This is a genomic window from Bacillus cereus group sp. BfR-BA-01347, assembly GCF_022663835.1.
Taxonomy (GTDB): domain Bacteria; phylum Bacillota; class Bacilli; order Bacillales; family Bacillaceae_G; genus Bacillus_A; species Bacillus_A thuringiensis_K.
The window spans coordinates 230,687-461,372 of the sequence record NZ_JAKUGG010000001.1 but is presented as its reverse complement, the minus strand read 5'-3'; the positions used below and the strand labels follow the sequence as shown (position 1 = coordinate 461,372).

Here is a 230,686-nt window from a genome sequence, read left to right as displayed (position 1 = left end):
TCCTTTTAAACGATTTTGCTATGGCTGGAGTAGGCTGATCTTGATCATTTAATACATATAACCCTTCAAATATATTCTGCATAACGTGTGCTGATGTACCATCCATCGTTTTAGCAGTGTCCAGAGAAGGAATTTCTTCTGATACTGTTACATTTAACACTTGTTTTTTAACCTCTGTATCACTTTTATTTGCTTTATTATTACAAGCTGTTAATAATAAAGATGTAACAAGTGCCATTACCATTAAATGGCTCTTTTTTCGCTTCATGAGTTGTTCTCCTTAAATATAAAATATTATAAAGCGTAATATATTATAGCAGAAATAATAACAGAAAGATGCGACATTCTTTTGAATATTTATTCGTTCAAGAAAAAAGCTATCCTTTTAAAGGATAGCTTTTTTCAACTGCCACATAATTATCTATCTTTGCAAACCTCGTTTATAACGACTTGCTTCAAATATAATACGCTCTTCATCTAACGTTTTACATTCGCCATTCCAAACGACACGGTTTCCATTAATAATGACATCGCTAATATCTTTTCCACTGGCAGCATATACAAGATGCGATAACACTTCATCTGCTGGTTGTAAATGCGGCTTATTAGATGGGTCAATCGTAATAAAATCGGCACACTTTCCAACCTCAAGTGATCCTGTTTGTTTCATGCCGATTACTTCAGCAGCTCCTTTAGTCGCAAGTGTAAGAGCTGTTTCAACTGGTAACGCTGTTGCATCTTGGTGAATACCTTTTTGTAGTAAAGTCGCTATGCGCATTTCTTCAAACATGTCTAAATTATTGTTAGATGCAACACTATCTGTTGCAATTCCTACTTTTATTCCTGCTTCTAGCATCGCTTTTACATTCGCTATACCAGAACCTAGTTTTAAATTACTATTCGGATTATGAGCTACTCGAACGTCATGTTCTGCTAAAAATGCACGCTCATCATCATTTAATACTACACCGTGTGCAATAACTGTTGGGCGTTTAAACAATCCACAACTTGCTGCATATTCTACTGGACGTTTTCCGTATTGCGCTTCAATATCACGTACTTCACGCTCTGTTTCTGAAAGATGAATATGAACCATCGTTTGATTTTCTACTGCAATCCGTGCGCATTCTTCTAATAGTTCTGTGGAACATGTATATGGACTATGAGGTGCAACCATCGTAGTTAACATACCACTTTCGTTATAGTAACGCTTCACATATTTTTCAGCTTCTTCAATTGCTTTCTTTTCATCGTCTTTCGTTCCGAAGCTAAATAAAGTCCTTGAAACAGCAGCTCGCATCCCGCTCCTTGATACCGTTTCCATAATTGCATCTTGATCTACTCCAATTGGATTAAACATGTCAGAGAATGATGTTGTACCACTTTTCACCATTTCAAGTAATCCTAGTTCCGTACTAGCGACCGCAAGCTCTGGAGTAAATTGACTTTCCAGTGGCCAAATTCTCGTCTCAAGCCATGGTTGTAATAGCATATCATCTCCAATACCTCTTAGGAGACTCATTACAACGTGTGTATGTGTATTTACAAGCCCTGGTAAAACCCATTTTCCTTTCATGTCAATTACTTCATCTACTTCAAAATCATTAGCGAATTCTCCGCTCTTTACATCTATAATTTGATCATTTTCTACAATGATATATCCATTTTCTATCACTTCGTTTTGTTCATTTATCGTTACAATTGTAGCGTTTACATAAGTTGTTTTCAAAAGTATTTCCCCTTTCAACTCTATGAAGTTCCCTTTAATAAGTTACCACCATTATAGTAACTTATTAAAGATTAAGAGTCAAAAGATAATTTTAATTCTTTTGTTATTTTTCCCTTCAAAATGCTATATTGCTTTTCATTTGTATCTGCAAATGCTTCTTCCCGATTTGATTCCACATCCAAATAATTCAGGTTTTCATTGAATTGAACCTCTGTAAAATCAAACCTCTGCCCATCTATAAAGTTATAAAAATGCCACACGCTCCCTATTTTTGTCTTTTTAATTTTCCCTCCGTATATGTCTTGAACGACTAGAGCTGTAACACCACATTGTCCCTTTGCTGGATTTTCAATTGTCCACTTTGAGCTTGTTTCAATCGACCACGATCTTATTAGTGCTTCATATATTTGCTTTCTCTTTACATGATCCATTCTCAGCTTCTCCTACTATTAATTGTTTTACACATCATATTTCAAAAGGGGCAGTAAACGATCCTTAAAAACAGTTGACGGTGTTTCTCCGATTAACTGTGCTCCCATTTTCAGGTAATATCCTTTTGCATTCGGATCACTATCAATCGTAAAACTTTTTAAACCTAGTTCATTTGCTTTTTCTATTACATACTCCCAAAGTATTTTCCCGTAGCCTTTCCCTTTGTATCGGGGATGAATGTACAGGAAATCGAGAGCTTTATCATTACGTAAAAATGAGAAAAAACCAATCTTCGTATTATCGTTTTCTAAAACATATACAAAGTTATTTTTTATGTACTCTTCTGTAATTGTTAAATCTTCCTTACAAGCAAGTATGAATTCTTCACTATAATTCCACGTTGCTTTTGAGTGTAGTGCGAGTTCACTCAATTCATTTGCTTCACTTAATAACGCTTTTCTTATCTTCATGATTCTTTCTCCTCACCTTCGATATATACACTATAAAATGATTCGAAAATTAATTTAAAAAACCTCTTATTTCCGTAAATAAGAGATTACTTTTATAATTCTTCATAAATAGATAATAATTTTTTAAAAGAAAAAAACGCCATTCCTGAAAATTGGCGTTCTTTTCTTTCAATCTTTATAGCATATTATTCTAAGAATCATTCTTATATTTCTATACAGTTTCTACTACCGCTTCAAGCATTGTTCCATTTTTAGCATAATTCGTATGCCAAGAAAAAGCTTTTTCTAAAATATGAGGAGTTTGTCCACCTCTTGTTTTTGCTTCTTCGTAATAAGCACGTAGTTGATCACGATACATTGGATGTGCGCAATTCTCAATAATAAGTTCCACTCTTTCTCTTGGCGCAAGTCCCCTTAAGTCGGCATACCCCTGTTCAGTGACAATAACATCTACATCATGTTCAGTATGGTCTACATGCGAAACGAAAGGAACGATACTTGAAATGTTACCACCTTTTGCAATCGATTTCGTAACAAAGATAGCTAGGCGTGCATTTCTCGCAAAATCACCAGAACCACCAATACCATTCATCATTTTTGTACCTAAAACGTGAGTAGAGTTAACATTTCCGTATATATCTAATTCTAAAGCCGTATTAATTGAGATTAATCCAAGGCGACGAATGATTTCAGGATGATTGGAAATCTCTTGTGGACGCATCATTAATTTGTCACGATATTTTTCAAAGTTAGAAAATACTTGTTGCATTTTCTCTTCAGAAAGCGTGATAGAACAACAAGAAGCAAAATTGACTTTTCCAGCATCCATAAGATCAAAAACTGCATCTTGTAAAACCTCGGAATATACTTCTAAATCTTCAAATTCTGAATCTAACACTCCGTGCAATACGGCGTTAGCCACTGAACCAATTCCTGATTGTAACGGCGCTAAACGATTTGTTAATCGGCCTACTTTGACTTCTTCTCGAAGGAATTCTATTAAATGCTGTGCCATAATAACCGTTTCTTCATCCGGAGGAACAATTGTCGATGGCGAATCCAATTGATTCGTAAACACAATTCCCTTCACTTTTTCAGGATCAATTGGAATACCGACTGTTCCAATTCGGTCATCTGTTTTCACAAGCGGAATTGGAAGTCTCTCCCCTTGTTTACCTGGTTCATATAGATCGTGTAGCCCCTCTAATTGCGCGGATTGAGCCATATTCATTTCAATAATAATAGACTTAGCATTTAAGGAAAACGCTAAGGAATTTCCAATTGAAGTGCTTGGAATAATCATTCCGTCCTCTGTAATCGCAACCGCTTCCAAAATAGCGAAATCTATATCCAGAACGTCTGCGCGGAGTAACTCTGCTGTATGAGACAAGTGTTGATCCACAAATAAAAAGTCTCCGTTATTAATTCCTTTTCGCATAGTCGCGTCAGCTTGGAAAGGTAATCTTTTCCCTAAAATTCCTGCCTCAGCAAATAATTTGTCTACATCCGAGCCTAAAGAAGCCCCAGTATAAACATTTACTTTAAAAGATTCATCATTCTTAACTCGGTTTACAAGCGCAAATGGGACTGCTTTTACATCACCTGCACGTGTAAACCCACTTAAGCCTAAAGTCATTCCACTTTGAATCCAAGAAGCTGCTTCTTCAGGTGTAACTACCCGATCTTTTAGACGTTGATCTCTGATTCTATCTAAATTATTCTCCATATGTAATCCCTCTCTCATTGAATATTCATAATTATTTTACACATTAACACTATCAAAATAGGGATTTTAGTATACAATGCCGAAAATTCAGACAGAACAGCAAATCTAGGTTCTAAAGCAGAAAAATTTAGAATCCTAGAAGCTTACGGAAATAACTAGCGTATGATTGACTAACTGGTACTCTCTCACCATTATCCATCGAAAGTACAAAAGTAGAATGGGTATCAGGATAAATCGCTTTAATATGATTAACATTTACAATAAATGAGCGGTGACATCTAATAAATGAATCTTTAGGAAGCAAGTATTCGAATTCTTGCAGAGAGTATTTATGTGTTCCTGATAACTCTTCTGAATTCACATACGTCTTTTTATCTTTAGCCTCTAAATACATAACCTTTGAAAAAGGAACCGGAATCCAGCCGTCTGTTGTTTTTAAAGTAACGACTGACTTTCCATCCGTTAAAGCTGGATAAATTGCCGTTACGCACCCTTCAAGCTTTCCATTGTTGGAAAATGGTACAGCCATTCCATGATAAGGAATACCAAAAACATCCCGATTCATAAACTCAGAGGTTTTTTGATTCATCACCATCGCTTTATAAGCAATCGTTCCTTCCTTTATGGGATCCCCGACACTAATCTTTAAATCAATTCGTTTACTTGGCCGATAGTAAATATATTCTTTCGTATTCGAAACAGCAATTGAAATTTCATCTGAAAATAATTCCCCAACAACATCTAGTAATAAACCTAATGTTCTATCTTCCATTCTATTAACACCTCATTCACTATTATACTACTATTATGAACAGGCATCTGTTTCTTTATAAATAGTTTGATTTTAAGTTATTTTTAAAATTAGTTTTATTCACTATTACTTCGTTACTACAAAAAACCTCACTTCAGAAAATTGAGGTTTCCTCTCATACAATATTTCTTTATTTTTTAACGACTATAGAATAAGATTTATTTTTTATTAAGTAAAGTGAATTTAAGAATTTATTGCCCGTATTTCTGTAAAATAGATAAGCCCAAGCTGTAAACAGTTTGGGCTTATCTTTCTCATTTATTATGTGCATTTAACCACGAAATTAAATCTTTAAATACTTCATCCTTATTTACTTCATGAAACATTTCATGTCTACCATTTTCATATAAACGTAGTGTCACGTCTTTCACACCACATTTTTTATAGTTTTCATATACTTCTTTTACACCTTTCCCCATATCGCCAACAGGATCACGATCACCAGAGAATATATGTATTGGAAGATTCTTTGGCGTCTTCTTGTATTCTTCTAGTTTATTTACTTCTAATACACCAGAAAATAATTCTCGGTAAAAACTCGTCGTACAAATGAAACCACATAACGGATCCGCAATATATTTATCAACTTGATTATTATCTGAAGATAACCAATCGAATTTTGTACGATTTGGCTTAAAGTTCGAATTGAAGTTTCCGAAAGATAAAAAGTTTAACATTGGACTTTTCGTTTTTGCCCCACGCAATTTCATTTCGATTGTTGCTACTTTATGACCAATAACTCCTAAAAGCCCTGGATTTCCACCTGTTCCTGAAATCAAAAATCCATCGTATAGTTCACCCCTAAGTTGTACAGCACGTCTTGATAAAAAAGAACCCATACTATGTCCTAGTAAAAACAAAGGACTTGACTGCTCTTCTTTTATCCTTTCTGAAACAAAGATAACATCCGATACAACTTGATTCCACCCTATATTTGGTTCAAAATGACCATAATCTTCTTCTCTCTTCACCGTTTTCCCATGACCTTTATGATCATGTGCATAAACACCATAGCCTGCTTCTAATAAAGCATCAATAAAGTCTGTATAAACACCTGCATGTTCTGTCATACCATGTGCAATTTGAATAATCCCTTTCGGTTCACCTTCTGGTAACCACTTACGCAAATAAATTTCCGATCCATCCAATGCCGTAACGAAACTTTCCTGTACGTTCATTTCGTCAGCTCCCAACTCTATTATGTATCTTTAAAAATGAATATCCATTCATTATTCTTACTATGTATTATATGCAATTGCCTTCATTATGACAAATGACTCACTTTTCTAATTAGCTCTTAAATTAATATGTTGACGAACCATCCATAAAATTATATAGTTACTTACATAAAGTAATTATTATATTTTTGGGAGGTTTCTATTATGATGCCATCACTATTTTTAGCACATGGTTCGCCTATGCTCGCTATTCAAGATACAGACTATACACGATTTTTAAAAACACTTGGAGAAACATATAAACCGAAAGCAATTGTTATTTTCACTGCTCACTGGGAAAGTGAAGTATTAACGATTTCCTCATCAGATAACGAGTATGAAACAATTTATGATTTTGGAGGTTTTCCCCCTGAGTTATACGAAATCAAATATCGTGCGAAAGGCTCTTCTAGCATTGCATCTATGTTAGAAACAAAATTTAAGAACAAAGGTATTCCAGTCCATCATAATATGACGAGAGGTTTAGATCATGGTTCATGGACACTTCTGCACCGCATGTATCCAGAAGCAAATATTCCTGTCGTGCAAATATCAGTAAATCCATTCCTTTCTGCAAAAGAACAATTTGAAATTGGAGAAGCATTTAAAGGACTTGGACAAGAAGATATTTTAGTAATCGGTAGTGGCGTTACCGTTCATAATTTACGAGCACTGAAATGGAATCAAACTACACCTGAAAAATGGGCAATTGAATTTGATGATTGGATTATTAAACATATGCAGAATAACGATAAAGATGCATTGTTTAATTGGGAGAAAAATGCTCCTCATGCACAATTAGCAGTACCAAGAGCAGAGCATTTTGTTCCTTTGTTTATTGCAATGGGAAGTGGCGAGAACAGCGGTGAAGTCATTCACCGTAGTTATGAGCTTGGTACATTAAGCTATCTATGTCTTAAATTTTAAAGAAAAGGATGAAGCAATCATTGCTTCATCCTTTTTTCATTCACTTAGTTAACTAACTTCCAAATGTCGTTTCTCTGATACCTCTTCGTTCTTATTATGAAAATAAACCCAGATACATGCAATAAATAATAGTGATGATGTAGAGAGGAAAACATATTGGAAACCTGCATGCGCTGCAATTTGTCCCCCGAGCACTGGACCAATCATATTTCCTAAAAACTGAAATGATTGATTATATCCAAATATTCGTCCCGTAACATGGGTTGGTGTATGTTGTTTTAGTAGAGTTTGTACGGAAGGTAATAATCCTGCTTGTGCGATACCTAATAAAAATCGAAGAATTAATAGTTGCCAAGCTGAGGTTACAAATGCTTGCGGGATAAAAATAATTCCTGCAGCAAACAACGCTACAACTAACGTTTTTTGAGGACCGATATGATCTGATAATCTTCCTAGTCTTGGTGCTGCTAAAATAACTGCTAATCCTGTTGCTGACATAACTGCTCCCGCAATTGTCTCAATATGTGCAGTATGAGGACCTACTAAATTTTTCACGTACAATGTAACAATTGGTTGAACTGACATATTAGCAAGTTGAATAATAAATGTTGTAACAAACAAACTAATAATTAAATGCTTCGCTGGGACCATCGTCCATACTTTTTTCGGCTGTGTTTTTTTTGCTTGAGCAGAGTGATTTTCTTCATGCAGGAAGAAAAAAACGATGAGAAAGGAAAGGAATAAAAAAGCTCCTGTAACAAGAAAGACATGACGCATTCCAATTAATTCAGACAAATAACCTCCAAGTAACGGGCCAAGTAACGAGCCGCTCACACCACCAGTTGAAATTGTGGAAATCGCCCAACCTGAATGTTCTTTCGGAGTTTCTGCTGCAATAAATGTCATCGCTGTTGAAAGGAAACCAGATACTGCTCCCATTAAAAATCGTAGTGCGACTAGTTGATACACATCCGTTACAAACCCCATAAGCGTCATAATAACCGCCATACCGAGGCTAGCACGAATAAGCATCAATTTCCGTCCATGTATATCACCAAGCTTTCCCCATATTGGCGATACGATCGCACCCATTAAAAATGTTACACCAAATGCAAGTCCCGACCACTGTGCAATACTTGAAGTGCCAGTTACTCCTAATTCCTCAATATAAAAAGATAAGAAAGGAATTACTAAACTCATACCGGCTGCAGTGGTAAAACAACCTAGCCAACAAATCATTAAATTTCGTTTCCAGCTGGCCATTTTCACACCTTCTTTCTTTAGATACCCATTCTACACCCTTTCTTGTAAAAAGTTTAGTAATCTGCTTTACTCGTAAGATTTACTACAAAACCCGCTATTTTCTAGTAAAAATCACTACATCTCTACATCATTTTCATAATAAAACCAACTTCCCTAGATGAAGTTGGTTACTTATTATCTATCGGTATTAAACGAGCATTACAATTTCTCTCGTAAAACTCAATGGGACCCGCTTGTCCAATAATCGCATATTCATATCCATTTTGTTTCATATTATATAAACAATGATGCAATAATTCTTTTCCTACACCTGTCACACGATTTTGTTTCGCTACGCCCATTGGACCAAATAATCCTTTCTTTCCTCTCACTACATCGTAACAGGCGAAACCAATTATCACTTCCCCCTGCTGTGCAATATAGATAGGTAACTTTTCATTATATGTCCGAAATCCGTAATCAACCGACTGTAACCACCGTTCACCAAATTCATCCGCCACAAATCGTGATAACTTATCAAAATCAGAAGGTCTAGCTCTTCTTACATGACAAAATAATGTGTTATAAGTAGGTTTAAAACTATTTAAATCAACCGCTAAGTCTCTTGGTGCAGCTGTAATACGTAATATATCTTCTTGCATTTGTGTATGTATAAATTCGCCAATATCTGTATCTACACGAAATAATGCATACATAATATGTCCTTCATTGATTACTACTTGCTGAAAGCGTTCCATACGTTTCTTCGCTATTTGTAAAATTTCTATCGCCTTATAAGATAGCTTATATTGCCCTATTTTTTTATACTCTTGATTATGTAAATCGAATCGTTTTCGTAACGAAAGTTTTTCTGAAAAATCTCGACCGACTTTATGAAACAAATACATATATAACTCAGCGCAAACTCCTGTACCTTCTTTACACATACCTATAAACAGGTGGACCGGGTGAATTATGTTATACTCACTCTCTTCTGCTGCAATCTCCAATATTTTATGCACACGTTTTGTAAATTGAAATTCCTCCATATGTATTTCCATCCCCTACTACTTTACTATTAAACTGTAACCATAAATAATTGAAACAATTACACCCACTACCAATATACCTGGAAGTAAATTTGCCACTTTAATTTTAATAAATCCGAGTAAGTTTAATCCGATAGCAGATATCATAATGCCGCCCGCAGCCGTCATCTCCACTATAAATTGGTTCATTAATTCTTCCGGGACAAAACTATTAATTTGTGTTGCAAAAACTGCAATACCACCTTCATATAAAACAACTGGAATCGCCGAAAATACTACGCCAATGCCTAGAGTTGTCGTTAATATAATAGAAATAAATCCATCGATAATCGCCTTTGTAAATAAAATATCATGATTTCCGCGAATCCCACTGTCAAGTGCACCAAGTATCCCCATCGCACCAATTGCAAAAATTAAAGTAGCTGTTACAAAACCTTCTGATATGCTGCCTTTTCCCTTCGATCCAACTTTATTTTCTAGCCAATCCCCTAAATGTTTTAACTTTTCTTCTAATTGTAACCATTCTCCAATTACCGTACCAATCACTAAACTCAGTATGACAACAAGAAAGTTTTCACTTTTTAATGCCATTTGAAGCCCAAGCACAGTAACCGCTAAACCAATTGCGTGCATTATCGTCCCTTTCATACTTTCTGGGATCCTACTAAATAATTTACCAAGTAAAGTACCAAATATAATACAAATTCCATTTACAACTGCTCCTAATATAACCATTTCTCATTCTTCACCCTTCGAATTCTTTATTTCTATATTTTGGTTTATACATTGATTTACAGGTTACCTATATGTTAACTTAATATTGAGAATATTAACAAATGTTTTCTACTACATAACCCGCTATTTTTTTTGTAACTTTAATTACCTTTATATAGATTCAGTTTTAATTTAATTGCGGGATAATATTAAAAGGGAAGGGATATATGAAAACTTTACTAAAACGATTTTTGTTAATAGCCTTTTTCATTACACCGATTGTTTTATTAATCAATTACTCTTTTATTTCAAAAGCAAAAGACAAACCCGATTTACAAAACAAATCTAGTAAAACCGCTTCAAAAAGCGAAAAGAAAATAGAAGACCAAGAAATCACACTCACCTTCTCTGGTGATACAATGTTTGATTGGCAATTACGTCCTATAATCGAAAAGAATGGGGCTGATTACCCATTCCAACATGTAAAAGAAGAAATAAAAAAAGCTGATATTTCTTTTGTGAATTTAGAGTCGGCATTTACAGCGAAAGAAAAGAAAGCACCTGGGCAACTGTTTTGGATTAAAAGTGATCCATCTACACTACAAGCCATTAAAAACACTGGATATGACATCGTAAATATTGGGAATAACCACACACTTGATTATGGGCAAGATGGATTATTAGATACGATTTCTCACGTAGAAAAATTAAAGCTCCCTTACATTGGAGCCGGAAAAAATGCGAAAGATGCATATACAGCACGAGAAATGACCGTAAAAGGGAAAAAGTTTAAATTTCTTTCCTTCGTTCGATTTATGCCTGATTCTAATTGGGTAGCTGGTGAGAATAAACCTGGCGTTGCGAATGGCTATGATTTAAATCTTGTAACAAAAACAATTAAAGAACAAAAACAAGATGCAGACTATTTAATCGTCTATATGCATTGGGGCGTTGAAAAATCAAACCGTCCGGTAGAATACCAAAAACAATATGTACCTAAAATGGTTGACGCAGGAGCCGACGCAATTGTCGGGAGTCACCCACATTGGTTACAAGGGTTTGAGTATTATAACAAAGTTCCTATCGCTTACTCATTAGGTAACTTTTTATTCCCAAGTTATGTGAATGGAAAAAGCGCCGAAACTGGCGTATTAACTTTAACTTTTAAAGGAACGGATGTTCAAATGTCATTCAATCCTTACATCATTCGCAACAACCAAATCTCCCCTGTAAATAAGGAAGAAAAGAAAAAAGCTCTACAATATTTACAAACGATTTCAACTGATGTAGAAATTGATGATACAGGGAACATAAAAAACAAACGAAACTAGACAACGCAAGATCTATTTTTCTGTAACATACTTTACAGAATAGGTGATGAACATGCTGAAAGACTTATTAGAAAATGTAAGTTTGTTAGAAAACATTTATAAAATATCTATAGCCGTTCTACTTTTATGTTCATTTTTCTCTGTTAGACTTCTAAAAAAAATAAAACGCGAGCGAAAACTTACTACCTTTGAATTTACTATGTATGTAATCATTCGTATTGCGATACTCTTTTGGTTAACTAGCTTTATCCTTCTTGAATATGGAAAATAATTAGTTTAACTATAAAAAAGATAGAACAAGCAGCATTTCCCTTGCTTGTATCTATCTTTTTTTATTTGGATGCTAACTCTTTCCTTCTATTAAATAAGTAAATCAAACAAAACAGGGTTTTTATTAAGCTCCATAAATTGAATGTTATTTTCTTTAAAACGAGTAATTAATTGCTCATAATCCTCTTTATGTTTCAACTCTACGCCGACTAACGCTGGACCATTTTCTTTATTATGTTTCTTAATGTATTCAAAGCGCGTAATATCATCTTCTGGTCCTAATCCTTTATCAAGAAATTCTCTTAGCGCACCTGAACGCTGCGGGAATTCAATGATGAAGTAATGTTTTAATCCTTCGTAAATGAGCGAACGTTCTTTTATTTCTTGCATTCTATCAATATCGTTATTTCCACCACTTAGCGTACATACAACTGTTTTACCTTTTATTTCATCTCTATATAAATCAAGCGCTGCAATAGATAGGGCACCAGCCGGTTCAGCTACAATTGCATTTTTCTTATACAGTTCTAAAATCGTCGTACAAACTTTTCCCTCTGGTACTAAAACAATGTCATCAATTACATCTTTACAAGTTTCAAATGTTAACTTTCCGACCTTTTTAACAGCTGCCCCATCAACAAAACTATCTATTTTCTCTAATGCGACATTTTCATTTTGAAGAAAGGCCTCTTTCATAGAGGCAGCTCCCATCGGCTCTACACCAATGACTTTTGTAGCAGGACTAACACCTTTTACATATGTACCAACACCTGATGCTAATCCACCACCACCAATTGCTGTAAAGATATAATCCACTGGTTTCTCCATATCATGCATAATTTCAACTGCCACTGTTCCTTGACCAGCAACTACATACGGATCATCAAATGGATGAACGAACGTCATCCTATTTTCTTCACAATAGCGCTGTGCTTCTTGGAACGAACTATCAAATGTATCACCAACTAATACAATTTCCGCAAAATCGCCACCAAAAAACTGTACTTGCGATACTTTTTGTTTAGGTGTCGTTGTCGGCATAAATATCTTTGACGGAATCTTCAATAAATTGCACGTATAAGCAACTCCTTGTGCATGATTACCAGCACTTGCACAAACAACGCCGTTTTGTAATTGTTCTTCCGATAAACTTTGAATTAAATTGTACGCACCACGAATTTTGAAAGAGCGAATCAATTGTAAGTCTTCTCGTTTTACATAAACGTCACAATCATATTTCTCAGATAAAACTGTATCACGTTGTAACAGTGTTTTAATAATGATATCTTTCATGCAATTATGTGCCATTAAGATATCTTCAATTTTCACTCTCTCCTTTACCTTCTGCACCATTATATATCATCCTTATCTTTTTTAAATTGGCTCAATCAAAATCCGGGATTTTTAGAACTGCACCTGTATTCGCCGATGTTACCATTTGTGCATAACGTCCAAGCCAGCCAGTTTTCACTTTCGGTTCTGGTCTTTTCCACTCTTTTTTACGCTTATTTAATTCTTCATCACTCACTCTTACTTCTAACAATCTTTCCTCAACATCGATACAAACGATATCCCCTTGTTCAAGAAGTGCAATCGTTCCGCCCGCAGCTGCTTCTGGTGAAATATGCCCTACTGAAATACCACGTGAAGCACCCGAGAAACGACCATCCGTTAATAGCGCAACATCTGCACCTAATCCCATACCAGCAATCGCTGACGTTGGTGCTAACATTTCTGGCATACCAGGGCCACCTCTTGGTCCTTCATAACGAATGACAACTACATCTCCTTTTTTCACTTTCCCAAGCATAATGCCAGCAAGTGCCTCATCTTGTGAATTAAAAATAACGCAAGGTCCTTCAAAACGCTTTACCTCTGTTGCACCGCTTTTAATAACAGCTCCATCTTTCGCAAGGTTTCCTTTTAATATACGCAATCCTCCTTCCTCACTATGAGGGTTTTCAAGAGAGTGAATAACTTCCTTATCTTTAATCTCTGCCTCAGCAATATTTTCTCTTAATGTTTGCCCAGTAGCAGTTATTCGATCAAGATGAAGTACTCCTTCTTTCCGGCTCATCTCTTTCAAAATTGCACTAATCCCGCCCGCACGATCAATATCTTCCATATGCCAATTTGAGGCTGGACTTACTTTACATAAATGAGGTACACGTCTTGAAACTGCATCAATACGATTCATATCATAATCTAGTCCTGCCTCTTGTGCGAGTGCTAGCGTATGTAATACTGTATTCGTTGATCCACCCATCGCCATATCAAGTGCAAAAGCATCGTCAATCGCTTCTTCTGTTACAATATCACGCGGCTTAATATCTCTTTCAATTAAAATTTTCAATTTCTCTGCTGCTTGTTTAATTAACTCTTCACGTCTTGGATCAATTGCTAAAATACTCCCGTTACCAGGAAGAGCTAAACCTAACACTTCACATAAACAATTCATAGAGTTCGCGGTAAACATACCCGAACAAGAGCCACAAGATGGACAGCCATGATCTTCAATATCTTTTAATTCTTCTTCTGAAATTTTCCCAGATTGATAAGCTCCTACTCCTTCAAAAACGGAACTTAAATCAACAACTTCTCCTTTAGATGTTTTTCCTGCTGCCATCGGGCCGCCTGAAACAAACACAGTCGGAATGTTAATACGTAGTGCAGCCATCATCATACCAGGTGTAATTTTGTCACAGTTTGGGATACAAATCATGCCGTCAAACCAGTGTGCATTTACAACCGTTTCTACTGAATCTGCAATAATTTCACGACTCGGAAGAGAATAACGCATACCGATATGTCCCATCGCAATACCATCGTCAACTCCAATTGTATTGAATTCGAATGGTACCATACCTGCCGCGCGAACTGCCTCTTTTACAAGTTTCCCAAACTCGTTCAAGTGCTTATGCCCTGGAATAATTTCAATAAAAGAATTACAAATCGCTATGAAAGGTTTATCAAAATCTTCATCTTTCAAACCAGTTGCTTTTAATAAACTACGGTGCGGCGCTTTATCAAAACCTTTTTTAATCATGTCACTTCTCATCTTGTCAAATCCCCTCTTACATATTTTTCATTTATACTCTCTTACTCTATTTCCTTACTAATTCTTTCGGTGCATGAATCCAGCTCATCATTTCACGAAGCTCTGCTCCCACTTTTTCTAATTGATGATTTTGTTCTGCTTTTTTCATTGCGTTATACGTCGGACGCCCTGCTTGATTTTCTAAAATCCATTTCTTCGCAAATTCACCTTGCTGAATTTCTGTCAAAACACGCTTCATTTCTTTCTTCGTTTCATCTGTAACAATTCTCGATCCTGTTACATAATCTCCAAACTCTGCCGTATCTGAAATAGAATGGCGCATAGTCGTTAATCCACCTTCGTACATTAAGTCAACAATTAGCTTTAATTCATGCAAACATTCAAAGTATGCAATTTCAGGACGATATCCACCTTCCGTTAACGTTTCGAACCCGGCCTTCACAAGTGCAGTTACCCCGCCGCAAAGTACAGCTTGCTCACCGAATAAATCCGTTTCAGTTTCTTCTTGGAATGTCGTTTCAATTACACCCGCACGTGTACACCCTACACCTTTTGCATACGCAAGTGCTACATGTAATGCTGTTCCCGTTGCATCCTGATGTACTGCGACTAATGCCGGAACACCATTTCCTTCTTGAAATACACGGCGAACGAGATGACCTGGACTTTTTGGCGCAACCATCGCTACATCTACATAACTTGGCGGATTAATTTGTCCGAAGTGAATGTTAAATCCATGTGAGAAAAGTAACATTTGTCCTTCACGAAGATTCTCTTCTACCTCTGCTTTATACACATGAGCTTGCTGTTCATCTGGCAATAACATTTGTACAACTTGTGCGGTTCGAACCGCTTCTGAAACAGACATTACTTCAAACCCATCCGCTTTCGCTACTTCATACGACTTACCAGGACGAACACCAACTACAACTTCTACACCAGAATCACGTAAATTTTGTGCTTGCGCATGACCTTGTGATCCATAGCCAACTACTGCAACAGTTTTCCCTTGTAATAACTCTACATTTGCATCTTTCTCATAATACGTTTTCATATTCCATACACTCCTTATAATTTATTTACTTGCAGAACATCAATTAATTTTTTCAACTGACTAACAAGTAATGTCGCTTCATTTTCAGTACAAACTGCTGTGAGTTTCATTTCAGAAACACCACTAGTATCTCTTTCATTTAAGTGTAAAGAAGAAATATAATAACCACGCCGAGCAAAAACCCCACTTATACGTAATAAGACACTTGGCTCGTTATGAATAACGAGTGAAAAAGTATGACTCATTCTTCCCACCTCTTCATAATCATTTCGTTATTCCCTTTGTTTGGCGGAACCATCGGAAATACGTTTTCACCTTCTTCTACACAAAAATCAACTACGACAGGACCTTCATAAGCAAAAGCTTCTAACATCACTTGTTTCGCCTCGGTTGAATTTGTTGCTCTTAATCCCTTCACTCCATAAGCTTCTGCTACTTTCACAAAATCTGGCGATCCAATTTTTGATTCTGATAAACGATTTTCATAAAACATTTCTTGCCATTGCCTTACCATCCCTAAAAATTTGTTATTTATAATAAATACTTTTACAGGGATGTTATTTTCAGCAATTGTTTGTAGTTCTTGAATGTTCATTTGAAAAGAAGCGTCACCTGCAATACAAATGACAAGTTCTTCTTTTTTAGCTAGCTGAGCACCAATTGCTGCTGGAAACCCAAACCCCATCGTACCTAATCCTCCAGAAGTAAGGAACGTCCGAGGTTTTCTTGCTTTATAGAAGTGAGCAGCCCACATTTGATGCTGTCCTACTTCTGTTGTGACAATCGCTTCACCATTCGTTAATTCACTTACTAAGTTGATCACATGCTGTGGTTTTAACTCAGATTCTTTTTGCTTATAAGAAAGTGGATATTCTTCTTTCCATGTCTTTACTTTCTGAAGCCATTCGTCTGTTTGTGTATAAATAGACATATGTAACAACATGTGTAACGCTTTTTTCACATCACCAACAATCGGATGCTCTACAGTTACATTTTTATGAAACTCAGAAGGATCAATATCAATATGTACTTTTTTCGAGTGTGGAGAAAAAAGTTCTAATTTTCCTGTTACACGATCATCGAAGCGAACACCTAATGCAAGTAGTAAATCACATTCTGTTACCGCCATATTAGCAGCGTATGTCCCATGCATACCAAGCATCCCTAGAAACAATGGATCCCCCGGTGGATATGCACCAAGTCCCATTAAAGTTGAAACGACTGGAATACGGTTCTCCCTTGAGAATCCGAAGAGTTCATCGGATCCACCTGAATGAATGACACCTCCTCCAATATAAAGAAGTGGACGCTTTGATTTTGAAATTGCTTTAGCCACCTCTCTAAGTTTCATGCTGTCTGGTACAAGTTCTGGTTTGTACCCCGGAATATCAACTTCTTCATTAAAGAAACTGGTGACTTTTGCATTTTGAACATCTTTTGGAATATCGATCAATACTGGTCCCGGTCGTCCGCTTTTGGCGATGTAAAAAGCTTCTTGCACAACTTGTGATACATGATTTACATCACGAACTTGGTAATTATGCTTCGTAACAGGTACTGTAATTCCGACAGCATCCGCTTCTTGAAATCCATCTTTACCAATTAAAGGCGTTGCAACTTGGCCGGTAATGACAACTAAAGGAATCGAATCCATATAAGCGTCTGCTAAGCCCGTAACTAAATTTGTCGCCCCTGGACCAGAGGTAGCAAAGACTACCCCGACTTTTCCAGAAGCTCTCGCATATCCTTCAGCCGCATGAATGGCAGCTTGTTCATGACGAGTTAAAACATGTTTCAAACCACTTTCGTATAACGCATCGTATACTGGTAAAATCGCTCCGCCTGGATAGCCGAAAATGGTCGTTACACCTAATTTCTTTAAACATTGAATCACGTGCCCAGCGCCTGTCATTTCTTCATACTGTAACTTCTCATACGCTGTATACTGCTGCTTCATTTCAATTAACTCCTCTCCTTATTTATGCTAAGCTTTCCGTCAGCCCGGGAACACGTACTCCTCTTTCTCTCGTTAATTTTTTAAATTCTTCAGTCAATTTTTTCGTTACATTTCCTGGTTTCCCATCTCCAATTTCTCTCGAATCAACTTTTACAACTGGAATTAACTCCGCTGCTGTTCCTGTTAAAAATACTTCATCCGCTACATATACATCATGGCGAGTGAATGGTCTTTCCTCACACGGAATACTCAGTCGTTCACATAGCTCGATAACACTATTTCTCGTAATACCTTCTAATGCTCCTAAATAGGATGGCGGGGTTAATACTTTTCCATCTTTCACAACGAAAACATTATCGCCAGAACCTTCACAAACATATCCTTGTTGATTTAACATAAGAGCCTCTAACACTCCTGCTTGTGCCGCTTCAATTTTTACAAGTACGTTATTTAAATAATTCATTGACTTAATACGTGGATCTAACGCGTCTGGCGTATTACATCTTGATGCAACAGATACAACACTTAACCCATTATCATAAAATTCTTGTGGGAATAAATTTAATTGTTCTGCAATAATAATTACGCTCGGCTTCACACAACTTCTCGGATCGAGCCCTAAGTCACCTTTTCCTCTTGAGACAATTAAGCGAATGTAAGCATCAGCATATTCATTTTTTTGGAGTGTATGTAAAACCGCTTCTTCCATTTCTTCTACCGTCATTGGAATTGTTAGTAAAATAGATTTCGCTGATTCATATAATCGTTTCACATGTTCTTTTAAACAAAATACATTTCCTCCGTAACTACGAATCCCTTCAAATACACCGTCTCCGTATAAAAAACCGTGATCATAAACTGAAACAACTGCCTTTTCTTTTTCTACAAATTCCCCATTCATGTAAATGTACTGGTTTCCCATCTCACATCGCTCCTCTTTTTTCTCTATTTTTGCAACCTATTTCTACATCGATTGCTGAGATGAGTATTTTTAACAGAATATTCAGTATACAAACCTTAAAAATATACTCGTCTCAACAATCGATTACATACGTACTTGTAGCGATCCATTGCTGAGACGAGGGAATCGTGGTACCACTCAGCTTCCTTATACTTCTCACGAAATATAAGCTCTGCAAGTCCAATTAGACTTTTGTTTTTCTATCGGGAACAACCCCGCTACTTTTTACTAGTTTTCAAAAGTAGTGCTCCAAGGTGATTTTCAATGAGTGAATCGTTACCACCCTCACAGCCTCGGGGCAGCTCTCTGAAACAATCTTTATCATTTACTCTCCTCTTCTACGCATTCTCTTCTTCTATTTTAAAAAATAAAAACTCTCGCCTCAGCAATCAACTACTACAATTTAGTAGCTTTGATTGCTGAGGCGAGAGTTTCGCGTTACCACTCAGCTTCCTTATACTTCTCACGAAATATAAGCTTTGTAGGTCCAATCAGACCTCCGTCCTTTTACCGGAGACGATGCCGCCGCCCTCTACTCAGTTTCCCTTTCGCAAGCGATGCTCCGAGGTGATCTTCAATGATTCGATTGTTACTACCCTCACAGCCTTGGAGTAGCTCTCTGAAACGATCATAATCATCTACTTTCCTCTTCTTTGCATATACAACATATAAAGTCAGAAAATTCTTAATTAACTTTTATTTGTTACACGTATTATAGGACGTTGTTCTTTTCGTTGTCAACATGTTTTTTCGAAAAAATCAAAATTCATTCTATTTATTTTTTCTCAAATCAAAATTGGAATGCATTACTTACATACACTCATATATTACTTAAGTATGTTTGCATTACTACATAAAGAAAAACTTATAAAGTTTATGAGGAGATGAGAAAACTATGTTAAAAGGGAAAGTAGCGTTAGTTACAGGAGCAAGCCGAGGAATTGGACGAGCGATCGCTAAACGTTTAGCAAATGACGGTGCATTGGTTGCTGTTCATTACGGTAATCGAAAAGATGATGCTGAAGAAACTGTTCATGAAATTCGATCAGATGGTGGCCAAGCTTTTTCTATCGGCGCAAATCTAGAATCCTTACACGGTGTAGAAAACCTTTATAACGCTTTAGATACTGAATTACAAAAGTGCACTGGTGAAACACAATTTGATATTTTAATAAACAATGCTGGCATTGGTCCTGGTGCTTTTATTGAAGAAACGACTGAACAATTTTTTGATAGAATGGTTTCAGTAAATGCAAAAGCTCCATTCTTTATCATTCAACTAGCACTACCACGTTTACGTGACAATAGCCGAATTATTAATATTTCATCCGCTGCCACCCGCATTTCTTTACCTGATTTTGTTGCATATAGTATGACGAAAGGCGCTATTAATACACTGACTTTTACACTAGCAAAACAGCTTGGAGCACGAGGAATAACGGTGAATGCAATACTTCCAGGATTTATTAAAACAGATATGAATGCAGAACTCTTGAGCGACCCAATGATGAAGCAGTACGCTACTACTATTTCCGCTTTCAATCGCTTAGGTGAAGTAGAAGACATTGCCGATACTGCTGCATTTCTTGCTTCTCCAGACAGCCGCTGGGTTACTGGACAATTAATTGATGTGAGCGGCGGATCTTGTTTATAAAAAATATATATTTTCAAATCTTTTTTATTGCGCAATAAAACAATTTATATAATACTATATAAAACATATACATTTAGGAGGATTACAGCAATGTCCGAAAAAACATACGAACTCGCAACCTTCGCAGGCGGTTGCTTTTGGTGCATGGTAAAACCATTTGATGAACTTCCTGGTATTCATAAAGTACTTTCTGGCTATGCAGGAGGTCATGTAGAAAATCCAACATATGAACAAGTAAAAGCTGGAACATCTGGACATTTAGAAGTTGTTCAAATTACATTCGATCCTTCTATTTTTCCTTATCAGAAATTACTAGACTTATATTGGCCACAAATCGATCCAACTGATGATGGCGGACAATTCTTTGACCGTGGTCCATCTTATCGCACTGCTATTTTTTATCATACTGAAACACAAAAAGAGCTTGCTGAAAAATCAAAACAATCTCTTGCAGAAAGCGGTATGTTTAAAGATCCAATCGTAACTGCAATTCGCCCGTCTGCACCTTTTTATGAGGCTGAAGAATACCATCAACATTTCTATAAAAAGAACCCAGAGAAATATGCTACTGAGCAAAAAGAATCTGGCCGTGAAGACTTTATAAAAGAAAATTGGCAAAAAAAATAATAAAAACGCATCGTGCTTTTTTAGTACGATGCGTTTTTATTTTTGATAAAAGTACCATACAATGATGAGAACAACCGCTGTTAATGCCCAAAGCGCTACTTCATTTTTCACTCTACTCTTTTTCTTAGTCATTTCATCTCCTCCTAATAGCAATACAACGTATTCAAGATTTCCTCTGTTTCATTGTCCACCTTATATACATAAATACATCCTTACCAATCCTTATAACAAGACCACAAATGATTCCGATTGCAATTGAAATTATTAACATCTGTACAAAACTAAGAGTAGTTGTGTATGTTATGTAGATAACAATGCATACAAGTAAAACATCCGGTAAAGAAAGCAAAAACTTTTTAAGTATTTCTTCAGCTCTCCTATGTCTTATTTATCTCTTTTGCTGTAGCTTTGAAATAAAATTTATTTGAAAATCCCATTTAGACCTTCATTTTATAGAAAAGAATACCCCCCCTTTTGAAAAGGGATTCTTATGTACATGTTCTATTCCATAATTACTCCTAAAATAGAATAATATTACTAATGATTTGTTGTACATTAACTATTTGCCAGGCAATCGGATGTTGCGCCAACTACCTACATCGCATTGACCGTATGTATTATCACCTACTGCTACCACGGTGCCATCTAATTTTAGACCGACCGTATGCGCACAACCAGCCGCTATCGCTACAATATTACGCCAATCGCTTACATTACATTGACCATACTCATTCCACCCGACTGCCACCACGGTACCGTCTGATTTAAGTCCGATTGTATGATTCGTACCAGCTGCTATTGCCATAATATCTTTCCAGCTGCTTACATCACATTGACCAAGTTTATTATTTACCCACTACCAATCTAATTTAAGAGCAACGGTATGACCACAACCCGCTGCTATCGTATCTTTAGACCACCGTTTCGCTTTTAACATTTCTTCTTCCGGTGAAATGTAATTCATATTTACCTCCTTCAAAATAAGCAACTATTTCAAAGTATATCTTTTATCAAACTTTATTTCATTATCAAGACCTAAATCGTAAAAAGTCATAAATAATAAAGAGTGATACATATTAGTCATCGATAATATGTATCACTTTTCACTACTTTTTCCGCAATCTCGCCCTTTAATGGAATAATAGATTACTTATAACTGGTTTGTTGAAATATTATAACCAAAATATTTTTGTTGACTGTGACACTGGTGTCATACTTTAGAATTAAGTTTGAACATCTGAAAGGAGGCATTTTCATTGAAGAAAAATGACCAAAGTGAGAAAGAACAAAATATCAGTCAAGTATCAGATACAGATGTATCTATGATGGAGAACCCGAACCGTTCACCTGTTACAGTTATTGGCTTGGGTCCGATGGGCCAGGCGCTGGCTGGTACATTCCTGATGAACGGCCACCCTACGACATTATGGAACCGAACTGCCGAAAAAGCCGATTATCTTGTTTCTCAGGGGGCGATTCTTTCGAATTCAGTTATCGCCGCGGTCTCTGCAAGTCCCCTGGTGATCATTTGTGTTCTGGACTACAATATCGTCCGTGAAGTCCTTGCCCCTGCGGGAGATGCCCTGAAGGGACGGACACTGGTGAACCTCACTGCCGACTCGCCCAAACGTGCCCGTGAAATGGCCACATGGGCTGCCCAACACGGAGTCGATTACCTCGATGGGGCGATTATGACCCCTACTCCAACCATCGGGACGCCTGCGGCTTCCGTCCTGTATAGTGGACCAGAATCCATCTTTAAGGCCCACCAACCGACCTTGGCAAGCTTGGGTGGCACTACTTCTTATCTTGGGGCGGACCCTGGCCGGGCAGCGGCATATGATGTGGCCCTGCTCGATCTCTTTTGGACATCCATGAGCGGTTACGCTCACGCTCTCGCCCTTGCCACTGCCGAGAATATTCCGGCAAAGGAGTTCGCTGTTTATGCCCAGGGTATCATAGGCATCTTGCCCGACATCATGGCTTATTTAGCAAATGAAGTAGACTCGGGTCACTACCCTGGTGACAAGTCCAATATCATCTCGGCCTCGGCAGGAATGGAGCACATCATCCATGCTGCTCAGCACCACGGCCTCGACGTCAGCGTTCTGAGTGCTGCAATGGCCGTAACCCAGCAGGCCATCAACGAGGGCTACGGAACCGACGGATTCTCTCGCTTGACCGAACTGCTAAAGAAACCGTCTGCATAACATCATAGTCTTCTGTAAAGATCCCGGATTCCGCCATAATCGCGGACTGGGATCTTCAATTATTTCGTTGTTTCAACTAAGAGAATTTCCATTTCTCATTCTTCTTTTATCCGTCATTTGCATGATTTGTTTTTCCAACCGATGCTTTACAACGTCCAATACACTGATTTGTCTGTTAATTTGATCCAGCTTCACTTGATAAGTTTCCAGCATTTCTTCACAAAATTCATAGTCTTCCGGACCATTATCCTCGCATTTCAATATTTCCTCAATTTGTCCCGTTGTCAGCCCCAAACCTAAATAAAGTTGAATAATTCGAATACGTTTGATGGCGGATTCATCGAACTCGCGATAACCATTTTCAAGGCGTACAGCGGTAATTAGATTTTTTTTCTCATAATGCCTTATGGATCGGATACTTGCACCTGTCTTTTTAGACAGCTCACTGATTTTCAATAGAAACGCCTCCCTATTAAATGTTCGAAAATCTTATCTTATAATATGACATTAGTGTTACGGAAAATAATAACATATAGGTTTTTGTTTCATTGAAGTTGTGACGTAAGTGATTCAGTTTTTCAAATAATCGTTCTAAAACTGATTGGGAGATACGGTTATAAGGTTTCGTTTTTGATTTCCGTTTATCTATTGAACTAATTATCCTCTAATAATCATAGTACAGTTAAATTTTTAATCTACTTCTTCAAAAAATAAAAACCTCCAGTTTAAGTACTAGAGGTCTTCCATTTTATTTCTTTAATCGCTCAATAAAATCCTGTAATTTATCAAGTGATTTCATGTTCTGATTACAAGCTACACCATCTTTGCAAATATAGTTTCCTTTTTTTACGAAAGTTCCTGGTACATCGCCTTTAATTTCAACTAAAAACATCCCAACTTCTTCATGTCCATGACATAACGAACAAATGCTTTTTTTATTTAAACTTTGGAACGTTCCTTGCAGACCAACAAATTTATTTTTATCATTTTTCGCTATAATAAATTTCCTGCTTGATCCCTTATCAATCCAGCTTAAATAAGATATTTCTTTCATATCTATTTCTTCCATATCAGGAAGTTTTAACTTTTTCGCTTTAGGAAACAATTTTTTTAATGTTTGTGCTGTAACTTCTTGAAACGGAATTACATACGGATTTATTTTCATTAAAAATGATTCTGCATCTTCTCTATTTTGAACTGTTAATACCGTATCAATTAACTCTTTCTGTTCATCCGTTAAATTCTCAAATACATGTATTATCTTTTCAATCGCAAGCGATTTTAACGCTTGAATTACACCTCTATCATTTGCGGTTGCATGCCCGTTTGCTAAAATATAAGCTTGTGATTTTATAAAATTATATTGATCACTTCTAATAAACGCTTCCATCTTTATCACTCCATACAAATTGTTGATCTAGTTTTATTGTATACAATGATTACGTTTTTTGATATGTAAAAGATAACTTAGAAACAAACATTACATATATCACTTATTCTCTACCGCTGCATTTCCTGACAAAAGAAGCCATCATCTGCTTTCCATTCCGCATATAATACGTCTTCAAATTTAGTAATTCCTTTTTGCTTTATTTGTTTATAAAGCCACCCTTCATCAAATCCTGCTTCCCTCAAATTATCCTTAACTACTTTCCCATCACTAATTAATGAAATTGGTAAGTATACAGGCTTATGTTTTAAACTTAAATCATTTATAGTAGGAGATTCGTATTTACTTTTTTTCAGAACGCTTATGTTTCCATTAGGTTCCAATATCATATATTCAACTTCTCGGATTGAAAATATATCTTTTTGTTGTCTTAACATTTGTTGTAATTGGTTAATATCCAAATGATTTGATTTTAATTGTTCTCTATCAATATGCCCATTACGAATGATAATAGAAGGGTATCCTTCAAAGAACTTTCTTGTCCTTCTAAATTTTTGTGTTATTGCTTCTATTGCGTAAATTAATATTACCCATACAAAAACAGCGTATAAAATAGACCATACTCTCACCTCAGGATCATATACAGTGTTTCCAACTAGTTCTCCGATTACAATCGCAGAAATAAAATCAAAAGGGGTTAGCTGTGATATTTGTGTTTTCCCTAATATTTTAGTAGCAATTAATAAAACAAAAAAACCAACAAAAAGTTCTATCGTTATTTGTCCAAGATGATTCATATATGTTCACCTTTCTGTAATATGAAATATAAAGTTTTTATTCCTATTCACATTTCTATACAATACTATTGCGATTCATTTTTTCTATTATCATGCCCATTCACACCCTATATATCCAATACATACAAAGCAAAAAGAGTCTAGTTCAAAATAATATTTGAACTAGACTCTTTTATGCTCATTTAGAATATACAATCTTTTTAATCGTTTCCCCAGAAAGAAAATATTCTTCTGCAAGTTGATGAATAGCAATCCCACTTTTAAACGCTTCTTTAATCGCTTTATTTCTTTCATCTAGTTGTTTTCTTCCGCCAGATCGTGTACCCCATTTATAATGTTTCGTTTCTTGTTTCGGAATATAAATTGTTTCACCTTGTATATACTTTTGAATTTCAGTAATTAAACTTTCTGGTAAAACCGTCGCGGCTTTAACGTATTTCATTTCTGCTCGCCCCTTATTTTTTATGGTTCATTTCAATAAGGTGCAAAGCCAAATATAAAAAATGATACGAGCTCATTTAGGCGATTGTATATTACTTGTCTACCTCACGCAAAGTATCGCCATTTCCATACTTGGCTTTGCATGAGACGTTGCAGTGTCTGGCAATTGAATTGTAATCGCCATTTAAACACCTCCTAATATACCTTTTGCATTTTATTATATGATAAATCCCTTCCCCTTGCATCCACATCCTTTTTAAAGCGTGAAATTACTTAATTTGATATAATACTTTTTAATTGAATCAACAATCATTGTGAGGTTACATTATGAGGAAAAAAATTATCATTACAACCGTTACACTATTCTTTATTATCACGGCATTATTTGGAACATACAAATTGATGAACGCAAGAAGCTTTCAATTATTTGGAGATTTAACACAACGCGTAGAAACAAATGAAAAAGTGATTGCTTTAACTTTTGATGATGGCCCTACTAACAATGTAAAACAAATATTACCGCTACTAGATAAATACAACGCTAAAGCTACTTTCTTTTTAATTGGAAATGAATTAGAGAAAAATTTATCGTTAGGAGAAGCTATCGCGCAATCTGGGCACCAACTTGGAAACCATACATATTCTCATAATAGAATGGTTTTCAAAACACCTTCTTTCATTAAAGGTGAAATAGAAAAAACGAATTCATTAATCCGCCAAACAGGATTTACAGACGAAATTGATTTTAGGCCTCCTAACGGGAAAAAATTAATTGGACTACCCTATTATTTAAATAAAAATAATATCGAAACGATTATATGGGATCTTGAGCCCGATACTTTTTATAAATCTACGGCTGATAAAATTGAATATGTTAATAAAAATGTAAAACCAGGTTCTATCATTTTATTGCATTCTATGTATGATGAGTCTAATGAAAATTTACAAACGATTGAAGGTATTTTAGATTCTTTATCTAAGAAGGGCTATCAGTTCGTAACAGTAAATGAATTGCAAAAAAGAGCAAAATAAAAAGGTAGCGTATCTTTGTATGATACGCTACCTTTCTTTTTATATAATGCCAAGTACATTTAAGAATACGATAATAATCGCAATTGGTGCGATATAACGAAGTAAGAATAACCATAATACGAATAGTTTATAACCTTTATTTTTACTTACACCTAGCTCTTTCATTAATACATCTTTCTTCATTTTCAAAGGAACAAAGATAGAAACTAATAATACACCAAGTGGCATTAATACGTTACTTACTGCATAGTCCGCTAAATCAAAGACTGTCTTTCCGAAAATCTTCAGATCACTTAATATACCGAATGATAATGCTGATGGTACCCCAACAACGAAGATTAATAACCCTACGATTAAGGCCATTTTTTCACGTTTCCCTTTACCTTTTGATGTTAACGACGCAACACTAATTTCTAACATCGAAATTGCTGATGTAATCGTAGCGAAGAAGAATAGTAATAAGAAAACGATGAAGAATAATTTTCCAAATGCCATTTTACTGAAAATAGCTGGCAATACGATAAATAATAGTCCCGGTCCTTGAGATGGTTCCATTCCGAATGCGAATACAACTGGGAAAATTGCAAGTCCTGCAAGTAATGTAATAACAAGAGTTAATGCTACGATAGAAAATGCTGAACGTGGTAAGCTTTCTTCTTTCGGTAAATACGAGCTATACGTTACCATAACGGCTACCCCGACAGATAACGAGAAGAACGATTGCCCCATTGCGTATAAAATAACTTCTGATGTTACATGTGAGAAATCAGGTTGTAAGAAGAAACGAACGCCTTCTCCGGCACCATCTAACGTAAGTGCACGAACTATTAATACAAAGAATAAAACAAATAGTGCTGGCATGAAATATTTATTTACTTTTTCAACACCATTTTGTACACCTTTACTTACGATAAAAATAGTAATAAGGATGAATAATAGCTGTGATCCAACTGCTAAATATGGATTGGAAATGATTTCACCAAACGTAGCTTCGTATGCTCCATTTCCTTCCCATAGTCTACCTGTAATTGCATTCCATAAATATAATAAAATCCAGCCTCCTACAACACTGTAGAAAGAAAGTAATATGAAACATGTTACAATTCCTAATTTACCTAACCAAGGCCATAACGTTTTAGGAGCAATCTCTCTATATGCATCAACAGCCTCTTTTTGTGTACTTCTTCCAATAACAAATTCAGCTAATAATAGCGGTAAACCAATTAATAATGTGAAACCGATGAAAATTAGGAAGAATGCTCCGCCTCCTCCAATGCCGGCCATATATGGGAATTTCCAAATCGCCCCAAGACCAATTGCCGAACCTGCTGCAGCTAATACGAAACCTAATTTCGATGTCCATTGCTGTGAATTCATTTATTAATCTCCTCTCTATCTCTTCTTTTTTGTTACAATTCGGTATTTATATTGTTCTATCAATACTCTTTTCTAATACGTTCACTTCCTCCCTAATAATAAAAAAACGCCCCTACGTAAATACGTAGGGACGACAAAAATATCGCGGTACCACCCTAGTTGTGAAGAACACTAAGAAACCACCTAAATAAAAACGCCCCTACGCAAAAACGTAGGGACGATAAAATATCGCGGTACCACCCTAGTTATGAAGCCACACCAAAGTTAGGACCTAAATAAAAAACGTCCCTACGTAAATACGTAGGGACGATAAATATCGCGGTACCACCCTAGTTGTGAAAAAATCTTCACCACTTTATTTGATAACGGTATAAACTACCGTCTTTCATTTCCTCATAATGCGAGATTTATGAAAGATGCTCCAGGACGAACTTCATGAATAATCTATATACTGATTCACACCAACCATCAGCTCTCTGAAATAGGGAGATATTCACTACTATACCCTTTCATTGCCCAAATATTATTTTCCGAATTGATTACTATCATTTTTATCACACATTAAAAATAGTGTCAACTTATATTTTGAATTTTTATGTATTACAATCTATTTAAAAATTCGAAATATAAGTTTTAGTTTAGAAAACAAGTAGATTAGTACATAACGAATTCTAACAGGCAATAGAAAAAGAATTACGTATTATTGATACTTATTCCAGAAGAAAAATCATCTAGAAACATAACCTATCTCTATCTGTATTAGTTTTTAAGAGTTTGATGGATACCAAGAAAATTCCGCATCACTATCCAGTGGTCTATTTTTCGTTTCTTCTTTAATTACACGAAACCATTCATTTAAAATTTGAGTTTTTGGCAATTGAGCAGCAAGGTTATCTTCCCAAATTATATGTGAGAACCAGGCTTTCGTTTCCCATTCAAACTGCAATTGTGCGAACGAAATTATAGGGTGATCAGCTTCACGAAATTGCTCATTTACTGCATTTGAAACTTCTGGAGCTTGCGGTAACAACTCGTTCTGAATTCTATTTTTTATCGTCCCATTTTCTAGCTGATCCCAGAAATACAATTGTCCGTTTATTTGATAAAAAATATCAAATGAAGCCTCACCTTTCTTCAAATTCAATAATACGAAGGCACGTTCCACATCATTGTCAGCTGCTTTTACAGCATTAATAATTATATTTTGTGCCATTGATACCCAGTAACTAGTCGCTTCCTCTACCGGTGATTCAACATACAATTCTTCACTTAATTCATGAAGAGTGGCCTCTTGCTCATTCACTTTTTCAACTTTTTTAAAAAACCTATTAAAAAACCCCATAACTTCCCCCTTATTACTATTTTCTATTTCACAAAATAAAAAATAGATTTTTCTTGCTCATCCACATTTACTCCTGGCGCGTATGTATGAACTTGTTGCAATACTTCTTCTATTAGCAACTCTAACTCCTGCACACTATTTTCTGGACTCCCTATTAATATATCTGCCATACGTTTATATAATTTTTCAGGTTTAATAGTCATTCGTTCCACATTATTAGGCATCCATTTAAACGCTGGATGATGCACGTACATTTTATTCAAACCAAATAAAACACCAAATACATTCCTTTGTACTTCACAAATAACGTCATAAAGCATAAGCCAATCTTTCCGTTTTAAAAGCGCCTTTCGATTGTGCCAACGATTACTTAACCATAGATTTTCTGAAATCATCCGTTTTGCTAGTTCATCTGGATATGCCGCTACTCTATCTTTTAATTCATTCACTTTCCCTTCTCCATACAAACTAACACCATCATGAACAGATGATACAATACATTGTTTTTCATAACTTATATCATATTGATCCACCACATCCGAAATCACTTTCTCTACTGTCTCTGTTAAAAAGTTACTAATCTCTAATTTAATTCCCTCTTTCGTTAAATACGTTTCCGACCATTCTTCTTCCTCATACGGATGATACGATAATATTTTCCCATCAATATGATAAATAGGGGCCCTACGATCCTCATCTTCCGGCGGTGTTGACCATAAAATATGTAATTCTATATCTGAATGTTCATCTTCAAGTTTTCTAGCTACTGAACCCGCTAAAATAATAGCTTCCACTTTCGGATTTTTCCTATAAATCTCTGACATCTCTATCGCTTTCTCTTTTAATCCCATTTCATTTCCCCCTAAAATTGCAGTAATCCCTTATATTTCATTTATCTATTTCGATTTTACAGCTTGCATTACCTTTTCAAATTCCTACTACATCATATTTCTATCCAATAGCGCTGAATAACTTCACCAGTACGAGAAGAAACTACTTCATTTTCTAACACGCCGCCAACCTTTTGAATCGTTTTAGCAGAACCGATATTGGATTTATCGCAAGTTATTAACACTTTCTGTAATCCTAATTTTTGTGCTTCAGCTAATGCAAGCTTTAGTTGTTTCGTAGCGTAACCGTGGCGACGTTTATTTGGATGGACACTATATCCAATATGACCGCTTTCCCGTAATAATTCTGGATTTAATCTATGTCTAATATTCACAAAACCTATAAGTTCCCTTTTTTCAAAACTTAAAAACTGGCTAGATGGCACTCGATTAGCTAGTATATTTTCTCCTAGTTCTTGTTTACTCACTTTTTCAAACCATTCATCAAGAGAATCAAAGTTTTGTAAAGAACTACTTCCATGTGGTTGTTCCCCTGATTGTAAAAATGCCTGTCTATACGCCGTAATATGCTCACTATATTCATGGATTGGTTTTAATAGTTTCATTGTTCTTCTCCCCCTCTTCATTCCATAAACCAAACACCTTAATAGCAGCTATTCACTATTAAGGTGTTTCTACCCTTTTTTATTCAAATAACCCCATGCTCAAATAACGTTCACCTGTATCAGGCGCAATACATAAAACTTTTTTACCAACGCCTAGACGTTTCGCTATCATAATCGCAGCGTAAACAGATGCTCCAGAAGATGGCCCAACTAATAATCCTTCTTGTCTAGCTAAATTTCTCATTGTCGTTAAAGCCTCTTCGTCTGCAATTTGAATAATTTCGTTATACACTTCTGTATTTAAGTTTTTCGGAATAAATCCTGGGCTTGTTCCTACTAGTTTATGAGGACCTGGTACACCACCTGATAAAACGGGAGATCCTTTCGGTTCCACTACTGCAATATATAAGTTTGGTAATTTCTCTTTTAACGTTTCACCAGTCCCTGTAATCGTTCCACCTGTTCCTGCCGTTGCAACAAAAGCATCAAGCTCTCCATCCATTTGTTCGTAAATTTCAAGTGCAGTCGTATAACGGTGAATATTCGGATTAGCTGGATTTTCAAATTGTTGCGGGATAAAACTATTCGGTATTTGTTTTTGCAGTTCTAACGCCTTCGCAATTGCTCCTGGCATTCTTTGTTCTGCTGGTGTTAAAACTACTTCTGCCCCGTATGCTTTCAATAAATTAATACGCTCTTTTGACATATTGTCTGGCATAATTAAAATCGCTTTATACCCTTTAGCTGCTGCGTTCATCGCTAAACCAATTCCTGTATTCCCACTTGTCGGTTCAATAATTGTATCCCCTGGTTTAATGAGACCATTTTCTTCTGCAACGTGAAGTAAATTATAAGCAGCACGGTCTTTCACACTACGTGATGGATTAAACATTTCTAGTTTCACATACACGTCCGCTGCGTCTTCCGGAATAAATTTAGATAATCGGACGACAGGTGTATCTCCTATTAATTCTGTTACGTTTTCACATAATTTCATAGTGCATCCCCTATTCTATCGTTTTCTTATCACTTGGTAATAACCATGAAGTAAGCCCAATTAACGGTAAACAACTACATAATATCATAATGAACTGAAGGCCATATATATCAGCTAACTTTCCTAGTACTACAGCACCTAGAGCACCAAGGCCGAACGCAAGACCTACAATTAGACCTGATACCATCCCTACTTTTCCCGGAACAAGCTCTTGCGCGTATACAACAATTACACTAAAACTACTTGAACTAATAAAACCGATACATAAAAATAAAGGTACGACCCACACAAGTGAGACATGTGGTAATAATAGTGCAAGTGGCGCTGAACCTAACATTGAAAATACGATGATGTTTTTCTTACCAAATCGATCTGCTAACGGTCCTCCGAAGAAAGTGCCTAACACACCAGCAATCATAAATGCGAATACGAAATACTGGGCATTTTTTATAGATAAACCATAATGCTCAATTAAGTAAAATTGATAGAAATTCCCGATACCTGCACCGTACCAAGAGCGCACAAAAGTAAGAAAAACAAGAAGTATAATTACGAATTTAATATGTGTACTTACAATTGCATTTTCCGCCTCAAGCGCAGCTCTCTTCTTCCTTCTTACAGCGCCGGTTGCTAATTCATTTTTGTACCAATTCGATACGAAAATTAATAATGCAATTCCTACTGCTGCAAATGCTGTAAAACCTAATGAACCAATTTGACCGAGTGGAACGAAAATTAGCGCTGTAAAGATAGGAGCTAAAGAATTCCCCGTGTTTCCCCCAACTTGATAAATCGCTTGCGCTAACCCTCGTTTTGCACCTGCCGCCATATACGCAACACGAGCGCCTTCTGGATGAAAGACTGCGGAACCTAAACCAATAAATAAAACAGAAATAATAACAATAATAAAGTTTGGTGCAAACGCGAGTCCAATCATTCCAAGCATACTTGAAAACATGCCGAGTGGTAATAAAAATGGTGACGGCTTCTTATCTGAATACATACCAAACACCGGTTGCATAATCGATGACGTCATATTTAACGCAAACGCAATCCACCCTACTTGCATATAGGATAAATTCATCGTTTTTTCCAAAATAGGAAACAACGCCGGTACAACTGCTTGCATCGAATCATTTAAAAAATGTCCAAAGCTAATCGCAAATAATATTCGATATATTGTCGGTGTTTCTACTGTGTTTTTTTGCGAAACTGCCTGCATATGTGAATCGCTCCTTTCTGTACAAAAAATATATTTATTACAGTAGGTGTAATAAATTCTGACTTTTGAAACATTTCTATTCTATACTGCTTTCATTTCTTTTTCCAGAAATATAACTTAACTCCCATCATTGACTTGCATCCTTGTAACTTTCAGCCGTAAAACATTATAGAAAAAGGCAACCCAATCACAAACTGGGTTGCCTCTTACATTAAATTGCAAAACGCTTATACTTCTCGTAATCGCTCGTCTTACATTCCACTTCTAGTTTCGTACCTTCATTTTCATAACTCGTTGATAAAACGTGCGCATGATTATTGAAATACGAAACTACCTGTCCTTGATCATATGGAATTAACATTTCACACTTCGTATATTCTTTATAGATGTGTGAGCGAATCATTTCTACAAGTTCTTCAATTCCAACTTGTTTCTTCGCTGATAAATAAACACGATCTTCTTGCACTTTCGGAATTTCAACATCTACCATATCTGATTTATTATAAGCATAGATCGTTGGAATATTTTCTACTCCAATTTTCTTTAACGTTTCATTTGTAATATCAATTAATTGTTCATAATTTGGATTTGCGTAATCTACGACGTGAATAAGTAAATCTGCTTCCGCTACTTCTTCTAACGTTGAACGGAACGCTTTCACAAGATGATGTGGTAATTTACTTACAAATCCAACTGTATCTGTTAATAAGAATGATTTATTATCTGGTAAATCAATATTTCGTACAGATGTTTCTAACGTCGCGAATAACATATCTTTTTCAAATACTTGCTTTTCTTCTGTACCATTATAAATTTCAAGCATTGCATTCATCGTCGTTGACTTTCCTGCATTCGTATAACCTACTAATGCTACAACAGGTATTTCATTTTTCTTACGCTGCTTTCGCTGCGTTTGACGCTGGGCAACGAGCGCTTCTAAATCTTTATTTAAAACTGAAATTTGTTCTTCAATTTTACGACGGTCTAACTCTAACTTCTTTTCACCGACACCTTTATTTTTCGTACCAACGCCGCCGCTCTGTCTTCCTAACGATTCACGAAGACCGATTAAACGAGGCATCATATACTGAAGATGGGCTACTTCTACTTGTAGCTGTGCTTCTTTCGTTTTCGCACGTTGCGCAAAAATATCTAAAATTAAAATGGTACGATCAATTACCTTACAATCTAAATCCTCTTCTAAATTTCGAATTTGTGAAGGAGATAATTCATCATTAAAGATAACCATATTCGCATCTATTTCTTGTACATACGCTGCAACTTCTTCAATCTTTCCTTTTCCGATATAATGCGATGGATTTACTCGTTGTAAATTTTGCGTTACTTGCCCAATTACCTCTACATCACAAGCTTCCGCAAGATTTGTTAACTCTTCCATCGAATATGCAAAATCATCTTCATTACCTACATTTACTCCAACTAAAACTGCTCTTTGTAATACTTCTTCCATATATTTATTCCTCCATTTCGATTACGTAAAATAAAAAACACAGGTCGCTGCCTGTGTTTTCGTAAACGGATAAGGGTTCACCAAAGAAATAGAAGAAAGCTATGCTTTCATCCTATTTTATAGTCAAAAAGTCCCAAGATTGTATACGTATCCACAATAAGTGTTCACCTATACAATCCCATTCTATTTATAAAGGCAAAACAAAAAGAGGGCGTATTCGTCCCTCCCTCTTTTTCACATATAAGCTTAATAAAGGGTTCCTTTAAAATAGGCAAACCAATCCCGTTCACTCTGTACACAGACAGAGCCTTTGAGCGCTATTCAATTATTGGCACAAAGTATTGAGACGTAATCTGATTAAGATCAAAGGAAGCCCCTCCGTTCATTTTAAGTTACATAAAGTGTAGCATAAGTAATTCGCTTTCACAAGGTTTAACAACCTATATCACACTAAAGAAAATCGTTATATTTTTACTTTAATCGTCATTTTTTGCGAGTTTTTTCACAACAAAAATAACAAAAGCAATTATCAATTTTAGAAACTTCTCGTATATTATTTTTACAGCACTCGCCAAATTCCTTCATAGTAAGTTAAGTATTATCGTTTTAATACAACAAAAATCTTTATTGACATTTTTATAACCTGATATTAGTATCAGGTTATAAAAATAAAAGTTAGGAGATGTTTCTATGCATTCTAAATCTCGTATTACTGCAATTGGTACTTATGTTCCAGATCAAATATTGTCTAATAACGATTTAGAAAAGATGGTCCATACGAATGATGAATGGATTTTACAAAGAACAGGAATGAGGGAAAGAAGAATCGCTAGCGAAGAAGAATACTCCTCAAACTTAGCCATTAAAGCAATTAAAAATTTATGTACAACATATAAGAAAAACTTAGAAGATGTCGACTGTATCATTGTCGCTACTACTACTGCTGATTACGTTTTCCCTAGTGTTGCTTGCCAAATACAACAATACTTCAACATACCTCATACACTAGCTTTTGATTTAAATGCAACTTGTGCTGGTTTTACATATGGACTACACGTCGGTAATAGCTTAATCACTTCTGGATCACATGAAAAAGTACTTGTCGTAGCGACAGAAACATTATCTAAAGTTACTGATTATAGCGATAGAACGACCTGTATTTTATTCGGTGATGGTGCTGGAGCTATTTTATTAGAAAGAGATGAAGACACCCCAAGCTTTATCGCTGCTCACATGGGAACAAACGGTGATGGCGGCATTCATCTATATAGAACAAACTTATCTACTACTATGAATGGCACACCACTGCAAACAAATGAAAAAATCGTTCAAAATGGAAGAGAAGTATATAAATGGGCAACACGTACAGTGCCAAAAGGCATAAAAGATTTAATACATACCGCAAATATGCAAGTAGATGATATAGACTGGTTCATACCCCACAGCGCTAACTTACGAATGATCGAATCTATTTGCGAAAAATCTCAAATTCCAATACAAAAAACATTAACGAGCGTGGAATATATGGGGAATACCTCTTCAGTCACCATTCCACTCGCTCTAGATTTAGCTATAAAAGAAGGAAAGTTAAATAATGGAGACACACTTTTACTATACGGATTCGGTGGCGGACTTACGCATTTAGGACTTATTTTAGAATGGAATTTAATTTAAGTGTATAAAAAGAGGCTCTAGTCAGTAACTAGAACCTCTTCTTCATTTAATTTCTTACCCCTTTTCGAGACCATATCACAACAGGAATAAGTAACAACGCTAACACGCCTCCAGCCAATGACAATGCCGCATAACTTGAATTCGCTACTACCATACCTGACATCGCTCCACCAGAAGCTCCAGCTAGCGCAATAAAAACATCTATTTTCCCTTGTGTTTTAGCACGTGTATACGGTGTTGTGGAATCAACAATTTGTGCTGTACCACTAATCAATCCGAGGTTCCATCCTAGCCCAAGTAAAGAAAGAGCAACGATTAATAATAATAAAGAATCACTTGGCGCTATCGCAGCTATGACACCCGCTGCAAGTAAAATCACTCCACCAGCTATGCTCATTGTAGTTCGGCCAATTTTATCAATTAACATTCCTGTAACGAGAGATGGAAGATACATTGCACCTACATGAAAACCTATCACAAGTCCTACTGCACTTAAACCGTGACCGTGGTGTCCCATATGAACTGGCGTCATCGTCATAATCGCAACCATCACGATTTGCGTAAGTATCATTACGATTGCTCCAACTGTAATACCTCGTTTATTTTCTTTCGCTTCTTCTGTTATTGGTTGCCCTTTATATGTATGTTCCTGTTTATATCTTTCTATTATGTTAGCAATAATTAAAGGATCTGGACGAAGCATAACAAAAAGAACTAGCCCCGCCAGTATAAATGCTGCTGCCGATAGTATGAACGGACCTGCAAGTTTAGGAACTCCAATTGAATGAGCAAAACTACCCATTACTCCTACTAAATTTGGTCCTGCAACTGCACCGAAAGTCGTCATTACCATCGTAATACTAACAGCCGTTGCTCTCTGCTTCTTATCTGCTAAATCTGTACCTGCATAACGAGCTTGTAGATTCGTGGCTGTACCGGCACCATATATGAGTAAAGAAATAAGTAAAAGAATAATGCTATTCGTTAAAGCTGCCATTACAACACCAATTGCTCCAAATCCGCCTACTATAAACCCTGTTGCAAGACCTATCCGGCGTCCATATCGTTGCGAAAGCTTCCCTACTATGAAAGCTGCTAATGCCGATCCTAATGTAAACATAGCAGTCGGTAATCCTGCAAATGCATCTGTTCCAAGCATTTGCTGCGCAAGAAGTGCTCCCACTGTAATACCAGCAGCTAGTCCTGCACCGCCAAACATTTGTGAAATGCTGACGATTATTAACGTTCGTTTGTATAGTTTTTGTTGCTCCTCTTCTGTGTACACATGATTATCTATTAAAGCCCCTGCCTTATCTAGCAATTCCCCATCCTCCTTTTAAAATTAATCCCTCTTGTTAATGTACTATGTATAATGTTACATATTCAATGGCATTTTCCATTCATACCTTTCATTCTAAAAAACTTTCTAATCATACTCGACTTATCCCATGCTATATTAAAAATACTACTATTCACAATACGCAAGGAGAAAACAATGAAAAAACAGGCTAATAGCAGCCTGTTTCCCTTTACACTTCTTCTACTATCCTTCCCCTTCTCTTTTTACTCAAAGCTCTTCCTTCCCAAAACAACAAACTTACGAAAGCACAAATTAATATAATTGGCACACTTGCTTTATATAAATCTGTAAAACTCATAGCCATCTGATTCTTGGCATAATGATTCACATCATTCGAGAATGTGAGTACCTCTTTCTTTATACTTTCCTCTTGTTTTTCAACTTCTTTTGTCACTTGCCTCATAACTTCTTCTCTTTTTACATCCCTATATTCTACTGGAACTTTTCTTAATATTTCATCCGTCTTGTCGCGAATCAATTCTTCCTTCTTCTCTTTACTTAATCCCATTGTCATTGCATTTTGTTTCTTATTTATATTCGATTCTAAACTTTGATTCTCTATTTTTTCTTTAGTTATTTGTAAAATTTCAGTTTGCTCAGTACTATTCACATGAATATTCCGCACCTTTTCTTCTGCATAACGATATACTTTTTCTTTATTTACAGTTAAATTATGAGTTAAGTTAGAGACAAATATTGCAACCGCCAATACAATTCCAACTTGTCGTAACATTGATACAACACTTTGAGAAGCAGTTAACAGTTCTCCTTCAAATGAAGAAGCACTTAAAACTGTAATTGGCCCCACTACTAAATCATATCCAACACCTAATATCATACACGGAATAATAATTTCTATATTTGTTGAATGAACATCAATCATTTGCAACCAATAATAGGAAATCCCTATAATTTGGTTTCACCAATTCACAGGGCCATTTTCTTATTTACTCTTTAACACCTACATCTTGCAAAACTTCAATATCCTCTTTCATTTCATAATAATAAGAAGGCAATTCTATACCATGTTCTAAGAAATAATCCTCAATGAATGAAATAATGATTTTTAACGTTTTCACACGAGCATACAATTTATCGTTACTTTCAATAATATGCCACTTCGCATTTGGCTTACTTGTTTTTTCAAACATGTCTTCCATCGCTTCAACATACTCATCCCATTTTTCACGATTACGCCAATCTTCGTCTGTAATTTTCCATCTTTTCAAAGGATTTTTCTCTCTATCTTTAAATCTCTTTAACTGTTCCTCTTTACTTATATGGTAGAAGAACTTCCCTATTATGTAATGGTCATCTGTTAGTAGTTTTTCAAAACCATTAATCTCATCGTATGCTCTCATCCACTCTTCCTTTGTAGCAAAACCTTCAACACGCTCAACTAACACTCGACCGTACCATGAGCGATCAAAAATGGTAATTTGCCCGTACTGTGGAATTTTGCGCCAGAAACGTTGCAAATAATGGTAACGTTTTTCATGAGGTGCAGGCGCTCCAATTGGATTTACTTGGAACCCACGCGGGTCAAGATGTTCCGTCACCCGCTTAATTACCCCACCTTTACCAGCCGCATCCCATCCTTCCATAACAAGCATAACCGCGATTTTTTCTTCTTTCAAAATTTGCTGTAATGCTAATAAGCGCCTTTGATATTTTTCGAGTTTCTTGTTGTACTTAGATTTTGATTCAATTTTTTTCGTTAAATCTACTTTAGCAAGATGTCCATTTTCCATAAAACGAATCCCCCTTGTTGTATGATAATGTTATTTTAACATATTTTTGGTAATTTTTTTCATATCCTAAAAAGCTGTGTAGAAACATCTCTACACAGCTTCCTTCTCTAATTTCACATCTACAAGCACATTTAACTACATTAAAATAAATAATTTATACGGAACTCTTAGTATATTTTTTTTAAAACGTAAAAATAGCTCTTTTAAAAAGGGCAGCAATCTAAATATAAAAAAACAAATTTATTCTTTCTTACTACATACGTAATTATGCCAGCTATAAGAGTAGTGAATAAAATATTGATTCACTACTCACAATAGCCACCTTACATTATATGGTATATTTACTCGTAAAGAGAAGATAATAACAAGTAAATCTATTAAAGAATGGGAGCTCTAAAAAAATGAAACGAAAAATATTAACTCTCTTTACACTTTTATGCTTAGCACTACCAATACAAGCTAGTGCTTACACATTTCAGTCACTACCGATTGCGTCAAAGTCTAAACAATGGTATGTCGAAATTGATAAATCTCATAACTCAAACAAGCAAGCAATCCAGCCAAAACAAGGTGTATTTGATACGTATAGTTTACTCGTAAAAAACATCGGTCATGATGTATCAAACGTATCTGTGGAAATACTTGATAACAATCCTACCTCTAAAGCTACCTTTAAACCTACTACACCTAATGAAAATATTTCTAAAAGTCATACAAGCTTTGACTACATGGTATTCCCATTAGACTTTAATAGTCATAATTTTAAAGTTGTGATTACTTGGGAAGAAAAGAATTTCTCTTATAACGGCCATCCGGTAAATGAAGGTAAAAAAATGAAACAAACATTTGTATTTAATGAAGAATAAGTCCTAATTTCTTTAGGGCTTATTCTTCTCTTTTGAAACCCTCTTGTATCGCTTCCGTCACTTCTTTTGTAATTTCCAATTCTGTTGCTTCCATACTAATTTTCTTGTGCCAAATATGTACGGACGGTTTTTCATTACAAAGATGTTTTATTAATACTAATTGATTATATGCTAGATTATTTTCTATATGGGTAGCGATATAGACTGTAAAATTGTTCGCTTCAAAGACCTTTTCTTCCAAAATGTATTTACTCTCTAATTGCCTCGTTACTATATCTTTCAAGTTTTCTATAGTCATGCATATCACCCCCTTTTCCCATATAATCAATTAAATCGACGAATACTCGGTACAGACAATGCGATTCCAATTGTTAAAATTACTAAACTAGCTAGTGTTATAATAGTTATCTCGCCACCTATGACAGTAGCTAACCAGCCTACAACTACATACCCTAATGGCAATAAAGCAAAAGAACCCAACATATCAAGGCTTGCCACTCTTCCGAATGCTTCTTCTGGTACAAGTTCCTGTAAACTAGTTTCCCAAATGAGTCCAAATATCATCATGCCAAATCCTTCAATTACCATTAAGAATATTAAGGCGGGTGCCCAAGAAATGAATGGCATAATTAATAAAGCAATGCCACTAATTAAAACACCTCCATAAGCCAGTAATCCTCTCTTATGCCACCGCTCTTTCCCACCAAATATTAATGCGGCAATTACAGCTCCACCACCAGAAAAGGCCATGCCAAGTCCATACACGTAAGCTTCAAAATGATGATGAACATTAAATAACCACGGAATTAATACGACGATAATGCCGGCATAACAAATATTTATAAAAGAAAAAACTAAAATTGTAATCCACAGCCACGGATGACTTTTTAAAACTAAAACACCTTCCATAAACTCTTGTTTGTAATTAAGCTTACTCTTTTCAATGGGTTTTACTTTTTTAAACTTAATTTCTTTTAAAAATAATAAACATAAAAATGATAATAAGTACGTTACTGCATCTAGGCCGAAACCTATCCCTGCAGACGCAACCGATACGATTAACCCACCAAGTGCTGGCCCAATTAATCGTATACCTTGATTACTCATTTGAGTGAGTGCGTTAGCTGCATTACGAATTTCAGGAACGAATACTTTCGCCCTTACAGCAGAATATGCTGGTTGGAATATCCCTTCCATAAGTCCGTATAAGGCAACGAGAATATATAAAACTGTAATTGTTAATAAATCCATAAATATAAGCGATGCAAGTAATAGCATTAATATACAGCGGAGTATATCCGTTAATAACATTAATTTAACCCGATCAATTCGGTCTACAATTAAACCTGCAAACGGTAAAGCGAGAATATTAGGTAGCATGTACATTGCCATTGTCATCCCCATCACAACTGTTGAGCCAGTTAATGAATACACAACAACTGGAAGTATGACCATAGTTATCGAACTACCTAAGGCCGAGAGTAATTGTCCAATCCATAAAAATTTAAAATGTGGTGACGCTTTAACTGGCGATAATAATTTACCAACATACCCTAAATCTTTTTCTCTTTGTAATTCCCCTTGCATCTTTCTCTCCTCTTTTCAAATGATTATAGACTTCATAATAAAATGCCGAAAATTAACAATATTCTATTTTAATTATATAAGAAACTATTATGTTATGGTAAAATTATCAAGAAAAATAAAGGAGAATACATTACAATGCCTTCAAATTCACATAACATCGAGCACCGCATCTATACAATGTGTATGATCCAGCGCAACAATGAAGTTTTACTCATAAAACGCCCCAGCCATCGAGGTTTCCCTGGCTACATCGCTCCTGGCGGCAAAGTAGATTTCCCCGAAAGTATCGTTCAAGCCGCTATAAGAGAAGTAAAAGAGGAAACTGGATTACTTGTTTCGAATTTAACTTTTAAAGGATTAGATGAATATGTAAATCCGAAAGGTAATGTTCGGTACATGGTATTTAACTACTGGACAGACTCATTTGAAGGTGAACTTCTTTTAAACCCTCCTGAGGGCGAATTATTATGGATACCAATCGATACAGCACTACATCTTCCTATGCAAGATTGGTTTAAAGAGAGATTCCCATTATTTTTTGAAACAGGCACTTTTGAAATTCAACGTGTTTGGGATAATGAGCTAGATAAACAAATTGCTATAACAATTACACATACGTAAAAAAGCTTGAAATCTCTCCAAGCTTTTCTTACTTCTCCTCTACTTTCTTAATCTTATAATCAATTTCTAAAAACTTAACTCCAAATATCCACATTCTATGATTAGCTTCTAGTATGTGATCCGTGCGCTCTTTTATAATAAAAGTCTCTGCTAATGGTAAACGTATTGTTAAGAACCGAGTATGTAAATAAATCCCCTCATCTCCCTGACCATTTTCTCTTAACTTACTAGTAATGATTAAATCATGACTATCATTATATAGTTTCAAAATACCAGTCATATTCGAATATGGTAAAGGTAATGCAATATTCATGTATGTCTCGTTCTTATATGTATGCTTTGAATAAAGAGCTACAAAAATAGATTCACCTGCTTCATTTTTCCTTAGCCAAGCCCTTACATTCTCCCTTCCATCTTTCTCATCCATTACACTAATGATAGAGCCATACATCGTTTCCCAATTGCCGCCCATTCCTAAATGTATTTGTTCTACACGCTTACTCATTTTCTCATAACAAAGTGCAAACGGACGGAACGAACGAGCCCATTTAATATTCGATTGTAACTCATACTCTGCTGTATTTTCATAAAAACGAATAATACTTAAAGGAACCTTTGTCACATCAAATGCCTCACTATGAAAGTCATTTACTTTATCAACTAAACCGTTGTATTCCTTACTGTCTACTAAATTGCTGCTATATAAATAAGCCTCACCAATTGCCACATTTCCTCTTAACTTACTCATTGGTTTCCCATAGTATTTATAATTCGGAACACTCTTTTCGATCACCCAGCCGACAAATGCCGGTAAAGCTACTCCAATTCCATTGACAACACCGTGAATCCAAACCATTTGAGCAATTGTAATCGTCATTACATGCTTCAAATTTCCGTATGAATATATAAGTGAGAACATAATTGTAACCATGAGTGTACTAGACGAAACGATTAGAAAAATCTTTGCACTGATAGCATTAAATTTTGCTCTCCAAACGTAAAATCCATACCCATAAATCGCACATAAATATAGGAACACTGCCAAAAATTCAAATATTCTTGAGTATGTAATTCCTATTGCAACTGTCATAGGTGAAATCATGATGATAAACATAATAACATCATACACTTTACTTCTCTTTTCTCTTTTTCTCCCTATTAAACCAGCTGATAATGGCAATAGAAACGCCGAATAATGAAAATGTGCAGCTGTGAGTAAAACAATGTCAGAGCTAAACTGCATAATTGAAAGTTTTGCTACTGAAGCAAAAAACCAAAAACCACCTAAAAACAAATAAATAAACGCACTATCTATGGCGGTCTCTTCTAACGGCTTCCATCCTCTTTCTAGCAATCTACTTACACCAAATAACGCAACAATTCCTGTATATACAAACCAAACTAGCGCAAATACATAGTGATTTGTGACGAACGCTAGCATTGCGCAAATTGTTGCGATTGGATATAAAAACGATACGAATTTATAAAATAATAAATGCGATCCATCTCTTTTTCTTTTCTCAATAATACAAAATGATATTGGTATAAATAATAAAACAGATAATAATATAATTGCTTCAACAGGATTTGTATTCGAACGCTCACATATTAGAAAAACAACATAACAAGCAAGCCCAAATATTATATTTTTCATATCGTTTATTCCCTTTCTACAAATGTTCCCTTGTATGAAAAAAGCGAACCAATTAACGGGTTTCTTACTTGTACATGAATTCGAAAACACTGAAGCGTTTCATCATAACTTTCAACAATTTTTGCCTCACCATACAAAAATTTTGGTAACGGCATTTTTCTTCCAAACATATAAAACCATTGTTTCTTTGAAGAAATATGCATTGCCCCTAACTCATCGATATGAAAATGCAGTGTAGAAACGAGTAAATGTGGTTCACCAAAATAATCTACAATTTCATTTTCTTTTTCATCCAATTGCATAACTGCATTAAAATATCTTTTCTTATTATGGAAATAAAAAGTACGGTTCCACCTTACTAATTCTTGTCCATATTCATCTCGCTCAGCTATGTTTTGTATCGTAAATGGAATTCCCTCTCCTCGTTCCGAGAAAAACATTCGAAACTTTGATGCAATTTTCAATATAAATTTCACGAAAAAAGAGCCACCGTAAATTTCATCCATCTTTCCTTCCCCTGTAAAACTATTCTCTTCTGTAATCGCATAACGCTTCTGCAATTCAGGATGAAGATTTTTATAGGTATCCCCTAATAATCGTTCATACATATTAGCCATACACTTATCCCTTTCTCGCCCTCTTGCAATTTTTCGCACTTGGTAAATCGAAACTATTTATATAACCGACAATTGATAACCCCATTAAAAGAACATTTAATGTAATCGGATTAAACGGCCCTGTAAAGCTTGCAATATTCGTAAATCCTGCCGCTAACGTTAAAACTAGTAATACAATAATATGCAGTATAAATAATTTTCGTTTTGTTAGTGGCAACAGCCATACGACACCGAAAATTATTTCTAACACCCCAATTATTTTAAGTATACATACACTACTTTCATTTGAACCAATTAATACAGAAAGCATCTTTACTTCTTCTAAATGAGTAAACAGTAGTTTTGGCACTATCCCTTGATATATCCATACAAAAGCAAATAAAAAACATACGAGCCAATACGTCATTGTTCTTCTAATTAGTAACCTAGGATGAAGCCCCTTTTCTAACCATAATTTTAAGGCATCAAAACTCCAAGCGGTCGCCCAACCTAATAACGGGCGAAAAATATAGGAATCTATTACATTTCCTATACGACCAAATCTTGTCTCATAATCATATTGTGTCTCAAAATGGATGTATTCTTTATTGGGCGTATACTTCCAATAACCACGTCCTATTTGAATAAGAGATAATGTATTATCCGTCCAAAATTTTAAAGAGGAAATTCTTTCACCAGTTTCTTTTCTTATTTCACCTATTGATTCCCCTTCTCCAGCTATTTCAAGCCCAAATCCAATCTTTGTTTTATACAAAAACTTCTGTGGTTCTCCTTCTTTTTTCTCTAAATACGAAATTTCAGTAAAGCGAGCATCCCACTCTGTATGTATATCTGGTTCTTGCGTATATTCCCATAATTTTTCCATCGTCGTGTTCATTTTTGTCGCAACATAAATAGGCTGTTTCCTTTTCATTCTCCCCACCTCCTATGCACTATAAGTTTAATGTACATGCAATGAATTTATTTTGCTACATTTTTCACAAACTTCCTCAGAAAAAAAGAAAGAATTTTTAAAATATATATAAAACACTTGATTCCCCGAAAAATTTAAATTAATATAAAACAAATGTTACCAATAACTTCATAAATCAAACACTCTCGCCTAAAACGTGAGATAGAGGTTGCGATACTTATGAGTATTCTAATGGAGACACAGAGATGTCTATGAACTTAGATGAAAGGAAGTATTGCCGAAATTGATAAATTTCTCTGCATTTATCAATTGGGGCTGTTTTCGAATAGAAACAGAACTGTCATATGTACAGACGTGTACGTATGAAGAGCTATCTACAAAAAAGAGATATCATTTTTTTATGATATTCCTTTTTTGGCGGTTTTTTTATTAGCTCCGTTTTCTGTTTCCCTTTTCCTGTAACAGCACCATCCTCACTTATTTGAGATGGTGTTTTTTGTTTGTCTTTCTGGTAACTACAGGAGTATTGGGATTTATATATTTCCTAATCTATTCTTAAAAATAGACGAAAGAAGGAATTTGTAATGGAAACAATTGTTCAAAAATTTGGTGGCACTTCTGTCGGAAGCGTCGAACGCATTCAACATGTAGCAAATTTAATTATTGAAGAATATGAACGAGGTCATAGCGTTGTCTCTGTCGTTTCAGCAATGGGAAAAAGTACGGATCAACTTGTCGCACTCGCTAACGCAATTACAGAAAATCCAAGTAAACGTGAAATGGATATGCTTCTATCTACAGGTGAACAAGTAACTATTTCATTATTAACAATGGCACTGCAAGTAAAAGGCTATCATGCAATTTCATTAACAGGATGGCAAGCTGGTATTACGACAGAATCTGTACATAGTAGTGCACGGATTACTGACATTCATACAGATCGTATTCAATCTTATCTTGCTGAAGGCACGATTGTTATCGTAGCTGGTTTCCAAGGTATAAGTGTAGAAAATGAAATTACAACGCTTGGCCGTGGTGGTTCTGATACGACTGCTGTCGCACTAGCCGCTGCACTTAAAGCAAAAAAATGTGATATTTATACGGATGTGACAGGCGTATATACGACGGACCCACGAGTTGTAAAAGATGCTTACAAATTAGATGAAATTTCTTATGACGAAATGTTAGAGCTTGCTAATCTCGGTGCTGGCGTATTACACCCGCGCGCTGTTGAGTTTGCTAAAAATCATAACGTAGTTTTAGAAGTTCGCTCAAGTATGGAACAAGAAAACGGAACAATTGTAAAAGGAGAATGTAACATGGAACAACAATCAATCGTTAAAGGTATTGCATTTGAGGATAACATTACACGTGTCACAATTAAAGGACTAGAACAAGGCTCGCTTTCAACAGTTTTCTCTACATTAGCAGCAGCACACATTAATGTAGATATCATCATTCAAAGTATTACAAATGAAGGAACTGTACATCTCTCCTTCTCCATTCACTCGAATGATTTAAGAGAAACTTTAAAAGTTTTGGAACAAAATCAAGAAACTCTTCACTACGAATCTGTAGAACATGAAAATCACTTAGCAAAAGTATCAATCGTAGGATCTGGCATGGTATCTAACCCTGGTGTCGCTGCAAATATGTTCACTACTTTAAAAGAAGAAGATATTCATATTAAAATGGTAAGTACATCAGAAATTAAAGTGTCTGTCGTTATTGACCGCCTTCATTTAGTAACAGGTGTTGAGGCGTTGCATCAATCATTTATGGCGAAAATTGAGCCTTTAGTGCAGATGAGTTAATTTCTACTAGTAAAAACTTAAAACAAATTATATGAATCTATTTCCTTCCTATATAAATAGAAAGCTATTTGCATATAGAGTAATAAGAAATGTATTTATCATTTAAATAATACACTTCATTCTATACAACAATCGGGCCCTTTAAGGGCATACAGAGTAGAAATATTTTTCGGGGAAGTCGCGGTATTGTTTGTTAACAAGATACTATATAGCACAATTAAAAATAGCTTGTCACATTTCCCTATACTGTGACAAGCTATTTTTGTTTGGAAGGAGTTTATAACTTTTTAATAGTATAATTATGTAGATGGTTAGATCATACACTTTTACATATAAGGAGATAAAGACAATGACAAACAACAAATTACTCAGAATAGATAATGTCAGCATCGTTGTAGAATCCCTTGATAATGCAATCACTTTCTTCGAGGAGATTGGGTTAAAACTCGAAGGGCGCGCCACTGTCGAAGGTGAATGGGCTGGTCGCGTAACCGGACTCGGTTCTCAGTGCGTAGAGATTGTTATGATGGTTACACCAGATGGCCATAGCCGCATTGAACTTTCGCGATTTCTTACCCCACCTACTATAGCAGATCACCGGAAAGCTCCTGTCAACGCCCTCGGTTATTTGCGCATCATGTTCACCGTTGAAGACATTGACGAAATGGTATCTAGGCTTACTACTAAGCATGGTGCTCAGCTCGTTGGCGAAGTAGTTCAATACGAGAACTCTTACCGTCTCTGCTACATTCGTGGAACTGAAGGCATTTTAATCGGTTTAGCGGAAGAACTCGGTAACAAGTAAGTGATATTCCCAAAAATTATTATCTACATCAAACAGAAATTCATTATAAATGAAGCCACTATATTTTTAACCACGTCCTCACTCTAAAACGTGGTTATGCTTGTTTGAGCTTTTAAAAATGTATTATCATTTTACACATAGATTTCAAGTCTCTATCCAAAGAGTTCTTTAACATACCTCTAACATTCTAAAATCATTATGAAACAATTTAATCATTCAATTTACCTTTTCCTAGGAAATACAACTGACTCTGCTCATTTTTTATCACATATATCTTTTGGCTCTCTTCCTCGAAAAAAAGATCGATATTCATTCAAAATAACTTTTTTCATATCAAAATAAAAAAACATCATGAATAACGCAATTCCTAATAACATCTTTTGAATTCCTTCATAATCAATGAAAGCACTCATTATTAACAAACCAAATCCAATATAAAAACCAAACTCGTTCTCTTTCTCAAAATCCTCATTTTCTTCATCAATATGTATTTTTTCTTTAATGTTTTGATTCCCTTTTATTAACTCATCGAGCGTAACATTGTACATTTCACTCAATAAAATCAAATTATCAATATCAGGACAACTTTTATCATTCTCCCACTTATATACCGCTTGCCTCGTCACACCAATCTTTTTAGCAACATCCTCTTGTGAAAATCCCTTTGACTCTCGTAGTTTTTTTAACTGTTCTCCTAAGCTCATAACGTCCCCTCCTTTAACAAATTATTACATACAAGGAGATGAAAAAGAAAGAAACCATTAGTAAAACTCACTGTAAACCATTCGTTTACACAGTAAAAAAGAGGGAATAGCTCTATATTTAAGCTATTCCCTCACTTCTATTAAAACAGATGAATGTTTTCTTTTTTACAAGCTGCACGTAAATCGTCAGGCCATACAGAAGATTGAACTTCACCGATATGTGCTTTACGTAAGAAGTACATGCACATTCTTGATTGTCCAATACCACCGCCGATTGTTAATGGTAGTACGTCTTCTAGTATACCTTTATGGAAATCATACTCACGTTTGAAGTCTTCACCAGTTTTCGTTAACTGCTCATCAAGTGATTTACTATCAACACGAATTCCCATTGATGATAATTCAAATGAAGATTGTAGTACTGGGTGCCAGAATAAAATGTCACCGTTTAATTTCCAATCGTCATAATCAGCTGCGCGTCCATCGTGCTTTTCACCTGAACGAAGTGCATCACCAATTCCGATAATGAAAACTGCACCATGTTCTTTTGCAATTGCATGTTCACGATCTTTCGGTGTTAATTCTGGATATTTATCTTCTAATTCTTGAGAAGTAACGAAAACAATTTCTTCCGGTAAATACTTTCCAAGGAACGGATATTTTTCAAATAAGTGATCTTCTAAATCTTTAAATATTCCATAAATTGTTTGTACTGTTTTTTGTAAGTAATCGACAGTACGCCATTCTTTTTGAACGATTTTTTCCCAATCCCATTGGTCAACGTAAATGGAATGCGTTGCATCAAGTTCTTCATCACGACGAATCGCGTTCATGTTTGTATATAAACCTTCACCAGCTTCATATCCGTATTCATGTAATGCAAATCGTTTCCATTTCGCTAGTGAATGAACAATTTCTAATTCTTCTCCTGAATGTAACATATCAAATTCAATTGGACGTTCTACACCGTTTAGGTGATCGTTTAATCCTGATTTTTTCGTTACGAATAATGGTGCAGATACGCGGAATAGTTCAAGGCGTTTTGCTAATTGGTCCTCGAAAAATGTTTTAACTTCCTTAATTGCGATTTGAGTCTCTCTTACTGTCATTAATGATTGATACATGGTGGTTTCCTCCTAAAATGTTTGGATGTTGTGAAAAGAAGCCAACAAAAAAAGCCCTTCTTTCCCAAAAAACTGGGACGAAAGGCTTTGGTTCCGCGGTACCACCCAAATTAGCAACAGAGGTTGCTCACTTATACAGTACGGAGATGAAATATCTCGATACTGTTCTTCTTGTAACGGCGAAGTTCCCGGCTAAGTCTACTTTCCTATAAAGGATTTCGGTTAGCAACTCCAGGAGGTTCTTCATAATAGGCTTCGTATCAGGCTCACACCACCCCTGACTCGCTTAAACTACGTCCTACTACTACTCGTCCTTTCATAGTCGTTTTGTTGTCACATCTCTGAAACATTTTATTAATGATTATTCTATACAAAAAATAAAGAAAGTCAACAAAAAGTTTTAAAATATTTTTCAATTCTTTATTTTACGGCTTTATTGATTGTTGTTAATTTAACATCTTTACTTTTTCTGCCTCGTCAATCCAAAAAATGTTTCACTGATCGAAACTAACGTATACACAACAATTAATGTGATCGTTCGGAATATAGAATCCACAGTATTTCTTATTATTTTCATTTTCTTTATAATTCCTTTCAGTTTACTTGCAATTTCATGATATACTATAGCATTCAAGCAGTTTATTTTTACTTAAAGTAATCATAGTCATTTATAAAGAGTATTTTCTAAATCATTGACTATTATCAAATAAGATTTTTATATAACGGAGTGATCATATGAGTAAAACGAAAGCAAAACCGAAAAAAGGTGTAGGACAAGGTACAGGAAGTAAAGGATGGAACCGTTGGCAATCAAGTGCAAAGAAAAAGGCAGCTGCCAAACCATACAAAAGTAAAGGTACAAAGAAGTAATTTAAATAACATTTGATTTCTTTGCTTTATACAAAACAAAATATAATTATTACAACAAAAAAGCTATGCCCTCATAAATTTGAAGGCATAGCTTTTTTATATTAAATCATTAAAATATCTCGAATTTCTTCCTCTGTGATTGAGGACAATTTCTCTTCTCCCGGCTCAATCACTTCAGCGATTAAATTTTTCTTACTTTCTTGCAGTTCATGCATTTTCTCCTCAATTGTTCCGTGGGCTACTAGCTTTATAACTTGCACTGTATTTTTTTGTCCCATTCGATACGCTCTATCGGCCGCTTGTTGTTCAACAGCTGGATTCCACCATAAATCGTATAATATTACTGTATCTGCACCAGTTAAATTAAGTCCGGTACCACCAGCTTTTAAAGAAATGAGAAATAGATCCCCTTCTCCTTCGTTAAACCGATCGCATAGCTCTACACGTTCCTGCGCTGGTGTACTCCCGTCTAAATAAAAGTATGGAATTGCTTGGCGATTTAACTCACGACCAATAATGGAAAGCATCTTCGTAAATTGAGAAAAAATTAATATTCTCTTTCCTGTGCTTCTACATTCCTCTAAAATCTCTAACAGTTGTTCAAATTTAGCTGAACTTCCTTTGTAATCATCAACAAATAAAGCAGGATGACAACAAATTTGTCGCAATCTCGTTAAACCAGCTAAAATTCTAATTTTATTTTTACGTAACGTATCTTTGTCTAAATGCTTTAACGTTTCTTCCCTTAACTTCGCTAAATAAGCAGCATAAAGACTCTTTTGATCGGGTAATAACTCCGATGATTGTAAGTGCTCTATTTTCTCTGGCAACTCATTTAATACGTCCCCTTTTAATCGTCTTAATACGAATGGTTTCACTCGCTTCGCTATATCTTCACGCCTTAAATCACCGAACTCTTTTCTTCCTGGTAATAATTCCGGGAAGACGACATGGAAGATAGACCATAGCTCTTCTAATGAATTTTCTACAGGTGTACCCGTTAGCCCAAAACGGTATTCAGCTTGAATTATTTTCACAGCTCTTGCCGTTTGCGTTGTAGGGTTTTTAAACGCCTGCGCTTCATCAAGGAATAGTGTATGAAATGGTCTTGCATACAATCTTATATCTCTTCTCAATAATGGATATGACGTAATTACGACATCAAATTCCGTTATATCTTTCAAAATTTTCCGGCGCTCTGCTTGAATTCCATCTGCAATAACTGCTCTAATATGCGGGGCGAATTTTTTCAATTCACTAAACCAATTATAAACAAGAGATGATGGTGAAACGACTAATATAGGCAGTTTCTTTTCTCGAATCTCAGGCAAAACAGAATCTATAAAAGCAATGCTTTGCAACGTTTTTCCAAGTCCCATATCATCTGCTAAAATACCCCCAAACCGGTAATGAGCAAGTGTTTTCATCCATTCGAACCCATATACTTGATACTTTCTCATTTCTGCATTTAAAGTATTTGGCACAGCAAATTTTAATTTTTTCGGGTTTTGAATGTTTTCTACTAACTCTTGAACAGAATCATCTAAACTTAAAACATTGCCTTCATGAAGTCCATTCATCCATTTTACACTCCGAATAAGTGGAACATTTACCTCTTCTCCATGTAAAAATTCTTTCCGAATACCTGATTCTTTTATAAACTGATTAATTTCATTAAACTCTTTACTCTCTAGGGATAAAAACGAACCGTTCGCCAATCGATAATATTTACGTTTCTCTTCAAGGGCCGCTAATACACCTTTAATTTCTGCTTCTGGTATTCCTTTTATATCAAAACGAAATGACAACCAATCAATTCTTTCTTTTCTTCTCACTGTAATAAGAGGAACTGCATCCCCTTTACTAATTCGCAATTTGATTGCTGTCGTCGCATAAATATCAACTAAACCTTTTAATGTTGGCACGACGTGATATAAAAAGTTATACTCAGCTTCTTCATTATGCATAAAGTAACCGCCTTCTGTTTTTGCAAAAGCACTTTCACTCATAATGTCTAAAATCTCTTTTTCCTTTTTCTCATCACGCTTAAAAACAGACGGCTGTCCATCCTCTTCTAGCGGATTAATCATGACGTTCCCATAGTGAAATTCAAGACCTGCTAATAAGCGATTTTTCACGCGGTCTAAATACAATTTCGCTTTTAGCGAAGGGGTTTCAACACGATCCGATATTACTTCATCAATGTGTACAGTTCCGAGCTTCATTAATCCTGGTACAACTTTCGCGACGAAATGTTCCATCTTACTTTCTGGAATATAAAACTGATTACTATTTGAACGACTCATCATCTTTTGTAATTCAATAAGTCGCATACAATCTTCAATATGTAAGTGATATAATTTCCCATCGTAAAGTGCATTGTTATACATATCCATAACTTGTACACGATTTAGACCATCTATATGAAGTGTAAATCCACCATTATTTCCCTTCGTAAATTCAAAGTGTAACGGCAACAATCCTTTTGAAACTTGTAATCCCTGAAACAGTTGTTCATTTTGTTTCAGCTGTACATATTCAACTTTAGAAAGTGAAGAGAGCATATCTTTCCATGAAGCTGGTGGTATAAATATCATACTTTCATCTTGTTTCGCATGTACTTCTAGCGTATCTTCATACATTTTTTCGTTATGATACATTTTAATGAGCTGCTGGATAATCGCATCCGTTTCTTGTTTAAAACTATGTACATCTGGTGTATATGTAAATTCATTTGAACAATGAAAAGACTCTCTTTTCTCCACCTTAGAAAGAAATTCTCTAATATGATTTATGAAATACACTTTGGCAAGTTTCAATTGAATTCCAAGAAGAGCCCCCCCACTTCTCGTAGCTACTGGTGTACATATAAACTCAATATCTAATATTTCACGTGTATCAAAACGGTGTTGTTTACTTTTTGGCCTCAGTGGTTTGTCTGCAAACAGCTGAAACATACCACTTGTCAATTGATCATTTCTGTTACTAGTGGAACTCATTCCACCTGTTTGTTGATTATAGTTTATTTGTATTAATACTGCTGCAACATGTTGACAGTACGTTTGAAAAGACGCTAATGAAGGACAACTACATTTTGCAACAACATCACCCTTTTTAGCTTTTTCTACTGTAACATGGAAATCCTCGTTCCCTTTTACTGTCGCCTCGCAAATTTCTTTATTTTCATCATAATGATTTATTATCACTTTATTTGATTTATAATAGGCTTCACCTCTTTTATATGAGGTCTCTCCGCACACTTCTTTAATAATCGATTTATTCAATGTGAAACTCATCGCTTTGACACTTCCTTAATATAAAACCATTTTCTCTTACTTAACATTTTACATGCTCCACGAGAAAATATAAAATGTTGATTTAACAAAAAAGATGCTTATTTATAAGCATCTTCTTCACTCTATCTCCATCAACCTCTTCGCCTCAAAATACAACACTTGAATAAACTTCTTCGTATTAATTCGCGTATGACCAGAAGATGCGAGTTCATCTTTCGTCATTTCTGTCATACGTTTTCTAACTACGGTGAAATCGAAAAATTTTGGAGCATAGCTTTCAAATTTTGGATTTGAAAAGTCTGTTAATCCTAAAGAAGCCAAATGATTTAACGACTGATAAATAGCTCGACGTACTCTTTGTTCAGACGCTTTTTTCTCTTTATCAATATCCGCATCTAAAGCTAAATCCCCTAGCTTCCTTATCGTAATATGATGAAAAATTTCTTTTAACGCAGGAAAGCCAAACTCAAATGTCTGTGCCTTTTCTTGACCATATAAATATTCCAGCATACTAAGTAAATCTTTACTTCCATTCTCTCCCGCAATACCGAGTTCTGATAGTAAAAAGCGCCCTAAATCTCCTATCTTTTTTCCTTCTTGCACTGGTTCAGTACGCAATTGCGGTTTTTCCCACTGAAACACGTTATTCAATGATTTTTGAATATCGTGTATAGAACGCTCCAATCTAATACGCTCCATCACTTTGCGTACAACAGATACAACTTCGATTTTATTTAATGGTTTTGTAATATAATATTCTACACCAAGTGTATATGCCTCACCTATAAGCTGCTTCGATTCCACTTGAGAAATCATAATGATTTTCCCAGTGAAAGTTGACGCAATGTGACGAACTGTTTCAATTCCGTCCCTCATCGGCATCAACAAATCAATAAATAAAATATCTACTTTTTTAAAATTTAGTTGATCCGCTTCAATAAAAGCTCCGTCATCCGCCTCACCAATTACTTCTCCAAGGTCTCCATCTTCAATAATTTGCGAAAGCATCGAACGGAAAACTTCATCATCGTCTACGATATAATAAAACAAATCTATTCCCCTTCCCGCTTTAAACTATCCTCTGGTAAACAAACGATAAACTTACATCCTCTTTTATTTTCTCGGTCTTCTAATCTCACTTCTCCGCCTAGCTCTGTTACCATTTCATTTATGTAAGAAAGCCCAATACCAGTTGACGGTGTTCCCGTTTGATCATACTTGGAAGTAAATCCTGGCTTAAATACTAATTTCTTATACTTTTGTTCAATACCAGGTCCATCGTCAATTACTTCAAAAAATATATGTTGCTCTCTTTTATATAGCTTAATAATAACGACACCTTTATCTTCAATTGCTTCAACTGCATTCGAAACTAAGTTATTAAAGATTGATAGAACTGTATACACGTGGTATGCAGCATGCTCACCTTCTATATGTTTAGAAAAACGTATATCCTTTTCTAGCATTTCGGCATACTTCTCGTTTATTCTAACAATCATTTCTGCTAACTCATGTCCTTCTACATATTCAGCCACATTTTTATCTAATAACAGTTTAGATAACCCTGCAAATATCCTTTGATTATCCTTTTTTATTTCATGCACTTCCCCTGCTATTTTCAATGCTGTTTTACTACTTGAATCAGCGCTTACTTGTAAATTTCGATATAGTTGATATGCTTCTTGTGTAATTAACTCCGCATTTTGTAACGTCTTTTTCAAATGAACAGATTCTACATATAAATTAGAAAGATGCATTAACATATTTTCATTTTCTTTTCGAACTTGCGATTCTTTTAATTTCGTTTCATATAAATTCATCATATTTAAAAAACCAAGTGCAAAGAAACTACGAAAAATAGCAATAATGATGAGTTTATTTACTTCAGAAATCGTTATTGTTGTACCTAGTACTAACATGTGATAAAACGCAAGTTCTGACATACTTGCAACAATTTCAATTGAAATTCCAAGGCATCCAATAATGATTGGTTTCTGATGGAACTTATTTACCCTGCAAAGCGAAAAAAGACTGCCATAAATAAAATAATAGAAGAACACAGGATAACGCAAATAAAATGATTCTGTCATATGAAATGAACCTTGCATAATCCAGTCAAGGCATACTCGGAATAAGACTACAGATATACCAACAAGAATACCTGCAACTCCTGCTGGTACTCTTCTTAAAAATAATAATAAAAAGAAGAATAGCGGTGTACCGAAGCTAACTCGAAACGTATCATTAAAGGGATGAAAGTTCAGCTCCCCAGCAATCGGAACAACGACCATTAATATAATTAAAAGGGACATATCTTTCTTCCATAATTGATTCCAATTCAAAGGTGACACTTCCTATACTTTTTTTCAGTAGTAAAAGCGAAAGCCCGCTTATTGTTATAAACGGGCTTTTTTTCTATATTCTAACCTTTTCTACCGCTTTTATTTGGCGATACTCTGGCTTCCACATTGCTTCTTTCACTGCCATCTTAATATCGTTATCACTTAAGTTCACTCTTGCAACACCTTCTGCAACTGCAACTTTAGCTACTTCAATTGCAACCATTTCTGAGATATTACGTAATTCTTCGACCTCTGGTAAAATAGGTGCTCCTGGCTGACTTGTATCTACCATACTTGCAACTGCTTCAGCAGCTGCTGCGAACATTCCATCCGTCATGACGCTTGCTCGTACTACAATTGTTCCAAGACCAAGCCCTGGGAAAATAAGTGCATTATTTGATTGTCCAATCACATACGTTACACCGTTATATGTAACTGGTTCAAATGGACTTCCTGTTGCAACTAACGCTCTTCCTTCTGTCCACTCGATTAAATCTGCTGGTTTTGCTTCAGCAAGTGGCGTCGGATTCGACATTGGTAAAATGATTGGTCTTTCTACGTGAGAAGCCATTTCTTTAATAATCTCTTCTTTAAATGCACCTGCAACAGTAGATGTACCAATTAAAATTGTCGGTTTTACATATTTCACAACTTCAGCAAGTCCGATCACATCATTTTGCTTCCACTCACTTACTTCTGCTTCTTTTCTTGCGTACGGAATTTGGAAATCAAGAAGATCTTCCATATTATTTGTAACTAACCCGTTACGATCAATACACCAGAAACGCTTATATGATTCTTCTTCAGATACGCCTACGCGGACCATCGCATCTCTAACTTGATCTGCGATACCGATTCCAGCCGTACCAGCACCAAATACAACAACACGGTGTTCACTTAGCGGTACACCAGAAGCTTTCACTGCCGATAATACTGCCGCAAGTGAAACTGCACCTGTACCTTGAATATCATCATTAAACGTACAAACATCATGACGATATTTATCTAAAATTTTTCGTGCGTTACGAGAGCTAAAGTCTTCCCAATGTAAAAGTGCTTTCGGGAATTGTTTGTTTACCGCTTGTACAAACGTATCAATAAATTCATCGTAAGCTTCACCTGTTATACGAGGGTGACGATTTCCAATATAAAATGGATTGTTTAATAGCTCCTCACGGTTTGTACCTACATCTAAAATTACCGGTAATACACGACTAGGATCGATTCCAACTGCAGCAGTGTAAACAGCTAATTTTCCGATTGCGATGTTAATACCACCAACGCCCCAGTCACCAATTCCTAATATACCTTCTCCATCTGTTACAACGACTAAATCAATGTTCTCAGCTGTTGCACCGATATTCGTAAATGCTTCTTCGATACCTGATGGATCGTTAATTGATAAATAAACACCACGTGGTTTACGATATTCATGACTATATCTTTGAATTGCTACACCGACAGTTGGTGTATATACAATCGGTAACATTTCACGTAAATGATCTGTTAATATACGATAAAATAATACTTCATTTCGATCATGTAACGCAGTTAAGTATACATTCTTTAATAAATCATCCGGCTGAGAACTAAATTGTTCGTATGCTCGGCGTGCTTGTTCTTCTAATGTTAAAACTGCTGGCGGTAATAACCCTTTTAAACCTAATTCTTCTCTCTCTTCTTGCGTGAAAGCTACCCCTTTATTTAAAAGTGGTGTTGATAATACTTCTGCTCCTCTTAATGTTGTTTCTAATGCACCATTAGAAGCTACTGTAAACTTGCTCATAACATCCCTACCTCTATTCATATATAGCATTTCTATATTGTAAACAAAAAAGAGGGGATTGTCCCCCTCTTCTTTTAATTTTTCTTTAAAAGAGTTGCTCCTGCAATCCCTGGGTGTGTCATTTCGAATGGATCTAGAATTAACTCTAAGTCTTCTTGTGACAATACACCATTTTTCACACAAAGTTCTCGAACGGATTGGCCTGTTGCAATTGCTTCTTTCGCAACGCGAGCTGCTGCTTCATAACCGATATGAGGGTTCACGGCTGTAATAATTCCTACACTTTTCTCAACATACTCTTTTAAGCGATCTTCATTCGCTTCAATTCCTTTTAAGCAATTATCTGTAAAGGCACGGAAACCGTTATTCATAATGCTAATCGATTGAAGTAAGTTGAAAACAAGTACTGGTTCCATAACGTTTAATTCTAATTGTCCTGCTTCTGAAGCAAGGCAAATTGTATGGTCATTACCAATTACTTGGAACGCAATTTGGTTAATAACTTCTGGCATAACAGGGTTTACTTTCCCTGGCATAATAGAAGAACCTGGTTGACGAGCTGGTAACATAATTTCAGCTAAACCAACACGTGGACCTGATGCCATTAAGCGAAGGTCGTTCGCAATTTTAGACATATTCATCATACATACTTTCAGTGCTGCTGATACTTCTGTGTATGCATCCGTATTTTGCGTTGCATCTACTAAGTCTTCTGCACCAACAAGTGGCAGTTCACTAATTGCAGCTAAATGTTTTACAACTGCTTCAATATATTCTGGATCTGCATTTAAGCCTGTACCAACTGCAGTTGCCCCCATATTTACTTCATATAAATGTTGACGCGATTGTTGAATTCGTTTCATATCACGCTCAAGTACGCGAGAGTATGCTTTAAACTCTTGTCCAAGACGAATTGGCACCGCATCTTGTAAATGTGTACGCCCCATTTTAATAACATGGTCAAACTGTTCTGCTTTTAATTCAAATACATCATGCATATAACCCATCGTTTGTAATAAGCCTTCTAATGCATTTAACGTTGCGATATGAATCGCCGTTGGGAATGCATCATTTGTTGATTGGGCCATATTTACATGGCTATTTGGACTAATATAATGATAGTCTCCCTTTTCCATTCCTAATAATTCAAGAGCACGATTGGCAATGACTTCATTTGCGTTCATATTCATTGAAGTACCTGCTCCGCCTTGAATTGGATCGACGATGAAATGATCATGCCATTTTCCATCAAGAATTTCTTGAGCAGCTTCTGCGATCACGCCACCCTTGTTCAATTCCAATCTTCCTACATCTGTATTAGCAAGCGCTGCTGCTTTTTTTACAATTGCGAACGCTCTAATTAAACCTTCATGGATTTTGTATCCTGTAATTGGGAAGTTTTCAACTGCACGCATTGTTTGTACGCCGTAGTATGCATAGTTTGGTACTTCTTTCTCACCTAAAAAATCTTTTTCAATTCGAACACCATTTTTAACTTCAGTTAATGTTGCCATGATTATTCACTCCTTAACGATTTCTTATGCTGCTTTTGTTTCTTTGACTGTTTCTACATATTGTTTTGCTTTCTCATTATCGAATTCGCCTTCCCACTTTGACATAACAATGGCCGCTAATGCATTTCCTAATACATTGACAGATGAGCGAATCATATCTAAAATGCGGTCAATTCCCGCAATTAACGCGATACCTTCTAGTGGTAACCCCATTGAACCTAACGTTGCTAATACAACAACGAACGATGCACCTGGAACTCCCGCCATACCTTTGGATGTTAACATGAGAACGAATAATAACGTTATTTGCTCCGTTAGTGACATGTGTACACCGTACATTTGTGCAACAAACAATGCCGCTAACGCTTGATAAATAGCCGATCCAGTCAAGTTAAATGTATAACCTGTCGGAATTACGAAAGAGGCAACTGCCTTTGGACAACCGAACTCTTCCATTTTTCTCATTATATTAGGTAAAACAGCTTCTGAACTTGCTGTCGTAAATGAAAGAATTAGTTCTTCTTTTAAAATTTTCATTAATGTAAAAATGTTTACGCCAACCATTCGTGCATTAATACCTAATACAATCACAACGAATAGTATAACAGTTACGTATACAGCTAGCACTAGTTTTCCTAAAGGAAGTAGTGTTGCTACACCAAATTTTGCAACCGTAACCGCAATTAAGGCGAATACACCAAATGGTGCAAATTTCATGACTTGATTTGTAACCCAAAACATCGCTTCGAGTACACCTTCAAAGAAGTTAAAGACAGGCTTTCCTTTTTCCCCAATTGCCGCAACTCCTAAACCGAATAATACTGAGAAGAATATAATCGGTAATAGGTCACCTTGTGCAATCGATTCAAATACGTTTTTCGGTACAATGTGAACAATTGTCTCAGCAAAACCTTTCTTCTCTGTTGCATCTGCTGTTTGTTTATAAGAAGAAATATCACTTTGCTGTAAATTACTCATATCAACACCAGTACCTGGTTGGAATATATTCGCTGCAAGTAATCCCATTAAAATAGCAATCGTTGTAATAATTTCAAAATAAAGAATTGTCTTACCACCCAGTTTCCCAAGCTTCTTCATATCTCCTACACCAGCTACTGCAACAATTAATGCTGAAATAACAATTGGTACTACAATCATCTTAATTAAGTGAATAAATATATCCCCAATTGGTGTGATATAAGAAATCGCCGTTTTATTGCCATAAAAGACTGCCCCTACTACAATCCCTAAAACAAGCGCGACAAAAATTTGTGTTGCCAATCCGAATTTTTTCATTTATGTTCATCCCCTTCATGCGAACGCTTTCAATTTGAATTTATAAAAGCTACTCACACATCTTATAAGCGAACCTACAAAATCATACAAAAACCTACAAGTTCGTCACAAAAAATTCAAATATTTTTCTTCTTTTTTTCATTGACACCATTTTGTTAAAAAACGATAAAATAAACTTGATAAGTAATCAGATTGTTTCGTATAATCAAAAAGATATATACTTAAAACAAATTAAAATGAAAAGGAGTGGATGGTATGAAAAGTTACGTGAAAAAATTCGTCCTATCTTCTTCTTTTCTTTTTCATTTTCTTAAAAAGGAACAAAGGCATTCGCCTTTGTTCCTTTTTTATTGCGATCTATATAGGGGGAATTGTTATGAGGTCATATAAACGTGTCTTAATTAAATTAAGCGGCGGTGCACTTGCCGATCAAACTGGAAATAGCTTTAACTCCAAACGATTAGAACATATCGCAAACGAAATTTTATCCATTGTTGATTTGGATATCGAAGTATCCATCGTCATCGGTGGCGGTAACATTTTTAGGGGGCATCTAGCTGAAGAGTGGGGAATTGATCGCGTAGAAGCTGATAATATCGGTACACTAGGTACAATCATTAACAGCTTAATGCTTCGCGGTGTTTTAACAAGTAAAACAAATAGAGAAGTACGCGTTATGACGTCCATTCCATTCAATGCAGTAGCTGAACCATACATTCGCTTGCGTGCAGTCCACCATTTAGATAACGGCTATATCGTTATCTTTGGAGGCGGAAACGGGCAACCGTTCGTGACGACAGATTATCCAAGCGTACAAAGAGCTATTGAAATGAATAGCGATGCCATATTAGTCGCAAAACAAGGTGTCGATGGCGTCTTTACAAGTGATCCAAAGCATAATAAATCAGCAAAAATGTACAGCAAACTAAACTATAATGATGTTGTTAGACAAAATATACAAGTCATGGATCAAGCAGCATTACTGCTTGCCAGGGACTACAATTTACCAGCACATGTCTTTAACTTTGATGAGCCTGGAGTGATGAAACGAATTTGTTTAGGGGAGCATGTAGGGACGTTGATTAATGATGATGCTTCATTGCTTGTGCATGAAAAGTAATTAGTTCTCATAAAAAAGGGGTGTCTATAAAAGACCCCCTTTTCTTTAAACTTTATAAATAAAAATCCACCAAACCCGCAAATTTCTCCTTACAACGCTCCCAAAAAGATAACTTCTCAAAAAACTCTTTCGTCATTACTTTCGAATCACGAAAATCCTCTGTTAACACTGTATTAACTTGCGCTACAATAGGACCACCATGAATATAAAAATTCATTTCATCATTTATATTAAAGCTACGCGAAGTAAAGTTTGTTGTGCCAATAACGGTTAATTCATTATCAATAAGCATTAATTTGCCATGGAACATTCCTTTTTTATAACCATATACAGTAATCCCATTATTAACAGCTTGACGTATGTATGGATACGCCGCTTCTTTTATAAGAGGTAGATCTGGTTTATATGACCAAAGTATTTTTACTGTAACACCACGCTTTTGTGCTGCGATTAAAGCATTCATTGATTCTTCATTTTTCGCTATAAAATACGGCGTTGCAATTACAATGGAGTGCTGAGCTTGTTTTATAAGATCTAAATATTTTTCAGCGACGTGATGCCCATTATAACTAACCATAGTATGTAATGTATTCCCTTTACTAGCTTTATTCGTACTTCTCTTTATATCTTCTTTCGTATCTCGTTTCCAATCTAAAGCAAATTGTTCCTCTAAATCTTTTGCACCTTCTCCTTTTACCCGTACATGATAATCTCTCCAGTACCCAAAGTGTTTATCTTTCCCTAAGTACTCATCTCCTATATTAAAACCACCTGTATAACCAATCTCTCCATCAATTGTTGTAATTCGGCGATGATTACGATGATGAAGGGAATAAAACCCGAATGGTAATTCCTGTTTTCTACTATATGTAAAATGCACACCATTTTTCTGTAATTCTTTTTTCATCTTTCTTTCAAATGATAAATCGTTAAGTAAATCGACAGATAAATATACGTTTACTCCTTCTCTTGCCTTTTCTTTTAATAAGTTTAAAAAAGTATGACTGCTTTTATCATCCGATAAAATAAAAAAATAAGTGTAAATAGATTGTTTCGCTTCTTTTATATCAGTAAATAACTGTTTATAAAATGACTTTCCTTCTACATATAATTGAAAATCACTATAATGAGGTGCATACTCTGTTGGCATGTTTTTCCCAGTTTCCATTTTCCTACCTAAAGTAACATCAATATGCATACAAATTAAAATAAAAGCGAAAATAGCAATAATAATAGAAGTAACTCGTAATATTTTTTTAATCATTTTGATTTCCTTCCGCTCATTTTTCTTTCCACCCTTCTATTTTGGCATTCAAATTCAGATTTCATGCTTCATACAAAAAAGGATGTGACTTAACGTCACACCCTTTTCATATTAAACAAAGTTTCTCGCATCATTATTTCTTCCAAACTTATAAATAGCAATTAAGAAGAATGCTACCGCAAAGGCGAATAAGATTAAAATGTTTACATACAACTCTGAAAATGGGATTCCTTGCTGTAGTTTTGCTATCGTGTCTAGCAACCAACGCTGCGGAAGGAAATCAGCTACTTTTTGTACCGCTTTTGGCATAATGTCATATGGAAAATAACATCCGGCAAGTAAACAAGTTGGTACAATGACCAGATTTTGCATCGTATTTGCCGATGCTGAGTTTTTCGAAAAAGCAACAAGAACTAATGATATTCCAATCGCTATTAAAGCAAATAGCATGAGTACGCCAATCATCACTATGAAAGGCATATTGATATTCGTATGAAAAACATTCGTTAGGAATAGGGTTGTAATTAGAATTTGTACTGTTAACATCATCATATTTACTCCGACATTAGATAATATAAATCTCTTCCCATCTATCGGTGTTGATAAGAGTCTAAAGTACGTTCTATTTTCTTTTTCTTTTAAAATAGAACCTGATAAGTTCGCTGCTGAAAACAGCATAAACATAATAAGGTAACCCATCGTTTGGTTTGTCATATCTTTATTTTTCGAAGTATCTTCTAGCGTTTCAGTTTTCATCTTAAATGCACTTTTTTGATACCCTGCGTACATAGTATCAAATGTACTTTGATCTGTTCCTGCTACTTTACTAATAGCTGCTACATTATCAATATAGTTATATAAATATGATTTTATAAATACTGTTACTTGATCACCTTTAATCGATGCAATCTCGATATGATTAGGTTTCCCTTCTCGAACACTTTTTGAAAAACCAGAATGTAATGTAATAACTCCATCAAGTTTTTTGGAAGTGAGTTTATCTTCTACTTCCGACTCCTTAACCTTACTCACTTTCACATGATTTAATCCTTCTAAGAACTTTATCGTATCATTTGCTATCAGCTCATTTTCCTTATTTACAATCCCGATATTTAACGTGCCTTGCCCCGCATTTCCGTATATCGAAAAAGAGATGAGTGTTCCGATTATCGGCAAACTAATAATAATGAATAACCCTTTTTTATTTTTCAAAAGGACAGATAGCGTTTTTTGTATGAGCCATAAAATATCTTTCATACTATAGCCCCTCCCGTCTACGTAATGCAATAATTGCAATTAATAAAAAGAGTGCTGAAATCCCAAGATTTAAACATATTACTGGCAGTGTCGCTCCTACATCGTTTGCATAAATAATTTTCATGACAGCTGTGTTTGCCCACGTTAATGGTGATAAGTTCGTAACTAAATTTTCTTCTACTACGAAGTATGCACCACCAAAAATAGAAGCTAACTGTATAACAACAAGAATAATTGCTCTCGATGATTCAGCTGTTTTCGTAATATACCCGATCCCTAAACCGAAGCTAATTGCTAGAAAGACTTGTGTTAATAAAATAATAAATATGATTCCAAGGTGGTCGCCCCAATTCGCTTGAAATACAAATTTACTAAATAACATGACAAGTAATACGCAAAGGGCGTTCGCTACTAGGCTACCAAGTACTTTTCCAATAAATATTTCAGCTTTACTTATAGGTGCAGCAATGAGACGATCTCCTGTTTTACGTATGCGTTCTCCTCGGATTAAAGAACTCGCTCCCATTGCAGCATATAATGCAATCATCGTTGTCATTACAACCGCATAGTAATCCATGGAACCTGGTTTTTTCGTAGCTTGTAAGGATGTTTCTTTTATATAATCATTATGATTTCCGTTTGAAATAACTGTGCTCACCTTAGTAGGATCTACTTTTGCAACTTCGGCCGCTACATTGTACTTATCAACAAATGTTGTAAGCATTCCTTCCACAATACTCCCCTCAATACTACTTTTGTCACTTCCGTACAATTTTGCACCATCTTTATTTAACTCTACATAAACAGCATATTTATTTTGCTTCACTTCTTCTTTCCCATCTATACCTTCGGAAGCTTTTTTAAAATGAATACCCGATTTATCGACTTCTTTCGTAAATGCTTCGAACGATTGAGAAAATGTGCTACTCGCTTCATCTTTGTAGAGCACTTGTATATCTTTAATCGCTTGACTATCGCTATCAAATGCATTCGTTAACGCTGTTCCTAACACAAGCATAAGTACAACCGGAAATGCTAACATAAAAACTAAAGTTCTTACGTCTCTGAAATCTCTTTTAATATGCATAACTGCAATATTGAAGATGTTCAATTGATGAACCTCCCTTTACCTTTTCTTCATTTACTTTTTATTTATCTCGTAAGTTTCTTCCAGTCAACGTAAGAAATACAGTTTCTAAATTCGGTGCCTGCTCTTCTAACGAACGAATTTCAATATCGTGATTAATGAAATGCTGAATAATTTTATTTAAATTATTTAATCCTGCATCCGAGTTTACCTTGATTACGTTCTCTTCAATTTGAACAGCTTTCACACCGTTTATCTCTTTTAACTTTTCTACATCTAAATTTTCTACTGACTTCACTTCAATCCAAATATCTTTCGTATCTGTAATAATCGCTTTTAACTGTTCTTTCGTACCTTCTGCAATCACTTTACCGTGGTCGACAATTGCGATTTTTGTACAAATCTCTTCCACTTCTTCCATGTAGTGGCTCGTGTAAATAATCGTGCTTCCCATTTCATTTAATTTCCGAACAGACTGAAGGATATAGTTTCTTGACTGCGGATCAATTCCAACTGTCGGTTCATCCATAATAATTAACTTCGGTCTATGAGCAATTGCACAAGCTATATTCAGTCTTCGTTTCATCCCACCAGAAAAGTTTTTCGGGTAACTCTTATGTTTATCGCTAAGCCCCACAAATTGAAGTGCTTCCTCTACTCTTGCTTTTAGTTCAACCCCTCTTAACCCATACAATCCAGCAAAGAATTTCACATTTTCATAGGCAGTTAACTCTTCATAAATCGCAATATCTTGCGGAACGATTCCGATATTCATTTTTGCAAATCGATTATGTTTCTTTATATTTTTTCCTAGTATGCTAATTTCGCCTTCATTACTTCTTAACAAACCAGCAATCATATTTATCGTTGTACTCTTACCAGCACCATTTGATCCTAAAAAGCCAAATATTTCTCCTTCTTTAATAGATAAAGACATATTATCAACTGCGATAAAATCACCAAATTTTTTCGTTAAATTTTTAATTTCTAATGTATTCATCATTTCACCCCTATTTCGGTTTCTCTGCTATTAGTATAAACAAAAAGAATGAACCTGCTCAGTGCAGAAGTTCATTCTTTTCACATGAGATTATTCACTTTTTTCATATGAGATGGTTCATCTTCGTCCCATTCTCTTATATCGGCAACAACATCGTCACTAAAAAACCACTTGTTCCATCTACAATAATTTTTCCGTTTACAGACGCTGTTCGCTCCTCCATCCCCATAATACCGAGACCTTTCTTAACAAGGGCTGCGCCTTTTCCGTTATCCTTCACTTGCACCTTAACCATCTTGTTAAGTACATGAATATCTATAGAAATAACTGTCGCATCAGCATATTTCATCGCATTTGTTAATGCCTCTGTAACATTTTCACCAATAATTTTCCACTGAATGGGAGAAATCATATCTAAGTTTCCCTTATATACGAAAGGAATGTTTACATCATGCTTACTAGCAAACTCCTCTATGAATAATTTCATACGGTGAATGCCAATTTGCTCAGTTGGTGGCTTCATATTTTTTAATGTAATGCGAATACTTTCAATTCCATCTTTTGAAATGTGAATTGCATTTTGTAATAACTCCGCAGATTTTTCTTTATCTATCCCCATTAATCTCTTTGCTGCTTCCATTTGAATCAATGCGCCTGTCATCGAGTGACCAATTTTATCATGAATTTCTTGTGATAATCGATTTCTCTCTTCTAACTTAAATGTGTATTCTGATTGTCTTATGTACTCTTTATTTTCATGTAAGCTTTTCGTAAGTCGTTGCATATCTTTTCGCATCTTATCATTTTGCGATTCAAGCTTTACTACACGTGATATATATCGATCTGCCATAGTTAAAACGAGAAAAGAAAATGCAACAATTAATCCATAAGTCATTCGAATGCTTTCATCTGTAATTGTAATTGGAAGCATCATAATAACAAAGTGTGACCAATTCTTGTCTATGTAATGGAATGTAATTTCGTATAAATTCAAAGGTAAAAACAAAATAAAAAACGGATGAACCCTCCATGTTAATAACATAACTACACTAATTGAAATACAAATCAATATTTTTTTGTACGTATCTTTTTTTAATATAGAGATTAGCACGTTTACAGAAAGATATAAAAGCAAAGCAAATATAACCCATGGTAATTTCGTAACATTTGAATGTATGTAACTGAACACAATATATATAAAGACAATTAATTTACTTACAGTTAACCAAAATTCCATATCATTAATCTACTTTCCCTGTTAAGTAATAAATCGCAATTTGTGTGCGATGTTCAAGTCCAGTTTTCCCTAAAACTGACGTAATATAATTTGCAATTGTTCCCTCAGATATAAAAAGCTGTTTCGAAATTTCTTTATTTGAGAAACCTTTTGCAATTAATGCGATAATACTAAGCTCCCTTTCTGTGAAAAGGCTCTTATCAATTTTACATTCTTCCTCTTTACTTTCCATTAAATTAGACTTAATTTTATCGAGGACAACATCTTGCATAACAGTTTGACCGTTATATACTCCTTTTATCGCATCACGAATACGCTCCGGATCGTTATTTTTTAATAAATAACCTTTCGCTCCGTTTTTTACTGCATCCAAAATATACTCATCATCATCAAACGTCGTTAAAATAAGCGGTTTTGTTTTCGTCTCTTCACAAATGAACTTCGTCGCCTCTACACCGTTCATATTTGGCATACGAACATCTAAAAGAGCAATATCAACTTCATGCTTTTTACAATACGCTACAGCTTCTTCCCCATCATTTACAGTATCTACTACTTCAAACTCTTCGTATGTATTTAAAATAATTTTCATGCCCTCTCTAATAAAAGAGTTATCATCTGCTATTAATATTTTAATTTTCATGTTTGTTAGTATGAATCTTTCCCTACTAACATTCACATCCTTTCTCCGTATAACATTTCCTACTTGCTCATTATATACTTCTCTTTACCATTTTTTCACACCTTTTTTCATCTAGCTCTTCTGCAAAAAATATATTATTCTTTTTTTACAAAATGTGTAGGGTGACTTATCATTCTTTACGTCTATATAATAGAATGCGTCAAAAAGGAGGGAGAGACCGATTGAGGAAAAACAATTAATTGAAAAAGCACAGCAAGGAAGCGAGCATGCTTTTCGTATCCTTGTACAAACATATCGTCATTATATTTTTCAAGTTATCTTTTCTATTTTAAGACATGAAGAAGATGCGAAAGATGTTACACAAGAAGTATTCGTAAAAATTCACACCTCTCTCCCAAATTATCAATTTCGTGGATTAAAAACGTGGATGGCACGTATTGCCACCAATCACGCTATTGATTATAAGAGAAAGAAAGCTAGAGAAAGTGAAGAACTCTCCTTATGTAAAGAAGCTGAGGAAAATATACAGTCCTCTCATAATATTGAGGCTTTATTATTGACGAAAGAGCAGAAATTACTCATTGCTCAAAAACTGCGAGAACTTCCCGAAAATTACCGTGACGTCGTTCTCGCACATTACTTAGAAGAAAAGAGCTATCAAGAAATTGCTTTACAGGAAAACATCGAAGTAAAAACAGTCGAAATGAAACTGTATCGAGCACGAAAATGGATTAAAAAACATTGGAAGGAGGAAGAGTTTCTATGATGCATTATTCAAAAGAAGATTGGCGCAATTATACATTAGATTTTATAGAAAGCAATGAACGTGAATCTATGGAAGAACATCTTTATAAATGTGATCATTGTTTAGCACTTTATATGGAAAGTATTGATGAACAACATGAAAACCTTCCAATGATAAATGATGATTCATTTACGAACGAAGTTATGACGCAAATTAATTTTGAAACACTACAGTCTAATGAAAATATAAAAACAACCTCACTAAAGCGCACGATCATTCACTACATAATTGCGACTGCGGCTACAATTATTTTTATGGTAAGTGGTTTATTTCAGTATATTTTTACAGCGACATCAAATTTAGAAAAATCTTCAAAACATAACGAGTCTTCTATTTCACAACAAATTGTAAACAAATCGGTAGACACATCGAAAAAGGACGGAGGTTCAAAGCATGAATAAAAATCCCTTTTTAGCACTTGTATTAGGGCTAATTCCTGGGCTTGGACATTTATACTTAAAAAAGCTAGGACGGTTTATTTTATATAGCGGGGGATCACTATTTCTATTCTCCTTTGCAGTATTTTGTACCATAGTAGTAAGAGAACGTGATATTGCTTTTCTTTCTCTATTTTTACTAGCTGTTCTATGGGTAATTAACTTACTAGATTTAGTTATCACCATTATAAACCAAACGAAAAAGCAAGAAGCTGGAGAAGTGATAAATTCCTCTAAAGAGAGCGAACGATTTTATATCATTCTCTTATCCATCATCCCTGGACTTGGCCATTTCCAATTAGGACTTATGCAACGCGGACTTACATTTTTAGTAGCTTGCACAGGAATCGGAAGTATGATCATTTTCGTTGCACTTTTAACATCGCAAGAAAGTTTTCTTATCTTCCTTATTACGTTACCTGTTTTATGGATTTATAATTTCTTTGACGTTGTTCAGCAACTACAGAAAAAAGAACGTGGCGAGCAATTAATTGACCGTACTATTTTCGAAGATTTTGAAGAACATCGAGAGCAGGGAAAGAAAAGTAAAACATTTGCTTCTATTTTAGCGATGTTCCCTGGAGCAGGTCATATGTATTTAGGCTTACAACGCCGTGGTCTTCAGCTTATGGCAGCCTTCTTACTATCTATTTATTTACTCGACTTATTAAGACTTTCTGCATTTTTATTTTTAGTACCAATCATTTGGTTTTATAGCTTTTTTGATGCGTTACAGCAAACAGCAAAATACGGAAAAGAACGAGTTCAAGACGAACCCATTATCGATTATTTTATAAATCATCAAAGATGGATCGGTATCGGATTAATTACACTCGGTGGTTATTATTTATTAAATCAAACAGTCCTTCCTATTTTGAATGATTATTTTGTAACTATATTTAATATTCATCTTAGTGAACTATATTATCGCTATTTCCAAACATCTATCGTTGCGCTCCTTTTAATTGGCGGCGGCTTTAAATTGTTACTTGGAAATAAAGAAAACAAAGGTGGGACAAACGAATGAGGACTTGGCGTGTTGGAACATTCTCAATGGGGCTTTCTATTATATCGTTAGGATGCTTTTTACTATTTTCAGTCGTAAAAGGAATTCAAGTATTAGATACACTAACTGCATGGTGGCCAGTTTTACTCATCATACTTGGAGCCGAAGTTTTACTATACCTTCTATTTTCTAAGAAGGAACAATCATTTATTAAATATGATATTTTTAGTATTTTCTTTATCGGCGTTTTAGGAAGCGTCGGAATTGCTTTTTACTGTTTATTATCAACTGGATTACTAGAAGAAGTTCGTCACTCTATTAACACAACGAGGCAAACGAGTAATATTCCAGACGGACAATTTGATATACCTGAATCTATCAAAAAAATCGTAGTAGATGCAGGACATCAGCCTCTAACGATAGAGGGAAATAATACAAATCAAATTCATCTTTTGGGAACTTATGAAATGACAACGAAAGCAAATGAAAAACTCAATTTAAAACAAGATGATTTCCTTTCAGTTCAAACGGCTGGAGAAACGATGTATATCACTTTAAAATCATTACCTGTTCAGCATACGTTATTTAATTCAGCACCACAGGTGAAACCAACGCTTGTTCTTCCGCAAAATAAAAATGTGGAAATCCGTGCTTCAAATAACGAACTATCTCTTTATCCAGGTCAATTACAAAATAATTGGTTTGTACAGGAAAGCTCAAGAGTGTCTGTCCATCTTGCAAAAGAAAGTGATGTATCTTTAACAGCAATAACGAATCAAAAAGAAATACACGGAAACACACCTTGGGAGCAAGTAGAAGATTTAACGAAAAAAGAAAATAATTCTTCAGAAGAACATCCAGAATTAAACGAGCAAGAACATTGGTATAAAAATTCGATTAAAACTGGAAATGGGACGTACAAGTTAAATATTGAGAAAACTTATAATTTGAATATGAGCGTTATCGAAAAATAAAAAACCTTCCGCAATTGCGGAAGGTTTTTCTCATATAATCGCTTTAATTCCTTCTAACACTAATCCAATCATAAATCCGCAAACAGCCCCGTTTACTCGGATCCACTGTAAATCTTTACCGACGTTATTTTCAATCATTTCGATTAACGTTTTATCATCTAACTTATCAAGGTTTTCTTGTACAAGCTTACCAATTTTCGAATGGTTCTTCTCAACAAGACTCACAACTTGTTTTTGTAACCAATCTTCTATTTTTTGAACTATCTGTTCATCTTCTTTTATTTTATTCATTTGTTTTTGTAAAAATGGAATAACATATTTATCAGCAAATTCTTCATTATTTACAAAAGCAACTGCTCTTTGTTGTACTTGCTCTAGCATCTCTTTTATTTTGTCAGTAGCATCCCAATTCGCAATCCACTTTTCTTTCCAATTTTCTAATTCCTTTAGTAAGGCTTCATTTTCTTTTACATTGATAATTTCTTGACGAATCTTCGCTAATATAAGTTGTCTTGTGGTATTATCAGCCTCTTGTAAGCTGTTAATATTACTAATGATAAACTTCTGCAAAATGCCGCCAATTTTATCTTCATCTACAATATTCATAAATGATTTCAAAGTAAACTGCAAGAATCCATCTACTTTTATATTTTCCATCGCCTTCATACCTAAGCTACCGAGCTGGTAACGAGCTTCATCTTGCGCGGTCCAATCTTTTACCTTCACTAATATGTAATCAAGTGTCTTTTCATCATATTCTTGCACAACTAATTGATCAACAAGCACTTGTAAAATGTTACTTGTATTAATTGTATGTAAATATGTTTTTAATTCTTTTTCAATAATAACAGCTAACTTTTCTGTATCTATTGTTACAATTGCTTTCTCTGCAATCGTTACAATCCCCTTTTTCACAGCATCAGACTGCATTTCTCTCTCAGCAATTTGCAGTACCATTTGTGCTAACTGCATCTCTTTTACTTTATTCGTAATACTTTCTTTCGTCAGCCATTCATTTTCTAACGTATGAATGAGCCCTTTCGTTACTCGTTTACGATTTTTAGGTAATAACGCTGTATGCGGAATTGGAATTCCCATCGGATGACGGAATAAAGCAGTAACCGCAAACCAATCTGCAAGCCCGCCAACCAATCCAGCTTCAAATCCCCCTTGTATAATCTCTCCTGCTACCGTTCCTTGAAAAGGGATAGAAGCCGCGAAGCCGACACCCATAACCCCAAGCGAAATACCCGCTATATATTTAGTCTGTAATGACATCGTATACACATCCTCTTATTATGTAAAATAAAGCTTTTTTGTTGTATTTATTCAATATTAGTTATCCTTTATATATACTATAAAGAACTATTGTGAAAATAACAAAGATTTTTATGTACATGAAAAAATGAGGCTGCAATTAGCCTCATTTTTCTTATACCGTTAACTCCAAACCTTTCCTATAATATTCATTCATTACATCTTTTGGAACCATACTTCCACCCGTTCCCCACACAATATGAGTACCTTTTTTCACCTTCTCTGTTAACTGTTGCTTTTGTAAATACTCATCTTCTTTACATACTTTCACTGGCCCTATCATACCTGCTAGTGCAGAAGGCTCTAAACCAATATTCTCCGTATCAGCTAGTTCTTTTAACAATCTATATAACTCTTCATCACTTACTGTGTAATTCCCACTCAAAAATGGTTCCATCGTTTTACCGACAAATCCAGATGGCCTTCCTACCGCAAGTCCATCCGCATCTGTTACATTATCAATTCCGATATCTTGAACGGCAATTTTGTCATGAAGGCCTGTCATTAAGCCGAGTAACATACAAGGAGAGTGTGTTGGCTCTGCAAAGAAACAATGAACGTTGTCTTTATACAATAACTTTAAACCGAATGCTACTCCACCAGGTCCTCCTCCTACTCCGCACGGAAGGTAAACAAATAAAGGGTGATCTTCATCTACTACAACCTCTAACTCTTCTAATTGCTTTTGTAATCGTGATGCAGCTACTGCGTATCCTAAAAATAGATCATGTGAGTTTTCATCGTCTACAAAATAACAGCTAGGATCCGCATCCGCCTGTCGTCTTCCTTCTTCTACTGCTTTGCTATAATCATCTTCATATTCAATAACGTTTACACCTTTACTTCTTAATAAACTTTTCTTCCATTCTTTTGCGTCTGCTGACATATGAACGGTTACATTAAAACCTAGATTCGCACTCATAATTCCTATGCTAAGTCCTAAATTCCCTGTAGAACCTACCGCAATTGAATACTTCGAGAAAAACTCTCTACATGTATCACTATCTAAAATGGAATAATCATCTTCTTCTGTTAACATTCCGTGCTGCAATGCTAGTTGCTCAGCATGTTTCAACACTTCATAAATGCCGCCTCTAGCTTTAATTGATCCTGATATCGGGAGATGACTATCACATTTTAATAATAATTCTCCTAAAATAGGTTGCTTGTAATTTGTCTCTAAAGCTTTTTTCATAGAAGATATTTTCACTAAAGGTGATTCGATTATGCCGTTCGTCCCTTTCGTTTCAGGAAAAACTTTCGCAATATATGGCGCAAAACGCTTTAATCTCTCTTCCGCATCTTTTACATTCTCTTCATTCAATGGTGTACCTTTTATTGCTGTTTCATACTTTTCTATGTTTGGATTTATCCAAAATACTTCTTCTGTTGCGATTAATTTCTTTAATAGTGGATATTCCTCTTTTAATTTCTCTATTTCCTTCATTTCTCTTCCTCCTCATCACCTTGTAGCTTACGATTTAATAAATTATAATTAAATTAATTTTAATATAGTTTAACACAAATCATTCAATTAAGTTAATTTTAATTTAATTTTTTTAAATATAATTTAATAATTATTAAGGAGATTTTCATTATGGAAAATATAGATATCGGTAAAAAAATTGAAAAACAAAGAAAAGAAAAAGGTTTAACTAGTAAAGAACTAGCAAAGATGGCTGATATTACACCATCTATGTTAAGTCAAATTGAGCGCGGGTCCGCTAACCCTTCTATTCAAACATTAAAAGTGCTTGCTAAAGCTCTTGATGTGCCAACATTTAGCTTTTTACTTGAAGATACAAATACAGACGATTTAATTGTACGTTCCCATAAACGAAAGAAAATGATTATCGATAATTTATCATATGAAATGCTTTCACCTGATTTCACTGGAAATTTAGCAACAGCAATTATGACTATCCCGCCTAATACAGCTTCATCAGAAAATGTGCTAGAACATAAAGGAGAAGAATTGGCATTTATCTTAGATGGGAAAATCACATTATATTTAAATGAGGAAGAATACGTATTAGAAACTGGCGACAGTGTAAAGATACCTGCTTATTTAAAGCATAAATGGGTGAATCATTTTAAAAAAAACGCGATAGTCTTATTTTCTGTTACTCCGCCGATTTTTTAATGTATAAATGAAAACAGGTTACTTCTTATGAACTACACCTCCAATTGTTAGACTGTGTCTAACAATTGGAGGTGTAGTTTTTTTATAACTAAATTTACTTCAGAAAACAAAATGAATGCAGCAATACATTATCAAGATGGAAGTGAGAGTATAAAAGATATTGCGAAATCATTGAGAGCGAATCACGACGTGGTTCGAATATGTATAAAACAATTTGAATATCATGGAATCCGAGCATTTGAAAAAGGCTATACAACGTATTTTGTACAGTATAAACTAGGCTTACTAAATTATATGTTCGAAAATGGGACGTCTCCAAACGAAACGGCAGTTATTTTTAATATTTCTTCATCTGGACTTATTAGAAAATGGCGTATTCAGCTACGTCAAAAAGGAGTAGACGCCCTTAAATCTAAGAAAAAGGGCGTCAGTCTATGACTAAGGACAATCAAAAATCAATTAAGAAAGAAACAAACACAAACAGAAGAGTCAGTAGAAGCATTACAAGCTGAATTGGAGCGTTTGCGTATGGAGAATGCTTATTTAAAAAAGTTCAACGAATTGTGAAAAAGTTAGGTTTAAAGAGCCTAGTTCGTATGAAAAAATATCGCTCTTATAAAGGGAAAGTAGGTAAGATTACGCCAAATATTTTAGAACGTAACTTTAAGGCTAAAAAGCCAAACGAAAAATGAGTTACAGACATAACAGAATTTAAATTATGCGGCGAGAAGCTCTACTTATCACCGATGTTAGATCTATTTAATTGAGAGATAATCGCTTATACAATTGATTCAAGACCAACCTATTCACTTGTATCAAAGATGTTACGATAATGCGATTATTGAAAGTTTCTTTGGTATTATGAAATCTGAATTTCTTTATCTAAAAGATTTTGAAAGCATAGAACATTTTAAATAAGAATTTGAAAAATATATCGATTATTATAATCACAAACGAATTAAGGCAAAATTAAAAGGCATGAGCCCGGTACAATATCGAACTCATGCCCTAAAAGCTGCCTAATGAAACGACTTGTCAAACTTTCTGGGGTCAGTTCAACTTTTAACGAACCCATACCACTAGTACTCAAAAATTCTTTTCTCTTAACTTTGATATCCCCTTATTTACCGGACATTTTACTTTCACTTCCCAGTGTCCATGTACCGTAACTCTTACCTGAGGATTAAACATTTTGATTTCATCTACACTAAAGATAATGCTTTTCTCCTCAAAATTTTTTTCCTTAGTGTTTACTTTCCCTATGACTTCATTCTGCCAAAACACTTCTAATGAAGCCTCACTTTTAGGATCTCCCAAGTATTTATATACAACTTCAACTTCCCCTGTACGTTCAATTAGTTGAAAAAAACAATTTTTCATATCTATGGGACTATTAAGAACAATATTAGTCCCACAGATATACGGCTTAAATATTGAGCCATCAAGTTCTGTAAGACAATTGACTTTATGATACCAATTTCCTATATAATCATTCTTAATGACTATTTTATTTGGGTTATACCTGGGATCATAATAAAATATTATATCATGTGGACTATTAAAAACTACTCCATGCACGCGTGTATGAGTTTGTCCTATTGGTGTAGTAAGATCGTTAATCCAAAACACTTTAAATACAGAATCTACCCGCCTGCTTTGGTAGGTATTGATAATGATATAACCTGATTTATTTAAAGGTAATTCATGATAAATTTCTGGAACCGACGTATATAATCTTTCACCACATCCATAGGGTTTTGCAACAGTTCCATCTCCGTCATCAATAATGAATATACCCCCTTCTACCTCTAAATCCATTAAATCTGTCTCCATTGCACAAAAAAATGTACCATCTTCAAAAAAGAACATTACATGATAGAGTTTTTCTACTTCATAATGCCCTGTAAATCCTTTTACAAACTCTCCATCATATTTCAATTCCTTAGTAGGTGGATATATTATACCTTTTAGCCCCTTATATGCCCCTTCTTTAACCAGTGCTATTTTCCCAATATTAGGATCTCGGGGATCTAATTTTGGTCTAGGAGCATTAATAGTACTAATACTATTACGCGTATTTTCACTTATAACAAAATCAGACAATCTTTTATCCTCCCACAACATGTAGTTCTATTGATTCATCATTTAATACAGTGCGGTCCACAGCAATAACCATCCCCTCACCAACTTCAATCATAATGGATTTTTCAGTGATGTCTTTTAAACCACCAATATATGCATTTTCTTTACATGTAAGCATAATAGCTTTTCCAATTTGATCTCCTAATCCACAAATCGGATGAGATTTCCAATTACTCTTCATATCATCACCTCTAAACTATTCAAGTTGTAATACCCGCTTTATAATCGCTATTTATAATCAAACCCAAACTACGCAAGAATATAAACAATTAAAGCTTTCCATTATTAAAAAACTGCGTGTTTATTGGATTTTATTTAATAGTATTATAGGTAAATTGAATTATTTTTTATCTGAATGTAGAATTATTTTTTATTTCCTTAAAATTCCCCCTCAACTTTTTCAGCATATAAAACGATACTTATAATAGAAAGAGGTGTTTTAATTGTATAAAACGATGCCAAATTCAAAAGAAAGAGAATTTATATACAATAGCTCATACAACAAAGGGCATATAAGCATTCCTAGCATGGTAGCTCACTGTATTGGCCTAAGCACTCACGCAAAATTGGTGTATTCTAACATTTTGAATTACATTTATAAAAAAGGAGAATTTGCATTCCCAAGTATTTATAGATTGTCTATATCTTGCTCCTGCTCAATAAATACAATTATTCGTTATATTAATGAATTAGTTGAAAAAGGATTTATAAAAAAAGAGGTCCCAGGTCGTGGAAAAAGTAATCGATACTACATAATAGAATGTGATAAAATTCCACTCCTAAAAGTATCAGAAATGATATGGGAAGTAATAGATACACTTGCAAAAAAATATGGTTGGAAGGATATTATGAAATGTAAGAATTCAATATTGTCTTTTCTTAATCAAAATAAATATTCATTACATCATATGGAGATTCAGCAAAATACAATAAATCACTTAAATGCTTTATTCCTTCATGTTTTAGAGAAAAAAGAATTAAATATTGAAGTATTGACTAGTAATTTTATATTTAAAAATCAATCTATTATATAACAGTTTTAAAATTACAAAATCATATAAATAATTTATAAGCATAATGGGTGGTGTGAATATTGAATGAACCTTATGTTACTTGTACACAATGTGTCGTTAGAGATTGGTGCCAACGTAGAAATGGTACTACTCCCCTGCCACAGGATTATACAATGAATCCTGAGTGTGGCGGTTATATCTTACTTAATCAAGCTTTAAAGCTTTCTCAAATTCCTTTAGAATATCAAAATGCAAATAAAAGAAATTTCTTAATCGACACGGATAACAGAATGTACAAAGACTACATTATAGATACTTTTAATTCAATAGAGGAAATTGTTAAGAATGGAAATAATCTCGCTTTTATACATCCACAAAAAGGAACTGGTAAATCATATACTGCTATAGCCTTTGCAATGGAATATATATTTAAATCAGTAATGAATCCTTCTTTATTTAATTTTGAGTCTCCGCTTGTACTCTATATTAAGTATGGTTCATGGGCAAATGATCTACGGCAAATTTATCAATTAAATGATGAAGATTTCACACAAAAAGTTTTACAACAAGTAAAACTCATGAAGACGGTTCCCCTACTAATACTTGATGATATAGGAAATGGGAGATTTACAAATTATATTAAGGATTTTACTTATGATATAATTGATTTTCGTAAAGAAAACAAAAAATCAACATTTTTCACTTCTAATCTTACACTCCAACAATTAGAACAAGAGAATTGTCTTGGGGATATTATTACATCTCGTATGTTATATAATACTGTTGTATATCAATTAGGAGGTCGTGATAGAAGACAAGAAAAAAGTTATATTCTGAAGCCAATTATATAAAGATCTCGTCATGTAACGGGGTCTTTCTAGAATCCATTTAACAATAATATGATAAATATGTAAAAATAGTATTACAATTAATATATTTCCATAGTATACTAATTTACATGATTAAATTTTCAGCTTATGAATTGAGTAGAAATGCATTAAATCCTTATATATAAATACCTGTAAAACAAAAGAAGTTAATCAGAACATAATAAAGCAGCAATATCTGTTTTGGATAGTAAGATGCTTTATTCCATTAGGGTTCTGGTTTAATCTTCTATTCTTTTACGCCCCAAAAACGAACATAAGTTCTTTTATTTTTCGGTAAAAATAGAACATACGTTTTATTTTAAAGCATAAAAGAACATAAGTTCTAATTTTTCACCCTAAAAACGAACATAAGTTCTGCGTTTTGTTATTAAAAAAATCGCAACTATTTCCATTATTACATCGATTATTATGTCGAGATTAGATGAAAAGGAGTTTATATTATGCCATCCATTGAAGAATTACAACTATTAAACCATATATTAAAAAACAGAGATTGGTCTTCAATTGATGAAAATGGCCTTGATGAAGAACATTTTCCTATACATAAAGATATTTTTAATTACATTAAAAGTTTCAAAAAATTACAAAAACAACTTCCAACAATAGAAACCGTAATGAATATATTTGAAGAATTTGAAATGGTCGAATTAGAAAAAATAGAATTTGTAGTAGATGCTCTGAAAGAAGATTGGCTACATAGAAAATTCAAGCCCTTTCTTCAAAAAGCAGCAAACCTTGTCGCTGAAAAGAAAACTGTAGAAGCTATTTTAGATATTAAATTAAATGCCACGAATATGTTAAAACTTGCGAATATTGACAACAAAGGATACTCATATACTGGAATGGCGGATACACGTAAGAGTAAATACTTATCAATTCATGGTAGAGATGAAAATGAAATTTTAGGAGCGACTACAGGCTTTAAAACATTAGATTTAGTAACTAATGGATTAGTAAGTGATGGGCAAGAAACTGATTATTTTCTTGTTTTCGCACCATCTAATATGGGCAAAACATTAATATCCTCATTTATGTTAATGTCCGCTTGGAATAGTAATATCGAGTGGGATTTCCCTGCCTACTTTGCTTTAGAACAACGTGCCGAAGAAATTGCCCGAAATTGGGATCATGTCCTGGCTGGTGTATCAAATTTAGGCATACAACGTGGTACTATGTCAGCTGAACAAAAAGACCGTTATATCTTCTTTTTAGATCAACTAAGGAAAAAGCAAAAAGATATGGTCATCTATGATATTCAAAAAAATGGTGGTCGCCCCTATACAGTTACTGAAATACAACGCGTCCTTGAGTCTGAAGGACATACTCGCTTTGTTTTAGATCAACTATCCAAAGTACGTTTAAATAGCTCCAATAATAATTTTGGGGATTTAAGACAAAGATTATTTGATATATCAGCAGCAGTACGTGAAATGATTTTAGGAACAGGAATTCCAGGTTATGTAGTAGCACAAGCTAACAGAGAGTCCGCTAAAAGAATAAAAAAAAGTCAAAATGATAGCACGATGACTGGTGAAGATATCGGGGAAACTTATGCAATTTTCCAAGATGCTAGCAAAGGTATATCTATTATCAAAATAAATGAAAATACCTTTAAAGTACAGGTTATAAAAAATCGTGGCAATGCTAGTGGTCAAAGTTTCATTGTGCGATATAACTTTGATACCGGACTGATTAGTACCATAAACAATCAGTATGAAAAACAGTTCTTCTAGTCTTAATAATGGAGATGAAAATACATGCAAAAAGCAAAAAATGTAGAAATTCTCGAAAATACATCACTTGATATACCAAGTCTAATAGATGATTTGCGTTTTAAGTATCAGTATTCCCTTAGATATCAAAGTAACCATGCAGCATTTTCAAAGAAAAATGATAACGGCAATTATATAATGTGTTGCTGTCCGAATCATACAGAAACAAGACCATCATTTGGTATTTCTAAAACCCCTCCCTATCACACACACTGTTTCTGTTGTGGATACTTAGGAACCATAGATTGTGTAATTGAAACCGCTTTTGTTTTAGAACGAGGCAACGGATTAAAAGCCCTATTATCAAATTACTATTTTGAAGACAATCGTAAACCTTTAGACATTACAAAAATCTTAGCTACAAGAAAAAAATGTATAAAAGCAAATACATTATCTGAAGAAACACTCAAAAAATTGGATGAGGAAAAATTTAAAAATCAAGGAATTTACAATGTAGCAATGTCCTATTTAATTAATCAGCGTGGAATAAACATGAAGACTTTAGATACTTACGAAATAAAAATAGATGTCAGAAATAAATGTATCGTATTTCCGCAACGTACTCGAAACGGGGATCTTCGCTTTTTACAAAAACGAAAAATTGGAAGCAATTATAACGGTTCAAAATTTATCAACGAAGGATTACCAAACAAAAAAGATATTTTATTTGGACTTCATTTAATTAATCAATTACGAACATCAGCCAATCGAATTAAAAGAGTTCGTATCGTAGAATCTCCTATAGATGCAATGAGTAACTATCAAGTAGGTATTCCTGCTGTTGCAATTAACGGGAAATTATTATTTAAAAACCAAATACGCGAATTACATCTAGCAGGTATAGAGATAGTTGATCTATTTTTTGACAATGACAAAGCTGGAAAAGATGCAACACAAAAAGCAACAAAACACTTAATACAGGAGGGATTCACGGTCAATCATACTCTTTATCCACCCCAATTCACTGAAGATTCAAAAATCGACTCCAATGACTTACTTAAGATGGGGTTACTAGATAAATTAAATACAAATTCAATTAGTTTACTAAGCAGTAAATTTTAATTCATTCAAATAAAGGGGATTTATATAATGAACACAGCAACTATAAACTTTCAAGATTTAATAATGGAAATACTAAACTCTGAATCTATAGCTAAAATTTTTAATTTTGAATTATTTAAGGTGAGAAATCAAGATAAAGAAGATGTGAAACAAGATTGTATCTTGCGTATAATGAAATCTCTTCAACAAACAACAGTTCCATCTGAAAAGCTACCTTCATTCTGTCAAACAATTATTAAAAGAACCGTGGTTGATTATTATCGTTATACAAATAGAATGGTAGAACAAAATTCGACTTCAGTATTTTATTGTGATGGATTTATTGAAGACGATTCTAGTGAAAACAATTGCCCTACATTTTGCCAAGAGTCTTACGAACAAGGATATGAATTCTCAATTGTTAAAGCAGATTTTGAAATACATAGAAACAAATTTACTCCGACTGAACAACATGTCATAGAATACATGCTATATGACGGCTTAGGAGTCTGTATGAATTTAGCTGAAATCGCAAACGAACTTAAAATTAATAAATCGCACTCAACAAGAGCATTAAAGAAATTGCGTAGCATTTATTGTTGTTAATATACTTAGTTCCCTACTACCTCAAACAACAATCACCTAAAAATATTGTAAAACAATTAAGAACATTTTGTAAACAAAAGTAACTTTTATTTTCATTATAAATTCCGCAACTATTTAATTAGTTATTACGATAACTATTAATCAGTCTAGTATATACAACTAGTATACAACATCGACAATAATTTTCAAAGGCGTTTATCTGTTTCTTATTAGATTTCAGCCCTCTTTTATATATAACCATTCATTACATGAACTTTATTGGAAAATAATTAAGCTTAATTATTGATTTGTTACTATTAAGTATTGACTAGATTCATAACTTACAGTCTGCATTTAAAAACTTAAGTTCTGTTTATTTATATAAACAGAATAAACAAAGTTAATTTAAATAAACCTTTATATCGATATATAACAATTGAATGAAGTTATATATCCTGTCAATTTAAGGAGGAAATAAAGTATGACGACAATAAAAGGATTAGATGCAATTTTAAAAGTGGGAAACACCTTTCTTACGTTTAAAGATAAAAAACCACTTACACTTTTATTTATCGATTGGTATGAAAATCTGGTTGGTATTCGCGAGCATTATGAACCTACCTTAAAACCCAAATATATACGTTGTCCAGGGACAGATGTGTGCCCCCTTTGTCACGTTAATCCTGGTAAATATCCGAATTTGAAGATTAAATTACGTGTATATGATCCATTAGATAATAAGATTAAGCTAGTCTCTTTAGCGAAAACTCACATTCAAAAATTACACACAGACTTTAATCTTTACGTGATTGATCCTACAAAAGATTTTGTCACTATCTCTAGAAGTGGGACAGGTGCTAATGATACCACTTATTCAGCTAAACCATACCATTATACTTCAGTGGATGAAGAACCTATATTAAAGAAGCCAGACTTTAATGAAATTGAAATGCTTGATATATCAACATATATAACTTCTCATAGTCCTGATGAAATCCAAGAATTTATGAATGCAGCCTCAACAATATACAATTTACAGCAAGCACAGTTTCAATGTAGTTCCCCTACTCTTTCATTAACTACTGAAGGTTTTGATGAAAAAGAACAATTGAGAACTACTAATCATAAATTACCGTTTTAGAAAACGGTATGGAATTTTAATTTCTATTATTAAATATAGAAAGGGACGATTATGTCGTCCCTTTTTGAAGTAAGGAGTTGTAAATTTTGTTTTTTAAATCAAATGAATCCAATCAGGACATTTTTACACTATTAAATAAGCGCGAAGTAAAAGAAAGCACGCAAAAAACTCGTACAAAAAAAAATGAGAAAAAAAAGATTACGATAAAACAAAATCAATATGTTCACGGAATTAATAATTCAGTAAAACTACCTTTAAATTACTACTTAATACATACCCCTGAACAATTTAAAGAATTCATTACCAAGTATAAGGTGTATAAAACCTTACATTCACAAGCTTATACATTTATTGATACGAAATCCACTGGTTCGAATCCTTTTAAAGACTCAATCATCTCAATTACGATTGGATTTATGGATAACAGTTTTTTTTATATACCTATTAAGCCTTTTAAACATCGATTATCACAGAATATCTCTACATTAAGTCTAGAATACACGATGAAAAAACTCTCACCACTATTAGAGAAAGATACCTTATTAATACTTAGTAACAGTAAGCAACACATTCATGCTCTATATAATTGGTGTAATTTTGACATTACATATAATATCTTTTGGGATACTGAGATAGCTGCAAACCTATTAAATGAGAACCATCCAAAAGGTGTAAAAGAATGGTATAAAGAATATGTATTACCCCGTCTTATTTCAAAAGGAACCATTTTAAATACCATGGATAGTAAAAAATATATGTTTGAAAAGACACTCTATGATCAGCTACAACACCATGTAGCTACCTACTTCGCTTGCTATGATATTTTTATGCTAAAGTCTGTATTCGAGTATCAGAAAAGGATTTTTGAAAACCCTAAATTTAATCTTGTTCATATATATAAATTATTTAGAGAAATAGAGATGCCTTTAATAGCTGTACTTACTACCGCTGAAAGAAAAGGTATTAAAATTAATGAAGAATTTCTAAGCAATGATGTAAAACAAATACTCCAAGCGAAATTACAATCCGTAAAAAAAGAAATCTTGAATCACCTAGGTTCTACTATCACATTAAATAATTGTATGCACCCACCTAAGCAACAAAATAAATATAATAGCGTAAATAAATTAACAAGCACTTTGTTTAATATAAATTCTCCAGCCCATTTGGCCCAAAAACTTTATATTGATAACGCTATTCTAAAACCTATCATGGAATATGACAAAGGTTGCAAAAGTTTGATTTCCAAGCTAAAAACTGATAGAAAAACGCTGATACGTAATCTATCAATGCATCCTGTAATTCCTCTAATTCTAGAATATCGTCGCTTAGTGAAATTAATAAGTTCTTTTTGCAACTCCCTACCCAAAGAACAACAAGGTACTATCGATAATAAAATTCATCCTATCTATAACTCTGTAGGAACTAAAACAGGCCGTATGAGTTGCTCGTCACCAAACCTAAAGTTGTGGGCTGCATAAAGGTAACTTTATGTGTAAGCAGATCGTTAATTCAGGGAAAGCTAAGGGTAATTACCTATGTCAATCCTGAGCCAAGTCTAATAGGGATATTAGAAAGGTGCAGAGACTACTTAAATTAACCTAGAACAGGTGAAATAAGCACGAAAGCGATCCACCCTTCTACAACAGGGTGATGATATAGTCCGATACTCTTTGAAAAAAGAGAGCAAGGATAAAGAGCCTTGCATTACTACAATGACAACAAGTACCAAGTAAAGCTGATTTTATACGTATGGCCTTTAGAGCAGAAAGAGGTAGATTATTCACCAGTATTGACTTCAGTTTACAAAACGTTGGCTGAAGTCGTTAATCTAAACCTACTCAAAACAGGGAACGCCCTCATGTAACGGTGGAGCGAATCCTGTGCTTCTAGTGACAAGAAGTGCAACGACTGCTTGTTAATTATCATCTTGATTCATAGTTAACAAAATAATGAGTCGTCTATCAACCAAAATTGATAAATCCATCGAACTCATTTATACGGTAGGCTATGGGCTTAGTGGTCACAAAATTTGCCCATTATTTGCAGGAATGCAACAGAAGGTATAGTCTAATCCGGCTCCTTTAAGGAGTGTTCAAATACCATGAAAATGGCGGTATACATACAACAAGAATTACGTTGGCTCGCAATAGTAACACAAGAACCGGTTCTAATTGAAGCTTTTAAGAAAGGTTTAGATGTACATAGTCAAATCACTTGCCAAATTAAGGGGTTTACTTATAACTTGTTTGAGGATATTCGAAATTATAAAAGAGAAACATTAAAAGAGACTCAGCATCATATACAACAGCTTATAAATAAATGGTCAGATACCCCAGAATGTCTATATATCTTGAAGATATATAATATGAAGGAACTAAACAGTACTACCATTCCTTCTCTGGCAAATGCTTTTGAATCGCTTAGAAAAGAAATGAAAAGCATTGTATTCGGTAAAGGGATTGCCGAATTAAAATCTCACTCAAAACAGGGAAACCTAAGTGTATAAGCATATGGTAATCCTGTGCCAAAGCGTTCATATGAATGGCAGGTGCAGAGACTTATAGCGTTCCGCGGTTATATAAACAACCAATCTAACGAGTTCGCTTAATGTGAGAAGTAACTTGAAATAGTTGCTAAGGTATAGTCCACTCCCTTAGGAAACTAAGGGGTTTAAGTGACCTTATATGGTATAACAGAAATCGGTTTATCTGATCAATTAAATATTACAAAAGCAGCAGCTACTTCGTTAATTAATCAATTTAAAAAACAATTACCCAACTTTTTAAGATGGGAATCTGAAACACATAGAGAAGTTTTAACTAATGGTTATGTAAAAGATTTGTTTGGTAGAAAAAGACGTTTTAAAGAAACAATTTTAAAAGCTACCTCTTCTTCCACCTTTAAGAACAAAAATTCAGATTGGAGATTAGAGAAAATAAAACGGCAAAGTTGTAACTTTAAAATACAAGGAACTTCTGCGACACAAGTAAAAAAAGCCATGGTAAATTTATTTTATCCCACCCGGCCAGATGGTACAAAATGCTTAGATAGAGATGAATGGCTACAGGAGAATTACAAATCTATACTTGAAGAGCATGATATACACATCGTATTACAGATACATGATGAATTAATTTTTGATGTACCACAAGATGTTTCCCAAGACGTTTTAAAAGAAATTTCAAACATTATGCTAAATGCCATTCCTTCTACCCATTTAGGAGTGACATTCCATTCGGATATTCATACCTCTCCATATTGGGGTGGTACATTTTCAATCGAGGAAATTAAAGAGTTTTCTAATAGTGATTTAGATCTGAACAGATTATTTCATCAACAATTTAAACAGAAAATAAACACCTTCCTGAATTCAACGTTTTAGGTGAATTTAATAGAAAATGAATTAAACATTATAATTGCCACTTTGATTAAATGAGATAATAAAAAAACGTACACTTCTGTACGTTTTTTTATCTTTTTAGTTCCTAATTATCTATACAAAAAATTGAAATACCATTTCAACTTCTGCCTCATTTGTATATTCAACCCTAGGCATGGTGCTCGGATTACCATCAATAGCTAACGATAACGGTGCAATACTAACCATTGGTGTAGGTGTTGTTAATAAAACCTTACATGCAGTTACCCATTCTATGCCATATTTCTGACGCGCCGAATCATTTAATTTCACATCAATTCTAGAAATATTTCCAAAGTTCGTTACTGACTCCCCTGTTTGCCTATTGAACCCTTTAATCGCAATACCATTACGTAACGAGTCATACGATACAATATACTTCTCTGATGCAATTGTAAGGATTTTATACGGCATTGCGCTCTTAACAAATTCAAATACATTTGGTCGTTTGTCGGGCTTTCTAGTACTCATCTCAAATACGCTAATTAATTCAATATCTTTAAGTGATAATTGTCTCTTTTTACCTCCGCAATTGCTTGCTGTATCATATGGTACAGGAGCTATATCATGAGATAATTCACCTGGAATATCAATACAATTAAAGCATCTTTCAATAGATTCTATAATTGTAACAAAGTTTAATAATTCAAAATCTATATTTGTACGTTCTAATTCATATAATTTTTGTTCAAGCATCTCTAATTCTATTTCCAAACGACATTTTGTAATAGAGGAACAATCTGAACTAGCTATATCATCTCTCATACGCTGCATAGCATCTTCAATAGCTAAGATTTCCTCATACAAATCTCCAAATCTAATTGTCATTATCACTTCCTCCTCACTTTTTTTTCGGAGCCTTAGTAGGATCTAATGTCCAAGTGATCCAATCGCTTACATCTTTTAAAGAGCTTACATGGAAGTACTCTCTACACTGTCTAAAGAAAGGAATGATAGGACTATTCCAATTCCCTGGCCCTATTTTCCCAGGTCCTTTTCTTCCTGGAAGAACTGTATATATAGTTTTCATAGGCACTAACGCATAACGATTAAATACTTTAAGGCTATTTAGCTTCCCGTCAACCTGATCGTATGTAACTTCTTTATACAGGCGATGTGAAGGTTCGCTACTGCCCTCTAACTTTTGTCTATCATCTGATACAAGAATAAGAGAATTCTCTACGGGTTTACCATTTATTACACTTTTATCTATCACTTGATCAATCGAATGATAAATTGCAGACATACCAGATTCAGGGAAATCCGATCCTCGATTAAATGTTAGCGTACTAATATCAGAAAATGCTTGTGCTAATCCTTGTACATCTACACTTTTATTCAGTAGAACTCTCCAAAAGTTCGGCCTATTCTTTCCTGCTCTGTCTGTAGGATCAGCATAGGCTACTAATGATACTTTACATGGGATTTTAGCAGCTTTAGCATAACGCTCGATTTCATTTGCTGTGGCAACTAATAAGTTTCTAACACGACCTCCAGGTTCAAGTCCCCCTCCTTCAAACATGGATTCAGAAATATCCACAACGAAAATAATATTAACCCCTGTGACTGTAACAGGTGGTACCCATGGATCTGGTTTTGGATAAGGTAAAACTTGTGGTTTTCGTGCATAAGAAGGTCTCACGCACTCCCTTATACATTCCCTGATTTTATACATTAATGTATCCAAGTTTTCACCAGATTCAAGTCCTGATTCCATAATTACTTCACGTATAGCTTCTAATTCATCTACATATTGCCGTAAAGCATCTACTGAGTATGGATGGCTATGTGCCATACCCTTACGCAAATCTTTAATCATTTTATCTATTTCTTTAACATATCTCATAATACTTTTGAGTTTAGGCATATCGATTGTAACCTCCTAACCAAATATAGTAAGCCCATTATAGGAAAAGGTGTGTCAAATGACACACCTTTGTGGTATTACCTTTTCAAGTTTCTTCTCAATTTAAGGCATCTTTTTCTAATACTTCCTCTTCAGCCTCCATTTGGCTTGCTAATTTACTAGCCTCAATAAACTCCTGAATTTCTTGCTTAGGAGTAAATCCAACTTTTTTTTCAATATTTTTACCATCTTTCATAAACAGAAGCGTTGGAATCGTACTAACTTCACACAATTTAGTGATATCTAAAAATTGATCAGCGTTAACTTGAATAAATTTAATATCGTCAATTTCTTTTGACAATTCCTTAATATCCTGTGTAATCATTTTACAGGGGCCACACCAAGTAGTATAAAAATAAACTAAAACAAACCCTTCTACTATCTTTTCTTTAAATTCTTCAACTGTATTAATTTCAAACATTTTATTCCTACCTCCTGTAAAGTATTTATAAGGAAGGACGCTAATAAATCCTTTATACTGTATATAAATATAAAACAATTATATATTTGCATACATTTATGTCTACTTAATTTCCCCCACAGCCGCATCCAACCTTACGAGCTACCGTATATGTATTACCGTCATTCCACTCTTGAGAAATATTTAATGCATTACGAGCAGAACTAGCCCAAACTTCTTTTTCTACATATTTTCCTTCTGCATCATGACCAGAAACCATATATTTTCGCTTGCCTAACAAATTAACCCTCTCCTTAATTACTTTTATAGAAATTACCTAAATGCTCAAAGCGAGGAACTTTTACTCCGCATACCTCAATATCCGCCATAAAAGTACTCTGAGGTTCAATCCAAGTATTTCCTTTAGCATCTTCATAAATTACCATTTCTTCATCAGTTCCTGTTTGTTTTCCCTTACCAGTAACGAGATAAATTCCACCCTTATAATATCTATAGATTTTAACTTTTTTATTATCCATATCTCCTCAACCTAAATATAATCCTCATATAAATTTATTTAATAATTTCCTTCATTTCTTTTAACCAATTTACTAAAACCATTTCTATTTCCTGCAAACGTCTTATAGAAGTACTTTCAATCATTCTTTTAGATGCTTTATTGCAAATATAGAGACGTTCTTTTTCAATATCAAATACCAAAGAAAGATGGTAATCTTGTAAACCAAGTGAAGTGGAATCATATCTTACCATTCGTTTAATGGAATGCTCGATATGTATCTCCTTTAACTTACTAGCGAGGTTTTCTCTATGCTTTTTCCACTGATCCGTTGTAAATGTATTTAATAGCATATTAAATTATCACCAACCTTAAAATCATATCCTCTAAATCTCATTTATTAACTACACTAAAATTGCTGAATCATAGTCCCCTGATACAATATAATTAATCCCTGAATCATTATGAATTTTAATTATAATCACTTCGTTAATTTGATGATTTATAAACGATCCATAAGGTACCTCAATATCTTTCATTGCATCAATAACATTTTGAATCTCTTTATTCTTAACTTTCATTGCATTTTCTATTTTGCTGCTACTATTAGAAAAATGTAATGGATACTGTAAGTTTTGCTCCGTTACATTTTTTACATTTAGTTGTTTCACTAAATATTCCACATAATCTTCTGCTTTTTTAAGCCGATTCTCCATATTACGATAGTTCTTTTCCAGCTCGGCAATATAAAGATTTCTACTCATATCTGCTTCATTATTAGAATTTGATTCAGAAGCATTCTTAGCCTTTTTATTCAATTTACTTTTTTCCTCATTGTTATCTCTTACTTGCAAATGTTGTACCCCAAGCAAATCTACATGTTTCAAGGTATTATTTTCACCTTGGTCTAACTCTTTTTTTATTGCCTTTTGCAAGTAATTAAACCATTGGACTAACCATGTGTTATCAATGTGACCATGAATAATTTTGTTTTGTTCTTCCATAGAAAAATCCATGTCACAAATTCTAGCAAGTCCGGAATTAATATCGATACTAATGGACAAATTTTCGCCACTTTGAATTAACTGTACTAATCGACTAATTTTCTTAGATAATTCCATATCGTTTACCTCTCCTATTTCGTACTGGTATTATAGTAGTCGATATATATATCAATTTAGTTGCGAGTTTTTTCTATATCTAATTTAAATATTAAATTTGCTATAATACCTGTACTTCCTTATGAAAAATAATGTACTATGTTTCTACATTCACATTAAAAAATCTTAAGTAGTCGGTAATTCATCTGATGGTTTATATTGAAATGCATTAGATTTTTCAGACTCTTTACCCTCTAAATTAATTGCCGTCATTTCAATTACAGATACTTTATCATTAAAAATGTTATGATCTAATTTAGCAGGTGAATGCTCAACACCTGTTAAAACTAATACATCATTTACAAAAATGTTATAACTCTCACTATCAGGTGACGTACTATAATCAAATCTAACTTCTACTCCGCTTTCCATATTATCCACAGAAGTAATAGCTGGTGGTTCAGGAGCTTCATTTCCTACGACTGTAATTGGTACAAATACTTCATGCACCCCATTTGTAATGACTATATCTGTTGTTCCTCCGCTAAGGCCTGTTACAATTCCTTCAGGGCTCACCTTTGCTATATATTTATCTTTGACAGAATAAGTAGTGCCTGTACTCGCCCAATATACATAAATTAACCAGTTATCACCAACTTCTTCTTTACCATCTGTTTGGAAAGTAACCCCTAAATAGTCACCTTTTAAATTTACAATTCGATATTCATTTCGTTTATTCGTTGCTATAACTTGTAACCCTTGTGTTTCTCTATCATCACCCACACCAAAACCATTGGTAGTCTTTACAATTTCAACTGTTCGTTCTTCAAATTTATAATTACTAATGTCTACCGCTGTAATTAAACCTTTATTATTATATAAATTATCTATATCTTTAAATAACATAGCCGGACGAAGTTCAGCTGTAACATTCTTTGTAATCCCATCACTAGTTAATGCTTCTACATTCAACTGAACTTGATCACCAGTGTTGAGATTTAAATGCTTGTGGGAAACCATTAGAAAAGCTGTTGATGATAAAGGCTCGAATTCTGTATTAAGAAAAGCATCCACCTTCTTCTGGTACTTCTTTAGAGAGTCCTCTAAAACTAACTTTGCTTCTCTATAGGAAGTCTCAATTAATGCAGAACTTACCTCATCTCTCTTTTGCTCTAAAGTGCCTAACTTAGTTAAAATTTCTTTTGCCCTCATATTTCATCCTCCCTCTTGTATCGCATTCATTATAAGGATTTACAAAATTTTTTATTTAATTTTTTGTAGAATAATTCTAGCCTTTTGTATAGTCATATTGTTTAACTTCCCAAAAGGAAAGTTCTCTATATTCAAATATATATTTTTTGAATGATGCTGCCTTATTCATTGTTATTTTTTAAATGCAGGATGTTCTTGAATACTTCTTGTTGCTTTAGATTCATCTTCATTCAACTCAGTTGTATCTAGAGAGAGATCTTTAGCTAAGCTAACTAACATGGTCATATATTCAACTTCTGCAAAGGATATGATAGAATTTTCACCTTTAGCATTTTTACGAATTATAGTAGTACCATTTTCTTGCCATTCCTTAAACTTACTTTGAAAAAAAACATCTGCTTCCTCTAAGCTAAGACCTTCAGTTAATTCTTGTGTCTCACTCTTTAACTTTTTTACTAATTTATCCTCCAACCAATCAACTTTCTTTGAATTTCCACTTTTAAAATAAAAGACCGCAGAAATATTAAATTTATTTATTTTCATATTTAAATACCTCCTAGATTATAATCTTTCATCTACACCTGATCTTACTCTAAATCTTCAATAGGTTAATTAGTTTGATATGGAATTTATCCCATACAGTTATATATTTATAGTCGTTTTACTTTACTAGAATGTTGCGAACTTATTTCCTAATAATTAAGAACGAGCCAATATCATGAGAAGCATCTATAGGTATTGATATAGTTCCTTTAATATGAGAGTTACTTGATTTGCGAATTGAAATACTTCCCTCTAATCGCGATGCACTTGCTACATAAATAGAACTTTTTATCTCTTCAAACATACTCATTCTAATAATAGCTGTTCCACTAAGAGTATACCTTCCATACTGTCTTGTTAACATTGTAGACAGTATTTGTGACATATCAGGGTATACCACTAAAATATTGCTATGAATCTCCATAAATTTATAATAAGTACCATCTGCAAATGGTTCCGTATTTAATACTTTTCCAATTAATAAATCGTATGCTGAGCCGCCAATCAAATTAATATCATGATGTTTCTTTTTATCCATGTGCTCAAATACTAATACAGTACGATTATTAGAAAAATCATATACCCCACCTAATTTACAAAACACAGGAATGTTATTATCTTGAAAGATAGTTGTAATCATTTCAGGAAGTTCACTTTCAAATTGCTCATGATAAGTTTTATATTCCCCTGTCTTTAATATGACATTGTATACTATTCCATCAATCTTAATTTCTAAGTTTTCATCTAAAATAGAAATAACATCCTCCAATTTTTTATCACAATATATTCTATATCCATGTGGAGTCAATGCCACTTTCTTCACCTCCTAAGAAAACCCAATTTTTAACAGCTTTATTACTCTTTAAAAAGTTTTCTTTGCTTTTAGTTTTGTTTAACTGAAATTTCGTTTGAATAAAACAGAATCATTACTCCTCCTTTTTCATAGTAGCTATCGAAATATCCCTAATAATAGTTGTTAGATTTTAAAAATCTAATATAAAAATAGTTTTTTCTAACCTCTAATTACATACTTACAAGTAGACTCCATCTGTTCACTTAATACATCTATATTTTCTTCCCGTTTTAGATCATTCTACTTTTTCCATCGCAACCTATTAACTTCTCATAACGACAGTTAGTATGCAGATTCAACAAATAGGAGGATTTAAAAATGACAAAAAACAAGTTACTAAAGACATTATATTTCAATCTAAATACTTTAAATTGGGACCCATACTTTGATTCATTACATCAACCTTATTTCTTAAAATTAACCAACAGTTTTTTCTTCGTTAATAGAGTTGGGGTGAATTAAAGTGCCTTCCCAAAGATATATTGACCTTAGAAAAGATAATTTACCTGACTTACATAACAATGTGTTATTGAAAGCTTGCCAAGAGGATCCTGATTTACTCTCTGAACTTTTATATGAAAATAAAGAATTTCTCTTCTCAATCATTGCTCACTATAAAGGAAGCATTGAATCCCTGAAAAACAAATTTAACGTGGATGAAGAAGAGTTACTTCAACATGCTTATATAGCTGTTATTACAGCAATTAGAGATTTTGATTTTAATAAAGGAATTAAGTTTACTACTTATATTTATCGGCCAATTATATGGGAAGTTAACCAATTACTCTATAATGATTCTAGACTTGTACGCTTAAGTCGAAGTGCAGTAGATCTACTCAAACAAATGGAGAAAGTTGAAAATGAACTAGGTTATTTTCCAAAAGCTGAAGAATTAGCAAAATTACTTGATGTTACTGTAGAGCGCATTGAAAATGTTCTTCGATTCGCTTCAGAATTAACCTCTTTAAATTCACTTGAAAGCTTTGAACCCGAGGATTACTCAATAGGTTATGAAAGTAAAGTAATGGATAAAATCTATGTAGAAAATCTACTTAAAAACTCCGATTTATCCGAATTTGAAACTCAAGTAATCAACCTTATTATGGATGGTAACAATAACTCACAGATAGCAAAAAAATTAAATGTCTATCCAATGACAGTTAATCGTGCTTTAAACCGTATAAAGAATAAATTAGATAACAACTTTGAGTCAAAACGATTGTCCAAATATGAAAGTGAAATAGGACTAATTGCAGAAGAAATGATCGAATTAAACTGTATAATGAATATAGAACAACTCAAAGATTTATTAGATGTATGTGGTTACAATATAAGCAAGTATAGCTCTCGAGTTTTATATTATATTCGTCAACAAGCTATAAGCCGCTTAGATCAAAACCTATCTGAATGCAATGATTGCTCGCAATAAAACTTAATTAAAAAAGTATATAACATTAATTTACAGAAGATTCAAACTATATAACTTCTTAAAAATCATTTTATTTATACATAAAAATAAGCAGATTCTTTAAATAAAGAATCCGCTTATTTATTAAATTTCTTGAATCCACATACCATAGTTAGGAAGAGCTAATTTTAATTTATTAAATGTTTCATCAACCCATGATTTAGTATTAAAATCTCCTACAATAATTCGATAATTATCATCCCCTAAATTTTCCTCCCACAAACCATAACCAGGTAGAATTTCTTTTACTCTATTCATTGTGGCATCCTTCCACTCAGACGTATTAAAGTCACCAAGGTAGATACGATAAAACGTTTTGTTCTCCTCTTCTCCCAAGAACCATTTAAGAGATTTGTCACCATTCAAACGGTTAACATCACAATTCCCAATTCCAGATACATACCCACCTGTTGTATTGTCTGCGTATTGCCATAAATCACAACTATATTTCGGCTTATTTCCATAGCGTGGAACCCATAAAAAATCAGCTTTTACATTACTTAACCCATATTTTTCATACATATGATGGCTTACATATAAACCAACTTTCCATCCTGCCGCTTTACATGTATCAATAAATGCTTGAGATGCTGCAGCTAATTTACTTGGTCCACAACTTGCGAGTGTATCATCTTCTACATCTAACACTAAGAATCTAGCATTTGGACTAACTCGTGCCATAAAATCTTTTGCTTCCACAATTGCATCATTAACACTTACATAACACCCATAAGCATATGCTGCATGCGGGACGCCATATGCTTCTAATTTTTGCACATGCTGATTATACAATTTATCACGTTTCAATGAACCATATTGCACACGACAAATAGCAAGATCTAGATTTTTCGCCGCCACAGCCCAATTAATATTATCATTCCATTTTGAAATATCAACAATATATCCCATACTTTAACCCCATCCCTTTTTAACGTAAAATATCAAATTTTTTCAAAAATCCATTTGCATAATTTGCTCCTCTACTTGCCAATAATCCTGCAGATATAATGGATATATATTTTCCATATCCATTCAAGTCAAAGAAGTTTAAATTAAAAGCAAATGCTAAAGAAATACCTACCAAAATAGATAACAGATACGTGAAACGATCTTGAATGGTTCTATTAGGTATCATGTTTTTTAGAATCTCTGTAAGAGATTCTGTTAGAATTGCTAAAATCACTAACAATGCTCCATTCTCTAGCATTGACTGTAAAAGGTCATTCATTTTCTATTCCTCCAATTTAAAATAGTGCATACCAAGTTTGCATACCAACTACACCATCAATAGATAAGAAACTAGAATTACGCTGATACTCTTTAACCTTTTCTTCTGTTTCCTTACCAAATATGCCATCAACACTCACTTTTAACGTTCTTTGAATCGCCTCTATATTCCGTCCCCTATCGCCTTGTTTTATAGGCTTCCCTGGATATGGTCGAACAGGAGGGCTTCTCATATACTCTTCTAGTTCTAAGTTGATGTAATTCTTGCCTAATTGAGGTGAACCTGGCTTGATTAAAATACTTTGTCCTTCATACAATGCATGGATGTCCAGTTCTGGATTTAATTTTTTTAAACAATCTGCTTTTATACCAAATTGTGTGGTTAAAGACTGAAGCGTATCAGTTGCACGTATTGTATATAACTTTCCCTTTTTGACCGATACCTGTTTAGCTATCATATTGGTTTCCTTTGTACAACTTTCAAACTCGTCTACTACATCCATAATGAATTGATTAAAGCTTTTACCTACAAATTCTAGTCCTTTAGTGGGATCACTTCTCAGCTTAGAATCTAGTACATCATGCCCTATAATATCTCGGCGAGGATTTAGTCCAAACTTATAACAAATATAAGCATGCAGCCAAATATAGCGCTTATACGAATCTACCTTATCAATTTTTTCACCGTAGCATAATTCCACTCCGATGGCAGAATTATTAGCACATGTATCATATAATGCATTACTAGTATTAACATCATAAATTACATGAAAGGCATATTCTGGTTCATGTGTCACAGCAGGTATACACTCAATAATTTGTTTATCATCTACGAGAAAATGTACCGCAGTATTTGATTGATTCTGTGTACGTTGATAATAATCTACACTTTCTCTTGCTGTTAAGTTTGGATGCTCTATATTATGCGCAACAATAAATTGAACATAAATGCGATTACCAGGACGCTTGGTTGATCCTTCATCCAGATAATCCGTTTCAATTTCAAATTTTTTCTTAAATCCCACATCAAGACCTCCTCATGCCTGAATAAAATGAAGAACATCAATCTCGTATTGCAACACTTGATTTGCATTATTATAAGGAGAATATTTTATGGTTTAACATTTACTTAGAATAATAAATATATTTAATATAAAAACAGATAGAGGTAGTCCTTGCCTTTGAAATAACTAATTATTCTGAATGTATTTCCCATGAGTCACCTTATTCCGTAATACTATTGCGTCTCCTTTGTACCTCTTCTTTTAATTCTCTATTCGCAGTGGTTAATTCATGCACTTGCGTTTCCAGACTCTCATTACGAGCCGTTAATTGTCTTACTTGTACTTCTAATTGAAGGTTCGCTTTTGTTAATCTAGCAACCTCTAGAGTTAGTTCTTTCACCTGATTTTGATATGTTAACATCATATCTTTGAGTTCAATTCGAAACTGCCTTTCGTCATCAGATAAAGAATGACGGTTTGTACTTGTATCGATACTGGTGTTAGAAGTTGGTTTGTTCTTAGAAGTTAAGTAACCAAAACCTCCTGTAATAAACATGCCTAATACAGAAGCAATTGCAGAAATTAAACTATCTTTCATTAACCGTCACCTACTTTCATCAGCTTAAGATAGAGACCTGCGGCCATAAGTGCCCAAACAAAATAACTTGTACCTGTTGTAGCACTATCACTTAACCATAAGGAAACGGAAACAAATGTCCAAAATCCAATAGAAATTAACAATCCAATACTTCTAATAATCTTATTATCTGTAGCCACCCCATATAATAAGAAGAAAGATATAAATAAGCATTGCATGCCCCATAACTGTTCCGGCATAACTTGCTCCATAGTACTGTATACAGAATTTTTAAATGTAGCAATGGGAGATAACAATAGAACTGCCCACCACAGTGCTATACTGATCAAACCAATTTCAACAAGATTGTATTTTCCCTGTTTAGGCATATATAATAGCCTCCTACTTTTAGAAATTCTCCTACCTTAGACATAACCTAATGTGAATTATTACAAGGTAAAGAGATGTTACACATGAAATACGCTCAAAATTTTTATCTCCATGTATTGTCAGAGATAAAACGTATTCCTATTTCATTTATCCTTATAACTTAAGGCAGTTATCACTTTCTATCATTGAGTCTTATCTAGCTTCTTACATAGAATAGTTAAAAAAATTTCATGTCACTATACATAAAACTAACTTTCTACATTGGAAATATTTACGCTATTAAACAATTTAAGTAGAAGATTTATATATTCCCTCTAACATTACTCAAAAATAAAAAGATTACACTTTTCTTAGAGAAACACTATCTACAACACAATACGTTAAGAAAAGTTACTTTAATTAGACCATTGAAAGTTCTTTAGACAATGAAAATTGATTTTTACAGCAAAATCATAAGAATTTATATGATTCATATATTTATAAATTTATTATCTTATTCAATAGAAATTATAAGAATTTAATCATAAAAAATAGCCTACCCAGTGAAATGGTAGGCTACTTTTCTCTTTTACATTATATAGGCATATGGATATGCTGTTACGACCTCAATACTACTCTCTAAATTGCTAACACGCTTAATTAAAGCTGTTACCGATATCTGTGATTTATCACTTTGTCTTACAAAGAAATTATAAGCTTGTAAGTCACTTTTATCGGACTGTCTAACAGCTACTGTTCCAAGTTTATCATATGCAGCTGATCGTCTTACTGCAATTGTACTACTTAAATCTTCCTTATCACTCTGCCTTATAATAACCGTGGAATTTACACTGTAATGTTCAAATACTTCAACTAAACCAACAAGATTACTATTCGAAGACTGTCTTACGGTAATTTTACCATTAAGTAAACCACCATCTGTTTGAGAATCACCCCATACTCGTACAGTAGCGTTCCCGAACAAATTAAAATGATCATAGCAAGCTATTTCACAAGCTAAATCTGCTAAGGCAATTTGTCTTGCGGCAATCTTGGAAGGTAAATCACTAACTTGTTTAGCTTGAATAAATCCATTTAATCCGATTTCAGCACTTCGTCTAATACTAATACTCGATTCTTGATTCTGGTTATCCCATATTCGAATAGCTATTGTTCCATCTAGTTGTCCGCCATCAAGCCAAGAGTCACCCCATACTCTTACTACAATAGAGTTTTCTAGTATCACTGCACCAGTTTGTCTTATTCTAATAGAAGAGGCTAAATCTCTATACCGTGGCTTACTAGCAGTAATGCTAGAGAACAAGTTAACCCAAGGCCTTACATACCCCTTAATCGGAAGCCTATCTTCAGTATTTTGTTTAACTCTTACATAACCTCTAAAATCTATATGACCTATAGCTCTTACAGTTAGTTCTGAATAGAAGTTTCCTGAATTTATTTCAAATATACTGTCTAAATCTGAGCTTCTTCTTACTCGCGCATTTAACATGGAAACCAGATTTTTTTGCGCATTAATAGGAATCGTAATAAACGATTGTAAATTACCTGAGTTTACTGTTACAATACCTGGAACATCATACATCATGCGTAGATTTATCGAAGAAGGAATTTCCTCCCACCCACCTAGCGGAATATGAATAGTCGCAGGAAGATTGTTCTCATTATTTTGTCTTGCAATTACATGGCCATTTAATAAAGATTTCTCCCAAACATTAATGTACGTTTTTAAATTAGGATTTCCTATGTTACCATAACCTTCTAAATCTACTCTATACTTAACGTACAGTTCAGAATGTTGATCCGTACATTCTTCAACCCTAATTCCAATTGTACTATCTAATTCAACTCGCTCTTTAACATCTAAACTACCAGGCAACTCAAAACTACGTGTGATTTCAAATTCCATGAGTAGATTATTTTGCAAGTCAGTATCATTAGACCATACTCTTATATCAAAATTAGAAATGAGATCATCCCTATAAAGGACATAAACACTAGAGACTTTATTATTTTCAGTAATACTCATAGTAGAGGCTATTTGCCCACCATTAACTATAGGGTTCCCCCATACACGAGCGGTAATATTAGTGCTCAAATCATTTCTATAAAGAACATAAATACTCGAACGTTTTTCTATTTCATTGGCACGAATATAACCATCAAGGTCAGATGCACCTATTGTTTTAATAGCTATTTTTGCAAGAATTTCACTAAAATCTTTTTGTCTAGATACAATACTACCTATAATTTGTGGATGGTTAATCCAAATTCGGGATTCTAACTCCCTAGGTTGATGAATATGTAAACTAGATGATAGATTACCAAATCCTTTATTATCTCTAATAAGAATGTTACCAATTAAATCTTTTACCTTATTCTGAATAATTGTGATTTCTGCTGAAATATACGCATGATCATCAGAATATATCTGCATGTCATAGTATGTAACTTCTAACTCTGGTCTTCGCTCGATTGCTTCTTTTGTATAAAATCCTCTAGATAAATTTTCGGACTCTTCTACTGCCCGCACTAAGAAACCAAGGTTAGGTTTTTCATATATATGCCACTGCTTAACTAACTGCGTAACATCAAACTCTACGTATCCAGCTGCTCCACCTATTACTCTAGTTACAGAAAATCCATCTATTGCAGCTTGAGGTTGGTTAGCCCACGTTACACCTGTTTCATTCCATTGACTATTACTTTCAATGACCTGAACAGACTGAGAACCTTGTCCTCTCCCATCATAATACAGTCGTAAAATAGCTTTACCTATTTCAGTATTTACTGTAGGTATTGTTGAAATATCAAATCCCACAAGGGAGCGATATTTCTCAGGAAACGGTGATCCAGTCCTACCTATATACATCTGTGTTTCTGAACCATAGTTTAATTTCGGGAAAAATTCACGAATAAATGCATCCTTATTCGGATACAGTTTCATATTAAACTTTGGCCTTTCCATCATGCCATAACTAGCCCTTAATACGAATGGCTTAGAGACAAACAATTTACATTGTAAATTTTCAGTTACTCTAATCGATAACTTAGATGATAACCACTCAAAATAAATAGGCGCTATTTCATAGGTAGCCATCATACTGTTTTTCAAATTAATGAACATGTCTCCATATAATTCATTCCACTCTTTAATCCCTAAATCCATAGGTAAATCTGCTATAAAGATTGGAGAAATTTCATAACTGGCAGACATTATTCCTTTTACAGCTACCGTTAAGGTACCATCGAGCTCTGAAAGACTAGTAATAGTAATTTTTGAAACCAAATCATCTATAATAATCCCAGACATACCATACTGTGCTCTCATGGATGAACGGGTCGTTACGTTAATGGTAGAGAGAAGTTCCTGTACAGCTCTTACAGTAAGATTTGCAGGGAAATCTCTAATGGTAATACCATCTATTCCATAGGTTGCTCTTAGATATGAATTAGTAGAAATGTGTATACTTGATTCCAAGTTATTCGTACCCATTACAAAAATCTCGGAATAAAGATCACTATAATACGAAGGCTCAGTAAAATATGTAGCCCTTACTAATCTATCTACATTTATATTAACTCCAATATTGGAAGGTAAATCTTTAAAATATGTTACAGAAATGGCACCTTTAAAATCATGATATGAAGCTTTGTCCGTTTCATACTTAGCAGACAAATGAATTTCTTTCATATTCACTATAATGTTTGATTTTAAATGTGCAGGATAAGTCAATACATTTACTTCAGAAAGTAAACTTGAAATATATTGTTTATCAATCTCATAATGACCTACTAATTTGGCATAAGGGTTAATAGATATATTTGAAAATAGATTATTATGTGTACATACTCTAATTTCTGATTTTAAATCGCTAGATCCATAACCCTCCATATTATATTCAGAACGCATATAACTGATAGGATTGATATTTAATATACATCTTAAATCTTTTTGGAAATGTGTAACACTAATTGTAGCAACTAAATCTTCTTCTCCAAATTTATCAATCTCATAGTTAGCGGCTATTCTAATACTTGGATTAATTATAATAGAACTTATCATATCTTCAGGTTTCATAATATCTATGAAGCCTTTTAAATTTTGACTATCTACTTTGGCTGTCTCATATTTCGCTATTGCTCGCGACATTATGCTTACATTTAAGGTAGCTTCTATCTCATCACGCCATAATACTAATCCCTTAGAAGATAGTTCACTTTTATTGTCGGTAATAAGAAAACCTGCATTGTAACTATTCGTTACCTCATCCCAACTAAGTGCCCTTTGATATATTCTAAAAGTTGCTATATTTCCTTCAAAATAACTATTATTTGCTGTTGATGATTTACCTAATACTAATGGGGCTGTTGTATTAACATATTCCCCTAATACAGGTAAACTAAAGCCCTGCGGAGCTGCATTGATCATACCCCATAAGCGTTCCCCATCATACAGCAAAGTCACGTGTTGCCAAGCTTTTACGTTAACTTCAGCAAAAACAAAAGACATTTTCTTTGTTTCTGTCGTTATTTGAACCCTAATTTCACGAGTATCTAAGTCAAAATAAAGTGAAAACCCTCTTTCACTTCCCACACCATAAGATGCCACATAACCTGACTTAACTGGTTTGACCCAAGTTTCAAAAGTAAAACCTGAGTCAGTTGGTAGTAATTCCAAATGATTAAGAATTACCACGTGATTGTTAAGGCCGTTAAAGTAAAGTGAATAAGGGTCCGTAGGTATATTCATACCTGTCCAAGTCTTATCTTGCGAGAAGTTAAAACTTATCAAACTTCCGTTATGCCCTTTTCTTGCTAAATCAAACCAAGAATTAACAGGGATTGTATTTACACCCTGTGAGTAACCTTGGTTAGCTAACGCAGAGTGTAAATGTAAGGTCAGTCCCTTTAACGGATATGCCATTCTAATCACATCCAATCCCATTGTATTGAGATGAAAAGCTCATTAAGCAGGACTTGCTTTTGCCTTCATATCAAATGTACCACCCTCTGTTACTGTAACTTCGGACAAGAACCTAATATAAAACTGTCTAGCATCTCCAATAGGTATAGTTCCAGAGAAAGGTATTTCATCTACAGGTACGAAAGGATTGTTTGATAAACTTAGTTGGACTGTAATACCTGGTTTTACTGTAGGTGGATCGACCCAAACTTTCATATCCTTAACAGGGAAATCAGCATTATTCTGTAACCATACTGGATAAGCCTCAGAGGTACTACCAGCTACCAATGTTCCATACTCTAAGTAGCGTAAAATATTACCTGCTTCATCAGTATAATATAGTCCAATCTCATTTCGGAAACCTAATATAGGTAACTTTGACGGTCTATGTTTTTTCAAATATGGACTTCCATTCAGATACTTTTCATCAAGCCCCCAGACATCAATTAAATCATAGGCTACTAAAGTAGACTCATGATTTAATTCAGGAGTGAATTTTGGTGAAAATGCATAATGCGAGCTACTTGTTCCTGTAAGATCCCTGTTATAAAAACAATTGTCAATTACCCATTCCGGGAACAAACTATTTGTAGCAGTCGAATAATATGTAGATTCCACCACAAAATTACCTAAAGCTCTACTAGCTCCTTTGGCTTGGACAATAATTCGCTTCCAGGTAGTTTTAGAAATCATTCTATAATCCGCAGAATACCAATTACCTGCGTAAGCATTACCAAAGGATCCATGGGCTGTTGAACAATTAGACATATCAGCATGCACTACGATATCTTCGAATAGTTGATTAGCATTACGGTAGTCTATCACGCCCACGATGCCTCCCATAGTACCAGAAACCTGGTCAAAGATACCTTCTACAGAACACTTCTTAATTTTGGTGTTACTAAGAACCCCTCCTACAATTCCTCCATAAAAACCATTTTGTTGTTGTACTGGGGCATTAAAGGAACAGTTCTCTATCTCACTATATCCCCCCATAATGCCAACAAGACCACCACATCCATACTTCCCACTGCCAGGAAATGTTTTGTAAATAAAATCATTAAATTTTCTCACATGACAATTTTCAATACGAGAAAAACTACTTGACGAACCACTTCCTAATGCACCTGCTAAAAGCCCACCCCAATATCCTAATTCTACATCAACATCGATTAGTGTTAAATTTTTCAAGATTCCACCAGGATTAATTGATTTAAAAAGACCTACATGACTTTCAGCACGTCTACGTATATACAGATTTCCTATTGCTTTACCATTACCGTCAAACGAACCTGAAAATTGAGTTCCCCACCATTTAGAACTATTAGCTTCAAAATCACCACTGCCAATTGGCGTCCAACCGTTTCCGGTTTTAGGATAATCAAAAATAATATCATTCTCCATCCTAAAATGGGCATCTGCAAAATGGCGTACTTGTTCTAAATCAAATAAATTATAGATTAGATAAGGATCGTTGGGTGTTCCTTTTCCCTTCTTATATTTGATAAATGAACGGTTTTCAGGGTATCCTTTATTAATATGGTAATCTCCCATATGCCATCTGTCTCTAAAATTATACGGGTAAGAACTTACTTTCTTCATGTCTACTTCGGAAAGTGGTTTACCTTCTCCTTTAGCAACCTTATTTTGAGCATCAATATTATAGAAATTTTCTTCAGCTGGTATTGATCCTGAATTAGATCCACAGAAACCTCCATGATATGAAGCATTCTTAGCTAACGTTGTGTCTATTACTTTTCCAGTAGAATAGCATGAAGAAATACTCCCAGCACTATTTTTCCCAATTATCCCACCACAAAAAGAGCCATCCGAGTAAACAGCTGCGTGATTATAATTTCTCTTTATAGTTCCAGAGCCCTGCTCCCCGACAATCCCCCCAGTTCTACTAGCAGAAACCCCTTCATTACGAATCTCACCTGAAAGTACAGCACAGTCAGAAATTTCGCCATTTGATTTTAAACCTACAAGGGCTGCTACATAACTTCCATTTCCGGTAATACTTACATTAGTCAATCTGACACGGCGGATAGTCCCATTCTTTTGTTCACCAAATAAACCAATGTTATTTTGTGTACGTTTTATATACAGATCTTTGATTTCAAATCCCCTACCATCAAAAAAACCTGAAAAGTTAGATATTGGATTCCATCCTGAACCAGTTTGGTAACTAGTCATAATAATATCCTGTGTTTGAGTATAGTAAGCACTCAAATTATTGCGAACATTATTCAAGTCTTCTTCATTCTCAACTAAATATGGACTATCTTGTGAGCCACCACCACCGGAGAAATGATTAACATAAATATACGTTTTTCCATTTTCCTTTACATAATATGGCCTTTCCTGTTCTTCTTCTATCTGTGATTCAATAAATACGATAGAAGGAATCCCATCTTTATCTGGATCAGTAGCAATAAATACTTTGTCGTAGTCATCTTGAGGTAAAATAATAACGCCACTTGTCTCTGATGCCCCGTCTACCCAAGTAAATTCCCTCGGCAAATCTATACCTGCTTCAGAAATTAAATTAGATAAATCACGAACTCGTTCACGACTTCGTACAGAAATACCTGTTGGATCATCTGTGTCTAAAATTATTTCACTGTCCAGATGAACTTCTTGAAATGTTGAATATATTAGGCTTAAATCTTCATCACTTACTACACTCTCAATATCACACCATTCGTTTTCTACTAAGATTTGAACTGGTATATTAAATGTTTTTAAGTGAACTTTCTTATCTATAACTTCTATTGTGTAGTTTCGAATCGTTTCAGTATCTTTTACTACACTCCCATCCATGTTATAAGATGTACCATAAAGGGTATTTAGAAGTTGTTCTCTTGTTAACTTTACTGAATGATCCAATTCAATTCACCACCTATATTAGGTTCAAGAGGCGCTTTAGTTTCAAAAGCTACTCGTCCATTATTTACTATAATCACTTTTCCATCTAATTTCTGATCAGCTACCATTCGTAAATTAATCATGGCAGGTTGGTTAAGTGGAAGTTTTACAATGGGTTTAAAATGAAAGTTAATACCTTCTACATTAATATTCGTTTTATACCCCAAGCTGTAATGAGTGATGCGGTTCGATAGCATTCCGTTTCCCTGAAAACCAGCCACAAGTCCTGATGCTTCTGCATCTTTAAATGTGATAATATCGTTAATGTCATACTTAAAATCGCCATTTAAAGGTATAGTTTTTCCATCAAACTCATAAAAGAACTGAATGCGATGACCTGCTATACTGAAAATACCATCACGTTCAAAATAAATTTTATTACCATGACCAATTAATCCGAATCGGAAAAGCTTATTTCTATCAATCTTATAAAAGCTATTCTCTTCTTTTGTATTAAAATCAAATTCTGGGAGATGAGTACCGTCAGGATACTCAGCCACCCAGATAAAATCCTGTGCCACAGGAGAATGTGTATATTTATCATTTTGTAAAATCAATTTGCTTCCCCCTACCTCATTGCATTGAAGTAACTATTTTTTATACGTACTGATATGCAACACGTGTTAAGAATGCTACGTTTCCTGCTGTCGCGTTACCTGGAACATTGGCACGAAGGATAACTTCTGCATAGTTACCTTTTGCACTAGTTTTATTACCATCATTTTTAACACCTAAAATTTCATTTGCATTTGGAGAAAACGTACCATCAGTATTCGTTGAATTTCCTCCTGCTTGGATTGGATGAGTAGAATTACCTCCAATAGGTGTACGACCAGTTTCAGCTGCCGATGCAACAGTCACCTCAACCCATTTATTTGTTACTAACTCACCCGTATTACCACCTGCACTATCTTTTGTCGTAATAGTACAGTTTGTCATAGTAGATAAATCTGTTGTTCCCGCAAAGTTATTCCAAATTAATACTCCAAAATCAGAGGAAGGTGTTCCTGCATCAATGGTCCCAATATTCCAAGACGGTACAGCTCCTGAGTTGTCTTGTTTTCTCCAATTCACTTGTGGTGCTGGCATATAAATGACCTCCTAATTTTTATTTACACTTTAATTATCGCTACATCTCTTTATAAAGTTGTGATGAATTATTTATTATTCTTCGAGAGCTAATTCAACTACCAACTCTACAGTAATATCTTTTACGCCCTTACCTACCTCTTTGATATTGATTCTAAAGTGATCATCACGATTAACAGCTAGTTGTGACGGTTTAAAAGAATATGGTGTAGAGGACGTACGATTAGATTTGCTCTTTCCATCAATAACAAGTTCATCAGCAAGAATGCTATGCCAAATAGGTGTTGTATCATATGAACTTTGACTGCATCTTTCAATGTCAATACACGTTTTTGATTCTCCCATTGTGCCGCACGTTACATATGCATCAATTAACTCTCCCTTATAAGGGAAACGTAATTCTGTACGAACAATACCTACTTGTACAATAGATGGCACAACAAATACCATCACTTTATCGTCAAGCTTCCGTATACGCCTGTTATTGAGATGTGCTCTATTGTAAGCAATAAAATCCATAAATTTATCCTCCTTATAAATCGAGGTATGCACTGTCATTATAAGAACTTTCCATTGGAAATTAACAAAGGGATAGACTTAGCTATCCCCTCGTACTGTTGTCTTTAGTAGTCTTCTAGTTGCAGGATCATATGAAAATTCCCTTGTAACCTGTTGAGATAGACTTCCAAGACCATCTGTATAATATACAGTCTCTGTTTTCAATTCACCCTTTACCATAGGTGCCTCGTTCTCATAATACGTAAACTCTCGAATAATAGTATGATCTCCCGTGATAATTTCACGAATAATTTGACCTCTTTCGTTATATTCATAATCTATATCTACACTAGAATTTCCACCGTACACCAATTCTAACTGGCGTTGTATTTCATCTAAACGTGCATCTAATGAAATATGAGGCTTATCACTCTCTCTGAATTGCCGAGCATCATATACTTCCTTTTGTAAGTCATAAAATTGCGTTCCACTAATAGTAGCTTGCCCTCTACTACAATATTGGTTTTTATAGACTTCTATGTACACCTCATCACCAATTTGTAGCTGTATAGAACGCTCTTCATTTTTTGAACCTACACCTAAATGGATGTGATAATCATCCAGCTCAATATAATCAACTCCGCTTAGTAAACGCCGGCCATTATAATACACTTTTAATAACCCTTTATTTGGTTCATAAGTATGACCAACTGGTAAAATAGGATTTGATGTACCATATGTTTTCACGAAATCTTGATCAACAACGTGTAATATTTCATCCCAATCTTTTGTGATAGGACTATATCTATGGAGCTTCATTCTTGTTCCCATTTAGCCACCCCTTATTCGTTTCTTATTTCCAAGAAGAAGTGTGAAGGTCTCATCTGTTGTTTTATTTTTTCAGGATCGGTTGTATCGACCCTAGCAATTCTCACCCAAAAATCCTTTGATTCTCCTTCATGTAACGTTCCTATACGTATTGTTGTATCTTCATATTGATTAGGAGTACCGTTGTTGTCTGTGGCAAGATCACACCATTCCCAGCCAAACTCTTTTTTATAAACAGCAATCTGAATTTCAATATTCTCCGCTACATTTCCCGAAGTATCGTTTAAGACAGTCAATTTTTGTTCAATTATGTCACTTTTCAGTGCACCTAAATGTGTAGCTTTTGTTTCACTTAACTCTTGGCCTTTCCATTTGACTTTTAAATTTGTACCTTTTAAAAACAGATCTCCGCCGTACATTTCAGCGTATTCTTTTTGTTCATCTATTAAAACATACTCACCAGTCTCACTCTTATCGTAAACTCTAATTTTCCCCTTAAAAGGAATGGTAGGTAATTCAATGTCTATACCTGAATATCCATCTGGAACTATTTGAGTAGTTACAATATTTCTTTCATAATCAATTAACTCAACTTTATAAAAACTATTTAAATTACCAACACTAATATTGGTACCTTTACACAAGATGACCCTTTCTACAATAAGGGGGGTATACCCATCTCTTGGTGTACCTTTTAATATAACTCCAGCCATAGCTGGATCGATACAAATTGTTGAGTCAAATAGCTCCCACGCATTTCCTCGCTCTGCAAAAAAGGTCCACAGATTTTGTTTTTTTACTGTTCTCCAAATATTATAGGTATTCTCATAAATGCTATCTTCACTTTCCAAAAACTCAACTTTCTCAAGAGCATTCTTCCAAATAACGAGACCACCTTCATCTCCCAAATATTTTGGTGTATAGTTCGAATGCACTTGTAGTAACAATTCATCTTCATTTTGAGGCAGAGAAAAAAGAGCATTTGTACTTCTATCAGTAGAGTTGTGTTTAAGTACTAATTGTTTATCAGAATCACTGTACGTATAAGAATCAGTAGGGGATACGATCCAACGTGAATCAAGTGTTTCAAAATTATCGTCAAAAATAAGTCCAGTCTGAACCCTATGAATGCTCAATAGTAACTTCCTCCTATCGCGTCTTCTTGATATTCCAACCATTCCATGCAGGGAATGGTTTACCCATAATGAGCCATACTTTATCCTTTTCTTTTTCATCCCATGGCTTATCTGGTTCAGGTAATCCTATACCTGTATCATCTTCATCAATTACATTCATTTCATGCTGTCTTTCAATATTTAAATCCACTTCATTTTCTATAGAAATTATATTTGAATTCGAATGCATTCCCTCATCAATTTCATCAATAAATCCGTAATTTCCTTTATTAATATTTAACAATTCATCATCTTCTATAGACATTGTATTTAATATTAATTTTTTCGTTGTAGTTTCACTATCTATTGTGATATTTGAAGCAGAATTAATGTTTATCTGTTCTTCTTCATCCAGTATCATTATAGTTTCATTACTTGAACTTCCCTCTTCTTCTTGGAAAATCCTTATTTTCTTCTTATTTACCTGTTCTGTTTGCATTTCATCTTCTATTGTCATTTTTCTATTTTTACGTAATATTGTTTTATCAAATTGTTCTTGGATAACATCTAAGAATACATTACATTCTGCTAAGGTACTTTCTTCCACCTCTGTATCTACATGAATTCCCGAAATTGCCATTTCATTATTGTTTATAATTGAATCTGTTTCTTGACTATTACTCGCAAAATCATAGTGATTTATAGTAGTTTCGAAATTACTTTCTGAACCTGCAAACTCTATTTCTTCTAATGTTGTTTCTCTATCATTACCACTATTTACGAATTCAATTGTTGCAATATCCACTTCATTTGATGCATGGTGATCTGCTAAATTCGCATCTATAACTACAGTGTCTATAGTTGCACCCATTTCACCTTTAATAGTAGGATCAATAATTGACTCATAAGTATCCCCCAAACTCATAAGAGCCCCATCAGTAACTACAACTCCAATTTCATTTGTTTGATTACCTGAAACTGTATCTTCAATGGTAGCATCCTTTTCTTTCCCTACATTGGTTAGAACTTGATTGTTCATTTCAATATCAAATATGTTAAACAGATGAGCTAAATGTTTTTTTTCTACTGCAACGTGGATTTCACTTCCACTTAATGCGCTTTCTACATCTTGTATCATTGTTTCATATTCTTTATGAATAATTAATGGTTCTACCTCTTCTATTAACGTTTCATAAGTCTCTCCTACTATACCTTCTGATACATAATCCAATAGAATACCATTGTCTTTTTCAGCCATATTTGACATTGTATTTTCCTTATAGACAACACTATCAATTATCCCATCAGATTTTGCTGTACTTAGATTAATGAGGTAATTTTCCTCTTCACGAAGATTTTGAAATGCTCTATCGTCACTTTGCATATACACTTCTAGCGTATCTTCCAGATTCATATCTAGTAATTTATCGACGTGTAATTCTTCTTTGCGTTCAATTTGGTCTGCTATCTCACCATTTTGCACATACGTTTCTAGTGTTTTTTCAAGATTCATGCTTAGCGGTTTATCGACATGCAGTTCTTCTTCACGTTGTAATTGGTCTAATCTATCCATACTTTGCACATGCATTTCTAACGTTTCTTCCAGATTCATGCCTAACAATTTCTCTACTGTTGTTTCTTCTTCGCTTTCGATTTGTTCTGCTATCTCACCACTTTGCACATACGTTTCTAGTGTTTTCTCCAAATTCATACTTAGTGGTTTATCGACATGTAGTTCTTCTTCACATTGTAATTGATCCAATCTATCCATACTTTGCACATGCATTTCTAGCGTTTCTTCCAGATTCATGCCTAACAGTTTTTCTACAGCTGTTTCTTCTTCGTATTCAATTTGTTCTGCTATCTCATCACTTTGCGCATACGTTTCTAACGTTTTTTCAAAATTAGTGCTTAGTAGCTTCTCGACATGTAGTTCTTCTTCGTTCATTCGTTTTGCTTTATTAATATTTTGTGCATACGTCTCTAGCGTTTCTTTTCTAATTTCATTTTGTTCTGCCATATTACCGCTTTGCACATACGTTTCTAATATCTTTTCATGCTTCGAACTAACTAACTTCTCAATATATACCTGTTCTTTATGATCAGTTTGATTCGCTCTACTACTATCTAATAAATACAAGTCTCTTGTATTATCTAGAACAGCATCAATTAGATATATTTCATTGAGCTCTTCTTCTCGTTCTGCAAGCGCTGCTGAATCGTTATTTTGAATATAGGTTTCAACTATATTTTCTAATTCCAATCCAATTAGATTATCAACATGAGCTTTTTCTTCTCTCTGTATATCATCTGCTATCATGTTGGTTGATACATCAGTATTCAATACCTTTTCACTTTTAGCATCTAAAAAATTCACTAAATTTATTTCTTCTTGTTTCAATTGATTTACTACATTACTATCTTGAATATAAGATTCAAATATCTTTTCAAGTTTTGAATTGATTAGTGTGTCTTGCTGAATTTCCATGTTCTTTTCGGGTTTATTTACTACACTTTGTTCTTCTACATAAAGTTCTAAATTCTTCTCTATCTCCCCAAAATCTCCATAGTCATTCGAAATATCAACTACGATTTCTCTTTGATTACTTAAGGTAGTTGTTGAAATAAATGTGTCAAATTCTTTATCTAGATGATACTTAATTTCATTTTCTATAGTTATCTCATAATCAGCTACACTATTTTTAACAGAAATATTTTGTTCAATTTTTGTTTCATTTGTTTTTTTCTTTTCACTCTTTTTTACTACATGTGTAACCACTACATCTTCACATTGTTCCAACACACTTGAAGAAAAACCATCTATTTTAGCGTCCTTTAATAAAGAGTGAGTTTGCATTGTATTTAACTCGTTAAGTTCAACATCTATCATACCCTCATTGCTAAAGGCCTGTTCTGTAGCTATTAATTCCCCTTTAAAAGCAAAACGATTAGCACCATTCTCTAAATTATTCAAATGGCCATTTTGAATCTGGAATGTTTCACCGGAATTTATAACAATCTTTTCACCAACTTGGTAATTTCTATCTCCACTAAGTAGATTTAACTTTTCTGCTTCACGAATAAATTCTGTGCTATCCAATAAAGTAGTAACATTCGCTTGATAATGACTACTAAAATTACTATTTAATACTGAATCTTCAAATCCATACTTAAATGATTTGCTTTGTGTTTTTTCCATATCCAGTGACTCAGAACCAGAATGGTAAACCTGACCTAATTCGAATCCTGATAAATTATTTTGAACATTTTTATACTTATCTGCAATGATAAATTTCTCACTATTCTTCGTATACTGATAAGATTTACTATCTTCCATTCTATGAATTAGCTGTTTTACAGACTTGAAAGAGGTACTACCAATGTACTGACTAAAATCATTCAAAGTATAATTCACATTTGCCCTTGGTACTGTCATTGAATCTACTCTTCCGTCTGAAATATTCTTACCTGCACCTAAACCCTGAATAATTACATCATGTACGTTTCGTGTTTCATCTAATGAAGCTTTCTGATTCATTAATCTATAGACTTCACTCGCTTCACTTAATGTAGCTATATGAGACACACCCTCGTAAATTTTAGGTTCAATATACGCCTCATATACATCAAATGGGACTAATCCATATAAATGATAATTCCCTCTACTATCCTGAGAAACGTTTCCTTCTAATGCAATTAAAGATCCTGTTTCAGTATTTGCAACCTTACTTGATAACAGCTTATTTCCATTACTCATTTCATGCTTTTGTAGAAAACCTAAAATTCCTTTATAGGATTCACCTATATCTCCTAAATTCAGAACGCCTTGAATTGGTGTATCTTTTCCTTTTAATATTCCTTCATCAGGATAACTTGTAAAAATAACTTTAAAGTTCTCAATCTTATTGGGCTCTTTCCCAAATTCACTTAATTTGTTCCCCTTATCCAATTGGCTATAGAGAGCATCCAAAACCACTTTTAAAAAATTGGCTTTTGCTATTTCTACAACTTTCTCGCCATATTGTAAGGTTAGCAATCTTTCTTCCGTATTAATTTGCCCACTTTTAAATAATACATCTGCTAATTCTTTTACTTGATTATGACCAAAACTCGGTAATAACTCGAGTAGTTCTAAACTAATATTTTCTCCAATTAACTCTTTCAAAAAGCCGAAATCATAAGAATTCCTTTCACTATAAACCCTCTTATTACTACTTTTATATTCAAATGGAGTTTCTGTATGAATCATCGACTTTTTACTAGATTTCAAGTCATATTTGTTTAGTTTCTTAACTAGATTTGTATTAATTTGACTAATAACTTCTCCAAAATAAGCGTAAAAATCCTTATTCTCTGTTATTTCTATTAAATCCCCTTGTCGTGCACTTTTATCCCCTCTAGTTAATGCTTCTCCTACCTCCGCTATATAAATAAGACTACCTTTTTCTAAATTTAAATTGGAGCCTTCAAATATAGTTTTGTAATCAGCTAATACAGAGTGCATCGCACCAGCCGCTCGTTTCACTTTTGTACCCATTTTCATATCATCTAAAGCTAACGCACTATACCTATTCCAAGGATCAAAAGCCAATGGGACAACATCTAGATTAGGTACATTTTGATGACGATTGAACCTGAATACATATCCCTTTTTATTATAAAAAAGGGTAGTGAAACTGAGTAAATAATGCTTACTGTTACTCATTTTCCACCACCCACCTTTCGACAAAGTAAGACTTGCACCGTAGTATTCGGTACAAGTCATGACTTAGTTGCGGTTATTATAAATTTTCTTTTAAGAAACCAAGTCCAATAGGAGCATATGGAGTCATGTTCGCTAAACGGAAAGGTGTTCTAGGTGTATCTGCTAAAGTGTAACGATATGTTTGGGCGTAATTATAAGAAACAATCACTTCTACGCGATCTTTTGGAGCATCACCCAAAATTAATCGTTTGGTAGAACCATCTACTGTAAATTTCCCAGCAGCTGGAGGTGTATCTGCTTTATATTCAACATAATTCGCTTTAGTTAACGTATTACATCCAGTTGAACTTACTAAGCGAACTTCAAATTCATCATCGATTGTAGGTCTATGGAATAAATGAAACTCTTTGATTGCTCCATCTCCTGTACCTACTTGCTCGTTTTCAGATCGTTCTTTTACTTCTAGTTCATCTAATTGTGAGATATTTTTTGGATGAATTGCATAAACTTCATCTAGTCTACCCACATAACCATCAGAAGGATGAACAATATACATTGGTGAAATGTGATATTTATTAGAATATACAGACGGATTAAAACGAGACTCATGGCTTGGATCTACGTCAGCATCATGAGTAATAAATGCTAAGTAATGTTTTTGATACATTGCCCCGCCAACAGTTCGCTGTACAAGTACAGAACTATTACCATTAGATGTATTTACACCATAGTCAACTACACTACGTCCTAATTTCATGCCCGCTTTATATTGAATCTCATCATCAGAACGAGCTCCACCAATAATTACATTATTCATTCGAGGAGTCTTACCAATTGTCGATAGACGTCCAATATATAATGGTGCAAAGAACGTACTTTCAGGATCCGGCGCAGGATCTAAACGGAAGTAAGAAACGATACGGTCCTTTGTAATATTTCCCCAATAATAAACTTGAGAATCTCGTCCCCATCCTAAACCGATATCATTTTGCGGAATAAACGATACGGCTGTTGGTAATGAAGGATAAACAAAGCGAACTGCATCATAAGCGGCCCCCATAAGTTCTGTTGGAACTTGCGGATTAAACTTATTTACTTCAATATCTCCATAACTACCGTTTGCATCTTTTACATATTCTAATTCATAGTCAGCGAATAATGCTAACGGCTCAGTTCCTCCTGAAAACGTTACTGTACCGGCCTCATGGTCCACAGTATAATCAGCGGAATCAAGGGGTACTGTTCCAGTTAATTTATCATAGAACTTATATGAATTCTCGCGGATACGTTGGTTCCCTTTCTTCATTTTAAAGCTAAATACTCCACCTTTTTTGTCTTCTAGCTCAGCCAAGTCAGGGCGTTCAGAACGTAAAATAAATCGAGTAGGGATAAATCCTTCAAACGTAAAGAACCATAAGCGTTTTACTAGATCAGGAGCATTATCTGTAAGCGAGTATGTAGAAAGAACCTTACCTACTTGACTATCATTGAATGTTACAGTCCCTTTCTCTCCATCTATTAAATACTTTGTTGTAGCTTGGTCAATCATTGAACCATCTTCACGATATAAAATTACACTAGAAGGAATAACTGGTTTAACCATAAATTCAAATACTGTCTTTGTTTTTTTGGCCCCACTAGGAGTTACATCCTTCATTTCACCTAAAAATGTATCTTTTGAAATTACAGGTTCCTCTCCAAGCTTTCTTACATTTCCACCATAACCTGTGGTGAATCCAAAGTAGCGATGTTGTTTATCGCTACCTTTCGATTCAAATAGAAAAGTTTCAGCAAAAGTTTTTCGGTATGAATCCTTCTTTCCATTTGCATCTGTTAAAGGCGATACCGCACGGTATTTCCCTAAAGTACTCCATCCTCCCGCATTAAACAACTTCTCTAAATCTAAAGGTAGAAGTTGCACGGACAAATCTACATCGAAAAATCCATCTGTATTAATTAATGACATATTGGTCACCCCTTCTATATTTATTAAGAAACCTCTATAGGTGTTGCAGTAATACCTACAGATTCGTTACCGGCTGAATCCACCGTAGTAATTTTGATCTCAGGTTTAAATCCTGTGTTTAATCCCATTAATCTGTAATAAGTTGTTCCAGTAATTCCAGTAGCATAGATCTTACCATCTAAGTAGATATTGACATGCTTTAAATCCTTATCTGTAGGAAGTTCAAATTCTACATCAATAGTCTGTGATATTGGACTTAATACTTTAGTAATCTTCACTTCTCCTGGAGGAGTTTTATCATTCTTAATGTCGTGAGGAACTTCATTTGGATTAAAGTCCTCAGAATAAATCCCCAAACCTACAGGACGGAAAGGTGTAACAGGTAGCTTCGTTAGAGGAGATACCGCACCTATACTATGTGGTTTATACATTTCATAAACTTTTTCCGGACAGTTTTGTTTTGCAACACGTAAGTTCGTTGCACTCATTCCTTGTGAGTTAAAACCAATTGCTTTATCTAAATACCCCCTCACACCCTCTTCAGGATGAACTACATAAATTCGAGAGGAGTGTACTTTATCTGAGTATCGGGAAGTATTAAATTGATATTTATAATTGTTAGTTTTTTCAACAGGATTATATGCTCTCGGATATTTCTTACCAATTTCATCTACTCTATTTGGTGGTAGCTGGTTCGAAGGTGCGTTCCATGAGAGATAGTGAGCCTGATAACGTGCACCAAATCTTGAACGGGAAACCATTACAGAATCTACACCATTTGAAGAATGATGTGGATACAATTTAAGTAAAGGATAAATTGTTTCGCCAACAGTTGCGCCAGGATCATCAAAATCAAATAAAGATACTACATCTTCATTCTTCACTCGTTTGCTAGCGTTGTTAGTCGATAGACGAGCAATTGTCGCACCTGTGTCCCAATAAGGTGCACGCATGAATGTTCCTAGTTGCGCACGTTCAACAGTTAAATAGTTACCTTTTTTCTCAATTAGTTTAACTACCTCTGTACCATTAATCGTTAACAACGCTGGTGCCTCAGGTAATTTCGTTGCATCATTGACATAAAGGATTGTATCTCCAGGCATAATTTTCCGCCAAGAAAATGTAGTTTCTTTTCTAGTTGAATCCACACGTTTTACAGGTGGAATAGTTCCTGAAAATAATGCATAGCCTTCATCTTTATCTCCATCTAAAGAATTTACTTTACCGAAATATAGCGGTATAGTCGGAACCAAATTCTTCTCCCAAACAGGGGCTGTATCAGCTTGAAGAACTAGGAAAAATGTTGTGCTATCAATATGACCTTTGACACGAACTTCTGAATCTGTCCACCAGTTCGTATGCCATAAAGGATCGTTTATATGCTCTAAAAATTCAGCGCGCAATGTAGTCTTAACAATTGGTGACTGCATTACACGAGGATCAGCTTTTTCAATTACCGCTTCTTGCATATCAGTATCCCAACGTGTTTCTAACACTTCAATATCTAGTGCTGAACGTATTACATGGAAAGGCGAAGCTGATAATAATTTTTCTTCATAAATTAAGTCTTCTGGATCGTAGTCTCTATCTTCTACATGGTAGTTTCCTTCAAAATACTCATACCACCACTTAGACCAGTCATCTCTATCCCTATCTCTGTCTTGCTCAAAGGATGTACCACCCATACCTGGCATAGTAACGATAGAAACAATACCATCTTCTTTAACAAGATTAGAGTTTGGTAACTTCTCTAACATATAGAAATACAAGTTTGTTCTTGTTGTATTATCTACATACTTTTGTTTAATCCATTCATCCCAAGTAGGCTTCATTTTAAAGTTAGGATCATTAGGATCGGTATCATCGTGAGGTCTACGAATAGGCTGTTTTTTTTCATACTTGTACTTAAGAGGGAATTGGCTAATTGTCGCAAAACCTAGCAATTTCCCATCTGCATTTCTAAAAATGGTATGTCTTGCAATTGCATAATTGACTTGATCCGTTCGGCGATTGTACGCCCTAGTATCTACCGCAGCTTTATAAAAGTTCCTCACTAACGTCCAACCGTTATCAATTAACATTTGTGCAAATACGTCCTGCAAGTTATCTTCTTCAAACTTAGAGGGATAATCCTGAGGAGTTGAATCAATATATGGCATCTCATCACCCACTTCATCATTTTATTTTAATAATAGGTTAATTAGTTTTATAAATAGCAATTCTTCTATGTCATGTATATTATAGGTAGGTACCTTTCTTTCATAACATGTAAGTTGCATTACTACATTACGTTCACAGATACTTCAATACCTGCAGATTCATTACCTTTCATGTCTACAGAAACTAGTTTAATTTTTACACCATTTCCTTTTGTCACATTTTTAATAGTATATGATTCTACTTCAGTGACACCTGTTGCATACTTCATACCATTTACGAAGATGTTAACCGTTGAGAGCTCCATATCATTCGGATTTGTCCAAGTAAGTAATACAGTTCCTTCTTGTGGATTTGTAGCTTTTAGGTTAGAAACATTAACTAGAGTCTTATTCGCTGCTGGTTTCTTAGAAGTATTTAGTGCTTCTTTGTACAACCCTAATCCCATTGGTCGAAATTGTGTGGATGGTCGCTTCGTTAGTGGTGAAATTGCACTAACTGGGACACACTGATATACATCAAAAACCTTTTCTGGACAACTCTCTTGACGAATTCTTAATTCACTAGATCCCATATTAATTGAATTAAATCCTACAGAGTTCTTTAAATATCCTCTTACTCCTTCTTCTGGATGAATCAGATAAATAAATGAAGTTTGTACTTTATCCGAATAACGTGAAGGATTGAATTGATAATTATTAATTCGTTCCCATGCTCGTGGGTATTGTTTATTACCTACTTCAGATACACGCTTAGGAGGCATATCTTGTGCAGGTGCATTCCAAGACAAGTAATAACTTTGATAACGAGAACCTAATTTAGTACGACTCACCATTACAGAGTCAACACCATTAGATGGATTAGAAGGATATTTTTTCAGGACAGGCATAATTTGACGCCCACCTTTAATCTTAATATCATCAAAGTTATAAGCAGCAACGCCATTTGTATCAGTACCTTTTGGAACAGTTCCTGCGAATAATGCGATAGCAGGATCACCTTCATCTATTGCTTCAATATCGCCAAAGTAAATCGGTACAATAGGTACGACATTATTTTCCCACATTGGTGTATTATCCGTTTGGATAATTAAGAAAAGACTATTACTGTCAATATGTCCTTTAATATTAATTTCCGAATCAACCCACCAATTTGTATGCATATAAGGGTAATCAATATTTTCAAGTAATGGTGAACGTAGAGATGACTCTACAATAGGCGACTGCATCACAACAGGATTCGCTTGTTTTACAAATTCTGAACCAGCATTTGTAGATTTAAAATCAATTTGTGTAACTTCAATATCTAAAGCCATTTGAAGTCGTTTTTCATCTGCACTAGAGCCCGTTCCCCATGGGGTAAATAATTTATCTCCCTCTTTTACATCTGGTAATTTTTCCAACATATAAAAATAAAGAGATGTATTTACTTTTCTTTTTTCAAATTCTTTGGCCATATAGTTAATAAGGGCCTCTTTTTCAGTAGCTGTTGATTTAAAAGCATTGTAATATGGAATCCCTTTATCATGAGCAGTAAACTCCTTCCAATCTGCAACTACAGCAAAACCAAACAAATCACCTCGTGCATTACGTAAAATAATATGATTGGCAACTGTAAATTTTTCATCATGCCTTCCTTCTAAAGGATGATCTGTAACATAATAAGACCCTGTTACAGCTTTTTTAAACTCTACTACTTTGGTCCAGCCGTGTTTAATCAGTAAATCCATAAAACCGTGTTGTAAGTTACCTTCACGAACCTTATAAGGGGAAAGTGCAGGTGTGCTATCAATATACGGCATTTCTACACCTCTCTTTCTATTAATTAAGGACGAGATTTTACCCGCCCTTATTCTGCAACTTAGTTATCGTTATGAGTAGGTAATAAGTTGCAACTAATTACTTAAATTCATTATAAGTAGTCTTTTTATTCTGTTAACAACACTCATGTCTAATTAATAATTTTAGCTTTTAGTTTTACATCCGAAGGTACACTACTTCCACAATAAAGGGTATAACTCCACCTGCTTCCTTTATCTTGACCATCATTCATTACTACTCTTAATTCCCCATCATCAGGTTTATAATAAAAACCAAACGGACTTCCTTCTTTATCCATTTTACGTGAAGTATCATAAATCAATTCATTATTAACAAATACTCGCATCCTATCTGGTGCAGAGAAGAAATCATATTCCACATAGCAGATGCCCTCTTCACTTACAGCATGAATATATTCCCCATATCCCATGCCACCCTGTGCCGTTTGTCCGCATTTTAGTACATTTTTACCTGGTTTCTCACCTTCGCCTTCTGGCTTTCCACCTTCGCCTTCTGGCTTTCCACCTTCACCTTCTGGTTTTCCGCCTTCGCCTTCTGGTTTTCCACCTTCACCTTCTGGTTTTCCGCCTCCGCCTTCTGGCTTTCCACCTTCGCCTTCTGGTTTTCCGCCTCCGCCTTCTGGTTTTTCAGGGGAAATATTTTTTGAGATAAATTCAATATTCACTATTTTTTCGCAAACTCCAAAACCATAATCAACGATAAATTTAATTGAATATACTCCTGGTGAACTACTAGTAAAAGTGTAATTTCCTGTCTGCATGACTTTAGGAGGGGTTTGAACAAGTACACCTATATTAGAAGCTGAACTATTTTGTCCATGATCTAAATGAAGAACAATTGAATCTCCTACATGTGATTTTAAAGAAGGACCAGTAATGTTTAATTCACAAATAAATTCGCCAATAATAGTCCCCTCAGTTATACATTCTTGTCCATCGTTATACGTTACAATAAATGTAATTTTATATATGCCCTTATTAATAATTTTAAACGTTCCATTCCCAAGACTCTTTAAACCATTCTTATCATAGTTCGTATCAATGCGTAGAATACCAGATTTATTTGTGTGTACAAGCGAGAATGTAACACCCTCTCCTACTACCTTATTAAATCGTGATGTAATTAAATTTAAACCACAGCTACTAATTGGGATATCATTAATAATCTGTATTTTTGAAGGCCTTGAAATTGGTTCTAATACAGGAGTCTCTATTCTTTTAAAACAACCCGCATCTTTTAACATACCTATACCTGCCATTCTAAAATGGGTAGAAGGCCTTTTAGTAAAAGCTGAGTCCCCCTCTACAATCGTCACGTAATATTCATCATTATATTCTGATTTTTCGTTATCCTTGCCCGCATCATCAGAATCATGACCATCTTTTTCTGGAGGAATGCTAGGAACCAAATTATCCCATTGAAAAGGAACCCTTAAATGCATTTCTTTTCCTAACCCTGTAATTACTTTTATCCAGACTTCATAAATGCCTTCTTTAGACATATTCATAAAGTCGTACATAGGTGTACCATCACCTAGGTCTTTTTGCGTAAAAGCAATTCCTTTAACTCTCCTTAATTCATGGTTTACTTCATCATCCTCTAAGGCAATTACTGCCCCAGCCTCTCCAATTTTATAGGGTTCCTCTATTAAAAGCTGATCTTTTTCTCTTAAAAATCTGATATATGCTGTTACTTCAACGATATCAGTATCTTTTAGGAAATAAACATCAAGATAAGATACACCATGCTTGTTAATATCTATAGTAAGTGGCCCATGAGAATGATATGTAATTACGTCATCTACGTCTTTAAAAATGTACCTCGATGGTAAATGCCTCCATCTAATTGAATGTATAATTGGTAGTGAATCAGTTCCTTTAAACCCTTTATTTTGCGGTACTGATAAATTAGGAACGGGAGTTAATGCCATATCAAAATCACCTCTACGCTTTTATAATTTCCACGGTAAAGCCTTGTAATTCTAAGTCTCTTTTAAAATATTCCATAAGATATAATTTATTAGATTTATTGATTGTTGGAGGATTTTTTCCGCTCTTTGTAATTAATTTATGTGGAATCCCCTTAATCTCTCCTCTAAACCTTATTCCAGTTTGAACATTCAAAATATTATCCAAAGATTTTACAAGAGATTCATTATTACCGCTTACTCTGACTTTATGTTGAATATCACCTTCATTATCAATAAAGGCAAAATCTTCTCCTCTTTTTATCTTAAGAATCATTATATTTTACCTCCTACAGTTTTGGATCAATACCCATTTCTTTTAATTTATTAACTATAAAATCGTGTTTATCTTTAAAATTTCTAGCTAAAAATTGTCTATTAATGATATACATCATAAAGGCCTCAGCAAAATCTTCGGCCGGGCTAAAACATCCATAATCTGATACCGGAGCAAGTTTTCCATTATCTAACGCTGTACCTGGCGAGCTTTTCGTTAGTTCATTAAATGAACCATCAATATTCTCGATCCACCCACTAATATTTAACCATTCTTGCATTTCATGTAGTTTTTCACCTAATATGTCATATCCATAATTAGATAATGCATGACCCATCTCATGTACAGCTACTTCTGCGGCAACATAAGGTATATAATTATCATCAGTCATATCCGGTAAATAATATGCTTTATATTCTCCATCAACAACATGACTGCCAAAACCCAGGTTAGGTTTTATATAGTCATATGGGCGATGTGCCTTGGCAGCTGAAATATTATAAAGCAGCACCTGAGGTTCAAAGTTAACTAAAGAACGAAAAGAAGATAAAATATTTTCCTTTTTCCCATTACTATGCATGGCTGTAGCAAAACTATCCATTACCCAAGCTCCAACAAGACCTGTATCATCTTCGTTTTCAATAAATACATTATTAAAGTCAATCCAATCATATATAACACTTGGTACTTTCTTAATTAAAGGAAGCATTTTATCTAAAATATCGCCCTTTAAAAACCCCTCTGAACCTGGGAAAAATAAGACAGGTTTATTGAGTTTAGCCGACATAAATACTGAGGCTTTTTGCAATTCATTTAAACAAGGTAAATTTGCCTTTCCCCACTCGTTAAAATCTAGCCATTTATCTTGTAAACTATAACCATCATCTTTAATATCTTTTAAGGTTTTCCATAAAAATTTATGAAAATCTTCAATTTTTATTTTAGAGTTATCCAAATGATACTGACTTTGAGGCTCCTGTAAATAATCTAACCAATCATTTCGCCCCTCCCAGAACGATTTGCTTAATTCCTTTCCAATACCATCTGTGCTGTTAGCCAAATAATCTTGCGTAATAACAGAGGGATTCCAATAAGTATCATCTACTGCTGGTGCCTTTACTGATCCATCGCAATAATAAGAAAATTTATTACCTATATCAGAATTGGAATTAGAATTATTGGTTGAATCTCCTAAATTTACATGAAGATTATTCAGTTTGCTTGTACTCTTAGCAATTCCCCACTCTAATTTAGTAGATTCTTTAGGTACCTCAGGTTGATATTGAGATTCATTACATTCTTCACACCAATAAGGGAACACTAATTTCTCACCTTCAGAAACATTAATAACGGGCAGAAGTACGATATTAGGAATATACCCTAATACACCATCTTCAGGATGCATGACTGTTGCGCGAGATGTATGAATCTTATTACTATACCTAGATGCATGAAAATCGTATTGATAGTAACCATATCTTAAATAATTCCATGCCCTTGGGTACTTACGAGCATATTCTTCCTCTTTCTCCGTTCCTTGTGCATTTTTGACAAGTCTTAATTCTTCACGAGTAGGTGGCATTAGATTAGGTGGCACGTTCCAACGTAAAAAATGTTCTTGATAACGTGCTCCATATTTTGTTTTTTTGATCATAACGGAATCTACTCCGTTTGACGGATGGTTTACATAATTTCTTGTGATAGGTTGTAAAATTTCAGTTTTAGTCTCTATACTATCGAAATCAAAAAATTCTCCTACTTGCCTACCTCCAAGCATAGCGATTGGTGTTTCATTTTTCGAAGATGTATTTTTAGATACTAGATTTCCAAAGAAAAAGGGAATTAAAGTCACCATATTATTTTCCCAGCTAGGAGCTGAATCTACTTTTAATGTAAAAAATGCACTTGTCTCATCAAATACACCTTTTAGCTGAATTAAAGAGTCCCCCCACCAATTCGTATTAGTTCGATAATTCAACTTCCCTATGGAGGCAACTAGATCACCTGTATCTCCTTTTAATTGCATGGTAATAATCGGTGATTGTTTCATACTTTCATAGTATTCATCCTCGCCGTAGTACTCTATATCCATGCTATCCCTAAATATATCCAAACCATGATTTTCACTCATGATAGTAACTGGAGCAAGTTCACCACTAGGTGATACATAATGCGTATATCCAGCATATGTGTCTAGTGTGTATGAATAAACAGTTGTATAGTCTACAGATTTTCTATAAAAATTAGAAATCCATTCTAAGAAACCTTCTTTTTCTCTAGGAATATCTTTAGTGTTAATTTTTACAGCCCCTGTTGACTGTGCGAATGCTAAATACTCATTATCCCACCTACGCATAATCATATGCCGAGTGATGCATAACATACCTTCTCGAGATTCAAAAGGGGGTAGATATCCCTTTTCTCCTTTTACAAATAACCCTTTTTCAAAAGTAATTTTATATAGATCTACTTTTGGAACTTGATTGTTAAAATTCTGCCACCAGTAATTACCTGATTTATCTTTAAATCTTCTAAATACTTTATCAAACATATCATCTAAAAAATTATCGTGTCTTAATGTTTCCTCTACCCAAGGCATTTATATCCACCTCTCTTATTTGTTGGGATTATCCCTTAAACATTGAAAGTTTATCCAAACATATTTCGATTGCCCACCTTTATTATCAAAGCGGAATGTAATTGGGGTACCTGCTTTTACTGTTTTCACAGCCATTAAATAAGCACCTTCTGGTAAATCCTTCGTATAAATTTCATCAAATACGTAGTTATTTTTATGATCATCTCCAATAAACAAACTCCAATTATCAAAGGAATGATATCTAGATGCTCCTACAGCTACGGAGACCAGCTCAATATCAAAATCAGGAATAAATTGAATATCAAAGTGCCCTAAAGTACCTAGTACCTCTAAAATTTTCCCCTTTATATAAGGAACTGTTTTGGTAGGCATAAATGGATAATCTAAACGTCCACCACCCAATCTACCTACTCTATCTATTTCCCCTCCAACTACTACATTTGCTCCAAAACTCATGTAGGACCTCCTCTCTAAATTTCATCTGTTATCTTTGGTCCGAGTTCCACATTAACATCTACAGGAGACGATGGATTATATCCATCAGACCAACCATCTGGAGAGATTTCAATTTCTTCATTAGATGCATATCCTATTTCTGCATAGTCTACATAATCCTCTACTATCACTTCTTCATAATTACTATATTTACCGTTATAAAAATCAGATGGATTTTCATATTTAGACGGCATAGAATCTTCTTCGATTTCGTCCTCACTCCAGCCCCATTCCGAGTCAAAATACGTGAGTTTAACCTTTTTAAAATTACCGTAATCATTTTCCCTTATAATCTTTGCAACAACTTCTTGGGATTTACCAAACCACTCTGTTTTTATAGAAACTTCTGTAATCATAATATTGTTGATGTACTCATAATCTTGAATTTCATCAGATACAGATGGATTGAGCCCACGGACTAAAGAAATTTTATCTAATGCACCATTTCGATAAATAATTCGGATCTCATTAATTACATGATTAGCTATTGAATTTTCTGTTTCCCTTATGACTTCAAATGACTCTACTTGCCATTGAGAAGAATTCAATGTTGTTACACCATTGTCGTTATCATTATTGAATAGCGGACTAGTAAAATGGTGTCTTGTTCCCTTTCCTTGATTAACTTTTCTATTGATCATATCAAGTATTGGATATACATCATTTACGTTCATATGACTCTTTTGCGCCATTTTCCCACCTCGCTTTCCATAGCATTATAAGAAAAAACAAGGAGATTCCTAACGTTCCGCAGGAATCTCCTTGTTTTTTTAGCTATAATAATTCTCTTTGTCATGCCAAGTAAATTCTAGGAAATTTAACATACCTTCCTTATTTCCAACAAGTCGGTTCCCTTTTATGACATAATACCCTGCATTAGAAGTATTACTATCATAAACATAACAACCATCTAATAACTCTATCATTGGATTTCCTTTAACAACGGCATTAAAAGTACGGGCTTGCCTTTTCATATCAAAAAATAATTTGTTCGAAATATCCTCTTTGGTTCCTCTTGCATTTGAACCAAATCGCTCATCAATCCAATCAGCAACAATCTTAGCCGTTCTCATATTACCCTTTGTAGATATAAGAAGATCTTTATCTACAAAATGCTCAATTTGCCCACCATTACCAACAATAATAAGATGATTACGTATACGAGAATGGTCAATAGAAGTGGAAAGAGAATATAAATTCTCACCATCTATAAATGACCATTTTGCCTCACTTGCATTAATTTTACGGATATTTTCCAATCTAAATGTTCCATAACGATCACAGTAGGAGCGATACATAATATCTCCGATGACTTCATGAACCGCATCAGATGCTCTTGTACCTTCTAAAAAATCTATCGCCTGTACATAAGGATTTTTATAACCTTGTGCATCTTGTACAGTTGCTATATCTTTTTCGACATATTGTTGACTTTTAGTATCCCAGACAACTGCCTTTTTCCCACCTCTATCGATATCAATATAATACGTTTCTTCAATAATCGCATCAGCATATCTCAAATCATCTTCATGGATTCTCCATCCAATCATTCCTGCCTCATTTACGATATTATGAATAATAGATGATTTAACCCACATGGTTACTGGTTGTTTTTCATCACCATGTATCTCGTCTCTGCGAGGAAAAGTTAGAACCCTATCAAAAACATGTTCTTCTAACATATCGTACATATCTACACAATTAATAGTAATTGTTTTTTCATCAGAATTTTGCTCAATCTCTCCCCTTATACGTCCTGTAAAAACTCTTACTAGGTTTTCACCATAGCCTGCATAAATACGTACTGGGGTAGCTTCACTTAACACATGCCTGATTGCACCATTCTCATAATATGACATCTCTGCTTCTCTTAAATTATCAGGGAAGATATTGGCTCGTTCATATGTAGGAGAATAAATACCATGTTTATTGTCTAAAGTAATTCTTGCAGTTGCGACTCTGGCGTCAAAATGGCTATTTATCTCCCACTGTAATACATCTTGGTCTACTGTAAAGGTTTTATCGTATACAAATGCCCCTGTATCAACCCATACATCACGTTTACGAGCCTTAATTCTTTCATCAACATATTGTGCACCGTATTGAGTTTCAATTTCCACTACCTTAAAGCATTTTAGTCCAAATACAGCCTCACCACTTACATTATTTAAGGAGAAATCTAATATATGTGAATTGGTCCCTTGTATATCACTTGCAACCCATTTTGCATAAACTGGAGGTTCATATGTAGGTTGTGTTGTATTGTTCTCTTTTGTATATCGTTTTACAATCATTCCGTCATATGTAACCGTTACGGAATCTCCTTCTTTAAGATCTGCATAGAAAGCATATTCATAAAATCCATCTGAAGAGAAGTTATGTTTATATCCAAAATCTTCAACTGCTCCTTTGGCAATATTCTCATTAAAACCTAAATACTTTTCACCTGTTGACCAAGCTGTAAAATGGGTTATGTTCTCTTGTCCATGCCAATTCCCATCCAGATTTGCATCCTTATCAAAGCACTTATTAAACTTAATATTTTGGGTAATGGTCATTTGGGGTGGTGGTTGACTAACACCACTTCCATTTCCTGTACTATTATCATTTCCGCCCGTATTACCGCCTCCATTATTATCTTTACCGCTTGGTGCTACTCCTAATTTTTGAGCACCTGTTAAAACAGGATATGGATCAATATGATTATTTCCACCATAAATCCATTCACCTTTCCAAATTTCAAAGTGTAAATGGGCGCCATAAGATTGACCTGTATTTCCGACTTTCCCTAAACGTGTTCCTGGAGTAACTAAATCACCTTTTCGAACCTGTAAAGAATTATTTTGCATGTGGGCATAAACTGTCATATATCCATTATCATGTTGAATCATTACACAATTACCATAAGATGTACTTTTATAAGCCTTATGTACATGTCCAGCCCAAGCCGCTACTACCCACATACCATTAATTTTACCTTGGGATGTATGTATAATATCAGTACCCTTATGCCCTGAACGTGCACTCCCGCCCTTATGTTTCATATGGTGTGAAGATACTTTCGCACCATTTCCAAATGAAATTCCTTCAACAGGAAAAGTAGCACCGGATAACGCACTAGAGCTTGCATTATGAACTTCTTTCCTTTGTTCCTCAATTGTATAAATCTCAGCTTTCTCACAACCACAGTCTTCTTCCTTCTTGGAAACATTTAGATTTGTAGAATGCTTTGGAAACAAATTTTTATTAATAATAGAACCAGATTCTTTACAATGCCATTTTTTTTGACTAGATTCACCAATAATTCTATCAAAATAGCTTTTTACAAGTTTTTTCCAGTTAGGTCCATCTGCTGACCATTTCCACTTTTTATATCCTTTATCTCCACCTTCATGGAAATAATCAACATCACTAGCATCCATATATCCATTGGAAATTTTTGCGTATCTGCTCCTCATTGCTTCGGAAAAACGTTTTGCAGCATACTTCGCTTGGGTATCTATCCCTTTATATTGAGGATCGCATGAACCCGGGCAACCATATCCTACTATATAACTTCCTTTTTCAGGTTTCCCTTGTCCCAACGTTCCAAATCCTGTTTCATGCTTTGCTACAGCTAATAGAAAGAAATAAGCAACATTGGGACACTTATAATGTTTTACCCATTTATTTAAGGCACATTTAATATACTCAAATCTATCCCCTGATTCTCCACCTTTTGTAACAGAACTTGGCTCAGCACCTGCTACTGGTGTTGTTAAAGTTGCCTCTGCTGCCTGATGCACAATAGATGCTTCTCGAATTCTGTCCCAAACTTCAAACTTATTTTTCATTCCTGGTACATAGGCCATTTTGTCAAATTCAATAATAACCCTAGGTTCATGACCTAAAGCATTAACTTTTCTCATTACGTCATTTAACAACTGAGGCGCAGGAGTTCTATGATCAAATACGTTCGGCATACCTTATCCCCCCCTATCTAAATCTTTCTAGTGCCCATTCTGTAAATCTATGTAAATATACAATTGCTTCAGCTCTAGTTACACATACCTCAGGTTGAAAGGAATCATCTGCGTAAAGTGGAAATACATAACAACCATCATTAAATTTTTCATCTAATATATTTAAGACTGATTCGGCATACCATTTTCCTACAATCTTATCTTTATCTTTAATGTATCTCTCCGTTTGCTGAATTGTATTATTCACATATCCTCTATCTGTATATCGATTATAAATATTCATTCTTAAACGTTGTAACAAAGTAAAAAACTCTCCTCTATATATCGTTATATCAGGAAAGAATCTGTCATTATAGAGTGCGCAACTTGACATAGGGACAACTTTTTCTCCCTGCCTATTTTTGATTTGAGCACCCTTTTGATAATTGTAATTCACATAAATAGGAAACTGATTTAAATTATAAGATACATAAAGATATCCATTAATTATAGTAAAACAGTCTCGTTTAAATCCTAACGTTCTTGTAAGTGCATCTTGTATGGATTCGTCTTCATTTACATCTACATGTATTCTCTTTAACTTCTTGTTCATGCAAACTGCTATTTCATTTAAAGAGTAAGTGATATCAAATACGTAATTATTTGCTTTTTCTAACTTTTTTGCCGGATAAGCCAAAGAGCATCCGCTCATCAAAGGATAAATCTGACAGTTTTCAAGAGTATGATCTCCTTCATGCATTTCCACTACCCCAGATAAAAGAATACTAACTTCTCTTCCATTGGTTAACGGATAACCAATATGTATAAAATTATCCTCAAGTTTAGATGGGAGTGTAGGCACCCCATCAATATAAACAAACACCATTTCCCTAGAATCAGGTTTATATCCGCTTACTTCAAACTTGGTTTGTCCCTCTGTTGAAGTAAAATTATGAACCTGACGTGACTTGCCACCAATAAATTGGTTATAGGTTTTTCCACTAAATAAGGTTTCTTCTTTTTTTGCATCAATAAACATATTATCTGTTTCTAATACTGCACGATAAAACCAATCCTTTGGACCCACATCTAACCATCGCTTTGGCATTTTTAATACCCCCTCAATATCTTTTCGATGTATTTAAAAGTCCTTGTCATATAGGATGCCGTTTGAGCCCTTGTAATCCAAACTTCAGGTTGAAAATATTGTACAGGTGTTCCATCACTAGCATAAGTAGTGATAAGGCCCCTTTTTTGCATTTCATCTATATACGTTTGCGCCCAATGATTTTCAATATCTATAAAAGGATATTGATGACGATATTCGAAATCTTGTTTTCGAATTAACATAAGGTTTACAGTAATGATATATTTCGTCTCAAATTCTGCTGTTTTAATATCTAAATCACCATTAACAATCCCTAAATAAATCGTGCCTTTTTCATCATAGTATTTGTGTTCTGCACCAATAAACTGCAGCCAATCTGCAAATTCCTCTTTGCTCGCAAATAAAAATTGAATGGTAGTAGAATAATGAGAAGTCCCTTTCCCTACCAATCCTGCAGAAGATTGAATATTTTCGTTTATATGGGATTTTAATACTGGCGTTGGTGGCTTATAATCGCCAGTCATACGCCCCCTTACTTGTACAAAACGAATCCCGTTATCATAAAATAATTTACGTTTAAATACATCATCATTTGATTTACTTGGTTTTTGTTGTGCCATTTAATCACCCCTTAGTATTATAAGAAACCCCACCTAATAATTAGATAGGGTTTTGTAATTAGAATGTTGGATATCCCCAAGGGGCTGAATTTAACTGATTTCGTAGTGGTGTTGTTCTACCTTGTGCTAATCCTTTTCCTAAATTCATTCCAAGATTCGCTAACTGTTGACTAGAAGTTTGTCCAGTTACATTAGGTAACGTAATATTGACATACATATCTCCTGATTGAACACTAAAGTTTGAATGTGTACCTTTACTTGTTAGATAATCATACTGAGACATAACCTGTACGCCTTCAGGAAGATTAAATGTTCCACCCATTTGTGCTCTTAACTCTTGGTGGATACCAATCTGTGCTTGTAAAGATTGCTTTGTCAATTCTCGAATATCTTTCATGATTTGTTCGTATTCAGATGAACCTTCTTCAAACTTACCACTATTTCGCTCTGCAATTCTTACCGCTAAGGTCTTATCTATAAGTGATTTACGATCTTGTAATTCTCTTACTCTTAGATCACGTGCTAAGAAACTATCATCTCCTATACTTGGTCCAAAGTTTACACGTTCCTGCATGTACTTAATTTCCAAATCATCCATATTATTACCGAAATCATGTCTCCAAGCTGTAAGCCTTTGTATCCTTAAATTTTTAACTTCTAATTCAGCACTTGCGATTTGTTGACTCAATCCTTGAATAGTATCTTGTAACTGTCCATCTGGATCTGCTAACTGTTGGGATTGCAGATTTGCCAGTTTACTTTTCATTTCTCCAATCATTGATTGGCTTGAAACAATCTGTGAATCAATATAAGTAGGACTCTCTGTGTTCATGCTAATAGCATTTAATGTATCCTTATACTGTTTCTTAGCCTGAGCTCTAGAAAACCCTTTCTGAGTGTCGTTAACATAAAATTCTGTTTTAATACGTTGTGCTTCAATTTGTTTTTTCTTATATTCTAGATCAAAATCAGCTTTTAATTTCTTTTCTTTATCCTTACTTCTTTCAACAGATTCTTTAATTTTTTTATAATCATCCGTCTCTATTCTTTCTTTAGTTTCTGGATCCTCAGTATATCTTTTCCCATTTTTTTCTAATAATTCCAACTCAGCTTCTCGCCCTTGAGTAAAATTATGAAGCTCGTCCATCTCTTTTTTGTAAGCTTCTCGCTCTTGTTGAATTACTTGTAACCTAAGTTTCATATACTCTTTTGAGTCAGCTTTCACACCATCTAAAAGGGCGGTAATCAAGTTAAGTTCTCCCTTATTATTAGCAACTTTCTGACTCTCTTGAATACGAGATTTTAAATCATCATAAGAAAAGGAATCATATTGACCCTCACCTAACATTTTATTTTCCCGGGCTTTACGAGCTTTTTCTGCTTCATCCCTTCGCATATTCTGCTCTGATTCAGAGATGGCTGCTTTCGTATATTGATCTATAAACTCTTCTTTTTCCAATTGCTTCAATTTAGTATATTCTTCTGATTGATTTAAGTATTTGTTGGTTAAATCTGATAAAGTTGCTTTATTGTATATCCCCTCTTGTCCTTTATCCTTTGCTTTTGCAGCACGCTTTTCATTTTCTTTTTTTAGTGCCTCTTCATACTCATCCGTTCCATATTCCTTTTTCATCCATGCTTGAAAATTGCTACTGAAATCACTAATGTCTTGTCTATCTACTAAAGCATTACCAGGGGTGAAAAGATCAATAACCTCATTGTAAACACTTCCTCCAAACCTAAGGAGTCCACTTATGGGATCTTTATCTTCAACTTCCTTAACGTACGCTTCAGCAGCACCCGTAGTTTGATTTCTATAATCACGTATCTTTGTTTGATTAGGCGTCAAAGCAAGATTTTCTGCATTACTAGATAACACGTCACCAACAGCAATCGCAACTGCTAGCTGCTTAGCAAAACCACCCACACTTCGTGCAAGCCCCATAATAGCGCCACCAGCTCCCCGTGTTCGCTGAGGGATGGTATCAAGAAGATCTAGAAATCCTTTCATTCTATTTTTCGATGCACCTTCAGCTTCATCAGCTACCTTTTTTACGGCGCTTGATAAATCTCTGTATGCAGTAGTACTTTGTCTTGTTTGTATAGTAGCCTTTCTGTTACTAGCCTCATATTCATCGAGCGCCTTATTAAGTCCATCCATATTATTTATTGATTTGCCTACGCTTTGATAATTTTGATCTAGATATGTCTCAAATCCAATACGTTTTTGATCATCCATTTGAGCTAAACGACCAGCCGTTAATTTTTGATTCTCATTCATACTGTCAAAGTTAGTCCTATTTGATAAAGTATTCACTAAATGCTCTGAGAAATTTGTGGTGAAAACATCTGTTAATAATTTACTTTGGGTAAGGTTGCGAGCATTATAGGCTGAACGAGTATGTAATTCATCAGCTGTTAATTCTTTCTTTTCACCCTTATAATAGCCTTTAGATTCATCCATGATGCTAAGAAAGTCGGCCATATTTTCAGCTTTTCCACCATGATCTTTTACATATTCTTTTATCTCATTCTTTCTATCCTCTTTTAAATTCGCTAATTCTTCAAAATAACTTTTTAACGTATCATTTTTCATACCCGCACGATAGAACTTTTTGTTATTTACTTGATTGCGTAAATCTTGGCTCTCCCCCAAAACATGATCATTTAAAAAACCTACCGCTCCATCCACTTTACGATTTGTTAAAGATGTACCACCAAAGAATTTGTTTTCCATAGTAGCTTTCTTGTAATGCTCTTCATAATTACCCAGTTGACCTAATCGTTTGACTCCATGAATAGCACCAAAACCTACCAAGGCATTACCTAAAATCGTAATTAACTGCGCAAATAGCCCTGCATGTTTCTCCATTCCCTGGGCTAAGTTTGTAATAATTTTTGCTAAAGTTTGTACCTCTGGATTTAGCGCATCTAATACTGACACTAATGCGTTATTAACAGATACCCCAGCTCGTTCCATTGTCACAGAAGGTGATTTCATTGTCACAGCAATCATTTCTTGAAGACGTGCAGGATCTTTTTTAAATTCATTAATTTCTTGCTTAATTTTCCAATACGATAAATCCTTACTGTTATTTATCCCCTCTTTATGCATGGTCTCTAAAAAGGACATCAGTTTTGGTGGCTGATTCGCTCCACCTTCTCCATACAGAACGGATTTTACTTTATCTTCTCCAATATATTTATTTTTGCTTGCTTTCGCGGTGTCTGATAGGATATCAATGAAATTCCGACGTACTTTCATACCACTCTCATTTTTTTCAAATACCTTTACACCATAATTTTCTAATTGTTTAGAAACAGATGGTAAAGTAATACGCTCTGCAATCGTTTTTATGGCTGCACCTGCATTCTCCCCTGTTTCTCCTGAAGTTTGAATAGCTAATGCATTTAAAGTCACAGCATCTTCTGCATTCACTCCCACTGAATGGAGTGCTGTACCCGATTTTGACATAGCCTTCATAACATCTTCACTGTTCGCTTTAGTTTGACTCGTAGCAACAGCAAAAGAGTTAACTACCCCATCCAACTCCCAGACAGATAATTTGAACTGTGCCATAATTGTTTGTAATCCTGGAGCAATTGTTTCAACCAAATCCGATTTGTTATCTAAACGATAAACCTTAGAAGCCTGATCAACAAATTGTCGTGCAGATTGTTTATCCCCTGTAACACCTGATGCTATACCAGCTACCTTAGACATTCTTTCATAATCAATACCGTAAAGAGTGGATAAATCACGTACATTATTCATTAGATTTCCAGTATCATTATCTAATTTTAGCCAATCTGTATTTCCATTTTTGTTTTTATATTCTGGTTTCAAAGAGAAGTTTTGTGTAATCTTTAACTGTTCTAACTGAGCAATTTTAAAGGTTTCCATTGCTTTAGATATTGCAGCCATCGGATCTAGCATTGAGCCCGAAGCAAGGCTCCTAACTTTTTTGGTAACCGCTCCAGCCATTCCAAACCCATCGAAAGGATTGTCTTGTTTTGTGGATTTACTTGTACTAGAATCGCTATTATTTTTATTTGTATTACTATGATTTGATCCACTTGAGTTATTTAAAGTATTAGCACTATTTCCTGCAATAAAGCTTAACTGTCTATTACTATTCGCCTTTTGAGGGTTAGTATTAATTTCTAGAATTTCATTCCTTATATGTGCAAACTGCTTATCAACGGACTCCTTGATTTTTTTAATAATTTGCTTATTCAGCTTGTTAATTTCACTAGTTAAATATTGCGTAATATTAGAATGAGGTTCAAAGTCCACAGCTCTTACTGATTGTTTCATTGACATCATTATTTTATTTGTTCCTGCAGTTAACTTTTTATTAATTGTATTTTCCATACCTTCAAACTGCCTTTTTAAAGCATATCCTCTTAGAGATCCTCGATCCACAGAATGAAAAGTATGAGCTAACTCGGCTGGAGAAACACCTAAATCATTTGCAATATACCTTTGAAGTTGTTTAGATATATTTTTCATAGGTACTTCTACAGATTTGAGATCAATCTTTTGCAGCCCTCCTCGTATGCCTTTTATATAATTTTCTATTAAACTATCAATACGTTTAGCTGTTTTTATAATCTCGCTATCAATGCTATTCTCTTTGCTAATAACACCCTCGAAATCAAATTTTATAGAATCTTTTATTTTCCCTCTTACTTTTTTCGTTAATTCAGATAAATCTTTCGATGAAATTGTTAATGTCTGTCCTTCAATAGCAACCCCAGGGTTCAGTAAAATAGGTTTTAATTGATTTTTAATACTTACTAAAATTTGCTTAACCGTTCCCTTAGAAATATCTAATTTAAGTCCACTCAAGTTATCTGCATTTACTAAATCCCCCCCATTTTCGCGAATGGAATTTACTAATTGTTTAATTTGATTACTAATTAACTTAGAGATTTCTTTATTAATTTTATTAAATTCATCTTTTCCAACTGGTACTACGCTATTATTCATAGCAGAATCCATATTAATGTTTATATTTTTGATCATCTTTACAATCGTTTTATTTAACTCTTTATCTACTTTAGACATCAATTGTTGAACGGTTTCTTGTTTAATACTTAAAGGTGCTGACCCAACTGAAGATAAAGTAATACCATTTGCTTGGACGATATTATTTAATTCTTGCTCAAGTTTTGCTCTAAGGTTGCTTCCCGCTGCCTTAGATGTCTGAGCCGATAACGAAGATAAAGAGTTTTTCATAGCATCTATACGTTTTTCTATACTACCAAAACGATGATCTAGCTGTTCCAACTGTACTCCAAACTCTTTCATATTTTTTATTGACTTATCAAACTCTAGTGCAATAGTAGCACCAATATTTTGATTATTGACTGTCACTTATTTCACCTTCCTTTTACATAATAAAATCCCGCCCTATCCTCAAATAAAAAGGAAGGGCAGGATTATTTATTAGAGAATACCTGCTAACCACTCCATGTCATCAGCATTTGCAACCTCATATCCGTCAATTACTTCTTTTCCATCACTATGTTTTAGATTATTCTGTTCGGCAGCTTGAACTGAACCGCCCCCAAATAACCCAGTGAAGGACATTGAATGTACCTTAACTGTAAACTCTATATGCTTATGGCATTTCTTTAAGTAATAGTTTAACTGAGGTAATGTCAAATCCCATATATCCTGTTTTTTCATCCCCAGGTAGTGACCTAAGTTAAAGAAAATCTCTGCCCAATCAACGTAGGCATTTTCGTCATATTCTTTTTCTTCTTCCTCAGAGTCTATAAAGACTTTTTTAAGCCATTAAGTCCAATCATAATATCTATAATTTCTTTAGCTGTTACAATATCAATATAATCCCCTAAATAATGAGCTGAAATTTCTTTATAATACGGTTTAAAGCCCATCAATAGGACCTCTAATAGTTCATCATAACTATCATTACCTGTTTCATCTGCAATTAAATTAGCAATAATGACACCTGTATCAATTGTATTCAACTTTTTCATTAGGTTTTTAGCATCTTTTAATCCTAAAGGAGGGATAGCATAGGTTTTTCCATCACGTAATGTTACCTTTTCATCCTCTTCGAAGAATACTTTTTCAATAAACTCTGATTCCTGCTTAGTTAACTTTACTTCCTCTTGTTTATTAGGTTCTTGCTGTTCAACCTTCTCCTCTGCTTCCTCTACAAGAGTAGGTTCCTCAATAGCTTCTTCTCTACTTGGAATTGCTAAATTACGTTCACTCATTTAATCTCCCCCTATATTACTCTATTACCCCTTATTAAATTTAAAGAGGACGCAAGGAAGGGGATCACCTAAACGACCTCGTAACTAATATAAGAATTTATGTGTTAAATGTAACAACCTTACGAAAAAGGTTTAAGCGATAGATGTTTTTATAATCCATTCTCACCCTCATCTAAAATGTTTAAAAATGAATTAATAAAAAAAGAGGATACATAAGTATCCTCTTCTCTAATTAACAAACATCGCCACTTTTTTCGATTTGATAACGCTTAATAGAACCTAAACGACTGTCTGTACGTTCCCCATTAATAACTGTAAGTGTAATACTGTGAGTCGCTGCTGTTTGTCGTGCTGTGTCTAATGTAAAGTTAGATTTCACTCGGCAAGAATATAGTTCAACTTGGTAACCTTGAATGCTACCATCCATTTGTTCAAAATGTCCATCATGAACAACAGATACTGTAAGAGGGAAATCACGAGAACCAATTGCCATTACATCTACAACCTCTGGGCGCTTGTAGTTCACATAAATTTGCTCTCCTTCAAGATAATCATTAAACTTAATCTCCCCTGTAGAAGGATCAATTGTATACTCACCTTTTGCAGGATTAGTTGTTACTTTTTTAAGTAATTTATTCTCTTTTACTAATCTTACAGATACATGCTCTGTCTTAGAAGAAGCTGAACCTAAAGATCCACCAAATAGAGGATTCTTAAGAGTCACTAGTCCACCTTTAACATCATGACGTTCTTCTAATACCCATACGAAACCATCAGGATCGATAGATGATGATGCTACAGGATAATAAACTACTACAGTATCACCTTCAACCGCACCACCTTTTAGTGTTACAGCTGTTCCATTTACTGTAATTGCTGATTCTGGTACAAATGAACCTGCAACTTGGTTGAAAATCTGTACTTTAGGTGCTCCGCTACCTGTTAATACTGGACTAGATAATTTAATAGAAACAGGTTCAGTATCGCCAGCAATTGTTACTGTTTCATTTTTCAATTCATAGGCTAAGCCGCTAACTCCTTCTCGAAGTTTTGCCCCTAACACAAGACGTACCATGTTTAAATCAAATTTTGCATCCTCTGCAGTAATATCAATTACCTTTTTACGTAGTAGTGTATCAATAGGTGCTGAAGAGTCTCCCCCTTCAATATCAACCATATCCAATTGCACATCAAGACGCATATTCGCCATGTGACCTAGTGTGATTAATTCATCACACCCTGGAATTTTAGCCATAAATTTACCTGCACCTTTAATAATCATTTTCTTATTCTTACTGTTAAACTTGTCAAATTGTGACATTAACTACACCCCTCAATTTCAAAAATAAATTCAAATCTAGTGAAATACTTATAAGAGTGTTCTATTTCACTTGCAACCTCTGCAGATCCTACATACTGACCCTTGAAAAATACTCCTTTAAATAACTGCAGAGATTGATTATCGAATAATTGATTTATTCTATCTGCAAGGTCTAATGCCAATTCCACATCATCATTTGTGTAGATATCGAAGTCAAATGTTATCACATGAATATTATTGTTTCGTTCCTTTTGAACAAATGACTTGTAAAATGCAATTAAAGGAATTTGGTTATTTAGTGCCTCTTTAGGAGACATACGCTTTTGTATGTGCATTTCATTTTCCATATCTACTGTAATATTATTAAGACCCATACATTTACGTATTACACTATCTTCTCTCAATGTCTTATGTATGCAAGCATAAACATCAGTGATACGTGGAAAGAACAACTCATCACACCCTCTTGTAAGTATTTGCAGTAACAATATAAGAAAATCACAATGAAAATTTAACATCACTTAGAATAAATTTAGTCAAACTCTATCTCACCCCATAATTACTCTTAACAAAATTAATTTTTTACCCTTAGCTTCTATTAAGCTCTCACGTACATTCTTAACTTTTGAATTGACATGATCAAAGATTTTCTTATTTATTCTTCAATTAACAAATTAGCAATTCTATTAAAGAAGTATTTGTCATTTAACATAAAACATGTAAACGATTTATTTCTCTGAATTTGTTTATAAATTACACTAAATAATTAAATCCACTTTGAAATTGATGGAATTCAATATAAAAATAATGGTTTTAAATATTTTTAGTTTCTAAAATGAGATAGTATTGAATCTATTTTTATAACAAATAATCATTATTAAATAATAGATAATAATTTATTAATAATATTATTTAGCTTTAATATGATGGATTCAGCTTTTACCTTTAAATTAAATGCTGCAATTTATACATTGTGATTCAGCAACAACCTTTAAACTAATAAGTCTCTTTACAATTCACTTGCAACTATAGTTACTTAAATTTCGATAACTATAGGGAGGTGATATCTTGAATTTACATAAAGATAGAAAGTTAAACACTACTGATATAAAAAAATATTTTTCATTTTTATACAATGATAAACAGATAAGAGCTGTCCTTACTACAAGTAATCAATTCTTATTTGTTGGATACGATATTGGGAAAAATGCAATTGGAATAAAAAATCCTTATAGCTTAATCGAAAATATGGACAAACGCTCTAAATGCAGTGCTGTAATTACCTTTAATCAGGATATTAACCCTCAACGCTATATTTTAGTTGATTTAGAGGGACTCCACCATATGGTCTATAGAGCCAGAAAAGTTAAGGTTAATAGATTAGATTTTATTCATTGGGCCATATCTTTAGAAAAAAATATACTTTAATTCATTTCATTATGTTAGCTTTTACTGGGGTAACTATCTTTCAAATGATTTATTAAATATCCCAGCTAAATATTAATTATTTTGTAACCCTCAACTTTCTAACAACTTATTACGACTTTTAAATAGGAATTGGAGGTGAGATAATGAATTTTGATATAAGTATAAGCCTGTTGCTATTTATATCCTTAGGGGTACGCGCATTTTTATTTGAAATAAAATTTCAGTACACACGTGAAAAATTACGTAGTATTCATGAATTGTTTGAAATTTTTTTAGACTGTTCTTTTTGTAATGGCTTTTGGACTGGTTTTTTTGGTTATGTAATTGTAAATGGTATTGATATTATTCTAATACCATTTGCTATTTTAGTTGGTTCTTCCTCATACTATTTAACGCTATTTGTTAAGAGTCTTACACAAAGAAATTAAGAAACACAGTTTATGTCCTTTATTTCTTAAATTATCCATTCTACATCTTTATCTACTTAACCCTACTAAACTTTAGTAGGGTTTTATTCACTATTCTTATTATTTCTATCTCTATACAAATTCCCAAACAAAAAAATTGTTCAAAATAGCAAAGTACATTTTGTACTGTACCTTGTTTACGCAACTAAAACAATAAATAAGACGACTATTAAAATATCTATCACCTTTAGAAATGGAGTGAACAATATGATTTTCTTTTCAAGTAAGCACCGAATTAAAGATCTTTCTTTCCTAAATAAACTTTGGATGACACCCGTAGCTTATGGACTAAAATATCTTGCCGGAACTGTAATATACATTGCAGATAAATTTGATGAAAAGGTAAGATTTGAAATCCTAAAAAGACATATCTAAAACGGAGGAAATGAGAAAATAAAAAGAGGATTTATTCACTTTAAGAAAGGTTATAACGAATTGATAAAGGCCACTTTAAATTCCTGCCATCATGCAATGAATTAAAAAACATTTATAAATCCTTTCTTGAAAACTTTAGTCAGGGAGATATTATTCCTATAAACTATACAGGATAGTATTAGGTATCGCGGTGATTTCAAGTATAATTACGGAATTAAAAAGTTTAAAATTGCGTTAGTAAGAAAGAATCACTCTAAGGATATTTTTACTAACGCAATCTTACTTATTTTTGAAAAAATATTTTAACAATCTATAAATAGATTTTCTACCTAAAACATCGTATTATCATTAGCTGCTTCATTTGGAATCTCTTGAATTACATCCCAGTGTTCGACAATCTTTCCATCCTTTATACGGAAAATATCCACTATAGCAATTCCCTTATCTTGAGAGTTAGTACGAGAATGTACATGAAGAGCAACTGTATCTCCTTCAGCTATTACACGTTTAATTTCTGCAGAAGAATTAGGATCCTTAACAAAATCCTCCTTAAAGAAATCCATGAAAGCTTTTCGTCCATCAGCTACAAAAGGATTATGTTGCTTGTAATCCTCACTTACATATTTTTAGTAAAAAAACTCATAGTTGAATTTAATGTATCTAATTCCTTTTATTATCAGAATAAGCCTTTACAACAACTATTTATTATTTATTATTTTGTATTTCATTAATTCTATAGTTTCTTTAATACACTTACCATTATCCATTGTTATATCTAATTTCTATTTAAAACCCTTCTTTGTAAGTTTACACCTATATATCGTGTTAAATTGTGTGTGGCAAGATAAAACAAGCTGTTAAATTTAATTATTGTTAGGTAGCTTCTACGGTATGATATTATCACACAATTAGTTATACATATAAAAAAGGTTTCCTGCCTTGTAACAGGAAACCTTCTATGTATTATTAACCTATAAACCTAAAATTTTAACAATCTGAGGTGCCTTAGCATTATCTATATAATAATGCCTCTCTAACCCTCTTCTTTCTGAACGGAGTACGGTTCTCCTCAATTTTGATAAATGTTGTGAAACAGTGGATTGGGGGAGTCTTAATATTTCCGTTAACTGTGTAACATTACACATTTTATGATGCATTAATTCATTTACAATTTGTAATCGAACAGGATGTGCCATTACTTTTAATACATCTATATCGTCTTCGTGGATTTCTGCTAGATTTCTTTCAGATATTAATGTTATCATTTTGCATTCTCCTTTATTATTAATTTCTATTTTCCTTTTATCCTTATAATTAATACTTATAGCTGATTACCATTTGTCCTGTTGAGAAAATATATTCTCTTTTTAAAACAAAAAGGACACCAATTCATTAAAACGTTTTTTTATCGCTTTAATAAATTGGTGCCCTCTAATCTTTTGACCAAAATATATCTTATTTTAAAGGATATTTTCAGTTCCTTTTTTCTCACGTCTATTGAGATTTTGTATTTTCTTTAAAATTCATATTAAGAATATTCTTCAAATCCTGAAAGCATAAGTTTGCGGTAAACTTATGCTTTCTATCACATTCCACACCAACTAAGATAGTTAATACTATTAACATAGCGCTAACTATCTTAATTAAATATTAGTAATAGTGAATCTACATATTATCAATTCACTTTATAGTACATATATGTAAAAATAATAACATGATAAGCTTTTTCAAATTTTTCTCCTGATAAAGATTTGAAATTAGCATTTCAATACTCTCCTTACTGTTAATATGCCTAGAAAAAGGAGAGGGATCTCTCCCCTCTTCACCAATAAAATCGAACATATTTACAATTAAGAAATCACATACATACATTCATCAAGAAATGAAACGAACAATAATAGTTCATTTAGTGAATTATAATACAAATCCAATTCCATTAATGAATATTTTTTACATTTCCGGAATAGTAATCAATCAACTGTAATACACCCTCCATACAAAAATAAACTCAACGAAATATTCACTATAAAACCAACGTATGTAAAAAAACAGCTACAAGTCCATTCATAGTTTTAAAAATTTGTCCTCCTCTTCTTCTAAGAATATTCAAAATCTCAAATAGATTATCTTATATCGCTACCTTATGTATGCAGAATTACATATCAAGCCATATCGAAAATCATTCTCATTGTAACTTTGATGGTTTCAAGAAGTGGTATTTTTACTTCCTTTTCAAATCTCAAAATATATTAAAGGAGGCACTAACATTATGAAAAAGCTATTTTAGCAGGGGCACTAGGAATTGTAGTACTATCAGGTATGAATTTACCAGGAGTAGAGGCATCAAAAGCAAGTGCAGCAACTACAAATTTAGAAATTCAAGAAGTTACAAAATACTACTCTATGAGTTCCTATGAAGTTTCCCAAAAAGAATCATTTAATCTTAATAAAGGGGAAGAACTTACTGTCTTTGTACAAAATTCCGGGTTTCCAATTTCTTATACAGTCTTTGATGCAGATAATCAAGTAATTGGCACATACAATGCTAATTCACAATATGGTCGCGTATTCAAAGCACAAAAAGACGGTAATATTTCTGTTCAATTTCAAGCAGGAGTAAATTCTTCTTACATGAAGAAAATGAATTTCACAGCTCAATTCGCAGTTTCTAAACTTAACCAACAATAAAAAATTTAACAATCCTCTTAAAAAAAAAAATTTAAAAGGTATATCCCTTCAATAGGATATACCTTTAACTTTAGTGAAGTTTATATTGACCAGATAACCGCTCTTGCGCCATACGAACTAAACGTTTCGTAATCTCTCCATCTACTGAACCATTTGCTCGTGAAGTTGAATCTGGTCCAAGTGTAACGCCAAACTCCTGAGCAATTTCATACTTCATTTGCTCAATTGCACTTGCTGCCGCCGCTACCAAAATCTCGTTTGAATTATTATTTTCTCGAATTTGCATTTCTAACACACCTCCATTTAATTGGTAATATCATGCTCTATTTCCAATTAAATACGCAAAATTTATATTCATTTAAGTAAGCGTGTAATTTACATTAATACATTCCAATTAAAAAAGGTTTTTCAAATGAATCAATATAATCCTTATTGAATTTTAAACTCTCCAATTAATTCTTGTAACTCTTGTGATAGCCCACTTAATGATGTTGCTAGTTCTGCAATATCTTGTACATATACTTCTTGTTCTTTCATACTAGTCTCTACATTACTACTGCTATCCACATATGTATTAACAATATGTGATAATTCATTTACAATCTGAATTATAGTTTGACTATTTTTAAAAATATCACTTGAATTACTCGAAGTCGCTTTAATTTGATTTGTAACAGCTTGTGCAGATTTTGAAATTTTTTCGAAGAAAGCACCACTACTTTGAACAGGAGTTATTCCTGATTCGACTTCTTTTGAGCTCTTTTGCATTGAAACTACAGCCTCTTCTGCTTCAGCTTGTGTTTCACTAATTAATTTAGCTATCCCCTTTGCAGATGCCTTCAAAAGTCGTGAGTTTAGTGTTTCACTTAACTCTTTGATGTTCGGATATTAACAATATATTGTTAATAATCACCATTTTATAGGTACACCTACATATAGGCCAAGTATGCAATTACAGAACGTTTGTTATAAAAAAACGTAAACATGTCAAACAAAAAAGACTTAATTACTATATCTCATCCCTTCTTTTAAATATAAATCTACTACCTCGTTCTTAAATTCTACATTGTTAGTGACTCTAATTTTCCCCATAGAAAAATCCGCTCTTAACTCTCAATCAATTTCTTAAATTTCTTTTCTAATTGATCTGGTGGTAATACACCTCGTACATGATCTACTATAATTCCATCTTTATTAACAAAAAATGTCGTCGGTAAAGAGAATACTTTATAATCTAGTCCAGCTACTCCGTCCATATCTAGTAGAACCGGAAACTCAAATCCATAGCGATTAGCAAATGCGCTTGCTTCTTGTACTGGGTCACTAACAGTTGCATTCACCGCAAAAATTTCAACATCCTTTTTATATTTATCATACATATGAACTAAGTCAGGTGCCTCCATTTCACACGGCCCACACCATGATGCCCAAAAATTAATAATATATGGTTTTCCCTTGGCATCATTTAACGACTGCAACTTTCCGTCTAATCCTTTTAATGTGATGCCAGGTGCTTTAAAACCTACTTGTGGTAATACTTCTTTCTCTTGTAACTCTGCTTGCTTTGCTTTTCTTTCCTTTTCTTCTTTCTTTGAATTATAAAAGTTAACCCCCGCCCAAGCGAGAGCACCTACTAGTATAATAGCAATTAGTTTCTTCACTTTTCTTCCTCCTCATTTTTAAAAACCTGTAAATCCACCGAATAGACGAATAAAGAATGCTGTAATTTTCGTCATTTGATTTGTATACAATAAAATACCTGTAATATATGATAAACAAGATATATATAGCGATAAAAAGTATAATGATATAAATAACAACACTACTCTATCCACACTACATAGAGTAGTGTTTATCCTTAAAAAAAGAGGCTATATGCACTCCCCGACAATAAGTACAACCGACATACAGAATAAACCTACTGTTACATATACCGAATTCGTATGTAACGGAATAGTAAGCTTAATAACCTTTTCATTTAACACTTGCTCGATTCGTAAATTTATTGCTGTTTTTGCAAATGAAGCTGTAACACATCGATTTTCCATTGTCTTTATTTTAATTAATTTTAATAACGCGCTACCTAACTCAAATGAAGATTCCATTTTTTGCATCGCATATTTATCTGCTGCTAACTCTTGATACGTATGATATCGTTGTAACAATTCTTTTAATATCGGGATGTAAATCATTCCTTCTGCTAATAACGTAAAACAAAATAATTTTAGCGGATCCCAATTATTTTGATGATATTCTTCATGGAAAATAATCGCATCAATCTCTTCATCTGAAAACGTCTGAAGCAAACCTTCTGACATGACAACTTTCGGACGGAATAATCCAATTGTAAACGCTGCAACTTCCGCAGTCGGCAATATATATATTTGTTTCCCTTTTCTAATAAATGGGATAAGTACTTTTTGTACTTTTTTACTATAGAAAAATTGCCGCCAAATTCTTTTACACACAATCAATACAGTAATTAATAATAACCCCGCTATTATAATACGAACCATTGATAGTTCTTTCATATGTTTTTCTAACTGAAACAAGCAAAACTTTGAAAGGAATAATGCCCTATTTTGAAAGAGAAATGGATATGTAACATAATACAATAACAAGCTGAAAAAGAGGGTACTAACAATGAGCGCTAACAATACGATTTTACGCATTTGCCATTTCATTTCATCGATCCTCTTTTTTTAACTGATTCAATTTGTCTTCTAATTTTTTTATTAAATTCGGATCAGCCTGCTCTAACTCATCTATCATATGTGTTACAACTAAATCTCCAAATTCCCCCACTAATTCCTGTGTCATTTTCTTCGTTTGATTAGATAAGAATTCTTCTTTCGTTTGTATAGCACGATATATGCCACTTCTTTTCACAGTCTGTTTTTCTAAGTGTAATTTCTCTACTAACCTGTTCATAACTGTCATAACAGTATTAAAATTCACAGGCGATTCTTCACTTAACTTCCGCTGGACTTCTTTAATAGTAATACCTTCAGTAGACCAAATAATCTCCATAATCTTCGCTTCAAGCGGTCCAAAGAAATGATTTAATCCTTGCTCATTTAACCTATAGTTTTGCGTAAACATCGTATGACTCCTTTCACACTACGAATTGTAGTACAAATTAAATGAGAGGTCAAACGCAAGTAATATAAACTAAAATTCACTACCTATAAATACGTACCTCATTCTATTCATTATAAGCCTAACTTATCTCCAAATGTATCAAAGAGATACTGCTCTAATATTTGTACACTAAACTTCTCATTACGCCCAAGGGCAAATAATTCCCGATCTTTCGCTACGATAGTATCTAACGGAATAACTACATTATCCACTATTTTTGTAATTTCAATTATATTACTTTTTACATTTACTTCTGTTTTAAATTCAACGTTTTCTAACACTATATGTGAACGTCTTCCTGATGCAAAAAAAGTAAAATTAGGATTTTTAACAACGCCAATTTCAGTCTCTAACGCATATAAATAGTGAAAAATTACATCTCTATGTCCATCTTTTATTATTTTTTCATCCTTCTCATCGTCTAAGTATTCTTTCAGCTTCGTTGTAAATTCAAATCGAAAATCCACTTTTTTTCACGCTCCTTCTTTGTATTTCATATTAAATAAATATATTGAAATAATTTTACCATATTGTAATACAACTTCCTATTAAAAGTAAAAACTGTTTTAGAAAATCGCTATTATTTCCGATACCCTTTTAAAATATAAGTATAAATTCAATATGAATGAATGCGTCATTATATCTATTTAAACATATTTTTTCCATATTTTGAAACATTAGTATGAAATATTATATATCAATGAATGGTTTCTAATGCATTGGTATATATAGTCAGTAGTTTCTTTACTATTCCGATATACTTAAGCTATATTTTCTAATTATTGATTACATTACGGAAGGAATGTAACTCTCTTCTATCGAATTTTTATATAACAAAAATGATTAGGTGGTGCTTTACTATGAAATTAGCTGTCATTGGTGGCGGTGATTTACAAGATTCAAATCACTTGCCTATTAATGAACGCCTTATAGAATTAACAAATAAACAGTACCCAAAAATATTGTTTATTCCAACGGCTAGTCATGATGATGAAAGCTATATAAAATTATTTTTAGACACGTTTGAAAAACAATTACATTGTGAAGTACAAATTTTACGCATTACAACAGATTCACCTTCTAAGTATGAAATAGACGAGATGATTCATTCAGCCGATTTAATTTATTTAGGTGGTGGAAACTATATTCACATGCTTACACAATGGAAAGAATATAGACTTGATGAAAAATTATTATTGGCTCTGCAGCAAGGAACACTTATTGCTGGTTATAGTGCTGGTGCTATGTGTTGGTTCACGTCTAGTATCCGATCAGATTATGAAGGTTTTGGTTATATAGAGAGTAACGGATGGGGTATTGTTAATAAAAGATTTTGTCCACATTATAATCAATTAAACAGAATGAACGCCTTCCATTCCTTTTTACAAAATCATCAAGGGAATATAGAAGGAATTGCACTGGAGGATAATTGTGCTTTATATATTACAGAGGAATCCTTTGAGATTATCGGTGAACCAGAAAAAGCGTGGGAGTTTTATATGAGTGATAAAACACTCATTAGACAACATTTTGATATCACTTTAAAAAGCTATTTGTAAACCTCCACTTACGAAAAAAATGTCCCTAAGTCTAATTACTTAGGGACATTTTTCTATTTAACTAACTAATCGTGTAATTCGTTTCTTTTGCCATGAAAGCTTATAATATGCATACTGTAATATTAAGCTGACAATAAATGCTGCTGGATACCCGATCCAGATGCCTTCTATTCCAAGACTTGTATGGTAAGAAAGATAATATGCTACGGGGACTTCTACAAGCCAAATTGAAACAACTCCAATAACAGTTGGCCAAAGTACTGTACCGCTCGCTCGCATTGTCGCACTAATAATTTGTGCATGACCGAAAATTAAATAACTCCATAACGTAATCATAACTAAGCTATGAGCAATTTCAATTGTAGTTTGACTCGTTAAAAATAGTGATAAAATGTCTCTTGAGAATAAGTAAATAAGAGATATTAACACACCACCGATGACGTAGTTCATAATAATTCCGGCCTTCACAACTTTCTGCAATCGATCAAATTGATTCCCCCCAATCGATTGCGCCGCAAAAATAGAAACTGTAATACCAAGGCTAACTGCTGGCATTTGCACATAACTTGCAACTTGATTCACAACGCCGTAAGCAGCTGTTGCATCCGAACCGTAACGATTTACAAACGCGATTACGGCAATTTCAGATAATGAAACTAATATCATATTAATACTCGCTGGAATACCGAGCCTTAGCAATAACTTTAATAACTCCCAGTCCATTCGAAGATACTTTCTTACTGTGCCATCTAGTTGTAGTGGGTGATTTTTCTTCTTTAAATACACAAGCATGACAAGAAACGTAATAACTGTAGATATAACAGAAGCATAGGCCGCTCCATACACATCTAATTTCGGAGCTCCTAACCATCCAAAAATAAGAATCGGTAATAAGATCATATTTAGCGCTGTACTTACAATTAAAAAGTAAAATGGCGTTTTAGAATCTCCTGTACCTCTCATAAATGTTGTATATGCAAAATATAAAAATAATACTGGCATCGATATAAATAAAATTCGTGCATAATGTACACTTATTTCAATAATATTTTCTGGCGTTCCCATAAGACGCATAATATCCATCGCAAAAATACTACCTATTATCGCTAATACAACTCCGATAATAAAAGTAAACGTAAGCGTCGTACCGACAATAGCTTTTAAACGATCTTCATTTTTAGCACCAAACGCCTGACCAATTAAAATAGAGCTTCCTGAACCGATACCAATTACGAATGAAACAAGTAAAAAGAACAAAGGAAAGAATGCTGATATAGCCGCTAAATCATTAACTCCAAGCCATCTTCCTACTACTACCATACCAAATAATTGTCCAACTGATTGTAGTACATTACTTAATAATAACGGTACTAAAAACAGAGACATCGATTTCCAAATCGGTTTACTCTCACTTTCCAACTTTTGTGACTCCGCACCTTCTTTATTGTTATCTGCAGGTGGTTTCAAATTTCATTTCTCCTTTTATTAAAAATCTGTTTTCAATATCTATCTCTTTGTATAGTTGTTATAATACTGTGCTTCTATTCATTTTCCTTCCGCATGATTATAACTTCACCCAATATTGACTTCCATCGGCTGTTCGATCTAAAAATCCATATTCGATTAAATATCTTCTTAAAGTTACGAAATCAGGGTATACATTTTCTATCACTGTATTTACTTCTTTTTCAGTATACTTTTTATTACTATCAAACTTCTTTACTAAATGACGTAAGATAATTAATTTACGCTTTTGTTTCTTCGGAAATTTAGAGAGAGGTCCATCTAACCCTTCTGTAAAATGAGCTTTTAATACTTCGTCATTTTCTTCTTCCGTAATATTGTATCGATCATCCACCATCGTTGCTGTTCTATGAATTGGCACAAATTTCGTTTGTACTTTTGATTTTTCTTCTGATAATTCCATTAGTGCTAAAAATACTTTTGCTTGCTTCATTTTCTCTCGCAGTGTAAATCGATGATTACGAATTGTTGATGTACTTCCGCCATCCAACTCTTTTACAATTTGTTTATCATTCAGTCCCATATGGAAAAACTGAACCATTCTCTTTTGTAAATCCGTTAAACCAGTAAATTTCTTATCCATATTTAATAAATAATCAAACATAGATGTATGCTCATTTTGAATATGCAATTGGACGAACTTTTCTGCTTCATACCAAATTTGATTATCTTGATAAATAACACCTTTAATAAATGTTTCACCACAAGCTAAGCAAATGTACTCCTCTTTTGCTTCATCAAACACATACCCTTTCTTTAATTCTTCTATTGACGCATCCCAAAACTTCTCTGAAATATCATCCACACTAAACACTCCTTTAAAATGTTTATTTTAAAACCAAACAAATTACCATAACGTTTATTGTCACTTTACCATCTTATCACAACACAAACAAACATTTCAATCTTTCGTTTACCCATTTTATAAACTTTTATAAAAACATCTACCGAACTTCTTTAATGCAACGAAAAGCGAATATGTTTATACAATTCCATTTTATAAGATGTGAAATAGAATATGAATATTCTTCAAGACCCTTGGTTTACCGTTAAGCAAATTGCACAGAATACATATGCGATTAGTGAATATGGAACCTGTATTCACTCATTACAAAACTTCAGTATTCAATTTTAACGACAAAAAGGATGTTTTCGTATAAGAAAACATCCTTTACTTTTTATATATTCTATTTACAGTCTCTACTAAAACTTTACTTGCTCGTACAAATGTATGCTTTCGATTTCTATCTTCAACAAATTTATTAGCACAACTACTCATAATCATCATACAACTAATTATGACTAACGCTATCTTTCTATTCTTGTAAGTCACTTCATGCCACTCCACTATTACAAAACTTCTTTTGCATTTATCCCATCAAGAAATTTTACATGAATAATAAAACGTATGAATATGCAATTCTGCATATTCATACGTTTTATTACAATATTATGATTTAATTTAGTTAAAGAACAAGTATACCGAGGTGACTGACTTGAAATTTAAAGCGAAAAAAAATCCATTCCACGTCATTTTCATTACATTATTTATAATTATTTTTTTCGTTTCGTTATTCTTCCAAAATGAAAATTCTATTTTTTTCACTCTCATGATGCTATTAAATATCGTGAATCTTTCTTCATTCTATTTCTCTCACTACAACGTAACGGAATCATCTCTTGTTGTAAAACACGGTTTCATACTTCGTACTGAAATCTCATTCAAAGACATTCGCCATATTAAGTACTCTGGCAAAAAACTTCGTTCAAAAAAATGGACTAGACAACAATTAGAAATTAATTATAATTTATTTGACTCAGTGACCACTTTCGTACCACAAGAAGAAGAAAAATTCATTTCACTCTTAAAAGAGAACTGCCCACAGATGAGAGTAATGAATACGCCTGCTAACAAATAATATATTTTGAAACTTGCAGTATTGCAAGTAGATGAAACATAAAAATGAACATCAAAAAAGCCAAGATTCTATACTAAGAACCTTGGCTTTTTCTATTACTCTTTTGGAGCAATCATTTTCTTCGGATCTACAATTTCATCAAATTTCTCTTCTGTTAGTAGTCCAGATTGTAATGCGGCTTCTTTTAAAGTTAATCCCTCTTTATGAGCATGCTTCGCAATTTTCGCTGCATTTTCATATCCGATATGTGGGTTTAGCGCTGTTACAAGCATTAGTGAACGATTCACATTTTCATTAATTACTTCTTCATCTGCTTCAATACCAACTGCACAATTGTCATTAAACGAAACAATTGCATCCGCTAATAAGTGGGCTGATTGTAAGAAGTTATAAGCAATAACAGGTTTAAATACGTTTAACTCAAAGTTACCTTGGCTCGCAGCAAATCCGATTGTTGCATCATTCCCCATCACTTGTGCTACAACCATCGTTAATGCTTCACTTTGCGTTGGATTTACTTTACCTGGCATAATAGAGCTTCCCGGTTCATTTGCTGGAATAATAATTTCTCCAAGACCACTACGTGGACCACTTGCAAGCCAACGTACATCGTTAGCGATCTTCATTAGATCCGCAGCTAATGCTTTTAATGCACCGTGAGTATATACAACTTCATCATGGCTCGTTAATGCATGGAACTTATTTGGTGCAGAAACAAATTGTTTACCTGTAAATTGACTAATTTCCTCTGATACCATCTCACCAAATTTAGGATGAGCATTAATACCTGTTCCAACCGCAGTTCCACCAATTGCTAACTCTTTCATATATGTATTGCTCTCTGCAATCATACGCTCTGTTTTTTCAAGCATACGGTGCCATCCGCTAATTTCTTGCCCTAAAGTTAACGGCGTTGCATCTTGTAAATGTGTACGACCAATTTTTATAATATGTTCAAATGCAGTTACTTTTTCTGCTAAAGTTTCTTTTAATTTCGTAATTGCTGGTAATACGTGATTTTCTACTGCGATTACACAAGCTACATGAAGTGCCGTTGGAAATGTATCATTTGAACTTTGTGACATGTTCACATCATCATTTGGATGAATATGTACGTCAGATCCCTTCTCTTTCAAAATTTGATTCCCACGATTTGCAATTACTTCATTCACATTCATGTTTGACTGTGTACCACTACCTGTTTGCCATACGACAAGCGGAAAATGTTCATTCCATTTCCCTGCAATCACTTCATCAGCAGCTTCTACAATTGCTTCTGCTTTTTCTTGTGATAGCTTTCCTAATTTTTGATTGCTAAGCGCTGCACTCTTCTTTAAAATTGCAAATGCTTTTACAATTTCAAGCGGCATTTGCTCTGTTCCAATTGGAAAGTTTTCTTTACTACGTTGTGTTTGTGCTGCCCATAATTTATCAGCTGGAACTTTTATTTCTCCTAATGTATCTCTTTCAATTCTGTACTCCATGTTTTCATCCCCTTGAAAATATAATACCTACATCTCTTATAATAACAGACTTTCTCTTAAATGATAAGAATTCTCACTCTTATATATAGATATTCTATATGTATTTTAAAAAATTCCTCTTGACCTAAACTTAAGTTTAGGCTGTATCCTTTCCATTGTAACCTACTATAACACTACTGGAGGAATTCAATATGAAAAAATATGCTTTTATAACAGGTGCGAATAAAGGAATTGGATATGAACTTGTTCGTCAATTAGCAGAAAAAGATTATCACGTATTTTTAGGTGCTCGTAATGAACAACTTGGACAACAAGCCGTAGAATCTTTAAATGTTTCAAACGTTTCCTATATTCAAGTAGATATTTCAAATTCACAATCCATTCAAGAAGCAACAAAGAAAATTTACGAAACGACTGACCACTTACATTTATTAATTAATAACACAGGCATAGCGCTAGACTTCAATACACTACCTAGTGAATTAAATATTGAAACTTTACGCCAAGGATTTGAAGTTAATTTTTTTGGAACTTTCCAAATGATACAAGCCTTTTTACCATTATTAAAGAATTCAAACAACAGTAAAATAATAAATATAACTACTGACATGGCCTCACTAACAATGTTTGCTAATGGTGAAACACATCCAATCAATACACTAGGATATAATTCTTCCAAAACAGCTATTAATGCTTTAACATTAGCTTTTAGTAAAGAATTTGCTACTAACGGTCCAGAAGTATTTGGGGTAACTCCTGGTTTTACAACTACAGATCTTAATGGAAATTCCCCCGGTGGCCATACAACCACTGAAAGTGCTAAAATTATTATTAAATATGCATTAAGTGAAACAAACTATAATGGTAAAATACTAAATAAAAATGGCATTATACCTTGGTAACAAAAGGATGAATGATATGTATTATACAATTGGGCAAGTCGCCAAAATGCAACACTTAACTATTTCTCAAATACGTTATTACGATAAACAAGGACTGTTCCCTTTTCTGCAAAGAAATGAAAAAGGAGATCGAGTTTTTGATGAAGAAGCACTCAAATATTTAGAAATGATTTTGTGTTTAAAAAACACTGGTATGCCTATTCAAAAAATAAAACAATTTATCGACTGGTCTATGGAAGGAGAATCTACCATCTTTCAACGGTTGGAATTAATGAAACAACAGGAGACCAATGTCTTACAGCTTATCCAAGACACTGAAAAAAACTTAAAAAAGATACAACAAAAAATTGCTAAATATGAGAATGAAATAACTTCAGCAGATGCTATTACAAAATAAAAAAATCACCTTCTACATATTGTAGAAGGTGATTTTTATTTTATGATGCTTGCTTTCCTTTATCTGCATCATCTACATACCAGATGAATTTGCCTGTATATCCATAAATAACTGCTAAAATTAACGATACGAAGCTTAACCACATAAACGGAACGTATGAGAACGTTGCTACACCTAAAATACCAGCCATAAAAATACCATTATCAGACCATGGAACCATACCTGAAGTTAACGTTCCACCTACTTCTGAGTTACGTGCTAATACACGACGGTCTATTTTTAATTTATCATAGCTATCTTCCATAATTTTTGGTGTTAAAATTAGTGATACATACATCGCACAACCAAATATATTAGCTAAGAATGCCACGATTAATGTAGACAACGTTACATTACCTGCAGAATTTAATTTCTTCTCAAATTTTGATACGATTACTTTTAAAACACCTAGTTTTTCAAGTAATCCACCAAATCCTAAACCGAAAATAATAACAGCTACTGAGCCAAGCATACCGTTAATTCCACCACGGTTTAATAACTTGTCAACAAACTCAACACCAGATTGAATTGAGAATCCGTTATAAGCTGTTCCAATCGCTTCTCCAAAGTTCATCCCTTGGAAAAGAGTTGCCCAAATTGCACCAATTAAAGCTCCCATTGCAATTGTTGGCATAGACGGTTTCTTCATTGCTAATAGAACGATAACAATGATCGCCGGAACAAGCATCCATATTTTAATATCAAATTGCTTTAATAAAGCTTCTTTTAAAAATTCTACTCGATTCAAATCAACATTATCTCCGCCATACATCCAACCAGCTACAGTAAACATAATACTAGTAATAATATAAGCCGGAACATCTAATACGAGCATAGCTCGAACGTGAGCAATAACATCTACTTTCGCCATAGAAGCTGCAAGAACTGTGCTATCAGAAAGTGGTGATAATTTGTCGCCGAAATAAGCTCCTGAAAGAACTGCACCAGCAACAAGCGGAAGTGGTAAACCAAGTCCTTCACCAATCGCCATCATAGCAATACCTGCTGTTCCTACTGTTCCCCAAGACGTTCCTGTCGCGATAGAAGTTATAGAACAAATAATTAATGTTGCTAATAGGAATATGCTAGGGTGAATAAATTCTAATCCATAATAAATTAATGTTGGTACTACCCCACCAGCAATCCATGTTCCAATTAAAGCACCTACTGCAACTAAAATCAGTATTGCTTCTAATCCGTTAGAAATCCCTTTCGTAATTGCATCTTGCAATTCTTGATAACGAAATCCTAATCTTAATCCAAGCGCAATTACTAAAAACCATGAAATAAATAGCGCTAATTGAATTGGGAGATCAAAAATCGTTTGGAAGGAAAAGACAACAGCAAGAAATAGTAATAAAAGAACTATGATTTCTAGCATCGATGGTAATCTTACACTTTTCATTTTTTTCTCTCCTTACAAGTCGATAACATGACGTATGTCGTCTTACATGTATGTAATATACAATTAGCGAAGACAAAACAAAATTTTCATATTATTTCGATTTATTTTTCCAGTATAATATATTCACAACCCTTTCTATTGTAAAAGTAGATTACGTTTTTCGCAATGAAAAATATAAAAAATGTTGTATTTTTATTTATCCCGATATTTTCGGCCAATAAGACCTCCGCCTTAAAATTCAGTAAGCGCAAAGCACTTAGGTAAGAAATTAACTACTGTAACATCCCGGACTGACATGAACGTATTAAAGCTTCACTTTATTTACAAAGAAAAATCCCATACTAACTTTTTTAATATTTGCTGCAACAAAACTTTTTACAACTATCTTCACTTTTTAATTCACACCATTATTTCCCACGCAAAAATAGGACACACATCATAAAAATGATGCATGCCCTACCTTTATTTATACATATTTTGTATTTCTTCTTTATTTTTAAGTATTTCCTCAAACTTATCACTACAACCCTTCGGAAATAACACTCCCAGTCCATATGAATGCGCAAATTGAAAATGAGGGTACTTCGCTTTTACCTCATCCCAAAACTTATATACGCCGAAATCACCACTTCTAACTTCAATATCATGAAATAATACAATACCATTTTTCGCGACTTTAGGCAGCCAGGTGTTATAATCGTGAGAAACAGCTTCATACGTATGATATCCATCAATATGCAAAAGATTTATCGTTTCATCTTGAAACCGGTCTACAGCATCATCAAAAGTAGATCGAATTAAATTTCCTATATTAAGGTAGTTATCGCTCACTACTTTTTCTACTATTTGAAAAACCCCTTCTCCATATGGACCTGTGTGCCCATCTCCAGCCCAAGTATCTACTGCAAAGCATTTAGTCGATAACCCTCCATCTTTTACTCCCTGACAAAAACTAAAAAAGGAAGCTCCTAAATGTGTACCTAGCTCGACTAAAGTTTCTGGTTTTTCAAATCGTACTAAGTCATATGCAAAATCTAAATGTCCACTCCACGCAGATTGTGACCGAATAATAGGACTAAATGTTTCAAATTCAAATGATGGTTTATGAGTAACCCAGTTCATCGCATAACTCCTTCTGCACATATTTTTAACAAACCAAATTACTCTTATCTTTATTTTTTTATCGCCATGATTATGATTCTATTTCATGAAAATATGAAGAATTTATTCTTTTCTATTGAGGTAAAACATCATATACATATGGGTCAGTTGGCTTATTAATTTTCTCGATTTTGTTTACTTTTACAAGTGAAAAGACTGTTCCTTTATATGTCGTTTCATCTAATAATCCTGTTATTTTCACCCATGTTTCTTCTGGAATATTTTCAACATTTTTCCCCGTAACAATCATCCCCCAGACTGATGCATCCGCAATACAACAAGTTATGCCATATCGAGCCACTACCGCTTTATTACCCGTCACATCCTTATCATTATACATAAACCCTGAGAATGTAATTTCTTTCCCTTTAAATCCTTTTACATTTTGACCAATTATACTCATTGTTTGAACATAATCCTTATCCTCTACTTGTATTTTTCGTTGTCCTAACATACTTTTTACTACTTGCTCTTCCGTTTCATAAGTCGTTGATAAATTTGATGTTTCATCTGGATCATCGAATACCTCTTGCCCATCAAAATCATCCTGTTTCCCCTCTTTTTCGTTACCTTCCATACTTCTCGCCTGTACACTTTGATTCATACCCCTTTTTCCTGCTAAACTTCCATCAATTGTTACACTTCCAAAGAGAAAAGCACTAACTATCGGAACAACAAATAAAACATATACAAAGAAACTTTTTATCCCTGATTTTAATGCTGTATGGTGCTTACAACAATTACAATCACCCTCTTTTTCTCTCCAAACTTGTAAAGAACCAAGAAGTAAAATCACTACAAAAGCTATATACGTAAATTTAATCATTTTTGGAGCGATAAAATTATAAATATTCCCTGTTACAAGTAGTTTAAATAAGAGCATTGCTAAACCAATTAAAATAATTCCACGAATATAGCGATGATATGCCTTCTGCTCCTCTTTCTCCATTCTTTCTCACCTCCTATAACATTATGATTTGCAGGATGGTATACACAGATACAATGACAATTCCCATCAAAAAGAATACAAATTTCTTTTGAAAATATGCAAATAGCATTAACGTATTTTTCATATCAAGCATAGGCCCAAACACAAGAAAGGCGAGAAGTGCCTTTACTGAGAAGACATGTCCAAAAGATGCCGCTATAAAAACATCGGCTGCAGAGCAAATTGATAAAACATAACCAAACCCCATCATAATAACGGGAGCAATTACTTCGTTATGTGCTACTACATCCAGTACATTCCGATCAAAAAACGTTTGAAATACACTTGCTAAAAAAGCACCTATCAATAAATACTTACCAGTATCAAAAAACTCATCTACAGTGTGATTCATAACATCTTTCCAACTCTTTTTTTTGCTTGTTTGAACTGAAACCTCTACGTCTTTTAAAACATTTCTTTCGCGATAGCAATAATACACAATTAGACCTATGAATAGAGCAACTAGAATTGTTATCCCAAAGCGTGCATATACAACGTAATCATTTTTTTGAAACGCATATACAGTAGATAAAAGAACAACTGGATTCATAATGGGTGCACTCAGTAAAATAACAATGCCTACATGAAGTGGTAACCCCTTTTGAATGAGCCTTCTTACAATTGGTATAATGACACATTCACACATTGGAAAAAGAACTCCCACAAATACTGCTGGAATCATTGCAACAATTGGAGATTTCGGCATTACTTTTTGAATCATATCTTCCGTCACAAACACTTGAATAAATGAAGAAACAATTACCCCTAATAAAATAAAAGGTATTGCTTCAAAAATGATACTTAAAAATACCGTATTCACATTCAGCCATTCCTGCGGTATATTTTTGTGCAAATTTACTAGACTTGTAAAATCTACAAAAAATAATAAAAAGAGAAACATAGCGATAAGAGCTATGCCTACTAATTCTTTTGAAACTCTATTAAAGACCAAGCTTCTCGCCTCCATTTTATTTATATGTAAACATGTGCTTGTCCAAATCCTTCATACTACAGCACGAATTTTATAGTCTATTTCTATTCTTAAATCGTAATCATTATGATTTATTATTGATTTTTCTTTTCCCATCGTTTAATATAAAACGTAATCATTACGATTTAAAGGAGAGATCATTTCATGAAAAAAGTACCTATCACTGTATTAAGTGGTTTTTTAGGATCTGGAAAAACTACCTTACTACATCACATTTTAACTAATAAGAATAACTTAAAAGTAGCTGTTATCGTTAATGATATGAGCGAAGTAAACATTGATGCATCTCTTATAAAAAAGGGTGGTTTTTCACGTACGGAGGAAAAACTAGTAGAAATTCAAAATGGCTGTATTTGTTGTACACTACGAGAAGATTTAATGATAGAAGTGAATCGTCTTGTGGAAAATGGTGATATTGACTATATTATTATTGAATCTTCTGGTATAAGTGAGCCTATTCCAGTTGCTCAAACGTTTACTTATACAGACGAAGTTCTTACCATTGATTTAACGAAAAATTGTCGCCTCGATACGATGGTTACAGTTGTAGATGCAAATAGATTTTGGGATGATTTTGCAGATGGAGAAAGTTTATTAGACCGAAAACAAGCAATCGATGAGAATGACACACGGGAAGTTATTGATTTATTAATAGATCAAATTGAGTTTGCAAACGTAATTATTCTTAATAAGATAGATTTGCTAGAAAAAGAAGATGTGATAGAGCTTCATCATTTACTAAAAAAATTAAATCCTAATGCAAAAGTTCTTGAATCTTCGTTTAGCAAAGTACCATTACAAGAAATTTTAAACACAAATCTATTTAATTATGAAGAAGCTAGTCAATCGGCCGGCTGGATACAAGAATTAAACAGTGACCATCATACACCGGAAACAGAAGAATACGGTATCACTTCTTTTGTTTACCGCCGCAAATATCCTTTCCATCCCGAGCGCCTTATGAATTGGCTAGAAAAATGGCCTTTAGATGTTGTAAGAGCGAAAGGATTCTTCTGGCTGGCATCTCGTAATAATATAATAGGGCTTCTATCTCAAGCAGGCTCCTCTATTACAATTCAAGGAGCCGGTGAATGGATAGCCGCATTACCTGAAACTGAAAGAAATCAAATGATTGCAGAAGAACCAGAAGTATTGAAAAACTGGGATAAACAATATGGAGATCGAATAACCGAACTCGTATTTATTGGAATTGATATGAACCGTTCGTTAATTGAACAATCATTAGATGATTGTCTATTAACAGAAAAAGAAATGAGACAAAACTGGAACACATTTATTGATCCTATTCCAGCTTTTACTTACACTTCATAATTCAAAATAGAAAGGCTTCTGTAAACGGAAGCCTTTCTATTTTATCGTTCTCTGATCTAACAAACATCTTTAATTTGAATAACAACTTTACATTAAGTAAGAAATTTCAGTTTGTTTTTAATTCTTTTCGTGATATATTGCATATTGTATACGATATATTTCTTGAAAGGAGGACTCTATACATTATGGATTCGAATCGTTTAAAAGGAATCATTATGGTTGTAATCGGTGCTTGTTTATGGGGCTTGTCTGGAACAGCTGCACAACAACTTTTTCAATATGACAATGTTTCAACCGAATGGTTAGTTACGATCCGTTTACTTATATCTGGAATTATTTTGCTCATTATTTCCTCATTCGGAACGAGAAAAAAAGAGATATTTGGCATTTGGAAACAAAAATCTGATGCTATTAAAATGATTTTGTTTGGTCTATTCGGTATGCTTGCTGTACAGTATACGTATTTCGCTTCAATTAAAGAAGGAAATGCTGCCGTGGCAACATTATTACAATATTTAGCTCCTATATTCATCACTGTATACTTACTTTTCAAATGGAACGTTCGTCCATCAAAAATTGATTTCATTTCAATTACCCTTTCATTAGTAGGTACTTTTCTCTTACTAACAAACGGGTCTGTTCATAACTTGGCTGTTTCTACACCAGCTATTATTTGGGGGATTTTATCTGGATTATCTCTCGCTTTTTATAGTTTATATTCAAAGGAATTGTTAGAAAAATGGTCTTCCTCCGTTATCGTTGGATGGGGCATGATTATTGGGGGTATTGGTGTAACGATTGTACACTTTATTTCTACAAACGAATTCATTTTATTATCAACTATGAAATATGTAAAACTAAGTACCCTACCGCTCATCACATTTGTCGTCATTTTCGGGACACTTATTGCCTTTTATTTATACTTAGACAGCATACGATACCTGACTCCGAAAGAAACAACATTATTTGGTTGCACAGAACCACTCACAGCTATTATTTCTTCTGTACTTATATTGCAAGTGCCATTTCAATCTTTTCAGTTATTAGGCGCTTTTTGTGTCATTGTAATGGTGCTCATCTTAAGCCAAAAGCCGGATGAAGGGAAACAAAAATTAAAGCTTGTTCATGTAAAAAAGGAAAATATACAATGAAAGGATTGAATTCACTATGCCTGTCCCTCAAAATTATAAAAAACCAGGAAGAGTTTCAGCAAAATCACTCGTTTTAAATCAACTACAAAATTGGATTATTGAAGGTGTACTGAAGCCCAATGAAAAAATTAATGATGGGGAATTGGCTGAGGCACTAGGAGTAAGCAGAACACCTGTAAGAGAAGCACTTCAAATATTAGAGCTTTCTGGATTAGTGGAAATGGTACCAGGGCAAAAAACGAAAATTGCTCCTATTAAGTTAGACGACGTATCTATCATTTATGAAACGATGGCTGGTCTTCACTCTATTATAGGAAAGCAAGCTCTTCAAAACATTACAGACGCTGATATTCAACTACTTTCTGAAATAAATGAGCATTTTCAGCAATCTATAGAGAAAAAAAACGCAAAACAAGCTTTAGAATTAGATATACAATTCCACAATACAATTTCTTCTATTGCTAAAAACCAATATATTGAACCCTTTCTAGAAAATATGCAACTTCACGTTTTACGTCTTGAATATTTGTTTTTCCAAAACTTTGTTCCAGCAAGTCAATCTATTGAAGAACATCACTCTATCATTCAAGCATTACAGAAGCAGGACGAAAAACAAATGGAACAAATAATGACCCAAAACTGGCTCCGTCCCATGAAAGAAATACAAAAAATAATTTCTACGAAATAAAAGGAGAGCTGGTTACACAAAATCGTAACCAGTTCTCCTTTTACTAATCTATATAGCTACGCCTGGATATTTGCATAATCTTCCATATCTTCGTACTCTTTTTCCAATTCCTCTAAAGACAGCTCGTATAATTGTCGGTCGCGAATCTTAAACACACCTGCTCCAATTAACTCATCAATTAAATGCCTCTTACGATTTTCAACAGCAAAACGGAGTTGACTACTCATCTTTTAAAAAACTCCTTTCTACGATCATTGAAAATGATAATCTTTATCAATTACCACTTTTGATTATAAAAGATGACTCTTTATAAGTAAAGTAATTTCATGAAATATTTACCTTGCAAAGTATTTGTGGCCACATTATATATATGTATGCCGTGCGAAAAATGTTATGACACTTTTTCTTATCCTTTTTCTTTCATACTTTGCAAGTTGTCTCATCATGATTAAATTCACCATCTATTTCTACTTGAATGGTGACATGTTCTACATGAAATTTCTCCTTTAATACATACGTAGCCTCTTTTAATACACTTTGCGTTTCATTCCCTTTAATAATAAGATGACATGTTAATACTTGAAAATCTGATGTGACAGACCATATGTGCAAATCATGAACTTCTTTTACAATCGGAATAATTAATAACGTACTTTTTACCTCTTCAACATTTATGTGCTGTGGTGCACCTTCCATTAATATATGAACCGTATCACGTGTTACACGCCATCCACTAATAATGACTAAAATAGACACAAGAATACTAGCAATCGCATCTGCAGCAGTCCATCCGAAAAATTTAATAAGTAACGCAGCAATAATCGCTCCGACGGAACCCAATAGATCGCCTAGTACGTGCAGGAAAGCACTTCTTAAATTCAAATTACCTTTCACATCTCCGCCCCTCATTAATATCCAGGCTGATAAAATATTAATAAGCAGACCAAGGACTGCAATAATGAGCATCCCATTACTAGCAATCTCAACTGGTTCTTTAAAACGACGGATTGCTTCAATAAAAATGTATACCGAAATGACAATAAGAACGACACCGTTACATAATGCTGCTAACATTTCGACTCGCTTATACCCGTATGTTTTCGCAGTTGTTGCTGTTTTTTCTCCGATTTTAAACGCAAGTAAACTTAAAGCTAAAGATACTGCATCACTTAGCATATGCCCCGCGTCAGATAGTAGTGCTAAGCTATTTGTTACAAATCCACCAACAACTTCTGCAATCATAAAACTTGTTGTTAGTAGGAAGGCAATTAGTAACGCCTTTTTATTTTTTGAATGACCATGATCATGCGAATGTCCCATACTTATACTCCTTTAAGTACAATATCTGTATGTTAGTATGAAACAAACTCCCCATCTTTATCCCGAATTGACTGATTGTAAACGCCCGCTTCCTCTGTATACACACTTCGCTATTTTTTAAACAATCCCTTTTTCTCAAATAAAACAAGACTACTTCTTTTTTATTTTCATATTGTTTACTAATGAAAGAATTTTTAAGGAGGTTACTTAAATGAAACGTTTATTTCTCTGTATGGAACGTGAACTTGTTGTAGTGAAAGAACACAATGATAACTATGAAACGACTTATCACTTAAAAAATATGCAACCTACCTGTATCGCTGTTGATCCATTTCAAAAGAATCGTGTATATTGCGGAACATTTGGACGAGGTCTATGGTTAAGTGACGATAGTGGGGATTCATGGCGACCAATTGGAGATTCTTATCGTTACTTTGATTTCCCTAAAGAAGATGGTATTTTGCACTCCTCTATCACTTCCATAACAATAAGCTCAAATGAACAAGTTAACGGATATGGTGTCGTTTATGTCGGCACAGAACCAAGCGCTTTATTTCGCTCTGAAAATGGTGGTGAAACGTGGACTGAACTTAAAAATATGAAATCATTATTATCTTCTTATACGTGGGCATTTCCGCCTAGACCTTTTACCCATCACGTACGCTGGATTACAGTTGACCCAAACAACCCTAATACAATACACGTTTCAATCGAAGCTGGTGCTGTTATTCAAAGTAACGATAAAGGGCATACATGGATTGATAAAAAATTCGGTGCTCCTATCGATGCTCATCAATTACTTATGCACCCTGAAGCACCAAATCGCCTTTACGCATCATGTGGTGACGGATTTATGGGCGGACCTGATCGTGCTTATCTTGAGAGTTATAACAATGGAAACAGCTGGATCTCATGTAGTGCAGGACTTGAACATCATTATTTATACAGCATGGCAATTGATCCAGCTGATTGTGATACGATTCTCGTTTCTGCCGCGCCAAGTGCTGATCTCGCTCATCATCGTATCCCTTATGAGTCTTATATTTATCGAAAAACGAAAGATACTCCTTTCCAGCAAGTACAACAAGGACTACCATCTGCAATCGGTACAGTCATTTCGATGTTTGCGACAAACGAAGCCGAACCACATACGTTCTACACGTTAAATAACAATGGCGTCTTTCAATCCAATGATAGCGGCGAATCGTGGGAACAACTAAATATTCCGTGGAAAGATGAATATAAAACGCAGCATCCGCATGCGTTACTCGTAACTAGTTATTGATGTAAAAAAGACTGCCTAATGGTTTTAGGCAGTCTTTCTTTTATTTCTTTAAGTCGATTACAATATTATCTAACACAATAGCCTGATTGCCTCCCAGTCTTCGAGGTACAAAACGCTCCTTTACTTGTCCTTCAACTATTGTTACCGATTCATAATTTTCAGAAGTGTGGATTCTTAAATTAACGTGAGGTGTTATTATTAACTTAGTAGCGTTCTCATTAAGTTGTTGGAATGTTTTACTCCAATTAAAATTATAAGAATCTTCACCTGAACCTCCATTTCCTTCTCCATAATACTGATTACCTAAATCATCTCTCACTTCTAAATCGACATCTACTCCATCCCATACACCCCTTATCTCTTGAGATACTTCTTGGTTGTAGTATAGAATAAACGAAATTGGTGTTATTTCCATTCTCTCCATATTTACTTTGACACCATCTTTTTCTGTACTACCTCCAATCAATTGCTCTTTATTTTCTATTCCTTTTAGATTAATATTAAAATTCCAATCCCCTTTTATCTCTTCTTCAGTTTCTAAAATGGCTATACTTTGTACAATCCATTCAACATTTACTATAGTTTCTTTACTACCAACTAGATCGCTACTTGTTTTGATTAAACCTGTATATTTTCTATCTGCGACTTTAGTAATTTTATTGCTACCTGATTGGGCACCTGCTCCTTTAATAGTTAAAAAATCCAACGTAATTGGATTCTCGCCTAAATCTCTGTTACTTTCTATAGAATAGTTTATTGATATTGTCTTCCCATCAAAAATCGCATCATTAATCGTTATCTTTATTCCCTTGCTTTCTTTTGTCATATTTAGTACTGTAGCGTATTGTTTATAATTATAATGAGGCTCCATTATCTTCCCTGCGTCAGCTTTAGAGTTTTCATATAACCCTGTTCTACCATTATCTAAAAATCGGAATATGTCACCTACAATTGGCAATCCCCCAGCATATGTAGGAAATCCGATACCGAGTGTTGCAATTGATAATCCTACTAAAATAGATGCAGCAGCGACACCTTTTTTCCAACTTTTCATCTTTTTCTTCGTACGTATCGATTGTTTTACATTTCGTTTTACTTTTTCCTTTTCAATTTCAGAAGCCTCAATTTCTTCTAGTTCTTTTTCATCTATATCAATATCATTTAATAGTTCATAAATGTCTTTCATATTGCACTACCTCCAAAACTAATTTTCGTAGCATTTTGTTGTAGTTTCTTTTTCCCCCGGTACACTCGATTATCAATTGCTGCCCGAGTTAATCCTAACTTGTCACCTATTTCCTCTGTCTTCATACCAAGTAAATATTTCATAATGAACACCTTTTGATCTAGCGGTTCTAATTGATTAATGAGCTTCAATAATTCTTCCCTATCTTCCATAACGATTAATTCGTCTTCTGCTGATTTTTCTGTACTGACATGAAACTCATCTGAAATGATTTCTACTGTTTTAGTCGATTTCCGGTAATAATCAATTGCTTTAAACTTCGCAATCGCTGCAATCCACTTTTTAAAATCACTCGGCTCTCCATGGAATTTATTTGCGTTATTCCAAATGGAAAGAAATATATCGTTTATACATTCCTCTATGAGTCCATCATTTTGAATGGGAAGTAGAACTTTATGCGTGATCCCCTTTATGAGTGGTAAGTATGTATCGACAACGAATTCTAACGCGTCTTCTTTTTGCCGCTGTAATCTTTTTATAAAATTTTTCTCATTTGATTTCATGTAGCGATTCCCCTTATTGTTTTGTAAAAGCTTTTACACCCTATATAACGTCTGAGAAAATTTTTTCTCTCATCTTTTTTATTTTTTGTATGTAATGGAATACTTTCCCTTAGCCATTTTCTCACATAACTATGCATTCAAAGAAAACTTTCTCAAGTCTGTAATTTAATTCATGTAGTACACTATTTATATAGTCACTCTTTAATTTAGTGTACATTTTATTTCATTAATCTATTTTAAAAATTAGGAGATGAGATGTGTATGTGTGGAATTACAGGTTGGGTAGATTGGAAAGAAGACCTTTCAAATCAACATGTTATTTTAAAAAAGATGGCAAATAGTATTCAGCATCGTGGTCCGGATGCTGAAGGATTTTGGTTTTCACCTCATGCGGCCTTTGCACACCGGCGTTTAATTGTAATTGATCCAGAAGGCGGGACACAGCCTAAGACATTTCGTGCTGGTGATTATACGTATGCTCTTACTTATAATGGAGAAATTTATAATTTCCGTGAACTGAGAGAGCAACTTCAAAAATGTGGGCATGCATTTGAAACCCATTCAGATACAGAAGTATTACTACATGCTTATTTAGAATGGAAAGAAGACTGCGTACGACATTTAAACGGAATTTTCGCTTTTGCCTTATGGGATGATCAGAAGCAACAATTGTTTTTAGCACGAGATCATTTAGGTGTAAAACCACTCTTTTTTACAGAAAGAAATGGCAGTATTATTTTCGGCTCTGAAATTAAAGCATTATTAGCGCATCCATCTGTCCCTGCTGAAATTGATGCGAATGGAATAAATGAAATATTTGGATTAGGCTTATTTCGCACTCCAGGATGTGGCGTCTTTAAACATATTCAAGAAGTACGTGCTGGACATTCTATAACATTTACACGTCATAAAAAAGTAGTTACGAAGTATTGGAATTTAGAAAGTAAGTTCCATACAGACTCTATAGAAGATACATCTTCGCATATTTTATCTATTTTACAAGATACAGTAAAAAGACAATTAATTGCCGATGTTCCTCTCGTTTGTATGTTATCAGGCGGATTAGACTCTAGCGGTATTACTGCACTTGCGGGTAAAGAATTTGCTGCTGAAAATAAAACACTTCATACGTATTCTGTTGACTTTGTAAATAGCGCAAAAGATTTCGAACTGACATTTGCTCGCACTGGTTTAGACGCACCTTGGGTAAAACGCGTTTCTGAACATGTAGGGACAGCGCATCATGATATTATTGTGAATGCTGAAGAATTAGCAAATGACTTATTCGTTCCCCTTCATGCGAAAGATTTACCGAGTGCTGGTGAAATGGAAACTTCACTATATTTACTATTTTGCGAAATGAAAAAAGATGCGACCGTAGCTTTATCCGGCGAATCAGCTGATGAAGTATTCGGTGGATATCCTTGGTTTCATCAAGAAGAACTACTATATGTAGATAAGTTTCCTTGGCTAACAAATTGGAAAAATACATCTCCTCTTCTACTAAATGAAGTAAGTAACCAATGTAATCTAGAAGACTATATTGATACACGATTCCAAGAAGCGATACTTGAAGTACCTACTCTTGAAGGCGAAAGTAAAAAATCCGCGAAACAACGTCAAATGTTTTATTTATTTTTAACAAGATTCCTTCCTTTCTTACTTGACCGTAAAGATCGTATGAGTATGGCTGTTGGATTTGAAGTTCGTGTACCGTTTTGCGATTATAGATTAGTTGAATATTTATGGAATGTTCCTTTCAACATAAAAAGTATTGATAATATCGAAAAAGGCATTTTACGTAGAGCACTACAACCAGCTTTACCTGACGATGTACGCAATAGAAGAAAAAGCGCTTATCCAACTTCACAAGATCCACACTACTTACAAACAATCCGTAATTTAACACTTGATATGTGTATCAATAAAAACAATCCTATTTTCTCACTTATTAATCATTCCATCTTACTTTCAATTGCTGATCAAAGTAATAAAGAGATTAACAATTTTGAAGCAAGAAGTGCCATGGAGTATATGCTACAAGTAAATGAATGGTTAAAAACATATCATATCCATATTGCTTAACAAAAAGGAGTTCAAGGATAAAAGCCTTGAACTCCTTTTATATTAATTAGCACATTGGTTATTATCAGTATCGATAGACCATCCAATAATCGTGGCACAATCTCTACCTTTCCACTGCAGTACATTTGTTAATACTGGCTCAATCTGCAAGCTATTCCCGTCATGTAATACTTCTACTAAAGATTGATCATCATCAAACCTTCGTTTGTCACACTCTAAAATGCCATCTGTTGCCATTACAATGTGATTCATTCCTTTTTCTAATCCTCTTACACCTGACGTAAAGCAAGGTGTATTTGCTGCAAAAATATTTTTTCTGCCAATATATTCGTAATTTTTCCGTTTATTTAATCGTCCTTTTCCATTTTTCGTTTTCTCAGAATGGAATAAATACGCGAAACAATCACCAACTGATAACCAATATAAAAATTCGCCTTTTCGTAAACAAATTAAGCAAGCGAGTTCCTCATCATCTTGATCACACTTTTTAATAAATAACTCATCTGTAAATAACGCTAATAAGTACATATGTGTATGATGAAAAGCTAAATGTATTGGATATGAGAATAACTCTTTTAATTTCTCTTTTCTTTCCGAAATTGCTTCTATTATATAATCAATATTTTTTGTTTTGTGGTGTGTATCAAAAATCATAACAAATTCAAATTGTAATTCAGGGTCCCACCAAGCAAGTACCGCATCTCCTCGTTCATATGCATCACTTTCTTGATTTCCCCCATATACGCCGACTGAAAGAGGACCACATTTTTCAACATGTATTTCATCTACATACATCTGTTCATGACTCATCCATTTGAATGTATTCACAACTATCATCCTCTCTCTTGCTAAATGTATACCTTTACACATAGATTACCTTATATTTCAATAAAAATAAACTTTTTCAACATTTTTTATCCAAATAAAAGGATTTTATTTCTAAAACGACGAATATATCTTACTATACGATATAAAAAGGGGATTTATTATTATGAACAACATTAATCAACATTGGGAGAGCATTTATTATCACTTACGATACGAATACGAGGACAACCTTTCCCACCAAGCAATTCGTATTTTACAAATCGTTTCTCGTGAGAAAGATATAACAATTGGAAAAGTCGCTACTGAGCTTAGTCTTTCTCATAACACAGCATCTGAACATATAAAGCGCCTTATTCAAAAGGGTTTCATCGTTAAAGAGAGAAATAAAAAAGATGAAAGAGTGGTAAACCTTACATTAACAATCGAAGGAATTGAAGTATTAGAAAAACATACTTTACTAGATAAAGAAAAGATAAAAATATTAGAATCACAGTTATCAAAAGAAGAACAACAATTAATTGAAAAAGCATTTTCCTTATTAGCGAAGGAGGCAAAATATGCATTTCCTCGTTAAAGTAATCGTTTCGGCACTTATTATCGGCGTTATTACTGAAGTCGCCAAACATTATAGTACGATAGGTGGCTTTATTGCTGCCCTTCCTCTCGTGAGTTTACTTAGTCTATTTTGGATTTCATTTGAAGGCGGGAATAAACAAGAATTGAGTGAATTTGCTTTAGGGGTATTATATGGATTCCCCGCATCAGCACTACTATTATTTATTGTCTATATTGGTTTAAAAAATTCATTTACACTTAGTACATCTGTCCTACTCGGTATAGGTGTTTGGTGTATCGTTTTTGCTTTTCAAAAATTATTTCAAGCTTAGGAGGAATTAACATTCATAAATTTGTAGAAATAATGGGGCAAAATATAGAAGTACATATAAAAGGAGGTGGTAAACAAACTGTAGTCATTCAAACCGGAATGAGTTGCTCATTTTATGATTGGTTTCCTATTATAGAAAAGCTTTCAAAGCACTTTACAGTTGTTTCATACCATCGCCCAGGTTACGGGAAAAGTGAGCTAGGAAATCAGCCACGTACAATAAGGCAAGTTACAAAAGAACTTCATATGTTACTACAAAAACTAGATATTCACGGGCCAATCATTCTCATCGGGCATTCCTACGGAGGCTTATGTGCACAACATTTTGCGATGTTACATGAAGATAAGCTGCAAGCACTTATTTTAGTTGATTCTACTTCGATGAACTTACACTGTTTAGATGAACTTCATTTACCAATTTCTGATCAAATTGATTCTGATGATGTTTGGTTTCAAAAATATAATATATATTCCAAAATGGATGTAGACACACTTTATAATGAACTAAAACCTATTCTCACCGATCAATCAAAACAGCAAATTGAATTCTCTACCTCGCCTCCATTATATAAAGCGACAGCTTCTGAATTATCAGAGTGGAAAAACTGTGCTCTCTCACTAAAAGAGCTATATAAAACATTAGAAATACCATTAATCGTTATCGGTAGAGATCCTCATTATTCTATCACTCAGTTGACTGAGGGTGGCATGCCAAAAGAGGAAGCGACACAACTTGAATCAATGTGGCAAGAACTGATCCATGAACAATTACAACTCTCAATACATAGCCAATATATACTTGCCGAACATGCTGGTCACGGAATCGAAATTGATCGGCCTGATATTATTATTGAGGCTGTTCAATCTCTATAAATAAAAAAAGGAAGCAACTAAAGTTGCTTCCTTACTTATCTATTCATAATCTTCTTCATCATCGATTTCTTCGTAATACGCATTCCCATTACTTACATAAATAGGGCCATTCGCAACATCAATACGTAATACCCATGCCCATGGCACAGCTAAACGCTTATGTATTGCTCGCCAAAAGCTCATTGATTTTCTTTCGTACTCCTGGAACTCCTGAAATAACTCTTTATAGGAGGAACCGTCTAACTGAATATTTGCTTCTAGCAAACGAGAATGGGCATAGTACTGCAGCTCTAGTTCAGCAGCAATTTCCATTTCTTCTTCTGTTGCCATACCAATAATTGTTCCATCTGCTGGTGCAATTTCATATACGTTGTGAACTTCAATAAGCCCTTCTTTCTCTTTCTCAAACATGTAAACAGCCTCCTTTAACATATATTTTTTATGTTACAAAGTCATACTTCTACAATAACTTCTCTCTTTCCTCTTTTTTTGATAAACTTTTACAAAATATTTAACCGATGACCTGTTTTCTCTATTCTTTCAGCAGAAATGAAACGATTTTTATCAAAATTTAATTTATACACATCAGGCATATGAAGTGTTTTCCAAAACTCCAAATCATATTTCGAATTAAAATAATTCATGAGTAATACCATAATATTTCCATGCGTACCTATTACAATATTCTTACCTTCATATTTTTTTAATATATTTTGTATACATATTACAGCGCGCTTTTGTGCTACAGTATTCGATTCTCCGCCTTCGTATGCAAAACTCCAATCTTTCCACACATTCTGCATAGCATCATTAAAATTTGATACTGGCTCTGTGCTCAATAATCTTTCACGCAAATCTTTTTCAGTTTGTATTGATAATTTATATGTATTCGCAATTCCTTGTACAGTTTGGATTGCTCTTTTATACGGACTAGAAATAACAACATCAATATGTTTATCTTTTAATAAATGCGTTACATTTTCTGCATCACAGTGCCCTTTTTCAGATAAAGGTCGTTCCCGTTCTTCTTTTGTATATGTAGAATGGGCATGGCGAACGAAATATATTGTTGTCATTTTTTAACCTCCTTTCTTATTTTCCATCTATATTCAATAATAAGATTGGAAAATCCTGTATTACAAAAGAGCACTTTTCATAAGTGCCCCTTTGTTTACATAATAAAATTATTTCATTATAATTTATTTCTAAACTCTTCATCTGTTATAGCATCTTGAATAAAATAATCTATATTATTTCTCAGTTTTTGATATGAAACTTGATCTTCTATATCGTTAAACATAATGACAATTTCTACTTTATTCCCTTTCTTATCTGTAGTATACAAGCTTTTTGTCAATACGAATGCGGTAGAACCACCTTTTTGACCAGCATATTCGAACTTACTATTTTTAACTGTTCCTTTGAAAATGTTCTCGATCTCTTCTTGCATTGATTTTGGAAAATAATTTCTACTATTTATCTTTTCCATTATACTCATATAATCTTTAGCGTTTGCACCCACTAATCGATCTGACCAAATTCGCTGAAATTCCATATCTACCTTTAATGGGATATCCCGTTTCTTCCATGCTTCTTCATCTTTCATCCATTCATGAATTTGTAACACATGTTTATTATACTCATCCTTTGACATGTTACGTATCATTTCTAATGATTGATTTTCTGGCTCATGAAGCTCATTTTCTACATACCCTCTCATATATAGTGAAGCAGTATACGAAGAGAACTTGTCATGACTAGTAAGCTCTAACTCTTTTATACTTTCATTTACTCTTTCTAATCCAAGCTTATCTAATAAATATGTTGTATTTGCATTAGAACTATAATGAATCATCCCTTTAGCGACTTCTTCTAAAGAAATTTTTCCGTTTTTCACTAATTCTCTCACTTTGGCATCTTCTAACCAGTCAGGATGTGCTCCACCATCAGTGTTTTTAACATAATATTTTTCTAGCTCCTGCAATGAAATTTGTTCATCTTTACTTATTTTCCCTTCTGATACTTGTTTAGCAAATTCAACTGCTATTACGATTTTTGCTGTACTCGCTAAAGGCAATTTTACATTTTCATTTATAGATGTTAGTATTTCCCCATTTTTTCTAATCAGTAATGAACATGTTTTATCACTTTTATGTTCTTTTATGTACTTTAATACGTAATTCGGATCTTCTTTTGACAAGTAGTACTTCATAATAACAAAGAAAGCTATAACGGCTACTATAATGACTCCTGCAACAATTCCTATAATCTTTAATATGTTCACAATATACCTCCTCTAACAAATTTCCTTCTATATCATAATTATACCGAATGAAATTACAAAATTATACAAAACAGATTGACTCTTCCTACACACAAAGAATCATTATTTTATTTCACACTGTATTGTATGGAAAATCTCATGAATATGTCTAACTTTCACATAACAAAAAAACATGCCTTCATTAGGAAAGCACGTTTTGTGATATTCTTCACATTTTTTAGTTAAAAAATAAATGTTTACTTACCATGATGTAACATTAAATCACTAAGTTCTTCTTCAATGTGATTTAATTTCGCAACGCCTTCTTTCCATTTATGAATATAACGTGAAACCCCAACAAAAAACAAAACAATAATTGTGGAAAGAATAATACCATATACGATTGCTACAGTACTCATAGTTACACTTCCTTATAATTAGTAATGTGGTTATTAGTTATATTTTTATTATAAACCTTTTTCTTTTAAAATACTTCAATTTCAACTTTTTGTAACAAAATTGATTTTTCTAATATTTCGTTCGTAAAAATGGCATATTTTTCACAAATTATACAAAACTTCACCATATGTACTATTACCATATGAGTTATATTATTAAATAGAATAAAGGGGATGATATACTATGACGACTTGGTTTATTGTAATGTTAGTTGTATTTGGAGCATTTAAAATTATCGTTTCTAGCCTTCCTAACTCTGTTATTGAATCCATTATTAGTCGCTTTGAAACACATCCACAACTGGAAGAAGAGAATGTGACTGTTACAATGAACGGAAATAACTTAGTAGGCGAAAAGAAATCAAAAATTATTCATGATTTTAACGAAGGTTTATTTTTAGATCGCTATTATGCACCGCCACACAATGAGGGTACTCCTTTAATTATCAATGCAAAACGTGGTAAAAAAGATTTCACATTTTATATTTATAGTCATGAAGAGCATGTTGATGTTGTAAAACAATATAAAAAGAAGGTAGTTGCTTATAGTTTACGCTCTAAAAACCTTCAAAATAGTGATATGTTCGTGTCAGCTGACTTAGCTTAATACTCATATATTAGAAAAAGGAATCCACGAAATATGGATTCCTTTTTTCTCATTTACTGAAAAATAAGCTCTGTCTTCAAACTATCTTTCGGTAACAACCAGCCTTTTTTCTCTAAACTCGCCATTAATAATTCCCTTTGCTTTGTCGCAATACTTTCTTCATTTGTTTTAAATGACACTTCTATTACGAAGTCATCTTCTAATTTTCCGGTATTACTTAATGGCCAAATTTCAATATTTGCTTTTATGTTTTCAAACTCTCCTGTATATCGTTGCATTAATACAGGACCGTAAATACGGGAATTCTTTAACATCTCTTCTCCCCAATTTGTATACAACCATTTGTTCATTTTCCCTGGTAATTTTTCTATTAACATTTTTTGAGCAGCTTGTTTATTTGGTAAATCAAGTATTCCATATCCTTTAGCACTGTAACTTTTCTTATTTGAAATGCTTAATGTTTTCTTCTCAAATCCCCAATCTATTTCCGCCTCATAACTATCCGTATTACTATCGAATCCTTCTTTTTTAGCTACTTCTAGTGCATCTTGAATTACACCATTTGGAATAGGATATCTTTTTTTATATGTTAGTTCAAAATCTTTACTAAATTCTTTCTTTCGAATTCTAGCGAACCAACCTTCCTCACTTAAACTTTTATTTGCAGTATCTAAAAATTGCACTTGTATTCTTTCATATTTTGTACCAGCTTGGAAATGTTCTAGCACCTCTTGCTTCATCTCTTTGTTATCACCTAATACTTGTTCTGGCTTCAATAATAACTTTACTTCAAAACTAGGTTTCATTGGACTAGCAGCAAACCCTTCCTTAACGTTATAAAGGAAACAACAAAAGAAAATGCTTACGAATACAAATACTTTTTTCATATACCTATCCCCTTTGCATTTTAAATGACTTCTATACGTTCCATTGCAAGTGAATATACATTTTCATATCCTGCTGTACTTAGCTTCTGTTGTAATCGATCCGTATCCTCTTTCAAAGCGTGCACTAGCACCGTATGTTCTGGTAATAATGTATTTAACATCTTTTTAACGTCTCTTATACTTTGGTGAACTTTATACGAAACTCGATTCACCCTACATGTATTCCTTACATGCTCTTTCATAACTTTTTCTGCAAAACTCCCTTTCGCAATATGCCCAGTAAAAATAACGGCATTCCGCTTTTCATTCCGAAGCTGTTCATAGTATAACTGTGCTCGTTTCGTTTGCATATTCGCATCACTCATTACAACTATTCCGTAACTATTTTGCATACTAATGTCATTATCCATCACTATTATGTTTCTTTTTAAACTCTCCATAATCCATTTAAGTTCTTCATTATTTTTTATCCAATCTTTATATACGAACATCTCTTCAAATCCAGCCAAAATTTCTTTATCTACTATAAGCGGAAATTCTTTATATCGTTCATATAAATACAATACTATATCTTGCGCCCTACCAAGTTGTGGCAGCGGTAATAATGCTATTCCTTTATTTTGCATAACTCGTTCAATTTCTGCACATAGATCGTCTAATCTTTCATTTTGCGAAACATCCTCTGTGTGATAAGCGGCATCTACAATTGCAACTTTTATATTGTGGCCCAATCTCTCAGGTAAATTAGCTCGTAGTATATTAGACTCTGCTGAATAGTCGCCTGAATAAAACACGTATGTATTACACATATCAACTAAAAACCAAACAGCTCCCAATACATGCCCACTATATCCCCATTGAAACCGCAATGTAGGAGTAATTTGTACCCATTCATTTGGATTGCTAATCTCATCAATACATACATAATTTAAATCTTTTATATTTTGGTCGCTATAAGGTAAATTCCACCCTTGCATCACATTATAGTTTCTCCATTTTTCATAATATAACGGCAGTTGCTCCTTCGTATAACGAGTCGTCCAAATTTTTTTCTTATAACCATACTTCGCTAATAAAGGTACACCCATCGTATGATCTTCATGAATATGTGATAAAAATACCGCATCTAAAAATGGAACAGCTTCTCTCTCTATTTTTGGATAACTATCCTCATAAGATCGATTAATACCACAATCAAATACTATTTTCGTCTCTTTATTTTTTACAAAATAGCAGGAGCGACCGTACTCTCCTGCTCCTCCCCATACTTCTACCCTCATCATGCTACCCCTTTTCGCTTTTGCTCCATATGTTGCAGCAGTAATAAGCACATTGTTGTAAGTCCAACAGAAACAACGGCCATCGCCATGCCTATAGATACTTCACCCTGTTCAAATTGAGCAAAAATAAACGTTGCTGACGTTTCTACTGATGGAGGTAATACGAGAAGCGATGCTACTAACTCTCTTATCGAAATTGTAAATGTCATCGCCCATCCAGCAAGAATGCCTGGGATAATAAGAGGCAATATTATTTTTCTAAAAATATAAATATAATTTCCAGAAAAAACACTTCCTGCCTGCATGAGAGAATCATCAATTTGTCCGAGTGATGATTTTACATATTGCACCGTGTAAGGTAAAAACAGAACAACATACGTTACGATAACCATGATTGGTGTATTGTAAATTGACATAGGCATATATGGTGAATTCCAAAATAGAATAAGACCTACAACCATAACGATTCCTGGTACCATATTCGGTAACATACCGCACATATCAAGCCATTTTTCAGAGTTTTTTTTCCCCTTTCGAATCATAAGTGCCAAAAAGACTCCAATCATTACCGCAATAATCGCTGTTACGAGTGAAAAAAGAAAACTATTCCATAAAGCCTCTAATCCCGGAGATCCCATTGTAAACAATGCCTCATAATGGCTTGTTGTAAAGTTATTTACATGTAAACCGTCGCCTCTTAATTTTGACAAAGATGCAATAAGTATAGAAAAGTATGGAATTCCAATTGATACGATTAATAAGCCAATTACATACATCCATGCTACAACACGTGTAAATATAGACAAAGTATATCTTTTAGATTTCACACCTTTTCCACTAACCATTGCATATGAATACTTTCGATTCAATACATTTTGCATATACCAAATGAGCATACAAGCACTAAGTAATAAAGAAGATAATGCTGTTGCACTACTAAAATCAATAGGCCAACTCGAAATAAATTTATGGATTTCTGATGTTAACACGTGGAATCCTATTCTACGTCCGAATGTAGCCGGTGTTCCAAATTCAGCAATCGTCTTTACGAAAATGAGTAAAGCACCCATTACATAACTTGATACTAATAACGGCAATATTATTTTTCTTAAGCGATAGAAAAAACTTCCGCCATGAACTGCTGCAGCATCTTCTTTACTACTCCCAATCTGAAGTAACGTGTTTTTCAGCATGAAATAAAGGAATGGGAATAAATGCAGACTCATAATTAATACCATACCTCCTAAACTAAAAAACGATGATGAAACTGTCTTTAGCATCGGGAAAAATTGTTCAAAATAGCCGTTAGGTTGCATGAACAAAATCCAGCCCATCGATCCAATATACGGCGGTGTCATAAATGGAATCATAAAAACAATATCTAACTTACTATACTTTCCTACATCTGTTTTGCTCATAATAAATGCCAATGGAAATGCAAATATTGTAGCTCCTATTACAACGAGTACACCTAGAAGCATCGAATTTAGAAAAATTCCAGCTAATCCACCACTCTGCATCACTTCAAAAGGCTTTAAAAAATTCCAACTGCTATTTTCATATACACTAGAAAATAAAATAAGAAAAAGTGGAATGACGATTAACATCGCCACAAGTAATAACGCTACCGTCATTCCAAATTGTCTTACTGATACGAATCGATTTACCATGGAATCACCATCTTATTGAAATACTTTCTTAAATTGTTTTCCTATTTCATCTTGCTCTTTCTCAACTGTTTTCCAATCAATATTTAATACTGGAATCTCTTCTACATTTGGTCTATTTTCAGCTTTTATATCTGTTCTACCCGGCAATAAATACGCTTTAGAAACTTGTTTTTGTACATCATCGGATAACAAATAATCAATAAACTCTTTTGCACCTTCAACATTTTTACTATCCTTCATAATCCCCGCTGCACGTGGGCTAATAACTGTTCCGCTTTTTGGATATACGATATCAACAGGTTCACCCTTTGCTTTTGCGCTATACGTCATATAATCAACACCCGCAATGACCATATCTTTCGCACCTGTTACAACTGGGTCTAACGCTTCCTGGTTTGCTCCTGCTACTGTAACTTCATTTTTCTTAAGCTGCTCAAATAAATTCCATCCATCTTGTCCATTCTTTTTCACGTATCCTGTTACAAAGTCTAAAGCTGAACCTGAAAGTGCTGGATCTGGAAGATTCACTTTCCCTTTCCATTCTCCTTTCGTTATATCGCTCCAATCTTCAGGCGCTGTCTTCACATTTTTTGTATTGTACACAATCCCTAATGCTGAAGCACTATACCCGAAATAATGTCCTTTATCATCTGACCATTCAGAACGCAGCTTATCAGCTTGTTTCGCCTCTTTATAAGCTAACGTTTGACCTTCTTTCTTTAATCCTTCCATCGCTGGTAAGGAAGCGAGTACGACAACGTCAACGACTGGATTTTTCTTTTCAGCTTCCATTCTCGCTAAAATTTTACCAGTTGTCCCTTGAAACATTTCCACCTTTATACCAGTTTTCTTTTCAAAGTCTTTTTGAATTTTTTCTGCTAATCCTTTTGGCCCTGCACTATATACAACAATTTTCTTTTCATTCGTATTTTCACTTTTTGCATCTGCATTACCTGTCTTTGAACTACAACCTGTTACTACAGTAGAAAATAGTAAAGTACATACAAATAAAGACTTAAGCGAACTGAATTTCTTCATACGATTCTCCCCCTATATGATGAATACATTTTTTTGGCACATATAAAGATACTGGTTTCCCGATGCTTAGCTTACTATTGTGATAGGCTGTCCAGATGCCTAAAGTCCCCATATTTACTTTCACTTCATAACGTTCTCCTACATATATAACGTGCTGAATTTCACCTGTATACATTTCGCACACATCATTTTTTGTCCAACTCACATGCTCTGGACGAATCATTTTTTCACCCTCTACAAGCCAATTCGCCTTACCAACAAATTTGGCAACAAATTCATGAGACGGTTTCACATAAATATCTTCCGGTGTTCCTTTTTGTAATACTTCTCCTTGTTTCATGACAATAATTTGGTCTGACATTGACATTGCTTCTGTTTGATCGTGAGTGACATACAGTGCAGTTAAACCAATGGAATGAACGATATCCATAAGCTCTATTCTCATTTCTTCTCGCAAAATTGCATCGAGTGCACTTAGCGGTTCATCAAACAAAATAAAATGAGGTTTTGTTACAATTGCTCTAGCGAATGCGACACGTTGTTGCTGTCCACCAGAAAGTTCATGTGGATACCTTTTCTCCATACCTTGCAGGCGAACTCGCTTTATCGCATCCTCTACTTTTTCTCGTAAATGATTCGTTTGTTTTGTAGCCCTTAAACCAAATGCAACATTTTCAAAAACAGTCATGTGCGGCCATAAAGCAAAATCTTGAAATACCATACCGATATTCCGTTCATGAGGAGATGTCTTTATCTTTTTTGTAGCAGAATACATGCACTGCTCTCCAAAATATATTTCTCCCTTATCTGGGTCTTCAAGTCCTGCTATCATTCTAAGTAAAGTCGTTTTCCCACATCCTGAAGGTCCTAAAAGTGTAGTGAATTCCCCTTGTTTCATTACAATCTGCAATGGCTTTAACGCTTGTGTTTTTCCAAATGTTTTTTCTAATCCACTAATTATAATATCCATCGTTTCACCTCTCTCCCCTCATTCTTAACCTGCTTTCATTCTATATGGAAGATTTATACTGAATGTTAATGTACTGTAAAGATTAAATTAAAAAACTTCTAATAAACTATTTATTTCTATAGATTTTTTCTATAGTTAAAATAAAAAGGCGGCAATTCATAATGAATCTCTTAAAATTAGAAATTGTAGTACTTATTAAGAAATACAAAAAGCTTACAATCGTTGCAGAAAAACTTGGCGTTAAACAACCAACTATTACATTTCATATAAAAAGCTTAGAAGAAGAACTCGGTGTGTCTTTATTCGAATTACGTTCTGGAAGGTATTTCTTAACAGAGGCTGGTGAGGCTTTGCACCATTATGCTTGTAAAATAGATGCACTTATGAAAGAAGCTAGACGTGTCACGCAAGAGTTTAAAGATTTTCATAAAGGTGCTATAACAATCGGCGCTAGTTATGTACCAGCGACTTATCTTTTGCCAGAAGTCGTTCATCAATTTCAATGTGAATTTCCCAATATAAAAATAACACTACTAGTTAAAACAGCCCCTGAAATTCGAATGATGCTACAAAATCACGAAATCGATCTTGGGATAATTTCCGCTGCTCCATTTGATGAACCACTTTTAAAACAAACGAATATAATGCCCGATACACTTGTTCTTGCTTTTTCCAAAGAACATCATTTTTCAAAGAAAGACAATGTATCGTTACAAAATATCAAAAAGGAACGCATACTATTGCATCGTAATCCATCTACAACGAGAGACTTACTTACACAATGGACGTTAGCGCACAACATTACATTCCAATCAGAAATTGAATTAGACTCATTAGAAACGATGAAACAAATTTTAAAATATGGTAATGGAATTGCCTTGATTTCTAAACTGGCTATCGAACAAGAAATACAACGAAATGAGCTATGCTATATACCAATCCCTGAATTTGAATTTCAGCGTAATATTTATACGATTCATCATGAGGACAGATGGAATTCTAAAATCATTTCTTTTTTACTACAGAGCATCACTTCATTTGCAACAAAAAATTAAAAGGCTGTCGTTATGCACGACAGCCTTTTAAACTATAAATCTATTTATTTTTCTTTGCCTCAATTTTTGCTTGCGCCTCTTCAGCCTTATCTAATGCTTCTGATACTTTCTTCTCTTTTTCTTTCACTTCATCTATACTATCGACAGCTTTAATAATTTTATCGATTCCTTCTTCTTCTACCTTTCTACGCTTTGCCACTCTTTCATTTACTTTCTCTTCCACATCTTTTGCTTTTTGAAGCATATTCTCTGCATTTGATGTTACAGCTTTTTCAAGTGCATCGTCTTTTTTCATTTGTAACACTTCATTTGCAATGTCTTTCGCTTCTAAATACTTACCGTCTTTTAATGCTGTTGCTCCGTGATCCATTTTCTCGGCCATTTCTTTATATGATTTCGCTTCATTCCCGGACTTCTCTTTTTCTGCTTTTTCAAACCACATTGCTGCATCACTATATTTTTCATCTTTCAATGATTGCATACCTGTTTCAATATATGTGTCATAATTGCTACATCCAGCCATCACGACTAACAGAAAAAGCATAACAAAACTTAATTTTTTCATGCTGTTGTCTCCTTTTCTTTGCAAGCTCACTTTACTTTAACATACATGAAAAAGAGTTTCAAAAACTAAAATACTAATTTAGTCATTTATAATTGGATAGTAAGGTTACAAATTTTATAATTAAGCTATTTCTCTAAAAGGATTTGCCTATTCTCTTCGTTTTTGGATTTACATCGAACCATCCAACAGTAGCAGTATGCCCTTCATCTCCATTTACAATAACATTATATACGTGAATGACATAATCACCTTTTTCGTTATCATGATCATATTCCACTATAGTGTTCGCTGGCACATTATACTGTTTTCTCACTAATTTTTCTGCTTCAGCGGTTGAAATATTACTTGCACTTGTCTCCGCTTTTTTCTTTTCCTCTTCTTTTTCCTTTAGTTGCTCTTGCTTTCTCTTTTCTTCCTCTTTTATTTTTTGCTGTTCTTGTTTCTTTTTCTCTAATTCAGTCTGTTCTTTTCTTATCTGTTCTTGTTCATCTTCATATATTTTTTTTGCGGTCACAGCTTCATTCATTAAAGTTGTTGCGTCCTTTACGAATTGCTGTGAGACCTTCTTATCAGCTATTTCTTTAAAAGTTTGATATGCTTCTTCGTACTTTTTCTCATGTAACAATTCTTTTCCTACCTGTATTTGTTTCTCTGTTGATTTTGTTTTTTCTTGTAAATCTTTTGCTTCTTTTATTAGCTGTTCCGCCTTCCCCTTTATAACTTTTTCCTCTTTTATTTGCATTACCTTTTCTGCACTTACAATGGCAACTTCGTATTTTCCATCTTTTAATGCTTCCTCACTGTCTTGCATTTGATTAGCTAACCGTATGTACTGCTGTATTTCATCTGTAGACTTTTCCTTCGCGGCGTTTTCAAAATAACGAATGCCCTCTTTATACTGACCATTTTCCATAGCTTTCTTCCCCAACCCCATCTGTTGGTCATACTCTTTCGAACTACATCCCACAGTTAACAGTATCAAACATATAATCATCACTAATTTTTTCATTAACATCCACTCCTCTCCTTTTTTATTCTACCACTCACTTTTGGAAAATCATTACATAAAGAAGCGTTATTTTATTTATACTCAAAATAAAATAACGCTTTACCTTCAAAATTTTTATTTATTGTTAAGGCGACACATCTACTTGTTTTTTCGCCATATGTTGCCTCATTCCTACTAACACAACTAACAATAAACCTCCGCCTATTGTCATCATAACAATGCTAGTTGGCAACATATCTAATAATAAGCCATACACAATCATACCGAGCGGTGCGATTGCAGTAGAAATTGTTTCAAGTAAGCCGAAAACGCGTCCTAAATAATTTGGATTTGTTGTCTTTTGCAAATGTACTTGCATCGGGATATTGACAACCATCATTGATATACCAGTTAACATCATAAAAGCGATATAGTAAATAAAACTTGCTACTTTCGGAATGGTGACTGCTAATGGAAACACTGTACATAAACTCAAGCTCGCAAATAAAAACAACCCAATATAAACAGAGCGAAACGGATTATTCACTTCTTTACGTACTGATAACGCAATTGCACCAATTAACATCCCAACTGCTAACATTCCCTCTACAACACCAAGTTGCTTCGAGGATAGATGCAAATTTTGAACAATAATATATGGAAGTGAAACGAAAAGTGCACTCGCAAAAAAGTTTACTCCTACTGCAATTTTCATTAAACCATATATTTCATGTTGTCTTTTTACATATAAAAACCCTTCTTTTATACTCGTCAAGAAATGCTCTTTGCTTTCAGCCATTTCTTTTTTATATAGATCAAATACAATAAACAATTGCAAAATAACCGCTAAAAAGAACGTAATACTATTTAACAAAAAGAACGACTGAATTGAAAAGAAACCATATACAACTCCGCCAATAATCGGCCCTAAAATATTTGATAAAGAAGCCGCCGTTTGATTTAAAGCACTCGCTTTTTGAATACGTCCTTCATCTACTAAACTCGGAATAGACGAAGTTAATGCAACGGAATAAAAACTTGCACAAATTGATAATAATGCTGCTGAAATATAAATAAAAAGAAGTGATGGTCCAAATATAGTAGCAAGAATAAACATACTAAGCATCGTTAAACTACTTAATAAATCAGTACCAATGACAAGCCATTTTCGATTCACACGGTCTGCTACAGCACCAGCAATTGGGCCACAGATCATCCTTGGAATTGATCCGCAAACGAGCGTAATTGCAAACCCCATCCCTGAACCAGTAGTCTTTAATACATATAACCCCATTGCGAACGTATAAATACCTGAGCCTAATAAAGACGTCATTTTTCCAATCATCATTAAAATGATATTTCTAGTTGCAATCTTCATTCTTGAATCATGTTGTCCTATACTTATATCTCCCATTTTTGACTCTCTCCCCTTAAAAGTTAAATTGTGTTAAACTTATTATATAATCAACTTTCCAATTTTCACAACAAAAAGTTAAATACAATTAAACTTCTTAAATATAAAGGAGCAATAATATGGCAACTCTCGGTGAAAAAATTAAAGCATTACGAAAAGAAAAAAAGCTTACGCAAACAGCACTGGCAGGTTCGGAACTGACAAAAAGTATGCTTAGTCAAATTGAAAATGGAAAAGCTACACCTTCTATGAAAACATTACAATATATTGCGGAAAAACTTGAATGTGAAACGAGCTTTTTATTAGAAGAAGATGAAGAAGAAATTGTGGAACTCATTCAAAAAATGGAGCCATTAATAAAATCAAATAAATGCGATGAAGTTTACAAGACTTTACTACCTATCGTTCAAAAAGAACTACCCCTTACTTTAAATACAGCACGTTTATATAAACAGTTCTTAACTGGAGCGGCTATTATGAACGATTACAATATTGAATATTACGTTGAAACAGCTGTTTCTATATTTGAAAAATATACTTTGTATCGCGAAAGTACTGAAACGAAATTACTGTTTTACTATATGCTCTACAAACGGAAAAAATATAAAGAATGTTTACAGTTGATTACCAAAATTCGCGATGAATATAAAACGAAGAATTTAGAAATGGATCTTATTACACATATACAATTATATTTAAAAGAAGCAATTATTTTACTCGCATATGGTAATTATGAAAAATGTGAAAAAATCATTTTAGATGCACTTGCATTTTCAAAAAAACATCAAGTGTATTATAAAACAGATGAATTTTACCGTATTTTATCTTATCAAAAAATCATTACAACCGATAAAGAACGATATTTATATTACATAAAAAAATCGGAGCAATTTGCCATTTTTACAGAAGATACTTTATCCGCTGCAAATATAGATATATTAAAAGCTTATTACTACAATACCGTTACAAATGAATATACAATTGCATTAGAACATTTAGAACAATTCCGAGAAAAACTAAAAGATGTACCGATTTTTCAAGACGATGGATTGTATTATCTTGAAAAAGGAAAATCTCTGTATGGTTTAAAACGTTACGAGGAAGCTTTGGAAACATTAAAACGTGCTAATATTCCAGATTATATGAGTCATCCACTTGATCAGTCATGGTTATTAACAGCTGGATCATATCGTGCCCTGTGTCATATAGAACTTCAAGATAAACCAGCTGCTCTGAAAGAAGCAAAAGAAGCAGTTCAAACGATAGATGGTTATCCTGATTCCATCTTCACTTCATTTATTAAAGAAACATTACAAATAATACAAAAACTTTAAGAATGTCTCTAAATGGTATATTATTCCTCTTTTTTAGCAAAGATAATAATGATGGGAGGAATATAAATGAATATACAACGTGCAATAGAGCTTTCTATGTCAGCAGAACAAGCCAATGTCAATTTTCAAGGCATGCCTGTTATGATTCAACACGTCGATGAAAGCAATGAAACCGCCCGCATATATGAAGTAAAAAACCCAGGACGCGAATTAACTGTTCCAGTTAATAGCTTAGAGGAAATATAAGAAATGCCACTTCTCTTTTGAAGTGGCATTTTTCTTATGAATCAAAAATACAACTATTATTTCTTCTAATTTTTTAAGATTATAATAAGAAAATGTAAAATTTATACTATAAACCTATATTTTGTTATAATGTATGATTTGGAAATAAATAAATCTTTATAGATGAATAATATAAAGTTTTTTCATTTCCTACTCTATACATAAAGGAGGAATTGTATGAGCCTTTCTATATACGAAGGTTTAGGCATTATTTTTTTCGTAATCATTATGACTTACGCCCTTGCACACAAATATTTATGCTCAAAAAAATTACTTATTATTCTATTTCTCATTTGTAATGCTATTTATCTTATTTGGCGAACTTTTTATTCGTTACCAACTATTAATCTCATAAGTATTATCGCTGGTATTATATTGTTAATTACAGAATGGGCTGGTTACTTACAATCTATCGTTTTCAGCATTGTTTCATGGAAGCCATATAAACGGAAAGAAGTACCATTATCCACTTTCGAAAAACTGCCTACTGTCGACATATTTATTGCAACTTACAATGAACCGATCGATTTGTTAAAACGTACTGTAGCTGCTTGTACGTTGATTACTTATCCGAAAGAGTTACTAAACATTTATATTTGTGACGATGGGCGCCGTGAAAGTGTAAAGCAACTTGCGGCAGAGTTTTCTGTTCAGCACATAACTCGCACAGAAAATAAGCATGCAAAAGCTGGAAATTTAAATCATGCGATGCTTCATTCAAAAGGTGATATTATCGTAACAATGGATGCTGATATGATACCACGAGCTAACTTTTTAGAGCGAACGATTGGTTATTTTTCTAAAAATAATGTTGTATTCGTACAAGCACCACAAGTTTTTTATAATGCTGATCCTTTCCAATATAATTTGTTTTTTGAAGATAACATCGCCAATGAACAAGATTTCTTTATGCGCCAGTTAGAAGAAGGAAAAGATCGCTTTAATGCTACGATGTATGTTGGTAGTAACGCCCTATTTCGCCGCACCGCTCTTGAAGAAATTGGAGGATTTGCGACTGGAGTTATTACTGAAGATATGGCAACTGGTATGCTACTACAAGCTAACAAATGGGAAACTATATTTGTCAATGAAACACTTGCTGTTGGATTATCCCCAGAAACATTTAGTGATTTATTAAAACAGCGTGACCGCTGGTGTAGAGGGAATATTCAAGTCGTAAAAAAATGGAATCCTTTCACTATAAAAGGATTATCTTTTATGCAGCGTCTTTTATATGCAGATGGAATCCATTATTGGTTTTTCGGTGTTTATAAAATGATATTTTTACTAGCACCGCTATTATTTTTAATATTTGATATTTATAGTTTAGAAATTAATTTCATGCACTTATTCATGTTCTGGGCACCTGCTTTTTTAACATCACAGCTTATTTTCAAAGCTGTTTCTAATAAAAAACGAACAACTACGTGGAGTCATGTGTACGAAGTTGCTATGGCTCCTTATATGGGATTTGCTATTTTATCAGAAACTTTCTTACGTAAAAAATTTCAATTTCATGTGACAAGAAAAGGAGTTCAAAATAATACAAGGCATTTTTTATGGATTGCAAGCGTCCCTCATCTCATATTACTCATTTTAACAATTATTGCACTGATTCGTGCAACACTTATGTTCTTATATCCTGAGCAATATCATATTGAAAGAGAAAGTTTATATATTAATATTTTCTGGGTACTATACAACGGGATAGCTATTGTCACTTCACTATTTGTAGCATTTGAAAGACCGCGTTTTCGAAATTCAGAACGTTTCGTAGTAAATTTACCAGGTACTTTATATGCCGAAGATATGATCATTTCTTGCAATGTCCTTGATATTAGTGAAACGGGGGCACGTTTTGAATTAGATTCCTCCATTCCATTTGAAACTTTATCAAGTCTATCTTCCTATACGTTATCTTTTGGCGAGGTAAAAAAGATTCATAGTACAAAAAAATGGATTCAAAGACAAGAAAATTCTGTACAAGTTGGTGTATCATTTGATGATGTATCCCATGAGCAATATTGTAAACTCATTCTTCATTTATTTAGTAAACCGGTTAATGACCGGGTGGAAAAGGTGTACGATAAAGCATTTCTTACACTAGCAATTGCATCTTTCATAAAAAACACAAAAAAAGCACCAAGACAATTTCGCAGACAACATATACGTGAGCAACTGATGTCTCCTGGAACATTGCATATGAATGGGATGCCGATTGAAGCGACTATTATCGACTATAGTACAGGTGGATGCCAAGTACAAACGAACATCCCACTTGTTATTGACCAAATTATACAAGTAACAATGGAGGAACGTAATATTCAAAAGAGAAATGCACAAGTGTGTTGGATTCAAAAAAAAGGTCGTAAAATATATGCTGGATTAAAATTCACAGCGTAAAAAAAGAAAAGAAGCGTAGTGCTTCTTTTCTTTTTTTTACATGCTAAAATACTTATTAAAAGGGGGAAATTTATATGGAAAATGCTTCACAAAAGGCGAGTCATTATTATGCGGTGATATTCACTTCTAATTTATCAAATGATACAACTGACTATAATACCGTTGCCGAAGAAATGGAGGAACTCGCAAAGCAACAACCTGGATTTTTAGGTGTAGAAAGTGCACGAGGTAATTCTGGGCTCGGAATAACAATTTCTTATTGGGAATCACTTGATGCAATTGAAAATTGGAAAAAGAACGCCTTACATAAAGAAGCGAAAAAAAGAGGTCGTGAGCAATGGTATGAAAACTTCCACCTGCGTATTTGCCTTGTTGAGAAAGAATTTAAGTCTCAAAGAGGCACAATATAACTATGAAGGAAAAATTAGCTCTCGTTATTGTTCATGAAATATATGGTGTGAACGACCATATGCATCACGTTGCCCAGCACTTTACTTCATCTCATATAGACGTATTCTGTCCTAATCTTCTACACTTACAACATGAATTTCATTATCGTGATGAAGAAAAGGCATATGAACATTTTGTAAATCATATTGGATTTGATTATGGAAAAAAGCAAATTGAAGAATTCATTTCTCATCTTTCTAGTAGTTATACACATATTGGACTTATCGGCTTTAGTGTTGGAGCTACCATCTCATGGCTATGTAGTAACAATCCGAAAATAAATTTTATTATCGGATGTTACGGTTCTCGTATACGCGACTATGTTCACATAAAGCCTACATGCGCTACACTACTTATATTCCCTGAAAAAGAAGCTAGTTTTTCAGTATCCTCTTTAATTCACACATTGCAGCAACAAAATAATCCTTTATTAGAAATAAAACAACTACACGGTGAACATGGATTTCTAAATCCGTATACTAAAAAATATAACGGACACTCTACAAAACAAGCATATAATGTAATAGATTCATTTCTTGTAAAAAACACTCTTATAAAGGAGATGTAAATGATACTTACATTACTCTTACTTATTTTCATATTCATTGCCTTTTTCTCAGTGCTAACTATTATTTTCGTAACCGTAAAAAAGGGGGAGTTTTCCAAACAGCCCTACTTACAATCTATTATCGTTTGCATTTTATTTTTTACAAATTGGATTTTATATTTATCAACTTTTTATGCGTTACTTCCCGAGAAAATTAGTGAGTTCCTATTCCTACCCATTTGGTTTTTCCTTTGTATTTTAGGTTTTATCACTTTCTGGCGCGAATGGAGAAATAATCGTGTATTTTCCATATGTATCGTTCTTCTTTCCTTTATTAGTTTTTTATTTGGGTTATTGTTGTTAGTTCTTTCGGGGATGTAATAGAAGAAGGAAGAAAAGCCAACTTTCAACTTTTCTTCCTTCTCTGTTTACCTTTAGTTTTCACTGTCACTGATTCACAAGGTGTATAATATATTTGAGGTGTCGCCTTATCAACAAACATCATAAACGTAACGAAACCGATAATAAAGAAAATAAACAACGCTAACAAAATTGCTCCTATCGTTAAAAGTATCATAACACCACCCCTATATTTTTCATGTTATTACACTTTTCGCTATTATATGAGCGTAATCCTTTTTAGAAAAAGAAACGTAACAAAATAATCACAACCACTCCCGTTAATACTGTACCTAATAAACTACGAGTATATATCGCTACAAGAAATGTTGGAATTGCTGCAATAAGATAATCCCACTGCATCGTCTCATGCATAAATAAAACTTGTGCTAAAAGTGCTGCTAATATCGCAATTGGTATGTAATTTAACCATTTTAAACCCCAGTCTGGAATTTGTAGTTTACTAAATACGAGTAGAGGTAAAATACGTGGCACGAGTGTAACAGCTCCTGCTGCTAGTAAAAGTAATAATACATCTAATCTCATTTCCATTTTTCAATCACCACTCCAATCGTCGCAGCTAGTAAGGTTGCGATAATAACCGCTATACTATCTGGCATAAATAGGTGTGCAACGTATGCGATAATAATCGCTACAATTGCAACACTTAAATGAATTGCTAGCTTTGGTTTACTACTTATGAGCTGAAGTACAAATAATCCGATAAACATCGCTGGTAATGCATAATCCATCCCGTATGTATGTGGATCTGGTATCCACTCACCAAATAGCCCACCAATAATGGTAGCAAGTATCCAATTTAAATACGCTGTTACGTTAAGCCCAATCATCCATCTTTCACCTAAATATCCTTTTTGCGCTGCATGCTGCACTGCAACGCCGAAAGTTTCATCTGTAATTTGCGAACCGATGATTAAGTTTTTAAATAGAGGAATTTTCGTAAAGTACGGTGCAAGTGCAGCACTCATAAGAAGGTGGCGCAAGTTAACAAAAAATACAGTAAAAATAATTGCGGAAGCAGGAGCACCGGCTGCATACATACCAGCTAATATAAATTGGGCAGAACCTGCATAAATTAAAGTGGACATAAATGCAATTTCAATGATAGAAAAACCTGCTGTTTTTGCAATTACACCAGCTGCTATACCGATGCTCAAGTAACCAAATACAGTTGGTAAACAATCTTTTACTCCTTGCTGAAATGTATCATCGCTCTGCAAAGCTACATGTGCCTGAGCTTTACTCATCCTTATCATCCTCCATTCCTTCTAAAGTTCGTTTTCCTGTTACGACATGAACTAAATCTATATTTTCACGCCATAACGTATCTAACTTATCAGCTCCAAATTCCTTCGTAATTTCTTCAACCATAATATCGTGCCGCACATACTCTGTAGCAACGAGAACTAGCGCTGGGTCATACGTTGTAACGGCCCATGAAGTGCTATCATTTGAGAAGTTCGCAATTAATACTTCCTCTCCATCACGAGCAATAACAGTTAAATGACCACCCATTCTCTTTTCAACAACGTGGGGCGTCATATAATTATGGTGAAATGTCGCTCCTATTTTTGTTTCTGGAGCTCCAAATAAGATTGAAAATATATGTACGCCTTCCTCTTCCTTTTGACGAATGTATGGCTCAATTTCATGCACTTGTTCTTCCCATACAGAAATCCATAATTCTTCCTTTGCCCTATTAATTATATTGCATATTTCTTTTAAAACACGATCATTTGAGCGAATATGCGAAATTACATCTATTTGTCTTTCTTGTTCTAAACAATTTAATTTCTCATCTAAAAATTCAAAGGACTTTTCAAAGTCTTTTCGCATTCGATTCATTAATTCGGTAGCTGGTACTGGTACATATTTAACTGGTTCAGAAGGTACAATATGCACCGCTCCTTTATCCATTAACTTACCGAGTACCTCGTAAATCATAGAACGAGGTACTCCTGTTTGTTTACTCACTTCATAGCCTGTTACTGGAGAATGTTTTAACAATCCAATATACGCTTTACATTCATATTGGGAAAATCCTAACTTTTGTAATTCCTTTATAATTTCATCCATCGGTAACCCCTCACAATCTAAATCGCTCTTACTTCAAAACGACGATTTTGCTTCCCTTTACTTTTTACTTTATCAATAACAAGTGTTCCTATTTCATTCGTATTTTTCACATGTGTGCCTCCACAAGCTTGTTCGTCTAAATTTTCAATTGTAACAATGCGGATTTCTTGGATGGTAGTTGGCAGGAGATTTATTGCTGTTTTAATCATTCCTACAGCATTTTCTGCTTCTTCGCGGCTCATATAACGAGTGGAAATTTCTTTATTTTGCTTAATAAGTTTATTCACTTCCTCAACAATTTCTTCTACTTCCACGCTCGATAACTCTTGTAACTCATTAAAATCGATACGTGCTTTATCAGGATAAATTTGATTTCCAGTGCATAGAGCTCCATACTTTTCATAAACAACAGCTCCGATAAGATGCAGTAAAGAGTGATGACGCATTAAATTATGACGTCTTTCCCAATTTATCTCTAATTTAACTGGACCTAACTTTACTTGAGCTTCATCTTTTATATAGTGAACTATTTCTCCTTGCTCCTTCTTTACTTTTTCAACTTCAAATACAGACCCATCTTGTACAATGACACCCGTATCACATTCCTGTCCTCCACCAGTTGGATAAAAAACTGTTTCTTTTACAAATACTTTATTCCCTTCTACTCTTATCACTTCTGTTTCGCAACTCGTTTTGTATGCATCTTCTAAATATAATGCCGTTGTCATACTCTCACCTCTTTAGTAGTTATAGTTATACCTACTAATATAAAAAAGAAGCTCCATAAAGTCAATTGATAATTCTGAAATTTGAAATTAATAAAAGACTCCTTTATTAGGAGTCCACTATCTCAATATTTCATTCGCTTCTTTTTCATAAATTTTATCAAATGACGTCATAACACGCTGTGATGCTTGAATCATCTTTTGATCTGTCATAAGATCTGCCATCTCTTTCGTCATATCTACATTTGAATTTTCTAGCATATGATTTTTGACTATTCCTGTTCCGTTCGGTAAATTAGCAATGTTTCCTTCTGCTAGTGTAAAGCTTTTGTTTTCACGTTGCACGAGACGTGCATTCGTTTCTGCATCTACTGTTTTTGTTTGTAACTGTGCAATTACTATTCTCTTAATATCTGGTTTTTGCAAAGTTCCATCGTTAACTTCTCTATAAATTTCTCCATTATTAGATACGAAGAATTCAACATTTTCTGGAATACGAATACGCTCATTATTAACATCCATCACATAAGCACCTGAAGATGTTTGTAAATAACGATCACTATTTAATGTGAAACTACCATCTCTCGTTAAAAACGTTTCATCATTTTTAGAAGTAACGAAAAATGATGTTGTGCCGGCCGCGCCGTCATCTAAAAAGAAATCTGTAGCGCTATTTGTCATTTGTATATTTCCTTGTACTAAATTCACATGCGTTGCAGCTGGTACTACAGCGTAATCGACCGAACCGATATTTGTTACTGCCCCATCTCCGCGGCGATATGTGTCTTGTACATCAAATACTTTAGACGTCATATTTTCTGCTTTAAATCCTGTCGTTTGAGCATTTGCAACGTTATTCGAATGAACATTAATGCGCTGCATGTAATTCATCATGCCCATAGAACCTATATAAAGACCGTTCATATTCGTTTGAATAAGGCAAGCGCCTTATTCTTCACCTCTTTTCTACGATGTTTGTAACATTTGTTTTGCTAAATGTTCAGCTGTAGCGATATGTATATTTTTCTTTATGTCTTGGCCATCTGTCATTAATACAATAGGAGCTGATGATACTGCTGGAATTTTCAACAATTCGCCACTACTTGCTGTTTCATCAAATTTCGTAAACACAATACCATCTATATGAATATCTTTAAAGTTTGTAATGATTTCAATCATATCTTTACTTTTCATAGAAGCTGATAACGTTAAACAAATATAATCTGGTTCTACTTGTCCCATCGTTTCAATCATTTCTTCCACTGTTTCTGACGTACGGTAATTTTTTCCGGCTGTATCAATTAAAATATAATCGACGCGTGCTTCTTCTTTAAAATACGTAAGCGCTCTTGTCATTGCAGCTTCATCACGCACAGCAATTACTTCAGATCCAATTGTCTTTACGTTATCTTGCAATTGCTGCACAGTCCCTATGCGCGAATGATCTGTCGTTATAAAACCAACTGTTTTTTTCTTACCGTGAAATTGCCATGCCATTTTCGCAAGCGTCGTCGTTTTACCAACACCAGTTGGACCTATTAATGCAATTGTTTGTACTTCTTTTTCAAAGACGTTTTCCGTATTAAAATGAGATTTCATATCTTCCAATATGTACCTGATAACTTCTTCTTCCGTAATCATCGTTGCATTTTCAAACTTTATTTTTAACTTTTCAGCATATGCATGAATGAAATATTGTTCCACATCGTTTTGTTCTAGCATCCGAATTACTTTTTGAATAATAAACGGTACAGATTCTTGATTTTCTTTCTTTGGAGCTACTTCTTCTTTCTTTACTGGAACGACTTGTTTCACAACTTTTTTCTTTTTCGTTACTTTCGTTACTTCCGTTTCTTTCATCGGTTTCACAACGACGATTCTTTTTTCAAACAGCTTTAATAGTTTCTCTTTTTTTCTTGCCCATTCTTCACTATTTCCTGTTTGCATCGCCGCGTATGACATAGAAGTCGTTACGTTTTCTAAATTGTGCAGTACTGATTGAATTCCATTCGCCTTCACAATTTGTTCTGAAGGATCATTCACAACATCCATTAATTGTTCATGAAATTGAGCTGTACCTTCATTCACTTCTTCCTGTTTTTCTTCTGGAAATGCAACTAACATTTCATAATCCTTTTTCCAAAAAAACGGTATATTTCGTTTTACACTTTCATCGACAACGTAATAATAATCTGTACCATATTGGTCAAATAACTTTCGATACAATTCATTTTTCGAAGCTGCTTTTATTCGCATTAACGCTTCTTTCTTTTCTGTACTTTCCATTACTTCACCCCCTACTATTCAATATAGGCAATTTGATCCACAACAATTTCTGGTGCTAATTCACTAATACAAAGTACTTGTGCTTCCACTTGATAACGTTCTAGCAGTCTTACAATCGCAAATCTAAAATCTTTTCTACGTGTTAATAGCACTGGTTCTCTTCCCATTAAACGTGCTTGCTTAAAGACGCGCTGCACTTGCTCAACGACACGTGTTTCTAAATCTAAATCCCAGTTTAATAAGTAACCTTGATATGAATTATTCACAACATCCGCATCTAACTCAATTGAATCAGAGAAGAGCGCTGCATATATTTTTCCGTCTGGATTTTTCGCATTTTCACAAATAACTTTTGAAATACATTCACGAACAAATGATGTCACACCATCAACGTGGTTTTGATAAATTTCTTTGCCGTCAATAATACCTTCAATAATTGTTGGTAAATCACGAATAGAAATACCTTCTTTTAGAAGTTGTTTAATAACATTTTGAACGAGTGATAAATCAATTTCTTTCTTCTTAATCTCTTCTAATAGAACGCCATTATCATTTTCAAGCGAGTTAATTAAGTCTTTTACATGTTGGCGCTGAATTAATTCGTGAAGATTACGTCTAACGACAACATCTAAATGTGTAATTAATATGCTAAGTGGCTCTAACACTTGATAGCCTTTCATTTGTGCATCTTGCACCATATGCTCTAAAATCCAATATCCATCTTCACCGAAAATTGGATCTTTCGCTGGCTCTGCATCTAAATCAGCCATTACGTTTGGTGTTTTCAGTGCTAATAAATAACCTGATTTTAAAACACCTTCAGCCGCCTTTGCACCTTTAATTCGAATAATGTAACGTCCGCGTGGCCTAAAGCTCGTATTATCTTTAAAGTTAATTCCAGGAACATTAATACCAAGGTCAGTAATAATTGACTTCCTCATAAGAACAACTTTATCACGAGCTGTTTCCCCGTTAATTTTTTGCTTTACAAGTGCTGCTAAATCTAAACCGAGTTCTACTATAATTGGATATTTATCCGTAAATACTCCAAATGAATCTTCTACTTGTTGCAGTTGCTCATCTTCGCCTTGGATCATTTCTATTTCTTTTTGAAGCTCGTCTTCTTTTTCTTTCTTTATTCGATTTTTATTACGAATGCCTAAGAAGATAATTGTTCCGCCAACGAGTGCGAATGGTAGAAACGGTAGCGGAGTAAAAATACCCATTGCGATAAATAAACCACCGAGCGCATATACAACAACTTCATGCGCTAATAACTCTTTAAAGATACCTTCTGTTACTGTATCTGGTGAGCCGTCAAATACACGAGTTACGATAATACCTGTTGAAATTGCAAGCATTAGCGATCCAATTTGGTTTACGATTCCGTCACCGACAGTTAACTGTGTATAATGAAGAGCCGCATCTGCAAAGCTCATCCCTTGCTGCATCATTCCGACAATTAAACCGAAAATAATGTTTACGAATAAAATGACAATCCCGAAAATAACGTCCCCTTTAATGAACTTTCCGGCACCATCCATCGCCCCATAAAACTCTGTTTCCATATTTAATTTTTTTCGTTTTGCTTGTGCATCTTTTTCTGAAATAATACGCTGGTTTAAATCAGCATCGATAGACATTTGTTTCCCTGGTAAAGAATCAAGTGTAAAACGAGCTGCTACTTCAGCTGTACGAGACGCACCGTTTGCAACAATAAACTGGAATATGATTAATACTGTAAAAATAACGATACCAATTAATAAGTTTCCGCCAATTACGAACTGGCCGAACTCTTCAATAACATGACCTGCATTTCCATCTGTCAAAATCGCTCGCGTCGTCGAAACGTTAATCGATACGCGGAAAATCCCGATTAATAACAACATCGTTGGAAATGACTTTAATTCATCCCACTCGTTAATACTTGTCGCTCGCATATAAATAAGCACTGACATACTTAGTAGAAAAACGATAATGATATCAAGTATAAATGGTGGAAGTGGAATTAAGAGCGCCACTACGAATGACGCTGCTAAAAAGATAGAAAAATAGGTTCTTGCAGACTCTATCTTAAACAAAGAGATCTCCTCCAAACGCGCTATTATACTTCAAGTTCGTTCGTCTGAATTAAATAGCGCATAACTTCAATTACAGCTACGTATAAATCTTCTGGAATCGCCATATCTTCCTCGACTTGATAATATAAAGAACGAGCAAGCGGACGGTTTTCCACCATTGGTATTTCTTGTTCACGGGCAAGCGTTCGTATATATAATGCGAGCTCATCTTCCCCTTTTGCAACGACAATTGGTGCTGCATCAACGTGTTTATTGTAACGAAGTACGACCGAAATATGAGTCGGGTTGTTTACAATAAATGTCGCGCCATCCATCTTCTTCGCAATTGTTCCTTGCAAGATTGCATGCATAAAGTTTTTTCGTTTTCCTTTTACTTGCGGGTCCCCTTCATTATCTTTATGCTCTTGTTTCACTTCTTCTTTTTTCATCTTAATATCTTGCTCGTACTCCCATTTTTGATAAATGAAATCAATAATAGAAAGAACGATTAAAATAATTAAAATTGCTAAGAAAATAAATTTAATTTGCCTAATAATTTCAGTAAGTGACGCAGTCCAGTTAAATCCAATCATGCTCACGATTTTCTCTAAATTCTTTTTAAAAAGAACGTAAGCGACGTAACCGATTAATCCCATATAAAACAGTGATTTCAAAATATCTACTAAACTTTTACGACTAAACAGTCTCGTGAAATAGTTTTTCGGATTAATACGTGATGCTTTCGGTTTAATGACTTTAGAAGAAAATAGGAACCCGACTTGAATCATATAATTGAATAAATGAAAAGCGTATACGAGTATTAATATCGGAGCCGATACTTTCAGTAATAAAATCCCCATTAAATAAAAATACTCGGTTGAATCTGTATTTTTTCCAATTTGATCAAACAGCACCGCTACGGAATTCGCAATCTCATACCCTAGCCAATCTCCGAAGAAATAAACGACAACTGCTAATACGAGAATGGAAAATAAATTATTTAAATCTTTACTCCGGGCAATATTCCCTTCTTCACGCGATTTTTTACGCTTCTGCGGGGTGGCCTTTTCTGTTTTATTATCCTTTGCCATGCGCGTCCCCCTACTTCGTTAAGAAAAAGTTAAATAGTTTCGTATATTCTTCAAGTAATACATCCGTCATATTTTTAAACACATAACCGAGCATTGGTACACTCATCGCAATAAACAAAATACCACATGTAATTTTAATTACGTATGCATTCATAAAAACGTTTAATTGCGGAGCGTTTTTTGCAATTAAAATTAGAACAAAGTTAATGATGAATAAACTTCCCATAAGCGGAAGAGCAATTTCAACCGCTGATGTGATCGCAAATAATAGCGTTGCGAGTAGACTATCTAAGAAACTAGTCGTCAACAATTTTGAAATCGCCTCTGTATATTGAAACGACTTTAAAATCGTGGCAACGAAATAATTAATGCCGCCAAGTGAAATAAAAATAATGAGAAAAAATATATCAAAAATGGTTGATAGTAAAGTAGACTGTGAGCCCGCATTTACATCAAACAAACTTGCTTGTGATAAACCGATATCAAAGTCTAAAATATGCCCGGCCATTTTCGGAATGTTCCACAGCATTTCTACAATTTTTGAAAGTGATAATCCAATTACAATTTGCGTTCCTGCATAAGCTGCAACGTCCCAAACTGTCTTGATGTGAGAGACATCCACTTGATCAGCCACTGTAATTGAAAGAGCAAGTCCAACTGTAACCTTCGCCATTGCTGGAATGGATCGTCCTGAGAAAAACGGTAAAAAATATAAAAATGAAGTAATGCGGCAAAACGCAAAAAACGTCGCCGCCCATAATTCCATATTCATTTCAGTTCACCTATCTTAGTACGAACGCAATAGCGATGGGATTTTATCAAATAAATCTAAAATAAGTGTCGTTAACTCTTGGAACATCCACGGACCTAAAATGATAATAACGAGGACAATACTCGCCATTTTCGGTAAAAACGTCAGCGTTTGCTCTTGAATTTGCATCATTGCCATAATAACCGCGATAATAATAACGACAATCAGACTTACAACGGCAATCGGCATTAAAATCATAACCCCTTTATAAAAAAAGGTTTGGAAAATATCTATAATTGGTGACGTATTCATTTATATGACTCCTATCACATAGCATCAAGCGCTTCAGGCGACCGTCTTAAACATAATATCGACGATTTTTGTATATCCACCTAAATATACGAAAACGAGTATTTTAAACGGTAAACTTAAAATCATCGGCGGTACCATCATCATCCCGAGGTACATTAAAAGTGTACTAATAATCAAATCTATAAATACAAACGCTAAATAAATGAACATCCCTGTAAGTAACCCTTTTTGAATTTGCGTTAACGTAAAGGATGGTACGAGTGTAAATAGTGAAAGATCTTTCAAATCTTTCGGCAACTCTTCTCCGCGTACTTTCAGCATCATTTTCAAATCATGCTTATACGTATGCTTTGACATATATTCTTTCATAATAGGAGCTGTCGTTTCCGCAGCTTGGCTTACTGTTATTTTCTCTTTCGTCATCGGATCCCACACATCACTCTTCAGTTGCCCAAGTACAGGCTGCATCGTAAAGAGTGATAAAAATAATGCAAGTCCAACAAGCACTTGGTTTGGTGGTAAATTCATTACCCCAAGTCCTTGACGTGTAATCCCAAGAACGATCATAAAATAAGTAAAATGTGTAAATAATAGAACGATAGAAGAAGATAATGATAAAAGGGTAACGAGCGCAAATAGTTGTACACTTGAATTACTCGTAAACTCTTTTCCATTTTCGAAATTAATAAAACCGTTCGGGGCCGCATACGCTGGATTTACAAAAATAATTGAAAAAACGATAGAAAATACGAAAATAACGGCTAATAATGATAACTGTTTCTTTATTCTCATGATGGATCCTCTACTTTTTTCGTTTCAGTCTTCACCGCGTCTTCTAGTGCTTGTTGAAACTGATTTCCTGTTCCGGTTAATTGCACAGACTGCACACCGTTATTACTAATAACAGTGAACACTTGCTTTCCGTCCACTTCAAATAAAAAGGCACTCGTTTGATGATTTAAATACACGCCGTCTTTTACTTGAATATGGCCATTTTCACCCTGCTTAAAAAACTGCTGTTTGCGCGTCTTTTTTGTCATATAATATGCACCGTAACCGAGCGCACCAAACAGTAAAACGACTTGAAATAAGGTCGTCATATACGACATATGACTCCTCCTCTACTCTTTATCTTGCATTTGACTTTGCGCTTTCATAAGCGCCGCTTGTTTCTTGTCAGCTTCAATTTCAGAAATGATAATACCGAATTTCTCGTCCATTACGATTGCTTCACCGATGCCGACTTTCATATTACTTAAATACACATCTACTTTATGTCCTAAGTTTTTCTCTACTTCAAGAACATCGCCAACTTTTAACTGCTTTACATCACCAAGCGTAATAGATGACTTTCCAAGCTTTACACCAAGTTCAATCGAAATATCTGAAACAGTATCGATATGTGCTTTGCCTGCTTCATTTCGCTTTCCTGCAAAATCTTCTAATCCCATTAATGACACGGGAGATACTTCATGCTTCATATGGATCCTCCTACTCTACAAAACTTTTAAATAGGAGCGCCTTACGCGTTCCATCTTTTCCAATAAAACAATTAAATTTATGCTTTCCATCTACATAACCAAGTAATTCATCCGAAACTTTCGTATGAAGCGGAATAATATCGCCTTCTTCAATTTGTTCAATCTCACTCATTGTCATTTTCTGCTCACCAATTGCAACGTGAACAGGTTTGTACACTTGATTTACTTTCATTTCCACTTCAGACGTATACTTTTTACGCTTGTCTGAAGAATGTTCGACAATATTTTCAGACGTTAACTTATCCATAATTTCTTCAACAGATAAGAATGGAATTCCGATACGCACCGTCGTATTCCAAAAATCTGTTTTCATATTTACGTTAAGTAATGAAATGATATCGCTCGCTGTTGTAATCTTTAATGCATTCGGGTCTGTTTCCGTCGTTACAAATTTCGGTTCAATCGCAACAACACTTTCAAATGATTGCTCTAAATTTTTACAAAGAAGCAAGAATATATTATCAAGCGTTAAAAACTCAAACGCTGTTAACGGTCTGCGCATCGTAAAGTTACGCTTACTATCTCCGCCAAGCCAACATTCATGAATATAAATAACGAATGCTAAATCAATCTCAATAACAATTTCTCCAAGCTCTGGTAAACCGAGATCAATTACGCAATATAAATAATAATCTTTCGGCATTTTCTCCACATACTCACTCGTAAATGGAACTTGCTCAACTGTTGAAGGTTCTAGTTCAATTGGAATACGCATACGCGCTGATAACGTCTGTGACGTCTGTTTTCCAAACGTAGAAGCAATCGCTTGCAAACTACGTAAATGCTCAACACCGAACTTCTCTGGTCTATTAAAATCATACTCTTGAAATTTCTCTTGCTTTCCTGCTTCTTGTGCGAAAGCTGGCATTTCCTCGCCTTCATTTACCGCCTTCAGCAGGGCATCAATTTGCTCTTGGCTTAATTTTTCGCCACTCATGACAATCCCCTTCCCTACCTTTTCAATTCAACGATCTCAACGTACATCTTCCCATTCTTCGTTAAAATCTTTCCGGTTCCAATCTCTTCATTCTCAAGCATAAGACGCACCGTATTTTTCGTTGAATTTTCAAGACGATACAATGTACCTTTCGTAATATGAAGCAGATCTTCAATTTTCTTTTTCGTATTTCCGATTTCAAAATAAATTGTTAACGGAATATCATCTTGTAATTTCAAATCTAGCCAACTCCCATATCATGTTCACGAAAATTTCATGTTCTCTCTATATATGAAACTTCTTATTTTGAAACGTCGATATTTAATATTTTTTTAATATATCCTTGCGTTTCTTTAAATGGCGGTACGCCTCCGTACTTTCTCACATTCCCAGGACCAGCATTATAAGAAGCAAGTGCCAATACTAAGTCGCCGTTATTTTTCTTTAAATAACCGCTTAACTCTTTCACGCCACCTTCAATACTTTCAGCTGGTGAAAAGGGATTCTTCACACCCATCTCCTTCACATTCGCTGGCATAAGCTGCATAAGTCCCATCGCACCGGCATGTGACACCGTTTTCGGATTAAAATTAGACTCTACTTCAATCATTTTTTGAATTAACGTTTTTGGAATTCCATATGTACGACTTACTCGATCAATAATATCCTCATACTTGCCTTCATTGGAAGAACGTATTTTTTGAATATTATACTTCTTCGTTAATTCCCACGTATCAGCGGCCTCATTTTTCGTTTCTGGGAAACGTCGTTCAAACTCTTTTTGCGCAACTTGCACTTCATCTGCTTTCTTCGTTTCAGCCTTTTCTTCAAGCTTACTCGCTTCCTCTACTTTATTAATAGTTTCTGCCGGTTTATTAACAACCGCTTCTATTTTCGTAGATTGTACCGGCTGACTCATATCTTCTATGTTTGCCGGCTGCGTAGTAGCCTTAGTCTCCTTCGCAGGTTCATTCTGCAACTTCTCTTGAAAACGACTACTAACGAATGCTTGTGGACTACTTAGCTTTTGCTGAATTTGCCCTTTCTTATATGCAAGCACTTCTTTTACTATATTTCCAACTATCATAATATCACCTTTTCGGTAAACAAAGATAATCTAATATTAGAGTTTTTTTTTAAAGTTTGCAATAATCCTTTTAATAATTATGTAATAAAAAAATGAATATATTGTTAAACTGTTATTTTTTTATATTTATTAATTCGAATTTTTAGTTGACACCCGCTATGACAAGGATTACAATAAATCTCGAAATTGATTTTTTCGCATATTACCGTTTTTCAATTTGCAGAAAAGTCAATATAAAAAAATGGGGGTTCTTAAAATGAGAATTAACACAAACATTAATAGTTTACGTACGCAAGAATATATGCGTCAAAACCAATCAAAAATGAGTACTGCTATGGATCGTTTATCAAGTGGTAAACGTATCAACAACGCTTCTGACGATGCAGCAGGTCTTGCAATCGCAACTCGTATGAAAGCTCGTCAAGGTGGCCTAAACGTCGCTGCACGTAACACACAAGATGGAATTTCATTGATTCGTACTGCAGATTCAGCTTTAAACTCTGTATCTAATATCTTACTTCGTATGCGTGACCTTGCAAACCAATCTGCAACTGGTACAAACACTGATACAAATAAGGTTGCTCTTCAAAAGGAATTTACACAATTAAAAGAACAAATTAATTATATCGCAGCTAATACACAGTTCAATGATAAAAACTTATTAGATGGATCTAGTGACCAAATTAAAATTCAAACTTTAGATTCTGATGATGCAAGCAAACAAATTGAAATCAAGTTAAACAGCTCTACACTTGATGCGTTAAAAATCAAAGACTTAGCAATCGGTAGCGAAGGTGCATCTAAAACACAACTTGAAACATTAACAAACAAAATGGATGCATTAAAAACAGTAAAAGCAGCAGATGTTTCGGGAATGAAAACTGCTGTTGACGAGGCTAAAACAGCTTTTGAAGCAGTAAAAAGTTACATGGCGCCAGCTGATGTAGCAACACTTGAAGGTAAATTTAAAGATTTTGATGGTAAATCTGTCGCTGCAGATCAAGAGACTTCTGCAAAAGCAATTCAAACTTCTTTTGATACAATTTCCAAATCAGCAACTATGCCTAAAGCTGCTGCTGATGCTGACGCATTAGGTGCAGTAAAACAAATCGACGTAGCCCTTAAAACAATCGCTGACAATCAAGCAACTTTAGGTGCTACATTAAACCGCCTTGAATTCAACGTAACAAACCTTAAGAGCCAAGAAAACTCTATGGCATCTTCTGCTTCACAAATCGAAGACGCTGACATGGCGAAAGAAATGTCTGAAATGACTAAGTTCAAAATCTTGAACGAAGCTGGTATCAGCATGCTTTCTCAAGCAAACCAAACTCCACAAATGGTTTCTAAATTATTACAATAAGCCATTTGAGTTAGTTTCCTGAATAAACCTCTCTGCTTGCGGAGAGGTTTATTTTTTCTATATAGATAGATTGAAAGATTTTTTTAGCTTAAAGAGAAGCTTTAGCCATATTTAGTAGCGGTCAGGGCCTATTTTATTCTCGTTCCGTGTATGAAAACAAAAAGATAAAGTGAGCATAAGTTTCTTTTTCTCTTCATAACCGTTTATTAGCTTTAGAACACTGACTATATCAATCTATAAGGAGTGTCTATTATGCGTATTGGTACGAATGTTTTGAGTATGAATGCTAGGCAGTCGTTGTATGAGAATGAGAAGCATATGAATGTGGCGATTGAGCATTTGGCGACTGGTAAGAAGTTAAACCATGCTTCTGATAATCCTGCGAATGTTGCGATTGTGACTCGTATGCATGCGAGAGCAAGTGGTATGCGCGCGGCGATTCGTAATAATGAGGATGCGATATCGATGCTTCGCACGGCGGAAGCTGCCCTTCAAACTGTGACAAATATTTTACAGCGTATGCGTGATTTAGCCGTTCAATCTGCGAACGGTACAAATTCAAATGCAAACCGTCATTCGCTGAATAAAGAGTTTCAGTCTTTAACAGAACAAATTGGCTATATTGGCGAGACGACTGAGTTTAATGATTTATCTGTATTTGACGGTCAAAACCGCCCTATTACATTAGACGATATCGGTCATACGGTAAATATGACGAAACATATTCCCCCTTCCCCTACACAACATGACATCAAGATTTCAACAGAACAAGAAGCAAGAGCGGCAATTCTTAAAATCGAAGAGGCTTTGCAAAGTGTGTCATTTCATCGTGCCGACCTTGGTGCAATGATAAATCGTTTACAGTTTAATATTGAAAATTTAAATAATCAAAGTATGGCGTTAACAGATGCTGCATCTCTAATTGAAGATGCAGACATGGCGCAGGAGATGAGTGATTTTTTAAAGTTCAAATTATTGACTGAAGTTGCACTTAGTATGGTTTCACAAGCGAACCAAATTCCGCAAATGGTCTCTAAACTACTACAATCATAAAAATGAATCTGCCTTCTTTGGAACGATTCCATACAAAACAAAAGGGAAATACATATAAACTATGTATCTCCCTTTTATTTTGTACCCAAATTTTATTACTGTGTTACCGTCATAACTTGTCCGCTACGGTCAACCATTATTTTCATTTTACCGTCTTGTGCATTATATAGCCCTAGTTTATGTAATTCCATTTTACAATCTTGTACGAAAGTTGGTAATTTACGAATTTGATCGATATCAGAACTTGTAATGAAATGAATTAAAAGCTGCGTCATGCCTTTAATATCTTGTACAAGCTCTTCTTTCTCTCGTTTTAGCCTTTCATTTTCTAGTTGTAACGACTGCAATTCACCTTCTAAGCTACGTGTATTCTTTGCTTCTCTAGAACGCCCTGCTGCCATGCTAGAAAGCTTATAAATACCTTCCATAAACTGATGTAGTTCGTCTTCTTTCCTTTCACTACATTGATTAATTGTTTCAAAGTTATCAACGATACCAGATATAACTGTTACAAGATTTTTTTCATCCTCTTTGTGCTGAATTTCACCTTTTAATTCGTACTCGTTTTCTTGTTTTCTTGCAACGATTGTCTCTTTTACTGGTATATATTTTCGCTTTCGTCCTGGTTTTTGTTTTTCAATATTTTCAAACGGTATTTCACATTTTTTCAATTTATAATACGTATTTTGCAATTGACTTTCTGTTTTTGGAAAAAGATTTAGTTCATTTTTACTTACGTATTTTGAAATATTTAAAATGTTTAAACCGTGACGTTGACAAAATTGATACACTTCATACAGTAGCTCTAGTTCAGACTTCAGCCATGTAATTGCTGATTTTTCATATGCTCGCATCCCGCCATTTTTTTCTATATCTATTTGAAATAATACCATTCTATTATGTAAATCAACTAATTCTTCATACTTTACTTGGAATTCTTTTTCTATTTTTTTAAATTCCACCTCTAGTTGCATATCGTTCATTTTATTATTTGACATGTTTTGTAAAAGACCTAATACATTAATTGCTGTGTGGTGATACATAATCTGTGCCACTCCCCCTCATCCTTTCACAATTCTCATCTGACTCCCATGTCTTTTAAGAAAATAGCAATTTTTACATATCCATATTATAACAGTTCGAAATTATCTGTCAAATAATAAACATACAAAAATGTATAGAAAGTATAAAAATTTGGAAAATGTTTTTTATTAATATGCAAAATTGCATATTAATTACATTTAATTATATTATATGGTATTTTGAATATTTTTTCACCGAAAAAATTTGCGCTACCACGAAATGTTACTAAAGTAATCAAAAAAATACGTTCACTTATATTTTTAAATTAAAAATCTCTAAATAAAGATTATTCACACATACAGCGACAAACACCCAAGAAACCTTTCATTTTTCTACCAGCTTAAAGTATAGAATACTAAAAAGGAATTAGCCATATGTAGCATTGGCTAATTCCTTCCTCTCTCTAACAGAATAGAGTTATAAACCCAGTCTTCAAATCCTCAATCGAAGTCTCACTTCTTCTAAAGCTATCTCGGCGGCTCTCTCGTCCCATTTACCTAAAAAACACTCCATATCTCTGGTCTTACATCGCATGGGTCTCTATTAGGCACTGACCGCTGCCACACATAGCTAGTTCCTCTATTCCAGCTAAAAAAGTACTTTTCTTACAACACTAACTTATCAACTAAACCAATTAGCTCTTGAATATCTGGCTTACTTACTTGAGCATTTGCTCCTACAGCTTCACCTTTATGGAATAATTCATTTGTAATTAATGAAGAGAAAATAATGACTGGTAAACGATTCATTACTTCACTATCCTTAACCACTTTCGTTAAATGATGTCCATCCATTTTTGGCATTTCAATATCCGTAATTAGCAAGTGAATATGTTCAAACATTTTTTCGCCTTGCTCTTTCGCTAATTTTTCAATTTGCGCTAACGCTTCTGCACCATTGCTGAAGAAGTTCATTTTCGTATATCCAGCTGATGATAATGTTTCTTCTAATATTTGGCGAAGCATTGCTGAATCTTCTGCAATATAAATTACTTTTTCAGCTCGATCTGTTTTTTGTTCTAACCCTGCAATTGATTTATTGTCATAACCAGTGCCGCTAATTTCACATACAATTTTTTCATAATCTAATAGTAAGATGATTTTGCCATCTAGTTTTACAATACCAGATGTCGTTTCTTCTAGTCCCATAGATAATGAAGCTGGTTCATCAATTTGTTCCCACGAAATACGTTGAATACGATGTACTTCATCCACGCGGAAAATAACTTTCATTTGGTTTAATTCTGAGATGATAAATTTCGTTTGATCAAGTGGCTTTGTTGACTTTAAATTAAGAGCCATTGCCAAGTTAATAACAGGTAAAATTTCACCACGTACTTGAACAACACCTTCAACTGCATGATGAGATTCTGGCACAGTTGTAACAGGGAATGGATTAATGATTTCACGTACTTTCATAACATTAATACTAAATAGGTTTTCACCAACAGTATACGTAACAATCTCTAATTCATTTGTTCCGCTTTCTAATAAAATACTTTGTGCTTGTGACATAAAGGTGTCGCTCCCCTTCCATTAATTCCGTATATCTAATTATTAAGCTTTATAAAAGAGAAAAAGTCAACTACCTATATAAAAAATATAGATAGTCGAACGATTCATTTTATTAAAAAACAATTAATCTTGTATAAACGAAGCAAGTGCTTCTAATAACACTTCTTGCGCTCCTACAATTTCTGTCGGCATTGCTTCCCATTGTTTCGAAAGCTCCGTCTCTACTCTTATTCTCAGCTCAGAATTCATTTCTGCTAGCACATATTCTTTCGTTGCTATATCAACATCAAGTAGCGCGAGTGCATATAATTCCGGGTCATTTATTTTTTCGAATAATCGTTTTAATACTACCGGTGCTATATGTTTTAATTTTTCAATATGAATTTCCTTATCCGAAAATAGTAACTCATATTGAATAAACGTAACATTTTCTTTAATCACTTTAAAATAACAATTATTTTTTTTATCATTCACAAAATAACCGTTTGGATCTGCAATAATACTCTCTACTTTACGAATTAAATCTGGCAAACTATTCGCCGCCATTACAGTTCGCTGCTCAACCTCACTCGGCGAAACGAATGTAACGCGATACTTATTTTGCGCCATCCTCCTCACCTCTCCTTTTATAGAAATTCAGTCTAATTGTATACTACAACTACCTTAAATTAACTTAAAACTATTTTATATTACCACTTCTTACACTACCACACTACTCTAGTAACGCTACATATCTCTGGTCTTACACATCGGTCGGGACTCTTTTAGGCACTAACCGCTCCAAAACAACGCTTGGTCCTCTCGTCAACCCTAAAAAGAGCTTTTAAGATCTTTTTAAGAACTTTTCAATAACTCTATGTTATTAAACCAAAACGCTATCTGCTGATCCGTAATATTTGGCAACATAACAAAAAACTCACGACACTTCATCTCATCCTTAAACAGTTGATACTTCCAAACGCTATCCCTACTACCAACACTTATGAAATAAAACTCATGGATACGGCCAATGATTGCTTGTTTTTCGCCAAATGAATACGGTGGCACTTGCTTAATTTCAAATTGATCTGGTAAATATACATGCTCTTCTCGTTCTATTTTTAATACTTGCTCGGCAAGTTCACGTTTATTTTCGAAAAAAGGCAATTGTAAAATTCGCTCTTGTCTTGTCATACGAATAAAAAACCCTTTCTACTCCATTACATTTTTTCCATGCGATATATTATCGAATTAAGTTTACAACTTCATTTAATACTTCATCTGAAACTTTAATTACTTTCGCATTTCCTTGGAATCCGCGTTGGTATAACATTAAGTCAACGAATTCTACAGATAAATCTACGTTTGCACCTTCTTGTGCACCACCGCGTACTTTACCTGCACCGTTTTGACCAGATGTACCAAGAGCTAAAATACCTGTTGTATTCGTCGCTGTATAGTTACCATTACCTGTTTTCATTAGTCCACCTTCGTTCGGGAACATCGCAACAGCTAATTGACCTGCAGATTTCATACTTCCATCAGAATATTTTACCATTACGTATCCACCGTCAGCAATGAAGCAATCTTTAACCGTCGCTGCTGCTCTACCATCTACGTCTGTTACTGATAATGTTTTATCTGTTGGATGATTTGTTAAATGGCTTAAGTCTAATTTTATAGAGCCGCCATCAAATGGAATATTGGTTCCTTGCTCTTTCGGATTTGGATTTCCAACAGCATCAAATGTCATATTACCACCTGCACCTGGAACATCTTTAAACTCTGTTTCTTTTTTCGAGTCATTGCGCATTTGTACTTTATATGTATAGTTATGTTCACTCGTTTGTTTAAACTCTACACGCATTGTCCATGTATTCCCCGCATTATCATATACAGGTAAATCTTGTGTAATTTGTTTTTCACCAGTTGGAATATTCCCTTTAATTGTCCCTTTCGATGTTCGAATACCACCAATTGCTGTTCCCATTGGAATTTGCAACGGTCCTGGAATTCCAGATAAATCAACTTCACCAGTTGCCTCATTTGCAGGGTAGGCAAATACGTATTGACCTTCAGTATTCGTAATATAGTAATCTGAAGATATCCCAAACGTACCTTTACGAGTAAATTCCATATTTCCGCCTTTTGAATCACCTACAACGAAGAAACCATTACCTTCCATTGCTGCTTGTGTTTTGCCACCTGTTAACGTAATTGTACCATCACTATAATCCGTAACCGTACCACTCATTTTCACACCGTTACCAATACTTTTCGGATTCGTTCCTGCGTACTTACCGTCACCTTTTGCACCAATCGAATTGTTATATAGTAAATCATCAAACATTGCTTTTTGTTTTTTATAACCTACTGTTTGTGCATTGGCAATATTATTTGAAGTTACACTTAATGCATTTTGTGTTGCATTCATCCCTGTAATACTTGTATATAACGCTTTAATCATAACGTATGAACACTCCTTATGAATTTGTAGTTTTTACTTCTTCAGTTACTTTTTGATCGTCTTTCTTTGCGTCTTCTGGGTTCGTTTCCCCAATCGGTTTATCAGACACTCTCTCAACGAAACGAAGAGAGACAACTTTATTATTAATAACGAGCTGTACATCGTTATTTTCCGCAAGGCGAACCGTTTCTACTTGACCGGTTACTTTGTTTCCGTCACCGTCAACACCTCTTACGTATTTACCTAAAAACTTCATCCCACCATCAAGTGCTGTTGAATACATCGTTGATTGCAGCTTATCTACTGCTTTCGTCATATTCTGTACTTGTTCCATAAGAGATAACTGCGCTGTCTGATTCATCATTTGATTCATATCCATCGCATTAAATGGATCTTGATGTTGGAAACTTGATAAAAACAATTTTAAGAAATCATCTTTCCCCATCACCCCAGGAGTCTTTTGCGCTCCTGCTGAAACTCCATTACTTTGTTGCACTGGCGATTGTACACCATTAACAGGTACATTACTTTTTTGCGCTCCTGCTTGTAACGGAATATGATTTGTACTCGTTGTATTTAATCCAACTGTTGGCACGCTTTATTCCTCCAATAATCCCGCAAATTCTGTTGATTGTTGTTTTTCATGATTTGTATTTGCTAATTTCTGTTTTTGTCTTTGCTCTTGTTCTCGCTGTTCTTTGCGATTTTCATCTTTATCTGAATAGCTAATTTGAATATTGATTTCTTTTTCTTTTAACTTTAATTTCAATTCATCAAAAATGATTTCAACACGTTTTTTCGCATCGTGTTTTTCCATTTCTACGTGAACGTCAATTTGATCTCCGTGTTTTTTCATAAACACTGTTAATGTACCAAGTTTTTCTGGATTTAACTGGAATAAAACACGTTCTTGTTTCACTACAAATTTTTGCAGCGCTTCTACTTGCGCTTCCATTTTCTTTCCTAAGTCAGGTAATGAAACTTTCTCAGCACCACTATTTGATTTCCCTATTTGTTCGGTACTCGTCGTTTTATTTAATAATTCTGCACCTGCAGAGCTCGAATCGTTTAATGCATCAACTTCTGGCAACTCTACCTTTGCATCATCGCTCTCAAGTTTCGGAAGATCTACCTCTTTAGACTCTTCTTGCTCCTTGGCAATATTACAAGTTTCTGTTTCTACAACCTTCAATGCTTGCATCGCTTGCTCTGGCATCTTCATTTTGTCTAATACCATTTGCATTGTATCTTCTAAACATATAGCATTTTTGATATTCATATTTGAAAGAAGTTCTTGTAATTGTTGTAATTCAGCTGCAGGTAATTCATTAAGTTTAATATTGCCATATTCTTTATATAGCTCTTGTATTTTTTGTATGTATTGATATAACAATTCCGGCTGCACATGTAATTGCTCAATTGCAACCATTTGCTCAGATACAGCTAATAACAACTGTTCTGTCTCTTTTTTTTCTTCTTTCTTTACAATTGGTTCTTCTTTCGTTACCGGTGGTTTAGAAAGGTTATATTCTTTTTTCTCTTCTTTTGGTGCTTCTTCTCGTTTCGTTTTCTCCGTTTGCGGCTGTTTTTTATTTTCCATTCTCATCGTACGATCGAATGAAGAATCTCCATTTTTTGATTGTACTTCTAGCCCTTTTTCTTTTTGCGGAGGTAAACTTTGTTGCACCGGTAATACAGACTGTATCACTACATTCACCTCATCCATTCATACACATTTTCAAATCCAGAAGCATTTTTTCTTCCAGCTTTTCTTGTGCTTTCGCAAGCTTTTTGCAATCTTCTTGATACATCTCATCAATGACACGTTCTTTTTCTTTTACTTGCTCTAGAAGGCTTTCATTTTTTTGAATAAAACCTTCCGTTTTTTTAATTTTTCGATTCCATTCTTCTATTCTTTCAGGTGAAAACGTATGTGAAGAAAGCATGCCAGCCATAATACGTTGCCCAGTTTGTACGACTTTACTACGCGATTTCACAACATATAAATCATATTCTTTTTTTTGTTCTATTTTTCTTTTTTCAGCTGTTAATTCATACACTTCTTTTAAAATATGTTCTTTTTCTTGATTTATTTGCAATTTTATTGTGTCGTACTGCTGTTTATCCACCTGTTTTCATAACCCCTTTCTATTATAACGTTCTCTTTTTCTATTATATAGTTTTTTCCCAAAAAAATCTGTGAAATATTAAAAAACAAAAAAATAAGACCTCTTATGCAGAGGCCTTATACTATATGCTGTATCGCTTCAACGATATCATCAAATTGGAAACTATCCGATCGACCTTGCTTTAAAAATGTATTTATGCCTTCTACTTTATTTTTACATTCAAAAATATAAGCATTTTCTTCATTTTCTTGAATCGTTCCTAGCTTAAAATACAATTCATTTTCTTTATAAATTGATAAAATCTTTCTCATTTCATTTGCAAGTTGCCAATGATGTGGCGAAACAATTTCTTCCATAATCCTACTTACTGAATCTAATACTGAAATTGCAGGATAATGACTAAGCGTTGCAAGCTCACGCTTTAATACGATATGTCCATCTAAAATACCACGTGCTAAATCTGGTACAGGACCATTTAAATCATCCCCATCAACAAGCACCGTATAAATACCTGTTATAGATCCCTTTTGTGTTTTTCCGGACCGCTCTAACAACTTCTTCATATAACTTTCCATTAACAGTGTTTTACCACCAATCGGTAACTCTTTAACAGCAATATCAACACTTCTTCGTGCATCGGCAAAACGAGTAACAGAGTCCATCATAAGTAATACGTTATTACCTTGATCACGGAAGTATTCAGCAATAGACGTTGCGAGTTTCGCTGCACGAAGTTGCATAAGATGACTTTCATCTGACGTCGCTACAACAACGACGCTTTTTCGCATACCTTCCTCGCCTAACTCTTTTCGAATAAAGTCTTTTACTTCCCGGCCACGTTCCCCTACTAAACTAATAACGTTTATATCAGCTTTTGCATTTTTTGCTATCATTCCAAGTAAAGTTGATTTACCAACACCTGACCCCGCAAAAATACCAATCTTTTGACCGATACCAATTGTTAGCATAGAATCAATTGATTTTATTCCTGTTTCAAATACATCGGTAATCTCTTCACGTTCAAATGCATGTATAGGTGGTGCATCTAGTTTTATTTTCTGTAATGGAATGTTTTCAGCTTCCTCATTTAACACTTCACCATTTGCACTTAACACTTTTCCGAGCAAGTGATTACCACGTGGTACAACAACATCTTCTGAAACTAATGTCACTGAATCTCCATAACATACTTTTTCTGTCTGTTCAAATGGAAGTAGCATATTATTTTCCTTTTCAATGGCAATCACTTCACATAAGACGTTATGTTCTCCAACGAAGCAAACATCTCCAATCTTCGCTTTCGGCCCTTTTGCTACGAAAAACTGTTCTTGTACACTATGAACTTTGCCTACTTTCGTATACAGCGGTGTTTTAATAAACTTATTCCATTTTTCGTTCTCATTCATTAACAGGCGGCTCATACATTTTGCTCCTCAAATAACTTCTCTTCTTCCCATTTCTGACGAAGTTTCGCAAATATAGGTGCAAATTTAAATTCAAAGAACTCTTTCTCTTCTTCCAGAACAAATTCACCAAACTGCAGGGAGAAATCATATTTCCATTCTACTAATTGTAGTAACCAATATTCTTTCGTATTCTCCTTCTCTTCTTGAATACGTTCAAACGTTTCTGGATGTACTGTAATGATTAATTTTTCAAACGAAGTTGGCAATGTTTGCACGATGCCAGTTAAAATAGGTAACACATCAAGCAATCGTGAATCTACTGCTTGATTCACGATTTTTTCTGCTAAATGAAATGACTGATCCCATAATAACTCTGTCCATTCATATGCTATTTCTTGTTGTTCTTTTTGAAACTGCACACGCGCTGCTTCCATCTGTTCCATTTGTTCATGAATATGCATTTGAAATTGTTCTTTATCTTGTAATAACTGCTGACGCTCTCGTTCTAGCATTTGCTGCTCTTGCCTTAGCTGATGCATTTCCATATGTAATGATTCTTGCTGGGCACGAAGTTCTGCATGATCAGCTTGTAATTCTTGCTCTTCTATTTGAACTGAAGCTGGTTTTGGAAATTGTAATTCATACGTTTCTTCAGAAAAAGAAACAGAATTCTTCGGAATTCTGTTTTTAAATAAGGACATCCTCTTCACCTCTTTGAACGATAATTCTTCCTTCTTTCTCTAGCTTTTTCACTGTACCAGTGATCGTTTGCTGCGCTTTTTCAGCATCCGTCATCTTAAGCGGTCCTAAGCCATCTAATTCTTCTAGAATCATCTCTTTACGGTTTGAAGACATACATGTAAATAATTTCTCTTTAATTTCTTCTTTTGCAATTTTAAGTGCTTTCGCAAGAACACCGTTATCAGTAATTTCTTCTAATACACGGCGAAGCGCAAGATCTTCAAGGCCAAGTAAGTCTTCAAAGACAAACATATTTTCTTTAATTTTCTCAGATAACTCATAATCGACTTCATCCAGCTTTTGAAAGACTGTCTTTTCAACACCTCGTGAAACGTTATTTAAAATGTTTACGATCGTTTTCAAGCCATCAGTTTTATTAATTGCACTAAATGCCATATTATTTAATTTCGATTTTAACAACTCACCAATTTGATTTATTAATTCACCATCTACTTGTTCTAGCTTCGCAATACCCATTACCGTTTCTACTCGCTTATGATCTGGCAATCTCTCAATTAATTGAGAAGCAAGCTGTGGTTTAATGTACGAAGCGATAATCGCAATTGTTTGTGGTGACTCATCATTAAGCACTGTAAGAAGAGGCTCTAAATCTGTAAGTGAATTTAAGAACTCAAACGGATTATCTTTGTTATACCAAAGATCTTCCAATAATTTTTCCAACTCGTCTTCTGGCATGTTTTTAAATATGCGACGAATGTATTCTTTATCTGGAGTGACTAAGTTCAATTCTTTTACATTTAATTCATACAAGAACTCTCCTAGTACATTTTCTAACGTTTCTGGTTTATATACACGAAACTTCGCGATTTCACGAAGTAATACTTCTTTTTCCTCAGCTGTCATATATTCAATGACTTTTGCTGCCACCCCTTCTTCTAATGTACGAATAAGGATGGCAGCTTTTTCTTTGGAGGAGATTTCATCTAACATCGTTGTTCCTCCCTTACTGTCCGTTTAACCATTTTTTAATTACTTTTGCAGTTCCTTCTACATGTTCTTTCGTAGCATCCTGCACTTGTTCATCTAACGTAGGTTCTTTCGGTTCTTCTGGTTCTGGTTTTGGCTCTGGCACTATTTTTTCTTCAGGAATTTCCAAAATACTTTCATTACTTGCAGCAATTTCATCTTCTGCTAAGTATTCTTCATATTCCTCTTCTTCTTTCTTTCTCTTACGTCTTGCTAATAAGAACCATACTAGACCACCGATCGCTAATAAGCCAGCTGTAATTCCACCGAATAACCACCAGTTCATACCACTTTTTTCTGGCTCTTTCTCTTTTTCGACTTTCGGCTGATCGAACTGAACAGTTACAACGTTAACTTGACCATTTGTAAAGTTACCATTCGGATCAACTTGAAGTCCTGCCGCTGTTCCGATCGCTTCTTTGAAAGTTGTCATATCAATTCTTCGTTTTACTAACGTATCATTATCTACCCATACAACAACATTCGTTTTCGTTAATTCTGGGTGTTTCTTAATTGTTTCAACTGTTTTATCTATTTCATAGTTTTCAATTTTGTTACCATTTTTATTATCGTAGACAACTTTACCATTTTGATTATTGTTCGTACCGTAGTTAGGTACTTCACCGTTCGCTGTAATACCAGCACCTTGCTTCGTATCTGCCCCTTCTTGCGCAGTAGAGCTTTCCTCTTGCTCTTGTTTACTACGAAGTACACCTTTATCACCATACTTCTCTGACTGACGTGTAACTTCATCGTAGTTTACAGATACTTTCGTATTCACTTTATATTCATTCGGTTTAAACATCGTCATTAACGTTGCATCAATGTCTTGCTTTAATTTACCTTCAATTTGCTGCTGCATCTCTACTTCTTTCTCATAAGAAGAGGAACTACTAGAATGTGCTTCATCTGCTCCTTTTGAGATAACACCTTTTTTACTATCAATAACGCTTACTTCTTCTGCCTTCACACCAGGAACTGCTGCACTAATCATTTGCTGTATACCTGCAACTTGATCAGCTGTTAACAATTGGCCACGTTTCACTCCAACCGTAATCGCCGCTGTTCCTTTTGCTTTTTCTTCATCAAAAATCGTCTCTTTTTCAGGCAATGTAATTTGAACATTTGCCGTTTCAACTGTCGCAAAGTTTCTTACAATATCTTGCTCCAATTGCTTCTTCGTACCGACAATTTGCTTCATTTTTTTATCTTGTTCACTTGAACCGAGAGAGCTTTCTAATAAAATTTCTTCACCGCTTTTCGAATTAAACGGTAAGCCCATCCCATTCATTTCTTTTCGAACCCATGGAGCATCATTCTTTTGCACACGAATTGAACCATCGGCCGCTAATTGGTAATCGACACCTAACTTCGATAATTCTGCTGTAATCTCTTGTTTATCTGCATCATTTAAATTTTGATATACAACAACATATTTATCTGGCAAGGTGAAGTATAAAAGTGCTCCTGTTACAATCGCTAAAAGCGCAGCACCGATTACTAACTTATGCCACGTTTTTAACGATTGGATAACATTTTTCATCTTTTCCATTTAAACACACCCGTCCACTTTCCTAAATTTGCATATTAATTAGTGACTTATAATTTTCAATAAGATTATCACGTACGAGAGCAGCCGTTTTCATTTGAGATTCAGCTTTCTTTTGCTGAATTAAAATGTCATGTGTTTCTCCTACCCCTTTAGTTAGTAAATCATATACTGCTGTTTGTGCATTGTTTTGCGTTTGATTCATATCTTCCAATAAATCAATAAACTTTTTCCCCTCAACTACAGATGTTTGAGAAGTTTTCGGTGCACCAATTGACTGAATTGCTCCAAATGGTTGTGTATGTAACATTGGTTGAATTTTCATATTACGATCTTCCCCCTTATCCTCGGCCGATTTCTAAATCTTTATCAAGCATTTTTTTATTCGCATTTAATACACTCGTATTCGCTTCATACATTTTTTGAGCAACCATTACATTCGTCATTTCAGCAGTTACATCAATATTGGGATAACGTACATATCCTTCTTCATTTGCGTGCGGATGCGTCGGATCATACACTAAATTTTCCGTTTTGTCTGCTTCAATACTTTTTATTTTTACTCCATTAGTAGGAGCCCCATCTAACATACTTGCAAAACTATTGTTTGATTCTAGCACCACACTACGACGCTCATATAAATCTGCCCCCGGAGCCGCCGTCGTATTTGCATTTACAATATTGTTAGAAGTAACTTCCATCCACTTTCTCGCTGTCGTTAGTCCTGAGCCACTTGCATTAATTGCCTGAAACATCCGTTGTCTCTCCTTCTACTTTTAACGTCCGCGTGCCGCTTGGTTAATTGCATATTGTGTATTAATTGCGTTAACTGAAATACCGTATAACTGATTTGCTTTCATTAAATCTAGCATTTCTGTCGTTACATCCACACTATTTCCGTCTTTATTCGTTTGCATTGATTTTGTTTGAATCTTTACATATGTATTTTTCGTATTTACTGTCGGCAAGTGCATTTCATTCGTTTGATATAAATCTGGATTACTCTTTAAATCAGCCGCATTGTTTTTATATAATGCACTACTTTTATTCATCTGCTCAGCAAATGTTACATCTTGTGCTTTATAGCCAGGTGTATTCGCATTTGCAATATTACTAGAAACTGTATTTCGTTTCGTCACTAAATAATTCATATAATGGCTTACATCACTCACTAAATCTGGCATATTCCACACCCTTCCTTTTCTAACGTAATGATCCACTGATAGAAGTTTCACTTCATTATTTATTTTCTTATATGCATTCATTAAAATATTTACTATTATGTACCCTTACATATTTTATTCCATTTTTTCATTGTTGTCTTTAGAAAAATATAAAAATATAAAAAAGAATGCAAAAAACTGTATACACACAGTAATCTATAGAACATTTCAATATATAAACTAAAGTCCATTTTTCTATTATTTAGATTACAATTATTATTTCATCACAGTCATAAAATGAAACCTCAATCAGCGGGTTCTTTATGTAAACGAAGGAATAGCCCCCCTTTTAAAAGGGGAACCTGTTTCCAGACGTTATTATTAATATTTACCGTAAAATGAATTAGCTTTCATTCGCCCATCATTTGTCATAATCATTTCTTCCAAAATCTTTTGCTTATCCCGAATATGCTGTGCTGCCTTAATAATGAACGGGCTTACTTCTGCTGCAACTTGTGCACGCGTTTCTTCATCCAATGTCATCATCCAGCGATTTAACATCTCACTCTTCTCAGCAAACTCTTCATCTGACACTTGCAATTCACCGATTTCATTAAAACAGCTGACAAACGTCCGATAAATATCATTGTTCATTTTCAAGTGCTCCGCGGTAACCGTCTATTAAATCTTGTAACACTTTCACAATTGCATCAATATCGTTCGCTTCACGCGTTACTTTCATCGTTTGAATTTGAATGCTAATCCAATCATATAAACCATAGAGACTATCGTATAAATCTTTCGTAATTTCAGGATTTAATTGAAGCTTTAGTTCTTCAAAAATACGTTCTAATTTTTCAAGAAGTGCGTCCCCTTCTTGTAGTTTAAAAGTATGTAAAAGTTCTTCTAAATTACGAAACTCTACAATACATCTTTCATAAATAAAAATTGTATTTTTAATCGGATTACTCGTCATAATATCATTTTGCATATAACGTTGCCATGCTTGCATACAATCACTTCCTCAACTTTCATTAATCATCACTTTTTTGTTTTGTCATTGCTTTAATTGTTTTTAGTTGGCTATCAAGCGCTGCTAATGTACTTTCTAGCTTTTGATACTTTTTCACAATTTCATCTTGTTTGTCCAGATTTTGCTTTTCAATATCTTGAATCTTTTTATCTAAATCACTTACACGTGAGTCAATATTTTTTACTCTCTCTCCAACTACACCTTTATCACCAAATAGTTTATCAAGTGGCTCTTCCATCATTTTTCCTAAACCGTTAGAACTAAAGAAAAATTGCTTTGCTGCATCTGGCTTCTCTTTTAATGCTTTCGTTAACTTTTCGTCATCAACTTCCATCGTTCCATCTTGCTTTAATTGAATACCAAATGAGAATAAATAATTACCATCTTGAGAAAATGTTACGACATTGTTCATCGCTTGACGTACACTTTGCATAATAGCTTGACCTTGGAAAGCTCCACCTTTTCCAGCAAAGATATCTACTGTAGAAACAGCTTTATTATAATCAGCTACCATCTTTTTAATAACATTCGATGCGTCTGCTACGTTTGAGTCATTTACTGTAAATTTTAAATCTACACCTTTTGCTTTTGGATCTGTTGTTGTACCAGCATCTGGCGCTCCTTCTACTTTCGGCTCAGTTACCTTTAACAACTCAATTTTCACACCAGGAAGAGCTTCAATTGTATTAGTAAAACTTTCAGCTTCAATACCATTAATACTATATTTGGCATTTTGTGCTTCATTGATTGTATTAAGCGCTGTGCCATCCGCATTAGCTAAACCCATATCTTGAAATAGTGTAGATGTGTTCCCCTCAAACTTAATCTGTCCATCTGTTCCCTCTTTTTTCGAGGTCATGAAAATTTTATTTCCAAGTGTATAAGCTGATACGCCATAATCTCCATCATTAATCTTATTAATTAAATCTTTATATGTCATATCAGTTGTTACTTTTAATTCTTTACCGCCTAGTTTTAATACTTCATTTTTAGGAAGCTTTGCATTTATATCTTTAATGTCATTAGAAGCTATTTGATGACGTTGTGCGATCTGTGTAATTGTCATATTAAAAGTTCCTGCAATCGCACCACCATCAGCTTTTACATTAATATAACCGTCTTGTGATGTTGTTACCTTTTTCTCATTCCCTTTAAAAGCCGCTAAGTTTTTAAAAGTTTGTGTGAAAGAGCTAAATTCTGATTTTAAACTTGTATACAATAGTTTATCTTGTGAAAGTTGGTTTTTTTCATTAGTATAAGGCGATTTTCTCATTTCTAACGCTTGCATTTCTAATTCTACAAGATTAGAAGTATCAATCATATTATTTCCGAGGTTCCAAATTTGTTGTCTACCGCCAATACCTGTCATCGTTGTTCCTGCCATTTTTCTCACTCCTTATAGATTACATGTAGTCTAAAATACTCGTTTTACTCATCGTACTAACCGCTTTAAGCGTCGCTTCATACGTCGCATTTATATATGCCAAGTCAGAAATTGCGACCGCTAAATCAACATCCTCAATTTCTTTACGGTTTTCTTGAAGCGCTAAATTTTGCTCACTTAAAATTGTTTTAAACGTCTCCATTGTGTTCATTGTTGAACCAACTTCAGTTGTACGGTTAATGATGCCATCTAAGTTTTTCTTATTTTCTCCTAATAACGGTTGTAACGCTTTTTGGTCACCTTTTTGCATCGCTTCGCTCATCTGTTTTAACGTTTTTATAACCGGGGATAATAATGCTTCTCCGTTACGGAATGCCTTTAACTCATAACCGTCATTTAGTTGCCAGTTCACATCATTTTGTCCACCCTGGTACGTACCATCTTCTGTAAATGGTGACTTTTCTGCACTATCACCACCGAAAATATAACGACCTTGCTCTTTCGTATTCGCTAAATATACAACTTGTTTTAAAATTTGATCAATCTCTGCACCGATGGCTTTCAATTCTTTTTCACCATTTGGCTCATTTAATGCCTGTACCGTTAATTGATCTGCTCTCGTTAAAGATTTAAAAATACCTTGCAAAGTATTTTCAGTTTGTGTTAATACATTTTTTGAGTCAGCTAAATCTTTTTGCATTTGTTCAATATTCGCCAATGAATGTTGAATCGCAAATGATTTACTCGCTGCAAGTGGATCTTCACTCATAAGAAGATTTTTCTTCCCTGAAGTTACTTGGTTTCTATGGTATTGTTGTTGCACATTCAAATCCATTAACTGATTCTTTGCCCAGTTTGCATTTTGAAATGTAGATACTCTCATTTCTATCTCCTCCTTATATATTTCCAATCAATTATTATCACTTATCGAATAATCGAAAATAGACTATCAAACACTTCATTCATCGTAGTAATAGCTTTAGAGTTTGCAACGAAATATTTTTGGAAGGCCATTAAATTTACCATTTCCTCTTCCATATTTACACCTTCAACGCTCATTTTTTCTTGTTGAATACCTTCTAGTAAGTCGCCATGAATTTTTTGATAACCATTTACTGCACTTTTATCAGATGCAACACGAACTATAAATTGGTCTAATGCTTGTTTATAAGAAAGACCTTCTTTATAATCGTCATCTGTAACTGCTGCTAATTTATTTGCTGTTTCAGCAGACATTTTCATTTTCGAAACATCTTTTTGGAATTCTGGATTTAACTTCATCTCTTTCGCATAATCTCCAACGAAGAAATCTTTTCCCATCACTGTATTCACTTGATTTTTCATTGAACTCATTAAGTCTTCGAGATTTTTTTTATAATCAACAATCTTCGCTTTCGTATCAATCGCTGATTTTATCGCTCCGCTAGTTACAGAGATTTCTGAACCGTAAATCTCAACTGACATTGGGTCTTTTTCTTTATTTAATTGAAGTGGATATGTATCTTGTCCATTTACTGTTAAAATACCATTCATTCTAACACTCGCGATATTAGGATTCATAGATTCATAAGATACTTCAATGTTTGCATACTTAGACATCTCTGTAACGATGCGATCTCGTTCGTCTAAAAGTTGATTCGGCACTTGTGTACCCGCTTGTCCAATTTTATGATTCGCTTCTGCTAAACTAGCAGCAAGACGATTAAATTCATTAACATGCGCTTCAATATCTTCTGCTGTCTGTGCTTCCACTGTATCTAAGTTTTTTGCAAGACGATTCACTTGACTTGTGAACTTCCCAGTTTCAGAAATTAATGTATCGTAGTAGTTTGGTTGCTCTGGATTTTTTGCTACTTCACGAAAGGCATTAAAGAAACCGTCCATTAAACTAGATAATGAATTCTTCCCTGTCGTTCCAACCATAGACTCTACACGTGATAAAGTTGAATTCATGTAGTTATAGTAAGAGAGCTGAGATAATTGATCATTAAACTGCTTCGTTTTTACCTCATCAGTAATACGGTCAACACCTAGCGTTTGTACACCGTAACCAATTCTCTGTTCTGGCGTATGACCATTGCTTGCTCCAACAGATCCGTAATTCACCATTTGACGAACATAACCCGGTGTATGAATGTTAGACAAGTTTTGTTTCGTTGTTTGTAACCCCATTTGAGCCGCTAACATGCCCGATAGCGGTGTATTATAATCAGATAATCTCATAAAGCTTCACTTCTCCTTTACAATAGTTCGTTCATAAAGATTTGCGAATTATTGTTTCGCTCTAAGTTATATTCAGAAACAGAATCCACAATGCTTTCTGTAGTTTTTAATAGTACGTTTAAGTAATATTGATTTTTCAAAAGAATCATTTTTACATTCTCTTCTAATTCAGTTACGTTTTTTTGTAATTCTTCCATTTTTTCGATTTCTTCTTGAGAAAAATACGAAAATAACGCACTTACACGAAACGATTCAACTCCTTGTTCTTTACAGAACTGAACAACCATTTCTTCAAATGAGCTTGATAACCCTTTTAAACCATCAATGTACTGCAATTGCTCTACTTGTAACTTTTGAACTGCATTTACATTTTTACTTTTTAAATTCTCATATATTTGCTCTCCAAGCGCTTGAATATTTTCATACGCCTTTTGTATAATAACGAGCTTTTCATATAATTGTATGTACATATAGCTTCCTTCCTTTTACAAGACTAAATTCACAATTAAACCATGGATTTCTCCAATTTGATTTAACATTTCTAAATGTCCTGTTTTCGTATTAATTAAATTCATAACATCTTCTAATTCATTCAATCCCATTTCTGCCTGTTTCACAATCGTCATTTTCTGTGAATATCCGTAACGTGGGTGACGAGACATGACATCTTTATACTGCAATACATTATCAACGTAAAAATTCAAAAATGATTTTACTGTATTTTTGTATTCCATTACATTATCAAGCGTTAATTCCATTTCAATTTTCTCTTTAATTTCTCCAATATTATCAACAAACGCTTCCATTTGTTCTAGTAATTTATCTTTTTTCGGATCTGCATGCAAATTATCCGAAAATGCAAGTCCTGTCCTGACATTTGCTTCTTTCGGCATTTGAGTAGCAGGCGGTATATGCGATAAAATTGGATTATGCGAGATAGAACGTAGCATATATATCACCTATTTATTTTTTTATTTCTTCCTAAACTTAATCGTAAAATCCAGTTATTTATAATTATACTCTGAACAGTAATATTTTGCAGTTATTTTTTATAAAAGATATGTTACAATTTAGCATGAGGTGGCACAATTCTATGAATATTTTCCTTTGTGGTTCAAATCAATTAACAGCATTAGATCAAGAAGAAATTAAAAAATTTTTAACTGACTATGCTCACAAACATAAAATTTACATATTATGTTATAAATCTATTGAAAATGAGGTTCTTCGTTTTTTCGTTGAGAATGAAAGACTCGCTCAAAATTTATGCCTTTACACGCTGCAACCATTGCAAGCAATAACAGATGAATTTCAAGAAGTCATTGATTACTTAAAAAAACACGGAGCCGAATATGTTGCTTTTGATCATCCTTCTGACTCCATTTACCGATCAGATTATATGTTTTTTGTTAAACAAATTATTGAAGACACTGATTTAGTTCTCTGTTTTTATAATGGGGACAAACATACATCTGTCATCCCTGTCGATGTTGCAAAAGAAGCAGGTATTGATGCTGTCATTTATGATTTACCAGGATTACATGAAAAGCAAATGAAAAAAAGCTTTGAACAAAAAATTCGTATGATGTAAAGGGGGAGGCACAATATCATTATTGTGCCCATTGTAAATATGATAATTGAACAAGATTATGATCATTTTATCGCGAGTTTTAAACAACAATTCAATATGGATATCGCTTCATATAAACAAGATAGAATGCGCCGTAGAATCGATGCTTTCATTTCGAGAAAAGGCTTCGAAAACTACACTAATTTTTTAAACAAATTACGCGCTGATCAAAATTTATTTTTAAATTTTATTGACTATATTACAATTAACGTTTCAGAGTTTTTTAGAAATAAAGAACGATGGCAAACTTTAGAGTCGAAAGCACTACCAAAATTACTCGAACAAAATAGCGGAAAATTAAAGGTATGGAGTGCCGCTTGCGCTGCTGGTGAAGAACCGTATACACTCTCTTTAATTTTATCAAAGCATCTAGCTCCATTCCGTTTTGAAATTCAAGCAACAGATCTTGATTTTCATATTTTAGAAACTGCAAAACGCGCTCAATATACAGAACGTTCGTTAAAGGAATTACCTACTGATTTGAAAGAACGTCATTTCACAAAAGAGAATGATCTATATTCATTGCATCAAAACATTAAACAAAACGTCTCGTTTAAACAACACGACCTTTTAATGCAGTCATTCGATACAAATTATGATTTGATTATTTGTCGTAATGTAATGATATATTTCACAGAAGAAGCAAGAGTAAAACTTTACGAAAAATTTAGTCGTTCTTTACGAAAAGGCGGTGTACTATTTGTTGGTAGTACGGAACAAATTTTAACACCCGAACGTTACAATCTTCAGCGGTTCGATACATTCTTCTACGAAAAAATATAAAAAAGGTCGTCACAATGGAGTGACGACCTTTTTACATAACTCGAATTAAAATAATACCGATAATCCATATGAAGAGAAAAAGAAACGTCATAGACCATTTATGTTCTTGCATTGTTTGTTTCAACGCCTGTGACAATTGTGTCATGTTCATTTCCGCAAGCGCTCTCCATACACTTACATCCCGATCTTTAGCAATGCGGTCTGTAACGCTAATTAAAATCGTTTCGTTAGACAATTTTGTTATATAAGCAGTAATTACCGTTACCATCAAATTTATATTTCCTTCTGAAGAATCACTTTCCACTCTAGAGATGAGTGCACTTACATCTAGTAAAGGAATATGTACTTTTCTACCAAATGATAGTTGCACTTCAGCGAAATCATATGTTCCATCTAACAAAGGAAGTTCCTTTATATGCGCCTGCTTAATAAGTCCTTGTAGGCTTCTAATTACTTGTTCAAACACTTTTTCTGATTGCTTTCCTTCTTGAGATAATGTATGTAACTTTTTAAAAAGTTGTAACACTGTATCCATCTCTTTAGAAAGCATTTCCTTCATAATCTTTCCATCACTTAAACTTGCAAGTAAAATACCTATTTCATTATTTTTCGAAATAATTTTAGACTGTCCAGTAAACACTAAATTGCTACGCTTTCGTTCTTTCTGGATTTCATGCTCCGAAATAGCTGCAGGCTGTTTTAATGGTTGTAGCGTCTTATCTTCAATTGTCGTACGTTTAATCTCCATTTAAGCGCCTCCACTACTATGAAATAATTAGCCCCATTCTTTATTACTCTTTAAAACTAAAAACAGTACGAACAAACCTGACATGATAGTAAATACATCCGAAGCTTGTACTCCCTGTTCACCTTTTTCTTCTTCCTTGTCTTTCGTTTCTTCTTTTTGTTCTTTCTTTTTAGAGACAACTTGTTTGTTATTTTTCTCTTTTTGGTCCTTCGCCTTATGTACTTCCTTGTTGTCTTCGAACGGCTCTTTTATAACGTAAGTAAATTCCTCTTTCTCTTTCAACGGTTCTTTTATAAACTTATTTACTTTCTCATCTTGCTTCGGAATTTGAACAACTGGCAATTTTTCTTCTGGAAGCGGGTTTTTGACTTTCAAATCTTCTTGCTTCTCATTTTCTTTCTTATCTTCTAATTCATTTTCTAGTTTATTATCTAATTTATCTTCTTTCTCTTTCTCTTTCTCTTCTATCTTTTTATCATCTTCGTTTTTTGGTGCCAAAATAGAAATGATATATTCACTTTTCTCAACAAGTTTATTACCTGCTGCATCTACTATCTCTACAAGTAATTCATATGGACCAGCCGGCAATGCTTCTGTTATTTCAAATACTTTTTGCCAATCCATATCATGCTTGTTGTAGTCTAATAAAAACGAAAGCTCTTTATTTTCTTTCCCTTTTAATGTAACGCGCACTTCTTTTACAACCGATTCTATATCTGACGCTTTTACTCGTATATGTATAGAATCTCCCTGTTTTCGTTCAACTAAGTTCTCTTTTACTTCATCAATAGTAACTTTCTGTAACTTTGGCAATTCTTTATCTATAGTTGGCGTTTCATTTTTAATACGAATGAGCGGGACTTTCACTTCATTTTTTACGATCTCTTCTTTCTCATTCTCTTTGTAACTTTGAACGAGCTGAAGATTCCAATCACCTTGCAAATCAAAATCCCCTGCTTTATAGTTAGCAACCCAGCTCTTCGTTTCTTCATCATACTCAAAAGATAGTATTCTTTCTTGCGCATATTGCTCGCCATTTTTTTGTAACTGCAATATACCTTTCATGCTTTGAATGTTTTTCCCATTTGGTTCTACAGCAATTCGCACTTCTTCGCCAACTTTAAGCTCCGGCTTATTTACTGTAATAATTCCCTGTTCTGTTTCTATCTTTCTTTCATTCAATTGTTTATTTACTACTTCTTGTTGTTCTGCTTCTTTTTGTTTCTCTTCATCTTGTTTCGTTTCCACTTGCTCTGAAGATTTTTGAGATTCCTTATTTTCTTCTTGTACATTCACTTCATTTATTTTTTGATCTGGCTCAATTTGTTCCTCAGCCTGACTTTGCAAGGGGAAGAACAAGCACACATGTATGCATAGCCAACTCATTAGAAAAAACTTTACGTTTTTCATCTACTAGTTCAAACTCCTATTTCAATGCCTTATAGTGATTTCGTCACTTTTACTCCGAAAAATCCATCTACATTTACAAGTTCACCATACGCCACTAATACATCATTTACATAAATACGAATCGGTTCATCAATATCCTCATCTAGTACAACTGCTTCATTTTCTTGTAAACTTAATATATCTTGAATCGTTTTCACTGTACTTCCAAATACAAATTTCACATTCATTTCTACATTTTGTAGAATGGACGTGTCCATATATACTGGTTCCATTTGTTTTACTTCTTTAAATTCAATAGGTTGCACAACTGGTTCTACAATTTTTTCTTCTTCAATTTCTTCTGTGGCAATCTCTTCTTCTTCCACCATCGGATACAGAAGTCGCCTTACCATTTCTTTCGCTTCGGAAATTGGCAAAATTTGATACATCTTCGATTGAAGCAGATCGCCAATTTCAAGATTGAACGTAATTTGAACGAGTTCGTCCACTTCCATTGACTCTCCCAAATATTCCATTTCTTCTTTTAACGTTACAAATTTAACATTTGGAGGCGTCATGTCCATTTTTTCTTGAAACATTTCTGACATCGCCGTAGCAGCATGACCCATCATTTGGTTCATAATTTCTTTAATACCGCTCAGTTCTAATTCAGTAAGCTCTTTTTCTGGGTCAACTTCCCCTGTTCCCATCATCATTAAATCTACCATTGTTAAGGCAACATCTTTCGTAAATACGAATACATTCTCATTCTTTAGCCCTTCAACAAAGTCGACATTTAAAATAACAAATGGTACTGGTACTCCATCATAATGACGAACATTGATTGCTTCCACATTTGGTGTACTAATTGTAACTGGTTGATTTAAAAGCGTTGACAATACTGTTGAAGCGGAACCAATTGAAATATTTGCAATTTCACCAAGAACATCTTTCTCTTCTTGTGTTAAATGCTCTTTTTCAACTTGTTCTTCTACAATCTCAGTTTCCACTACTTCTGCTGGTTCGTCTGTTTCTTCTACTCCACCAGATAATTGCATTAATTTATTTACCATTTGTTTCGCATGCTCAACTGAAACAATTTGTACAAGTTTAGAGTTTACAAGATTATCTATCTTTAAATCAAACGATACTTTAACAATCGTATGATTCCCATCGATTTCAGAGATTTTCTCCATTTCTTCTGATAACTTTACAACTTTAATCGTCGGCGGAGACATATCTACTGTATCTTGGAAGAATTCCGACATAGATGTAGCTGCGAATCCCATCATTTGATTCATCGCTTCTTGTACAGCACTTAGCTCTAATTCACCAAGTTCTTTTCCATCCTCCACTTCACCTGTTCCCATCATCATTAAATCAGCAATGGACAATGCAACATCTTGCTTAAGAACAAGAAGGTTTTCCATATCTAATCCTTTTGTAAAATGAATGTTTAATACAACATGTGGAACTTCGACATCTCTTGAATCATATAAATCTACCAACTCTATACGAGGAGCAGTAATGCTTACTTGCCTATTTAAAATTGTTGATAATACAGTCGAAGCTGAACCAAATGATATATTTGCAATTTCGCCAAGAATATCGCATTCTTGGGGCGTTAAATGCTCATTTTCTTTTTCTAGCACAATCGTGCTCGTATCCCCTTTTGTGTGTTGCTCAGGCATTTTCCCTGCCTCCTCATTTCTGTTTTTCTATCAAATAATATAAACTCTTATTTTATTTTAGCAAAATTATTATATAAAACGTTAATATGTATGTATTCCCATTATTAGATTCGTAACGATTAGCCAAAAAGCTCCCCAATTGTATACAAGTGGGGAGCTTTCCTTCATTCCTATTATAAACCTTCTGGGTTTAAAATGAGGACCACTCGTCCATCACCGAGAATCGTCGCACCAGAGAAATAGTTAGAACTCTCTGCAAAGAAGTCACCTAATGACTTTAAGACTATTTCTCTTTGACCGATAATTGTGTTTACAATAAGTCCATAGCTGCGATGTGTGTTACGAACAATTAACACAGGAACCATTTGACCATCATATGACGCAAACGCCTCATCTACTGTTTTTTCACCAAATACAGTACTTAAATGTTTCACTTCAATAATTTGATTACGATAATTTAACACATCTTTTCCTTGTAAGGATTGGA

Annotated in this window: 221 protein-coding genes, 6 pseudogenes, 1 riboswitch and 3 other annotated features (2 of these 231 cut by a window edge); of the genes and pseudogenes, 57 read left to right on the top strand and 170 right to left on the bottom strand. The window is 34.2% G+C overall.

The genetic code is table 11. The features are described 5' to 3' along the window. From MR143_RS02325 to MR143_RS02295, 7 genes are all read right to left on the bottom strand, one after another. A protein-coding gene (locus MR143_RS02325; protein ID WP_000823518.1) for a peptide ABC transporter substrate-binding protein crosses the window boundary here: on the bottom strand, nucleotides 1–268 show its 5' end (the start). It extends 1,361 nt beyond the left edge of the window; only the first 268 of its 1,629 coding nucleotides appear in the window; the start codon lies at nucleotides 266–268; its stop codon lies off the left edge, out of view. 153 nt (nucleotides 269–421) lie between these two features. Then, on the bottom strand, nucleotides 422–1,747 hold the full coding sequence (locus MR143_RS02320) for a bifunctional S-methyl-5'-thioadenosine deaminase/S-adenosylhomocysteine deaminase (RefSeq protein ID WP_002181670.1): 1,326 nt from the start codon (nucleotides 1,745–1,747) through the stop codon (nucleotides 422–424). A gap of 53 nt (nucleotides 1,748–1,800) precedes the next feature. Next, the gene (locus MR143_RS02315) at nucleotides 1,801–2,160 is read right to left on the bottom strand and encodes a YunG family protein (protein ID WP_000350133.1); all 360 of its coding nucleotides are present in this window, start codon (nucleotides 2,158–2,160) and stop codon (nucleotides 1,801–1,803) included. 27 nt (nucleotides 2,161–2,187) lie between these two features. Beyond that, on the bottom strand, nucleotides 2,188–2,631 hold the full coding sequence (locus MR143_RS02310) for a GNAT family N-acetyltransferase (protein WP_000702232.1): 444 nt from the start codon (nucleotides 2,629–2,631) through the stop codon (nucleotides 2,188–2,190). A 211-nt stretch (nucleotides 2,632–2,842) separates the two neighbouring features. Then, a complete protein-coding gene (locus MR143_RS02305) occupies nucleotides 2,843–4,357 on the bottom strand; it encodes an acetyl-CoA hydrolase/transferase family protein (RefSeq protein ID WP_000429808.1) in 1,515 nt (504 codons plus the stop codon). Between the two features lie 127 nt (nucleotides 4,358–4,484). After that, entirely contained in the window at nucleotides 4,485–5,129 is a 645-nt protein-coding gene (locus MR143_RS02300) for a LytTR family DNA-binding domain-containing protein (RefSeq protein ID WP_000390213.1), read from the bottom strand. A 293-nt stretch (nucleotides 5,130–5,422) separates the two neighbouring features. Further along, nucleotides 5,423–6,346, bottom strand: a complete 924-nt coding sequence (locus MR143_RS02295; protein WP_001102594.1) for an alpha/beta fold hydrolase — start codon at nucleotides 6,344–6,346, stop codon at nucleotides 5,423–5,425. A 204-nt stretch (nucleotides 6,347–6,550) separates the two neighbouring features. On the opposite strand from MR143_RS02295, the gene MR143_RS02290 reads away from it, so the two are divergent. After that, nucleotides 6,551–7,312 (top strand): DODA-type extradiol aromatic ring-opening family dioxygenase, encoded by a 762-nt coding sequence (locus tag MR143_RS02290; RefSeq protein ID WP_000982905.1) that lies wholly within the window; start codon nucleotides 6,551–6,553, stop codon nucleotides 7,310–7,312. A 48-nt stretch (nucleotides 7,313–7,360) separates the two neighbouring features. Here MR143_RS02290 and MR143_RS02285 read toward each other — a convergent pair whose 3' ends face one another. From MR143_RS02285 to MR143_RS02275, 3 genes are all read right to left on the bottom strand, one after another. Beyond that, the gene (locus MR143_RS02285) at nucleotides 7,361–8,575 is read right to left on the bottom strand and encodes a multidrug efflux MFS transporter (RefSeq protein WP_000179321.1); all 1,215 of its coding nucleotides are present in this window, start codon (nucleotides 8,573–8,575) and stop codon (nucleotides 7,361–7,363) included. A gap of 167 nt (nucleotides 8,576–8,742) precedes the next feature. Next, the gene (locus MR143_RS02280) at nucleotides 8,743–9,603 is read right to left on the bottom strand and encodes a GNAT family N-acetyltransferase (protein WP_000390848.1); all 861 of its coding nucleotides are present in this window, start codon (nucleotides 9,601–9,603) and stop codon (nucleotides 8,743–8,745) included. Nucleotides 9,604–9,621: 18 nt separating this feature from the next. After that, entirely contained in the window at nucleotides 9,622–10,338 is a 717-nt protein-coding gene (locus tag MR143_RS02275) for a DUF554 domain-containing protein (protein ID WP_000236028.1), read from the bottom strand. A gap of 206 nt (nucleotides 10,339–10,544) precedes the next feature. Here MR143_RS02275 and MR143_RS02270 point away from each other — a divergent pair, with 206 nt between their 5' ends. Together MR143_RS02270 and MR143_RS02265 are read left to right on the top strand one after the other, a co-directional pair. Then, the gene (locus tag MR143_RS02270; protein WP_000854529.1) at nucleotides 10,545–11,648 is read left to right on the top strand and encodes a CapA family protein; all 1,104 of its coding nucleotides are present in this window, start codon (nucleotides 10,545–10,547) and stop codon (nucleotides 11,646–11,648) included. A 52-nt stretch (nucleotides 11,649–11,700) separates the two neighbouring features. Next, a complete protein-coding gene (locus tag MR143_RS02265) occupies nucleotides 11,701–11,919 on the top strand; it encodes a hypothetical protein (protein WP_000910222.1) in 219 nt (72 codons plus the stop codon). Nucleotides 11,920–12,008: 89 nt separating this feature from the next. On the opposite strand, the gene ilvA is transcribed toward MR143_RS02265, so the two are convergent. Genes ilvA through ilvE form a run of 6 tightly spaced genes read right to left on the bottom strand, consistent with a single transcriptional unit; the run spans nucleotide 12,009 to nucleotide 18,909 of the window. Next, entirely contained in the window at nucleotides 12,009–13,271 is a 1,263-nt protein-coding gene (gene ilvA / locus MR143_RS02260; protein ID WP_000250320.1) for a threonine ammonia-lyase IlvA, read from the bottom strand. Between the two features lie 31 nt (nucleotides 13,272–13,302). Further along, nucleotides 13,303–14,976, bottom strand: coding sequence for a dihydroxy-acid dehydratase (gene ilvD, locus MR143_RS02255; RefSeq protein WP_001255812.1), 1,674 nt, complete (start codon nucleotides 14,974–14,976; stop codon nucleotides 13,303–13,305). Between the two features lie 46 nt (nucleotides 14,977–15,022). After that, on the bottom strand, nucleotides 15,023–16,030 hold the full coding sequence (ilvC, locus tag MR143_RS02250; RefSeq protein WP_000861144.1) for a ketol-acid reductoisomerase: 1,008 nt from the start codon (nucleotides 16,028–16,030) through the stop codon (nucleotides 15,023–15,025). Nucleotides 16,031–16,044: 14 nt separating this feature from the next. Continuing rightward, nucleotides 16,045–16,275: an ACT domain-containing protein gene (locus MR143_RS02245; RefSeq protein WP_002163928.1), complete on the bottom strand. Its 231-nt coding sequence runs from the start codon at nucleotides 16,273–16,275 to the stop codon at nucleotides 16,045–16,047. Further along, the gene (gene ilvB / locus MR143_RS02240) at nucleotides 16,272–17,987 is read right to left on the bottom strand and encodes an acetolactate synthase large subunit (protein ID WP_242280603.1); all 1,716 of its coding nucleotides are present in this window, start codon (nucleotides 17,985–17,987) and stop codon (nucleotides 16,272–16,274) included. Before ilvB ends, MR143_RS02245 begins: the two co-directional genes overlap by 4 nt. A 22-nt stretch (nucleotides 17,988–18,009) precedes the next feature. Then, nucleotides 18,010–18,909 (bottom strand): branched-chain-amino-acid transaminase, encoded by a 900-nt coding sequence (gene ilvE, locus MR143_RS02235; protein WP_242280602.1) that lies wholly within the window; start codon nucleotides 18,907–18,909, stop codon nucleotides 18,010–18,012. 149 nt (nucleotides 18,910–19,058) lie between these two features. Then, nucleotides 19,059–19,298, bottom strand: a binding site (T-box leader). Between the two features lie 545 nt (nucleotides 19,299–19,843). Between ilvE and MR143_RS02230 the strand changes: the two genes are divergently transcribed. Both MR143_RS02230 and msrA read left to right on the top strand, forming a co-directional pair. Further along, on the top strand, nucleotides 19,844–20,602 hold the full coding sequence (locus tag MR143_RS02230; protein ID WP_000911806.1) for an SDR family oxidoreductase: 759 nt from the start codon (nucleotides 19,844–19,846) through the stop codon (nucleotides 20,600–20,602). Between the two features lie 90 nt (nucleotides 20,603–20,692). After that, entirely contained in the window at nucleotides 20,693–21,229 is a 537-nt protein-coding gene (msrA, locus tag MR143_RS02225) for a peptide-methionine (S)-S-oxide reductase MsrA (RefSeq protein WP_001291891.1), read from the top strand. Between the two features lie 163 nt (nucleotides 21,230–21,392). Here the strand turns inward: msrA and MR143_RS02220 are convergent, their stop codons facing one another. Next, nucleotides 21,393–21,593 carry a hypothetical protein gene (locus MR143_RS02220; protein WP_033672568.1) on the bottom strand — a complete coding sequence of 67 codons (201 nt, stop codon included), beginning with the start codon at nucleotides 21,591–21,593 and terminating at the stop codon, nucleotides 21,393–21,395. Between the two features lie 195 nt (nucleotides 21,594–21,788). Continuing rightward, nucleotides 21,789–22,079, bottom strand: a pseudogene (locus tag MR143_RS02215) (chromosome condensation regulator); the annotation flags it as partial. 475 nt (nucleotides 22,080–22,554) lie between these two features. On the opposite strand from MR143_RS02215, the gene MR143_RS02210 reads away from it, so the two are divergent. Further along, complete coding sequence (locus MR143_RS02210) at nucleotides 22,555–23,439, top strand: NAD(P)-dependent oxidoreductase (protein ID WP_050552471.1); 885 nt, start codon at nucleotides 22,555–22,557, stop codon at nucleotides 23,437–23,439. A 72-nt stretch (nucleotides 23,440–23,511) separates the two neighbouring features. Here MR143_RS02210 and MR143_RS02205 read toward each other — a convergent pair whose 3' ends face one another. The 4 genes from MR143_RS02205 to MR143_RS02190 all read right to left on the bottom strand — a co-directional run bounded on the left by MR143_RS02205 (nucleotide 23,512) and on the right by MR143_RS02190 (nucleotide 26,068). Further along, nucleotides 23,512–23,895, bottom strand: coding sequence for a MerR family transcriptional regulator (locus MR143_RS02205; protein ID WP_000703061.1), 384 nt, complete (start codon nucleotides 23,893–23,895; stop codon nucleotides 23,512–23,514). A 292-nt stretch (nucleotides 23,896–24,187) separates the two neighbouring features. Then, nucleotides 24,188–24,829 (bottom strand): FusB/FusC family EF-G-binding protein, encoded by a 642-nt coding sequence (locus MR143_RS02200; RefSeq protein ID WP_000387065.1) that lies wholly within the window; start codon nucleotides 24,827–24,829, stop codon nucleotides 24,188–24,190. A 110-nt stretch (nucleotides 24,830–24,939) separates the two neighbouring features. Continuing rightward, nucleotides 24,940–25,626, bottom strand: a complete 687-nt coding sequence (locus MR143_RS02195; protein ID WP_001015963.1) for a DUF421 domain-containing protein — start codon at nucleotides 25,624–25,626, stop codon at nucleotides 24,940–24,942. Nucleotides 25,627–25,804: 178 nt separating this feature from the next. Next, on the bottom strand, nucleotides 25,805–26,068 hold the full coding sequence (locus MR143_RS02190; protein WP_000878308.1) for a CD3324 family protein: 264 nt from the start codon (nucleotides 26,066–26,068) through the stop codon (nucleotides 25,805–25,807). Between the two features lie 326 nt (nucleotides 26,069–26,394). Here MR143_RS02190 and MR143_RS02185 point away from each other — a divergent pair, with 326 nt between their 5' ends. After that, a complete protein-coding gene (locus MR143_RS02185; RefSeq protein WP_001227583.1) occupies nucleotides 26,395–27,099 on the top strand; it encodes a polysaccharide deacetylase family protein in 705 nt (234 codons plus the stop codon). A gap of 39 nt (nucleotides 27,100–27,138) precedes the next feature. Here MR143_RS02185 and MR143_RS02180 read toward each other — a convergent pair whose 3' ends face one another. The 7 genes from MR143_RS02180 to hflX all read right to left on the bottom strand — a co-directional run bounded on the left by MR143_RS02180 (nucleotide 27,139) and on the right by hflX (nucleotide 34,964). Next, a complete protein-coding gene (locus MR143_RS02180; RefSeq protein WP_001088187.1) occupies nucleotides 27,139–28,476 on the bottom strand; it encodes a sodium-dependent transporter in 1,338 nt (445 codons plus the stop codon). A 299-nt stretch (nucleotides 28,477–28,775) separates the two neighbouring features. Beyond that, nucleotides 28,776–28,998, bottom strand: a binding site (T-box leader). 244 nt (nucleotides 28,999–29,242) lie between these two features. Continuing rightward, nucleotides 29,243–29,818: a hypothetical protein gene (locus MR143_RS02175; protein ID WP_000505540.1), complete on the bottom strand. Its 576-nt coding sequence runs from the start codon at nucleotides 29,816–29,818 to the stop codon at nucleotides 29,243–29,245. Nucleotides 29,819–29,841: 23 nt separating this feature from the next. Continuing rightward, a complete protein-coding gene (locus MR143_RS02170; protein ID WP_000523176.1) occupies nucleotides 29,842–30,669 on the bottom strand; it encodes a DUF4037 domain-containing protein in 828 nt (275 codons plus the stop codon). 92 nt (nucleotides 30,670–30,761) lie between these two features. Further along, nucleotides 30,762–31,274 (bottom strand): GNAT family N-acetyltransferase, encoded by a 513-nt coding sequence (locus MR143_RS02165; protein ID WP_000771275.1) that lies wholly within the window; start codon nucleotides 31,272–31,274, stop codon nucleotides 30,762–30,764. A 79-nt stretch (nucleotides 31,275–31,353) separates the two neighbouring features. Then, nucleotides 31,354–32,271: a cysteine synthase A gene (cysK, locus tag MR143_RS02160; protein WP_000762273.1), complete on the bottom strand. Its 918-nt coding sequence runs from the start codon at nucleotides 32,269–32,271 to the stop codon at nucleotides 31,354–31,356. A gap of 10 nt (nucleotides 32,272–32,281) precedes the next feature. After that, entirely contained in the window at nucleotides 32,282–33,493 is a 1,212-nt protein-coding gene (locus MR143_RS02155) for an MFS transporter (RefSeq protein WP_199717540.1), read from the bottom strand. 211 nt (nucleotides 33,494–33,704) lie between these two features. Further along, nucleotides 33,705–34,964 carry a GTPase HflX gene (hflX, locus tag MR143_RS02150; RefSeq protein ID WP_000393286.1) on the bottom strand — a complete coding sequence of 420 codons (1,260 nt, stop codon included), beginning with the start codon at nucleotides 34,962–34,964 and terminating at the stop codon, nucleotides 33,705–33,707. 690 nt (nucleotides 34,965–35,654) lie between these two features. Here hflX and MR143_RS02145 point away from each other — a divergent pair. Beyond that, nucleotides 35,655–36,638 (top strand): ketoacyl-ACP synthase III, encoded by a 984-nt coding sequence (locus tag MR143_RS02145; RefSeq protein ID WP_000555746.1) that lies wholly within the window; start codon nucleotides 35,655–35,657, stop codon nucleotides 36,636–36,638. 46 nt (nucleotides 36,639–36,684) lie between these two features. Here MR143_RS02145 and MR143_RS02140 read toward each other — a convergent pair whose 3' ends face one another. The 3 genes and pseudogenes from MR143_RS02140 to MR143_RS02130 form a co-directional block, all read right to left on the bottom strand. After that, nucleotides 36,685–37,959 (bottom strand): MFS transporter, encoded by a 1,275-nt coding sequence (locus tag MR143_RS02140; protein ID WP_000884515.1) that lies wholly within the window; start codon nucleotides 37,957–37,959, stop codon nucleotides 36,685–36,687. Nucleotides 37,960–38,167: 208 nt separating this feature from the next. Beyond that, nucleotides 38,168–38,911 (bottom strand): annotated as a pseudogene (locus MR143_RS02135) (MFS transporter); the annotation flags it as partial. 34 nt (nucleotides 38,912–38,945) lie between these two features. Then, entirely contained in the window at nucleotides 38,946–39,749 is an 804-nt protein-coding gene (locus MR143_RS02130) for a polyphosphate kinase 2 family protein (RefSeq protein ID WP_000427324.1), read from the bottom strand. Nucleotides 39,750–40,150: 401 nt separating this feature from the next. Here MR143_RS02130 and MR143_RS02125 point away from each other — a divergent pair, with 401 nt between their 5' ends. After that, a complete protein-coding gene (locus MR143_RS02125) occupies nucleotides 40,151–40,615 on the top strand; it encodes a hypothetical protein (RefSeq protein ID WP_000823344.1) in 465 nt (154 codons plus the stop codon). 19 nt (nucleotides 40,616–40,634) lie between these two features. On the opposite strand, the gene MR143_RS02120 is transcribed toward MR143_RS02125, so the two are convergent. Both MR143_RS02120 and MR143_RS02115 read right to left on the bottom strand, forming a co-directional pair. Then, nucleotides 40,635–40,913 carry a hypothetical protein gene (locus tag MR143_RS02120; protein ID WP_000151372.1) on the bottom strand — a complete coding sequence of 93 codons (279 nt, stop codon included), beginning with the start codon at nucleotides 40,911–40,913 and terminating at the stop codon, nucleotides 40,635–40,637. Between the two features lie 26 nt (nucleotides 40,914–40,939). Next, entirely contained in the window at nucleotides 40,940–42,202 is a 1,263-nt protein-coding gene (locus tag MR143_RS02115; protein ID WP_001161200.1) for an MFS transporter, read from the bottom strand. Nucleotides 42,203–42,337: 135 nt separating this feature from the next. Here MR143_RS02115 and MR143_RS02110 point away from each other — a divergent pair, with 135 nt between their 5' ends. After that, nucleotides 42,338–42,823: an 8-oxo-dGTP diphosphatase gene (locus MR143_RS02110; RefSeq protein ID WP_001139828.1), complete on the top strand. Its 486-nt coding sequence runs from the start codon at nucleotides 42,338–42,340 to the stop codon at nucleotides 42,821–42,823. A 28-nt stretch (nucleotides 42,824–42,851) separates the two neighbouring features. Here MR143_RS02110 and MR143_RS02105 read toward each other — a convergent pair whose 3' ends face one another. Genes MR143_RS02105 through MR143_RS02095 form a run of 3 tightly spaced genes read right to left on the bottom strand, consistent with a single transcriptional unit; the run spans nucleotide 42,852 to nucleotide 46,007 of the window. After that, nucleotides 42,852–44,477: a YndJ family protein gene (locus MR143_RS02105; RefSeq protein ID WP_000789367.1), complete on the bottom strand. Its 1,626-nt coding sequence runs from the start codon at nucleotides 44,475–44,477 to the stop codon at nucleotides 42,852–42,854. 5 nt (nucleotides 44,478–44,482) lie between these two features. Next, complete coding sequence (locus MR143_RS02100; RefSeq protein WP_000002652.1) at nucleotides 44,483–45,094, bottom strand: DUF4166 domain-containing protein; 612 nt, start codon at nucleotides 45,092–45,094, stop codon at nucleotides 44,483–44,485. A gap of 4 nt (nucleotides 45,095–45,098) precedes the next feature. Then, on the bottom strand, nucleotides 45,099–46,007 hold the full coding sequence (locus MR143_RS02095; RefSeq protein ID WP_000823944.1) for a DoxX-like family protein: 909 nt from the start codon (nucleotides 46,005–46,007) through the stop codon (nucleotides 45,099–45,101). Nucleotides 46,008–46,201: 194 nt separating this feature from the next. After that, nucleotides 46,202–46,388, top strand: a riboswitch (Lysine riboswitch). 203 nt (nucleotides 46,389–46,591) lie between these two features. Here MR143_RS02095 and MR143_RS02090 point away from each other — a divergent pair. Continuing rightward, on the top strand, nucleotides 46,592–47,821 hold the full coding sequence (locus tag MR143_RS02090) for an aspartate kinase (RefSeq protein WP_000448072.1): 1,230 nt from the start codon (nucleotides 46,592–46,594) through the stop codon (nucleotides 47,819–47,821). Nucleotides 47,822–48,170: 349 nt separating this feature from the next. Next, nucleotides 48,171–48,626, top strand: a complete 456-nt coding sequence (locus MR143_RS02085) for a VOC family protein (RefSeq protein ID WP_000183757.1) — start codon at nucleotides 48,171–48,173, stop codon at nucleotides 48,624–48,626. Between the two features lie 254 nt (nucleotides 48,627–48,880). Here the strand turns inward: MR143_RS02085 and MR143_RS02080 are convergent, their stop codons facing one another. After that, entirely contained in the window at nucleotides 48,881–49,330 is a 450-nt protein-coding gene (locus MR143_RS02080; RefSeq protein WP_000051970.1) for a helix-turn-helix domain-containing protein, read from the bottom strand. A 140-nt stretch (nucleotides 49,331–49,470) separates the two neighbouring features. Then, nucleotides 49,471–50,454 (bottom strand): aspartate--ammonia ligase, encoded by a 984-nt coding sequence (gene asnA / locus MR143_RS02075; RefSeq protein WP_000284914.1) that lies wholly within the window; start codon nucleotides 50,452–50,454, stop codon nucleotides 49,471–49,473. Nucleotides 50,455–50,524: 70 nt separating this feature from the next. Continuing rightward, nucleotides 50,525–50,783: a binding site (T-box leader), on the bottom strand. A 406-nt stretch (nucleotides 50,784–51,189) separates the two neighbouring features. Here asnA and MR143_RS02070 point away from each other — a divergent pair. Next, the gene (locus tag MR143_RS02070; protein WP_000047588.1) at nucleotides 51,190–51,324 is read left to right on the top strand and encodes a DUF3934 domain-containing protein; all 135 of its coding nucleotides are present in this window, start codon (nucleotides 51,190–51,192) and stop codon (nucleotides 51,322–51,324) included. A gap of 101 nt (nucleotides 51,325–51,425) precedes the next feature. Here the strand turns inward: MR143_RS02070 and MR143_RS02065 are convergent, their stop codons facing one another. The 6 genes from MR143_RS02065 to MR143_RS02040 form a co-directional block, all read right to left on the bottom strand. Then, a complete protein-coding gene (locus MR143_RS02065; protein ID WP_000011056.1) occupies nucleotides 51,426–54,620 on the bottom strand; it encodes a DEAD/DEAH box helicase in 3,195 nt (1,064 codons plus the stop codon). A 117-nt stretch (nucleotides 54,621–54,737) separates the two neighbouring features. Then, entirely contained in the window at nucleotides 54,738–55,670 is a 933-nt protein-coding gene (locus MR143_RS02060) for a response regulator (RefSeq protein ID WP_000500301.1), read from the bottom strand. A 2-nt stretch (nucleotides 55,671–55,672) separates the two neighbouring features. Further along, on the bottom strand, nucleotides 55,673–56,971 hold the full coding sequence (locus MR143_RS02055) for a sensor histidine kinase (RefSeq protein ID WP_074594456.1): 1,299 nt from the start codon (nucleotides 56,969–56,971) through the stop codon (nucleotides 55,673–55,675). A 64-nt stretch (nucleotides 56,972–57,035) separates the two neighbouring features. Further along, complete coding sequence (malS, locus tag MR143_RS02050) at nucleotides 57,036–58,748, bottom strand: oxaloacetate-decarboxylating malate dehydrogenase (protein WP_002163923.1); 1,713 nt, start codon at nucleotides 58,746–58,748, stop codon at nucleotides 57,036–57,038. A gap of 74 nt (nucleotides 58,749–58,822) precedes the next feature. After that, nucleotides 58,823–60,262 (bottom strand): aspartate ammonia-lyase, encoded by a 1,440-nt coding sequence (gene aspA / locus MR143_RS02045; RefSeq protein ID WP_000224200.1) that lies wholly within the window; start codon nucleotides 60,260–60,262, stop codon nucleotides 58,823–58,825. A gap of 24 nt (nucleotides 60,263–60,286) precedes the next feature. Further along, nucleotides 60,287–61,558: a cation:dicarboxylate symporter family transporter gene (locus MR143_RS02040; protein WP_000713293.1), complete on the bottom strand. Its 1,272-nt coding sequence runs from the start codon at nucleotides 61,556–61,558 to the stop codon at nucleotides 60,287–60,289. 376 nt (nucleotides 61,559–61,934) lie between these two features. On the opposite strand from MR143_RS02040, the gene pyrH reads away from it, so the two are divergent. Next, entirely contained in the window at nucleotides 61,935–62,678 is a 744-nt protein-coding gene (gene pyrH, locus MR143_RS02035) for a UMP kinase (RefSeq protein ID WP_001258266.1), read from the top strand. A 52-nt stretch (nucleotides 62,679–62,730) separates the two neighbouring features. Here pyrH and MR143_RS02030 read toward each other — a convergent pair whose 3' ends face one another. The 6 genes from MR143_RS02030 to MR143_RS02005 form a co-directional block, all read right to left on the bottom strand. Then, nucleotides 62,731–63,942, bottom strand: a complete 1,212-nt coding sequence (locus tag MR143_RS02030) for a phospholipase D-like domain-containing protein (RefSeq protein ID WP_000591910.1) — start codon at nucleotides 63,940–63,942, stop codon at nucleotides 62,731–62,733. A 111-nt stretch (nucleotides 63,943–64,053) separates the two neighbouring features. Beyond that, nucleotides 64,054–65,199: an ABC transporter permease gene (locus MR143_RS02025; RefSeq protein ID WP_000651851.1), complete on the bottom strand. Its 1,146-nt coding sequence runs from the start codon at nucleotides 65,197–65,199 to the stop codon at nucleotides 64,054–64,056. A 1-nt stretch (nucleotide 65,200) separates the two neighbouring features. Then, a complete protein-coding gene (locus tag MR143_RS02020) occupies nucleotides 65,201–66,310 on the bottom strand; it encodes an ABC transporter permease (protein ID WP_001020192.1) in 1,110 nt (369 codons plus the stop codon). Between the two features lie 37 nt (nucleotides 66,311–66,347). Continuing rightward, nucleotides 66,348–67,286 carry an ABC transporter ATP-binding protein gene (locus tag MR143_RS02015; protein WP_001093829.1) on the bottom strand — a complete coding sequence of 313 codons (939 nt, stop codon included), beginning with the start codon at nucleotides 67,284–67,286 and terminating at the stop codon, nucleotides 66,348–66,350. Nucleotides 67,287–67,422: 136 nt separating this feature from the next. After that, nucleotides 67,423–68,523: a sensor histidine kinase gene (locus MR143_RS02010; RefSeq protein WP_000397656.1), complete on the bottom strand. Its 1,101-nt coding sequence runs from the start codon at nucleotides 68,521–68,523 to the stop codon at nucleotides 67,423–67,425. A 4-nt stretch (nucleotides 68,524–68,527) separates the two neighbouring features. Then, a complete protein-coding gene (locus MR143_RS02005; RefSeq protein ID WP_000694093.1) occupies nucleotides 68,528–69,166 on the bottom strand; it encodes a response regulator transcription factor in 639 nt (212 codons plus the stop codon). A 220-nt stretch (nucleotides 69,167–69,386) separates the two neighbouring features. Here MR143_RS02005 and MR143_RS02000 point away from each other — a divergent pair, with 220 nt between their 5' ends. The 4 genes from MR143_RS02000 to exsE are packed head-to-tail and all read left to right on the top strand — an operon-like array spanning nucleotide 69,387 to nucleotide 72,388. Beyond that, nucleotides 69,387–69,932: an RNA polymerase sigma factor gene (locus MR143_RS02000; RefSeq protein ID WP_306461541.1), complete on the top strand. Its 546-nt coding sequence runs from the start codon at nucleotides 69,387–69,389 to the stop codon at nucleotides 69,930–69,932. Next, entirely contained in the window at nucleotides 69,929–70,372 is a 444-nt protein-coding gene (locus MR143_RS01995) for a hypothetical protein (RefSeq protein WP_000972357.1), read from the top strand. Before MR143_RS02000 ends, MR143_RS01995 begins: the two co-directional genes overlap by 4 nt. After that, the gene (locus MR143_RS01990) at nucleotides 70,365–71,435 is read left to right on the top strand and encodes a hypothetical protein (RefSeq protein WP_001039123.1); all 1,071 of its coding nucleotides are present in this window, start codon (nucleotides 70,365–70,367) and stop codon (nucleotides 71,433–71,435) included. Before MR143_RS01995 ends, MR143_RS01990 begins: the two co-directional genes overlap by 8 nt. Next, nucleotides 71,432–72,388, top strand: coding sequence for an exosporium protein ExsE (gene exsE / locus MR143_RS01985; RefSeq protein ID WP_001261421.1), 957 nt, complete (start codon nucleotides 71,432–71,434; stop codon nucleotides 72,386–72,388). Before MR143_RS01990 ends, exsE begins: the two co-directional genes overlap by 4 nt. Nucleotides 72,389–72,418: 30 nt before the next feature. Here exsE and MR143_RS01980 read toward each other — a convergent pair whose 3' ends face one another. Together MR143_RS01980 and MR143_RS01975 are read right to left on the bottom strand one after the other, a co-directional pair. Beyond that, nucleotides 72,419–73,666 carry a DUF445 domain-containing protein gene (locus tag MR143_RS01980; protein WP_000058310.1) on the bottom strand — a complete coding sequence of 416 codons (1,248 nt, stop codon included), beginning with the start codon at nucleotides 73,664–73,666 and terminating at the stop codon, nucleotides 72,419–72,421. 154 nt (nucleotides 73,667–73,820) lie between these two features. Beyond that, nucleotides 73,821–75,152, bottom strand: a complete 1,332-nt coding sequence (locus MR143_RS01975; RefSeq protein ID WP_000658342.1) for a D-serine ammonia-lyase — start codon at nucleotides 75,150–75,152, stop codon at nucleotides 73,821–73,823. Nucleotides 75,153–75,302: 150 nt separating this feature from the next. Between MR143_RS01975 and MR143_RS01970 the strand changes: the two genes are divergently transcribed. Next, on the top strand, nucleotides 75,303–75,848 hold the full coding sequence (locus MR143_RS01970; protein ID WP_000427631.1) for a helix-turn-helix domain-containing protein: 546 nt from the start codon (nucleotides 75,303–75,305) through the stop codon (nucleotides 75,846–75,848). A 111-nt stretch (nucleotides 75,849–75,959) separates the two neighbouring features. Then, nucleotides 75,960–76,871, top strand: a pseudogene (locus MR143_RS01965) (IS3 family transposase). A 63-nt stretch (nucleotides 76,872–76,934) separates the two neighbouring features. Here MR143_RS01965 and MR143_RS01960 read toward each other — a convergent pair. Together MR143_RS01960 and MR143_RS01955 are read right to left on the bottom strand one after the other, a co-directional pair. Continuing rightward, nucleotides 76,935–77,951: a hypothetical protein gene (locus MR143_RS01960; protein WP_001279431.1), complete on the bottom strand. Its 1,017-nt coding sequence runs from the start codon at nucleotides 77,949–77,951 to the stop codon at nucleotides 76,935–76,937. A 4-nt stretch (nucleotides 77,952–77,955) separates the two neighbouring features. Continuing rightward, nucleotides 77,956–78,171, bottom strand: a complete 216-nt coding sequence (locus MR143_RS01955; protein ID WP_000841663.1) for a hypothetical protein — start codon at nucleotides 78,169–78,171, stop codon at nucleotides 77,956–77,958. Between the two features lie 262 nt (nucleotides 78,172–78,433). Between MR143_RS01955 and MR143_RS01950 the strand changes: the two genes are divergently transcribed. The 9 genes from MR143_RS01950 (at nucleotide 78,434) to MR143_RS01910 (ending at nucleotide 87,817) form a co-directional block, all read left to right on the top strand. After that, on the top strand, nucleotides 78,434–79,024 hold the full coding sequence (locus MR143_RS01950) for a helix-turn-helix domain-containing protein (protein WP_000278596.1): 591 nt from the start codon (nucleotides 78,434–78,436) through the stop codon (nucleotides 79,022–79,024). Between the two features lie 59 nt (nucleotides 79,025–79,083). Then, nucleotides 79,084–79,854 carry an ATP-binding protein gene (locus MR143_RS01945; protein ID WP_001005179.1) on the top strand — a complete coding sequence of 257 codons (771 nt, stop codon included), beginning with the start codon at nucleotides 79,084–79,086 and terminating at the stop codon, nucleotides 79,852–79,854. Nucleotides 79,855–80,333: 479 nt separating this feature from the next. Further along, on the top strand, nucleotides 80,334–81,626 hold the full coding sequence (locus MR143_RS01940; RefSeq protein ID WP_001139156.1) for a DnaB-like helicase C-terminal domain-containing protein: 1,293 nt from the start codon (nucleotides 80,334–80,336) through the stop codon (nucleotides 81,624–81,626). 24 nt (nucleotides 81,627–81,650) lie between these two features. Then, nucleotides 81,651–82,727, top strand: a complete 1,077-nt coding sequence (locus MR143_RS01935; protein WP_001167934.1) for a toprim domain-containing protein — start codon at nucleotides 81,651–81,653, stop codon at nucleotides 82,725–82,727. Nucleotides 82,728–82,754: 27 nt separating this feature from the next. Continuing rightward, nucleotides 82,755–83,312, top strand: a complete 558-nt coding sequence (locus MR143_RS01930) for a sigma-70 family RNA polymerase sigma factor (protein WP_001090550.1) — start codon at nucleotides 82,755–82,757, stop codon at nucleotides 83,310–83,312. A gap of 460 nt (nucleotides 83,313–83,772) precedes the next feature. Next, on the top strand, nucleotides 83,773–84,432 hold the full coding sequence (locus MR143_RS01925) for a hypothetical protein (RefSeq protein ID WP_000207533.1): 660 nt from the start codon (nucleotides 83,773–83,775) through the stop codon (nucleotides 84,430–84,432). A gap of 86 nt (nucleotides 84,433–84,518) precedes the next feature. After that, nucleotides 84,519–85,913, top strand: coding sequence for a DNA polymerase (locus tag MR143_RS01920; protein WP_002083222.1), 1,395 nt, complete (start codon nucleotides 84,519–84,521; stop codon nucleotides 85,911–85,913). A 623-nt stretch (nucleotides 85,914–86,536) separates the two neighbouring features. Beyond that, nucleotides 86,537–86,941, top strand: a complete 405-nt coding sequence (locus tag MR143_RS01915; RefSeq protein WP_000781409.1) for a hypothetical protein — start codon at nucleotides 86,537–86,539, stop codon at nucleotides 86,939–86,941. 168 nt (nucleotides 86,942–87,109) lie between these two features. Further along, complete coding sequence (locus tag MR143_RS01910) at nucleotides 87,110–87,817, top strand: DNA polymerase (RefSeq protein WP_000177370.1); 708 nt, start codon at nucleotides 87,110–87,112, stop codon at nucleotides 87,815–87,817. 111 nt (nucleotides 87,818–87,928) lie between these two features. On the opposite strand, the gene MR143_RS01905 is transcribed toward MR143_RS01910, so the two are convergent. The 10 genes from MR143_RS01905 to MR143_RS01860 all read right to left on the bottom strand — a co-directional run bounded on the left by MR143_RS01905 (nucleotide 87,929) and on the right by MR143_RS01860 (nucleotide 94,345). Continuing rightward, on the bottom strand, nucleotides 87,929–88,681 hold the full coding sequence (locus tag MR143_RS01905) for a hypothetical protein (RefSeq protein ID WP_000155451.1): 753 nt from the start codon (nucleotides 88,679–88,681) through the stop codon (nucleotides 87,929–87,931). A gap of 13 nt (nucleotides 88,682–88,694) precedes the next feature. Further along, nucleotides 88,695–89,720, bottom strand: coding sequence for a vWA domain-containing protein (locus MR143_RS01900; RefSeq protein WP_001125260.1), 1,026 nt, complete (start codon nucleotides 89,718–89,720; stop codon nucleotides 88,695–88,697). Nucleotides 89,721–89,817: 97 nt separating this feature from the next. Continuing rightward, nucleotides 89,818–90,180: a thioredoxin family protein gene (locus tag MR143_RS01895; protein ID WP_000461692.1), complete on the bottom strand. Its 363-nt coding sequence runs from the start codon at nucleotides 90,178–90,180 to the stop codon at nucleotides 89,818–89,820. Between the two features lie 106 nt (nucleotides 90,181–90,286). Then, the gene (locus MR143_RS01890; RefSeq protein WP_000900867.1) at nucleotides 90,287–90,460 is read right to left on the bottom strand and encodes a hypothetical protein; all 174 of its coding nucleotides are present in this window, start codon (nucleotides 90,458–90,460) and stop codon (nucleotides 90,287–90,289) included. Nucleotides 90,461–90,473: 13 nt separating this feature from the next. Beyond that, the gene (locus tag MR143_RS01885) at nucleotides 90,474–90,698 is read right to left on the bottom strand and encodes a DUF1653 domain-containing protein (protein WP_000369000.1); all 225 of its coding nucleotides are present in this window, start codon (nucleotides 90,696–90,698) and stop codon (nucleotides 90,474–90,476) included. A gap of 34 nt (nucleotides 90,699–90,732) precedes the next feature. Then, nucleotides 90,733–91,029, bottom strand: a complete 297-nt coding sequence (locus tag MR143_RS01880; RefSeq protein ID WP_000926111.1) for a hypothetical protein — start codon at nucleotides 91,027–91,029, stop codon at nucleotides 90,733–90,735. A gap of 51 nt (nucleotides 91,030–91,080) precedes the next feature. Then, the gene (locus tag MR143_RS01875; protein ID WP_000423568.1) at nucleotides 91,081–91,797 is read right to left on the bottom strand and encodes a hypothetical protein; all 717 of its coding nucleotides are present in this window, start codon (nucleotides 91,795–91,797) and stop codon (nucleotides 91,081–91,083) included. A 165-nt stretch (nucleotides 91,798–91,962) separates the two neighbouring features. Further along, nucleotides 91,963–92,988 carry a hypothetical protein gene (locus MR143_RS01870; RefSeq protein ID WP_001201727.1) on the bottom strand — a complete coding sequence of 342 codons (1,026 nt, stop codon included), beginning with the start codon at nucleotides 92,986–92,988 and terminating at the stop codon, nucleotides 91,963–91,965. 171 nt (nucleotides 92,989–93,159) lie between these two features. Beyond that, nucleotides 93,160–93,531 carry a hypothetical protein gene (locus tag MR143_RS01865; RefSeq protein WP_000700195.1) on the bottom strand — a complete coding sequence of 124 codons (372 nt, stop codon included), beginning with the start codon at nucleotides 93,529–93,531 and terminating at the stop codon, nucleotides 93,160–93,162. Nucleotides 93,532–93,673: 142 nt separating this feature from the next. Then, on the bottom strand, nucleotides 93,674–94,345 hold the full coding sequence (locus tag MR143_RS01860; RefSeq protein WP_001229378.1) for a hypothetical protein: 672 nt from the start codon (nucleotides 94,343–94,345) through the stop codon (nucleotides 93,674–93,676). A gap of 502 nt (nucleotides 94,346–94,847) precedes the next feature. Here MR143_RS01860 and MR143_RS01855 point away from each other — a divergent pair. Continuing rightward, nucleotides 94,848–95,813, top strand: coding sequence for a sigma-70 family RNA polymerase sigma factor (locus tag MR143_RS01855; RefSeq protein ID WP_001140068.1), 966 nt, complete (start codon nucleotides 94,848–94,850; stop codon nucleotides 95,811–95,813). Between the two features lie 123 nt (nucleotides 95,814–95,936). On the opposite strand, the gene MR143_RS01850 is transcribed toward MR143_RS01855, so the two are convergent. From MR143_RS01850 to MR143_RS01710, 29 genes are all read right to left on the bottom strand, one after another. Beyond that, nucleotides 95,937–96,761, bottom strand: coding sequence for a GH25 family lysozyme (locus MR143_RS01850; protein WP_000540598.1), 825 nt, complete (start codon nucleotides 96,759–96,761; stop codon nucleotides 95,937–95,939). A 19-nt stretch (nucleotides 96,762–96,780) separates the two neighbouring features. Continuing rightward, entirely contained in the window at nucleotides 96,781–97,080 is a 300-nt protein-coding gene (locus MR143_RS01845) for a hypothetical protein (protein ID WP_000998964.1), read from the bottom strand. A 16-nt stretch (nucleotides 97,081–97,096) separates the two neighbouring features. Further along, on the bottom strand, nucleotides 97,097–98,104 hold the full coding sequence (locus MR143_RS01840; protein ID WP_000505916.1) for an N-acetylmuramoyl-L-alanine amidase: 1,008 nt from the start codon (nucleotides 98,102–98,104) through the stop codon (nucleotides 97,097–97,099). Nucleotides 98,105–98,303: 199 nt separating this feature from the next. Beyond that, the gene (locus MR143_RS01835) at nucleotides 98,304–98,681 is read right to left on the bottom strand and encodes a hypothetical protein (RefSeq protein WP_000655296.1); all 378 of its coding nucleotides are present in this window, start codon (nucleotides 98,679–98,681) and stop codon (nucleotides 98,304–98,306) included. Then, entirely contained in the window at nucleotides 98,681–99,049 is a 369-nt protein-coding gene (locus MR143_RS01830) for a hypothetical protein (RefSeq protein WP_001125914.1), read from the bottom strand. The genes MR143_RS01835 and MR143_RS01830 overlap by 1 nt, the downstream gene beginning before the upstream one ends. A 569-nt stretch (nucleotides 99,050–99,618) precedes the next feature. Then, nucleotides 99,619–103,974, bottom strand: coding sequence for a DNRLRE domain-containing protein (locus MR143_RS01825; protein WP_199717544.1), 4,356 nt, complete (start codon nucleotides 103,972–103,974; stop codon nucleotides 99,619–99,621). 42 nt (nucleotides 103,975–104,016) lie between these two features. Next, the gene (locus tag MR143_RS01820; protein ID WP_242280601.1) at nucleotides 104,017–106,902 is read right to left on the bottom strand and encodes a halomucin; all 2,886 of its coding nucleotides are present in this window, start codon (nucleotides 106,900–106,902) and stop codon (nucleotides 104,017–104,019) included. Continuing rightward, complete coding sequence (locus MR143_RS01815; RefSeq protein WP_000602965.1) at nucleotides 106,887–107,498, bottom strand: hypothetical protein; 612 nt, start codon at nucleotides 107,496–107,498, stop codon at nucleotides 106,887–106,889. Before MR143_RS01815 ends, MR143_RS01820 begins: the two co-directional genes overlap by 16 nt. 40 nt (nucleotides 107,499–107,538) lie before the next feature. Continuing rightward, nucleotides 107,539–108,030: a hypothetical protein gene (locus tag MR143_RS01810; protein ID WP_001111327.1), complete on the bottom strand. Its 492-nt coding sequence runs from the start codon at nucleotides 108,028–108,030 to the stop codon at nucleotides 107,539–107,541. Nucleotides 108,031–108,105: 75 nt separating this feature from the next. Continuing rightward, nucleotides 108,106–108,549: a hypothetical protein gene (locus MR143_RS01805; RefSeq protein ID WP_000345538.1), complete on the bottom strand. Its 444-nt coding sequence runs from the start codon at nucleotides 108,547–108,549 to the stop codon at nucleotides 108,106–108,108. Nucleotides 108,550–108,627: 78 nt separating this feature from the next. Beyond that, entirely contained in the window at nucleotides 108,628–109,359 is a 732-nt protein-coding gene (locus tag MR143_RS01800) for a hypothetical protein (RefSeq protein ID WP_000537241.1), read from the bottom strand. Nucleotides 109,360–109,370: 11 nt separating this feature from the next. Then, on the bottom strand, nucleotides 109,371–110,492 hold the full coding sequence (locus MR143_RS01795; protein WP_000022192.1) for a hypothetical protein: 1,122 nt from the start codon (nucleotides 110,490–110,492) through the stop codon (nucleotides 109,371–109,373). Nucleotides 110,493–110,505: 13 nt separating this feature from the next. Beyond that, the gene (locus MR143_RS01790; RefSeq protein ID WP_242280600.1) at nucleotides 110,506–115,176 is read right to left on the bottom strand and encodes a ring-infected erythrocyte surface antigen domain-containing protein; all 4,671 of its coding nucleotides are present in this window, start codon (nucleotides 115,174–115,176) and stop codon (nucleotides 110,506–110,508) included. A gap of 76 nt (nucleotides 115,177–115,252) precedes the next feature. Next, nucleotides 115,253–117,142, bottom strand: a complete 1,890-nt coding sequence (locus MR143_RS01785; protein ID WP_000052791.1) for a hypothetical protein — start codon at nucleotides 117,140–117,142, stop codon at nucleotides 115,253–115,255. Between the two features lie 23 nt (nucleotides 117,143–117,165). Then, a complete protein-coding gene (locus tag MR143_RS01780; RefSeq protein WP_001146342.1) occupies nucleotides 117,166–119,301 on the bottom strand; it encodes a hypothetical protein in 2,136 nt (711 codons plus the stop codon). 122 nt (nucleotides 119,302–119,423) lie between these two features. Beyond that, nucleotides 119,424–121,100 (bottom strand): hypothetical protein, encoded by a 1,677-nt coding sequence (locus tag MR143_RS01775; protein ID WP_242280599.1) that lies wholly within the window; start codon nucleotides 121,098–121,100, stop codon nucleotides 119,424–119,426. Between the two features lie 149 nt (nucleotides 121,101–121,249). Next, nucleotides 121,250–123,070 (bottom strand): hypothetical protein, encoded by a 1,821-nt coding sequence (locus MR143_RS01770; RefSeq protein WP_242280598.1) that lies wholly within the window; start codon nucleotides 123,068–123,070, stop codon nucleotides 121,250–121,252. 13 nt (nucleotides 123,071–123,083) lie between these two features. Next, the gene (locus MR143_RS01765) at nucleotides 123,084–123,383 is read right to left on the bottom strand and encodes a hypothetical protein (protein ID WP_000601025.1); all 300 of its coding nucleotides are present in this window, start codon (nucleotides 123,381–123,383) and stop codon (nucleotides 123,084–123,086) included. Between the two features lie 13 nt (nucleotides 123,384–123,396). Continuing rightward, the gene (locus tag MR143_RS01760; RefSeq protein ID WP_199717548.1) at nucleotides 123,397–125,982 is read right to left on the bottom strand and encodes a hypothetical protein; all 2,586 of its coding nucleotides are present in this window, start codon (nucleotides 125,980–125,982) and stop codon (nucleotides 123,397–123,399) included. Between the two features lie 15 nt (nucleotides 125,983–125,997). Then, nucleotides 125,998–126,438: a hypothetical protein gene (locus tag MR143_RS01755; RefSeq protein WP_000007798.1), complete on the bottom strand. Its 441-nt coding sequence runs from the start codon at nucleotides 126,436–126,438 to the stop codon at nucleotides 125,998–126,000. A gap of 14 nt (nucleotides 126,439–126,452) precedes the next feature. After that, nucleotides 126,453–127,169, bottom strand: a complete 717-nt coding sequence (locus MR143_RS01750; RefSeq protein ID WP_000057634.1) for a hypothetical protein — start codon at nucleotides 127,167–127,169, stop codon at nucleotides 126,453–126,455. Nucleotides 127,170–127,247: 78 nt separating this feature from the next. Then, nucleotides 127,248–130,439 (bottom strand): M23 family metallopeptidase, encoded by a 3,192-nt coding sequence (locus MR143_RS01745; protein ID WP_001134180.1) that lies wholly within the window; start codon nucleotides 130,437–130,439, stop codon nucleotides 127,248–127,250. Nucleotides 130,440–130,452: 13 nt separating this feature from the next. Continuing rightward, nucleotides 130,453–131,526: a hypothetical protein gene (locus MR143_RS01740; RefSeq protein WP_001126625.1), complete on the bottom strand. Its 1,074-nt coding sequence runs from the start codon at nucleotides 131,524–131,526 to the stop codon at nucleotides 130,453–130,455. Nucleotides 131,527–131,528: 2 nt separating this feature from the next. Then, on the bottom strand, nucleotides 131,529–132,146 hold the full coding sequence (locus MR143_RS01735) for an S-layer homology domain-containing protein (RefSeq protein WP_000068593.1): 618 nt from the start codon (nucleotides 132,144–132,146) through the stop codon (nucleotides 131,529–131,531). Between the two features lie 58 nt (nucleotides 132,147–132,204). Continuing rightward, entirely contained in the window at nucleotides 132,205–137,526 is a 5,322-nt protein-coding gene (locus tag MR143_RS01730; RefSeq protein WP_000217795.1) for a phage tail tape measure protein, read from the bottom strand. 72 nt (nucleotides 137,527–137,598) lie between these two features. Beyond that, the gene (locus MR143_RS01725; protein WP_242280597.1) at nucleotides 137,599–137,841 is read right to left on the bottom strand and encodes a hypothetical protein; all 243 of its coding nucleotides are present in this window, start codon (nucleotides 137,839–137,841) and stop codon (nucleotides 137,599–137,601) included. A gap of 86 nt (nucleotides 137,842–137,927) precedes the next feature. After that, nucleotides 137,928–138,398 carry a DNA polymerase III subunit gamma/tau gene (locus tag MR143_RS01720; RefSeq protein WP_084064877.1) on the bottom strand — a complete coding sequence of 157 codons (471 nt, stop codon included), beginning with the start codon at nucleotides 138,396–138,398 and terminating at the stop codon, nucleotides 137,928–137,930. Nucleotides 138,399–138,630: 232 nt separating this feature from the next. Next, nucleotides 138,631–139,719 carry a hypothetical protein gene (locus MR143_RS01715; RefSeq protein ID WP_199717549.1) on the bottom strand — a complete coding sequence of 363 codons (1,089 nt, stop codon included), beginning with the start codon at nucleotides 139,717–139,719 and terminating at the stop codon, nucleotides 138,631–138,633. Then, complete coding sequence (locus MR143_RS01710; protein ID WP_000465972.1) at nucleotides 139,719–140,171, bottom strand: hypothetical protein; 453 nt, start codon at nucleotides 140,169–140,171, stop codon at nucleotides 139,719–139,721. Before MR143_RS01710 ends, MR143_RS01715 begins: the two co-directional genes overlap by 1 nt. A 616-nt stretch (nucleotides 140,172–140,787) precedes the next feature. On the opposite strand from MR143_RS01710, the gene MR143_RS01705 reads away from it, so the two are divergent. Together MR143_RS01705 and MR143_RS01700 are read left to right on the top strand one after the other, a co-directional pair. Beyond that, nucleotides 140,788–141,147, top strand: coding sequence for a BRO-N domain-containing protein (locus MR143_RS01705; RefSeq protein WP_001048701.1), 360 nt, complete (start codon nucleotides 140,788–140,790; stop codon nucleotides 141,145–141,147). Nucleotides 141,148–141,290: 143 nt separating this feature from the next. Then, nucleotides 141,291–141,575, top strand: a complete 285-nt coding sequence (locus MR143_RS01700) for a hypothetical protein (protein WP_001008317.1) — start codon at nucleotides 141,291–141,293, stop codon at nucleotides 141,573–141,575. A gap of 743 nt (nucleotides 141,576–142,318) precedes the next feature. Here MR143_RS01700 and MR143_RS01695 read toward each other — a convergent pair. Together MR143_RS01695 and MR143_RS01690 are read right to left on the bottom strand one after the other, a co-directional pair. Beyond that, a pseudogene (locus MR143_RS01695) lies at nucleotides 142,319–142,615 on the bottom strand (nuclear transport factor 2 family protein); the annotation flags it as partial. 345 nt (nucleotides 142,616–142,960) lie between these two features. Beyond that, entirely contained in the window at nucleotides 142,961–143,254 is a 294-nt protein-coding gene (locus MR143_RS01690) for an ArsR/SmtB family transcription factor (protein ID WP_000631351.1), read from the bottom strand. 1,054 nt (nucleotides 143,255–144,308) lie between these two features. On the opposite strand from MR143_RS01690, the gene MR143_RS01685 reads away from it, so the two are divergent. Further along, nucleotides 144,309–144,677, top strand: coding sequence for a hypothetical protein (locus MR143_RS01685; RefSeq protein WP_002181692.1), 369 nt, complete (start codon nucleotides 144,309–144,311; stop codon nucleotides 144,675–144,677). Nucleotides 144,678–144,747: 70 nt separating this feature from the next. Here the strand turns inward: MR143_RS01685 and MR143_RS01680 are convergent, their stop codons facing one another. From MR143_RS01680 to MR143_RS01655, 6 genes and pseudogenes are all read right to left on the bottom strand, one after another. Further along, nucleotides 144,748–144,963 carry an alpha/beta-type small acid-soluble spore protein gene (locus tag MR143_RS01680; RefSeq protein WP_001167051.1) on the bottom strand — a complete coding sequence of 72 codons (216 nt, stop codon included), beginning with the start codon at nucleotides 144,961–144,963 and terminating at the stop codon, nucleotides 144,748–144,750. Between the two features lie 143 nt (nucleotides 144,964–145,106). Next, nucleotides 145,107–145,517, bottom strand: a pseudogene (locus MR143_RS01675) (chemotaxis protein); the annotation flags it as partial. A gap of 266 nt (nucleotides 145,518–145,783) precedes the next feature. Then, nucleotides 145,784–146,338, bottom strand: a complete 555-nt coding sequence (locus tag MR143_RS01670) for a TlpA family protein disulfide reductase (RefSeq protein WP_000733174.1) — start codon at nucleotides 146,336–146,338, stop codon at nucleotides 145,784–145,786. A 210-nt stretch (nucleotides 146,339–146,548) separates the two neighbouring features. Then, on the bottom strand, nucleotides 146,549–147,361 hold the full coding sequence (locus MR143_RS01665; protein WP_000871933.1) for a M56 family metallopeptidase: 813 nt from the start codon (nucleotides 147,359–147,361) through the stop codon (nucleotides 146,549–146,551). Between the two features lies 1 nt (nucleotide 147,362). Next, a complete protein-coding gene (locus MR143_RS01660; RefSeq protein ID WP_000495078.1) occupies nucleotides 147,363–147,779 on the bottom strand; it encodes a BlaI/MecI/CopY family transcriptional regulator in 417 nt (138 codons plus the stop codon). Nucleotides 147,780–147,889: 110 nt separating this feature from the next. Next, nucleotides 147,890–148,285 (bottom strand): DUF3942 family protein, encoded by a 396-nt coding sequence (locus tag MR143_RS01655; protein ID WP_000347526.1) that lies wholly within the window; start codon nucleotides 148,283–148,285, stop codon nucleotides 147,890–147,892. 393 nt (nucleotides 148,286–148,678) lie between these two features. Here MR143_RS01655 and MR143_RS01650 point away from each other — a divergent pair, with 393 nt between their 5' ends. Then, entirely contained in the window at nucleotides 148,679–149,377 is a 699-nt protein-coding gene (locus tag MR143_RS01650) for a peptidase E (protein ID WP_000762112.1), read from the top strand. Between the two features lie 57 nt (nucleotides 149,378–149,434). Here the strand turns inward: MR143_RS01650 and MR143_RS01645 are convergent, their stop codons facing one another. Together MR143_RS01645 and MR143_RS01640 are read right to left on the bottom strand one after the other, a co-directional pair. After that, complete coding sequence (locus tag MR143_RS01645; RefSeq protein ID WP_000804132.1) at nucleotides 149,435–150,844, bottom strand: MATE family efflux transporter; 1,410 nt, start codon at nucleotides 150,842–150,844, stop codon at nucleotides 149,435–149,437. 97 nt (nucleotides 150,845–150,941) lie between these two features. After that, nucleotides 150,942–151,706, bottom strand: a complete 765-nt coding sequence (locus tag MR143_RS01640) for a DUF2087 domain-containing protein (RefSeq protein WP_000340981.1) — start codon at nucleotides 151,704–151,706, stop codon at nucleotides 150,942–150,944. 691 nt (nucleotides 151,707–152,397) lie between these two features. On the opposite strand from MR143_RS01640, the gene MR143_RS01635 reads away from it, so the two are divergent. Beyond that, nucleotides 152,398–152,820, top strand: coding sequence for a PH domain-containing protein (locus MR143_RS01635; protein ID WP_000669074.1), 423 nt, complete (start codon nucleotides 152,398–152,400; stop codon nucleotides 152,818–152,820). 95 nt (nucleotides 152,821–152,915) lie between these two features. Here MR143_RS01635 and fumC read toward each other — a convergent pair whose 3' ends face one another. Continuing rightward, complete coding sequence (fumC, locus tag MR143_RS01630; RefSeq protein ID WP_000456624.1) at nucleotides 152,916–154,304, bottom strand: class II fumarate hydratase; 1,389 nt, start codon at nucleotides 154,302–154,304, stop codon at nucleotides 152,916–152,918. Nucleotides 154,305–154,495: 191 nt separating this feature from the next. On the opposite strand from fumC, the gene MR143_RS01625 reads away from it, so the two are divergent. Both MR143_RS01625 and MR143_RS01620 read left to right on the top strand, forming a co-directional pair. After that, nucleotides 154,496–155,206 carry an SDR family NAD(P)-dependent oxidoreductase gene (locus MR143_RS01625; protein WP_242280596.1) on the top strand — a complete coding sequence of 237 codons (711 nt, stop codon included), beginning with the start codon at nucleotides 154,496–154,498 and terminating at the stop codon, nucleotides 155,204–155,206. 16 nt (nucleotides 155,207–155,222) lie between these two features. Then, nucleotides 155,223–155,603, top strand: a complete 381-nt coding sequence (locus MR143_RS01620) for a MerR family transcriptional regulator (protein ID WP_000291860.1) — start codon at nucleotides 155,223–155,225, stop codon at nucleotides 155,601–155,603. Nucleotides 155,604–155,643: 40 nt separating this feature from the next. Here MR143_RS01620 and nhaC read toward each other — a convergent pair whose 3' ends face one another. The 4 genes from nhaC to MR143_RS01600 form a co-directional block, all read right to left on the bottom strand. Then, complete coding sequence (gene nhaC, locus MR143_RS01615) at nucleotides 155,644–157,047, bottom strand: Na+/H+ antiporter NhaC (RefSeq protein WP_000843987.1); 1,404 nt, start codon at nucleotides 157,045–157,047, stop codon at nucleotides 155,644–155,646. 462 nt (nucleotides 157,048–157,509) lie between these two features. Further along, complete coding sequence (locus MR143_RS01610) at nucleotides 157,510–158,169, bottom strand: class I SAM-dependent methyltransferase (protein ID WP_001104670.1); 660 nt, start codon at nucleotides 158,167–158,169, stop codon at nucleotides 157,510–157,512. Between the two features lie 112 nt (nucleotides 158,170–158,281). Beyond that, the gene (locus tag MR143_RS01605) at nucleotides 158,282–159,157 is read right to left on the bottom strand and encodes a TIGR03943 family putative permease subunit (protein WP_000409947.1); all 876 of its coding nucleotides are present in this window, start codon (nucleotides 159,155–159,157) and stop codon (nucleotides 158,282–158,284) included. A gap of 13 nt (nucleotides 159,158–159,170) precedes the next feature. Next, nucleotides 159,171–160,163: a permease gene (locus tag MR143_RS01600; protein WP_198287956.1), complete on the bottom strand. Its 993-nt coding sequence runs from the start codon at nucleotides 160,161–160,163 to the stop codon at nucleotides 159,171–159,173. A gap of 168 nt (nucleotides 160,164–160,331) precedes the next feature. Between MR143_RS01600 and MR143_RS01595 the strand changes: the two genes are divergently transcribed. The 3 genes from MR143_RS01595 (at nucleotide 160,332) to MR143_RS01585 (ending at nucleotide 163,358) form a co-directional block, all read left to right on the top strand. Next, nucleotides 160,332–161,519 (top strand): GTP-binding protein, encoded by a 1,188-nt coding sequence (locus MR143_RS01595; protein WP_000757680.1) that lies wholly within the window; start codon nucleotides 160,332–160,334, stop codon nucleotides 161,517–161,519. 185 nt (nucleotides 161,520–161,704) lie between these two features. Further along, nucleotides 161,705–162,670 carry a DMT family transporter gene (locus tag MR143_RS01590; protein ID WP_000378090.1) on the top strand — a complete coding sequence of 322 codons (966 nt, stop codon included), beginning with the start codon at nucleotides 161,705–161,707 and terminating at the stop codon, nucleotides 162,668–162,670. A gap of 16 nt (nucleotides 162,671–162,686) precedes the next feature. Further along, nucleotides 162,687–163,358: a GntR family transcriptional regulator gene (locus MR143_RS01585; RefSeq protein WP_001145065.1), complete on the top strand. Its 672-nt coding sequence runs from the start codon at nucleotides 162,687–162,689 to the stop codon at nucleotides 163,356–163,358. Nucleotides 163,359–163,414: 56 nt separating this feature from the next. Here MR143_RS01585 and fbpA read toward each other — a convergent pair whose 3' ends face one another. Both fbpA and MR143_RS01575 read right to left on the bottom strand, forming a co-directional pair. Beyond that, a complete protein-coding gene (gene fbpA, locus MR143_RS01580; RefSeq protein WP_000098302.1) occupies nucleotides 163,415–163,585 on the bottom strand; it encodes a Fur-regulated basic protein FbpA in 171 nt (56 codons plus the stop codon). 193 nt (nucleotides 163,586–163,778) lie between these two features. Further along, nucleotides 163,779–164,678, bottom strand: a complete 900-nt coding sequence (locus MR143_RS01575) for a cation diffusion facilitator family transporter (protein WP_000510025.1) — start codon at nucleotides 164,676–164,678, stop codon at nucleotides 163,779–163,781. A gap of 211 nt (nucleotides 164,679–164,889) precedes the next feature. On the opposite strand from MR143_RS01575, the gene MR143_RS01570 reads away from it, so the two are divergent. Continuing rightward, the gene (locus MR143_RS01570) at nucleotides 164,890–165,963 is read left to right on the top strand and encodes a WD40/YVTN/BNR-like repeat-containing protein (RefSeq protein WP_000825295.1); all 1,074 of its coding nucleotides are present in this window, start codon (nucleotides 164,890–164,892) and stop codon (nucleotides 165,961–165,963) included. Between the two features lie 40 nt (nucleotides 165,964–166,003). Here MR143_RS01570 and MR143_RS01565 read toward each other — a convergent pair whose 3' ends face one another. Together MR143_RS01565 and MR143_RS01560 are read right to left on the bottom strand one after the other, a co-directional pair. Further along, on the bottom strand, nucleotides 166,004–167,149 hold the full coding sequence (locus MR143_RS01565) for a DUF4179 domain-containing protein (RefSeq protein ID WP_000653116.1): 1,146 nt from the start codon (nucleotides 167,147–167,149) through the stop codon (nucleotides 166,004–166,006). Continuing rightward, entirely contained in the window at nucleotides 167,146–167,712 is a 567-nt protein-coding gene (locus MR143_RS01560) for a sigma-70 family RNA polymerase sigma factor (protein ID WP_000840010.1), read from the bottom strand. Before MR143_RS01560 ends, MR143_RS01565 begins: the two co-directional genes overlap by 4 nt. Nucleotides 167,713–167,973: 261 nt before the next feature. On the opposite strand from MR143_RS01560, the gene asnB reads away from it, so the two are divergent. Continuing rightward, the gene (gene asnB, locus MR143_RS01555) at nucleotides 167,974–169,797 is read left to right on the top strand and encodes an asparagine synthase (glutamine-hydrolyzing) (RefSeq protein ID WP_000333941.1); all 1,824 of its coding nucleotides are present in this window, start codon (nucleotides 167,974–167,976) and stop codon (nucleotides 169,795–169,797) included. A gap of 42 nt (nucleotides 169,798–169,839) precedes the next feature. Here asnB and MR143_RS01550 read toward each other — a convergent pair whose 3' ends face one another. Continuing rightward, a complete protein-coding gene (locus MR143_RS01550) occupies nucleotides 169,840–170,667 on the bottom strand; it encodes a PP2C family serine/threonine-protein phosphatase (protein WP_002181696.1) in 828 nt (275 codons plus the stop codon). Nucleotides 170,668–170,788: 121 nt separating this feature from the next. Between MR143_RS01550 and MR143_RS01545 the strand changes: the two genes are divergently transcribed. Genes MR143_RS01545 through MR143_RS01535 form a run of 3 tightly spaced genes read left to right on the top strand, consistent with a single transcriptional unit; the run spans nucleotide 170,789 to nucleotide 172,384 of the window. Further along, entirely contained in the window at nucleotides 170,789–171,199 is a 411-nt protein-coding gene (locus MR143_RS01545) for a MarR family winged helix-turn-helix transcriptional regulator (protein WP_001059785.1), read from the top strand. Continuing rightward, entirely contained in the window at nucleotides 171,183–171,512 is a 330-nt protein-coding gene (locus MR143_RS01540; RefSeq protein WP_000545630.1) for a DUF3147 family protein, read from the top strand. Before MR143_RS01545 ends, MR143_RS01540 begins: the two co-directional genes overlap by 17 nt. Next, nucleotides 171,473–172,384, top strand: coding sequence for an alpha/beta fold hydrolase (locus MR143_RS01535; RefSeq protein WP_002181697.1), 912 nt, complete (start codon nucleotides 171,473–171,475; stop codon nucleotides 172,382–172,384). The genes MR143_RS01540 and MR143_RS01535 overlap by 40 nt, the downstream gene beginning before the upstream one ends. Before the next feature lie 39 nt (nucleotides 172,385–172,423). Here MR143_RS01535 and MR143_RS01530 read toward each other — a convergent pair whose 3' ends face one another. The 5 genes from MR143_RS01530 to MR143_RS01510 form a co-directional block, all read right to left on the bottom strand. Beyond that, nucleotides 172,424–172,795 carry a hypothetical protein gene (locus MR143_RS01530; RefSeq protein ID WP_242280595.1) on the bottom strand — a complete coding sequence of 124 codons (372 nt, stop codon included), beginning with the start codon at nucleotides 172,793–172,795 and terminating at the stop codon, nucleotides 172,424–172,426. A gap of 89 nt (nucleotides 172,796–172,884) precedes the next feature. After that, nucleotides 172,885–173,460, bottom strand: coding sequence for a histidine phosphatase family protein (locus MR143_RS01525; RefSeq protein ID WP_000208270.1), 576 nt, complete (start codon nucleotides 173,458–173,460; stop codon nucleotides 172,885–172,887). Nucleotides 173,461–173,576: 116 nt separating this feature from the next. Next, complete coding sequence (locus MR143_RS01520) at nucleotides 173,577–174,668, bottom strand: serine hydrolase (protein WP_001023328.1); 1,092 nt, start codon at nucleotides 174,666–174,668, stop codon at nucleotides 173,577–173,579. A gap of 236 nt (nucleotides 174,669–174,904) precedes the next feature. Further along, complete coding sequence (locus MR143_RS01515; RefSeq protein ID WP_000108701.1) at nucleotides 174,905–175,066, bottom strand: hypothetical protein; 162 nt, start codon at nucleotides 175,064–175,066, stop codon at nucleotides 174,905–174,907. A 65-nt stretch (nucleotides 175,067–175,131) separates the two neighbouring features. After that, nucleotides 175,132–175,248, bottom strand: a complete 117-nt coding sequence (locus MR143_RS01510) for a hypothetical protein (RefSeq protein WP_002011946.1) — start codon at nucleotides 175,246–175,248, stop codon at nucleotides 175,132–175,134. Nucleotides 175,249–175,289: 41 nt separating this feature from the next. Between MR143_RS01510 and MR143_RS01505 the strand changes: the two genes are divergently transcribed. Beyond that, entirely contained in the window at nucleotides 175,290–175,712 is a 423-nt protein-coding gene (locus MR143_RS01505; protein WP_000214579.1) for a YfmQ family protein, read from the top strand. Nucleotides 175,713–175,765: 53 nt separating this feature from the next. On the opposite strand, the gene MR143_RS01500 is transcribed toward MR143_RS01505, so the two are convergent. The 5 genes from MR143_RS01500 to MR143_RS01480 are packed head-to-tail and all read right to left on the bottom strand — an operon-like array spanning nucleotide 175,766 to nucleotide 181,557. After that, nucleotides 175,766–176,599: a hypothetical protein gene (locus tag MR143_RS01500; RefSeq protein WP_000755312.1), complete on the bottom strand. Its 834-nt coding sequence runs from the start codon at nucleotides 176,597–176,599 to the stop codon at nucleotides 175,766–175,768. Between the two features lie 20 nt (nucleotides 176,600–176,619). Continuing rightward, nucleotides 176,620–177,882 (bottom strand): MBL fold metallo-hydrolase, encoded by a 1,263-nt coding sequence (locus MR143_RS01495; protein ID WP_002181700.1) that lies wholly within the window; start codon nucleotides 177,880–177,882, stop codon nucleotides 176,620–176,622. Further along, the gene (locus tag MR143_RS01490) at nucleotides 177,879–179,549 is read right to left on the bottom strand and encodes an ABC transporter permease (RefSeq protein WP_000248139.1); all 1,671 of its coding nucleotides are present in this window, start codon (nucleotides 179,547–179,549) and stop codon (nucleotides 177,879–177,881) included. Before MR143_RS01490 ends, MR143_RS01495 begins: the two co-directional genes overlap by 4 nt. Nucleotides 179,550–179,561: 12 nt before the next feature. Beyond that, nucleotides 179,562–180,587, bottom strand: a complete 1,026-nt coding sequence (locus tag MR143_RS01485; protein ID WP_000714713.1) for an ABC transporter substrate-binding protein — start codon at nucleotides 180,585–180,587, stop codon at nucleotides 179,562–179,564. After that, the gene (locus MR143_RS01480; protein WP_000351365.1) at nucleotides 180,565–181,557 is read right to left on the bottom strand and encodes an ABC transporter ATP-binding protein; all 993 of its coding nucleotides are present in this window, start codon (nucleotides 181,555–181,557) and stop codon (nucleotides 180,565–180,567) included. The genes MR143_RS01485 and MR143_RS01480 overlap by 23 nt, the downstream gene beginning before the upstream one ends. Before the next feature lie 161 nt (nucleotides 181,558–181,718). Here MR143_RS01480 and MR143_RS01475 point away from each other — a divergent pair, with 161 nt between their 5' ends. Continuing rightward, nucleotides 181,719–182,612: a LysR family transcriptional regulator gene (locus MR143_RS01475; protein WP_001050614.1), complete on the top strand. Its 894-nt coding sequence runs from the start codon at nucleotides 181,719–181,721 to the stop codon at nucleotides 182,610–182,612. A 40-nt stretch (nucleotides 182,613–182,652) separates the two neighbouring features. Here MR143_RS01475 and MR143_RS01470 read toward each other — a convergent pair whose 3' ends face one another. From MR143_RS01470 to MR143_RS01460, 3 genes are all read right to left on the bottom strand, one after another. Next, the gene (locus MR143_RS01470) at nucleotides 182,653–183,177 is read right to left on the bottom strand and encodes a COG3014 family protein (RefSeq protein WP_000736424.1); all 525 of its coding nucleotides are present in this window, start codon (nucleotides 183,175–183,177) and stop codon (nucleotides 182,653–182,655) included. Between the two features lie 133 nt (nucleotides 183,178–183,310). Continuing rightward, a complete protein-coding gene (locus MR143_RS01465; protein WP_000928769.1) occupies nucleotides 183,311–184,192 on the bottom strand; it encodes an outer membrane protein assembly factor BamD in 882 nt (293 codons plus the stop codon). Nucleotides 184,193–184,310: 118 nt separating this feature from the next. Continuing rightward, a complete protein-coding gene (locus MR143_RS01460; RefSeq protein ID WP_199717554.1) occupies nucleotides 184,311–185,579 on the bottom strand; it encodes an MFS transporter in 1,269 nt (422 codons plus the stop codon). A 119-nt stretch (nucleotides 185,580–185,698) separates the two neighbouring features. Here MR143_RS01460 and MR143_RS01455 point away from each other — a divergent pair, with 119 nt between their 5' ends. From MR143_RS01455 to MR143_RS01430, 6 genes are all read left to right on the top strand, one after another. Next, a complete protein-coding gene (locus tag MR143_RS01455) occupies nucleotides 185,699–186,913 on the top strand; it encodes a helix-turn-helix domain-containing protein (protein WP_000212349.1) in 1,215 nt (404 codons plus the stop codon). Nucleotides 186,914–186,979: 66 nt separating this feature from the next. Then, nucleotides 186,980–187,159, top strand: a complete 180-nt coding sequence (locus MR143_RS01450) for an H-type small acid-soluble spore protein (protein ID WP_001025731.1) — start codon at nucleotides 186,980–186,982, stop codon at nucleotides 187,157–187,159. A 216-nt stretch (nucleotides 187,160–187,375) separates the two neighbouring features. Continuing rightward, complete coding sequence (locus MR143_RS01445; RefSeq protein WP_242280594.1) at nucleotides 187,376–189,601, top strand: glycosyltransferase; 2,226 nt, start codon at nucleotides 187,376–187,378, stop codon at nucleotides 189,599–189,601. A gap of 74 nt (nucleotides 189,602–189,675) precedes the next feature. Next, nucleotides 189,676–190,011, top strand: coding sequence for an antibiotic biosynthesis monooxygenase family protein (locus MR143_RS01440; RefSeq protein WP_000426498.1), 336 nt, complete (start codon nucleotides 189,676–189,678; stop codon nucleotides 190,009–190,011). A gap of 2 nt (nucleotides 190,012–190,013) precedes the next feature. Continuing rightward, the gene (locus MR143_RS01435) at nucleotides 190,014–190,619 is read left to right on the top strand and encodes a dienelactone hydrolase family protein (RefSeq protein WP_242280593.1); all 606 of its coding nucleotides are present in this window, start codon (nucleotides 190,014–190,016) and stop codon (nucleotides 190,617–190,619) included. After that, on the top strand, nucleotides 190,620–190,979 hold the full coding sequence (locus MR143_RS01430) for a hypothetical protein (RefSeq protein WP_000604098.1): 360 nt from the start codon (nucleotides 190,620–190,622) through the stop codon (nucleotides 190,977–190,979). Between the two features lie 25 nt (nucleotides 190,980–191,004). On the opposite strand, the gene MR143_RS01425 is transcribed toward MR143_RS01430, so the two are convergent. The 17 genes and pseudogenes from MR143_RS01425 to MR143_RS33675 form a co-directional block, all read right to left on the bottom strand. Then, a complete protein-coding gene (locus tag MR143_RS01425) occupies nucleotides 191,005–191,175 on the bottom strand; it encodes a DUF3951 domain-containing protein (RefSeq protein ID WP_000602225.1) in 171 nt (56 codons plus the stop codon). Nucleotides 191,176–191,237: 62 nt separating this feature from the next. Next, nucleotides 191,238–191,549 (bottom strand): AzlD domain-containing protein, encoded by a 312-nt coding sequence (locus MR143_RS01420; RefSeq protein WP_000425944.1) that lies wholly within the window; start codon nucleotides 191,547–191,549, stop codon nucleotides 191,238–191,240. Next, on the bottom strand, nucleotides 191,540–192,265 hold the full coding sequence (locus MR143_RS01415) for an AzlC family ABC transporter permease (RefSeq protein ID WP_000030477.1): 726 nt from the start codon (nucleotides 192,263–192,265) through the stop codon (nucleotides 191,540–191,542). Before MR143_RS01415 ends, MR143_RS01420 begins: the two co-directional genes overlap by 10 nt. Next, nucleotides 192,258–193,094, bottom strand: coding sequence for a TrmB family transcriptional regulator (locus MR143_RS01410; protein WP_000343358.1), 837 nt, complete (start codon nucleotides 193,092–193,094; stop codon nucleotides 192,258–192,260). Before MR143_RS01410 ends, MR143_RS01415 begins: the two co-directional genes overlap by 8 nt. 17 nt (nucleotides 193,095–193,111) lie before the next feature. After that, nucleotides 193,112–193,822 carry an alanyl-tRNA editing protein gene (locus MR143_RS01405; RefSeq protein WP_000205397.1) on the bottom strand — a complete coding sequence of 237 codons (711 nt, stop codon included), beginning with the start codon at nucleotides 193,820–193,822 and terminating at the stop codon, nucleotides 193,112–193,114. A 117-nt stretch (nucleotides 193,823–193,939) separates the two neighbouring features. Beyond that, entirely contained in the window at nucleotides 193,940–194,743 is an 804-nt protein-coding gene (locus tag MR143_RS01400; RefSeq protein ID WP_001013939.1) for a flagellar basal-body rod protein FlgG, read from the bottom strand. Between the two features lie 42 nt (nucleotides 194,744–194,785). Further along, the gene (flhF, locus tag MR143_RS01395) at nucleotides 194,786–196,105 is read right to left on the bottom strand and encodes a flagellar biosynthesis GTPase FlhF (protein ID WP_000446185.1); all 1,320 of its coding nucleotides are present in this window, start codon (nucleotides 196,103–196,105) and stop codon (nucleotides 194,786–194,788) included. 14 nt (nucleotides 196,106–196,119) lie between these two features. Further along, nucleotides 196,120–198,186, bottom strand: coding sequence for a flagellar biosynthesis protein FlhA (flhA, locus tag MR143_RS01390; RefSeq protein WP_000472585.1), 2,067 nt, complete (start codon nucleotides 198,184–198,186; stop codon nucleotides 196,120–196,122). Nucleotides 198,187–198,209: 23 nt separating this feature from the next. After that, nucleotides 198,210–199,256 (bottom strand): flagellar type III secretion system protein FlhB, encoded by a 1,047-nt coding sequence (gene flhB, locus MR143_RS01385; protein ID WP_001040115.1) that lies wholly within the window; start codon nucleotides 199,254–199,256, stop codon nucleotides 198,210–198,212. A gap of 10 nt (nucleotides 199,257–199,266) precedes the next feature. Further along, the gene (locus tag MR143_RS01380; RefSeq protein WP_001055718.1) at nucleotides 199,267–200,028 is read right to left on the bottom strand and encodes a flagellar biosynthetic protein FliR; all 762 of its coding nucleotides are present in this window, start codon (nucleotides 200,026–200,028) and stop codon (nucleotides 199,267–199,269) included. Between the two features lie 15 nt (nucleotides 200,029–200,043). Then, nucleotides 200,044–200,319 carry a flagellar biosynthetic protein FliQ gene (locus tag MR143_RS01375; RefSeq protein ID WP_001098081.1) on the bottom strand — a complete coding sequence of 92 codons (276 nt, stop codon included), beginning with the start codon at nucleotides 200,317–200,319 and terminating at the stop codon, nucleotides 200,044–200,046. Between the two features lie 33 nt (nucleotides 200,320–200,352). Next, nucleotides 200,353–201,111, bottom strand: a complete 759-nt coding sequence (locus MR143_RS01370) for a flagellar type III secretion system pore protein FliP (RefSeq protein ID WP_001220582.1) — start codon at nucleotides 201,109–201,111, stop codon at nucleotides 200,353–200,355. After that, complete coding sequence (locus MR143_RS01365; RefSeq protein WP_000121178.1) at nucleotides 201,108–201,428, bottom strand: hypothetical protein; 321 nt, start codon at nucleotides 201,426–201,428, stop codon at nucleotides 201,108–201,110. The genes MR143_RS01370 and MR143_RS01365 overlap by 4 nt, the downstream gene beginning before the upstream one ends. Nucleotides 201,429–201,440: 12 nt before the next feature. After that, on the bottom strand, nucleotides 201,441–201,800 hold the full coding sequence (gene fliN, locus MR143_RS01360) for a flagellar motor switch protein FliN (protein ID WP_000680010.1): 360 nt from the start codon (nucleotides 201,798–201,800) through the stop codon (nucleotides 201,441–201,443). Between the two features lie 10 nt (nucleotides 201,801–201,810). Continuing rightward, the gene (fliM, locus tag MR143_RS01355) at nucleotides 201,811–202,797 is read right to left on the bottom strand and encodes a flagellar motor switch protein FliM (RefSeq protein ID WP_000012356.1); all 987 of its coding nucleotides are present in this window, start codon (nucleotides 202,795–202,797) and stop codon (nucleotides 201,811–201,813) included. 14 nt (nucleotides 202,798–202,811) lie between these two features. Beyond that, the gene (locus tag MR143_RS01350; RefSeq protein WP_000775712.1) at nucleotides 202,812–203,036 is read right to left on the bottom strand and encodes a flagellar motor switch protein FliN; all 225 of its coding nucleotides are present in this window, start codon (nucleotides 203,034–203,036) and stop codon (nucleotides 202,812–202,814) included. Between the two features lie 83 nt (nucleotides 203,037–203,119). Continuing rightward, a pseudogene (locus MR143_RS33675) lies at nucleotides 203,120–203,407 on the bottom strand (lytic transglycosylase domain-containing protein); the annotation flags it as partial. A 733-nt stretch (nucleotides 203,408–204,140) separates the two neighbouring features. Here MR143_RS33675 and MR143_RS01340 point away from each other — a divergent pair. After that, complete coding sequence (locus tag MR143_RS01340) at nucleotides 204,141–205,247, top strand: flagellin N-terminal helical domain-containing protein (RefSeq protein WP_001222329.1); 1,107 nt, start codon at nucleotides 204,141–204,143, stop codon at nucleotides 205,245–205,247. 252 nt (nucleotides 205,248–205,499) lie between these two features. Continuing rightward, nucleotides 205,500–206,300: a flagellin N-terminal helical domain-containing protein gene (locus tag MR143_RS01335; RefSeq protein ID WP_001219686.1), complete on the top strand. Its 801-nt coding sequence runs from the start codon at nucleotides 205,500–205,502 to the stop codon at nucleotides 206,298–206,300. Nucleotides 206,301–206,395: 95 nt separating this feature from the next. Here the strand turns inward: MR143_RS01335 and MR143_RS01330 are convergent, their stop codons facing one another. The 22 genes from MR143_RS01330 to MR143_RS01225 form a co-directional block, all read right to left on the bottom strand. Further along, the gene (locus MR143_RS01330; protein WP_000274680.1) at nucleotides 206,396–207,343 is read right to left on the bottom strand and encodes a DNA-binding domain-containing protein; all 948 of its coding nucleotides are present in this window, start codon (nucleotides 207,341–207,343) and stop codon (nucleotides 206,396–206,398) included. A 645-nt stretch (nucleotides 207,344–207,988) separates the two neighbouring features. Further along, nucleotides 207,989–208,897 (bottom strand): chemotaxis protein, encoded by a 909-nt coding sequence (locus MR143_RS01325; protein ID WP_000075943.1) that lies wholly within the window; start codon nucleotides 208,895–208,897, stop codon nucleotides 207,989–207,991. A gap of 123 nt (nucleotides 208,898–209,020) precedes the next feature. Beyond that, a complete protein-coding gene (locus MR143_RS01320; RefSeq protein ID WP_000068335.1) occupies nucleotides 209,021–209,506 on the bottom strand; it encodes a hypothetical protein in 486 nt (161 codons plus the stop codon). Between the two features lie 225 nt (nucleotides 209,507–209,731). Further along, nucleotides 209,732–210,070, bottom strand: a complete 339-nt coding sequence (locus MR143_RS01315; RefSeq protein WP_000198171.1) for a DUF3964 family protein — start codon at nucleotides 210,068–210,070, stop codon at nucleotides 209,732–209,734. A 49-nt stretch (nucleotides 210,071–210,119) separates the two neighbouring features. After that, nucleotides 210,120–211,343: a flagellar hook protein FlgE gene (locus tag MR143_RS01310; RefSeq protein ID WP_000588323.1), complete on the bottom strand. Its 1,224-nt coding sequence runs from the start codon at nucleotides 211,341–211,343 to the stop codon at nucleotides 210,120–210,122. 16 nt (nucleotides 211,344–211,359) lie between these two features. Further along, nucleotides 211,360–211,938, bottom strand: coding sequence for a flagellar hook assembly protein FlgD (locus MR143_RS01305; RefSeq protein ID WP_001143462.1), 579 nt, complete (start codon nucleotides 211,936–211,938; stop codon nucleotides 211,360–211,362). A 3-nt stretch (nucleotides 211,939–211,941) separates the two neighbouring features. Then, on the bottom strand, nucleotides 211,942–213,051 hold the full coding sequence (locus MR143_RS01300) for a flagellar hook-length control protein FliK (RefSeq protein ID WP_000616461.1): 1,110 nt from the start codon (nucleotides 213,049–213,051) through the stop codon (nucleotides 211,942–211,944). Nucleotides 213,052–213,061: 10 nt separating this feature from the next. After that, entirely contained in the window at nucleotides 213,062–213,472 is a 411-nt protein-coding gene (locus MR143_RS01295; protein ID WP_000360855.1) for a hypothetical protein, read from the bottom strand. 116 nt (nucleotides 213,473–213,588) lie between these two features. Next, nucleotides 213,589–214,893: a flagellar protein export ATPase FliI gene (gene fliI / locus MR143_RS01290; RefSeq protein ID WP_000088699.1), complete on the bottom strand. Its 1,305-nt coding sequence runs from the start codon at nucleotides 214,891–214,893 to the stop codon at nucleotides 213,589–213,591. Continuing rightward, nucleotides 214,890–215,579, bottom strand: coding sequence for a FliH/SctL family protein (locus MR143_RS01285; protein WP_000051704.1), 690 nt, complete (start codon nucleotides 215,577–215,579; stop codon nucleotides 214,890–214,892). Before MR143_RS01285 ends, fliI begins: the two co-directional genes overlap by 4 nt. Then, nucleotides 215,566–216,570: a flagellar motor switch protein FliG gene (gene fliG, locus MR143_RS01280; RefSeq protein WP_000883364.1), complete on the bottom strand. Its 1,005-nt coding sequence runs from the start codon at nucleotides 216,568–216,570 to the stop codon at nucleotides 215,566–215,568. The genes MR143_RS01285 and fliG overlap by 14 nt, the downstream gene beginning before the upstream one ends. Before the next feature lie 13 nt (nucleotides 216,571–216,583). Continuing rightward, nucleotides 216,584–218,158 carry a flagellar basal-body MS-ring/collar protein FliF gene (gene fliF / locus MR143_RS01275; protein WP_000413936.1) on the bottom strand — a complete coding sequence of 525 codons (1,575 nt, stop codon included), beginning with the start codon at nucleotides 218,156–218,158 and terminating at the stop codon, nucleotides 216,584–216,586. Between the two features lie 22 nt (nucleotides 218,159–218,180). Beyond that, complete coding sequence (gene fliE, locus MR143_RS01270; RefSeq protein ID WP_000701671.1) at nucleotides 218,181–218,480, bottom strand: flagellar hook-basal body complex protein FliE; 300 nt, start codon at nucleotides 218,478–218,480, stop codon at nucleotides 218,181–218,183. Nucleotides 218,481–218,496: 16 nt separating this feature from the next. Continuing rightward, nucleotides 218,497–218,910: a flagellar basal body rod protein FlgC gene (flgC, locus tag MR143_RS01265; protein WP_000484680.1), complete on the bottom strand. Its 414-nt coding sequence runs from the start codon at nucleotides 218,908–218,910 to the stop codon at nucleotides 218,497–218,499. A 21-nt stretch (nucleotides 218,911–218,931) separates the two neighbouring features. Next, complete coding sequence (gene flgB, locus MR143_RS01260) at nucleotides 218,932–219,420, bottom strand: flagellar basal body rod protein FlgB (RefSeq protein WP_206777370.1); 489 nt, start codon at nucleotides 219,418–219,420, stop codon at nucleotides 218,932–218,934. Between the two features lie 279 nt (nucleotides 219,421–219,699). Further along, nucleotides 219,700–219,972, bottom strand: coding sequence for a hypothetical protein (locus MR143_RS01255; protein WP_001058087.1), 273 nt, complete (start codon nucleotides 219,970–219,972; stop codon nucleotides 219,700–219,702). Next, nucleotides 219,962–220,330 (bottom strand): flagellar export chaperone FliS, encoded by a 369-nt coding sequence (locus MR143_RS01250; RefSeq protein WP_001149519.1) that lies wholly within the window; start codon nucleotides 220,328–220,330, stop codon nucleotides 219,962–219,964. The genes MR143_RS01255 and MR143_RS01250 overlap by 11 nt, the downstream gene beginning before the upstream one ends. Before the next feature lie 22 nt (nucleotides 220,331–220,352). Continuing rightward, a complete protein-coding gene (locus MR143_RS01245; protein WP_000929312.1) occupies nucleotides 220,353–221,735 on the bottom strand; it encodes a flagellar hook-associated protein 2 in 1,383 nt (460 codons plus the stop codon). Nucleotides 221,736–221,754: 19 nt separating this feature from the next. Then, nucleotides 221,755–222,618 (bottom strand): flagellar hook-associated protein 3, encoded by an 864-nt coding sequence (locus tag MR143_RS01240; RefSeq protein WP_001266405.1) that lies wholly within the window; start codon nucleotides 222,616–222,618, stop codon nucleotides 221,755–221,757. Between the two features lie 41 nt (nucleotides 222,619–222,659). Next, a complete protein-coding gene (flgK, locus tag MR143_RS01235; RefSeq protein WP_001239711.1) occupies nucleotides 222,660–223,958 on the bottom strand; it encodes a flagellar hook-associated protein FlgK in 1,299 nt (432 codons plus the stop codon). Between the two features lie 17 nt (nucleotides 223,959–223,975). Next, entirely contained in the window at nucleotides 223,976–224,428 is a 453-nt protein-coding gene (locus MR143_RS01230) for a hypothetical protein (protein WP_000275887.1), read from the bottom strand. A 15-nt stretch (nucleotides 224,429–224,443) separates the two neighbouring features. Beyond that, the gene (locus tag MR143_RS01225) at nucleotides 224,444–224,908 is read right to left on the bottom strand and encodes a YaaR family protein (protein ID WP_000946323.1); all 465 of its coding nucleotides are present in this window, start codon (nucleotides 224,906–224,908) and stop codon (nucleotides 224,444–224,446) included. Nucleotides 224,909–225,051: 143 nt separating this feature from the next. Here MR143_RS01225 and MR143_RS01220 point away from each other — a divergent pair, with 143 nt between their 5' ends. Next, on the top strand, nucleotides 225,052–225,549 hold the full coding sequence (locus tag MR143_RS01220) for a flagellar motor switch protein FliG (RefSeq protein ID WP_001020107.1): 498 nt from the start codon (nucleotides 225,052–225,054) through the stop codon (nucleotides 225,547–225,549). Nucleotides 225,550–225,588: 39 nt separating this feature from the next. Next, nucleotides 225,589–226,371: a CheR family methyltransferase gene (locus tag MR143_RS01215; protein WP_000582873.1), complete on the top strand. Its 783-nt coding sequence runs from the start codon at nucleotides 225,589–225,591 to the stop codon at nucleotides 226,369–226,371. Between the two features lie 31 nt (nucleotides 226,372–226,402). Here the strand turns inward: MR143_RS01215 and MR143_RS01210 are convergent, their stop codons facing one another. The 4 genes from MR143_RS01210 to MR143_RS01195 form a co-directional block, all read right to left on the bottom strand. Next, nucleotides 226,403–227,119, bottom strand: coding sequence for a hypothetical protein (locus MR143_RS01210; RefSeq protein WP_000403966.1), 717 nt, complete (start codon nucleotides 227,117–227,119; stop codon nucleotides 226,403–226,405). Nucleotides 227,120–227,146: 27 nt separating this feature from the next. Beyond that, nucleotides 227,147–228,529 (bottom strand): transglycosylase, encoded by a 1,383-nt coding sequence (locus tag MR143_RS01205; RefSeq protein WP_199717556.1) that lies wholly within the window; start codon nucleotides 228,527–228,529, stop codon nucleotides 227,147–227,149. 29 nt (nucleotides 228,530–228,558) lie between these two features. Continuing rightward, entirely contained in the window at nucleotides 228,559–230,199 is a 1,641-nt protein-coding gene (locus MR143_RS01200; protein ID WP_001115010.1) for a flagellar motor switch protein, read from the bottom strand. A 173-nt stretch (nucleotides 230,200–230,372) separates the two neighbouring features. Next, nucleotides 230,373–230,686, bottom strand: partial view of a chemotaxis protein CheA gene (locus MR143_RS01195; protein WP_001192624.1) — the 3' portion only. It continues 1,705 nt past the right edge of the window; the window shows 314 of its 2,019 coding nt (coding positions 1,706–2,019); the start codon falls outside the window, past its right edge; it ends in the stop codon at nucleotides 230,373–230,375.

What these genes read in the sequence shown, in the direction of transcription:
- MR143_RS02270 (WP_000854529.1), top strand. Translation starts at nt 10,545, where the DNA reads ATGAAAACTTTACTAAAACGATTTTTGTTAATAGCCTTTTTCATTACA.
- MR143_RS01400 (WP_001013939.1), bottom strand. Translation starts at nt 194,743, where the DNA reads ATGAACGGTCTTTATATAGGTTCTATGGGCATGATGAATTACATGCAG.
- MR143_RS02070 (WP_000047588.1), top strand. Translation starts at nt 51,190, where the DNA reads ATGAGTAAAACGAAAGCAAAACCGAAAAAAGGTGTAGGACAAGGTACA.
- MR143_RS01935 (WP_001167934.1), top strand. Translation starts at nt 81,651, where the DNA reads ATGCAAAAAGCAAAAAATGTAGAAATTCTCGAAAATACATCACTTGAT.
- nhaC (WP_000843987.1), bottom strand. Translation starts at nt 157,047, where the DNA reads ATGAAAAGTGTAAGATTACCATCGATGCTAGAAATCATAGTTCTTTTA.
- MR143_RS01930 (WP_001090550.1), top strand. Translation starts at nt 82,755, where the DNA reads ATGAACACAGCAACTATAAACTTTCAAGATTTAATAATGGAAATACTA.
- MR143_RS02170 (WP_000523176.1), bottom strand. Translation starts at nt 30,669, where the DNA reads ATGGGATTAAAAGAGAAAGCGATAGAGATGTCAGAGATTTATAGGAAA.
- fliG (WP_000883364.1), bottom strand. Translation starts at nt 216,570, where the DNA reads ATGTTAGATGAAATCTCCTCCAAAGAAAAAGCTGCCATCCTTATTCGT.
- MR143_RS01685 (WP_002181692.1), top strand. Translation starts at nt 144,309, where the DNA reads ATGAATTTACCAGGAGTAGAGGCATCAAAAGCAAGTGCAGCAACTACA.
- MR143_RS02025 (WP_000651851.1), bottom strand. Translation starts at nt 65,199, where the DNA reads ATGAAAGATATTTTATGGCTCATACAAAAAACGCTATCTGTCCTTTTG.
- MR143_RS01900 (WP_001125260.1), bottom strand. Translation starts at nt 89,720, where the DNA reads ATGCCTAAACTCAAAAGTATTATGAGATATGTTAAAGAAATAGATAAA.
- MR143_RS01405 (WP_000205397.1), bottom strand. Translation starts at nt 193,822, where the DNA reads ATGACAACGGCATTATATTTAGAAGATGCATACAAAACGAGTTGCGAA.
- MR143_RS01420 (WP_000425944.1), bottom strand. Translation starts at nt 191,549, where the DNA reads ATGGAAATGAGATTAGATGTATTATTACTTTTACTAGCAGCAGGAGCT.
- MR143_RS02295 (WP_001102594.1), bottom strand. Translation starts at nt 6,346, where the DNA reads ATGAACGTACAGGAAAGTTTCGTTACGGCATTGGATGGATCGGAAATT.
- MR143_RS02030 (WP_000591910.1), bottom strand. Translation starts at nt 63,942, where the DNA reads ATGATTAAAAAAATATTACGAGTTACTTCTATTATTATTGCTATTTTC.
- MR143_RS02130 (WP_000427324.1), bottom strand. Translation starts at nt 39,749, where the DNA reads ATGGAAAATGGACATCTTGCTAAAGTAGATTTAACGAAAAAAATTGAA.
- MR143_RS01340 (WP_001222329.1), top strand. Translation starts at nt 204,141, where the DNA reads ATGAGAATTAACACAAACATTAATAGTTTACGTACGCAAGAATATATG.
- MR143_RS01665 (WP_000871933.1), bottom strand. Translation starts at nt 147,361, where the DNA reads ATGAAATGGCAAATGCGTAAAATCGTATTGTTAGCGCTCATTGTTAGT.
- MR143_RS02245 (WP_002163928.1), bottom strand. Translation starts at nt 16,275, where the DNA reads ATGAGTCATACTTTTTCACTCGTTATTCATAACGAGCCAAGTGTCTTA.
- pyrH (WP_001258266.1), top strand. Translation starts at nt 61,935, where the DNA reads ATGAGGTCATATAAACGTGTCTTAATTAAATTAAGCGGCGGTGCACTT.
- MR143_RS01570 (WP_000825295.1), top strand. Translation starts at nt 164,890, where the DNA reads ATGAAACGTTTATTTCTCTGTATGGAACGTGAACTTGTTGTAGTGAAA.
- MR143_RS02280 (WP_000390848.1), bottom strand. Translation starts at nt 9,603, where the DNA reads ATGGAGGAATTTCAATTTACAAAACGTGTGCATAAAATATTGGAGATT.
- MR143_RS02085 (WP_000183757.1), top strand. Translation starts at nt 48,171, where the DNA reads ATGACAAACAACAAATTACTCAGAATAGATAATGTCAGCATCGTTGTA.
- flhF (WP_000446185.1), bottom strand. Translation starts at nt 196,105, where the DNA reads ATGGAAAGTACAGAAAAGAAAGAAGCGTTAATGCGAATAAAAGCAGCT.
- MR143_RS01830 (WP_001125914.1), bottom strand. Translation starts at nt 99,049, where the DNA reads ATGCCTAAACAGGGAAAATACAATCTTGTTGAAATTGGTTTGATCAGT.
- MR143_RS01525 (WP_000208270.1), bottom strand. Translation starts at nt 173,460, where the DNA reads ATGACAACAATATATTTCGTTCGCCATGCCCATTCTACATATACAAAA.
- ilvE (WP_242280602.1), bottom strand. Translation starts at nt 18,909, where the DNA reads ATGGGAAACCAGTACATTTACATGAATGGGGAATTTGTAGAAAAAGAA.
- MR143_RS01865 (WP_000700195.1), bottom strand. Translation starts at nt 93,531, where the DNA reads ATGAAAATAAATAAATTTAATATTTCTGCGGTCTTTTATTTTAAAAGT.
- MR143_RS01850 (WP_000540598.1), bottom strand. Translation starts at nt 96,761, where the DNA reads ATGGGATATATTGTTGATATTTCAAAATGGAATGATAATATTAATTGG.
- MR143_RS01750 (WP_000057634.1), bottom strand. Translation starts at nt 127,169, where the DNA reads ATGGCGCAAAAGAGTCATATGAACGTAAATGATGTATATCCAATACTT.
- MR143_RS01715 (WP_199717549.1), bottom strand. Translation starts at nt 139,719, where the DNA reads ATGTCACAATTTGACAAGTTTAACAGTAAGAATAAGAAAATGATTATT.
- MR143_RS01550 (WP_002181696.1), bottom strand. Translation starts at nt 170,667, where the DNA reads ATGTGTAAAGGTATACATTTAGCAAGAGAGAGGATGATAGTTGTGAAT.
- MR143_RS01905 (WP_000155451.1), bottom strand. Translation starts at nt 88,681, where the DNA reads ATGACAATTAGATTTGGAGATTTGTATGAGGAAATCTTAGCTATTGAA.
- MR143_RS01755 (WP_000007798.1), bottom strand. Translation starts at nt 126,438, where the DNA reads ATGAGTTTTGGAGCAAATGTAGTAGTTGGAGGGGAAATAGATAGAGTA.
- MR143_RS01925 (WP_000207533.1), top strand. Translation starts at nt 83,773, where the DNA reads ATGACGACAATAAAAGGATTAGATGCAATTTTAAAAGTGGGAAACACC.
- exsE (WP_001261421.1), top strand. Translation starts at nt 71,432, where the DNA reads ATGAGGACTTGGCGTGTTGGAACATTCTCAATGGGGCTTTCTATTATA.
- MR143_RS02015 (WP_001093829.1), bottom strand. Translation starts at nt 67,286, where the DNA reads ATGAATACATTAGAAATTAAAAATTTAACGAAAAAATTTGGTGATTTT.
- MR143_RS01475 (WP_001050614.1), top strand. Translation starts at nt 181,719, where the DNA reads ATGAATCTCTTAAAATTAGAAATTGTAGTACTTATTAAGAAATACAAA.
- MR143_RS01500 (WP_000755312.1), bottom strand. Translation starts at nt 176,599, where the DNA reads ATGAAAAAAGTATTTGTATTCGTAAGCATTTTCTTTTGTTGTTTCCTT.
- MR143_RS01835 (WP_000655296.1), bottom strand. Translation starts at nt 98,681, where the DNA reads ATGAAAGATAGTTTAATTTCTGCAATTGCTTCTGTATTAGGCATGTTT.
- MR143_RS01790 (WP_242280600.1), bottom strand. Translation starts at nt 115,176, where the DNA reads ATGAGTAACAGTAAGCATTATTTACTCAGTTTCACTACCCTTTTTTAT.
- MR143_RS02105 (WP_000789367.1), bottom strand. Translation starts at nt 44,477, where the DNA reads ATGAAAAATATAATATTTGGGCTTGCTTGTTATGTTGTTTTTCTAATA.
- malS (WP_002163923.1), bottom strand. Translation starts at nt 58,748, where the DNA reads ATGAGCAAGTTTACAGTAGCTTCTAATGGTGCATTAGAAACAACATTA.
- MR143_RS01560 (WP_000840010.1), bottom strand. Translation starts at nt 167,712, where the DNA reads ATGAAATCAAATGAGAAAAATTTTATAAAAAGATTACAGCGGCAAAAA.
- MR143_RS01785 (WP_000052791.1), bottom strand. Translation starts at nt 117,142, where the DNA reads ATGTCATTAATTAATACAGATGGATTTTTCGATGTAGATTTGTCCGTG.
- MR143_RS02155 (WP_199717540.1), bottom strand. Translation starts at nt 33,493, where the DNA reads ATGCAGGCAGTTTCGCAAAAAAACACAGTAGAAACACCGACAATATAT.
- MR143_RS01775 (WP_242280599.1), bottom strand. Translation starts at nt 121,100, where the DNA reads ATGCCGTATATTGATAGCACACCTGCACTTTCCCCTTATAAGGTTCGT.
- MR143_RS01495 (WP_002181700.1), bottom strand. Translation starts at nt 177,882, where the DNA reads ATGATGAGGGTAGAAGTATGGGGAGGAGCAGGAGAGTACGGTCGCTCC.
- asnB (WP_000333941.1), top strand. Translation starts at nt 167,974, where the DNA reads ATGTGTGGAATTACAGGTTGGGTAGATTGGAAAGAAGACCTTTCAAAT.
- MR143_RS01440 (WP_000426498.1), top strand. Translation starts at nt 189,676, where the DNA reads ATGGAAAATGCTTCACAAAAGGCGAGTCATTATTATGCGGTGATATTC.
- MR143_RS02120 (WP_000151372.1), bottom strand. Translation starts at nt 40,913, where the DNA reads ATGACTATAGAAAACTTGAAAGATATAGTAACGAGGCAATTAGAGAGT.
- MR143_RS01375 (WP_001098081.1), bottom strand. Translation starts at nt 200,319, where the DNA reads ATGAATACGTCACCAATTATAGATATTTTCCAAACCTTTTTTTATAAA.
- MR143_RS02090 (WP_000448072.1), top strand. Translation starts at nt 46,592, where the DNA reads ATGGAAACAATTGTTCAAAAATTTGGTGGCACTTCTGTCGGAAGCGTC.
- MR143_RS01545 (WP_001059785.1), top strand. Translation starts at nt 170,789, where the DNA reads ATGAACAACATTAATCAACATTGGGAGAGCATTTATTATCACTTACGA.
- MR143_RS01780 (WP_001146342.1), bottom strand. Translation starts at nt 119,301, where the DNA reads ATGCCATATATTGATTCAACTCCTCAGGATTATCCCTCTAAGTTTGAA.
- fbpA (WP_000098302.1), bottom strand. Translation starts at nt 163,585, where the DNA reads ATGAGTAGTCAACTCCGTTTTGCTGTTGAAAATCGTAAGAGGCATTTA.
- MR143_RS01740 (WP_001126625.1), bottom strand. Translation starts at nt 131,526, where the DNA reads ATGCCAAAGCGATGGTTAGATGTGGGTCCAAAGGATTGGTTTTATCGT.
- MR143_RS01455 (WP_000212349.1), top strand. Translation starts at nt 185,699, where the DNA reads ATGGCAACTCTCGGTGAAAAAATTAAAGCATTACGAAAAGAAAAAAAG.
- MR143_RS01205 (WP_199717556.1), bottom strand. Translation starts at nt 228,529, where the DNA reads ATGAAAAACGTAAAGTTTTTTCTAATGAGTTGGCTATGCATACATGTG.
- MR143_RS02005 (WP_000694093.1), bottom strand. Translation starts at nt 69,166, where the DNA reads ATGAAAATTAAAATATTAATAGCAGATGATAACTCTTTTATTAGAGAG.
- MR143_RS02040 (WP_000713293.1), bottom strand. Translation starts at nt 61,558, where the DNA reads ATGAAAAAATTCGGATTGGCAACACAAATTTTTGTCGCGCTTGTTTTA.
- MR143_RS01230 (WP_000275887.1), bottom strand. Translation starts at nt 224,428, where the DNA reads ATGTACATACAATTATATGAAAAGCTCGTTATTATACAAAAGGCGTAT.
- MR143_RS01450 (WP_001025731.1), top strand. Translation starts at nt 186,980, where the DNA reads ATGAATATACAACGTGCAATAGAGCTTTCTATGTCAGCAGAACAAGCC.
- MR143_RS02175 (WP_000505540.1), bottom strand. Translation starts at nt 29,818, where the DNA reads ATGGGGTTTTTTAATAGGTTTTTTAAAAAAGTTGAAAAAGTGAATGAG.
- MR143_RS01425 (WP_000602225.1), bottom strand. Translation starts at nt 191,175, where the DNA reads ATGATACTTTTAACGATAGGAGCAATTTTGTTAGCGTTGTTTATTTTC.
- MR143_RS01255 (WP_001058087.1), bottom strand. Translation starts at nt 219,972, where the DNA reads ATGAACAATGATATTTATCGGACGTTTGTCAGCTGTTTTAATGAAATC.
- MR143_RS01480 (WP_000351365.1), bottom strand. Translation starts at nt 181,557, where the DNA reads ATGGATATTATAATTAGTGGATTAGAAAAAACATTTGGAAAAACACAA.
- MR143_RS01995 (WP_000972357.1), top strand. Translation starts at nt 69,929, where the DNA reads ATGATGCATTATTCAAAAGAAGATTGGCGCAATTATACATTAGATTTT.
- MR143_RS01470 (WP_000736424.1), bottom strand. Translation starts at nt 183,177, where the DNA reads ATGAAAAAATTAAGTTTTGTTATGCTTTTTCTGTTAGTCGTGATGGCT.
- asnA (WP_000284914.1), bottom strand. Translation starts at nt 50,454, where the DNA reads ATGTATCAATCATTAATGACAGTAAGAGAGACTCAAATCGCAATTAAG.
- MR143_RS01680 (WP_001167051.1), bottom strand. Translation starts at nt 144,963, where the DNA reads ATGCAAATTCGAGAAAATAATAATTCAAACGAGATTTTGGTAGCGGCG.
- MR143_RS02195 (WP_001015963.1), bottom strand. Translation starts at nt 25,626, where the DNA reads ATGAATCATCTTGGACAAATAACGATAGAACTTTTTGTTGGTTTTTTT.
- MR143_RS01575 (WP_000510025.1), bottom strand. Translation starts at nt 164,678, where the DNA reads ATGGGACATTCGCATGATCATGGTCATTCAAAAAATAAAAAGGCGTTA.
- MR143_RS01585 (WP_001145065.1), top strand. Translation starts at nt 162,687, where the DNA reads ATGCCTGTCCCTCAAAATTATAAAAAACCAGGAAGAGTTTCAGCAAAA.
- MR143_RS01745 (WP_001134180.1), bottom strand. Translation starts at nt 130,439, where the DNA reads ATGCCGAACGTATTTGATCATAGAACTCCTGCGCCTCAGTTGTTAAAT.
- MR143_RS01530 (WP_242280595.1), bottom strand. Translation starts at nt 172,795, where the DNA reads ATGTTTGAGAAAGAGAAAGAAGGGCTTATTGAAGTTCACAACGTATAT.
- MR143_RS02315 (WP_000350133.1), bottom strand. Translation starts at nt 2,160, where the DNA reads ATGGATCATGTAAAGAGAAAGCAAATATATGAAGCACTAATAAGATCG.
- fliE (WP_000701671.1), bottom strand. Translation starts at nt 218,480, where the DNA reads ATGAAAATTCAACCAATGTTACATACACAACCATTTGGAGCAATTCAG.
- flhB (WP_001040115.1), bottom strand. Translation starts at nt 199,256, where the DNA reads ATGGCAAAGGATAATAAAACAGAAAAGGCCACCCCGCAGAAGCGTAAA.
- MR143_RS01310 (WP_000588323.1), bottom strand. Translation starts at nt 211,343, where the DNA reads ATGATTAAAGCGTTATATACAAGTATTACAGGGATGAATGCAACACAA.
- MR143_RS01505 (WP_000214579.1), top strand. Translation starts at nt 175,290, where the DNA reads ATGACGACTTGGTTTATTGTAATGTTAGTTGTATTTGGAGCATTTAAA.
- MR143_RS02180 (WP_001088187.1), bottom strand. Translation starts at nt 28,476, where the DNA reads ATGAATTCACAGCAATGGACATCGAAATTAGGTTTCGTATTAGCTGCA.
- MR143_RS01245 (WP_000929312.1), bottom strand. Translation starts at nt 221,735, where the DNA reads ATGGCAGGAACAACGATGACAGGTATTGGCGGTAGACAACAAATTTGG.
- MR143_RS01515 (WP_000108701.1), bottom strand. Translation starts at nt 175,066, where the DNA reads ATGAGTACTGTAGCAATCGTATATGGTATTATTCTTTCCACAATTATT.
- MR143_RS01940 (WP_001139156.1), top strand. Translation starts at nt 80,334, where the DNA reads ATGCCATCCATTGAAGAATTACAACTATTAAACCATATATTAAAAAAC.
- MR143_RS01700 (WP_001008317.1), top strand. Translation starts at nt 141,291, where the DNA reads ATGAATTTTGATATAAGTATAAGCCTGTTGCTATTTATATCCTTAGGG.
- MR143_RS01410 (WP_000343358.1), bottom strand. Translation starts at nt 193,094, where the DNA reads ATGGATGAAATTATAAAGGAATTACAAAAGTTAGGATTTTCCCAATAT.
- MR143_RS01465 (WP_000928769.1), bottom strand. Translation starts at nt 184,192, where the DNA reads ATGTTAATGAAAAAATTAGTGATGATTATATGTTTGATACTGTTAACT.
- MR143_RS01720 (WP_084064877.1), bottom strand. Translation starts at nt 138,398, where the DNA reads ATGAGTGAACGTAATTTAGCAATTCCAAGTAGAGAAGAAGCTATTGAG.
- MR143_RS01760 (WP_199717548.1), bottom strand. Translation starts at nt 125,982, where the DNA reads ATGCCTTGGGTAGAGGAAACATTAAGACACGATAATTTTTTAGATGAT.
- MR143_RS02230 (WP_000911806.1), top strand. Translation starts at nt 19,844, where the DNA reads ATGTTAAAAGGGAAAGTAGCGTTAGTTACAGGAGCAAGCCGAGGAATT.
- MR143_RS01915 (WP_000781409.1), top strand. Translation starts at nt 86,537, where the DNA reads ATGAAAATGGCGGTATACATACAACAAGAATTACGTTGGCTCGCAATA.
- MR143_RS01690 (WP_000631351.1), bottom strand. Translation starts at nt 143,254, where the DNA reads ATGATAACATTAATATCTGAAAGAAATCTAGCAGAAATCCACGAAGAC.
- MR143_RS01200 (WP_001115010.1), bottom strand. Translation starts at nt 230,199, where the DNA reads ATGCCTGAGCAACACACAAAAGGGGATACGAGCACGATTGTGCTAGAA.
- MR143_RS01590 (WP_000378090.1), top strand. Translation starts at nt 161,705, where the DNA reads ATGGATTCGAATCGTTTAAAAGGAATCATTATGGTTGTAATCGGTGCT.
- MR143_RS01330 (WP_000274680.1), bottom strand. Translation starts at nt 207,343, where the DNA reads ATGTATCACCACACAGCAATTAATGTATTAGGTCTTTTACAAAACATG.
- MR143_RS01365 (WP_000121178.1), bottom strand. Translation starts at nt 201,428, where the DNA reads ATGTCGTATATGACGACCTTATTTCAAGTCGTTTTACTGTTTGGTGCG.
- MR143_RS01825 (WP_199717544.1), bottom strand. Translation starts at nt 103,974, where the DNA reads ATGGCATATCCGTTAAAGGGACTGACCTTACATTTACACTCTGCGTTA.
- MR143_RS01955 (WP_000841663.1), bottom strand. Translation starts at nt 78,171, where the DNA reads ATGAAGAGTAATTGGAAATCTCATCCGATTTGTGGATTAGGAGATCAA.
- MR143_RS01380 (WP_001055718.1), bottom strand. Translation starts at nt 200,028, where the DNA reads ATGAATATGGAATTATGGGCGGCGACGTTTTTTGCGTTTTGCCGCATT.
- MR143_RS02110 (WP_001139828.1), top strand. Translation starts at nt 42,338, where the DNA reads ATGCCTTCAAATTCACATAACATCGAGCACCGCATCTATACAATGTGT.
- MR143_RS01875 (WP_000423568.1), bottom strand. Translation starts at nt 91,797, where the DNA reads ATGGAATTATCTAAGAAAATTAGTCGATTAGTACAGTTAATTCAAAGT.
- MR143_RS02305 (WP_000429808.1), bottom strand. Translation starts at nt 4,357, where the DNA reads ATGGAGAATAATTTAGATAGAATCAGAGATCAACGTCTAAAAGATCGG.
- MR143_RS02165 (WP_000771275.1), bottom strand. Translation starts at nt 31,274, where the DNA reads ATGAAACTATTAAAACCAATCCATGAATATAGTGAGCATATTACGGCG.
- MR143_RS01610 (WP_001104670.1), bottom strand. Translation starts at nt 158,169, where the DNA reads ATGAACTGGGTTACTCATAAACCATCATTTGAATTTGAAACATTTAGT.
- MR143_RS01970 (WP_000427631.1), top strand. Translation starts at nt 75,303, where the DNA reads ATGGAAAATATAGATATCGGTAAAAAAATTGAAAAACAAAGAAAAGAA.
- MR143_RS02185 (WP_001227583.1), top strand. Translation starts at nt 26,395, where the DNA reads ATGAGGAAAAAAATTATCATTACAACCGTTACACTATTCTTTATTATC.
- MR143_RS01990 (WP_001039123.1), top strand. Translation starts at nt 70,365, where the DNA reads ATGAATAAAAATCCCTTTTTAGCACTTGTATTAGGGCTAATTCCTGGG.
- MR143_RS01510 (WP_002011946.1), bottom strand. Translation starts at nt 175,248, where the DNA reads ATGGTAATAGTACATATGGTGAAGTTTTGTATAATTTGTGAAAAATAT.
- msrA (WP_001291891.1), top strand. Translation starts at nt 20,693, where the DNA reads ATGTCCGAAAAAACATACGAACTCGCAACCTTCGCAGGCGGTTGCTTT.
- MR143_RS01620 (WP_000291860.1), top strand. Translation starts at nt 155,223, where the DNA reads ATGTATTATACAATTGGGCAAGTCGCCAAAATGCAACACTTAACTATT.
- ilvB (WP_242280603.1), bottom strand. Translation starts at nt 17,987, where the DNA reads ATGAAGCAGCAGTATACAGCGTATGAGAAGTTACAGTATGAAGAAATG.
- MR143_RS01770 (WP_242280598.1), bottom strand. Translation starts at nt 123,070, where the DNA reads ATGGCATTAACTCCCGTTCCTAATTTATCAGTACCGCAAAATAAAGGG.
- MR143_RS01210 (WP_000403966.1), bottom strand. Translation starts at nt 227,119, where the DNA reads ATGGAGATTAAACGTACGACAATTGAAGATAAGACGCTACAACCATTA.
- MR143_RS01325 (WP_000075943.1), bottom strand. Translation starts at nt 208,897, where the DNA reads ATGTCACAAGCACAAAGTATTTTATTAGAAAGCGGAACAAATGAATTA.
- MR143_RS01895 (WP_000461692.1), bottom strand. Translation starts at nt 90,180, where the DNA reads ATGTTTGAAATTAATACAGTTGAAGAATTTAAAGAAAAGATAGTAGAA.
- MR143_RS02285 (WP_000179321.1), bottom strand. Translation starts at nt 8,575, where the DNA reads ATGGCCAGCTGGAAACGAAATTTAATGATTTGTTGGCTAGGTTGTTTT.
- ilvD (WP_001255812.1), bottom strand. Translation starts at nt 14,976, where the DNA reads ATGAGAAGTGACATGATTAAAAAAGGTTTTGATAAAGCGCCGCACCGT.
- MR143_RS01735 (WP_000068593.1), bottom strand. Translation starts at nt 132,146, where the DNA reads ATGGCACAACAAAAACCAAGTAAATCAAATGATGATGTATTTAAACGT.
- MR143_RS01250 (WP_001149519.1), bottom strand. Translation starts at nt 220,330, where the DNA reads ATGCAAGCATGGCAACGTTATATGCAAAATGATATTATGACGAGTAAT.
- MR143_RS01320 (WP_000068335.1), bottom strand. Translation starts at nt 209,506, where the DNA reads ATGGCGCAAAATAAGTATCGCGTTACATTCGTTTCGCCGAGTGAGGTT.
- MR143_RS01460 (WP_199717554.1), bottom strand. Translation starts at nt 185,579, where the DNA reads ATGGGAGATATAAGTATAGGACAACATGATTCAAGAATGAAGATTGCA.
- MR143_RS02290 (WP_000982905.1), top strand. Translation starts at nt 6,551, where the DNA reads ATGATGCCATCACTATTTTTAGCACATGGTTCGCCTATGCTCGCTATT.
- MR143_RS01660 (WP_000495078.1), bottom strand. Translation starts at nt 147,779, where the DNA reads ATGTTTACGCAAAACTATAGGTTAAATGAGCAAGGATTAAATCATTTC.
- cysK (WP_000762273.1), bottom strand. Translation starts at nt 32,271, where the DNA reads ATGAAATTATGTGAAAACGTAACAGAATTAATAGGAGATACACCTGTC.
- MR143_RS01220 (WP_001020107.1), top strand. Translation starts at nt 225,052, where the DNA reads ATGAATATTTTCCTTTGTGGTTCAAATCAATTAACAGCATTAGATCAA.
- fliI (WP_000088699.1), bottom strand. Translation starts at nt 214,893, where the DNA reads ATGAGCCGCCTGTTAATGAATGAGAACGAAAAATGGAATAAGTTTATT.
- MR143_RS01315 (WP_000198171.1), bottom strand. Translation starts at nt 210,070, where the DNA reads ATGACAAGACAAGAGCGAATTTTACAATTGCCTTTTTTCGAAAATAAA.
- fliM (WP_000012356.1), bottom strand. Translation starts at nt 202,797, where the DNA reads ATGAGTGGCGAAAAATTAAGCCAAGAGCAAATTGATGCCCTGCTGAAG.
- MR143_RS01800 (WP_000537241.1), bottom strand. Translation starts at nt 109,359, where the DNA reads ATGGGAACAAGAATGAAGCTCCATAGATATAGTCCTATCACAAAAGAT.
- MR143_RS02300 (WP_000390213.1), bottom strand. Translation starts at nt 5,129, where the DNA reads ATGGAAGATAGAACATTAGGTTTATTACTAGATGTTGTTGGGGAATTA.
- MR143_RS01225 (WP_000946323.1), bottom strand. Translation starts at nt 224,908, where the DNA reads ATGCTACGTTCTATCTCGCATAATCCAATTTTATCGCATATACCGCCT.
- MR143_RS01490 (WP_000248139.1), bottom strand. Translation starts at nt 179,549, where the DNA reads ATGGTAAATCGATTCGTATCAGTAAGACAATTTGGAATGACGGTAGCG.
- MR143_RS01650 (WP_000762112.1), top strand. Translation starts at nt 148,679, where the DNA reads ATGAAATTAGCTGTCATTGGTGGCGGTGATTTACAAGATTCAAATCAC.
- MR143_RS01625 (WP_242280596.1), top strand. Translation starts at nt 154,496, where the DNA reads ATGAAAAAATATGCTTTTATAACAGGTGCGAATAAAGGAATTGGATAT.
- MR143_RS01565 (WP_000653116.1), bottom strand. Translation starts at nt 167,149, where the DNA reads ATGAAAGACATTTATGAACTATTAAATGATATTGATATAGATGAAAAA.
- ilvC (WP_000861144.1), bottom strand. Translation starts at nt 16,030, where the DNA reads ATGAAAACGTATTATGAGAAAGATGCAAATGTAGAGTTATTACAAGGG.
- MR143_RS02065 (WP_000011056.1), bottom strand. Translation starts at nt 54,620, where the DNA reads ATGAGTTTCACATTGAATAAATCGATTATTAAAGAAGTGTGCGGAGAG.
- MR143_RS01605 (WP_000409947.1), bottom strand. Translation starts at nt 159,157, where the DNA reads ATGGAGAAAGAGGAGCAGAAGGCATATCATCGCTATATTCGTGGAATT.
- MR143_RS01415 (WP_000030477.1), bottom strand. Translation starts at nt 192,265, where the DNA reads ATGAGTAAAGCTCAGGCACATGTAGCTTTGCAGAGCGATGATACATTT.
- fliN (WP_000680010.1), bottom strand. Translation starts at nt 201,800, where the DNA reads ATGAAGCATGAAGTATCTCCCGTGTCATTAATGGGATTAGAAGATTTT.
- MR143_RS02265 (WP_000910222.1), top strand. Translation starts at nt 11,701, where the DNA reads ATGCTGAAAGACTTATTAGAAAATGTAAGTTTGTTAGAAAACATTTAT.
- MR143_RS02100 (WP_000002652.1), bottom strand. Translation starts at nt 45,094, where the DNA reads ATGGCTAATATGTATGAACGATTATTAGGGGATACCTATAAAAATCTT.
- aspA (WP_000224200.1), bottom strand. Translation starts at nt 60,262, where the DNA reads ATGGCAACATTAACTGAAGTTAAAAATGGTGTTCGAATTGAAAAAGAT.
- MR143_RS02275 (WP_000236028.1), bottom strand. Translation starts at nt 10,338, where the DNA reads ATGGTTATATTAGGAGCAGTTGTAAATGGAATTTGTATTATATTTGGT.
- MR143_RS01880 (WP_000926111.1), bottom strand. Translation starts at nt 91,029, where the DNA reads ATGCTATTAAATACATTTACAACGGATCAGTGGAAAAAGCATAGAGAA.
- flgK (WP_001239711.1), bottom strand. Translation starts at nt 223,958, where the DNA reads ATGAGATTATCTGATTATAATACACCGCTATCGGGCATGTTAGCGGCT.
- MR143_RS01810 (WP_001111327.1), bottom strand. Translation starts at nt 108,030, where the DNA reads ATGCCAGCACCACAAGTGAATTGGAGAAAACAAGACAACTCAGGAGCT.
- fliF (WP_000413936.1), bottom strand. Translation starts at nt 218,158, where the DNA reads ATGGAAAAGATGAAAAATGTTATCCAATCGTTAAAAACGTGGCATAAG.
- flgB (WP_206777370.1), bottom strand. Translation starts at nt 219,420, where the DNA reads ATGAATGCATATAAGAAAATAAATAATGAAGTGAAACTTCTATCAGTG.
- MR143_RS02200 (WP_000387065.1), bottom strand. Translation starts at nt 24,829, where the DNA reads ATGGAAGCGTTTATTAGAAGTGATCAATATAATTTTATAAAATCACAA.
- MR143_RS01980 (WP_000058310.1), bottom strand. Translation starts at nt 73,666, where the DNA reads ATGTCATTACAGACTAAATATATAGCGGGTATTTCGCTTGGGGTTATG.
- MR143_RS02115 (WP_001161200.1), bottom strand. Translation starts at nt 42,202, where the DNA reads ATGCAAGGGGAATTACAAAGAGAAAAAGATTTAGGGTATGTTGGTAAA.
- MR143_RS01845 (WP_000998964.1), bottom strand. Translation starts at nt 97,080, where the DNA reads ATGAATGACCTTTTACAGTCAATGCTAGAGAATGGAGCATTGTTAGTG.
- MR143_RS01595 (WP_000757680.1), top strand. Translation starts at nt 160,332, where the DNA reads ATGAAAAAAGTACCTATCACTGTATTAAGTGGTTTTTTAGGATCTGGA.
- MR143_RS01805 (WP_000345538.1), bottom strand. Translation starts at nt 108,549, where the DNA reads ATGGATTTTATTGCTTACAATAGAGCACATCTCAATAACAGGCGTATA.
- MR143_RS01870 (WP_001201727.1), bottom strand. Translation starts at nt 92,988, where the DNA reads ATGAGGGCAAAAGAAATTTTAACTAAGTTAGGCACTTTAGAGCAAAAG.
- MR143_RS01430 (WP_000604098.1), top strand. Translation starts at nt 190,620, where the DNA reads ATGATACTTACATTACTCTTACTTATTTTCATATTCATTGCCTTTTTC.
- MR143_RS02210 (WP_050552471.1), top strand. Translation starts at nt 22,555, where the DNA reads ATGGAGAACCCGAACCGTTCACCTGTTACAGTTATTGGCTTGGGTCCG.
- fumC (WP_000456624.1), bottom strand. Translation starts at nt 154,304, where the DNA reads ATGGAGTACAGAATTGAAAGAGATACATTAGGAGAAATAAAAGTTCCA.
- MR143_RS01885 (WP_000369000.1), bottom strand. Translation starts at nt 90,698, where the DNA reads ATGGATAATAAAAAAGTTAAAATCTATAGATATTATAAGGGTGGAATT.
- MR143_RS02010 (WP_000397656.1), bottom strand. Translation starts at nt 68,523, where the DNA reads ATGGAATTTTGGTTAACTGTAAGTAAATTAATTGTCTTTATATATATT.
- MR143_RS01445 (WP_242280594.1), top strand. Translation starts at nt 187,376, where the DNA reads ATGAGCCTTTCTATATACGAAGGTTTAGGCATTATTTTTTTCGTAATC.
- flgC (WP_000484680.1), bottom strand. Translation starts at nt 218,910, where the DNA reads ATGTTTCAGGCAATTAATGCAAGTGGCTCAGGACTAACGACAGCGAGA.
- MR143_RS01240 (WP_001266405.1), bottom strand. Translation starts at nt 222,618, where the DNA reads ATGAGAGTATCTACATTTCAAAATGCAAACTGGGCAAAGAATCAGTTA.
- MR143_RS01285 (WP_000051704.1), bottom strand. Translation starts at nt 215,579, where the DNA reads ATGTCCTTATTTAAAAACAGAATTCCGAAGAATTCTGTTTCTTTTTCT.
- MR143_RS01435 (WP_242280593.1), top strand. Translation starts at nt 190,014, where the DNA reads ATGAAGGAAAAATTAGCTCTCGTTATTGTTCATGAAATATATGGTGTG.
- MR143_RS01600 (WP_198287956.1), bottom strand. Translation starts at nt 160,163, where the DNA reads ATGGAGGCGAGAAGCTTGGTCTTTAATAGAGTTTCAAAAGAATTAGTA.
- MR143_RS01485 (WP_000714713.1), bottom strand. Translation starts at nt 180,587, where the DNA reads ATGAAGAAATTCAGTTCGCTTAAGTCTTTATTTGTATGTACTTTACTA.
- MR143_RS02190 (WP_000878308.1), bottom strand. Translation starts at nt 26,068, where the DNA reads ATGAAATACGTTAAAGCCGCGACGGTTTTACCAGAAAGTTTAATTACT.
- MR143_RS01215 (WP_000582873.1), top strand. Translation starts at nt 225,589, where the DNA reads ATGATAATTGAACAAGATTATGATCATTTTATCGCGAGTTTTAAACAA.
- hflX (WP_000393286.1), bottom strand. Translation starts at nt 34,964, where the DNA reads ATGGAAGAAGTATTACAAAGAGCAGTTTTAGTTGGAGTAAATGTAGGT.
- MR143_RS01725 (WP_242280597.1), bottom strand. Translation starts at nt 137,841, where the DNA reads ATGAAAAAACAGGATATATGGGATTTGACATTACCTCAGTTAAACTAT.
- MR143_RS01540 (WP_000545630.1), top strand. Translation starts at nt 171,183, where the DNA reads ATGCATTTCCTCGTTAAAGTAATCGTTTCGGCACTTATTATCGGCGTT.
- MR143_RS01975 (WP_000658342.1), bottom strand. Translation starts at nt 75,152, where the DNA reads ATGAAGGAAATAGAGAAATTAAAAGAGGAATATCCACTATTAAAGAAA.
- MR143_RS02125 (WP_000823344.1), top strand. Translation starts at nt 40,151, where the DNA reads ATGAAACGAAAAATATTAACTCTCTTTACACTTTTATGCTTAGCACTA.
- MR143_RS02095 (WP_000823944.1), bottom strand. Translation starts at nt 46,007, where the DNA reads ATGAAAAGGAAACAGCCTATTTATGTTGCGACAAAAATGAACACGACG.
- MR143_RS02080 (WP_000051970.1), bottom strand. Translation starts at nt 49,330, where the DNA reads ATGAGCTTAGGAGAACAGTTAAAAAAACTACGAGAGTCAAAGGGATTT.
- MR143_RS01765 (WP_000601025.1), bottom strand. Translation starts at nt 123,383, where the DNA reads ATGATTCTTAAGATAAAAAGAGGAGAAGATTTTGCCTTTATTGATAAT.
- ilvA (WP_000250320.1), bottom strand. Translation starts at nt 13,271, where the DNA reads ATGGTGCAGAAGGTAAAGGAGAGAGTGAAAATTGAAGATATCTTAATG.
- MR143_RS01335 (WP_001219686.1), top strand. Translation starts at nt 205,500, where the DNA reads ATGCGTATTGGTACGAATGTTTTGAGTATGAATGCTAGGCAGTCGTTG.
- MR143_RS02310 (WP_000702232.1), bottom strand. Translation starts at nt 2,631, where the DNA reads ATGAAGATAAGAAAAGCGTTATTAAGTGAAGCAAATGAATTGAGTGAA.
- MR143_RS01370 (WP_001220582.1), bottom strand. Translation starts at nt 201,111, where the DNA reads ATGAGAATAAAGAAACAGTTATCATTATTAGCCGTTATTTTCGTATTT.
- MR143_RS02145 (WP_000555746.1), top strand. Translation starts at nt 35,655, where the DNA reads ATGCATTCTAAATCTCGTATTACTGCAATTGGTACTTATGTTCCAGAT.